Here is a 230,686-nt window from a genome sequence, read left to right on the forward strand (position 1 = left end):
GCTTCATTTACATTCCAAGATGGTTCTATTTTAATATACCCGTAATATCAAATGTACTTGCATTTACTTTATTTACATTCCAAGATGGTTCTATTTTAATCAATGCGCTTCAAAAGGCGCATTCAGGGCTTGTAAATTTACATTCCAAGATGGTTCTATTTTAATTGAAAAAGGAATGAAAATTAAAGACATAAAAAACTATTTACATTCCAAGATGGTTCTATTTTAATTATGCTCGAAAAATTCAAAATAAAGGACTGATCATAATTTACATTCCAAGATGGTTCTATTTTAATTATTCCCGACAGTGATAGTTTCAGTGGCTGGTTTTCATTTACATTCCAAGATGGTTCTATTTTAATCCGTTCCAAAACATCAACTCGTTTTACAACACTTTTACTTGTATAATTGTCTATCTTATAAATTAAAATTCCAAATGCACACTTTTTTCTGCTTTTGAAGCACATTTGCATTCATTGACATTATAAAATAAATATTTGTCGATATACCGTATATTAATCGCTATTTCACATCGACAATATTTCAAAGAAAATTTGATGTCTTATCTTCTTGTATTCCCCACAACTCTTTGTCTAACCATTTTTTATTTCTGCTTTTAAAAATAATAATTGAATCAAGGTTTTTTCGAACATGAACGTTTAACTCAGCTTTTAGTGCTAATATCTGATATTCCGTCAAATCACCCTCAAAAACAGAATTCTGTACATGGTGTAGATATTTTTTGCATATTTTAAATACTTTACTCAATACTTTTTGTCCATTTTCTTCAAAGCTTATGTCATATACTAATATTACATACATCAATGCCTCCGATTAACATGTAAAAATCACCACCAAATTTGAAAACCTTCATATTCCTTTTCTCCTAAAATATGTTTAATTAATTTGTATGCTTCTAACCTAATTAAATATTGATATGAAACATTCTTCTGTAATTCCTTATGTTTAATTGTTGTTTTTAACCTTTCATCCAGTTCAGTCGTAATAATTCTAGAGGCTTCTTTAGTTAAATGTAGATAATTTAACTCCTTTGTAAAACTTTTTTCAGTTATTTGCTTTCGATTTAGCATTGAAAAAATTAACCGGTCACCTATTAAAGGCTTAAATATTTCCGCTAAATCCAAACACAGTGAAAATCTACGCAAACCAGGTTCATGAAGATAACTTATTGTTGGATTAAGTTGAGTATGATAAACTTCACTAAGCACCTTGGTATAAATAAGTGTATTTACAAAAGAAATCAAGCTATTTATTATATTATCCGGCGGATGCATGACTCTCTTTTCAAAGTCAATTTCCTGATCAATTATTATATTCCATGAATCATAATATACTTTTCTAATGTTTCCTTCATACCCCATCAATTCTTTAATGTTTGTACAATTATTTATGTTTTTGCTAATATTTAAAATTTGATTCATATTTTCTTGTAAATTTTTTCCTCGACCATTATAATATCTTAAATTACGATAAATATTTCCTGATGCTGCTAATATGAATTTTTTAGCTAAAGCAATTCTTTTTTCGTAATCAATATAATGTTCAACTTGATGTACCAGCAGATCGCCTGCCAATAAAGTCTCTTTAGGATAAAAACTGCCAGTGTAAAAACTGTAGTAATTAAAAAAATGCATTACAATTCCATACTGTGATAAAATATTAATCAAACTTGTATTTAAAGACATTTCTGACATAACGTAAATTTCTGATATTCTCTCAATAGGAAGATCCTTCTGATTACCTTCATTATCAGTAAACTTGAGAGTGTTATCACGTCTTTTTAAATCTCCGTTACTATATATATAATAACTTTGCAGCATAACAAACCTCCCTAAATATAACACAAGTCATAGTAAGCACATGACTTACATATCTTATTGTTTATTGAAATTGGTGGAATTTTCATACTGATAATTTCATTTATTTCAGTGACAATTTTATCTATCTGTTCAATATCATCGTCACTTAAACAAACATCAATGCTTTGTTTTAAAAGAGGGTAATCAATCTTGCCTCTTATTCCATTTACTCCTCTTTTTTTAAGATAGTACAAATAATATTTCACTTGAAGTATACTGGCTTCTTCAATCTTTTTGCTTTTCTTTATTTCATGAAGAATTCCTTGACTTCTTATAAAATCAATATTAATTACATTGTCAATATTAATATGCTTGTCATCTCTTAAATAGCTACTATCATCAAGCAGCTTGCCAATTTTTACATTCTCGCTATCCTGCTCCATATTAATTTCATGGTAGAAATACCAAAGTTTCTTCCTGCATACTGCATAATAATAAACCATTATTCCCGTAACTGATTTATCCATTTAGAATACTCCTTATCCCATATTAAATGAAGTTGTCACTTTCCTCTTCATTCAACAAACCTCTTCCTTCAAGCGTTTTTTCATCAAATTCATATTTTAGAGATGTTCTATAAATAACTACATTACCACAAATTGGTTTCCTGTCTCTTTTATTGGTATTTCCAGGAATACTGACCGTATAGCTTTTTAATTCGCTTTCCGCCTTAGTCCTTTCTGCAGAATATTTGTTTTGGAGTCCTGCTATTAAATTATCAAAGTATCCCCCCGTATTAATCTTGTTGAAAATACTGTCAGGAATTAATGAAACAGATGAAATATCTCTAAATTTCTGTTTAGCTTCTTTTTCATCATATAATCCCGGAACAATATTCCTACATTCTAAGATTGCCTTTTCTATTCTCCCAGAAAATTTTTCATTGATAAGATCTTGTGTACTGTAAACATCATTAATGTAATCAATTTTATCTTCTTCTTTAAATAATCTGTCAGAATATTTTTTCAAATAGCATAATGACCTGTCATATAAGTATGAATCATACACTCCTTTCCCCGGTTCTTTTCCAACTCCGTTCCTGGTATCATAAATAATTATATTTGGATCTTGTTCCAAATAATCTCTTTTCCTATAGCATCTTCCCATCCTCTGAAGCAAACTGTCAGCTGTACACATTTCAGTGTACAAGATATCAAAATCTAAATCCAAACTTGCTTCAACAATTTGTGTTGTTATCCATATGCCAACATTATTATTGTTTTTTGATGTGAAATCCATAATTTTATCTTCAAGCAGATGCCTGTGTTTTTGTATATATTTTGAATGGAGCAGGAAAACATTGCTGCCCTTCAAATTTTCATATGTTTCCTGAGCTTTTCTTACGGTATTGCAAATAATCAATACCTTCTTTGATTTACTGTTTTTTACAATATCTGAATATTCAAAATCACCTGATTTTAAGCTGATAAGATGTCTGTTTTTGTGTGGGCTGTAGTAAACTTGTTGTGGTTTAATGTAATTTATTTTTTGTTTATTGAGATAGTATTCAAATATCGGAGGCATAGTAGCAGTAATTATGGAAAACTTGCCCCCGGCATCCGTTATAAGCTTGAGTCCATATACTAATTTCCCTATGATTTCTGGAGAATAAGCCTGAATTTCATCTATTATTAACTTAGAATATTTCAAATTTGCCAATAATATCTCGCTTCCCCTGTACTTATAGACAAAGGTGAACAGCTGATCAACAGTGCATATGGTCAAAGGAAAAGCAAGCTTTCTAGTTAAGTTGTTTTTTTCAGTTGAAAGCTCATTTTCCTTTTCAAGCAAGTAGTTAAATGAATCTGAATGAAGCAATGCAAGTTTATCTTTAGGGCATCCATATTCTTTATTGATTCTTTCATATATGGCATTAATAGATACCTTAAGCGGCAATGTATAAAAAGCCTTGTAGTCTCCTATCCATAACAATGCTGCTTCAGTCTTGCCGATGCCTGTTGAAGCAATTACAACTAAATTTTCATTCTGATTATTTTTCATATATATTTGCACATCTCGCAAATTACAGGTGTCTATTTTTTGTTCAACTACATCGCCGATATACTTATCATTGATATCTGGCTTTATTTCAATGGGTACCCTTCTGTCGGAACTTGCCCAATAATCAAGTTTATTCAAAATTCCCTTTACAACAGCAAACTTAATCCATTCAGAATCTTCAATAGGTTTTTGATTAATGTATACCTTACCGAAGTATCTTGACTGCAGATTGACTTTCAATCTTTTTTTCAAGTCTTCATCGACCATATTCTTAATTTCACGATCAGTGAAACTATAATCTCTTGTGTGATGAAAATAAATTGCGTTAATCAAAATCCTAATATCTTCTTTACAAAATTCACTTTCCAATTCAGATAAGTTCAAAAAAGCAGGACTCAAAAAACCATGAGGCACACTTTCGCCATTATTAATACTTTTGTACATTTTTTCAATATCTTTTTCAAACTTTAATTCATCCTCAGAAAATGAAATATTTGCTTTTTTTCTTATCATTTTTTGAAAGTTAAAATTACTTTTCCCACAGTCATGATAGACTGCTGCAAGTTTTATAAGCTGAAGTTCATTGTCACTGAATCTGTCACCATATAAATTTTTTAAGTATTCAAACCCTTCCAGCAAATGCCCCGTATGCTCATCAATTGTTTCTACGGGATTAGATTTAGCAATCATTTATACTCCTTTCTTTTAAGGGTTCCATTTTACTGGAACCCCTTGAATTAAGCGAGACAAACCAAACTATTAAGTTCTACGTCATAGTATCCTTTCTGCAGCGAAACTATTTTTTCTTTTGGAACATATTGCGCCTTTATTACTTCGCTCCATGTCCTCATATTAGTTTTTTTATCAATTTTAAACACCTTATTTAAATTATATATTGTGCCTATTTGTTCATCATCAATGTCTACAACAGGTATATACATATCGTATGCCAAGGCAACTTCTTTATCAGCATCATATTTTTTTAATTCCACAATTTCAACACTGTCAATTCTAATAATGTCTTCATGCCTCCCCAGACTAAGAAATATTTTTGGATTTATTAATCCATTGTATATTTCATCAAAATCACTGTCCTCGTCTGGAACAATATGCACAACGATCTCCATATCTGTTAACAAGTGAACGCTTCTTACTCCACGGTTTATACCATCGTATTCACCAGATAGATTTAATACCTTGTGTTGATGTCGCGTAGCTTCATATTTAATTCCAAAGTTATAAAGTGTAGAGAGATCAGATACTTCACTTACATAAGAACCTTGAATGCTTATGCGTAAAGGATGGTATTGTTCAAATCCACATGCAGCATGTATCATACCAATAACACTTGAATAAGGAGGCAAGGGGTAGCTTTCTTTAACTAAAAAACTTGCCGGTTTACGGTAATTCGGCATCTGTTGAAATAATTTCAATCGAATTGCCTTAAGCATAATAAATATCAACTTCTTTCTTTAAATAATCAAATAACTGATCTATTGTCTTTGGTTCAAGGCTTTTTATTTGTTCTTGATTACTAAACTTTCCATTCAAACATCCAACAACCGTATTGTTTTTACAATCTTCACATGAATCTATTACTGCTTGTACCATTTCAATATTAAGACCTTTTTTGCTGAGTTCAACCCTTCCTTCAAAATAAGGATTCTTTCTCTCGTATACTCCTCCTACCGCAAAGACAGGACTCAAATTTTCTCTTCTGCCCTTGATATCACGGTATAAAAATTGTACTGTATCAAGAAGCAAACGAACACGTCTTGCTTTTTCATTTCGCGGCAATGATACATTGTCATTTGAATCTTCACCTATTCTGTCTAAATCAATTGTAATCGTATATACATATAGTGAGTTATGAATTTCACTTTGGGCAATTGCATTATCAAGACCTACTTTTCTCTTAGCAAGTCCTATGTTAGTAAGAAAATCCAAGTCAGATTTGTATGGCTCAAGAGAAATTGCATTGCTTAATCGCACAACAGCTGAACGGATATTTTGCCCGCCTTTCTTGTCTTCACTTTTGCTGCTGGTTTTCATGTAGCCAAATAAGTCAATTTCCGGATAATCGCTTATTGAAGCCATTGGAGCAAATTGAACAACACCTGCGTCTTCTACTGGGGTATTGTCACACTGCATTTGATTTACAATGTTATAGCGTATAGCTTGTCTTGAAATATATGAATAAGTTTCACCATTTCCTTTTGTCATTTTTTTTAGCTGAGAAATATTGCCTATACCTTCTCCGTAATTTGCACTTTGAGCTTCAATTACCATGGTAATCGTTAAACCATTTTTTTTCATCTTATTCCCCTCCGATATTTATTTTATTGTTAGATTCATAATCATTATACTTTAGCCCAAGTATAAAACCTTGACCTATGGCTTTAAACATCTCTTCAGATTCATAGCACTCCTTAAATATGTATGGAATAGGTATGCCTTTGCCCGAATAAACCCTGATTATTGAATCTAAATATTGTTCGCAATTTCCTACGGACAATGCGTTAGACAACTTATACACTAAACTTCTTAAACTGTTATCAATATCCTTTTCCTGAACAGTTTCCGTTAATTTATTTCTCATTGCTATTCCCGCTCTCCAGGATATATCAACATTCTTTTTAATTGAATTCATGCTTACCCCTCCTCTGAAAGTAATTTCAATCATTAAAATATCTTTAATATAATTTGTGTTGCCATTATTTTTTAACTCATATAGAAATAACTCATGCATTAATTGATACTGGCTTCTTTTAAAAAAAATATTATCAATAACTTCGTCATATACGCTAATAAAACTGTCATTTTGTTTAATATACTTTCTCTCAAGATGTTTTAAATGCTTCTTGCAATCAACAATTTTTTTGATAGTGTCTTTACTGATGACATTAATTTCAAAATGTTCTTTGTTTTTACTCTTAATAATAACCTGGATGTTGTATATTTTATTTTCCAACATATCGATTTTCTGATCAGTAAAAATTCGATAAAATTTACTCTTATTGGTACTTTGCAAGTTTTCATCATCCTTGCTTTCATACGTTCTCATAATTCTGCACATGGCATTTATGCTGCTGTTGTTGTTGATAAATATGGCATCACTGCCTAAAAACTGAAATCCAAGGGGAACCAGCGTATATAAAAAGGCACATACAGGACACACAAATGCATCAGGTTTTAAGTTCCAGTAATGTGATTTTTTGCGGCTGACATCATCTGTGGAATCAATCATAAATGATATAGACTTTGTGTTATATGCAAGGTTTGAACATTCTATGCATCTCTTGGTTTTCTTTTTAGTTCCAGCTACTTCATCTAATAGCGGTTGTACAAAATCCTTTTTATAACATTCTCTTATATCCTTTTTTAGATTAGCTGATAAAAAGAAAGATGTATCACCCAAAAACATATTCATTTTAGAATACATTAATTCCTTAAATATCAAAACTTCCTGTACCTCAGGTTTATCCAGTATATTGCATATTTCTAAATACGCTCCAATTTCTTTTTCTAAATTTTTCTCTTTTTTAAGTCTTGCTATAATTTCATCAGTTATTTTACTTATATTGTAATATTCATTCAAAATTATATAACCAGATTTAAAACTGTTTTTTTCAAGCATTTGCACAGCTTCTTTAAATATTTTATTTATATTGTCGATATCATCTTTGCTTAGTTCTTCTTTTCCGGCGTATATACTTTCTACAATGTGACGTTTCTGCAATATGTCATAAAATCTCGTAGTTTCCTTGAAATTATTGACCATAGCCTTGACATATAAATCTGAAATGTCTCTGCTCATCAAGAATTCTTTTGATAATTTCATGACCTGTCCATTTATTTCATAATCCATGCCTTCTTCTGCCTTGCTGAATTCCAGTAATTTTATCAATCCACAAATTCCTGCATTAATCAAAAACGAACTTCCTAATTGAATTTCTATAAAATCATCCAACACATCACCCCCTAACTGATGATTTCAAACAACCCAAAACCCTCTGATCGTCTTGAACCAATTCCAAATTGATATAAGGCGTTTATTACATCGGTATTTGCTTTCATTTTAAATACACCAATAGATGCAGGTATATTTATGCCAAATGTTTTTACAATCACTTTTTTCGGATTTATCGGAATAAGCTCCACATCAAAATTGCTAATTTCATTTAAAGAGCAATTTTTCATTTGGTTTTCTACACATTTCTTCAATCCATCATTAAAATCATTGTCATCATAAAAATAATAAATGTCTTTCTCACCCTTTATGTGATTTCTCACAACCAAAGGCGAGTAAAACTTGACCATAACTTCATTTGTTGTAATATTCTTATGGTTTTCAAGCCTTACATGCTTTATTTTCATGAAATTATCATTTGATAATGGATGCGTTTTCCCTTTCCTGCCAAGAATACTGTTATATAAGTCAATTCCTAAACCTATATCGTTTGTAGATATAGAAAGCAAAACATCTTTCCCTTCAAGATAAATTTCATTTTCCATAAATTTAGGACCTGTTAATTTTAAATTGAAAGTAAAATTTTTTTGCTTAGTTCCATTATTACCATATAGATTTTCATACAACTCTTGAGAATTTTCAAATAACGATCCTTTAATAAATGATACACATGCTCTGCGGTAATCCAAAGGCAATTCATTTTTACTTAATTCAAACTGAACCAGAATTTTCATGTTTTCACCTCCTTTTCTTAAATTTCATAACATTATTTTAGTTAATTAACTATTTTCTAATATAATTATAAAACATCATGTGTACCATAAACAGGACACTGAAGAAATTAATAATATATTTATGATAATTATTTTTAGGCGAATGATTTTAAGAAGTAATTATGATGGTAAATTTTGATATGAAAAGAATCAGAATTTTCTTATAGTAAGTTACTATTGTTATTTGTATACTATTATACACCTTTTTCATTGTTGTTCATACTATTTTATATTTGTATTCATTTATATTTTTAGACAAATTTCTACAAATTATGACCTAAATGATAATTAAAACTTCTGTCATTAAAACTTGATAATTTCACAGCAAAAAAAATCATCCCAAATCATTATTTGATTCAATTCGGGATGATAATTTTATCTAGTGTTCCATCTTAGACATTATATCCATTACTTCCTCGACGGCAACCTGTGTTTCATGGGATATGTCTGAAAAACTTCCTAAAATGTAGCTGTGCATGTACGGCGGCATGTGTGCCATTTCCTTAGACGGATTGACGCTGGTTACATATTCTCTGACAGATGCAGGCATGGAATTCCTGTCTACTAACAGAAGAGGCGTATGTTTGCTTAAGTGAGCAAACATGACACTGGATATCAGATGATGCCACTTGCTGAGTTCTCCGAATGAAAATGCCCAGCCGTTTCTTGTATTGTGCTTCCATCCGAAATCATCAACGGGACTTTGGTACCTTGCAAAATTTATTGCAATTGTGTAGGGGTCATTTCCGCTGATTCTATGAATGGTTCCTGTTATTGAATTTCTTATTTGGGCTTCCACATTTTCACTGACGGTCCTTGTGGAACCCACTATAAAATAATTTTTTCCTCTGTTGCTTAGGATAAAGTTTTGTATGGGCTGTGGTATTGAATTTTGCTGTACCAGGATAATCGGAACATCCATGTGAGCCGCATAAAAGGCTGCTGGAATCCCCTCAGAATAGTCCTCCCCTGATATTACCATTACATCTTTTTTTCCTATTTCAGATTCAGAAGGAACCACGTTAAATCTGAAATCAATAATATCATAACAAGCTCTGTAAACATCTTCAAAGGCTGTTATTCTGTAAGTAGAAAATCCAAGAGCCATCAATGCATTTTCTATGGATGATGATATGGGGCCCACAACAAGTATCTGTGCCGGTACATTGTCGCCTGTGGGAGATAGCCTCAATATTTCATTTAAAATAATAGGAGGTATAAAGTTCCTGTCAGTAAACATTATGGGTGCATTGATTGGAAAATGAACAATGCTTGAGGCGCAAACTCCGTACTGCCACCTGTCGTAAGGTACCATGATGACAGCATTGGGGCGCCAGCTTATATTGCTGCTCGGATATATTATATTAGTAACTGCAACATTGTAAGCAAAAATATCATCGAAATTTACTCTTGTAGTATTGGCTGTATCTGAAATCGGATTAAACACTGCCGGCGCCTGCTGCATTGATATATTGTTAAAAATAGACATGAAATCACCTGCTTTTTTTAATTTAGTATATGAAGATGATTTCTGATTTGACATACATAATTTGCTTTTATCCAGAACAAATACTGAACTTGATCAATTAAAATTAATTTAAAACATTATTTGCTTATTGCTTTTAACATCAGCTCAGCAGGAGCTTTGATTCCGGTCCATATTTCAAAGGCCTCTGCACCCTGATTAACAAGCATTTTAAGTCCTTCTACCGTCGTGCATCCCATTTCTTCTGCATCCTTCAATAGCCTGGTTTTTCTAGGATTGTAAACAGCATCGCACACTGTAAGTGAAGGGGTAAGCAGTTCTCTGTCCAATGGACTTGAATCAATGTGTGGTGACATTCCCACGCTTGTTGTATTTATAAGAACATGACAGTCTGCTATTGCTTTTTTCATGTGGTCATATTCATGTTTTACAGCCACACTCTCTGCTCCCGTCTGTTTGTTTATATCTTCAGCCAGGGAAACTGCCCTTTCATATGTTCTGTTGCATATGTAAATCTTATTTGCCTTTTTTAGTGCCAGTGTCATGCTAATTGCTCTTGAAGCCCCGCCGCTTCCAAGTATAAAAACATTTTTTCCATGTATTTTTGTTCCTGTGCTCTCCTCGAATGATTTCAAGAATCCCATGCCATCTGTGTTGTAACCCTTGAGTGTTCCCTCATGAACCACAACAGTGTTAACGGCACCGATGCATTTTGCATACTCGTCAATTTCATCAAGATACTTCATAATTTCGATTTTATGAGGTATTGTTACATTAAATCCTTCAAAGTTCATCTTAGCCATGCCCCTCACAACTGTTTCCAAGTTTTCAGGCAATACCTCTATGGGAATATATATTTTGTCTAGATCCAGACTCTCAAATGCTGTGTTATGCATGATGGGAGAAAGAGAATGTCCCAGAGGATAGCCCAGCAGCCCTAATAATTTTGTTTTAGTGCTTATAATCATGTAATATCCTCCTATTTTTTGTATTTTTCTTTCCCAATTTTATATAAATCATTTCCCTCATTGTCTATTACTACTGTAACAGGGAAATTTTCAACTCTTAGTTTGTAAATTGCTTCTGCCCCAAGGTCTGGAAAAGCAATCACTTCTGCTTCCTTGATTGCTTCAGCAAGAAGTGCTCCCGCTCCGCCGATTGCAGCAAAATAAACTGCATTGTTCTTGATTATTGAATCAACAACCTGCTTGCTTCTAAGGCCCTTGCCAATCATCCCCTTAAGACCGTGGTCCATCAAGAGAGGGGCATAGGCATCCATCCTTCCGCTTGTTGTGGGACCTGCTGAGCCAATTGCCTGTCCCGGCTTTGCAGGACAAGGACCCACATAATAAATTGTCTGGTTTTTTATGTCCATGGGAAGCTGTTCATTTTTGTTTATAAGTTCTGCAATTCTTTTGTGAGCAGCATCCCTGCCTGTGTACATGATTCCGTTAAGAAGAACTCTGTCTCCTGCTTTTAAATCGCTCACTGTTTCGTCAGTCAGCGGTAAATTTACTATTTTAGCCATGTCTACCTCCATTATATAATTGCTTCTTTATGCCTTGCCACATGGCACTGAATGTTTATGGCAACAGGCATGCTTGCAATGTGTGCAGGAAAAGTTTCTATGTTTACTGCAAGGGCTGTAGTTCTTCCGCCAAATCCCTGAGGACCAATGCCAAGATTGTTTATTTCTTCAAGAAGCTCTTTTTCCATTTTTGCCACTACAGGATTTGGATGATGCTGTCCAACTTCCCTCAAAAGAGCCTGTTTGGCAATAAGAGTTGTTTTTTCAATTGTGCCGCCTATTCCTACTCCAACAATTATAGGTGGACATGGATTTGACCCTGCCCTGTCTACAGCATCAATAACGCACTTCTTAATGCCTGCTTCACCGTCAGAAGGTTTAAGCATGCATAAGGCGCTCATGTTTTCGCTTCCGCCTCCTTTAGGAGCAATTATCAGCTTAATTTTGTCTCCGGGAACTATTGTTGTATGAATTATTGCAGGAGTGTTGTCACCTGTGTTTTTTCTCACCATGAAAGGATCATCAACTGCTGATTTTCGAAGATATCCGTTTTTATAGCCTCTTCTTACTCCTTCATCTATGGCAGAATTAAGGTCTCCCCCAACAAGTCGTACTTCCTGACCCAGCTCCAGAAATATAACTGCAAGTCCGGTGTCCTGGCATATGGGAACTTCCTTTGTTCTAGCAATTTCCTGATTCTTCAGAATGTCCTCAAGAATATCTTTTGCTAGAGGCGATTCTTCCTTGTCCACTGCATCTTCTAATGCTTTTTTAACATCCTGCGGAAGATAGTAATTTGATTCTATACAAAGTTTTTCAACTGTCCTGGTTATATCTTCTACATTAATTTCTCTCATCTTTAATCTCCCTTCAACTGTTGCGATATTGTAACATTTATAACTCTCCGTACCTTTCCTTGAACATGAAAGAATATGGACTTATATAATGCTGTTCATAACTAAATAAGTTTAATCAATTATATTATAAGCAAAATATTAATTCAATAAAATAAACAGCATATTTTCATAATGTCAGTTGCAAATAAACTTCATTAATATTATAATTGTTCATATAAATAAAATAAGAGGCGGATATGACTGAAAACGACAAGAAAAAATTCATTGTGAATGTGGCTTTTATAGTAACGGTTTACGCAGTTTTATATTTCATTTTTGTTTACATGATTCATTGGGTTATGCCATTTTTGGTTGGTTTTTTAATTGCTCTTGCCCTGCGGCCCATAACAAGGCTTGTTAACAAGCTTGTTAACAGCACCGGCAAAGGTGTGGCAGTGTTTGTAGTGGCTATGTTTTATGCCGGAGCAGCAACTCTTCTCTGGCTAATACTGTCATTTTTATTCGCGCAGCTGACAGACATGGTCAAGGTAATGCCGGATTTATATTTTCAAAAACTTGAGCCTGTTCTTTTGGAGTTCAACGACTGGATTGTAGAGAATGCAAAGTTAATATCTCCTGATGCAGCAAGTGCAATTTCACAGGTTATAACAAATGGCATCAATTATATTTCTGATGTTATTAAAAACATATCGATTTCTGTGGTGCAGTTTGTTACAAGACTCATTTCAAACTTTCCTCTGTACCTCATAAGCGTTATTTTTACAATTGTCCTTTCAGTGTTCATAAGCGTGGAATACAACAACATAACTGCTTTTATAAAGCGCCAGCTGCCTGATAAGTTCAACTCCACATTCACGGAGGCGAAAACCTTCCTTACAGGAACGCTGTGGAAAATGATAAAGTCCTACATGATAATATTGTTCATTACATTCATTGAACTGTTAATTGGTCTTAACATGCTGGATGTTACATATGCACTTCCATTAGCAGCAATAATTGCTGTACTTGACATAATGCCTATTATTGGTACCGGCGGAATATTAATTCCATGGGCCATTGTAGAACTGATTCTCAATAATTACAGAATGGGCGGAGGATTGTTGATACTGTATGTTACGGTAACTGTTGTGAGAAACATAATAGAGCCAAGAATTGTAGGACATCAAATTGGCCTTCATCCTATCATAACAATAACTGCCATGTATGCCGGTCTGAGACTGTTTGGATTTGCAGGATTCATAATAGCACCTGTTGTGGCAATACTTGTGAAATACCTAAACGACACAGGAAAAATTCATTTGTTCAAATAAATAAATATTAAAGCAAAAAATCCGGCAAGCCGGAATTTTTTTTGCAACAAAAAAGCAAGGCGAACCTTGCTTTTATTTTTTATTAGATTATTCCCTGAGCCATCATAGCATCTGCAACTTTTTTGAATCCAGCAAGGTTAGCTCCAGCTACCAGGTTGTATCCCAATCCAGCTTCTTCAGCTGCTGCTACAGAGTTCTTATAGATGTTTCTCATGATTTCATGAAGTTTAGCATCAACTTCTTCAAATGTCCAAGAATATCTCATTGAGTTCTGGCTCATTTCCAATGCTGATGTAGCAACTCCGCCGGCATTAACTGCTTTTGAAGGAGCAACTATCATTCCGCTTTGTTGTAAGAATGCCAATGCATCATTTGTAGTAGGCATGTTAGCAACTTCGATATAGTATTTAGATCCGCTTGCTACTATTTTCTTAGCTTCTTCCATGTTGATTTCATTTTGAGTTGCACATGGCATGTAAACATCTGCTTTTACTGCCCATGGTTTTTGACCCGGGAAGAATTCAACGCCAAACTTTTCAGCGTAATCCTGAACTTTGTCTCTTCCTGAAGATCTCATGTAAAGCATAAATTCTTCTTTTTCGCCTTTAACTCCGGCAGGATCGTAAATATATCCGTCTGGACCTGAAATAGCAACAACAGTTCCGCCTAATTGGTTAACTTTCTGAACAACTCCCCAAGCAACGTTACCGAAACCTGATACTACGAATGTCTTGCCTGCTACTTCTTCTCCGAAGTGGTTCAAAACTTCTTGTGTATAATATACAGCGCCGTATCCTGTAGCTTCAGTTCTTGCCAAACTTCCGCCAAATGGTATTCCTTTGCCTGTTAATACGCCGTTTTCGAAAGCGCCTCTGATTCTTCTGTACTGTCCGTATAAATAACCAACTTCTCTTCCGCCAACTCCTATGTCTCCTGCAGGAACGTCAACGTCTGGTCCTATATGTCTGTAAAGTTCAGTCATGAAGGCTTGGCAGAATCTCATTACTTCTGCATCTGATTTTCCTCTTGGGTCAAAGTCAGAACCACCTTTAGCTCCGCCTATTGGAAGACCTGTGAGTGAATCTTTGAATGTTTGTTCAAAAGCCAAAAATTTCATTATACCTGAATATACTGAAGGATGGAATCTTAATCCACCTTTGTAAGGTCCTATTGCTCCGTTAAACTGAATTCTGTATCCTCTGTTAACCTGTACTTGTCCTTTATCATCAACCCATGAAACTTTAAAAGAAATGCTTCTTTCTGGTTCAACAATTCTTTCCAACAGACCTGCTGCTTCATATTCAGGATGTTTTTCAATCATAGGCTCCAAGCTGAATAAAACTTCTTCAACTGTCTGAATAAATTCAGGTTCATTAGCGTCTCTTTTCTTAACTTGCTCAATTACTCTTTCAATATATGCATTCATTAAACAAAACCTCCATGAAATAATATTATGTATTTCCTTCTTTATTATATCAAAATGTATTCACAATTCAATCAATTTTATGTTAACTATTTGTAATTTTAACTTTTCGAGACGAATTTTGCACCACCTTTCATAAGTTTTTTAATTTTGAATTATTTTTATTAAATAAGGATTAATAATGTGTTAATTATTCGTAATATTTGTCCCGGCGCTAAAAAACGGTCTAAAGACTCATTTTAGCTTTCTGGTGTATAAAAAAACAGAGATTTTTAACTTACGTCATAATCTCTGCATTTTTTTGAGTTTTATTCATTTTTACTTTTTTCCTTGTTCATTCTGTTATAATAATAAGTCAGAGAAAACAAGCTTTCATTTAAGTGAACATTTTCAACATGTACATTTTCAGGCATTTTTAAATCTTTCGGGGCAAAATTCCATATAGCGTGTATTCCGCATCTCACCAACTGTTCTGCAACCTGCTGGCTGACACTCTTAGGAGTGCATATAACAGCTATGTCTATTTTTTCTTTTTCGAGAAAATCTTCTAAGTCGTCTGAGTCCATGATCATTGCATTTCTTATTGACATCCCTATAAGTTTTGGATTTTTGTCAAACAATGCGACAACTTCATAATCGGCTTCGTAAAAACCTGTATAATTTGCAATTGCCTGGCCGATATTTCCGGCACCCACTATAATTATCTTGTACTTGTTGTCAAGGCCAAGAATCTTTGCAATTTCATTTCTCAAGTTTTCTACGTCGTAGCCAAAACCCTGTTGTCCAAATCCCCCGAAATTATTTAAGTCCTGTCTTATTTGTGAAGCTGAAAAACCAGTCATCTCGCTGAGTTCTCTTGATGAAGTTTTATTAATCCCCATCTTAGTAAGTTCTCCAAGATATCTGTAATATTTTGGTAATCGTCTGATTACCGCAGGTGAAATTCTATCGTGCTTATCCATAATACGCCTCCTGCTTATATTTTAACAATCATTCGTTTACATTGCAACTATTTTTTTGCAAAAATAAACTTTTTTTCACAATTATTTATGAATTTTTCATAATTATGCTCTCAACAACATTTGCAGCTTCTTCGCAAGCATCACAACATTTTTCAAAGCGATTGAATGCAATGGTCCATGTCATTATTTCAATGGCATCGGTGCTTGTCATGTGAAGTTTTCTTACAGCCTCTGTATATAGGTTGTCTCCGTCTTCTTCAAGTTTATTTATGTGCACAATCTTTTTGTGAATTTCCTTTGATTTCTTGAAATTCTTGAATTCCACAAATGTATCCTTCAGCTCCTGGCAGCTTTGAAGAATTATTTTTGAAAAACCAAGGGCATCTTCTCTTATGGACTTGACATTGTACATGTACATGTGCAGAAGCACATCTTCTATGCAGTCAGTAATGTCATCGATTTGATGCAGAAGCTGTACTATGTCTTCCCTGTCAATTGGCGTTATAAATTCATGGGCAAGTCTTCTAATTATTTCATGTCCTTCCAAATCAGCAGCATGTTCTATTTCATGCATTTTCTTCATCTTTTCCTGAAGTGTTTCCGCATCATATTTTTTAATATTGTCATCAAGCATTTCAGCGGCACTGCAGCAGTACTCAGAGAGTTTTATAAATCCGTCAAAATAATCAAAATCATTTTTACGTGCCATTTTTCACCTCTTATATTAAAATAATGTTATAAACATTTTTGCCATTAAAAATCCTATTAATCCGCAGCCAGGAAAAGTAAGAAGCCAAGTCCAGACCATTTCCTTAACAAAACTCCAGTTTACAGATGAAAGTCTTTTTGCAGCTCCCACTCCCATTATTGCTGTTGTCTTTGTATGGGTTGTGCTTACCGGAATTCCTGACAATGATGAAATCAAAAGACATGTGGCAGCAGCCATATCTGCTGAAAAACCCTGATATTTTTCAAGCTTGCACATATCCATTCCTACTGATTTTATTATTTTGTATCCGCCTATGGATGTTCCGAGAGCCATTACAATTGAACACATGAGCATCATCCATAAAGGGATTTGAAAACTTGTAACATTTGCTTGTCCATTTGCAAGGAATATTCCAAGCATGAACACTCCCATAAACTTCTGTCCATCCTGAGCGCCGTGCATGAATGCCATTGTGGCACCGCTTAATACCTGTGCTTTTTGAAAAAACATGTTTGTCTTTCTTCTGTTAAATCCTCTGAATATGATTTCAGTCAGTTTTACCGTCACCCATCCCATTATAAATCCAAGTACAGTTGACAGAGCAAGTCCATAAATTACCTTAATCCATTCATTAGGGTTAATTCCGCCCATGCCGTTATGAATGGCTATGGCAGCTCCTGATATTCCTGCAATAAGAGCATGGCTCTCACTGGTGGGTATTCCAAACCACCATGCGGCTGTAGCCCAAGTTACAATGGCAAACAATGCAGCACACAATGCTATGAGGGCTTCCCTTGTGTTTCCCCCAAAGTCAACCATGTTATAAATAGTCATGGCAACATTTGCATTTATCATAGTCATAATGAATACACCAAAAAAATTGAACACAGCGGCCATTAAAATTGCATTTCTTGCTGTAATTGAACGTGTCGAGACGCATGTGGCAATGGCGTTTGGAGCATCTGTCCAACCATTTACCAATATGACTCCCAATGTAAGAACTGCAGTTATTAACAGAGGGGGACTAGATATGATTTGTGTAAGAAAATCCGAAAAATGAATAACCATATTATTCTCCTGACATTCGAATAAATTCAAATTATGTAAAAATTCGCATCTTTTTTACATAATTTTTACATACATTTTTAATATAGCACACATAATGCAATTTTTCTACATAATATTTTTTATTAAATGAACTGTAAAGTAGATTAATATTGAAGTTATTTCTGTAACTTTTGTGTGTAATTTGAATATTATATGAACTAAGACTATTATCGGAGGGTATTATGAAAAAGTATATTTCTTTACTGGTGGTTGTTTTAATGGTTGCATCGCTCTTTCTTGCAGGCTGTGAACAAAAAACAACCGAAAAACAGGACGTTAGGCTTGTGGAGGTTACCCATTCCATTTTTTATGCACCTCAGTATGTTGCCATTGAAAAGGGATTTTTTGATGAGGAAGGTTTAAATGTTGAGTTGACAAACGGCGGAGGAGCAGACAAGTGCATGGCCGCCCTTGTCAGCGGCGAAGCTGACGTTGCTTTCATGGGACCTGAAGCAAGCGTATACGTATATCTTCAGGGGAGAGAGGATCAGCCAATAAACTTTGCACAGCTCACTCAAAGGGATGGTTCCTTTATTGTTGGAAGAGAAGCTGACGACAGCTTCAGCATAGCCAAGCTAAAGGGCAAGACAATTCTTGGCGGAAGAAAGGGAGGAGTTCCTCTCATGACTCTTGAATATGTTCTGAAACAAAACGGACTGACTCCCGGTACTGACCTGGATGTAAGAACCGATGTGCAGTTTGATATGATGGCAGGCGCATTTGCTTCCGGAGAAGCAGATTACACCACATTGTTTGAACCTCTGGCATCTACTTTTGAAAAGCAAGGAAACGGATATGTACTGGCATCTGTTGGTGAGATGGCAGGATACATTCCATACACATGCTACAGCTCTCTGGAAAGCTACATCGAAAAAAATCCTGAAGTTGTTCAGGGATTTGCCAACGCTCTTTATAAAGGAATGGTATGGGTTGAAGAGCACACTGCAGAAGAAGTTGCTGAAGCAATTCTTCCTCAGTTTGCAGATTCGGATGTGAAGTTCATCGCAGAAATAGTCCAGACATACAAGGATCTGGATACATGGAACCCTGACCTTGTTCTTGGAGAAGACGGTTACAACCGCCTTATTGATATTATGAAGACTGCAGGGGAAATTGAAGAAGGTGCTCCTTACGGAGAAATTCAAACTCCTGACTTTGCAGTAAAGGCAAAACAAAATTACAAAAAATAAATAATTAAGAATTAAATGTTAAAGGACGGCTATGCGCCTCCAGACTATTGACAAACCCCCGACGCCGTCATCCTGAACGATAGTGAAGGATCTCATCTTTTATATAAAACATGAGATTCTTCGAGCAAGCTCTCAGAATGACAACGCCAAAATATACTGTCATTAACCAGAGGACGTCTATGCCGCCCCTTTCTAATTAAATCTTAACTCTTAATTCTATTTAGTATTGGTTGAATACCGGTGTTACATTGTCATCTTCAAAGTTAAGACCTGCTGCTTCAAATGACAAGCCTTCTATGTTGTATTCAACATCTGCTATTTCTTCAAACTGCTCAAGACAAAGAACAACTATTGCGTTCATATCTTCAAATTCTTCCTGTGAAAGGTTCACAGCTTCAACACCAAGATTAACAACTGCTGTGCCGCCTTTTACTTCAACATCTCTTAAGTTTACGCCAACAGGTATGTTGTTGCTCAGTACCGTATCAGACGGCGCTCCTCCAAACAGTCTTTCAACCACTGCAACCGCTGGATTTCCAACTTTTGATGCAGAAAATGTCAAAGGAACATAGTGTCCTTCCACTTCAGTATCAGGAGCTTTATAATAAACGGTGTAGTTGATTCCGTTATCTTTACCCTGCAAGTTGATATTTTTTCTTTCAAAAGCAGTGTCTATACTATAGCCTTTAGATAGGGCTGCAATGTCCTGTCCTTCAACCATGATTTCCACCTTGTCAATTGTAGGAAATTCGGTCAAAGTGTATGTAAGAGCAGAAACCATATTTTTTTCCTGATCTATTGACTCTGTATTTAATACATGATTGCTTAAATCGACAACGCATAAACCATCCTTAATAGACATTCCTCTTATTTGTGTTCCTTCAGGCAAGACGCCGTGAAGATTTGATTGAGCTATTTTCTTTTCAATTTCGCTTCCTACAACCATGCTTCTGAGTGTTGCTTTTGCAATTCCTTCTTCCCATGGAATCTTTGTATTTACAGGTACTATAAAACCATTTTCATCTTCATAATATGCCAGTATATCTTTCATCTTTTCTTCTTGAGCATTGACAGTGATGGTTTCAACAGCTTCTTGTTCTATATCTTCCTTAGCTTCTTCTCCGATGCTGTCATCTACAATTTCAAAATCTGACAAGTCTGCCAAATCTGTTACGTCCGGATTTTCTCCTCCCTTTAGACCAACCATCATGTCTAAAGTACTGCATCCTGTTATGCTTGCTGCCAAACAAACAATCAATATTAGAGATATATTCTTCTTAATAGACAATTTCATACCCTCCTCACGTCTTTATATAGTATTATATTTGGCATGTACCGAAGATATGATTAATAAATTAAATTAAAAAAATATTATAAAAAAGATGCAGCATTCAACGAGAATACCCGCTTAATTTTGCCTGATTATTTAAGCATTATGATTCCACACATGAGACCCCTTTTCCCCTTTTGCCCACGGTGAGAAAAAAACATGTTGTTGTTGCACTTGGTGCACAATCCTGACAATTCAATGTTAGAAGTTTTCATTCCATGTTTGACCATGAGATACTTGTTTATTTCCCAAAGGTTGAAATGATATTTTTCTCCCTTGACAATCATAAAATCCGTATATTTTTCATCGTATTCAAGAAACATGTCTGCCACGTCCTTGTCAACTTCAAAGCAGCACTGTCCAAGAGAAGGGCCTATGGCTGCAATTATATCTCCCGGATTACTGCTGAAATCCCTCACAAATGCATCCACCATTTCTCCTGCTATGTTATTAAGAGTTCCCTTCCAACCTGCGTGAGCCATTCCCACCACATTTTTCACAGGGTCGAAAAAAAACAGCGGAGTGCAATCAGCGTGGAATGTCATGAGAGCTATATTTCTTTTATCTGTATACAAGCCGTCAACATCAGTGTACAAAGGATCCATCATTGCATATCCCTTGTATTCTTCTGTTACATATTTGATGTTCTTTGTATGAGTTTGGTCTGTTTCAACAATATCATCCAGATTGATGTTGAGTCTTTCTGCCATTATTCTGTAATTAGTTTTAACATTTTCTTCTTCATCACCTGAACCCATTCCTAAATTCATGGAACAGAAATTGCCGCTGCTCACGCCGCCTTTTCTTGTGGTGAAGCAGTGAAACAAGTTTTCATGATTTTCAAGTGACGGAAATGTTACATATTCAAAACCATCAATTTCATTTATTTTGTGCATATATACTCCTCGAAATAAATTTCATTATAATTATAACATATGAAATATTAATTTAAATGATAATTTAATATGAAATAAATCAAATATATGCTAAAATAAGTGTAACTTTAGTTTTTATAAAATCTTGATATTTAAAATGGTCAGTTCAAGGAGGTTTCCATGATAATATCGCCTGTCTTTGACAAGGAAAGCAGCAAGGCGCTGTACATACAGCTTTACGAATACATAAAGAACGAAATAATATCAGGTCTGTTAAAGCCTGATTCCAAGCTTCCTTCCATCAGAGAAGCATCAACGACCCTTAACTTAAGCAAGACAACAATTGAAAATGCATACAGCCAGCTGGTGGCTGAAGGCTACATTGAAAATTTCCCAAAGAGGGGTTACTTTGTATGCGACCTTACAGAATACAACTTTGAAATAAATCATGACGTACAGAAAAACATACTAGATCAGCAGTCTGAAATAAATTATTTAAATAACGGCGTTGACAAGGAAAGCTTTGACACTTCAGCATGGAAGAGACTTTACAACAAGGTAATTTCAGATGAAAGAACTGACATTTACTCCAGCGGCTCCATTCAGGGAGAAAAATTTTTAAGGGATGAAATAGCTAATTTTGTAAATACAATGCGGGGAGGCAACACAAGCGCTGATCAGGTAATTGTTGGAGCAGGCGTTCAATATCTTTTGGGAATTCTCATAGGAATAATTAAGGAGGATTACAATGCTGTGGCTGTTGAAACACCTGGTTTTAACAAAGCAGAGTTCATATTTGAAGATTACCTCTTCAACATACACCACATAGAAGTGACGGACAACGGCTTTCCAGTAGAAAAACTAAGAAACAGCGATGCTCATCTCATATATATAAGCCCTTCACACCAATATCCTCTTGGAACCATCATGCCGGTTAACAAGCGAATGGAGCTTTTGGATTGGGCACAAAAGAACAACGGTCTCATAATAGAAGATGATTATGATGGCATGATAAGATATGGAGGAATGCCAATACCAAGTCTTCAGGGACTGGATAAGAATGACTGCGTCATATACCTGGGTTCATTTTCAAAAATGCTTCTGCCTTCTCTTAGAATAAGCTTCATGGTTATACCTAAAAGGCTTCTTTCGAAATACAATGAAATTAAATACAGGCACACTCAGTCAACTTCTAAAATCGACCAGGTAGTTCTTGCAAATTTCATGAAGGAAGGCTACATGCTCAAGCACCTTCGAAAAATCAAAAGAATTTACAGCAAGAAAAACCTGGCTCTCTCTGCAAGCTTCAAAAAAACATTCAAGGATAGACTGGAAATAATAAATTCTGACTCAGGTCTTCATGTTGTATGCGAAGCATATGTAAAAAAAGATGACATACATTTGATGGAACAAATAAAAAATTCCCGCATTTTGCTAAACATCATAAGCAGAAATGGGGATAAAATAATTTTTTCACTGAATTACAGCGGAATTGATACTGATAAAATTCAGGACTTCACAAATTTGCTGGGCAAGGTGTTGTTTGAATAATGTAGAGAAGGACTACCGTCTCCCGAAGATAAATTACTGAATTAACAATGCGGGAGGACACGAGGTCCTCCCCTACATTTTAAATTGCCAATGATTCAAATTAAATCAATCAATTTATTTGTTTTTAAATAATTTTTTGTACACTTCTCCTGCTACCAGAGGGATGAAAGCAAACATCATTACTATTTCCCAGTCAAGCATGGACAATGGCACAACATTGAATATATCGCTTAATATAGGAACATACAATACTGCAACCGTAAGAGCAAAAGATGCAAATACAGCCTGAACCATTCTCATGTTGGTAAATACGCCTATTTTAAACAATGTGAATTCCTGAGATCTTGAAGAAAATGCTCTTAAAAGTTCAGCCGTAATCAATGTTGCAAACACTATACTTCTTTCATGAACTAAATTTTCTGCTCCAGGGTATGCTTTCATTGCCCAGTAATAGGATAAAAGCGATGCTGCTGATATGGCAATTGCCTGGAATACAATTCCTCCAAGCATTCCTCTATCAAGTATTGGCTCTTTCGTGTCGCGAGGAGGGTGGTTCATAATTCCCGGTTCTGCATTTTCAACTCCAAGTGCCATAGCAGGGAAACTGTCTGTAACAAGGTTCAGCCACAAAAGCTGTATTGGAACAAGAGGAACTTCCCATCCAAGCAAAATGCTCACAAATACCAGGAGTATTTCGCCTATGTTGCAGCTTAACAGGAAGAACACAAATTTTTTGATGTTGCTGAAAATTATTCTGCCTTCTTCAACTGCGTTAACTATGGTAGCAAAGTTGTCATCTGTAAGAATTACTTCTGCTGTGTTCTTAGCAACGTCTGTTCCGGTGATGCCCATTGCAACTCCTATGTCTGCCTTTTTAAGTGCAAGTGCGTCGTTTACGCCGTCACCGGTCATTGAAGTGATATGTCCGTTTTCCTTGAGAGCAGTTACAATTCTTACCTTGTGGTCAGGCGAAACTCTGGCATATACTTTTGTTTTCTTTACAACTTCTCTTAATTCTTCATCACTGAACGCATCAAGTTCTGCCCCCATCATTGCCTGGTCTTCAGATTCAACCATTCCAAGGTCCTTAGCAATTGCATATGCCGTTTCCTTGTAGTCTCCGGTAATCATTACTGCTTCAATTCCTGCATCTTTACATTCTTTTATGGCATCTTTTACTTCAGGTCTTGCAGGGTCGATCATTCCTACCAATCCCACAAATATCATGTCGTTTTCAACCAGATCGAATGACAGGTGTTCAGGAACCTGATCCCATACCTTGTATGCTGCAGACAACACTCTCAGAGCTGAGCGTGCAAATGTCCTGTTCACATCAAGAACTCTGTCCTTAAGTTCCTTTGTAAAATCCACTATTTCACCGTTAAGAGCAATTTTTGAGCATCTGCTTATAACAATGTCCGGTGCTCCTTTTGTAAATGAAACAACTTTTCCTTCTATGTAATCTGTGTGGAATGTGCTCATCATTTTTCTAGCAGAGTCAAACGGAAGCTCATTTACCCTCGCATAGGATTTGTTAAGCTGTTCCGTTGTTTTTCCAAGCTTTCCTGCAAATGTGACAATTGCTCCTTCTGTAGGATCTCCAATTACTTTGTACATTCCTGATGAGTTGTCAAGATGCGCATCATTCGCCAGGGCTCCTATTGAAGCCAGGTTTATAAGGTTAGGAAGAGCATCCACAGTTATCTGTCTGCCCTCAAGCTTCACAGCTCCAACCGGTTCGTATCCTCCGCCTTCAATTTCAAGTATTTTATCATCAACGTATGCTTTTACAACAGTCATCTCATTTTGAGTGAGCGTCCCAGTTTTATCTGAACATATTACAGAAGTTGCGCCAAGAGTTTCAACTGCCAAAAGTTTTTTAACTATGGCATTTCTGCCAGCCATACGGTTCATACCAATGGACAATACTATTGTAACTATTGCAGGAAGTCCTTCAGGTATTGCTGCAACTGCCAGACTTATGGATGTAAGAAGCATTTCGAGAACTTCTCTTCCCTGCAAAATGCCTACGCCAAATACTACAACGCATATTATTATTGTCAGGGTTCCAAGAACTTTTCCAAGCTGGTTAAGCTTTATCTGAAGAGGAGTCTGCTCTTCGTCATAGGATTGTATCTTTGTAGCTATGTTTCCTATTTCAGTGCGGTGGCCTGTTCCAACAACTATGCCCTTGCCTCTTCCGTATGTAACGATAGTGCTTGAGAATCCCATGTTGTGCCTGTCACCTATTCCGGCCGGTCCTGCAATTGATGCTTTAGCATCCTTTTCTACGGGAACTGATTCTCCTGTAAGTGAAGCCTCTTCGATTTTTAAATTTGAACTTTCAATCAGCCTCACATCTGCAGGAATTATATCTCCTGCTTCCAATACAACAACATCTCCTGGTACAATGTCTGCTGCCGGAAGAACCATCTGGTTTCCGTTTCTTATTACTTTTGCATTAGGAGCACTCATTTTCTGCAGGGCTTCAACTGATTTCTCTGCCTTGCCTTCCTGATAGATACCCAAAACAGCATTTATTACTACAATTGCAAGTATTACAAAAGCATCTTCCTTTTCTCCTACTGCTGCTGAAATTCCTGCTGCAATTATCAAAATTATAATCAGAAAATCAGCGAACTGAGCAACAAGCTTAGACCAAAAGCTCTTCTTAGCCTGTGCTTCCAATTCATTTTTTCCATATTTTTCTATTCTTTGTAATGCTTCCTGATCGTTGAGCCCGAAATCTTCATCAGTGCCCAGCTCTGACAAAACATCTTTTTTGCTCTTGTTGTACCATTCCAAAATATTTATCCTCCTAATATAATTTTCCAAAAATTACGTATACATTATTATAATGTAATTATTGCCATAATTGCAATATATATTTATTATACATTTAAAATCAAACAATTTTCAACAATATATGCAAAAAAATAAACCGAATTATTATTCGGCTTATTTTATGAAAAATTATTTAACACATGAAATAAATTCACGGACTTGGAATTTATTTCGATCATTATTCTGCTTTATTGTACTTTGAGAAGAGTATTCTTCCCACATGTACGCCGCTTGCTGATGCTTGAGAAAGGGAATGAGTTACTCCTGAGCTGTCCCCCAGCATATACAAATTCTTAATTTTTGTTTCAAGATTGTTGTTGACTTCAACTGTCGAATTATAGAATTTTACCTCGACACCGTAAAGGAGAGTGTCTTCATTTGACGTTCCCGGAGCAATTTTATCCAAAGCATAAATCATTTCAATTATGTCATCCAGCTGTCTTTTTGGAATTACAAGGCTTAAATCTCCCGGAGTTGCATTGAGTGTTGGGTTCGTAAAGCTCTTCATCATTCTTCTTTCATTTGTCCTTCGGCCGTTTACAAGGTCTCCAAAACGCTGAACAATAACTCCTCCTCCAAGCATGTTGCTGAGCCTTGCAATTGATTCCCCATACTCATTGCTGTCATGGAAAGGCTCTGTGAAATTGTTTGATACAAGAAGAGCAAAGTTTGTGTTTGCTGTGTGTAATTTCACGTCCGAATAGCTGTGGCCGTTTACAGTAACAATTCCGTTTGTGTTTTCATTTACCACCACTCCGTGAGGGTTCATGCAGAACGTCCTTACAAGGTCGTTGTATTTTTTTGTTCTGTAAACAATTTTGCTTTCATAAACTTCTTCTGTTATGTGCTCAAATACTTCTGAAGGAAGCTCAACCCTTACTCCTATGTCAACCCTGTTTCTCCTGGTCTTGATGTCCATTTTGTCGCATATGCATGAAATCCACTTTGAGCCTGAGCGTCCTGTTGCAAGAACAAGATCCCTGCATGAATATGTCTTGTTTTTTGTTTCAACGTGGAATTCATCATTACCTGCATCAATATCAAGAACTTCACAATCAAAAACAAATTCAACTCTTTCCTTCAGATAATCATACATGTTGCCCAAAATGTTTATATTTCTGTCAGTTCCAAAATGCCTTACCTTTGCATCCAAGAGGTGCAAATCATGCTGAAGCGCCTTTGTCTTAAGAGCTGTATTGGCAGTTGAGTACAGTTTTGCATCTGAACCTCCCATACCGCAGAGCACCTCATCCACATAGTACATTAAATCCAGGGCTTCCTGGTCTCCCACATACTTGTTCAGGTATCCCCCGAAATTGTTTGTTATGTTGTACTTGCCGTCTGAAAGACTTCCTGCTCCACCGAATCCGTTCACCACATTGCATATGTTGCAGTGTATGCACGACTTTATTTTCTTGTTGTCAATTGGGCACTTTCTCCTGTCAAGGCTGTGTCCTTTTTCTATTATTAAGACTTTAATATCGGATTTTTGTTTTGTAAGTTCATAGGCCGTGAACACCCCGCTGGCTCCTGCCCCCACTATTATTACATCATAATTCATATTTATCCTCCAATTACGAATTTCTGTTTTTAATACTCAATTAGAACAACTTCGTTTTCTTTAAGTCCTGAAGTTATTTCTATATTGTCATCGTCCTTTATTCCGGTAGTTACTTCCCTTTCAGTTTCTGCATTGTTTTCTATCACTGTCACATACTGCTTTCCTGATTTATCATAAACAGCATCTTTGTCTACAAGAAGCACATTTTCCTTTTCCTCTAGAACAATTACAACATCCATTTCAGAACCTATTTTGTATCCGTGATTTTCTTCAAGTTCTCCTAAGTCTGCTTCAATTCTTACCCTTTTTTGCTCAACTCCTAAATCTGAAACTTTTGTCTGAGCCTTAGGGTAAATTCTGCTCACTTTTAGTTCTTCATTACCGCCCTTGCTGTTTATAACAAAAGGCATTCCAACAACTGTATCTTCCGCATCCTCTGCAAGAACTTCAACATATGCTCCAAGGTTATTTTCATCCTGGATTTCCACAACCACAACACCTGCCTGGGTCATTCCTCCCTGATGGACGTTAAGTTCCGTAATCACACCATCAAATTCAGCTTTGATTGAAGATTGTTCAATACTTTTTTCAAGAATTTTTATTTGAATCATTATTTCTTCAACTTGTGCTTCATATTGCTTTTTAACATTGGATGAAACTCCCCTTATGAGGAGGTTGTAGTTGTTTTTTGCTTCCTGAAGCTGATTTTCAAGGGCTGTCACATCATACTGGGCCTCTTCGTACTCAACCTGGCTCACTGCTCCGCTTTCATAAAGCGCTTTAAGTTTATCGAAACTACTTTTGGCAAAACTCAGGTTGTTTTCAATTGTATTGATTTGTAGCTTCATGTTGGATATTTCCTGAAAGTCTGCTCCTTTGACTGATTCATTGTATGATGCTGTGATTGCCTCAATTTGTTTGTTGGCTCTTTCTATTTCCAGGTCATAATTATTTTCATATGTCAAAATTATACTACCTTTTTTTACTTTGTCACCAACGGATACATTCAGTGTTTCCACTCTTTGACTCATGTCAGAATAAAATGTGTTCACTCTTTTTGAGTAAACAGTTCCGGTTTCTTCTATTGTATTTTGTATTGTGCCCATTTTTACCTTAGATGTTGTACCGTCAAATGTTTTTTCACCTAAATTAGACATGGAATACAAGGCAACAGCAAGTATTGTCGAAATTATTGCAATTGATAATATTATAAGTTTTTTCTTATTTTTCATCTTCCCCTCCAAATTTTATGATATTCTGCTTTTCAATGCCTGCATGAAATCCAGCCTGTGAACTTTAGCATATGTCATTAGCTGAGCCAGCACTATAAAAATAATTGTCAAAATTATTGAAACAACAATGTTATTTAATGTTATGGGCTCATTCATGGTATAAATGTCCGTCGTGTACGTCTTTGCCATATAATCCACGAGCCACATGCCAAGAGGTATGCCGGCAGCTATTCCAAGGACTGTCATTATCATGTTTTCCCTCACTAACATATTGAAAATCTCAGACTTTGAAAATCCCATGACCCTCAGTGATGAAAATTCCATAGTTCTTTCATTGATGCTCATGAGCGTCATGCTGTACACAATTACAAATCCCAAAAGGCCCGAAAATATAACCATAAAAATCATTGAGGCTGCAGTTACAGTTGTAAATTCCTCAAATGCCCCTCTTAAATCATCCTTAGACATTATGGTTATAGTCTTCATGTCATTAAGTGACCTTGCCACATCATCGTCTGTATTTATATAAACACCGTTGGCAACGCCTTTGTCAAGGAAGTTCTCATTCATGTAGTCTATGTTCATGTATCCGTTTATACCAAGACTTTGCTTGATTATTCCTTTTACTGTCACATAGCCGTCGTCGTGTCCGGGCATGAAATTTTTAAGAAGAACTTCATCTCCAACTCTTGCATCAAGAGAAGATGCGAGATTTGAAGATAACAGTATTCCGCTACTAGGCAGTCTCACCGGATTTCCCTTAACATCCTCAAACCCATAAAATACAGTGTTTTCTTCCAGCCCTATAATGCTTATAATTTTAGACTTTTTGCCGTTTTCTATTTCAAAAGGAACTTCATTTCTTGCTTCCATGTTCCTGTATTTAATTTTTTCTGCAATTTCATTTTTTATATCTTCATTTTGAAAGCCGTTGAAGCTTATGTTGTATTCAGCCTTCATAAATTCGTCATAATGTCTGTTGAACATTACGTCTATTATATCAACCATCCATATTGTCATTACCATCATACCGCAAGTAATTGCAACCGCTGCTCCTATAAAGACAAACTTTTTCTTTTCCCTGAATATATTTCGAAGAACAATTTTCCAGGAAAAGGGTACATGGTTCCAGACAATCTTAATATTTTCTATGATAATTCTTTTCCCCTTCTTGGGAGCCTCAGGTTTCATTGACTCTGCAGGATTTATCTTAACAATGTTTCTTACACCCCAAAAACCTGATATGATACAAAATATAAGTGATAAAAGCACAGATATTAATATTCTGTAGTAATAAACCTTGACCGTAAGCATGGGAATGTTGAAGAAAACAAGGTAATAATTTGTCATTACACCTGACAGAGCTGTTCCCATCAATGACCCAAACGTTCCTCCTATTATCCCTACGCTTGCAGCATATTTCAAATAGTGGGACATAATTTCAAAGTCCGTAAACCCCAGGGCCTTAAGAACCCCTATGGATGTTCTGTCTTTTTTTACTATTCTTGAAAGCATTGTGGTGAGCATGATGGCTGCAAAAATAAGAAATATGATGGGAACTGATTTAGACATCATTTCAAGTCCTTCAATTTCCTGACTCAGCATGCCGTTGCTCAGCTGATCTTGTTTTTTTATAACTCTCCTCACACCATACTTTTCCAGATTGTCCTCTAAATATTCCTTTGTCTGGTCAAGAGATTCATCATTGTTGGTGGTTATGAGCATTTCATTGAAACTTCCGTTGGAGCCGTAAATCTTTCTGATATAATCTTCCTCAACATACACCACTCCGAATTTTTCAGGATCCGGAAGCATTGTCTGTTCATTTTCCATCATGTATGCATATTCTGAACTTGATGCCACAGCTGTTACATTGAATTTATACTGCCTTCCATTTATTCTGAGGAATATTTCATCACCCACATTTATGTTTCTTGCAGCTGCAAACTGCTCAATTACTATGACATCATTATCAGACAGAGTCCTTCTTCCTGACTTTATAAACAGCTTGTTGATTTTGCTTTCATATTTGTCCACAGAAATGACCCTGACATCAACATCTTCATCATTGTCGTCTGTAACAAATGGAGTGTCAAACACGAGCCTTGCTTCAGCTTCTTTTATATCAGCCTCACCAACTAAGCTGCTCTCAAGCTTCTCAGGCAATCCTGATGCTGTGACAAATATGTCTGCAAAATTGGTTTCCATGTAATAATCGTCCAAGGAATCACTTAAGTTAATTGAAGAATTGCTGACAGCAGTGAAGACAAAAATACCCGTTATGATTATTGCAAGAACAGCAATGTATTGACCCTTAGTGTTTTTAATCATTCTAAAAAGTCTTTTGTCAAGCTTTTTCATTACCAATCAATCCTTTCAGCAGGAATAGGATCATCATTTATGATGACTTCCGTGATTTTGCCGCTTCTCATTTTAATTACCTTATCGGCCATCTGCGCTATTGATGCATTATGGGTTATAACCACAACAGTCTTGTTGTATTTTTCGTTCATTTCTTTAAGGACTCTGAGTATTGATATACCTGTTTCAAAATCCAGTGCTCCCGTAGGTTCATCACACAGTAGTATTTGAGGATTTTTAGCAACAGCCCTTGCAATTGCAACTCTTTGCTGTTCACCACCGCTCATCTGAGACGGAAAGTTATCCATTCGTGACCCAAGTCCTACGGCTTCCAACACTTCCTCTATATCAATTGGGTCCCGGCAAATTTCTGCTGCAAGTTCAACATTTTCCTTTGCAGTAAGCGTTGCCATGAGATTGTAAAACTGAAATACAAAGCCTATTTCATTTCTTCTGTACATTGTAAGCTCTTTGTCGCTTATTCCCGTTATCATGTCTCCATTGAAGTAAACTTCACCTGATGTTGGAGTGTCCATTCCACCCACAATGTTTAAAAGAGTGCTTTTCCCTGAACCGCTGGGACCGAGAATCACAATAAATTCACCCCTTTTAACTTCAAAGCTTACATTTTCCAGAGCCTTTACTGTGACATCACCCATTTTGTAAAGTTTGCTTATATTTTCTGCCTTCAATACTACTTCGCTCATATTCTCACCTGACTACCTTTCTTCAAGAATGCCGTACATTAAAATGTTCATGAGCCTTATATACTCGTCTTTAACAACATCATAATATTTCTCATAATTTGATCCATCCTCTGCAAACAGCGGCAAGTACCTGCTCTCTATTATGTTTGTCAAGCTTGCCATGAGCAGGACAATGTCATTTGCTTCAATGTTTTTTTTCATTGGCAGACCTTTTATTATGTCCATTAATATATTTATACCGATTTGCTTAATTTCCATATATCTTTTTTCTATATCATCTTTTAATTTTTTTGGAGAATTACTAAAGCCTCCAACCAACATTCTATAATGCATGGGGTTGTTCATAAAAAATTTGTATTTTACTTCCATCAACTTCATCAAGATTGTTATGAAATCATCCTTAGGAAGTTCCAAATCTTTAAATTCATTTAACGCATCATCTATGCATTTGTTCATGGCAGTCATAAAGAGATTTTCCTTTGAACCGAAGTAGTGAAATATGAGTCCTTTGGACACCTCAGCCCGCTGACTTATCCTATCGGTGTTTGCTTTTTCAAAACCATGTTCAGAAAACTCTTCTATGCTCGCCTGTACTATTTTGTCCTTTTTGGAATTGTCAAGCATCAACCCACCTCCTCTTAATTGACTTAACAGTCAATTATATTATACATTATATTGACTAAGAGGTCAATATATGAATAAACTCAAACCTATCCACACAAAAAAGAGCCCCTCAAGGCTCTCGTAGGGGCGGATGTGCCCGCCCGGTGCTGTTACTTCACTGCTTAATGCTAAATTACCAGGTCGTAGGGGCGGATCTTGTGTCCGCCCGGTGTTATTCTCTTTGTTTAATTTTGATTTTCTATCAGTTCTTTAAGGTCATTCAGGTAAATCCACCTGTTCATTTTTTCTTCAAGCTGCACTTCAAGATTTTGTTTTTCATCCATTATTTCCTGAAGCTTCATGTAATCTGTGGCACTTTCTTCAAGCTTTGTTTCAGCTTCAGCTATTTTTAATTCAATTGCGGCTATGTCATCGTCGATGGTGTTGTACTCCTGCTGTTCCTTGAAAGAAAATTTAAGTTTTTTTGGTTTTTCTCTTGTTTCCTTCTGAACGTCCTTTGTTTGTCTAGGTTTTTCCTGCTGTTTTTCATTCAATATCCTTACAGCAATGTAATCGGAATATCCTCCGTTGTACATAACAACTGTTCCGTCTCCGGGAAGTTCAAGTACCGTGTCAACCACCTTATCCAGAAAATATCTGTCGTGGGATACGGTAATCACTGCACCGCTGAACGTTTCAAGATAATCTTCAAGCACGGTGAGAGTTTCTATGTCAAGGTCGTTTGTAGGCTCATCAAGAAGCAATATGTTTGGTGCAGTCATGAGCACGCTCAGCAAAAACAACCTTCTTCTTTCTCCGCCGGACAATTTTTTTATTGTGTTGTACTGCACATCAGGTGAAAACAAAAATCTTTCAAGCATCTGGGAGGCAGTTACACTTCCTTCAGGCGTCTCAACAACTTCAGCTATATTTTTTATATAATCTATAACTCTTTGAGAATCATCTATTTCTTTTGCTTCCTGAGAAAAATATCCAACATTGACAGTGCTTCCTATTTCCACATGACCTTTATCCGGCTGAGTTTTTCCTGCCAGTATATTTAACAGCGTTGATTTTCCCGCTCCATTTTTCCCGACTATTCCAATTCTTGCATCGCGAATCACAGTAAATTCAAAATCATCAACTATTTTTTTGTCTCCGAAACTCTTTGAAATGTTCTTAACTTCTATTGTCTTCTTTCCAAGCCTTGAAGATACAGAGCTCAGTTCAAGCTTTTCAACCACTTCAGTTCCAAGAGAACTTTTAAGCTTTTCAAACTGTTCAATTCTTCCCTTTGCTTTTGTGCTTCTCGCACGTGCTCCCCTTTGAATCCATGCCAGTTCCTTTTTGTAAAGCGTCTGTTTTTTCCTGTCGCTGCTTGCTTCCATATCCTCACGGAGGGCTTTCAGTTCCAGAAACTTTGAGTAATTTCCTTCATAGGAATACAAGTTTCCCTTGTCAAGTTCAATTATCTTGTTTGAAACCCTATCCAGGAAATACCTGTCATGGGTAACCATGAGTATTGCTCCTGAATATTTCACAAGATAATTTTCAAGCCAGATAATCATGTCATTGTCAAGATGGTTTGTGGGCTCATCAAGAACCAAAAGCTCACACGGATTTACAAGAGCACTGGCAATTGCAACTCTTTTTCTCTGCCCTACCGAAAGCAGATTTACTTTTTTGTCATATTCATCAATTCCAAGTTTGCTCAAAATTGTCTTTGCTTCATATTCCATGAGAACCTTGGTTTCAGTGCTTGAATTGATGAACACCTGCTCAAGGACAGTGGCATCATTATCAAAGGCCGGGTCTTGTTCAAGAACGCAGATTCTGTCTCCCGGACTTTTTATTATATTACCGCTGTCCGGCTCTTCGACTCCAGATGCAATTTTTAAAAGTGTGGATTTTCCTGTTCCGTTGATTCCAACCACCCCGATTTTATCGCTGTCGTTGATATATAAGTCAACATTATTAAGAAGCACCTTTTCTCCGTAACTTTTATTTACTTTTTCCAGTGTAATTATCATTATAATTGCCTTTCAATTTTTGTTTAATACAGAAATTCATTTACATTTGCCTTTCCCTATTGATATCTGACTTAAAGAAATCAAAAATCGTGAAAGGGTAATTCTTAGGTAAAGATGTAAACTCTGTGTATTTTTTTGTTTTGGGATGTTTAAATCCGAATTTGTAAGACCAAAGGGCAGGTATAGTGAAGTCTTTTTTCTTCATAAATACCTTGTTGTACTTGTTATCTCCCCATATGGGAGTTCCTGCATTTGAAAATTGCAGCCTGATCTGATGATGTCTCCCCGTAAGGAGATTTATCTTAACAAGGCAAAGAGTTCCGTATTCTGCAGTTTCAGCAGTTTCCAGAACTTCATACTCAAGTCTTGCAATCTTACCCTGCTTGTCTTCAGCTGTAGTCACTTTTGACATGTTTATTGTCTTAAGTTTTTTTATATAGTCTTCAAGAATTCCCTTATTATTGGCTGGTTTTCCGCACACAACTGCAAAATATTCCTTTTTTGTGTGTCTTTCCTGCACTTGCCTTGAAAGTTCCTTGTTGGCGAAATCATTTTTAGCGAATACAATCACGCCTCCTACAGGCCTGTCAAGCCTTTGAATGAGACCAAGGTAAGGATTGTCGCCATTACTTTTCACATAATTGATTCCTGCGCTCATAAGGTCATCATCTTCTGTCTTGTCGCTTTGGGATGGAATTCCCGGAGGCTTTATAAGGCAAAGAACATGTTTATCTTCATATATTATATCAAGTTCCATTTTTTCTCCTGTCATATTAAATCGGCATATGATGCTTCAGCTGCCCTTAACAAGTCATCGGGACTGAGTATCATTTGTATTCCAATGGCTCCGCCGCTTACAAGTATTTTGTCCTGAAGGAGGGCAGATTCGTCCACAAATGTTTTGTAATGTTTCTTCATTCCTATGGGAGAACAACCTCCCCTTATGTATCCAGTATTTTTTGTAAGATCTTTTAAAGGAAGGAGCTCAATGTTTTTTTCACCTGAAGCAGAGGCTGCTTTTTTTAAATCAAGCTCGTATTCAACAGGAACACAAAATACATACAGTTCCTTGCTGTGTCCAAGAGACACTAATGTCTTAAAAACAGCCTCCGGGTTTTGCCCTGTTTTGTGAGCAACAGATACCCCGTCAATTTTTCCGTCTTCGCACTCATATGTCAGACAGTCATATTCGATATTAAGTGAATCGAGAATGCGCATGGCATTTGTTTTATTTATTTTTTTCACGCTATCACCTCTTACAACCTTGTGTACAGCCCATAAATCGCAAAAATGTTAAGAAGAAGAGCTATAAAAGTAATTGCAACAAACCCGGCTTTTCTTGTCTTGTGATGGAATAGAAGCATGGCTGCAATGCTTCCGATAGTTCCTCCTAAAAAGCTTGTGAGATGCAATGTTTTTTCTTCTATTCTCCATTTGTCTTTCCTGGCTTTTTGTTTATCAACATAAAACATCACAAATGAAATCAAATTAATTATTATGAAATATATGGCTAAATATTTAATCATTTTAATCTCGCTACCAATTTATTTATTTTTTTGCCCTGCTCTGTAAAACGCTGTTCATATTCGGTCATGACGTTGTCTTCCGCGTAAGGGCTATTGTGCAGATCTCTTGTGCACATAACAATTTCCCAGTTGTCTGCCTCAAGCTCCTGAAGTGAATACTCAAACAAATCATCATTGTCTGTCTTCATGTGTATTTCTCCTCCATCTTTAAGCACCTTTCTGTAAACATCAAGGAAATTTTTATGAGTCAACCTTCTCTTATAGTGAGAGGGTTTTGGCCATGGGTCTGAAAAGTTCAGATAAATTCTTTCTATAGACTTAGGTTCAAAAACATCCGTAAGTATGTCTCCGTTTGAATAAACTACAAAATAATTGTCCGGATCATTTTCTATGACGCATTTTGCGCATCTGTACGCAACCTTCACGCTTTTTTCGAATCCAAAGAAATTCACCTGTGGATTTTTTAGAGCCGTTTCCCTTAAAAACTTGCCTTTTCCGCATCCAAGCTCAACATGTATGGGGTTGTTGTTTTTGAAGGCGTCATTTAGCATGTATCCTCTTTTTTCCGGTTCAGTGATTGCTTTTTCGTGATTCTGCAGGTATTCGTACTGACCGTGAACATATCTTAATCTCATAATACACTCCTTAATTTTCTAATAGAATTTTACAATACTTTGTAATAATTAACAATATAATTTTATACATGTTGCATAAAATACCAAAACCAAGTAAAATAATAGTAACAAAAGAAAAAGGGGTGAATTATGGATTTTCTATTTAACATATCGGGACCAGCTCTTTATATCATAATATTTTGTGCAAAAATAATAGAAGTATCAATTTCAACTGTGCGATTAGTTTTAATCAACAAAGGTGAAAGAGTTAAAGGCGCATTATTAGCTTTTATTGAAATAATGATTTGGTTGATTGTAGTAAGCTCTGTTTTAAATAACATAACAGAAGATCCAATTAAAGTATTCATTTATGCCATTGCTTTCTCAATGGGAAATTTCATCGGTGTTACGCTCGAGTCAAAAATAGCTGTGGGACTGTCATCCATACAGGTAGTGGTAAATGAGGAAAATGGTGAAGAGCTGGCAGATATTCTCAGAGATCAGGGTTTTGGAGTAACAATTATTGATGGAAGAGGAAAAAATGACAGCAAGAAAAATCTGTTATTCGTTCAACTGAAAAGAAAAAAAATTCCTGAAGCAGTGAAGCTTATTAGGCTTACAGCACCTCAGGCTTACATTACAGTCAATGACATAAAGTCCATGATGGGCGGATATATAAAATAGCATATGAAAAGCAGTTCAAGGTGAACTGCTTTTTTATTGCAGTTCACGACCACAGCATATAGGTAATATTAACAGCCGTATATTGCACAACAGTGTTTCCCGGTATTTTATAAAGGAAAGGAGCTGGCTGTCCAGCCCCTATACTTTACTGTTAATCATTCTGGCATATCAATATCCAAATACCATCCGCAAGGTATGCGGGCAACCGCATGAACTGCCACATAATTCTTATTACCGTTAACCTGAACCTCAGCACCATCAGTATATGGGAATTGGCCAGGTGCATCAGTCATAACACCTTTCTTTAAAGGCAGCTGAGTTGCACCAATCCATACATGTGTTTCTTCAAATTCAACTCCTTCAAAAGGCTCGAATGTTACACTTATATATCCATTTTCATAATTAATTAACACTTGACCTACTTTTGCTCCTTTGCTTAAGTCGTTGCCGCCTGCACCTGCATAAAGATCAGCTGTGATTGATGTTGGAGTTGTAGTATCAACTTCTATATACCATCCCCAATTTCCGGATGATGGAAGTACATCCTTATTTTCATGTGAAAACTCACTGCTGTATCCCCAGGCTGTTTCATCGCTGTAGCACTGGTTCCAGAAGTTTGCGGCTATTTCATTTCCTGTGTCTATGTCACCTGGAAGCTCAATGATACGTTCACCGTCATCCGGTTCGATTGCTGTCCAATTTTCAGGAATTTCTTCTCTTACACGGTACGTTCCTGCAGGAAGGCCGGCAAATGTATAAGCTCCGTTTGCGCCAGTTTGGCCGGATTGTCTGTAATCCTCATCCCAAACTCCATCTTCTTCAATCCATCTGTCAAGATGCATGGTCCATCCTTCTAAAGGATTTTCATTATCTGGTCCGCTGCCAAGATAATCTTCCCATAAATATCTATATTTGTATGCTGTGATGTCAAACAGCTCTTCATTTTCAAAGTTGTAGAATGGACCTTCTTCACAATCTGATGAATCTTCAGGCAAGGTTACCTCATGATATATTTTTTCTGTTGTGTCAAAAGGTTCTCTCTGAATCCAGTGGTCCTCATCATCTATAATTTCTTCAACTTTGTACTTTCCTGCAGGCAAATCTGTGAAACAATACTTGCCGAACTCATCTGTTTCATCAGAAGCAAATATATCTTCTAGCCAGCCTCCTGTACCTTCATTAAGTGTTTCATCCCACTTGTACAAATTGATTGTCCATCCTTCAAGGCCTTCTTGTGTTGTGTAATTCAACTTGTAACCTGCGATATTGTATTCTACCGGTGGTTTATTTTCAAAGTTGAAGCTCATAACAGCAGAGGCTGTATCTGTATATAAATTAACCCCATCAGATTTTTCTGTTATAGCACCGGTTGATTTGTTGATTTCAAAGAATTTTCCTGCTTGTGCATCATGGCCGTAAAGTGTACCGTCTCCGCTGAATGCAAGCTGAAGGGAGAAAGTATATCCTGTGCTGCGAATTACTTCAAATCCGCTGCCGTCACGATTAACCTTGAAGAATTCATATTTTCCTGAATTTAATCCGAAGCCGTAAATAACACCTTCCGGCGAAATTGCAATGTCCCCGCTAAATGTCCATGCATGTGTGTTGTTGGATATATCACCCATTTTGGTTGCAACATCAACATCTCCATCTGCCTTAAACGTGACCTCGTACAAATCGTCTGTAGCACCGCCATAACTGGAAGTCGGGCCTCCTGCTATATAATAATACTTTCCGTCAAAGAAATCGGCACATGCAATTTCTCCCGGCAAATTGCCAAGATATTCCTGGGTGCTTGTATCACTCAAATATAATTTTGCAAGTCCAGGATAATTTACAAAGTACAGATATCCGCCATCCTTGTCATAAGCAAGACCATTAGGTCCTATATTGCTAAAGCTCAGTCCACTTTCTAAAGTTATTTGGTAAACTTCGTCGGCATCAGCCGTAAGAGGGTCTACTTTGAATATTTTACCGGTATTACGCTGAATTCCATATACTATATTTTCTGTTGGAAGTGTCACATAATGGAAGCCATCACCGCCAGGATATACTTGTTCCCAGTCATCATCTATCAAATCCTCTCTCACACGGTATTCACCCATGGGAAGATCCAAGAAGCAGTACTTGCCTGTTCCATCGGTTTCTACTGGATCCACATAGTCTTCTTCCCAGTCTCCGTTAATCCATTTGTCAAGATGAATTAACCACCCGGAAACAGTTTCGCCTGTATCGCTGTTAATTTTGTAACCACTGATTTCATAAAGAGGCGGACATTTATAAACTCTGATTGCATCCAGATCAAATCCGTCAGTGTTGCCAGAATCTGATGCTGTGATTGTTACATCCCCGTCATTAGGCGCAGTAATAGGCAGAAAGTTTACAGTAAAGGTGCCTCTTGGTGTGGCATTTGAAGTATATGTAGACGGATACGCTTCAGCATAAACATTTCTTGTTATGTCTATGAATGTTATGCCCTGGGCATATACAACTTCATCCGGCAAATAGAACTGAGTTATGCCAAAGCTGCCTTCTGTTGCAGTTGTGCTGTCATGGAAATCTCTGTTAAACAGATTTTCATCGAATTCATCCTCAGGAATATAAAGTTCTCTTATCTCTGCCTTGCGTGCAGGAGTTATATAGTTTATAGCTATTCTGTTACCTGCAATGCCTGCATAATATGCATTGCCGTCAAGTGCGGGAATGCCAAGGGAAGCATCTATTCCTTCTGTGTCATTTTCTTCATAGGGGTAGATATCCCCGTTTGAATCTTTCACATAGGCACCTGTCAGATAAACCAGGGTTGCTTCAGCATGCCATCCTGTTGCAGCTCCCCAGGTTACTTCTGCCAGCTCAATATCAGGTTCTCCATCTACATTGAAGAAATTATCATCAAATGTATAATTTGTCCATTGGCGGGCAGCCAATCCAAAGAAATACCTGTTGGCCATACCGCCGGCAGTTTGAACTGCATCAAAATCTCCCAGCGCATTTGCAGGATCCAGTCGCAGATAATGATAATCCGTGTAGCTGCTTATTTTGACAGGAACTCCTGTTCCCTGAGTTACACCGGATGCATACATTTCTTCATTTTCCATAGACTGTGAAAATGCCGGAACAGCAAACAGTGACAATAACATAGTAATAACCACTGTCAATGCTACAATCTTTTTCATTTTTACTCCTCCTTCTTTGACCAATAACATGTATTAACGCACATCCCCTTGTATTTATTAAACATGTTGTGTTTCCATCACCTCCTTAGTTATTCATATTAAAACCTCATAAACACAAAAACCGACCAAAAGGTCGGTTACGCTACTAGCTCCCTCGGAGAAAAGCGTCCATATATGTCTCCGCAATCATCACTACCATATTATTATATTTAAATTTTAACAAGTCCATGCATGATACACCAAATTATATTTCATTAAATGATAATTTGCACTTTGTATATACCCAAGGCAACTGCATGTAAACATTATTATTTTTTTGTTATAATTATGCTTTTACAATAATGACATTACTTTGCAATCCTTGTTTTATATGTCTGAAAGATAACTTTCAAAATAAAAAAGGCCTTACACGCGACTTGTATCGCTATGCTCAGCCTTATTTTTATTTTACAAAAGCATTGTATATTGCTCTTATGGCATTTTCAAAATCCTTGTCATCAACGCCAACTATGATGTTTATTTCACTTGAACCCTGGTCAATCATCCTTATGTTTATGTTGTTTTCTCCAAGAGCGTTGAACAGCTTTGCAGAAATACCCGGCCTGAACGCCATTCTTATACCAACTGTGGATATGAGACTCAGATTCTTGTATGTCTTTACGGAATCAGTGCCCAGTTTATCTTTTAACTCCTCCACAATTTCATGAGTAGTTTTTTCCACGCATTCTGTGGGAACAACAATTGAAAAACTGTCAATTCCTGAAGGAATGTGGTCTATGCTTATGTTTCTCTCTTCAAATATTTCAAGAGCCTTTCTTACTACACCAACCTCATTGGCCATGTGTTCCTTGTGAATGTAAAAAAATGTGAAATTTTTTCTTCCTGCAATTCCTGTTATGACATGTCCGTTATCATAGTCTTCGTCGACCTGGTCATCGCCCACTATTACCGTTCCCGGATTGTCAGGTTCATTTGTGTTCCTTATGTTTATGGGAATACCTGCTTGTCTCACCGGAAATACTGCTTCATCATGAAGAACAGAAGCACCCATGTAGGAAAGCTCCCTCAGCTCCTGGTATGTGATTTTATTAATAGGAAGAGGATTTTTGACAATTCGTGGATCTGCCATCAAAAATCCTGAAACATCAGTCCAGTTTTCATACATGTCTGCTTTGGCAACACTTGCCACAATTGAACCCGTTATATCCGAGCCTCCTCTGGAAAATGTCTTGATGCTTCCGTCTGGATAGGAACCGTAAAATCCCGGAATGATAGCCTTGCTGCTTTTAGAAAGAGCTGCCCCAAGCTTTTCATTTGTTTTTTTCTTATCCACTGTTCCGTCATACTTGAAAAATATTACATCCTTTGAATCTATGAAGTCGCACCTGAGGTAAGAAGCCATAAGCTTGGCGCTTAAATATTCTCCTCTGCTTACAATGTAATCTTCATCACATTTATTATCCAGCATATTTCTTATTGTTTCAAACTCACTGTGAAGATCTATGTCCAAATTAAGCTCATCCTTTATTTCATTGAACCTGTCTTCAATTAATTTAAGAACAGGAGCGTATGGAACTGAAAACTTCAAGTGTGCATGAGTCAAATACAGCAAGTCTGTAATTTTGTTGTCATCCTTGAATCTTTTTCCCGGAGCCGAAACAACCACATATCTTCTTTCTTCATTATCTTTTACTATGTCATGCACCTTTTTGAACTGAACAGCATCTGCCAGCGAAGTGCCTCCAAATTTAGCAACCTTTATCATTTTGTCCTCCTATCTGCATTATAACTTTTTAACAATAACACATGAAAAGTGCCCTGTCAACAATTATAATACAGATGTACGTCATGTAAATACAACTCTTTGTTTGTGTCCTGTCGTCCTACATTATCCTCTTAAGTCATCCAAAAGTTTTGTTTTTTCCACAGTCCTGTCATCCTTGTACTTTATAAGCTTCGCAGGGCTTCCTGCCACAACAGCCATTTCCGGAACATCCTCAGTTACGACACTGCCTGCTGCAACAACGGCTCCCTTGCCAACCTTTACTCCTTCAAGCACAACAGCATTTGCACCTATGAGCACGTCATCTTCAATTATTACAGGAGCCTTGCTCGGCGGTTCTAAAACACCGGCTATAACTGCCCCAGCACCCACGTGAACATTTTTTCCTATTGTTCCTCTTGCACCTACAACTGCATTCATGTCCACCATTGTTTTTTCTCCGATAACAGCTCCAATGTTTATAACTGCTCCCATCATAATTACTGCATCCTTGCCTATTGTAACCATGTCTCTTATAACAGCGCCAGGCTCAATTCTTGCCTGTATTTCATTTGTATTGAGCATTGGAATTGCAGAATTTCTTCTGTCATATTCCAAGTGATAATCCTTAATATTTTTATTATCAGCTATAACTTTTGCTGCATCTTCATATTCTCCTATGAGTATTGCCATTTCTCCTGTTTTGAAAACTTTTAAACCGTATGTTTCCATGTTGTCTATATTTCCTGAAACGTACAGCTTCACAGGTGTTGATTTTTTTGCTTCCTTAATATATTTAGCTATTTCATATGGATCTTGTAATAACATAATTTCCTCCTGATATTTTTATTAGGCAATATTTATGATTTTGCCTGTTTCCTTGCCTTTAAATTCGAACATGTCTTCAGTTTCATAAAAACCTGCTGCTTTTTTGCATAGCTTAATTGCAATGTCAAGCGCACCTCTGGCAAATATTTTTTTTGAAAATGCAGTATGCTTGATTTCAATAATTTCATCTGTTCCTGAAAATATAACCAGATGTTCTCCAGGTATAGTCCCTGCTCTTAAAGAATGCATCTCTATTTCTTCCCTGCCAGTAACAGATTTTATGTCTTCAGCCAGTGTCTTTGCAGTTCCGCTTGGCGAATCTATTTTCTTATTATGATGTCTTTCTACTATATCTATGTCAAAGTCCCTTAATTCATTAGATATTAATTTAAGCATTTTTCGCATAATGTTTATTCCAACTGAAGTATTTGATGAAAGTAATACAGGAATTAATTTGCCTGCTTCTTCTATTCTAAGTTTTTCCTCATCAGAAAATCCAGTTGTACAAATCAAAAGAGCACATTTTTTTCTTGTTGCATAATCAATTAAAAAATCAAGATTAGCAGGATTTGAAAAATCAATTACTACATCAACTTTACCTAAGTCTTCGCCGTACTGTCCGTTTCTTGGAGACAATATTCCTGCAATATTAATGTTGTTGTAAGTAGTTGCTTCTTGCTCTATTGTTTTTCCCATGGCGCCCTGTCCGCATAATACTATATTAATCATAATTTTGCCTCCTTAACAAGATATCCCGCAGTTTTTCATTTCCTGAATCAATTTTTCCTTGTTCTCCAAAGACATTGGATACAAAGGAGCTCTAAGTTCAGGGCTGCACATGTTCATGAGACCCATTGCTTCTTTAACAGGTATGGGATTCGTTTCAATAAACAATGCATTTATTAGACCATTTAAAGAAAGCTGAGCATCTCTTGCGGCCTTCAAATCTCCATTGTTGAAATCATCAACCATTTTTTTTGTTTCTGCAGGCAGTATGTTGGCAACAACTGAAATTACTCCGTGTCCGCCCAGTGCCATGAGCGGTACAACCATATCGTCGTTTCCTGAATAAACAAGAAAATCTTTTGGGCAAATTCTGATTATTTCTGCAACCATGCTTATGTTTCCGCTTGCTTCCTTGATTCCTGCTATATTGTCAATTTTTGAAAGTTCTAAACAAGTCTTTGGTTCAATGTTCATTCCTGTTCTTCCCGGTACATTGTAAACAATTATAGGCAAAGATGTGCTCTCTGCAATCATTTTGTAGTGGTTTACCAGACCTCTCTGTGTTGTCTTGTTGTAATAAGGCGTAACAATCAAAAGACCATCAGCACCTGCTTCTTCGCAAAACTTAGCCTTTTTTATTGCTGATAAAGTGCAATTGCTACCTGCTCCTGCTATAACAGGAATTCTTTTGTCTACTCTTTTTACAATAAATTCAACAACCTGATGATACTCATCATCTGTCATTGTCGCAGCTTCTGATGTTGTTCCTGCGGCAATGATGGAACCTGATTTTTCAACATGCATGTCAACCAGTGTTCCTAATGTTTCAAAGTCAATCTCTCCATTTAAAAATGGCGTTACCAGAGCTACTCCACAGCCTCTTACTAAATCGTTCATACTTTTCTCCTTAAAATTATTTATTACTAAATAATTTTCATGCCGCTTTTTTATCTTTTTGAGTTTTCCCTGAATGCAATAAAAAAAGCGACATAAGAGCAAAAGGGCTCTCAGACGCTTACAAAAAACACCGAACCTTCTGCCCAGCATATTACAGCTCTCTCTTATAGGATTGGGAAGCATCCTATAAAAACAGTATTACATCTCTTAAATGTAAGCCCAGGGAAAGAATCCCTTCGGCGAATCACCCTTTCAAAGCTGTGCTTTTACTCTTGATCATCGCAACCTCTGTAATATACCCACGAAAATATTTAATTTTCATCATTATATGCTCTGTCAAAGATTATGTCAACAACAAAAATTATTTTTTTTATCAATCTTCGTCATATTTACGAAATGCAACTATTTCTCCATAAATCATGACGTGATAGTCATTGTTCCTGTAGCTCATTTCATGGATATCTTTATCCAAAAGTTCCGAGTCAATAGACTGCCTGTACATAACTCTGCACTCATAACTGTCGCAGCCCTTAATGTGAGGCACACTTATTTTCTCACCTTCTGCCATCTCTAAACGGCACTCTTTAACCTTGTCATAATTTCTTCCTGATTTTGTGCCGCAAATTTTAAGCTGCTCTTCAAATTCACCTTCCTTTGGAATGCATACTGTAAATTCATCCGAATTTTTCAACACTTCATAGGAATATCTTGAATGCCTTACAGCAATAATCATGGACGGTTTTTTCCACATATATCCTATGTATCCCCATCCAATCTGCATTAAGTTGACGTGTTCGTTGCTTTTTGTAACTAAAAATGCCTTGCTTCTCTGCAGCCTGTTTAGAAACTCAGCTGAATTATTAAAAAAGTTATTATTCATACAACCTCCTTATTAAGAAAGGCATCTTTTCAGATGCCCTTTTTTATAGTCTTTTCATGGAAATTACATTTTCATAATGTTTTTTAGGAAAAGAAACAGCTACAAGCTTTGTAAGGTCATAGGATTTTAATCCGGTTATTTTTTCAACTTTACCTTCACATACTTCATTGCCTGTTCTGTCTACCAGCACAACCATATGGCCTGCTTCCGGCAAGGGAAGATATTCATATGGAAATGTAATCAAAGCAGTGTCTTCCCCATAGTTTATATCCATAAGGTGAATTGCTATACCGGGGCACTTTGCCACACAAATTCCGCAGCCCACACATTTTTCAAAATCTATTACAGGTAGATTTGTAATTGGATTTCCTACACTGATAGCACCCTTTGGACATGAAGTTTCACAAGGATTGCATGGTATTTGTTCTGTACATTCTATGACAGCAATATTTCCAAGATTGTAATCTTCATTTTTGGGAAAGCCCGGAGAATTTTTCAGTTCTTCTATTGAAGGAGCTCCGCATTTTTTTAAACATGTCATACTACCAACTCCTTCCCTTTTTCCAGTATCTGATCTTTAGCTGTCCTTCTTTTTTCTCCAAATTGACCGCATCTTAATGAATTCAGTTTATTCCATATTTCATCCATTCTTTCTTCAGCCTTTTCCTTTTCAACTAACCCCAGGTCATAGGCTACGCTTATTCCCGCAAGTCGCCCTTCTTCCATGGCTGTGCTGGCTTCTTCAATGCCTGCAACATCACCTGCCACATAGATTCCATCAACAGTTGTTCTCATGCATTTGTCGTGTACGGGAACGTAACCGCCCATGCTTCCTATATATGTGAACTCACATCCGGCCAGCCACACCAATTCAATCATTGGAGTCAATCCCACAGCCAGGCATATGGTATCAACTTCAAATATTTTTTCTGACCCTTCTACTTCTTTCCAGCTGCTGTCAAGCTGGACTATTTCTACCTTTTCCACTCTGTCTGTTCCGTAAGCTTTTTTTATAGTATGGCTTGTGTAAAATGGCACTCCTGCTCTTGCAACTTTTGCAGTATGAACTCCATATCCACCGAGACTTGGTGCTGCTTCCACTATGCCTACAACATCTGCTCCGGCCTGCATGAGCTGATAAGACACTATTACTCCCACATTTCCTGAGCCAAGCATCAACACCTTTTGTCCCGGAAGAACTCTGTTAAGATTTATCATTGTCTGAGCTGCTCCTGCCCCCATAACACCTGGAAGCTCCCATCCGTCAAACTGTACAGAATTTTCAAAAGCGCCTGTGGCCACTATTATTTTTTCTGCATGAATTTCTTTGGATCTTTCTTTGTTTTCTATAATCCAGATTTTCTTGTCACTTGTAATCCCGCACACTTCTGTGTTGAGCATTACTTCTATATCCAGACTTTTCGTATCATGTAAAAGCTCTGTTCCTATATTTATGCCACGTGTTCCTGCCTTATGTTCCCTTGAGCCAAAAAACTTGTGTATTTGTTTGAAAAGCTGCCCTCCAGGTTTATTGTTTTCGTCAATTAACAGAACCCTGGCACCTGACTTTGAAGCTTCTATTGACGCAGCAAGACCTGCAGGACCGGCTCCTATAATTACAACATCATAATTATTTCCCATCATTTTCCCAATCGCCTCTTCCATATTGAGTTTCAACCTTCATGCCGTCTCTTACTTCAGTGACGCAGGTTCTTACATTTGGTATTCCGTCCACAATCATTACACAGTCAGTACATCTTCCAATGCCGCAGTAGATTCCTCTGGGCTTGTTTTTTCTTTCTGTATGCCTGAATGTATGGACACCGTTTGCAATTAATGCAGCAGCTATCATTTCACCTTTGTAGGCCGTAATTTCTTTGCCGTCAAATGTTATGGTAACAATTTCCTCTCTAATGTCCTGCCCTAATATTGGGTGTTCTGCTATTCTTGTCATAGTCCACCTCTACAGTACTGCAAGACATTCTTTTACTACCTTTGATACTTCAGGCGTAGGTTCCGTAAGAGGAAGTCTGTATCCTCCAACATTAAATCCCAAAATGTTCAGGGCATGCTTAACAGGTATGGGACTTGTTGTTACAAACAATCCATCAAATAAATTTGTAAGCTCCAGGTTAATTTTTGCTGCCTTCTTCATGTCGGAATTTTCAAATGCGTCTATCATTTCTCCCATTTTTACTCCTGCAACATTTGAAGCAACACTTACAATGCCATTCCCTCCAACTGAAAGACATGGCAGCGTCAATATGTCATCACCGCTGTACACCAGAAAATCCTCAGGTGTTTCATTTATCATTCTTGTAAACTGAGCCATATCACCGCTTGCTTCTTTGATTCCGGCGATATTTTTAATTTCAGCCAACTTTTTCACTGTCTTTACACTTATATTAACTCCTGTTCTTCCAGGCACATTATAAATAATTATAGGCAAATCAGTACTTTCTGCCACTGCCTTAAAATGTGCGTACAATGATTCCTGATTTGGTTTGTTGTAATATGGTGTTATTACCAACAGTCCGTCAACATTCAGATCCTTTATATTATTGATATTATCAATTGTTTTCTTTGTATTATTAGTTCCTACCCCAGCTATGACAGGAATGCTCACATTTTTCTTTATTTCAGAAAGAAGTCTGTATACTTCCTCACTTGTCAATGTAGGTGATTCCCCTGTGGTTCCATTTATAACCAATGCAGAAGATCTTTCGCCCTCCAGTTTTTTTGCTAACCTTACGGCCTGATCATAATCCACATTTAAGTCTTTATCAAATGGTGTTACCATTGCTGTTATTAATCTTCCTAAATTCATTTTACGTCCTCCTCTTCCAAAACATGCATTTTTACCGGTCTCACCGGCGCCCTGTAACTTGAGGTTCTTACATCTTCAACCTTAATATTTAATTCATTTGCAAGTATTTTTTCTACGGTCCTTCTGCAAGTTCTGCCCTGGCATAGACCCATACCGGCACGGGTGAATTTTTTTATTTCGTCAACTGTTGTTGCACCATCTTTTATTGCCTTTATTATTTCATCCTCGGTAATTTCTTCACACCTGCATATAATTTTGCTCATATATTCACTTCCTTAGTGATAAATATTGTTTTTGCTGTTTCCGTATATGTTCCAATACGTCAATACATCCTCCATAAGGTTATCCATGTGTTCTGACATCAGTCTTTCTGCTTCTTCTTCATCATTGTTTTTAATTGCATCATATATTTTTTTATGAGAAGCATTATATGGTGAATTTATTTGTCTTCTAAGGTTCTCAAAAATATTTGATTGCTGCTTGAACGTGGATACAATATTGTACAATGATTCTAGAATTGAATTTCTTGAAGCCTTTGCAATGGTTCTATGGAATTCAATGTCTTCATCAGCAATACTTTCACCGCTCTTTGATTTTTGTTCCTGCCTTTGAATCACTTCTTCAAGCTTATCAAGTTCATCCTGCGTAATATATCTTGTGGCAAGTCTTGTAGTTTCTTTTTCGATGGCACGCCTTGCCTGTATTATCATTACGAAGTTTTCAAGTATTTCGGTTGAAATTATTTCATTGAGCTTATCCTGATGAAAATTTATTATTTTAATTGTCTCAGCTCTTTTTATAGCCAGCTTTCCTTCAGAAGTTATTACTCTTCCGATATTTTTTTGTTTTTCAAGGAATTCACTGTTTTCAAGTTTTGATAAAATCCTGCCCACAGTAGCTGTGCTTACATCTACATTTTCTTCTCTTAATTTGTTCTCAACAGCCCAAGTTCCTATTGGCTTGTTTGCTTCTTCTATAATTTTTAAAATTTTTATTTCAATATCATCTAGGATTTGCCTCATAATACCACCCTTTTTACAAAATATTCTTGTCAATATTATCTCACACAGGATTATTCATTACAATGGCAAATCCTAAATTTTACATATTTTATGCTTCCATTTGCTTATTGGTTTTTTGTGTAGCAAGAGATACTACAACAAGCAAAATTGCTGAAACTGCCAATGCTATAAGCACCTTGTTGCTTCCAAGGGCATTAATCTGACTTAGCACAGCACCGGCTACTATGCTTACTCTTGCTCCCCATGGAGTAACCTTGCTGTTCTTCTTTCCTTTTTCATGAGCATCCGGTTTTTCCTTCCACAACAAACCTATTACCAGAAGAGGTACAAGTCCTGAACCTGCCATTGAATATGCTCTTGAGAACAAACTTAATATTGAACTTGCATATATTGCACCTAGTGCAGCAAATACTCCGATTACTGCAGTGAGCCACTTGGCATATTTAACAAGCTGTTGATCTGTTGTTTCAGGTTTAAATGGTTTAATTAAATCATTAACTATCAATATTGAAGCTGAGTTAAGATTTGAGTCCGCTGAAGACATACCGGCAGCTAAAACAAGGGCAAACACCATTCCTGCCACTGCAACCGGAATTCTGTTCATCATAAACCATGCCATTGCATCTCCAGGTGCCAGGTCTTGTTTGATTGTGAAAATTATCATACCAACCAGTGCTGTTAGCATTACAGCAAGTATTGCTATAATACCGCTGTAGAGCATACCGTTTTTAGCAGTCTTTGTATCTGTAGCTGAAAAACATCTCTGCCAGTAAATTTGTGCCACTAAAATTCCGATGGTACCTGTTACAATCATATTTATTATCTTCATAGGATCAGATATTCCGAACTCCCACATATCTGCTCTTCCCAGTGCCTGAAGTCTCACTCCGATTTCTCCAACTGAGAAGTTAACTTCCTTGAATGCGTAAACATAAAATATTACTCCAAATATTAAAACAAGTACACCCTGCAGCAAATCTGTCCAAACAACCGAGTAAATTCCTCCTAATGTTGTATAAATTATAAACACAGCTGAAAACAACAATATTACCGGAAGAGGATCAACTCCTGTTACAACACTGAAGATATTTCCAAGGGCCTTGCCTTGTCCGCCAACCCATGCAATCATAATGGATGAAGCAAGAACGCCTGCCATTGCTCTTGTTACTTTATCTTTTGTAATTAAGTCGTCCAAAAGTTCAGGAAATGTATTGTATGTAAATCTCCCTGCAAATCCTGCAATGAACAAAGCAAAAATTATCTTTGATCCCTGCTCTCCAAGAATAAATGCCATCCATGATAAACCTGTTGAATATCCGCTTCCTGCATGGCCTACAAAGTTACCTACACCCATTATTGTTGCAAACTGAGTGAAGAATATTAGGTACATTGGAAATGTTTTCCCGCCTATTGCATAGTTTGAAAAGCTCAATTCGGCCTTATCTTTTACTTTTAAAGATATACCCAAGAAAGCGCCGCACATTAATACAGTAATAATCCATAAAGTTGTTCCTAAAGTCATATATTACCTCCTCATTATTTTATTTTTAAAGATTTAATTAAACTGTGCACTGATTTAATTAAATCTTTCAAAACTTAGTTCTTTGATATCCAGCAATGTTTTTTTACCGCATATCATTTGAGAAATTAATTTTCCTGTTACGGGAGCCATTGCTATTCCGTCCCCTTCATGACCGGCAGCTATGTAAAAACCTTCATTGCCCTTTACTTCTGATATGATAGGTTTTCCGTCAACACATGCAGGCCTGAATCCAGCAAAGGTTCTTATAATGTGTATGTTCTTAAGTATGGGAAAGAAATCAACAGCCTGATTTACCAATATCTTTATTGCTTCGTAATCAGTATTTTTATCATAATTTCCTAATTGACGGGTACTCCCAATGAGGTAGTTTCCGTCGCTTGTCTGTGACATGGAAAGCCCTATGCCCAGCTCTTTATGTATGTCACTTGTATTTACCAGTTCTGGATTAAGCTTTGAAATTATATATTCAGCACTCCATATATTTTCTCTTCCAAGCTGTGGTATATTTTCTGTTACTGCAATCTGTCCTTTTTTTGAAGTTATAGGAATATCTATCCCAATTAGTTTCCCTACATCAGCCGCCCATGCTCCGGAAGCATTTATAACATTTTCCGTTTCAATTTCAGCACCTGAACTTAATTTTAACTGCCAGAAGCTGCTTTTTTTAGTTATTTCAACAGCCTCAGTTCCCTTGTATACATCCATTCCGGCGTTAATTGATTTACTCATAAAAGCTCTCATGGCAAACAACGGATTTACCTGTGAATCTTCTGTTCCGTGAGTTGAAGCCACAATATCGTCTTTAACAAAAGGATGGTACTTTTTTACTGTTTTTTTATCTATGAGCTCTATATCAAGTCCATAATCTTTTTGCTTTGATACATAGTCTTCCATAAAGGACAAATGCTCAAACTTATCTATGAGAATCATTCCACCTCTGTTGTGAAACCCTATATCACAATTTAAGTTATTATTAAGATCCTTGTACAGTTTCAAACTTTCTATAGCCAGCTCAAGATTTTTGCCTGGTTTTTTAGATTGAAGCAATATCATATCATCGCAAGAACCAGAAGCTCCGCTGCCTATTTGATTTTTTTCAACTAATGCTACTTTCTTATTTTCAAGAGTAAGATAATACGCGCAAGATAAACCTATAATTCCGCCGCCAAGAATAACAACGTCATATTTTTTCATTCCGTCCTCCCTGTATCGTTACTTCTCATCATGTGATGAGTGCTTTTGATATATTATATAAACATATCCCATCTCATGTCAATACTTTTTTAAAAACGTTATCCTGAAATATTGAGGATAATATTACTTTTTATAAATATAAATGTTGTTTATTCATTTTATTAAGAACGCCCATTTAATACACATTGAAAAACCGTCCGTGAAAAACAAGCGCAGCTTTTTAATTAAATCATTTTGACCAGCTGTAATTTTTATGTTTTATAAATTATATGTTCTTTTGAAATATTTATCACATACAAGTTTTAGATAATTTCCATTATTTCGATTAATTATTCTAAAAAATTTTTTTGTATTTTTTAAAATCATCAAATATGCGTAATATAATTTATTGACATTACTGTTAATTTTATATATACTGTTTTTGTCACTACTCATCTTTTGATTAGCAAATAGGAGGAGATATGATCGGAAGGTTTTTAGAAGTAAATTTAACAAACGAGACTGCCAGGGAATTTTTTATTGATAAAAGTATTTATAAAAAATTCATAGGAGGAAAAGGCATTGGAGCGTACCTTTTGTTTAAATACTTAAATCCGGGTACAAGCGGCCTTTCTCCAGACAATCCACTTATATTCTTAACTGGTCCCCTTACAGGTTCAGGGTTTCCCACATCCGGCAGAATGGTTGTGGTGAGCAAATCGCCTTTAACAAACACTTATGCTGATTCTCATGCCGGTGGATACTTTTCTTTCGAAATGAAACGTGCAGGCTTTGATGGAATCATAATAATAGGAAAGGCACAAGATCACAAATATTTGTGGATAAACGACGGGAAAATTGAATTTAGGGATGTCAGCCACATCTGGGGTGATAACGTTTCCGAAACTGTTGAAAAACTTAGAAATGAAACTGAAAAGAATGCAAGAGTTGCCTGCATCGGTCCTGCAGGAGAAAACCAGTCGCTCATCTCTTCAATAATGCTTGACAAGGACAGCGACAAAACAAGAGCAGGAATAGCAGGGCGAACCGGACTTGGGGCCGTAATGGGTGCTAAAAATCTTAAGGCTCTTGTTATTAAAGGCAGCGGCAAGTTAGATTTTGAAAATATTGAACTTTTTAATGCAGGAAAAAATAATACAAGAAAAGTTGTTGAAATGACTGAATTCATGAAGGTGAGAAACAAGTACGGAAGTGCTAATTTAGTAGGACCAATGAATAAGGGAGGATTTCTTCCAACAAATAACTTTCAGAAAAGCTTCATTGAAAACGGCGAAGACCTGTACTGTGAAAGCATGAATAACCATAAAAAAAGAAATGCAACTTGTTTCGGATGTCCTATTAACTGCGGCCAGATAATTGAAACAAAAAAACACGAAGAGGTCAAAATTGAATATGAGAGCATTGCACTATTAGGAAGCAACAACGGTGTAAAAAATTTCTCGGATGTGGCAGAAGCATGTTTATTGTGCAATGAACTTGGCCTTGATTCCATGTCTGCAGGTGTTACTGCAGGTTTTGCCATGGAATGCAAAGAGAAAGGGTTGCTTAATAATGTTCCGGAATTCGGAGATTCAAAAGGGCAGCTTGAGCTTCTAAAAGACATGGCATTCAGAAGAAATGCAGGGAAACTTCTTTCAGACGGAGTAAAAAGAGCAGCTGAAAAAATAGGAAACGGCAGCGAAAAATTTGCCATACATGTTAAAGGACTGGAAATGGCAGGATATGAACCAAGAACTTCCTGGGGCATGGCGCTTGCCTACGCAACGTCAGACAGAGGAGCCTGCCATCAAAGGTGCTGGACAGTAAACGCTGAAAGGTCCGGTGTTTTAGAAATGTTCTCCTTTGATGACAAGGCTAATTTTGTAATAGAAGGGCAAAATGAAAGAGCAGCTGCCTTTTCAGCACTTGTGTGTGATTTTCTTCCATTTAATCTAAAGGATTTGTGCACAGCCTTTGAAGGTGTTACAGGCTTGAGTTTTACAGAAAGCGATTATTATGAAGCCGGCGAAAGAATCTGGAACTTAATCAGGCTTTTTAACATGAGAGAAGGTTTTGAAAGAAAAGATGATACTCTTCCTGACAGAATGTTTGAAGAAAAAGTTAAACTTCCCTCAGGAATTTACACTAAAAATGAAGTATCACTTAACAGGACTGACTTTCAAACCGCTCTCAGCAAATATTATAAATTAAGAGGATGGTCAGAAGAAGGTTATCCAACTTACGAAAAACTTGAAGAACTGGGTCTCTCAGATTATGTAAGAGGTGATAAAGCATGTACATATTTGAAGAATTTATATCAGAAAAATATCCCATCAGTCTCATTGAATATATAAACACAAAAAAAGAATCGGTTCCTTATTTCAGCAGCCAATTTGTTATTTCAGTAAATAACATTCTGGTTGCAAAAATCGAATATGATTCCACCATTTTGAAATATAATGATAAAATAACGGTTTTGCCTCTGCTTGGCGGAGGCTAAACCGTTATTTTTTATTTAAGTTTTTTCAGTGCTTCTTCCATTCTGTCCATGCCGGTCTTTATGTTTTCCATGGAGTTTGAATAGGAAATTCTTATGTTGTGGGGTGCTAAAAATGCAGCTCCCGTTACAACAGCTATTCTGCTTTCTTCAAGCAGGTAATCGCACATGTCCATAGGATTGTTAATTATGAAATCCTTGTACTTCCTGCCGTAGAAATATTTGATATTCGGCATTACATAAAATGCTCCCTTTGGCTCATAGCATTTTATTCCTTCCATTTTGTTAAGTCTTTCCACTATGTACTTTCTTCTTTTGTCAAATTCCTTCTTCATTTCCTGGACAAATTCTTCTGAATTTCTCAAAGCTTCAATTGAAGCATACTGAGCCGGCGAATTAGGGCTTGTGGTTGTGTGCCCCTGGTAGTCGCTCATGGCCTTGATGACATCGGTGGGACCTACTGCAAAACCTATTCTCCATCCCGTCATGGCGTAGGATTTCGAAACGCCGTTTATTGTGATTGTCTTTTCTTTTATTTCCGGTGAAATGGAAGCTGTGCAGCAATTTTGCTCTTCCGTGTAAATTAATTTTTCATAAATTTCGTCGGATATTATATAGAAGTTGTGCTTAACTGCAAGATTCCCTAGTTTTTCAACGTCTTGTTTTTTGTATACGGCTCCTGTAGGGTTGTTGGGCGAATTTATGAGAACCGCTTTTGTTTTTGGAGTAATGTGTTTTGCAATTTTGTCTACATCTAGATCAAAGCCATTTGATTCATCCATTTCCACCAAGACTGCTTTTCCGCCTGTGAGCTTTATCATTTCAATGTAGCTTATCCAGCATGGTGTAGGAACTATAACTTCATCATCAGGGTCAACTATGGCCATGAGAGCATTTGTCAGAGACTGTTTTGCCCCTGATGAAACAATCACATCTCTTACAGAATAGTCAAGATTGTAGTCTTTTTTGAATTTTCTGCAAACTTCTTCTCTCAAGTCAATCATTCCAGCTGCAGGTGTGTATTTCGTCAATCCCAGGCTGTATGCTTCTTCTGCTTTTTTTATGATGTTCATGGGCGTATTGAAGTCCGGCTCTCCTATGTTAAAACCAATTACATCAATTCCCTGCTTTTTTAAAAATGCTATTTTTTCGGATTGAGCCAGCGTAACTGACGGCACCATTTCCTGAATCCTTTTGCTTATCATTATACACCTCTTGGTATTAATTTTTAAAAATTTTATATAATTATAACACAGCAAATTGCAAAATCAATGCAAAATTACATATTCGTTAATTTAATGCAAAGAAAAATTTTTAATGATTTTTTAAGAAATATGTATTATAATAATCACCATATATAAAATAGTATATGCCATTAATCTGATATATATAAAAACAAACTAGATTTACAGTAAATTTTAGGAGATGATACAATGTTATGTTCAGTATGCAAGAAAAATGTGGCTGTAATATATGTCAATAAAATTGTTGAAGGCAAAATGCAGACTATGGGCTTGTGCATTCCATGTGCAAAAAAACAAGGCCTTGCTCCCATGGACCAGATAATGAACCAGAGCGGCATGAAACCTGAAGATTTTGAAAATATTAACAATCAGCTTACGGAAATAATGGGCGACATGGATTTGGAGAAGTTGACTCAGACAATAAATTCAGAAGATGGGGAAGGAATGAACTCCCTCATGAATTTCATGAATTCTGCATTTACAGGATCAAATTCTAACAACAATGAGTTTCAGCCCACAGAAGAAGACGATCATGAAATAGAGACTCCAAATGCAGGAAGTGGCTCAGGTACAAAGGTTAAGGAAAAAGTAAAAAGAAAGAAATTAAAATATCTGGACACTTACGGTTCAAACCTCACAGAGCAGGCAAGATATGGTGAAATTGACCGAATCATAGGCAGGGATCGTGAAATAGACAGGGTTATTCAGATTTTAAACAGACGTTCCAAAAATAACCCCATACTTATAGGTGAACCTGGAGTTGGAAAGACTGCCATCGCTGAAGGACTGGCTGTGAGAATTGCAGAACACAGGGTTCCTGTGAAGCTTTTTAACACTGAAATATACCTTCTTGACCTGACAGCAGTAGTTGCCGGAACACAGTTCCGCGGACAGTTTGAATCAAGAATGAAGGCAATAATCGATGAGGCAAAAAAAGCAGGCAACATAATTATCGTAATAGACGAAGTTCACAACATTGTGGGCGCAGGTGAAGCAGAGGGCGGAGCAATGAATGCTGCAAACATACTTAAACCTGCCCTTGCCAGAGGAGAAGTTCAAATCATTGGCGCCACAACATTGGATGAATACAGAAAACACATTGAAAAAGATACGGCCCTTGAGAGAAGATTCCAGCCTGTAATGGTTGATGAGCCTTCTATTGAAGATTCCATAGAAATCGTCAAGGGAATAAAGGATTACTATGAGTTGTACCACAATGTAAAAATAACCGACGAGGTTATTGAACAAGCAGTACTCATGTCTGAAAGGTACATTACTGATAGGTTCCTTCCTGACAAGGCAATTGACGTTATAGACGAAGCAGGCTCAAGAGCAAACCTTAAAAACAAGGGGCTTGTGGAACTTGAAGCTTTGAAATCAGAACTTTCAAGCATCAGGGATGAAAAAGAAGAAGCTGCTGAAAATGATGATTATGAAAGAGCAGCCGAACTCAAGGTAAGCGAAATTAGAATTGAAGCAAAAATAAAGGAATTGTCCAATGAATGCGAAAATGTGTTCCTTACAACAGAAGACATAGCATATGTAATTGAAGCATGGACTAAAATTCCTGTTCAGAGAATAAATGAAGTCGAGGCAGAAAAGCTAATAAACTTAGAAGACAGACTGCACAGGAGAGTCATTGGTCAGCATCCGGCTGTAACAAGCCTTGCAAGAGCCATAAGAAGAAATCGCTCAGGATTCAAGAAGAAGAAAAAACCTTCATCCTTCATTTTTGTCGGACCTACAGGTGTTGGAAAAACAGAGCTTGCAAGAACATTGGCTTATGAACTGTTTGAAAATGAAGATGCCATGATAAGACTTGACATGTCTGAATACATGGAAAAGCATACTGTATCTAAGCTTATTGGAGCTCCTCCGGGATATGTGGGATACGATCAGGCAGGATTTTTGACAGAAAAAATCAGAAGAAAGCCTTATTCAGTAATACTGCTTGATGAAATAGAAAAAGCCCACGAAGATGTGTTCAACATCCTCCTTCAGATTCTTGAAGACGGAAGGCTCACTGACAATCAGGGAAGAACCGTAAACTTTGAAAATACGGTTATAATCATGACTTCTAATGCAGGAACTTCAATCAAATCTAACAAAATCGGCTTTGAAAACAAGGAATACGAAGCAATGGAAGCAAAAGTAAAGGATGCTTTAAAGCAGGCATTCAGACCTGAGTTTTTAAACAGAATTGATGACATAATAGTGTTCAGCGAACTTTCAAAAGAAGAACTCAGCAAGATTGTGGAACTTATGCTCAAGGAAGTTGTTCAAGAAGGCAAGGAAAAGAAAATTTCGCTCACTATAACAGATAAAATGAAAGATTTCATCCTTGAAAAAGGATACAACACAAAGTACGGAGCAAGACCTTTAAGACGTGCTATTCAAAAATATGTTGAAGATGAAGTTTCTGAGGCATATTTGAGAGGAACTTTAAAAGAAGGAAGCTCTGCAACTATTACAGTAAACGATGAAGGCAAGACAGAATTAATAATAGCATAAAAAATAGAACCTGGTCTATCCAGGTTCTTATTTATTATAGTATTTATTTGTTTAAAAAGCTAACACCCAGAACTCCTGGTCCCGCGTGAGTTCCAATTACAGGTCCTATTTCCTGTTCAATTATTTCTTTGATTTTATATTTTTCTTCGATAGTTTCTCTCAGAACTTTCAGCTGGTCGTAGCTTCGGGCATGGAACAGCAGCACTGTTTTGTCAGACAAGTCATAGTTGTTTTTTTCAATCCATTCGTCAATCCACTTTATTGTTTTGTTCTTGCCTCTTACCTTTTCAATTACTGCAAGCTTTCCATCTTTGATTTCTATTACAGGCTTAATGTTTAAAATTGAACCAACAACAGCCTGCCCCTTTGAAAGACGTCCTCCCTTTTCAAGGTACTTCAGGGTATCAAGACCTGCTATGGCAACCACCTTATCTTTTGTTGCTTCAAGTTCTGCAACTATCTGGTCAATTGTCTTTTTTTCATTTACAAGTCTTATTGCTTCAAGTATCAATGAAAATGTTCCAAGGCACACGCTTCTTGAGTCAATTATACGTATGTTGTCACTGCCTATCATGTCCTTTGCTATACGTGCTGAATCATATGTTCCGCTGAATTCAGAAGCTAAAAATATACCCAGAATCTGGTCACCTTCAAGAAGTATTTCACTGAATGCTTCAACGAAAGCACCAGGAGAAACTTGAGATGTGGTAGGTAGCTTTTCTGCTTTTTCAAGCTTTTCGAAAAATTCAGATGAGCTCAGCTCAACCTTGTCCAAAAAAGACTTATTTTCAAAGTTCACAGTCAGCGGAACCATTTTCAGGTTGTATTTTTCAATTATTTCATCTGTTACATCTGACGTGCTGTCTATTACTATTCTAATTCCCATAATAACCTCTCATTATCTTTCATATCAAATTTTTTGACTGTTAAAGTAATATTATGCAACTATTCCGTAAAACAGAATAGTTTGTAAGCTAAAATTTGTATTTATGATTAAAGAAAACATCTATGTTTGACAAAACCTTTATCAAAAGCTCTTCCTCTTTGCTGTCCAGTTGCTGCAAGGCGCTTATAACAAGGTCCTTGTGAAAGTCCTCATGAGCTTTAAAAGCCTCCATTCCCTTATCAGTCAGCTTGATTTTAATAACCCTTCTGTCCTCTACAGAACGGCGCCTTTCAACATATCCTTTTTTGATAAGGTTGTCTATGGCAGTTGTGAGCGTGCCTGACGTAACCTTCAAATCCTTTGCCGTATCAGACATAGTACGTTCTTTGTTTACTCCGATGTTATCAATTACATGCATTTCAGATATTGACAAATCAAAAAAGTTTCCAGTTCTCAAACATTTTTCTTCAATATCCAAGATGTTTGCAAAAAGTCTTACAAGTATTTCATTTACAGTTTCATGATTGCTCATTAGACCACCTCAATTTATTTTGATAATCAAATTATATTTATAATATCAAGATTTGTCAAGCTTTAATTGCGAAGAAGGTACCTCCACAAGAAATCTTTGGCTTCCTCGGCATAATCAATATTAATGCGCTTTGTTTTCTCTACGGCAAAATTTCTAAACCCATCATCTTCCAAATAAATTTCATTTCCCGTAAGGTCAATGCCGTTTTCCTCTTTTGTGATTTTAAGAGCGTTGCACAGCTTACCGGGACCGTTTGAAAGATTTTTTAGCTGAGATTTTGTCAGGCTTTCCAATGGCTTATTGTATCTGTTCATGCACATGGCATCAATATTTATTACAGGTTCAACAGATCTTATAAGAACTGCGCTGCATATTCCTTCCCCTTCAGTAACAAAATTAAGACAGTAATACATTCCATAAATGAAATAAACATAGGTGAATCCAGGAGGTCCGAACATTATTTTTGTTCTGGGGGTTACTTTTCCGCCGTACCCATGGCTTGCCTTATCAATTTCAGCAATGTATGCTTCAGTTTCTGTTATGCGTGATTTGATTAAAACATCATCATACTTTCTGACAAGAAGTTTGCCAAGCAGATCTTCCCCCACCAGCCTGGCATCCCTGTCATAAAAATCTCTTTCTAATTTATACATACTCTCCTGCTAAAGACAAAATAATCTTTTGAAATTCATGCTTGTTTTTTCTGCAACTTCTTCTGCTGTAATATTTCTAATGGCAGCAATTTCTTCCGCCACATATTTCACGTACTTAGGCTCATTTCGTTTTCCTCTGAAAGGCTCCGGCGTCAAATACGGAGAATCAGTCTCGATTAAAAGCCTGTCAAAAGGAACATCATGTGCAACAAGCTTCGGTGTCTTTGATTTTTTAAATGTTACGGGACCTCCAAGAGAAATATAAAAGCCCAGTTTTATAAATTCTTTTGCCATTTCAACACTGCTTGAATAACAGTGAAGAATTCCTCTTGTTCCGCTGTAATGCTCTTCCTTCATAATTTTAAACACATCTTCATGGGCATCTCTGTCGTGAACAATGTATGGAAGATCGAGCTCCTTTGCAAGCCTTATCTGTTCCCTGAACCATTTGCGCTGGGTTTCCCTGTCAGAATTGTCATAATAATAATCAAGTCCAATTTCGCCTATTGCTATTACTTTTTTATTATTTGCCATTTCCTTAAATAAATTCATTGTATTGTCGTCCATACATTTTGAATCATGAGGATGACATCCTACGGCAGCATAAATAAAAGGATATTTTTCTGCAAGCTTTACCGCATTTTGTGATGTCTTCAAATCAGCTCCGGGGTTTAAGACGGTATCCACATCATTGTCATACAATGAATTTATAAGTTCTTCCCTGTCACCGTCAAAACTTTCATCATCAAGATGTGCATGGCTGTCTGTTAATTTATTTTTCACTTTTATTATCCTTCTTACTCTTATTTGATTTCTTCTTGGTGCTTCTGTATTCTTTCACCAGCTCCTTGAACTCCTCAAGCTGTGGGTCATCCTTCATGAATGTAACATCAATAGATGCATCTCTTGTTCCCACATTGTAAAGTATTTTCGCCTTTACCTTGTTTTTTGCATCCGGTTTCAAGTAATTTACACCCTTGATTTCTTCCCATCTGATAAGATAGTTTTTTTTGTGAATCCCCAAAGTTGAAATCTTTGTCTTCTTCAACATGGGTACATACAAGAATATCATTAAAATTGGCAGTATAACCATCCCCAACACAGAATCATCAGTGTATGTCTTGGTGTTAATCATTCCAATTACTGCAAATCCTGAAAATATAATCAGAGCAATCAATACGATGCTGCTTACCAAGTGCGTTGATTTTTCATCTATGTTTAAATTCATTAGCACCTGCATATTTTCTTTTTTATACTTCATGTTGTTTCTTACATTTGTAGTAATAAAAAATGTAATGAGCAAAATCATTAATAGATACATTATTGAGGCAAAATTCATATTTTTTCCCTTCTGTTCTTAAAATTTATTTATATACAAGTGTAGCATAATGCTCATTATTTTTCAAGATATACAATCATTATCATTAATGAAAAAACCCCATTGCTATAATGAGGTCGAGTTGATGACAAATTAACATTTGACGTTGTCATTCTGAGGGCGACACGTAAGAATCTCATATTTTCAATAAAAGATGAGATCCTTCACTATCGTTCAGGATGACAGCGTCGGAGTTTGTCAATAGTTTGACTCTATTATTACAATGGGGTCGAGTTTATCCTATTACTTTTTTTATAATGTTGTGGAAATTCTTGTACGCAACCTTCTCAATATCTTCGGCTGTAAAACCTGCTTTTTCCATTTCGATCAGCAACTTGCTTGTCTTTGAAGCATCTTCCAGCCCTTTTGTATAAGAAGTTTCCTGCTGGCTGAAGCTGCTCATGGAACTGTCATCAAGAAAGTCACAGTAGTCCATGCCTATTCCAACGTGGTCTATTCCCATGACATTTGCCATGTGTTCAATATGTTGAACAAGCATTCTCACATCCTGCTTTTCAATGTCGTGATGTACAAACTCATTGAATGAATTTATACCCACTACTCCTCCCAATTCTGCAATCTTTTTAAGCTGCTCATCAGAAAGATTTCTTGGAACATCACATAAATGTTTACAGTTGGAATGAGATGCTATTATAGGACTATCTGTTTCATATGCCACATCCCAGAAAGACTTCTCATTTAAGTGGGAAACATCAAGGAGCATTCTTTTGTTGTTTATTTTACGAACTGCTTTTTTCCCCAGCTCAGTAATTCCTCTTTGAGGATTACCTCTTACACCTGTAGCCAGGGCATTTTCTTCGTTCCATGTAAGACTTGCATGTCTTGCACCAAAGTCATAGAAATAATCTATTAAGTTCAGATTTTCACCGATGCTGCTCAATCCCTCAAGGCCTATGAATACATAAAGTTTTCCTTCCCTTTTGGCTTTTTCAATGTCATCAAATGATCTGGCAATCAATATAGAATCTTTGATATACTCGGATTCTTTTTTGATTGAGTCCACAATTTCCATAGCTCTTTTGTATGGCTGATCTGTATATGGAGGATCAATCCAAATTACAAATATGCTGCCTGTTATGTTGCCCTTCTTTAATTTGTCTAGATGGTATCTTCTTATTATATCTTTTTCGCCATTTAAAGTCTTTATCGCAACATCTGTCCATATATCTGAATGGCCGTCAAAAATCATGATTTTCTCCTTAAAGCAATAAATTTCCTACTATTATACCCAGGTAAGTACCTACTCCGTAGCCGAAAACTCCGACTAGCATTGCAGGAGCCACCAAGTCTGTCCATCCTTTGGATATTGCCATTGCTGTAGCGGTTGTAGGTCCGCCTATATTTGCGTTTGACGCAATGATTATTTCCTCAACACTGTAATTTAAGAGTTTTCCAAATCCAAATATTACAGCCATGTTCACTATTACAACTATTCCGCAGAACAACAACAGAAGCGGAGAGTTTTGAATAATAAGTGGTATTGATGCAGGAACACCTATTACAACAAAGAACAGATAAATAAGGAATGTTCCTATTTCCTGGGCTCCTCTTATATTTCCGAAGAAATCAGGGAAAAATGTAGCAGAAGCATTGTAATTGTTGTAATTATAAGGTACTGATTGCTTAAAAGAATATTGAGCATGCTCATTGCAAAATTACCTGTAGGAATTACACTTCCCAGGAACCCTGCAATTGCTTTTGAAACAGCAACTACTATAAATCCTGTTGCAACTGCAAATGCAATGTCTTTCAAAGAGATTTCCTTTCCCTTCCAATAAGCTGCAGCACTTGTACCATCTTCTGTTTTTCCAAGGCTTTCAACCTTGTCCACATATGGATGTTTGAAATGTTTTCTGAAAAAATTCACTGTCGGAATAGTTATCAAGGCAAGGAAGTACAACGCCATCAAGAGGTTGTCCGCTACAACCGTAGCTGATACAAGTTCCCCGGGAACACTGAATGCACTTGATACTGCAACAAAGTTAACTCCTCCGCCAATGTATGAGCCGGTCATCATTCCAGCAATCTCAGCCAGGTGAGGTATATGTTTTCCCAAAAGTAAAAATCCTAGTATTGCTCCGGCAACAGTTCCCACTGACCCAATGAGGAATATTAAAAGCATTCTTCCGCTTTCTTTCCATATTTTCTTAATATTGCACTGTAAAAGAAGCATTGGGATTGCCAATGGAACAACATAACCCCATACAGTGTCATAAACCGGTGAATCAACAGGTATAACTTTTAAATTTGATAATGCCATTGCTCCGATTAATGCGATTATTGCGCCTGATATCTTTGCAGCCCAGTCATATTTTTGCTCCAGGTAAATGCTGAGGGCTGCCCAACCTGTAAGAAACGCCCACAAAACCCATGTGTTGTCAGCACTGATAAAAGAATTTGACATAAACATCCTCCTAATTAAGTTATTTTTCAAGAAAAACATATAAACAAACGTTTTACATAAACTTTGTTCAATATATTGAACTTGAATTTATTGCATTATATTATAAAAAAAAATAAATGTCAACGTTTTTTGACATTTATTTTAAGGTAATTATAGATGAAATTTTATTAAAAACTTGGAGGAACCATTGCCCATACTGAAACAGATTCTTCCTCTCCCATGTTAAGATATTTGTGAGGTATTGTGCTGTCAAGGTATATGCTGTCTCCCTCATTCAAATCATAAACTTTTTCTCCGGACAAAACTCTCAATGTTCCTTTGACCACAACTCCACACTCTTCACCGTCATGGCTTATAAGTTCATCACTGTTGCATTCATTAGGTTCTATTTCTATCCAAAGCATTTCAATTTGTTTTTTAAGGTCAGGGCTCAAAAGTTCATATATTCTGTCCGCCCTTCCCATCATGAGTTTTTTTCTTTCTTCTTTTCGCACAACCTGATTAAAATCATCATATTCGTCAAAAAAATAATTCATTGTAACATTCAAAGCCTTAGATACCTTCCACAGCGATGCCACTGACGGCCCGGTAATGTCTCTTTCAATCTGACTGATCAAGCCCTTGCTTAAACCTGTCATTCCCGATAACTGTTCTATGCTAATCTTTTGTTTTAATCTCAGGGATCTGATTTTTTCTCCAAGTTCCATGTTATTTTCTCCTTAAGGAATTTTCCCCCGCAGTATAATGTAAATTATGCATTTTTTGTAATATGTTGTTGATATATTATACAATACCGGCAACAATTCATCAATACTTTATTACTTTTTTCTCTAACCATGCTGCAAAAAAATACATTACAGCAGCTATAAGTCCTAAAATAAAAACCCCCATCATAACCAGATCAAGCTTGAATGTCTGGCTTCCATAAAGTATAAGATATCCTATTCCTGCTTTTGATACAAGAAATTCTCCAACTATGACACCAATCCAGGACAATCCTATGTTAACCTTTATAACACTCATTATGTTTGGAATGTTTGATGGAATTATTACTTTCTTCAATATTTGAAACTTGTTTGCACCTAAAGTTTTTAAAAGCACTATTTTATCTTTTTCCACGTTGATAAATCCTGTGTACAATGTCATTATTGTTACGATGACAGATATTGAAGCAGCCGTTACAACTATTCCCGAAAAACCCATGCCTGCCCACAATATTATTATAGGAGCAAGGGCTGTTTTTGGCAGACTGTTCAAAATAACCATGTATGGGTCAGTTATTCTGGCTAATTTCTCAAACCACCACAAAAGAATTGAAACAAAAAAACCTAAAATTGTGCCTGTAAAAAATCCCGCGATTGTTTCAGTAGTGGAAACATACAAATGGTTAAACAAACTTCCGTCTTTCACAAACTTTACAATCAGCTCAAAAATTGCTCCTGGACTGCTGGTCAGAAATGTATCTATAAGCCTGTAACGAGCAGCAGCTTCCCATAGGACAATAAACACAGCAAATATCATCACCTGAGTTATTTTTATAAAGTCTTTTTCTTTTTTTAAGTTTTTTAAATATTGTTCATGTTCCTTGGATATTGCTGCCTGATTCTGGGACCTCTCATTCCTTTTCCACATCCAAATCCCTCCATATCTGTCTGAAATATTCCCCGAATTCCAAAGTGTTTCTGCATTTCATAGGTGTTCTTTCCCCTTGACACTCCTTGAAATTAATATCATACTCGCTTTTAATTTTTGCTGGTCTCTCAGTAAAAACAATTACTCTGTCCGACATACTCACAGCTTCTGGAATATCATGAGTTACGAGGACTGTTGTTATTTTTTCTTTTCTTAAAATTTCTCCTACTTCATTTCCAACAGAAAGTCTGGTCTGGTAATCAAGAGCAGAAAACGGCTCATCTAAAAGAAGCAAATCAGGCTCTATTGCCAGTGTTCTCACTAGGGCAGCCCTTTGCCTCATTCCGCCTGACAGCTGGCTTGGATAATGGTTTCTGAAATTATAGAGTCCATATTTCTTGAGCATTTCCAAAACCTTATTTTTGTTTTCTTCTGTGTCCATATGTTTTATTTCCAATCCAATCAGACAATTCTTATAAATGTTCCTCCATTCATAAAGCTGATCTTTTTGAAACATAAATCCAATGCTATTAGTATTGACCGTAACCTCGCCTTCAGAGGGTTCTTCAAGTCCCGCAAGAAGTGACAAAACAGTTGATTTGCCTGACCCCGAAGGCCCTACGATGGACACAATCTCACCCTTTTTTACCTTGAATGAAAGATCTTCAATTGCCTTTGTTTCGTTATTGATTGTATGAAATCTCTTAGAGATATTTTTTAGTTCACATACATATTCCATATTAACCTCCGTAAGACTGTAGCTAATATATGTTATTCAATAAAATAAAATAAGTTAATAAAAATTGAAATTTAAAGCAGATATGTAATGCAAACAACATAAAAAAGTCGGCATATTATTTTGCAGGACAGGAAGAATATAATCAAAGGTGGTGATATGATGTTTAAAAATTTGGTGAACAAGCTGAAAATGAAAAACAAAACTCCGGAAAATCCAGGGAACGTATATATTCCAAACAACTTTGAAGTGGAAGAACGCAAGGAAGATGTGGATGCCAACGAAAAATAAAAAAGCAATGCAGGACAGTAAAATAACATAAATTTTCCGATTATAAAAAAAAGGAACTAGGAATTAATTACCTAGCTCAAACACCGAACAAACAAATATATAATAAATAGAGGGGGAATTTTTACATGCCCATTATATCCACTGGGAACACATTTTATCAACAGTTTTTTTATTAAGTTTCCGTAATATTTTTTTCATATTCCGAACAATTATTTAAAAAATCAGTTAATTCCTTTATTCTTAAGAGCGTATTTTCATTGATTGCATGTTCTAATTTTTCGGTTTGCTCTAACAAATCTTTTTCTATGCCAATAATTTTCAAGAACTCATAAATTGTCTTGTGTCTTTTTAAAAGGTACTCTCCAATGTCATTTCCCTTGTCCGTCAATTTTATGAATCCATATTTTTCATAACAAACATAGCCTTCCCTTGACAATCTTTTAATCATTTTTGTTGTTGAAGGAGGCTGTACATTCAGTGCTTCGGACAGCTCATTGACTCTTATTTCCCTTGAATTAAAGGAAATTCTGTATATCATTTCGATATAATCTTCCATTGATGAGGAAAGGACTTCCTCATTTTTTATTTTATATCCTCTCAATGTATAATACTCGTCCATTCATTATTCCTCCTCAATTGTGTCAAAAATAAAATCACATCATAATATATTTTAAGAATGTTAGCTATGGCTAAAATTATCATTCTAAAATAATAGTTATTCAGAAAAAATATAATTATGACAGGAGAAGAAAATGAAAGTTCTGACCGACGCAAATGTAGGTGAAACAGTAAAGGTTAAAAACAATGATGCTGAAGAATCATTGAAAGAAAGACTGCTTGCCCTGGGTGTTACAAATGGGGCTCATATAGAAGTATTAAGAAAGGGACCGAAAAACAATCTTACGGTCTACAGAATCAGAGGCGCAATGATTGCCCTTCGAAAAGAAGAATCAAGACTTATAGAGATTGTTTAGAAGGGAGTGGTCATTTTGGGTCTGACAGCACAGTCTTCAAAATTGAGCTCCATGACTGATGTCTTCCACATTGAAAAAAAAGATAATCAGTATGTAGTAGCATTGGCAGGAAATCCGAACACCGGCAAGAGCACAGTGTTCAATTATCTGACAGGATTAAAGCAACACACGGGAAACTGGCCGGGAAAGACTGTAGTTTCTGCAAGAGGAGAATTCAGCCACAACGGCAAAGATTATGTAATGATTGATCTTCCCGGTTCTTATTCACTTTTTACTTCTTCAAAAGACGAGGAGGTTTCAAGGGACTTTTTAAGTATCGGAAGTTATGATGCTGCTGTGGTTGTTTGTGATGCCACATGTCTGGAAAGAAACCTGAACCTTGTGTTTCAGGTATCCGAACTCGCGGAAAAAGTAATACTATGCATAAACTTAATAGATGAGGCAAAGAAAAAAAACATTGTTATAGACAGGGAAGGTCTTGAAAAAGAACTGAATATTCCGGTAGTTTTAACTTCTGCAAGAAATGGAACAGGAATGGATGAATTAAAAAGAACCATTGAAAAAGAAATTTCTCCCGGAGCGAAAAAACATACGGCTATTGTAACATACAATGATGAAATTGAAGAAAAGGTCAGAGAAATATCAGTCTATCTTGATGAATTAAATATTTCAAACACCAGATGGACGGCGCTAAGGCTCCTTGACAGCAGCTCTGAAATATTTTCACTGGAAAAGAAAGGGCATTTAAGCAAATTTCAAGCCGAACAGTTAAAATCATTGTTTAAACTTCAGGATGACAAGATAACAAGGGAGAAAATTTCAGAAGAAAACTATGACTATGCAAATAATTTGAAGCAAAAATACGTTACAGAAGACACAAAAAAAATTAACAAAGACAAAAAAATAGATGACATAATAACATCAAAATATTTCGGTATGCCCATTATGCTTGCGATGCTGGGATTAATCTTTTGGATTACCATACAGGGAGCTAACATTCCCTCCAAAATATTGAGCGATGTATTGTTTGGATTTCAGATAAAGCTATCCCAATGGTTTGTAATCCAAGGGATTCCGGATTTTATAAGGGGAATTTTAATTGACGGTGCATACAGAACACTGGCATGGGTTGTTTCGGTAATGCTTCCACCCATGGCAATTTTCTTTCCATTGTTTACACTGTTAGAGGATCTTGGATACCTTCCAAGAGTTGCGTTCAACCTGGACCATTACTTCAAGAAATCATGCGCCCATGGCAAACAATCTCTGTGCATGTGTATGGGACTGGGATGCAACGCAGCAGGGGTTGTAGGCTGCAGAATAATAGATTCTCCCAGAGAAAGGCTCATTGCTGTTCTCACAAACAATTTCATGCCGTGCAACGGAAGATTTCCTACACTCATAGCAATATCTTCAGCATTTTTCGCAATGACAGCCAGTTCATTTTTAAACGGCCTCATACCTGCTTTGTTTGTTACATTCATGGTACTCGTAGGCATATGGATGACTCTCACAACTTCTTTAATTTTGTCAAAGACATTGCTTAAAGGTGTTCCATCAACATTCACCCTGGAGCTTCCTCCTTACAGAATGCCTCAGTTCGGAAGAATTTTATACACCTCTGTTGTAGACAGAACAGTCTTTGTTCTTTCAAGGGCTGCTGTAATTGCTGTTCCTGCAGGTGCAGCAACATGGATTCTTGCAAATGTTTATGCAGGTGAAACCAGCCTTTTGGTACACGCAGCTAATTTCCTGGATCAATTTGCTGTAATGTTCGGACTTGACGGAATTATTCTTATGGCTTTTATAGTAGGAATACCAGCCAATGAAATTGTTCTTCCGGTTATGCTCATGGCATATCTTTCAACTGGTACATTGACAGAATATGAAAGTGTTGGGTTTTTAAGAAATATATTGGTTCAAAACGGGTGGACTCCGCTCACAGCACTGAATGTGATGCTGTTCAGCCTTCTTCACTGGCCATGCTCCACAACCCTCTGGACAATTAAAAAGGAAACAGGAAGCATCAGGTGGACTGCCGCATCATTGTTAATACCTACAGCTGCAGCTTTTGCAGTTTGTTTTGTCACAGCATCAATTTACAGATTGCTTTTTTAATCATAAGCATTTATAAAATACAAAGAGCTGCTAGAATATAGAAAATCATGTTCTACAGCAGCTCTTTAATTATGATATAAAATTCTATACACACTCTGTATGCTTTTATTCAAACCAAGGAATTACAATCTTATCAAAATTATGTCTGTCCACAAGATATCTGCACTGATAATATGCATTGCTTGCGCTGTCCACAGGATGGGGTGACAATATGAATGCGCTGTCAAAACCTGCTTCTCTGACGCTGTCTGCTACAACATCTGATGCTTCTCCAAAAGGATATGCAAGGCTTGAAACTTCTACACCCAGCTCTTTTTTTATGACTTCCCTGCTTTTTTCTATATCTGTCTTAAATTCTTCGTACATTCCTTCTTCAAGAAAACCTGCCTGGTTATCCTCCAGATAGTGCATGTCATATGTGTGTGACCCAAAATAAGCAAGGCCGCTGTCTTTCATTATTCTGAGCTGTTCCCATGATGAAATTTCAAGATTGTTGAAGTCTTTGTTACCTACCTGTCCTGCAATGACAAACAATGTGAATGGTATATTTTTTTCTTTCAATATGGGAAATGCATTTTCATATACGGATACATCAGCATCGTCAAAACAGATGAGAACACATTTATGAGGGAATTTTCCACTTTGTCTGAATTTTTCAAGTTCATCAGGTGTCGTGAAATATGCACCGGATTCATACAGATATTCAATATGGTTTTGGAATTCATCCGTGTAAACAGAATAAGAAGTGAGTTCCTTGTTGTTTGTTAATTTTTCAATTGCCTGGTTCCAAGGGTTTCTGTTTCTCACCCTGTGGTATGTTAAAACAACGCACACATCTTCCTTTTGTATAGATTCATAAACATCATTATTTACACTTTTTTCAAATACAAGGAAAAAAATTTTAACTGTCAGGGCTACAGCAAGGATTACTGCAAATGTATAAAATATTTTATTTTTCAATTTGATCTCCTTTCCAGCTCCCTGATAGGATTTTTTTCAAATATAATAACTTTATCCTTTTTTAGAATGTTGTAAACTTGCAAATCTATCAGATTAAGGTTCATCATGTCCTCATCTGTCGTCTTCAAAGGCTTACTTCTTCTGTTGAGACTGCCGTATCTTATTTTGTTGTAATACTTCCACGACATTAATATAGTAAAGAATATGCTGAAATAAACAAATGATTTTATTAAAAACATTCTTATGTCATGATTTGACATATTAAAACTTATTTTTAATAATCCTATGTAATAATCATTGTAATCAAGCACTGCGCTTAGGAAAAAATATATTATTACAGCCATGTACAGCCACAATAAAACATTAAGTAGAAATGCAAATATTTTATTGATGAATGGCTGTTTTGACTTGACCAGAAAATCATCACATGTTTTTCTTCGTTTTTCTGCAGCATATTTGTTTTCTACAGACTGCTCCTGCTTCCCCTGTCCGGCGAATTCCATGTAGCATATCCTCCCTTCATGGTTGACCTGATTGATTTCGGTATTGCGCTGATCACAACAAACACATTGACAATCCAATATACAGTCGGATACCATGCAGCCCAGAAATAATATTTCAGAACATTGTCATATTTAGAGTCATTCAATAAAGACATATACAATTGAATGCAGCTCATTATAACCATTGTAAAGGAATTGAATGATAGCCATATTAAAAGCTGCTTTATATCTGTTGCTCTGAAAATAAAATAAACAGTCACTATCAGCCACAACAAAGACCATATGGTGCTCAGTATCTGTTCCAGGTAAATAGGCCATATTCTTCTTTGCCTGTAGTCCTTGAAAATATCCCAGTGCCTGAGAACAACTTCCTGGCTTCCCTGAGCCCACCTAACCCTTTGCTTCCATATACCTGTGAGCGTTTCCGGAACAAGCATCCAGCACAGAGCTCTGGGTTCGTATCGTATGTCCCAGAATCTTCTCTGAAGCTTCCATGACACGGCAATGTCTTCAGTTATCATATCCCTGTCCCACAGACCCACATCAACAAGTGCTCTTTTTCTGAAGGCAACAATTACTCCGGACACTGTCATAACTTTGCCTATTACTCTTTGCGTTCTTTTTATGGAGCCTATTATTGATGCATATTCAACAAGCTGAAGCTTTCCAAGAAGTGTGTCGCGGTTTCTTATTCTTGGATTTCCTGTCACAGCTCCAACTCTTTCCCCTCTTTCAAGAAAATGCCTTATTAAATAGTATGGTGCGAAATCATCCAGCAGAGCATCTGAATCAATGCAGAGCAGGTATTCTGCTGATGCAGCATGGGCTGCAATGTGAAGGGCATTTGCTTTACCTTTGTTTTCACGACAGCTTATAACTCTGAGGCAATTGAACTTTTCAGCAAGTCCAATGAGTATTTTTTCTGTATTGTCGCGGCTTCCGTCATTTACAGCTATAATTTCAAAATCCGGATATGAAAGTTGCGACAAATACTCAATGGTTTCCCCTATTGTTTCTTCTTCGTTGTAGCAGGGTACAAGTATGCTTATTTTAGGCCAGTTATATTTTTCAATGTCAATTTCTTCTTCGTTTTCTCGTGTAGCTGAAAAAATAATGGAGCCGGCAATCCAAAACAACGACATTAAAAATGGATACCAGAATATGTAATTTTCTACGATTTGAACTAATTTCGGCAGCTCATAAAACAACGTCACAACTTCACCTACCTACGACTTTTTTCGACATACAGCAAATATTATATCACAATAATGGCTGAAGTACAGACAAAGTTCGAAAGCATGCAGAAATACTGAAAAATTTAGAAATCATCATATTTATAAAATTAATTTTTATGTAGTCCAGGAATATTTTAATGCATATTTATTTAATATTTCTCAACTCTTTCGCTGTGTGCACACTTTTTCCCAAAAGTGAATTGTGCCAAGACAAGAATTTTACATTATAATTATTTTTATTTACATTTAATTATACATTACGCTTTAAAGGGTGTATTCGAAGAAATACTTGCATATAGTTCGTCAAACTCAAAGATACCCATTACTTGTCTCATTGATTTCACTTTTATTCATTTCATAAATCAATTATATATTTATTCAAACAAATATTCCAAATTTTATTTCTCAAAAATATTTCTTCAAAATTAATAAAAATAATACTTGCATATATAAACTAATAGTATTATAATCATCCATATTTTCAAAAAATAATATGTTTAGAAAGGAGAAGAAATGATAAAGGCAGGAATTATAGGAGCAACAGGGTACGCTGGAGGTGAACTTGTAAGACTTCTTTTAAGTCACAAGGATGCAGAAATAAAATGGTATGGCTCCAAAAGTTATATAAACAAAAATTATTATGAAGTTTACCAGAATTTTTTTGAAATAGTTCCGGACAAATGCATGGATGACAATCTTGATGAACTTTCGGAAATTGTTGATGTCATTTTTACAGCCACTCCCCAGGGCTACTGTTCTTCACTGCTTTGCAGCAAAATACTGTCAAATTGCAAAATCATTGATTTAAGCGCTGATTTCAGAATGAAAGATACAGAAGTATATGAAAAATGGTACGGGATTAAACATAAAAGTCCCGATTTAATACAGGAGGCCGTCTACGGTCTGTGCGAAATAAACAGGAAACAGATTAAGGATACAAGGATAGTTGCAAATCCGGGATGTTACCCCACATGCACCACATTGTCACTTTATCCGCTGGTTAAAGAAGGAATCATAGATGTAAATACAATAATAACAGATGCTAAATCCGGAACATCCGGAGCAGGCAGAAGCACAAAGACAGACAATTTGTTCTGCGAGGTAAATGAAAATATAAAGGCGTACGGAGTGACTGACCATCGGCACACTCCGGAAATAGAGGAACAGCTTTCATATGCTGCAGGACAAAATGTCACGATAAACTTCACGCCTCACCTGGTGCCCATGAACAGAGGCATTTTGACAACGTCATATGCATCACTAAAAAAAGAAACTTCTTATGAGGAAGTTCGAGAGGTTTATGAAAAATATTACAAGGACGAATTTTTCATAAGAGTATTAGACCGGGATGTATATCCGCAGACAAAGTGGGTTTCAGGAAGTAATTTTGTTGACGTGAATTTTAAAATTGACCACAGAACAAACAGAATAGTAGTATTGGGGGCAATGGACAATTTGGTAAAGGGAGCTGCAGGTCAGGCAGTTCAAAACATGAATATTATGTTTGGTTTGGAAGAAACATCAGGTCTTAAACATGTGCCTATGTTTCCTTAATACAGGAGGAAAGTATGAAAGAGATAGAAGGAGGAGTCACCTCCCCTAAAGGATTCAAGGCTGCAGGTGTTTTTGCAGGAATCCGCAAAAAGAAAAAGGATATGGCAATGATTTTCAGCGAAGTTCCATGCATTGCAGCAGGAACATTCACTACAAATATAGTTAAGGCAGCTCCAGTAAAATGGGATATGGAAATGGTTAAAAAGTCTCCTTTTGTCCAGGCAGTGGTTGTTAACAGCGGAGTAGCCAACACCTGCACAGGTGCAACAGGAATGGGATACTGCAGGGACATGGCAGTTACCGCAGGATTAAATCTCGGGATTCCCACAGAAGCCGTACTTGTTGCATCTACTGGCTTAATCGGAAAACAAATACCAATTGATAAAATTAAGACCGGAATAGAAAATCTCGTTCCTATTCTCGGAAGTTCAAAGGAAGACGGAATAATGGCAGCAGAAGCAATACTCACAACAGACACAAGAAAAAAGGAACTGGCTGTGGAAATTGAACTTTCAGGAAAGAAGGTAATCATAGGAGGAATGTGTAAGGGTTCCGGCATGATTCATCCCAACATGTGCACCATGCTAAGCTTCATTACAACAGATGCTGCCATTTCAAAGGAACTTCTGCAGGAAGCACTGAGCACGGATGTTAAGGAAACATACAACATGATTTCCGTGGACGGAGACACATCAACAAACGACACTGTGCTGCTGCTGGCAAACGGACTGGCAGGAAACCATGAAATTACTGAGAAGAATGAAGATTATGAAAAGTTTGCAGAAGCTCTTAATTTCGTAAATACTTATTTTGCCAAAAGAATAGCCGAGGACGGAGAAGGAGCAACATCCCTTTTCGAAGTAAAAGTCATCAATGCACTCACAAAGGAGCAGGCTATGAAGCTTTCTAAATCCATTGTGTCCTCAAATTTGACAAAGGCTGCAATTTTCGGCCATGACTTAAACTGGGGAAGAATACTTTGCGCCATGGGTTACTCCGGTGCAGAATTCGAACCCGACGATGTAGATTTGTACTTTGAAAGCAGCGGCGGAAAAATCAAACTGATAGAAAACGGAATAGAGCTAATATACAGCAAGGAAGCAGCTGAAGAAATACTTTCAAAACCAGAAATCACTGTCATTGCTGACATAAAAATGGGAAATCAGTCCTCAACTGCATGGGGATGCGACCTTACCTACGATTATGTGAGAATCAATGCAGCATACGGATCATAGGAGGATCAATGGAAATAGAATCATTAATCAATCAAGCAATGAAGCCTGAAGAACTTCAATTCATAAAAGAATACCAAAACAAAATTGTTGTTGTGAAATATGGCGGAAGTGCAATGACAGATGAAAATATTAAGAAAAATGTTGTAGAAGATTTGGCTCTGCTGAAAAAGGCAGGATTAAAACCAATTGTTGTTCACGGCGGCGGCAAAGAAATAAACAAATGGCTTTCAAGACTGGGAATTGAAAATAAATTTGTAAACGGACTCAGAGTCACGGATGAACCTACTCTCGAAATTGCAGAAATGGCATTGTCAAAGCTCAACAAGGAACTTGTTCAGCTTATGGAAAGTTTCGGAGTCAAATCAGTAGGCATAAGCGGCAAGGACGCAGGTACAATCAAAGTTTCTAAAAGATATTCTGATGAAACTGACTTGGGCTATGTAGGAAAAATAAACAATGTTGATAATTCTCTCATCATGATGCTGCTTGAAAAAGACATCACTCCCATCATTTGCCCCATAGGGCTTGATGAAAATTATCAAGGTTACAACATAAATGCCGATGAAGCGGCGTGTGCAGTTGCAACATGTGTAAAAGCGGAAAAGCTGGTTTTTTTGACAGACATAGAAGGAGTGTGCAAAGATCCCAAGGATTCCTCAACAGTAATTCCAAAACTTTCAGTTCATGAAGCGAAACAATTCTTAAACAGCGGCGGTGCAGGAGGCGGCATGCTTCCAAAGCTCATGAACTGCATTGAAGCCGTGGAAAACGGAGTTTCCAGGGTGCACATCATAGACGGAAGAGTACAGCATTCGCTGCTTAAAGAATTTTTGAACAAAAAAATGGGTACAATGATATTAGCAAAGGGGAATATTTAAATTGAATAAAGAAAATTACATCTTAGAAGCAGAAAATTCACTTCTTAAAACTTACAAAAGATACGAAATTATTTTAGACAAAGGCGACGGGGTTTATCTTTACGATACTGACGGCAAGCAGTACCTCGATTTTGCTTCAGGCATAGCTGTCTTTGCCTTAGGATACAACAACCAGGAATATAATCATGCCTTAAAAAACCAGGTGGACAAACTTCTGCACACGTCTAACTACTACTACAACCTGCCTGCCATAGAAGCAGCAAAGAAATTTACTAAAGCTTCAGGGATGGACAGGGTGTTTTTCACAAACAGCGGCACTGAGGCAATTGAAGGAGCAATAAAGCTTGCAAAGAAATATGCCTACAACAAAGACGGCTCAGCCGGACATGAAATAATTTCAATGAACAACTCCTTTCACGGAAGAAGCCTGGGTGCACTTTCAGTGACAGGAAACCCTGAATATCAGAAGGCCTTCAAGCCTATGATTGAGGGAGTTAAATTTGCAGAAATGAACGACCTGGAAAGCGTAAAATCCCTGGTTTGTGAAAAAACATGTGCCATAATATTGGAACCTGTTCAAGGGGAAGGAGGAATTTATCCCGCAGACAAGGAATTCCTGCAGGGAGTTAAATCAATATGCGACGAAAATGATATTTTGCTTATTTTCGATGAAATTCAGTGCGGAATGGGAAGAACCGGATCAATGTTTGCATACCAGGATTACGGAGTAATGCCTGACATATTGACTTCAGCCAAGGCTTTGGGATGCGGCGTTCCTGTCGGAGCATTTGCAGCCAATGAAAAAACAGCATCAGCCATGGTTCCCGGTGACCACGGAACCACATACGGCGGAAATCCGTTTGTATGTGCAGCAGTGAGCAAGGTTTTTGATTTGTTTGAATCTGATAAAATTCTGGAAAATGTCTCTGAAATCACTCCATATCTGGAAAATGAACTTGATAAGCTTATAGAACAATATGATTTAATTGAAACAAGAAGAGGAAAAGGTCTCATGCAGGGAATTGTATTTTCTGTTCCTGTTGGTGATATTGTGTTAGAAGCTCAGAAGCAAGGCCTTATAATCATTACCGCAGGCAAAAATGTTATAAGACTTGTTCCTCCCCTTGTAATAACAAAACAACATGTTGATGAAATGATTGTGAAATTCAAATCTTCAATAGACTCTGTAGTTAATACAAACAATAAACATTAGAATTTACAAATAGTAGGGGCGGATCTTGTGTCCGCCCGTGCTGTTGATTCAATAACAATCTTTATTGCGGGAGAACAGTAGTTCTCCCCTACAAACTGGAATATAGATTTAATGTTATTTCCTTATAATCGATGCGTAGGGGCGGATCTTGTGTCCGCCCGTATTATTGATTAAATAATCTTGTTATCTTCGAAGGACAGTAGTCCTCCCTACATGATTGAATTACCTATCGCCAACATAAATAAACTGACGGCTCTTCTTTTATTTGTTTATTGCCTTTTCGATTCTGTTTCTTACTTTTTCTTCACCCATAATCTGCTGAAGTTCCCATACATCAGGTGATGTGGCACGTCCTATGACTGCAATTCTTATTACAGAGCTTACATCACCCACATGTCCTTTGTACATTTCAGGATTTTTCTTGTAATCCTTTGGTTTTGCAGCATATCCGTTGTCCTGTGCTATTATTCTTATTTTATCAAACCACTGGCTCTGGTCGTCGCTGTGATCATATGTTTCAAGATAAGCTTTCAGCAGTTTTTTTGCTTCCTCATCATTTATGTTTTCAGGATAATTGTCAACAACATCAAAATATTCATCAAAGAAATAGCTTATGAATTCGAAAATCTGCTGGCAGTACATGAGGTCCTTGCGTGGTTTATCTCCATTCCTTCCAACATTAAGAAGCTTAATTACATCTTCCTTGTGTTTAGAAAGTACATTTGTTATTTCAGTTTTGTGTGCTTTAGCCCAGTCAAGCATGAAGTTAAAAATATCTTCTGCTGCAAACTTAAGGAGTACGTCCTTGCTTATGTTGTTAAGTTTATCAAGGTCGAACAACGCTCCGGAATTGCTCATTTTTTCTAATGCAAATTTGAAATTGTCCGTATGGCTGTCAGGATTTTCAATTCTCCACTCTTCGTAATTGGAATTTAAAATTGTCAGCAGGTATTCTCTCACCGCTGCAGGATGATATCCAAGGTCCATGTAGAATCCAAGTCCAAGTTCCGGGTCTTTTCTTTTTGAAAGCTTTCTCTTTGCTCCGTTATCCATTTTCATCAGGTGTGCTGTATGGCAGTAAACAGGAGTATCCCATCCCAGTGTTGTAAATATTTCATAATGAATTGGAAGTGTTGAAAGCCATTCTTCCCCTCTTACAACATGTGTCACTCTCATGAGATGATCGTCAACAACATGGGCAAAATGGTATGTAGGTATTCCGTTTGTTTTTAAAATTACTATATCCTGATAATTTTCATGTATTGTGAGATGGCCTCTGATGGCATCATCTATTTCAAATGTTCCTTCTTCAGTTCCCATAGACATGAATCTGATTACAAATTCTTCGCCCCTTGCCAGTTTTTCCTGAACTTCTTCAAGTGTAAGATTTCTATCCTTAGCCCACTTGCCGTAATACCCCGTATTCACATTTTCTTCGGTTTGTTTTTTTCTTGTTTCTTCAAGCTCTTCTTCTGTGCAAAAACATGGGTATGCTCTTCCCTGCTCTACCAGGTATTTTGCAACGCACTGATAAATTTTGCCGCGGTTGCTTTGGAAGTAAGGTCCGTAGTTTCCAATTTCTCCTTCAATACCTGCTCCTTCGTCAAACTTCAGCCCGAAGTATTCAAGAGATGAAATTATTGTTTCAACAGCTCCTTCAACCTTTCTCTTTTCGTCTGTGTCTTCAATTCTCAGCATGAAGACACCTTCGCTTTGGTGTGCAAGGCGTTCGTCAACAAAAGCTCCGTAAAGATTTCCAAGGTGAATGAAACCTGTAGGACTTGGAGCCAGCCTTGTAACCTTTGCTCCTTCTTTCAGATTTCTTTTGGGAAACACTTCTTCTTCATAATATTGTACTGATTCCTTTATATCCGGAAACAACATTTCTGCAAGTTTTTTATAATCCATTTTTTCCTCCGCATAGCACTAGTATGTGTTTTTTTAATTAAAATAACAAAAGACGGTATTTATCACATACACCGTCCTCAAACATTTCTGGTAACAATAGGGAATCATACCCCTGATTCCACCTTGAGATGGTGGCAGACCGCTTGACCATGAGTCATAGACAGTTTTCATAATTATATACTTATTAACATATTTTGTCTACTATTTTTGTAGTATCAATGTTTGCAGCAGTGTCCTCCAACATCTCCGGTCTTCATCATTAAGATTTCACCGTTTTCTTCGGAAACTTCTTCGAAACCAATGCTTTCAAAAAGCATTTTGCATTGCTTTCCTATTTTTGCATAAGTCTTTTCAGCTCCCATGTCAAAAGCTTTTCTCACAATCATTCTTATTATTAAATCACCATATTTTTTACCACGATGTTGTACCAAGACACAAACCATGTCAGCAAAAAATTTTCCTTCTTTAAAAAGCAATCTTCCCGTACCAACAGGTACATTGTCTTCATACACAACAAGGCTGAATGCAAAATCATCATAAATATCCGTTATGAGATTTTCATCTGCTTTTAGTTCATAACAAAATACATTTTTTCTTAAGGATATAGCATCACTTATATTATCCCTGCCTTGAAGCCATCTTGTATATATCATATTGCACCTCTTACATTTTGCAATTTTGCAAATTCACCATTTTTCATTTTAATCCTCTGTTTTTTTATCATATATAAATATTATAACAATATTTAAAGCACGTGACAATGAATAATGTTGTAGTTTTTCCTGTTTGTGGTATAATATTAACAGTATCAGCAAAATAAACTGAGGTGATGATTATGACGTTAGGTGAAAAGTTAAGAAGCATCAGAAAAGAAAAGGATATGACCAAACAGGAACTGGGCAACGTTTTGAATGTACCTAAAGAAAGAATCAAGCTTTACGAAAACAACGAAGAAGTACCATCAGATTTTTATTTGTCAGCTTTTGCACAATATTTCAATATTTCAGTTGAAGAACTGACAGATGCTGAATAAATAATATTAAATATTCTTAACATTATTATGGTTGTATTTATAATTTAGCTATGTTAAATTAATATCAAAATCTAAGCTTAAGGATTTTCTAAGAGCAAGGAAACAAATAAAAATGTTCTCTATGATTATTCCTTGTTATGCAAGGAATATTTTTTGTATAAGGAGGTATTATGGACAAAAGAATCGGCGTCATAGGAATAGTGATTGAAGATTTGTCCCGCATAGCCGAAGTAAATGATATTCTTCACCAGTACGGCGATATCATAATAGGCAGAATGGGCATCCCCTACAAGGAAAGAGGAGTGAATGTAATTTCAATCATCGTAGACGGGACCACAGACGATATAGGAGCTCTTACCGGCAAGCTTGGAAAAATCAAAGGATTGAGCGTAAAAAGCGCCTTATCCAAAAAATAGGAGGATTTATGAAAAAATCTATGAAGAAATTGAGTTTGCTTTTGATTCTGGCAATGATATTGTCCATTTTTGCAGGCTGCAGCAGCAAGACAGACAACGCTCCGGCAAATCCACAGGAACCTGCACCGCAGGAACAAGTAAAAGAAGAACCAAAAGAGCCCATTGATGTAACAATTGCAGGCCTCATGGGACCAACATCCATAGGCATGATAAAAATGATTGACGAAAAAGCAATGAACAGCGAACAATACAACGTTGAATACATAGCTGAAAGCGCACCTGATGCACTGAGTGCAAAAATAATAAACGGCGACATCCAGATTTCTTCCGTGCCCATAAACCTTGCAGCTGTTTTGTACAACAAGACAGGCGGAAAAATTAAGCTTATGGCTGTAAACACTGTAGGAAACCTTTACGTTGTTGGAAGCGACAACACTTCAACAATTGCAGAACTTGAAGGAAAAACACTTGGAATGAGCGCAAAGGGTTCAACACCCGATTATGCTATGAACTATATTTTAAAGCAAAATAATCTTGAAGGCAAAGTAGAGCTCGATTACAGCACAGACCATGCAACACTTGCTCAGGCTGTAATTGCAGAAGACACAAAAGTTGCTCTTCTTCCTCAACCCTTTGTTACACAGACAACAATTAAAAATGAAAATGTAAAAATGCTCATAGATTTAAATGAAGCATGGAAGGAAGCAACTAAAGGTGCCAGTGAGCTTTATACAGGCTGCATCATAGTAAACACTGAATTTGCAGAAAACAATAAGGAATTTGTAGCTGAATTTTTAAAACAATACGAAGAATCGGTAAACTGGGTTTTAGAAAATCAAAAAGATGCATCAGTGTTAGTTGAGAAAAACGGTATTATGCCAAGCGCTGCAATAGTAGAAAAAGCAATTCCTTACTGCGGAATCACATACAGATCAGTTTCAGCAGAAAAGGAAAAATTAAGCAGTTTTTATGGGATATTGTTTGAATCAAATCCTGCTTCAGTAGGAGGAAGCATGCCAGATGAAAAATTCTATTTTGCTGAGTAAGTACAGGAATTTTTTCATAATCATATTTTGGATAACTGTGTGGGAGATACTTTCGCTGATAATCAATCAGGAGATTTATCTCCCTTCTCCCTTTGCCACATTTAAATCATTGTTTGATTTAATGTTTGATAAAGTAACTTACATAACAATTCTTTACAGCACGTACAGGACTCTGACGGGATTTTTAATTTCAACATTTTTTGGAGTAATGCTGGGTTTTGTGTGCGGAATGAACAAATCAATTTACAATCTTTTAAATCCTTTGGTCAGCATCATAAGGACCGTCCCCGTAATGAGCATTATCATCATTGCCATAATGTGGTTCAAGGATACAAACGTACCTGTCTTTGTAGCATTTTTAATGTGCTTTCCAATCATCTGGACTAATACCATACAGGGAATCGATTCAGCTGACAATAAACTTCTTCAAATGTGTAAAATTTACAACATAAAAAAAATACGGGTTATAAAATCAGTTTATTTTTACAGCGCTCTTCCCTACATAAAGGCAGGCATGATATCTGCTCTTGGCATAAGCTGGAAGGTTACATCTGCAGCGGAAGTCTTGAGTTTGCCAAAGTATTCAATAGGAAGATTCTTGTATGATTCCAAAGTTTATCTTGAAATTCCGGACTTGTTTGCATGGACAATCATCATAGTTCTTTTGAGCATTTTATTCGAAAAATTGCTAAATATAATATTTAAAGCAGGAAGACAAAATGATTAAACTTATTGATGTCACCAAAAAATATGATGATATGGTTCTTTTGAAAAATTTCAACATATCATTTGAAGAAAATGAAATAACATGTCTGTTTGGTCCTTCAGGCGTAGGAAAAACAACTATAGCAAATATTGCAGCAAATCTAGTTGCTGTTGATGAGGGAATTGTATCAGGAACTGAAGATGCATTGTACTCCTATGTGTTCCAGGAGCCAAATTTACTTGACTGGTACAGCGTGTATGACAATCTGGATTTCGTCCTCAAAGATATTTTTGATAACAAAAAGCGCAAAGAAATCATAGAAAGCTATCTAAAAATGGTTGAACTTTCGGACTACAGGAACTTTAGGCCAAAAACATTAAGCGGCGGAATGGCTCAAAGGGTATCCATAGCCAGAGCCTTTGCCTATCCTTCAAATGTTCTCATAATGGATGAACCCTTTAAGGGACTGGACGTGAAATTGAAACAGGATATAGTATCATTGTTCAAGAGACTTTGGAAAGAAAGCAGACGAACAGTCATATTCATAACCCATGATGTTGATGAAGCCGTCAATTTGTCAGACAAAATTTATGTAATCAAGAACCGTCCTGTTGAAATCAACATGACAATTGACGTTAAAAATACCAATGAACGTGAATCCATAAAAAATATTTTGATTGAAGCATAAAAAAATAATTAGTAATTATTTTTCTGTAATCCATTTTTTTCTTGACATTTACCGAATTTATATTAACATATAAACAAAAGATAAAACGTGACTTTGTAACTTAGTCACTGATTTATATGAAAATTTTTTATATATTGTGTTATAATAAGAAAAAAGATGGAGGATATTATGGAATTTAAATTATCAGATAAAGCAAAAGAAAAAATGCTTGAAATGAAAAGCAACAATGAACCTATAAAATTAAAAATAACAGGTTTTTCCTGATGTGGTGCCGAATTTGGCATTGTTTCGGAGAAACAATCAGAAAATGATAAAGTATACGACGCTGAAGGAATTGAACTTATAGTATCAGATGAACTAGAGGGAGCAATCAAAGGCGCAGAAATTGATTATTCAACAAACTTCTTTAAAAAAGGATTTGAAGTAACTCCAAAATTCTCTAGATAGAGAGGCATTTATGGAATTTAAAATAACAGACAGGGCAAAGGAAAAGCTGGCTTTAATGAAAGAACAGAATATTCCCATAGTCTTGTACGGAATTCCTGTAGGCTGAAACAGATACAACTATAAAATTGTTTCGGTGAAGCAAAAAAAAGATGACAAGGTATACAACGTTGACGGCATAGAAATAATTGTGACGGCAGAAGTTGATCGAACCTTGCTGGGAGCAAAAATAGACTTCGGAGGGTTTTTTACAAAGGATTATATTGTAACCCCGAGATATTCATAATATAAGGTGGCATATGTATAAGCTGTGGGCAAAAAAAATAAAATCTAATCGTATTGTTGACTCTTTGGTTGTCAACAATAAAGAAAATATTTCTCCCGATGAAAAAAGAGAAAAATGCCTTAAAGAAATATGCCAGAAGTTTGATATGAGCGTTCCTGTATGGCTTAAGACACATGACATGGAATTTTCTCAGTTTAAGATAGTCACGTTTTTCCCTCATGATTTTATTGATGAAGTTGACTTTGACAAACTGGAAGTTGAACTTATTGATGACGGTACAAACTAAAATTTAACAAAGAGCTGTTGCATTAGCGAATAAAATTTCGCAGTGCAATAGCTGTTTTTTTGTTAAAATCAATATAATCGGACTTTTTGAAGCCCTGAATTTGATTATTACAATAAAAAACAGGCGTTACACTAATTTCTTAACTACATTGTTTATGACAGTATATAATCTCTTACAAACTTCCATATTTGTATTCATTACATTTAATACTAAATTTTTCATAAAATAATCATATTTATGTGAAATTTATTTTTTTTATACTCCATGCTCTGTTATATTTGACTTATAAAAAGGTCGGTAATATAATATTCATATTAAACATATAGGAAATGTATAGTATATGTTGCTGAACAAATAAAGGAGGCAGTTATGTATAATGATATAGCTTTAGATCATATTTCAGATCCAAGAAATGCCGGTGAGATAAAAGATGCAGATGGCATTGGTCATATAGGCAATCCCGCAGATGGGGACAGGATAACAATTTATATAAAGGTTAATAACGATATTCTTACTGATGTCATGTTCAAAGCCTTTGGTTGTGGTGCTGCCATAGCTGCCAGCAGTATGATTACTGTAATGGCAAAAGGCAAGACAATTGACCAGGCAATGGCAATATCAAATGAAGCTGTCTCGGAAGAACTGGGCGGACTTCCTCCTCAAAAATTGCAGTGCTCCAATATTGCTGCCGATGCTCTTCACAATGCAATTGATGACTATAGATCAAAGAGGTTAATATGATACTAAAAAAAGAACAAATCAACCGATATATGAGACATATAATAATGCCTGAAATAGGCGGCAAGGGTCAAAAAAAATTGTTGGAATCTGCAGTATATATATATGGGGAATCTGTTGAACTCTTATCTCCTTTGATTTTTTACCTTGCAGCCTCAGGAATAGTCAGAATGTTTTGCTGTTTTGAAAATGATGATGGGTATGATGAGTTATTTCATAGAATTCGAGACTTTAATGATGAGGTTATAATAGAACTAATTGATGAACAAGAATTTATAAATCATAAACATACCGACAAGTTGGGAAATACAGGATTCATATTAAACATTTTTTCAGGAGATTTATGTTTGCTGAAAAAAATCATAAATAAAATTGATTTTTCTCCTATGATAATTTCTATTCATGAAAAATGGAAGATAATATTGCAGACTTTTACCAATATGGATGATTTGAAATTGTTCGCAGGAATTTTATCTGACAAATCAATTAATGAAGAAACTGACAGAACATTCCCTAAAAATCTAAATGCAGTTGCAGCTTCAGTATCGGGTTCACTCTGTTCAATTGAAGCTGTTAAACTTTGCCTTAATATTGGTGAAGCACAAAAAAAACCGCTGTATTTTGACATAATGTCAATGGAAATCAATTCTTCTGAAAATAAATGTGATTATTATATAAACAAATTATATGACAATAATCATGAAATTACATCAGATGATGCAAAAAAATTATCCGCTTGCAAAATACTCATTGTGGGGGCAGGAGGTCTTGGCTCTCCTGCAGCATTTTCATTAGCCATGGTCGGTGTAGGCACCATAGGCATAATAGATTATGATACCGTTGAAATAAGCAATCTTAACAGGCAAATACTTCACAGTGTTTCACGCATTGGAATGTCAAAAGTGGAATCAGCAAAAATATTTCTGAACAATGTTAATCCTCACACAGAAATAATTGCTTACAATATGCCTTTGAATTCAGACAATGTAACAGAGTTAATAAAAGATTATGATGTTGTAATTTCAGGGGTTGATAATATTTCGGCCCGTTACCTCATAAATGATGCATGCTACTTTGCCAAAAAACCTATGATTGAAGCAGGTGTGCTGCGATTCAACGGTATAAACACAACCATCATTCCCGATGAAGGTCATTGTTACCGCTGCATATACATGAATGCAGCCGGCAGCGGTTTGTCATGTGCAGAAACTGGAACCTTGGGGCCTGTTCCGGGAATTATGGGATTTATGGAAGCAGCTGAAGCAATAAAATTGATTACAGGAAAGGGAGAAACCCTTAAGAATAAGCTGCTTATGTTTGATGCTTTAAACTTTGAGCTTGATATTTTTACAGTAAATAAGAATCCTGACTGCTCATTATGCGGCAAAAATCCAGATATCAAAGTTGTAGAACATCATGAATTTATTTGTGAGAACAAAAATGACAACAACAAATAATAAGCTGAGAATATTGCATTATTTACTTTTTTACTTTATTGATTAATTAAGCATATTTTTTAATAGCCAGTAAAAAAGTCTATTACTCGCATTGTCATTAAGTGAAATACTATTATTTTAGTACTCAAAAATCATAAAATCCTCAAATCTTACATTAAAAATAAGTAAGTATTGAGGATTTTATGCTAATTCCTTAGTAAGAGGCTATACCATTTAATTTTCAAAAATTGAGACAACAGCCTCTTTTTTATTAATCATACATGTTGTATATTACAACCAAAAGCAGGAAGAACCAAAGAAGTGTATCCATTTCTATTCCGCAGTCGCTTTGGCATACTATGCAAACAAGCAGTAAAAAGAAAAACAACAATGAAGAATCTATTCCGCCGCGTGCACCCAATACCGGTGATACCGGAAGAACCGGAACAACCGGCGGCCTTCTGTCACATTGAATGTTTGTGTTTTCATTTGCTTCAACTATATTTTCAGTCCTGCAATTATCCATTAATAAAAACCTCCTCAATTAATATGCATTTTGTAATTATTATATTCACCATAGAAATATATGTTAAATAATTGATTTAAAAATCATTGTTTTAAAATATATGCATAATATAGAAATTTATTGAAACAATAACATTATATTAAATAAGGAGGATTGCCCATGGATAAATTTGCCTTGGTGCTAGTCATAATAGGAGCCATAAACTGGGGGCTGATAGCATTGTTTCAATTTGATCTGGTTGCTGCTATATTCGGAGGCCAGACAGCTATATTCAGCAGAATAGTATATGGACTTGTTGGATTAGCTGGACTTTACTGCATAACTTTATTATTCAACGAACGAGAAAAAACAGATTAATAAAAAAACAATCCAATTGGATTGTTTTTTTATTTTGATTTCTTATTCACCTGCTATGGCAAGCTTCTTGATTTTCAAAGAAGGAGAGCCTATATATGCTTCTCCTGGAAGACCAAATTTCAGGTCCGATCCTGTTTCTTCTATATTTTTAAGGAGTTCGAAGTAATTTCCGGCCACTGTTATCTGTTCAACTGCCTTGGCAATTTTTCCGTCCTTTATTTCATAACCAAGGGCTGCCAGTGAAAAATCTCCTGATACAGAATTCAGTCCTGAATGAAGTCCTTGAAGTTCCGTTATTAAAATTCCCTTGTCCATGGAAGAAATTATTTCTTCAAGAGTTTTTTCTCCCTTTTCAACATAAAGATTTGAAGGAGCTATGCCCACAGATGATTTGTAAGAAGATTTGCTTGCATTTCCAGTGGTTTCAACTCCGTCTTTTTTTGCAGTCTTCAAATTGTGGAAGTATGTTTTCAAAACACCCTTGTCAACAACTTTCTTGTACTTGCTGGCAACACCTTCTCCGTCGAATGATCTTGAAGCCAATCCTCCCTCCATGAAAGGATCATCAACAAGCGTGAACTTTTCGCTTCCTATTTGTTCATTTAATTTCCCTTTCAGCAGGGACAGATTTTTCTGCACATTTTCCGCTGAGAAAATTCCTTCAAATGCTTCCAATAAATCTGCAGCTGCATTGTTTCTTATTACTACTGGGTAGTCTCCTGACTTCACAGACTTTGCTCCAAGCATTGACAATGCTTCTTTTACTGCTTCCTCTGCAATTTCCTTGGGGTTGAATTTGGAAAAATCATTGCCGGTGCGGTATGCCATGCCTGTTTTAATGTCTTCGTTTTCTTTTGCAACCACCACCACGTATGTGTAGGCAATGTTGCTCTTGTCGTGAAGGTACAGACCCTTTGTGTTTGACATTATGGTTTCGCCGTAGCCGTCGCCGTATACGCATGTTTCCACTGATTGTATTCTGTTGTCGATTTTAAAAGCTTCTTCTTCAAGCTGTTTTACAAACTTTATTTTTTCAGCTTCTTCCACTTCTTCAAGTTTAGGATTGAATGTGTCTACTTTTTTGTATTCCTTTGACCCTTCAAAAATATATTCTTCATCGTCTGAATCTATTACAGTGGCATTTTCCTTAATATTTTTAACAAGTAAATCTATGGAAGTTTCATCAACCTTTTCAGTGTAGGAATATCCCATTTTACTGTTGTACATTCCTCTAAGCCCCAGACCTTCACTTTCAGACAAACTGTAGCCGTCAAGTTCCTTTTGAAATACCTTGAGAGAAAGGCTGCTTCCTGCTGAATAAAAAACTTCCATGTCATTTATGCCTTGTTTTTTTCCTTCAGCAAATATTTTATCAATGAGCATTTTCATATCCATTATTTTTCACCTTCCCTTCCGCCTACGGTTATTTCAGAAACTCTTATCATGGGCTGGCCTACATTTGTAGGAATGCTTCCGCTTACTGAGCCGCACATTCCCTGTCCGTGTGTCATGTTGTTTCCAACCATGTCAATTTTGTTCAGTATGTCAGTTCCCTTACCTATTAGCGTTGCACCTCTTACAGGATCCTTGATTTTTCCGTTTTCCACAATGTATCCTTCCATTACGGCAAAGTTAAACTCTCCTGTGCTCGGATTTACACTTCCGCCTCCCATGTATTTAGCATAAATGCCTTTTTCCGTGTTGGCGATTATTTCTTCAGGTGAAGATTTTCCGTTGTCTATGAATGTGTTGGACATCCTTGAAGTAGGAGCGTATCTGTAGGACTGCCTTCTTCCTGAGCCGGTTATGTCCATGTTCATTCTTCTTGCGTTCAGCTTATCAATCATGTAACCTTTCAATATTCCGTTTTCAATCAACACATTTCTGTGGGAAGGTGTTCCTTCATCATCAATGTTGAATGAACCCCACTCGTTTGGTATTGTTCCGTCATCAATTGCTGTAACAAGCGGCGAAGCAATTTTTTGACCTACTTTGTCTGAAAATACAGATAAACCCTTGGCAACTGATGTTGCTTCAAGACCATGGCCGCAAGCTTCATGGAATATTACTCCACCAAAGCCGTTGTCTATTATTACAGGCATTTTTCCGCTTGGGCTGTATTTAGCATTTACCATGGTTACGGCAATGCGTGATGCTTCTTTTGCATATTTTTCAACGTCAAGGTTTTCATAAAATTCGTAGCCCTTGCTAGCTCCAGGCCCGAAAAATCCTGACTGCATTTCTCCATTTTTGCTGGCCACGGATGAAATTGCAAGACGTGTTCTTACACGTTTGTCTTCTTTCCACAATCCTTCTGAATTTGCAACCATTATGTCCTGATTGTAGTCCATGTAACTTACTGTAACCTGTGTTATAAGATCATCATAGTTGAACGCTGTATCGTAGGCACGGCGCATTAGCTGAACCTTTCTTGTTTTTTCAATTGTGTTTGGATCAATATGTATTACATTTATATTTTCATTTTGTGTCATGTTTAAACTTAATGCTGTAGTGCCCTGTTTTCCTTCTATGGCTGCTGCTGCTTTTTTTGCTGTTGATATTAAAGAATCTCTGTCAGATTTGTTTGTGTATGCATAAACGCTGTTAAATCCCTTGAATATGCGGATGCCAACGCCGTAATCTCTTCCTGTCATAGTGCTTTCAACTTTTCCGCCAATCATTACAATGCCGTTGTTTGTCCTGTCTTCAACATATACTTCTGCAAAATCGCCGCCGGTTGTCAAAGCAGCATTCAGTGTATCTTCAATTACCTGTTTGTTTAGCACATAATCACTCCTATCATTTTATAGTACCTAAATATTTTACCATAATTTCCTTAAAGTATTAATAATTTTTTAAGCAAAAAACGACCCCAAAGGGATCGCTTCATTATATTAAACTAATTTAATTCTGTGGTATACTTTCTTGCCTTTTTTGATTATAAGTTTTTCGTCTTCAAAATCAGCTAATGTTAATACTGCATTAACGTCACTTACTACAACATCGTTTACTGTAACTCCTGACTGCTCAATGAGTCTTCTTCCTTCACTCTTAGTCTTAATAAGATTTGCTGTAGTCATCATGTCTATTACTGACATTCCTTCTCCAAGCTCTTCTTTTGTAACTTCAGTTGTAGGCATATTTTCTGATTCTGTTCCTTTTCCAAACAATGCTCTTGCTGCTTCCTGAGCATTGATGGCATCTTCTTCAGAATGTATGAGTTTTGTAACTTCATATGCCAATATTTCCTTGGCTTTGTTTATTTCAGAACCTTCCAATGCACCAAGGCGTCTTACTTCATCCATAGGGAGGAAAGTCAATAGTGCCAGACATTTTTCAACATCAGCATCACCAATGTTTCTCCAGTACTGGTAAAACTCATATGGTGTTGTTTTGTTTCTGTCCAGCCACAAAGCACCCTTTTCAGTCTTGCCCATCTTCTTGCCTTCACTGTTTGTAAGAAGTGAGAATGTCATTCCATAAACCTGTTCTCCGGCTTTCTTTCTTGTAAGTTCAACTCCTCCTATGATGTTTGACCACTGGTCGTTTCCGCCAAACTGCATCTTACAGTTATATTTCTGGTTCAATACATAGAAGTCATAGCTTTGCATAAGCATGTATCCAAATTCAAAAAATGTGAGTCCCTGCTCCATTCTGTTTTTGTAGCAATCTGCAGCAAGCATTCTGTTTACAGAAAAGTGAACACCTACTTCTCTCATGAAATCCAGGTAATTCAAAGGTAAAAGCCACTCAGCGTTGTTGTCCATTATGGCCTTTCCTTCTGAAAAATCAAGAAATTTTTCGAAAACTTTCTTGAAGTTTTCAGCATTGCGCGCTATTATTTCCTGTGTCATTATTGAGCGCATACCTGTTCTGTCGCTTGGGTCTCCAATCATTGTAGTTCCGCCGCCTAAAAGAGCAATTGGTCTGTGTCCGTGCTGCTGCATTATGGACATTACCATTATTTGAATATAGTGGCCAATGTGAAGGCTGTCGGCCGTAGGGTCAAAACCTATATAAAATGTAACTGATTCCTTTCCAAGCAATTCTCTTATTTCTTCTTCATGAGTACACTGTTCAATATATCCTCTTTCTTGCAAAACATCAAAAACATTTCTTTTTTCCATATTATTCCTCCTCCTTAAACTTTAATTGTCCTTTACTGAATAATAAAAGGGCTATCTCTCCTGAAAGGACGAGATAACCCGTGGTACCACCTTAATTCGCAAAAAATTTCTTGCCTCTTCTGAATTAACGGTCAGACAACCCGCTGCATAGCAGTAACTCCGGAACTGTATTTCACACTTTGTTCTGAGAATCTTTCACCAGCCGACTCACTCTCTGTTTTGTAACCAAATTGTTACTTTGTTTCCTTCACAGTTATGTTAATATGTATTTATAAAAGGAATGATAATATAAATCCAAATTATTGTCAAGTCTTAATTGAAAATCTTAAAAACATCATACCATTTATTTACCATTAATCCAATGGCTGTAATAAATCTATTCTTATTATACACAATTTTCATAAATTTTCCACTGATTTACATTTTTATTGTTATATATTTTTCTAAATGCAAAAATGTGTAATATAATTGTCACAATTGGCATTTAATGAAGTTATTGATTGTTTTTTTTAAAACAAGTACATGCTATAATTCCTTATGACGAAAAACTCATTAACAAGTTCTAAAATTTCCAAAGAAGCAGGGCGTGCCCTCTTCCTAAAAAATCTAAAGACTAAATAGGAGTGAATTATGAAAAAGAAAATTATAGCATTAACTTTGACAGCAGCTTTAGCTTTGTCATCAACATCAGCATTTGCTGCAACTACAACAGACTGCGAAAAGACATTCAACTATGATCTTAGCAACTTGCTGAAGGGAATAACAAGCAACTCTAACGTAAAACAGTACAAGCTGACTGTAAACGGACAAGAAATGGATTTAAATTCAATAGACTGGAATACAGTTTTAAACAAAACAACAACTGCAGTTCAAAAGCCAGCTTCAACGGAGAAAACAACTGCTCCTGAAGCAGCTAAACCAACTGCAACACAGCCAGTGGCAGCTAAGCCTGCAGCAACAACACCTGCTGTAACTCAGCCTGCGACACCTGTTGCAACTAAGCCGGCAACTACTGCACCAGCGGCTAAACCTGCAACAACACCAGCTGTAACTCAGCCGGCAGCACCTGTTGCAACTCAGCCTGCTGCACCTTCAACAGCTGCAACAACACCAAGCAATACAGTTTCTTCGTCAAATTTATCTTATGAGCAAAAAGTAGCAGAACTTGTGAACATTGAAAGACAAAAGGCTGGCTTATCAGCACTTACATTTGATCAATCAGTATCTAATGTTGCCAGAACAAAATCAAAAGATATGGCAGCCAACAATTACTTTGCTCATCAGTCACCCACATATGGAAGTGCAGGAGACATGTTGACGAAATTTGGAATTAAATGGTCTGCTTGGGGTGAAAACATAGCTTCAGGTCAAAAAACTCCGGAGGCTGTTGTAACAGCATGGATGAATTCTCCAGGGCACAGAGCAAATATTTTATCAACTAACTTTTCAAAAATAGGAGTTGGTTATGCAGTAAACTCAAACGGAACTCCATATTGGACACAGATATTTACTAACTAAAATATGAAAAGAAGTTTATCCTAATAAAATACCGCACTGACATTTTCTGAAATAGAAATATCAAATGCGGTATTTTTGTTACTGAACAATCTTATAATAAACTCTTGCAGTGAGTGTGTACACAATAAAGTAAATCACTGCAAAGACTGCTATGGTTACGGCTGTGCAAATTGCAAAAAGCCATACATTTGTTAAATTGAACAGCAGTAACAGTCTGGTTATCATTTTAAATGCTGCAGCTATGTGAACAATGGCCATGGCCAGGGGAAGAAAAAACACCTTTATTATCTGGCTTTTTATGGATATCTTAACTTCACTTCTGCTCATTCCCACCTTTTGCATGATTTCAAACCTTTCCCTGTCATCATATCCCTCTGAAATTTGTTTGTAGTAAATTATCAGGACTGTTGCAGAGAGGAATAAAAGCCCTAGGAATATTCCTAAAAACAAAAATCCTCCTATCATGGCATAAAATTCTTCTTCCAGACCTTGCTTGCTTTCAAATCTAAAATCTACGATTTCTTCCTTTGAACCGGTGAAGTCTCTGTATATGGAATCGGCAAAGGCCTTTTTTTCATCCTTTGAGCCGTCGACATCAAAGGCAGCATAATAAGAATACTTTGCAGCATCATCCTTGAACTCACTTAGCTGCTTTTCATATATTTCCTCCACATCATTTTCTTCTGCCACTATGTAGTAAACATCTACAAAGACTGCAGTATAATCCTCTTTTATTGGAAATTCATCAAGATTATTTTTTACATTGTAATTGTTGTCAAAAAGTGTGAATGAATCTGTTTTATTTTTACTGCAGCTGTAGAAAAGTACCTCCCGGTCTTTCAAAGACACATCTTCTCCGGTTATTTTTTTGTACTGCTCAGTTGTTATAAAGTACAAATCCGAAATATTTGTGCTTGTAACACTGTTTAACCCGTCCGTAATAAATCTGTCGCCATCTCTTTCCGCATAGAACTCCAGGTACTGGTAATCAAACATGTTGCTTATGTTCCTGCCCAGCTTTTGAGCATTCTTATTCACTATGTCCTTAATTTCTCCGGGTTCACTGTCTTTAGGGTTTCCCAATGTAATGGTCACATCGTTGGGGCAGCGGTTTTCCAGCTGTTCATCCACACCCATGTAAAGTGCCACCGTTGTTGATACCATAACCAGCACTGCAGTTGAAAGTATGCAGATATTAGCCAGTCCAACGGCATTTTGCTTCATTCTGTAAATCATTCCGGATATGGATGTGAAGTTTTTGGTCCTGTAATAATAATTTTTGTTTTGTTTTAAGCGCTTTAAAATCATTATGCTTCCTGCAGTAAAGAGACAGTACGTACCGATTATTACAAGCACCACAGTTATGAAAAACAGGTACATGGCACTTAGAGGTGATTTCGTTACAAGCGCTATATAATATCCTGCACCTGTTGCAGCAATGCCAAGCAGTGCAAGAATATTTTTGGATTTGGGCTCTTTTTCCCCTGTGCTGCTTCCCTTAAGCAAGTCAATAGGATTTGACGAATGAATCTGCATTAGGTTGTATAAAAGGTTTAATAAAAAAATTCCCCAGAACAATACAGATGTTGTGACAATTGAAACCTTGCTCACAAAAAATCCTAGCGGTATGGTGAAGTGCAAAATTTTGAATAACAGCATGAATATCAGCTTGCTGAACAAAATTCCACACATAAGACCAACTGATATTGTGGCGGTTCCAATAAATAATGTCTCATAAAAAAGTATCTTTGCAATGTGCTTCTTTTCCATTCCAAGAATATTGTAAAGGCCGATTTCCTTTTTTCGCCTCTTCATGAGGAAACTGTTTGTATAAAACAGAAATATAACTGAAAATATCCCTATTACTATTGTTCCCAGCATGAGTATTGTCACCACAGAATATGACCCGGGCATGTTTTCAATTCCTTCATTCAATGAAATCATGCGCATAATGTAAAACATGGCAACAGTGCTGATACATGTTATCATGTACGGTACATAAAACTTACCGTTTTTCCTTATGTTTATAAGAGCCAGTCTAGGAAAAAAATGCTTATTCATTTTTTCCACCGCCAGTTGCTATCATTGTAAGTGTGTTTGAAATTTTCTGATACATTTCTTCTGTTGTTTGAGAAGCCTTGTAAATTTGATGGAACACTTCCCCATCCTTAATGAACAGCACCCTTTTTGCGTGGCTAGCAGCCTTTGTGCTGTGAGTAACCATGAGTATTGTCTGCCCTTCTTCATTGATTTCATCAAACAAACGGAGCAGGCCGTCTGTAGCATGGGAATCCAGGGAGCCTGTAGGTTCGTCTGCTAATATAAGCTTTGGTTCGGTAATCAGTGCCCTTGCCACTGCAGCCCTTTGCTTTTGTCCTCCTGACACCTCATATGGATATTTTGAAAGTATGTCTGAAATTCCAAGTTTTTCAGCTATTACTCTAAGTTTGCCATTCATTTCATCATAGGTTTTTCCTGCCAGAACAAGCGGAAGAAATATGTTGTCCTGCATGGAAAATGTGTCCAACAAGTTGAAGTCCTGAAAAACAAAGCCAAGGTTGTCACGACGAAATGCAGAAATTTCACTTTCCTTAATTGAAGCAAGATTTTTGCCGTTTAATAAAACCTCTCCGCCCGTAGATTTGTCAAGGGCAGCAAGAATATTCAAAAGTGTTGTCTTTCCCGAACCTGATTCTCCCATTATTGCAACATATTCACCATTTTCAACAGAAAAAGACACATTTGAAAGAGCTTGCACATGATTTGTTCCAAAACGTGAAGTATAAATTTTTTTAAGGTTATTTACCTCTAAAATTGCCATATTGACCTCCTGAATTAATTAATATAGCAACAGTATATCAAGCACTTTAAAATTCAGAAATTGATTTACCTTTCATTTTCATAAGCAACCTTACATTTCTGAAAGGTTAGCTATTCAACTTCCACTTTAATGTTTTCAAAATTTATGATAACCCTTGTTCCTCTTCCTGCCTGAGATTCAATTTGTATTTTGTGTGAAAGCTTTGTTAAAATTTTTCTGCAAAGATACAAACCTATGCCCGTAGATTTTTTGTCTTCCCTTCCGTTGTATCCTGTAAATCCGTTTTCAAAAACCCGTGGAAGGTCCTCTTCTTTTATTCCTATCCCCGTATCTTCAATAACGAGAATTTTGTGTTCGCTTCCTTCTGTATATATTGATATTCCGCCTCTTACGGTGTACTTAAGAGAGTTGGACAATATTTGTTCAATCACAAATAACAGCCACTTTTCATCAGTGAGAACTGTACTTTTAAGTTCTGAAAATTCAAGCTTAAGCTTTTTGTGAACGAACACTTTCGCATATTTTCTTACAGCCTGTCTGACTATATCATCAAGGTCGTATTCTTTTATGACAAAATCTGTAGAGCTGCTGTCAAGACGGATGTATTGAAGAACCATGGCCACATATTGTTCTATCTTAAAAAGTTCCATGGAAATCTCATCTGGATTTATGTCTTCTTCCGACTGCAGCAATAGCCTCATGGCTGAAATCGGTGTTTTTATCTGATGAGCCCACAGAGTATAGTAATCAGCAATTTCTTTTCTCGAATTGTCCATGGTTGTAATCTTTCTTATTTTGTCCTCGTGTACTGCAATCAGCAGTTCAAAATATTCCCTTTCCATGAGATTTTTAGGTTCAGGCAGCTCATCAAGAGAAAGAGTTATTCGGTGTTTAATATCCTCCAGAGCATTTATTTTTTTATAAAATACTAAAAAGTCATAGGCCAGAGCTATAAATCCGAAAAAAGAGCAAAGGACAAAGCCATACACCACTGCATCCAGTGGCAACCCGTACAGATAAAACTCCACAGCAAATACAGCAGCAAACAATGCAAAAAATGCTGCTGATTTTTTATGCTGCATAAGATAAGCGCTGAATAGATTAATTGTTTTCATTTATTCCACTATGTACCCTATTCCTTTCCTTGTTAGTATGAACTCCGTAAGACCTGCAGCATCCAGCTTTTTTCTGAGCCTTGTAACATTTACTGTAAGCGTGTTTTCATCCACATAACAGTCAGTTTCCCAAAGTCTTGTCATCAATGCATCACGGCTCACGGTTTTTCCCTTGTTTTCCATGAGAAACTGCAGTATTTTGAAATCATTTTTTGTAAGCTCTACTTTTGTTCCCTTATATGTGAGACTTGTATCCCCTGTGTTAAGTATTGCCCCCTTGTGCTCCAAAAGATTTGTCTGCCCTGCAAAATCATATGTACGGCGAAGCATTGCCTGCACCTTTGCTGTAAGAACATTGAGGTCAAATGGTTTTGAAATAAAATCATCTCCACCCATGTTCATGGCCATTACAATATTCATGTTGTCTGATGCAGATGAAATAAAAATAATGGGCACCTTTGATATTCTTCGAATTTCGCTGCACCAGTGATAACCGTTGTAAAAAGGAAGTGAAATGTCCATAAGAACCAGATGAGGTGAGTATGATGCAAAAATAGACAATACATTTTCAAAATCATCGACACACATTGCTTCGCAACCCCAGGATTTTATATGATTTTTAACAGATGAAGCTATAACCAAGTCATCTTCAACAATTAATATTTTATGCATATAGACTCCTTAAACATTTATTGATAACAATATAACACATAAATTAAAACAATAAAAGAGCAACCGAATTTTTATGGCAAAACAGCATAAAAAAAAGCATCGAAATCGATGCTCAGAATATTGACAAAACTAATTTCCCTCACAACGTAGGGGCGTATCTTGTATACGCCCGTTGTTATTATATAAATGAATTTGTACATGCGGGAGGACAGTAGTCTCCCTTACAATATTGAACAAATTTGTCATCAACCTGAGCATCAAAATTGATGCTTATTTATTATTTTATTTTTGGAACTTCAAGCACTGCTCCTCTGTTTCCTGATGTAACAAGTGCCCTGTATCTTGACAGGTAGCCTGTTGTTATTCTTGGTTCTCTAGGCTGCCAGTTTTCTCTTCTCTTTTTTAGTTCTTCATCAGACACTTCAAAGTCAATTGTGTTTTTGAGCATGTCTATTTTGATGATGTCACCTTCTTGAACAAGAGCTATGTTTCCTCCGACTGCAGCTTCAGGAGATACGTGTCCGATTGATGCTCCTCTTGTGGCTCCTGAGAAACGTCCGTCAGTTATGAGGGCAACGCTGCTTCCAAGACCTCTTCCAACTATTGCAGAAGTAGGATTGAGCATTTCTCTCATTCCCGGTCCTCCCTTTGGTCCCTCGTAGCGGATGACAACAACGTCTCCTGCAACAATCAATCCTTGATTAATTGCATTTATGGCATCTTCTTCACAGTCGAAAACTCTTGCAGGTCCCTGGTGAACAAGCATTTCAGGTGCTACAGCCGAGCGTTTTACAACACATGTATCAGGCGCAAGATTTCCTTTGAGAACTGCAATTCCGCCTGTCTGGCTGAATGGATTTTCTATTGGCCTGATTACTTCAGGGTCCAGGTTTACGCATCCTTCTATGTTTTCTGCAATTGTCTTTCCGGTGCAGGTAATGAGGTCTGTTTTAAGAAGACCTTTTTTGTTAAGCTCATTCATTACAGCATAAACTCCCCCTGCTTCGTTCAGATCTTCAATGTATGTGTGACCTGCAGGTGCCAGGTGGCACAGGTTAGGTGTCTTTGCGCTCACTTCGTTTGCAATTTCAGGATTCAACTCCACTCCTGCCTCATGAGCTATGGCCGGAAGGTGAAGCATGCTGTTTGTGCTGCAGCCCAAGGCCATGTCCACTGCCAGGGCGTTCATGAATGCATCTTTTGTCATTATGTCTTTTGGCTTGATGTCTTTTTCAACAAGCTCCATTATTTTCATGCCTGCGTGTTTTGCAAGTCTTATTCTTTCAGAATATACAGCTGGAATTGTTCCGTTTCCTTTAAGTCCCATTCCCAGTGCTTCAGTAAGACAGTTCATGCTGTTTGCTGTGTACATGCCTGAGCATGATCCGCATGTGGGGCATGCCTTCTGCTCGTATTCTTCAACTTCTTCCATGGAAATTTTTCCTGCATTGTATGCTCCAACGGCCTCAAACAGACTTGAAAGACTTGTCTTATTGTTTTTAACTCTTCCTGCAAGCATTGCACCACCGCTTACAAAAATTGTTGGAATATTAACTCTTGCAGCTGCCATTAACAGTCCCGGCACGTTTTTATCACAGTTAGGAACCATTACAAGTCCGTCAAAACAATGGGCCATTGCCATTGCTTCTGTTGAATCAGCAATCAGATCTCTTGTAACAAGAGAATACTTCATTCCTTCATGTCCCATGGCAATTCCATCACACACTGCTATTGCCGGGAACACTACCGGTGTTCCTCCTGCCATTGCAACTCCCAATTTGACTGCATCAACAATCTTGTCCAGGTTCATGTGTCCCGGAACTATTTCATTGTATGAACTTACAATTCCTATCAACGGCTTGTTCATTTCTTCCTTTGTATGCCCCAAAGCATTAAAAAGAGAGCGATGCGGCGCCTGTTGAACTCCTTTTGTTACTTGATCACTTCTCATAATTTCCTCCTGATTTAATATATTTTAAAATAATAAACTGATATATGGTCCAAAATAAATAAAACCTCTCGTCTCTGAACACATATCATGTGTTCAGGGACGAAAGGTCTTTTCGTGGTACCACCCTGGTTCGCGATATAATCGCCTCAATCAAGTCATATAAACTTTATCCCTATAACGCAGGCATACGTCCCGGCCTACATGTCAGCCAGGAAGCTTGGGAGTGATCATTATACTTATAACACCGATTTTCACCAACCATCGGCTCTCTAAAGTTATCTGCCAGTATTTTTGTCTCCGTCACAGCTTTTTCATAATTTTTATAATTATACCCACCTAACCCACCCTTGTCAATACATTTTTACAGTAAATCCTGTAAATTCTTTTGTGATTTTATTCCAAATTATTAAAATGTACTCACTTTAAAAACATATTGCTTATTGTGTTATTTACAGCTATAATATTATAGTCGAAATTAAATATTAGCATCAATATAATATGGAAAATATGGTTCCAGAGTTTCTACCAAACAGCCGTAAATTGTTTGACTATTGATTGGTTCACTATTGTATATGATGCGAGTAGATTTTATCTATTCGCTTTTTATATTATGAGTATTATTTATATGTATTTCTAAATGATATTTGGAAATAGTGAACATTAGTGGTTAATATTAATTCCCAAAACAACTATAGGAGGAATTTATGGAAAAGTATTTTAAACTTAAGGAAAACGGCACAAATGTCTCTACAGAAATTTTTGCCGGCCTAACAACATTTTTTGCAATGTCATACATCATCTTTGTGAATCCGGCAATATTATCTGCCACAGGAATGCCTTCTCAGGCAGTGTTCCTGTCAACTATCATAGCTTCAGTCATAGGAACTCTCATCATGGGATTGTTTGCCAACGTGCCATATGCTCAGGCGCCCGGTATGGGACTTAATGCATTCTTCACATACACCGTTGTGTTTGCTCTTGGATTTACATGGGAACAGGCACTGGCTCTTGTATTCATATGCGGATTATTAAACATCTTCATCACTGTTACAAAAATAAGAAAAAGTATAATAAAATCAATACCTGAAAGCCTTCAAAACGCCATAAGCGGAGGAATAGGAATATTCATAGCATACATCGGAATCAAGGGAGCAGAAATGGTTCAGTTCACTTCAGAATCTGCAAACATAATCTCAGTTAACGGTCAGACCTTTGCTGCAGATGGAACATACAGCAGCATATTCTCTGTTGTTACAAACGGAGGAATTATTCCAGCACTTGTTGATTTTACAAATCCTGCTACACAACTGGCACTCATAGGCCTTGTCATATTGGTTTTTCTTCTTGTAATGAATGCAAAAGGAGCAATACTTATAAGTATAGTAGCAACAACACTTATAGGAATTCCTTTTGGAGTTGTTAATTTATCTTCACTGTCCATGTCTTCAAACAGCATAACCTCTTCATTTGCAGATCTTGGAACTACATTTGGGGCGGCATTTGGGCCTAAAGGAATGCAGTCTCTTTTCTCAGATCCTTCAAGAATACCTCTGGTATTGATGACAATATTTGCATTCAGTCTGTCTGACACGTTTGATACCATAGGAACATTTATAGGAACAGGAAGAAGAAGCGGAATATTCAGCGAAGAAGATCAGAAATCTCTTGAAACAAGCACAGGATTTAAATCCAAAATGGATAAAGCTCTTTTTGCAGATGCCATAGCAACATCCATCGGAGCAATATTCGGAACTTCCAATACAACAACATACGTTGAAAGCGCTGCTGGAATCGGAGCAGGCGGCAGAACAGGACTCACAAGCGTAGTTACTGCCCTGCTATTCCTTTCATGCATATTGATAGCTCCTATAGCAGGAATAGTTCCTACAGCTGCAACTTCTCCTGTTCTTATAATAGTTGGAGTTATGATGATGTCATCATTCACAAAAATCAACTGGGAAGACCTGGAGGAAGCAATTCCGGCATTCTTTGCATCAGTATTCATGGGTTTTTCATACAGCATCTCTTACGGTATAGCTGCAGGCTTCATTTTTTACTGCCTCATTAAACTGATTAAAGGTCAAATAAAAGAAGTTCACCCGATTTTAATAGTTTCCACATTGTTGTTCATAGCAAACTTTGTGATTCTTGCAATAATAAATTAAAAATTACTTTTGTAACATGAACTTGTGCCTTCCTTAAGAAGGTTCAGTTTCATGACAACGTAATAGGATGTTGTCATTCTTAGAGCGTAGCTCGAAGAATCTCATGTTTTCAGCAAAGATGAGATCCTTCACTATCGTTCAGGATGACAGCGTCAGGGTTTATCAATAGTCTGTGCCTTCCTTACGGGAGGCCTTTTTTTATTTATCAGCAAAATTGACATTTATTGCAGCCTCCTTGCAATTCTTTAAAATTCTTTTTTTGTAATTCTTGCAGAACAACTTGCATTTTATGAACGACTTGATTAATAAATTGCATTTTTGTCCCATTTAAATGCTTTTCCTCAAATTTTTTTATATTTTTTTGCATTTTTATATTTACAAGTTGCATTTTTGATGCTATAATGAATTATCAAATCAAATATAGGAGGTTTTAATATGAGTATACAGGTGAAAGATATAAGAGATGTTGTTGCAAAAATCAATTTTAGAAAATGCGGTACTATTACATGCATATACAATGTTGACAGCAAATGCATTCAAAAGGAATGTGAATTGCATGAAAGAGGACTTAAGCAGGAAGAAGACTAAGAAAGCGGATTGATCATATGAAATCAAAAGAATAAAAAGCGGAAATATCATGTTGATAATTCCGCTTTTATATTTCAAACATTTATTATATGGCTATTTTTTCAGTTTGTATTATGTTTAAGTATCTGAATGCTTCAATTGCATCCCAGAAGAAGCACTCTTCTCCTATGATATCAGTAAATCCTGACTGGTCAAACATTTCTTTTACATTGTCCTGAACACCGCAAAACATCATTTTTGTCCCTATTTTGGATATTTTATTTACAACTTCCTTAAATTCAATGATTGCTGACTCATCTATACTGGTTACAGCTCTCATGGATATTATCATGTTTTCAGCCTCTATTGAATGTTCAACCAACTGCTCTAGCTTTTCTCTGGTAATGAAGAACAAAGGCCCTGTCAGGTACACAATTATTGTATCAGAGCAATCTTCGGCAACATCATGTCCCTTGATTCTCTTCAAGTCAACCTTGCTCACATCAATTTTCAAATCGCTGTTTTTCATAACAAATGTCATGATTCCTAAGAGTACTCCTATTAAAATTGCAATGGTAAGGTCAAACATGACAGTTGCAACCATTGTAATTGCAAATTCCAAAATTGCATTCCCAAATTTTTTATCAAATATGTATTTTATTTCATTCCATTCGTTCATGCGCCAGGCAGTTACCATCAGAACTCCGGCCAGTGCAGCCATTGGTATCCTGGAGATAAACTTTCCCAGGAAAAGCATGGATAAAAGAAGTCCTGCTGACTGTACCAATGAAACCATTCTTGTTTGCCCGCCTGATTTGAGTCCAACGCTTGTCCTTGCCAGAACCGCTGATGCAGGTATTCCTCCGAAAAATGGAATGATCATGTTCCCTAATCCCTGAGCTATGAGCTCCCTGTCAGCTTTTAAAGGCTCATTTTTTATTTTTCCCGCAGAAGCACCACATAGTAAGCTTTCAATCATGCACAGTATTGCAACGCTAAGGGCCGGGCTTAAAAGCTTAAACACCATTCCCAAAGACAAGCTTCCCAGGGAAAGTCTGTTTTCAAGGAATATGGTGCTTGGTATTTCTCCAACCAGCTTAACAGGAAAACCAACAACCCAATTTAAAGCAAGAGCAATTATTAGTCCTGCCAGTGATGACGGAACTTTTGCATTCCATTTCTTAGGCCAGAATATCATGATTGCCATAACCAAGACACCTATTAGAACTGCATATATGTTTGGCGAAAATCCAAGTCTTCCATAGGATAATATTTTTTCAATATTGTCAGATCCCACAGAAGTTGTACCAAAAAAATTGTCAATCTGGCCAAGAGCAATAATGACTGCAATACCAGATGTAAACCCTGTTATAACAGGTGCCGGAATAAAAGATACAAGTTTTCCGAAATGAAATACAGCAGCCAGCAAAAGCAAAATACCGGATATGAAACCTGTTATAAAAATCCCCTCAGAACCAAAGCTTGCATAGACTGAAGCTAAAATAGCAATCATTGTTCCCGTAGGACCGGACACCTGGTAAGATGCACCTGCAAGGCCACCCATTACAATTCCTGCAAGTATTGCTGAAATAATGCCGGAAGGCGCACCTGCTCCTGAGCTTACGCCAAATGCAAGAGCCAATGGCAGCGCCACAGCTGTTACAGTAAGTCCCGCCATTACATCCTGTGATAATTTTTTGTTGTTGTAATCCTTGAATTCAAGCCTTAAATCTTGAAAATACTGTTTTACCATTTTTCTCTCCATAATAATTGTTTTCTAAATATGATACCAAATGAATATTATCACTTTCGATTGGTAAGTGCAACAAAAAAACCGCTGAATTTTCAATGAATTTCATGAAAACATTTCCACGGTTTTTTTATAAAGTTTCATTTATTTGTTAATTGTCACTTCTGTTCCAGAAATTATTACGGACTTAATGTTGTTTACATCAACAGGCTTTTGAAAAATCGTGTTTAATGTTGATGTGAGCGGCCTTGTGCTTGTGCCCCAGCTTGACAATTCAACAGTACTTCCGTCTTTCATGACGACACTTACAGCGCCGTAAAAATTGTGTCCTCTGTTTTTTATGTTATCGATTATGTCGTTGTTGAGCTTCACGGTCAATGAAATTGGTGAAATTTTTAACTCTTTAATCAAATACCTTTTTCCTTCTACTTCAATTATCTTGTTTACATTATAAGTCCTGGTGGCATTTTTGTAGTCAGCCTTAAACGTCACTTCCCAGGTTCCCATAGTTGTGGCCTTCTTGTTTATTGTGTTGTACACAAAATCATAATTTGCAAGTTCTTCCATGTTTTTTATGTCAAATATGAAGTAGTCGTATTGTTTTCCCTCATATTCCTCAGATATAGAATATTCATTGTATTTTCTGTCATCAGCATCAACCTTGTTCTCAAAATAAAAATCGCCCAGACTTAAATTCCCGTATTCTTCTCTCAAAATTCTTATGCACAACTTTCCTTCTGCAAATCCAATGTTGTCAACAATTATTCCCTTATTCTCCTCTATGTTGTCTTCCGTGTAAATATCATCGTTGTTGTAAGGAAGAATTTGTGAAGGAATAATGTTGTTCATAAATTCTATTTTCTGTTGTTCTTCTTCCGATGCCTGAGGGTCTTTAGGTATACGCATTGATTCCTTGTATCTGTTTTCTACAAGAACTTGATTTTGATAATCTGCATTTCTCTTTAAAAATCCGTATGTGTCAAAATCAGCAGCAGGATTTTCTATTGTGTATTCAGTGAAATTATTGGCCCTAAGCGTCAGCTTCTTTCCTGCAGATTTTCTTTCAGTATTTCCAACAAGCAGGAATGTGGCCTTGTTGTCAACCGGATCTTCGTCTTCAGTCATATACCATGTGTATCCGCCTGATCCTCCAAAGTCAAGGTTGAGATTTTCAAATTCAATATTTCCATTTTCCGAAAATCTTTCACCATTTTCCTTTATGACTTCAAATATGATGTAAAAAGAATTCTCATCTCCCACCATGTTTGCAACATTTAATGTTACTCCGTTTGAAGTAGAACTTTTATCAATCACAGTACCCATGTCATTGACATACTTTATGTTTTCTCCGAAAAGCCTGTAATAAATGTTTGAAAGTCCTCCCTGGGCAAATACTGCAGCAAAGGAAAGAACCAAAATAAAAGACGCAGCAAGAGGAATTATGAATTTCTTTTTTGTGGATTTTTTTGAGTTTATTTTTGATAAAGTCAATTTTTTTATTCTTTCAAGTTCAATTTCCGTGATATTTTCTTCATGAATATTTATATCTTCATGCAAAGAGAAATCATCAAAAAGATCATCTGTTTTTTTCATATCTATTTCCTTTCCTATATTATAATTCCATTTTCAAGAAGAGCGAGCTTAAGATTTTCTTTTCCTCTGTACAATTTGTTTTCAACCATCTTTGCATTCAACCCTAAAGTTTCTGCAATATCCTTCACAGTTTCATACAAGTAGTAACGTCTTATGAAAATGTCCTTGTCAGGCTGAGGCAGACTGTAAATTGTTTCTTTTATGATTTTTTTATTTATTATGGCTGACACTTCATCATCCATGTCAAAATCCAGCTCCAGCCCGCTTTCCTCCAGGGGGATAATTTCTGTATGGTTCATTTTGCGTTTAAACTTGTTAATGCAAACAAACCTCGCTATGGAAATTATATAATTTTTAAGAATTCCCTTGTCCTTATTGTAATTGTCTATGGATTTCCAAAGTTCAACAAACACATCAGATACGCATTCCTCAATATCCTGCTGGTTTTCATAGCCAATTATCCTCACAGCTATGGTCTTTACAAGGCCGCCATACTGTTCAATGGCACAGGACAGTCCCCTGGAGGGATTCTTCTTAAGAAGTTTTATTAAATTATCGTCATTCATCATACCCTCCATTTATTCTCTCATATATATATTCACATATTAAGCAGTTTTCACTCACCATTATAACAAAAAAGTTTATTATTACAAATACCCTGAGAATATCAGAAACATTAAATAATAATAGCCGTAGGGGCGGACCTCGTGTCCGCCCGCTGTTGAATAAAAAACATCCCCAGCAATATTAATCCGCCTGTCCAATAAAAAAACGGCTCATTATAAAATGAGCCGCTAAATTATTGATATACATTTTGTGTCGCCCGTTTTTTTCAATAACATCTAATATTCGGGAGAACACGAGGTTCTCCCCTACAACCTGTGATTTCAAATTCATGGTGAGATATTAATTCATTATACTAGGGGCGGACCTCGTGTCCGCCCGCTGTTGAATAAAAAACATCCCCAGCAATATTAATCCGCCCGTCCAATAAAAAAACGGTTCATTATAAAATGAACCGCTAAATTATTGATATACATTTTGTGTCGCCCGTTTTTTTCAATAACATCTAATATTCGGGAGAACACGAGGTTCTCCCCTTTCATTTACAATATTATTTTGTCTCTTGTTATGTCGCTGATATTTTTACATCCAGACATAATCATTACATCTCTTAATTCAGCGCCGATTTTTTCAGTGTAAAGTTCCACACCTTCTTTACCGCCGCCAAAAGCCGCTATTACGTACGGTCTTCCTATGAGCACACCATCTGCTCCAAGAGCTATTGCCTTGAACACATCTGCACCAGAACGAATTCCACCGTCAACAAATATTTTCAACCTGTCTCCAACTGCTTCTTTTATTTCTGGAAGCATTGCACATGTTGCAGGTGCATCCTGAAGCACTCTTCCTCCGTGGGATGAAACAACTATTCCATAAGCACCGGCTTCAAGAGCCTTTAATGCTCCTTCTTTTGTCATTACTCCCTTTACTATGAAAGGAACATTTGTAGATACAGCAAGCTCTGAAAGTTCTTCAACGCTTTTAGCAGATACAGGTTTTCCGGCAAGTGCAAGATTTATAAGACCTGCGGAGTCAATATCCATTGCAAATGCCATTGCTCCTGCTTCTTCCAGCAATTTTATTTTTTCAAGGGCCTTGTCATTTTTCCATGGCTTGATTGTTGGAACTGCTTGGCCGTCAGCTGCTTTAATATATGGAAGACTGTCAAGGAACAGACTGTCATTAGGTCCGTCTCCGGTAAAAGCTGCACCACCTGCTGCAATTGTTCCATTTACAACGGCGTCAACGTATTCTGCTTCTGTTATTGCTCCATTGTAGTTTAGATTCATTCCGCCAATAGGGGCAGCGAAAAACGGATATTTGAAGTTTCTGCCGAACAAAGAAACAGAAGTGTCCTGTCCTTCATTTTTATAAATGGTGTCCAGCTTTATTTTAACTGAGTCCAGAAATTCAATACAAATTTTAAAAGCATTTCCGTTTCCTTTTCCGCCTGTGCCCGGTATTTCTCCTTTGCACACAACTCCGTTGCACTCTTTGCACACTCTGCAGTTAGGCGCCATCTTTTTTCTTGCGTTTTCCAATACTTCCTGATAAGTCATGATGATCTCCCTTTACATTAATTTTTCGTATCTACATTACATTTTATTAGTATTTGTAAGAAATATCAACTGCTATTTTGCTTTCAGATGTTCAAGCCTTTCTACAACTTTTTCCATCATTGACTCATACTTAGCCATTTTTTCTTTTTCTTCATTTACTACACTTTCAGGTGCCTTGCTCATGAATTTTTCATTGTTAAGCTTGCCTACAACTCTGTCAAGTTCTCCCTGAAGCCTTGATTTTTCTTTTTCAAGTCTTTCTATTTCTTTTTCAAAGTCAATAAGGTCTGCAAGAGGAAGGTATATTTCAGTTCCTTCCATAACGCTTGATGCAGTGTCTTCGCCTATTTGTGTCTTGTCATGAACTATTTTTATTTCAGTGATGTTTGCAAGAGTTGCAAAATACTGAGCGCCTGTCTGAATAAATTCAACAGCTTCATCCTTTGATGGAACAAAAATGGCTCTTGCTTTTCTTGAAGGTGCAACATTCATTTCAGCTCTTGTGTTACGGATGCTTCTTACTGCTTCCATTATGAATTCCATATTTGCTTCAGCTTTTTCAAAGTTTTCTTTTTCTGAAGCTTTCGGCCAGTCAGCTTTTATTAACCTTGAAGAGGTTTCAGGCAGGAATGACCATATTTCTTCAGTTATGAAAGGCATGAAAGGATGCAAGAGTTTCAGCATGTCTTTTAAAACTTTTATGAGAACAAACCTTGCTGTGTCTTTGTCAGTTCCTTCATCTGCGTAAAGTCTCGGTTTAACTATTTCAATGTACCAGTCGCAGTATTCGTTCCAGATGAAGTCATAAACTCTCTGAGCAGCCATTCCAAGCTCAAATTTATCAAGGTTGTATGTTACTTCCTTTGCTGCCTTGTTCATTCTTGAAATAATCCATTTGTCTTCTGTCTTGTAGTTTGCTTTTGCAGTTTCTTCATCTATTAAATCACCGTCAATGTTCATGAGAACAAATCTTGATGCATTCCAAAGCTTATTTGCAAAATTACGGCTTGATTCAAGTCTGTCATTGTTAAAGCGTGTATCATTTCCAGGTGAAATTCCTGTCATGAGCATGAATCTCAAAGCGTCTGCTCCGAACTGGTCAACAACTTCCAATGGGTCGATGCCGTTACCAAGAGACTTGCTCATTTTTCTTCCTTCAGCATCTCTTACGAGACCGTGAATAAATACATTTTTAAAAGGAGATTCTCCAGTCATTTCAAGGGCTGAAAATACCATACGAACAACCCAGAAGAATATTATGTCATAACCTGTTACAAGTACATCTGTTGGATAGAAATATTTGAAATCTTCTGTCTGGTTTGGCCAGCCCAATGTTGAGAATGGCCACAGACCTGATGAAAACCATGTGTCAAGAACGTCTTCGTCCTGCTTGATGTTTGTGCTGCCGCATTTAGTACATTTGTGAGGAGCATCCTTTTGAACCATTATTTCTCCGCATTCCTGGCAGTAGTATGCAGGAATTCTGTGACCCCACCACAATTGTCTTGAAATACACCAGTCTCTTATGTTTTCCAGCCAGTGAGTATATATTTTTGTAAAACGTTCAGGAACAAATTCAACTTCCTTGTTTTCTCCTGCTTTTAATGCAGGTTCAGCAAGAGGTTTCATCTTAACAAACCACTGGTCTGAAACCCTTGGTTCAACTATGTTGTGGCATCTGTAGCATGTACCTACGTTGTGGTCAGTACTTTCTGTTTTTACCATGAATCCATTTTCTTCAAGTTCCTTTACAAATTCCTTTCTGCATGTAAAACGGTCCATTCCTTTGTATTTTCCAGCTTCTTCATTCATAGTGCCGTCTTCGTTCATGCAGTTGATTTGTTCAAGATTGTGTCTAAGCCCGATTTCAAAGTCGTTAGGGTCATGGCATGGAGTTATTTTAAGCGCTCCGGTTCCCTTTTCCATGTCAGGATACTCATCTCCTATTATTGGGATTTCTCTTCCAACAAGAGGAACTATAACCTTTTTACCTATGAGGTGTTTGTATCTTTCATCATCAGGATGAGCTGCTATGGCAACGTCTCCGAATATTGTTTCAGGCCTTGTTGTTGCAACAACAAAGTACTCCTCAGGATTTTCAACATATGGATATTTTACGTAGTAGTATTTTCCCGGTATATCTTCATGCTCAACTTCTGCATCTGACAAAGTTGTATGGCAGTCAGGACACCAGTTGATTATTCTGTTTCCTCTGTATATAAGTCCTTTTTCATAAAGCTTAATGAAAAATTCAACTACAGCCTCGTTGCAGCCTTCATCCATGGTGAATCTTTCTCTGGACCAGTCACATGAATTTCCAAGCTTCTTAACCTGCTGAACAATTCTTCCGCCGTATTCTTCTTTCCACTTCCATGCACGTTTTAAGAATTCTTCTCTTCCTATTTCTTCTTTTGTCTTGCCTTCATCTTTTTTAAGTCTTTCAACAACCTTTACTTCAGTTGCAATGCTGGCATGATCAGATCCCGGAAGCCATAAAGCTTCATAGCCCTGCATTCTTTTCCATCTTGTTAAAACGTCCTGCAAAGTCATGTCCAGTGCATGCCCCATGTGAAGCTGTCCTGTTATGTTTGGAGGCGGCATCACAATTGTAAATGGTTTTTTGTCTTTGTTAACTTCTGCTCTGAAGCAGTTTTCTTCCATCCAAATATCATAAATCTTATCTTCAAATTCTTTTGGATTGTACTTGCTTGGTATATTCGTTGTCATAATTAGTTCCTTTCCCTATATTAATTTTATTTTTTGTGCTGGTTCTTGTTGCGGCTGTGCGACCAATCGTCTGACATATCGCTGTCTCATTCATCAATAATTCTTTCAACACTGCTTGATTGTATCAACACAGCGCAGTTTCGTTCACCAAATTATTTGCTCCTTGCGTCGCATAATTTGAGAACTCATTGCGGTTGACAAATCGCTGTCTTATTTATCAATAATTCTTTCAACACTGCTTGATTGAATCAACACAGCGCAGTTTCGTTCACCAAATTATTTGCTCCTTGCGTCGCATAATTTGGGAACTCATTGCGGTTGACCTACCAACAATTCTTGCTTCGCTATCGCTCGCAACAATTGGGTTAGGGCATACAAAAAGCGGGTGTTCTTATCCTAAAAGGACGAGAAAACCCGCGGTACCACCTAATTTCCATTTCTGGCTCTTAATTTTATAACGGCAACCCGTTTAATCTTACTGTTGTTTCAGATTAAATGCTCCAAAGCTACCTTCAGTCCACATGTTCTTATGAAATCTTTCAACCCATGGATTTCACTCTCTGTAAAGTTTATGAACCTACTCCTCTTCTTCATAGCAAAATATTTAATTACTTACCATAATATTAAAAATATGTTCTTTTGTCAATAACTATTTAAGCTTTTTGTATGCGTAAATTCATTTTTTCCAATCAATCTTCAATTGACAAAAATGCTTAATTATAATATACTCTACTCAACTAAACATCTTTCGATATTGGTGCGCGCAAGCGATAATAGGGAATTAGGTTAAAATCCTAAACAGTCCTGCTGCCGTGATGAGAGAGCGATTTTTATGCACATGCAACCACTGGATTCTTCTGGGAAGGTAAAAAATTGCTATGACCTCTGAGTCGGAAAACCTGCCAGTATTATTTGCGTAAATACCGCAAATGCTATGCTTTCCAGGAAGAAAAGCGATAGCAAAATAAATTGGATATTCACTCCAGCTGGTTGTGGTAATTTACGTTTCGTTTATTCGGAACGTTTTTTTATTGCAAAGGTGTTTAAAATAAACCGGAGGATTATTATGAAAAAGAAATTATTTACAATGGCATCAATACTTTTGATAGTCGCATCAATGACGGGATGTTCCAAATATCTGGCTCCTGAAAAAAAAGTGCAGGAACCAACAAATAAAACAGAACAGCAAACTCCAGATAAAGAGTCAAATGCACAAAGTCTCCCTACAACAGACAGGGCAGGCAATGAAATAACAATTCCTGAAGAAGTAAGCAAGATAATATCCATGTCCCCTTCAAACACAGAAATTATTGTAGCATTGGGTTACGGAGACAAACTAATTGCAGTTGACAAATATTCCAAAGACATAGAAGGAATACCTGCAGATCTGCCTCTATTTGACATAATGAAGCCTGATGTTGAACAGCTCGTTGCCCTTGAACCTGACCTCGTTATTGCATCAGGAATGAGCAAGAGCGACGGAGGTGACCCGTTCAAGCCTGTAAAAGACTTAGGAATTTGCCTTGTCTACATACCATCAAGCGACAGCATGGAAGGAATATACGAAGACATAATGTTCCTGGCTAAATCCCTGAAGAATGAAGAAAAAGGAACAGAACTTGTTGAGGGAATGAAGACAGAAATATCTAAAATCACTGAACTGTCATCAAAAATAACAGAAAAGAAATCAGTTTATTTTGAAATAGCTGCTGCACCAAATCTGTACAGCTTTGGAAGCGGAGTATTCTTAAATGAAATGATTGAGCTGATCGGTGCAGAAAATATATTTGCAGATCAGGAAAAATGGATTTCCGTATCTGATGAATCCGTTGTAGCAGCAGATCCGGACATAATACTTACAAATGTCAGCTACGTTGAAAATCCAACTGAAGAAATAAAATCAAGAGCCGGTTGGGATAACATGACAGCCGTTAAAAACAATGATGTTTATTACATCGACAATTCAGCAAGCTCTCTATCAAACCACAATGTTGTTAAAGCATTGAAGGAAATGGCAGAAGCTGTGTATCCGGAAGTATTTAAAAAATGAAAACCAGAATAAAAGTAATTTTGTCCATCATTATATGCATAATAGTAATCATGATGGGCATCGGCTTAGGGAGCATTTATGTTCCCGGAAGCCACATTATTAATATAATAGCCGGCAAAATATTTGGATTGCCGCTTAATCCGGATGTGAAGGAAGTTTCCGTTTCAATTGTATGGAATCTGAGACTGCCAAGAACAATACTTGCATTTCTTGTGGGGGGAGCACTGGCTGTAAGCGGAACTGTAATGCAGTCAGTACTTAAAAATCCTCTTGCTTCATCATATACACTTGGGGTTTCTTCAGGAGCATCACTGGGTGCGGCGTTTGTTATAGTCACAGGCTTTTCCATACCTTTTCTTGGACCATTCACATTACCGGCAGTGGGATTAACATTCGGGTTGGTCACTGTTTTTTCAGCAGTGAAGTTTGCATCCAAAATGGATAAAAACCTGGAGAACAATACCATCATTCTGGTAGGTATGGTGTTCTCACTATTTGTCAATGCAATTCTTACGCTTTTGACTTCCATGGCAAAGGAACATCTTGAGCAGCTTACATTCTGGCAGATGGGAAGTTTTGCACTGAAGGACTGGTCAAATGCTTTAATATTGTTACCCATTGTTCTGGTTGGAATAATTGTAATAGAAAGTTATTCAAAGGAACTGGACATAATGACTTTCGGTGAAGAGCAAGCCTTCACCATGGGTGTTGATGTTCAGAAAGTAAAGTGGATTCTTCTTGGACTTTCTGCTGCTCTCACAGGAAGCGCAATTTCTTTTGTGGGAGTCATAGGTTTCATTGACTTGATTGCTCCTCATGTTGTAAGGAAGATTTTCGGTTCTTCCCACAAGACCGTAATTCCCATGTCAATGCTATTTGGCGGAGCATTCATGGTTTTGTGTGATCTGACTGCAAGAACAATCATATCGCCGTCTGAGCTGCCTGTGGGCGCAATAACTGCTCTTGTAGGAGCACCGTTCTTTGCATATATTTATTTTTCCAAAAGAAAGGAGCTGTAAATGCTTACTTTAAAAAATGTTTCTGCAGGCTATAACGGATTTGATGTTATTTCAGACATATCACTGGATGTCATGGAAGGCGAAAACCTGTGCATCTTAGGACCCAATGGCTGCGGAAAAACAACTCTCATTAAGACAATATCAGGACTGATTCCACACATGGGAACTATTGAAATAGACGGAATAAATATCTCTGACATGAAAAGAACGGAAGTTGCCGAAAAAATAGCAGTCATGAGCCAGATATCAACAATATATTTTTCATACACCATTTATGAAACAGTTCTTCTGGGAAGATATCTGCACATGAATGGACGTACATTCAAGGAACCTTCCTTAAGGGACAGGGAATATGCCGACAAATGTCTGAAGGCAGTTGGACTTTACAGCATGAAAAACAAGCAGATAAGCACATTGTCAGGAGGCCAGCTTCAAAGGGTTTACCTTGCACGGACGTTAGCCCAGGAACCAAATGTTATACTTCTTGACGAACCTACAAACCATCTTGATTTGAAACATCAGGCAGAGCTTGTGGATTTCCTCAGAGATTGGTCAAAAGAAGAAGGTCACACTGTAATAGGAGTTTTTCACGATTTGAACCTTGCCATGAAGCTTGCTGACAACGTGCTGTTGCTGGATAAGGGAAAAATTGCAGCTTACGGAAAAACAAAGGATGTAATTTCTTCTAAATTATTAAGTGATGTTTATGAAATGGATGTGGCAGGTTACATGGTAGATTCCCTTAAGCAGTGGGAATCCATACAAAACGGTCCTGCACAAACAAAACTAAGGAAAATAAAATAATGCAGGGGAGGTAGAGTAGCAGAACTGCTCAGTCCATTGACAAACCCCGATTCTACAAGCCGTAGGGGCGGATTTTGTGTCCGCCCGGGTAATTAATCCAATTGTTATATGCGGGAGAGCACAAGGCTCTCCCCTACGAACTTAGATTTCAAGTTCACCGATAATTACCAATATTAATTAATTTAAATAACTTTGTCATCAACCTTATAGCAGCATAGCTGCTATTTTTTTATAAAAGTTCTTTTGCTTCCTTTGAAGCAAGCTCAGTAATCACGTTGTATCTTCCTGTAGATGCATTAAGGGCTGCGTCGAATACATCAGGAAGCATTTTCTCAAACACCTTTACTCCTTCGTAAGTGATTCCACCCTTTGTTGAAACTCTGTTTATTGTTTCTTCAAAGCTCATGTTCTTTTCAAGAAGAAGTCTTGAAGCTCCAAGAAGTGAAACCAACAACATGTGTTCAAGTTCCTCGTCTGTTACGTTCTTGCTCTTTTTCGATGCTGATTTTACAAATTCAAGCATAATTTCAGCGAAAAATCCAGGAAAGCTTGCTGTCATGTTCTGGCTCAGATTAATGTCTTCTTCTCCCATAACTTTAACTTCACTGAAATTTGCCATGAGTTCTTCAAAGAACTTCTTTTCATCATCCTTCACATTTTCATTGTGGCATGCAATTGTAACTCCGCCGTTAACCATTGAAATCAGCGTTGGCATAAAAATTGTGATGCTTCCATTATGGAATTTTATAAGGTCCTTGTGGGCAACCATTGATGTTGAAATCATTAGATACTTGTTTTCATTTAAATATGGCTTTATTTCCTTCAATACTCTTGGCAGATTCAATGGTTCAACGCATATCATAATTTTGTCGCAGCTTTGCACAAGTTCTTCATTGCTCTTGCAGATAGTAAGCGCTTTGTATTTCTTTTCAAGGCTATCCAATTTTTCAAAAGAGCGGTTTGCAACACAAATATTTTCTTCCTTCACCAAATCCAACTCCATGAATTTGTGAAGCAACATTGACCCTACATTTCCTATTCCTATAATTCCTAATTCTTTTTTCATAATATCCTCCTGATATATATTTTGTATTTGATATTTTGTTATGCATTTAAATAAAATAAAACCGCCCCTTAAATACTAAGAGGCGGAATTCCGCGGTACCACTCTAATTGCATGCATAATGCAGCATCTCATTTAAATAACGGTTTTGCCGTTTGGGTCATCCCCAAAAGCTCCAAGACGGGTTCAACATACAGCGGGACAGATACTTTTCACCAATAGTATCCTCTCTATAGACCTTGCACATTTACTGTTTCTTATCATAGCTGGTATTAATTTATTTGATAATCAATATTAATTCTTTCTGCATTTCTTGATTGTATCAACACCGCAGTTTCGTTCACCAAATTATCAGCTCCCTTCGGTCGCATAATTTGGGAACTCATTGCGTCTTACCTACCAGCAATTCTTGCTTCGCTATCGCTCACAACAATTTGGTTAGGTCATACACAAAAACCGCCCCTTAAATACTAAGAGGCGGATTATCCACGGTACCACTCTAATTGCCGCATTAATATGCAGCATCTCATGTAAATAACGGTTTTGCCGTTTGGGTTGCTACCCCCAAAAGCTCCAAGATGGGTTCAACATGCAGCGGGACGGAAACTTTTCACCAGCAGCTTCCTCTCTATAGACCATGCATATTTACTATTTCTTTTCAAAGCAAATATATTAAAAAGAATGATATAACAATAACTGTAATTTGTCAATAATAAATTTAAAATTATCCAAAATTTAAAATTATCCAAAAATTATTAATTAGGAGAATTATGGGTATAATATTTTTATCTATATTTAGGAGGTACATATGAACAAAATAATAACCATGGTCATTATTTCAGCAATGCTTTTTACAGGCTGCGCCAATGAAGCAAATCCGCCGGATGACAATAATGAAACTCCATCACTTAAAATTGAAAATTATTATCCATTCACTGAGAATACAAAATATGTTTATGAAGGCGAAGGCAATGAATTTGCATTCATGACTACATACGTTGATTATATTAAAGATAACAGAATTCAGACCAGGACTGACAATGGCGGCACTGAAATTGTCAAGGTGCTGGAAATAAAAGACGGGCAGCTTCTTGAACTTCTAAACCGAGGTGAAACATACTTCAGGGAAAATTTCACAGATGAAGAATATACAAGCGGAAGAATACTTTTAAAAGAACCCTTGGAAGAAGGAAACAGCTGGACCAATGACAGTGGTGCAACGTCAACCATAACAAATGTAGCAAAAGAAATTGTCACAAAGATGGGTAATTTTGAAGCCTTAGAAGTTACAACAGAAGGCAAGCAAGGCAAGACTATTGATTACTATGCCAAGGACACAGGGCTTATTAAGACAGTTAATATTGGCGAGGGATATGAAGTATCATCCACCATATCAGAAATAATAAAAAATCAGCCTTTCATACAGTCCATAACACTTTATTATCCTGATGTTGATGGAATTACAATTCATGCTGTTGATGTTCAGATTTCATTTAACACCAATGAGGAACCAAAGGATATAATAGAAAAAAATGTTAAAGACCTGTCAGTTTATGAAGTATTAGGCCCAAACACAAAAATAAACGACCTTTATTTCGATGAGCAGGGAAACAGCGTACACATTGACCTTTCAAAGGAATTTGTTACAGAAATGAATGCAGGAAGCGGCTTTGAAGCAATGATACTTCAGTGCCTCACAAATACACTGGGAGACTATTACCAGGTTGAAGAAGTGTACATTACAATTGACGGCGGCCCTTATGAATCAGGTCACATAATTATTGAAGAAGGCGAAGCTTACAAGGTTGACTACACAAATGTAAAAACAACAGAATGAAGTATAGGGCTTTTGGCTGAAATGCCAATAGCCTTTTTTTGTATATCAAGTTTTCATACTTGGTCTATCCTGCGTATTATAAGATATTATAATAATTCATATGCTTTTTTCACCTAACTCCCCTTCCTTTAGCGTTTGTACTATTATCTGATGTCTTGTAGAAGCCAGTACTTGTTGAAGTATATTATAAGGCTGGTTAACCGCAGGAATTATTTCATTCAAACTAAAACCATAAACATCCTTCCATATTATTGTTATTCTGTTCAATGGTTCAAGAGATAGTATAATCTTTTGCAGCATATTTGCATCAGCTTTTTTCTCATATTCTTCACAATCTTCGTACGTAAGTGGCTTGGGGTTGCTAATGTAAATATTACAAATATCTTTTGCAATACACATAAAAAAATCTTCAGACATGTTATTGCTCAAATCTGATGCCTGAACCATCCTATTAATTGCCGCCTCCGCTAAAATACATGCTGAATTTTCAGATCCTGTTAATCGGAAAGCAAAAGCATATACTTTTTTAATTAATACTTCCATAGACATATTATCCATTACATTCCCCATATAAAACATGTGAATTAAATTCTATTATAGACTATAACATTCACTGATGTCATAGGGACGGGACTATTGTCATATTGGTGTCAATAACCCCGTACCATAGTCAACCCCCTTAAAAACCGTGTATCGTTCCATCCATCCCCTTTTATTCCTCATATATCAACATAACTTTATCAAATAAAATTATGTTGATATATGTTCCCCCATGCTTTCACAACAAACCAAATACAAAAACATCATTGCCAAAATCTTACACCAATAAAACCTCATAAGTTCCCCTCAACTTAATCAATTTTATATTTATATTCTATATTACTGTATTATATATTTTGCAATTTAATTTGTCAATATATGATTCACTCGTGCTATATATCAATTAACTATTTGTTGCTTTAACAAAATGCCTTTAGGATATAATTTTCATTGACATACTAATAAGAACAGCCTATAATATTATTTATAATATAATGATATTCAATATTATTTAATAATTTAAATATACAGAGGTATTTTTATGGATAACAATTCATTTTCGTTAACAAAAAATGAACAGGAAATTATGGATCTTTTGTGGTCGCAGGATAAGGCTTTATCACGCTCTGAGATTATTGAGCTTTCTACAGAACGTTCCTGGAAAAAAAGTTCAATTCATATTTTATTGAACAGCTTATTAGAAAAAGGTGCAATAAAGGTAGAGGGCTTCGTAAAAACAGGTAAAAATTATGGAAGAACATATTCCGCAGCAGTTACTCAGGAGGAATATCAGATTATGCAGTTTAAGCAGGGAGCAAACTATCTTAAATCAAAATCATCTGCTATAACAGGTCTTGTATCTGCACTTGTTCAGAATGAGGATATTGATAGTGAAACTCTGGATAAGCTTGAGGCTATTCTGAAAGAACGGAAGAGCGATAGAAAATGACTGTAACTCCTTTCTCGGTTATTACTTCTATACTGCTGTGCAACGTATTTTTTATTATTATTGCTTTATTGCGCAGGCGTAATAGCTTTATAATCAATTTTAGCCTCATTCCTTTAATATTGTTGATTGTTTCCGGAATTTTTCGTTTGATTTATTTTGTTGAATTTTCAAATGCCATTGTCATCGAATCAAATAAAATTTTTCCTGCCATTATGGATATTTTTAACAAACAATTATTTACCGTTTATAATGATATTTCAATACATATTCATGATTTATTGATTGCTGTCTGGTTCATTGGAGGTATATATAACTTATTAAAATATGTGCACCAATCAATCAGTCTTTATCATTCTGTGAATGCTATTTCCGGAACTCATGACATAAGAATTGTTTCGATCATGGATGAGATTATAGCCAAAAGCTATAGAAATACAAAAGTTAAAATAATAAAATCCAGAGAAATCACAGTTCCTATGATAGCAGGATATTTTAAACCTGTTATTTGTCTTCCTGATATAACATTTTCAGATGATGAACTGAAAAATATACTTATTCATGAATGGACACATTATTTGAATAAGGATGCTTGGGCTAAATTTTCCATGTACTTTTTATGCTCGGTGTTTTGGTGGAATCCTTTTGTTCATTTATTAAGGAGAGAATTGGATCATATTTTGGAAATTCAATGTGACCTAAGCATTACGTCTCAAATGGATGAACAAAGACGCATCAGCTACCTGGAGAGCATCTTAAAAGTCATCCGTGAAGCAAGAAACATTACTGTGCTTCATACTACTCCTATGAACTGTGCTGCACTAGTCAGCACAAATAATACACAAAAAATTGAACAAAGATTTAATCTTGTGCTTGAATATAATTCCAGCAGTAAAAAACAGCACAAATTTCATATTCTTTTGATGTGCTCCATGATTTTATTGACCTTCTTAGCATCGTACAAGCTTGTTATACAACCTGTTTACTCTGCACCAGCACAATCTCAAGAAGAAATTTTTGACATTAACCCAGAAAATTCATATTTGATACTTAATGAAAACGGCACTTATTCCTTATATGCTGACGGCAAATACAGATGTGATATACCTAACATCGATACAGAACCATTTTCATTATTACCTGTTAAATAGCAAATGAATGTGAAGGAGGTGAATAAATTGAAAATAAGAAACATTTTAATCCGTTGTTCCATTATTGGCATTCTTCTAATGTGTCTAAGCACAGCTTTTATATCAAACCATGCTGTATACGCAGCAGAAAAAGCAAGTTCTGAAGTAAATGGCGGTGCAGTGATAAATGCAGAACAAACAGAATGGAAATACCGAGTTGTGGACGGAAAACTGCAAAAACGATTATGGTCACTTACTTATGGTATATGGCTTACCGATTGGGAATGGGTATAACTTCTCTTCTCTTCAATCAAGGAGGTAATTATTTAATTTAGTTACCTCCATCTCACATCATCTTACATAATTCGTTATACATTTTTCAACAAGTTCACACCTATATACTAACACCTTTACTTATAATTAAAAACAGATGAATCAATTTCATTGCCTTCATAATCTATAAGCTGAAACTTATTTCTACTAGACAAGTAATTATTCTCATTTCTCTCATATAATAATAATTTATCACCAAAATTATATATAAAATGCTCTGTAAATATTATATCTCGAGTATAATCTGTAAAATATATTTTTTTCAATTCGCTTCCATCTTTTCGCATTCTATACAAGTTCAGTCTATAAATTTCATTTTTTTCTTTTGTATCTTGCGCTAAAAAGAATATATAATCTTTTGTAACATTCATTTCCCATATATAGTATATTTCTTCCATTTCAGGCATAATAACCATTTTGGTATTATCTGATAAGATTGTACTTTCTACGGTATTGACTTTATAAGCATAAATATTATCATCGGAATATCTATAGAAAAATTCTATGTTTACATTCAGTTTCTTTTTTTCTTCTGTATCAGGATTATACTCAATGAAATTATGATCAGTACCTATATAAAAAATTTTATTTTTATATAGAACTGGCTGCCTGTCATGTAATATTTTTTCATCTATAATCTTTTCCTCTTTTAAGTTTATATCAAAACTATTAAAATTACAAAACATGTTACCAGCCATATCTGCCACTTCATCAGTTGTTCTATAGTAATATATTTTATCATTTAAAAATATTGCTGATATAATAACATCGCTTATAACAACCTGATAGGAATCACCATTTTTATTAATAGAGCATACATCATACATGCTAGGCTTTTCATTTTGTTTTGTAACTTGTATAAAATAAATTTCATTATCTGTTACACTTACTATCTCTAAAACATATTTATCACAAACCAGTATTTTGTTTTTAAATTGATTATCAATCATGTACAATTTGTTTTTATCATTAGAATCTATATAGTAAGTATTATTATCTTTTATCATAAGACATTTTCTATTTCCTATGTTCATTTCACCTATTTTTACAGCATCATTGCTATTGTTTATTTTATCTGTACTATTAATTATATGTTCATTATTAGTGAGTTTATCAATAGTATCATTACATCCTGTTAAAATACTTATTAATATTAATAAGATTATAATTATACTAATATTTTTTGCATACATATAGTTACTCATTTCTTAACTTATTTATATTTAAAACTCGGTCTATAAATATGGATCTGTGTCTACTATATTGACACAGATCCAGAGCCGGCATTAATAATAGACATGTAAACCCCTGACTATTTTTTTAAGTTAATGTTATTTATAATCAATATTATAGCAAATACGATAGTTAAAACAAAACCTGAAAAAGAAAATAAATTAATTATAAATCTTATAAAAGTGTTATAAAAATTACCTCCGATTATACTCGTATCAATAAAGCTCATCCCCGCTTCATAATACACAAATGTTTTAAGTAAGACTAAAATAAAACTACCCAAAAGACAAAATAATATTTTCTTATTATCTTTCATTCTCTAATCCTCCATGAGTATTTATTTAATTAAATATTCAGATTGATGATAAAGTCATTAAATTAATTAATATTTGTAATTGTAGTAAACTTGAAATCTAAGTTCGTAGGGGAGAGCCTTGTGCTCTCCCTCAGATAACAACTTTTTTGATTTAAAAGCCCAGGCGTACACGAGCTCCGACCATACGTTTTGTCAATTACTCCTTCTTCATAATAATACTTATAGAAAGAGCTTGCATTACTACGTGTCATAGGGATGGGGGTATTGTCACTAACATGGATATTCTTTGAGAGTGAAATAGCCCAACGATGAATATAGTTTCTATATTTAATATAAGAGAATTCCGATAGAGGTTGCCACAAATCCAACTAGTAACAGTATTAGAATCTTGCGAAACCATTTAGTACTTACACATGTACCACCTTCGGATATTTTTTTCTTCGAGAACTTAATCCAAAACAGATATCCTAGTAGAGATGCCCCTACTAAAAAAGCACCATATATGTTAAGCAAGAAAGCCCAAATTGTTTTTTCATCGCTATAAGGGGAGTTCCCGAAGTATTTCTTACCATTAATAAATGCGATAAGTAGCATAAGGATTAATACTATAGTACCGTTTGGTATAAAGGTTTTTTTCATATTTTTATATATATTTTCTAGTTTTATTGCTTCATCGATTTCTAATGGCATAGCATCATGATCTGCGATAAATACATGCATATTTTTCCATTGGAATTCTTTTTCCCAACCGCCCTTGACACAAAGCTCTTCAAGCAATTTTTGCTCTTCTGTGGATGCAGATTCATATTTTGAATTACTTGTATAGAAAGCAAAAAATTTCTTATTTGATGGCTCTGACCTCTTAAACGTCCATAGAAACGGTCCTATACTTTCAGTTCTCCATCCTTGTGCTGCCATTGTAGTTAAATTGTCTTCAATACTCTTATAATCATATATTGTTATATATGGAAATATTAAGTACTTAGTATCGCTCATTTCACCCTCCAAATAAATAATAAAGCTATCATAATCATCTATCTGCTTTTTTAATCGATCAGTATTCTCTTCTTTTTTCCCTTTTTCTAATGAATGATGCAATATCTCTGTAATTTAGAAAAGTTTCTCTGCTTTAAATATTTTTTTAAAAACTCTATTAAATAAATTTATTCAACGGAATTGCTCAATACGGTTAATTTTAATATAACTGTATCTTATACTATATAATCATTTTTGTCAACATATCCAAACTAAAAGTTTACTCTTTTATTTAGTATTTTCCTAAACGCCATATCAATCATCAATCATCTATCACACATTACCTTCACAACCAAGCTGTCACCGTTCTGATTGCAAAAACAGCCTCCGGAAATCCGAAGGCTGTTTGTTATATTGCATATTCATTGAGGCATATGATCTTGCCTTTTTTAACTTCTCTTCCCGGGATTCCAACAACTGTTGAATTTGGGCTTGTGTCGTAAAGAACTACGGAATTTGCTCCTACTTTTGTTCCTGAAGCTATATAAATATTTCCAAGAATCTTTGCAGAGCTTCCTATTGTAACATTGTCCCCTACTGTAGGATGTCTTTTTCCTTTTTCGTTGCCTGTTCCTCCCAGTGTTGCTCCATGAAACATTGTAACATTGTTTCCTATAACTGCTGTTTCTCCTATTACAACTCCCATGCCGTGGTCTATGAACAATCCCTTGCCTATTGTTGCTCCTGGATGGATTTCAATTCCGCTCCATTTTCTTCCCATGTTTGATATCCATCTTGCCATGAAAAATCTTTTTTTCTTGTATAGGTTGTGAGCAATTCTGTATGTTATGAGAGCCTTCATGTGAGGATACAAAAGCAATACTTCTATTCTGTTTCTTGCTGCAGGGTCCCTGTCAAACACTGAATCTATATCTTCAATTATTGATTTTATAAATCTTATCATGGGATCATTCCTTTCTAGTAGTACTTAACCATTGACAAATACTTTTCTCCGCCGTCAGGAGATACTGTAACTATTTTTTTGTTGTTTCCGTATTTTTGGGCAAGCTTTCTTGCTGCTGCCACATTGGCTCCTGTAGATATTCCAACCAGAATTCCTGTCTTTGTTGAAACCTCAACAGCTGTGTCTATGGCTTCTTCATCTGTTACTGTAAATATCTCATCCACATAACTTCCGTTATATGCTCCCGGTACGAATCCTGCTCCTATTCCCTGTATTTTGTGCGGTGCCGGATTACCTCCGGACAATACAGGTGATTTAGATGGCTCAGTGCCTGCAGTTATTATATTTTTGTTGTATTCCTTTAGTCGTTTTGCAACTCCGGAAATTGTTCCGCCTGAACCAACACCTGCTACGAATATGTCAAGGTCGTTAACCTGGCTTATTATTTCAGGAGCAGTGGTTTTATAATGAAATTCCGGGTTTGCCGGGTTGTTGAACTGGTCAGGCATGAAGTAGTTCTTGTCATCCTTCAAAAGCTCATTTGCTCTGGCAATTGCCCCGGACATTCCCTTGGCACCTTCTGTGAGTATCAATGTTGCTCCATATGCTGCTATTATATTTCTTCTTTCAACGCTCATTGTTTCAGGCATTGTTATTACTACCTTGTATCCTTTGAGTCTTCCTATCAGGGCAAGACCTATTCCTGTATTTCCGCTTGTAGGTTCAACAATGATGCTGTTTTTCTTCAATATTCCTTTTTCTTCTGCATCCAATATCATTCCAAGGGCTGCTCTATCTTTTATGCTCCCGCCCGGATTGAATTTTTCCATTTTAATAAATATATTTTCTCCTGGCAATTGAACTATTGGAGTATTGCCTATTAATTTTAAAGTTGTATAATTTTCCATAACTACCATCCTTTTTACCCCTAAACCAGAAAAAAATATAGCTTCATGAGCTTTATTTTTAAATACAAAAAATCCGCCTCTTAATTTTCATCAGAGACGGATATAATCCGCGGTTCCACTCTTATTGGCAATAAATTGCCCACCTTAACAGCACCATCATGCTATTTCATTTTAACGGGTTGATTCCGCAGCAGCCTACTTTATATTTCGGTGCTGTACTCCGAAGGGCACTTCACATATACATCCAATAAGCATCCTTTCAGCCTGGAGATGCTCTCTCTAAAAATTCAATATATATTACTTTCCTTCTTCACTGTATTTCCTACTAATTTAGTTGGGTATATTTTTTACTTATTATATTATACCGTCTTAAAAAAAGCAACACTTTTTTAAAAATATTTTTAATAATTTTTTATGCCAATTAATTGATAATTATTTTACTTTAATTGTCACTTTTCAGCCTATTAATGAAGCTGTAGGTTATTTTTGCTGTAAGTCCCCATATAACTTTATCTTCATATTTATAAAAATAAACAGGATACCTAATGTTACCCCAATTGTAATTGATTCCGTCATTGACCATGTGGTATGGAAAATCCTTGTCTGCCTGAGGAAGGTAGTTCATGTAATATTTTTCCGGCTCATTGTTCAAAAAATATGACAAGGGAACACAAAAAAGATCATCAACCTCATCCTTGCTGTAGGGAATTTCAGATACGTCAAGGTTTTTGATGTATCCCAGAAATGAATATACAAACGAACCGCTTTTGCTTGTAGCATAATCAAGTTCAGACAATATTTCTATGTTTTGTTTTGGAATTCCAAGCTCTTCCCATGTTTCACGCATGGCAGCTTCGGCTGGATTTTCAAAGTCCTCAATCTTTCCTCCGGGAAATGAAATTTCGCCTGGCTGTCTTATGGTTTTGGACCTTACTTCATATATGAGATTAAGTTCTCCATCTTTTTCAACCAGCGGAACCAGCACAGAAAACCTGAAATCTTCATCAATTGGTTTTGGTTCAACATCATTTATTTTATTTTTTATATATTCAATATTCATTATCCGTTAAGCCTCATCAATCCAAATAATATAAATACCAGTCCTGATATTGTTTTTATTATATAAGATGGAATGTGTTTAGTCAACGATGAGCCAATAATTATTCCAATGAAGCCAATGAACAGCATTCCTGCAACAGAGCCTGCAAGCACCATCAAAGGATACTGTGCCTCCATGGCAAGAGTCATTGCAGTAAGCTGTGTCTTATCTCCTATTTCTCCCAGGAAGAAAGTCAGAGCGGTTGTTATTATGGGGCCAAATCTGAAACACTTGTCAGTGCAGTCTTCATCATCGGAAATTATTATGATAATTCCAAAGAATATAAACATTAATCCTGCAAAAATCTGAAGCAGATTCTGGTCAATCATACCGGACAAAAGACTTCCTAAAAACACCGCTGCTCCGTGATTTAAAAAAACCCCCAGGAGTATACCTAAAAGCATTTGAACCATGGTGTACTTTGCAGCCAGGGTCATTAGCATAAGTTGAGTTTTATCACCTATTTCAGCAGCAAAGACCAGTACAAAAGCTTCTATGAATTCCATGTAATTCCTCCATTAATTTATTATCAAACAAACTCTTTAATTAATTGTCCATATATATTATAATATTTGATATGAAGTACAATCAGAACAAAAATATTATTTTGATTGCTTATGTTTGGAGGCATTATGTTGAATATACTAATTACCACAGCACCATTCGGAAACGGACATAAGATGGTGGCTACAGCTTTAAAAAATGCATTTATAAACAAGGGGTACACCAATGTCTTTGTAGTTGACTTGTTTACAGAGGCTCACCCCAAAATCACTGAAACAATTAAAAAGGCATACATAAAAAGCTATGACTTCGGAGAAGCATATTCTAAAATTTATTATGGCTCCGAAAAGCTTACGGACATGAAAGTCATTGAATTATACAGAAACTTTGGTTACAAAAAACTTGATGAAATAGCCAGGCAATTCCAGCCGAATCTCATAATAAACACATTTCCCATATTGTCATCACTTAAGGTAAAAGACAAGAACAACAAAAATATACCTGTGTTTAACATTGTTACAGATTTTTACGTTCACAAGCTATGGATAAGCGAAGAAATAGACAAATTTTACATAGCTACAAATGAGCTTCAGGAAGAAATGAAAAAAATGAACATTCCTGTTGAAAAAACAGTTGTTTCAGGCATACCAATACGAGATGCCTTTGAAGAAGTTGAAAACATAGCAAATTTGTACAAAAAGTACAATTTTCGAAAAGGCAAAAAAATTGTATTGATAAATTCCGGTGCATTCGGAGTGTTCAGAAGCATAAAAAATGTTTGTGTTGAACTATGCAAGGACAGATCAATTCAGGTTGCTGTTGTTTGCGGAAACAATACAGCTCAGAAGGAAAGTCTTGAATCCCTCGGTCTTAGAAATCTGAAGGTTTTTGGATTTACCGAAAACATTGATGAACTTTATAAAATATCAAGCTGCATGATAACAAAATCCGGCGGCATAACTTTAAGCGAAGCATTGGCTGTTCAAATTCCTCTCATAATAATAAAGCCTGTGCCGGGACAGGAAAAGGAAAATGCCCTTTATTTTGAGAAAAAAGGGGCTGCTATAATTGCAAACAATACATTTCAAATAATTAACAGCACGAAGGAACTTATAAAGAATCCTGACATGCTCAATGCAATGCGAAAAAATATGAGGAAAATGTATTATAAATCATCTTCTGAAAAAATAGTTGATGATGTGGTTGAAAGTATAGAAAAATAAGAGGTATTTATGAGAAAATTCTTGGTTTTGCTCGCCCTTATGTTGTTTCTTTCAGGCTGCAGCAGGGAAAAAAGTGCAGTTTCTGATCGTGCTGCGCTTGTTGAAACCATTACTGTTAATCTGGAAAGCACAGACACTTACTTAAAATATGTAGGGATAATAAACAGTGATTCCTTTAAAAAATACTCCTTTAAATCAAGCGGTATACTGAAGTCAATATATGTGCAACAAGGCCAGAGTGTGGATGAAGGGGAAGTTTTGCTTGAGCTTGACAAGTCTGATTTAAAAATTCAGACAGATGCAGCCAAAAATCAGGCAGATGCTGCATATTCACAATATGAAAAAGCACTTTCAGGAGCTCAGGACGAAGATATAAGCGCTGCAAAGATTGATGTTGAAAAAGCACAGGCTGCATATGACTACGCCCTTCTTACATTCAATGACACAAAAATTCTTTTCGAAGAAGGAGCCGTGTCGCAGTCAAGCTTCAAAGAAGCAGAGCTTGGTTTAAACATTGCTGAAAAGGAGCTTGATCAGTCAAAAGAAGTTCTTAATAAAACATTGGCAGGCACTCGAAGCGAAGACATTTCTTCTGCAAAATCTCAGTATGAAATGTCTTATAATAACTATGAGGCTGCTTTAAAGCTATATGAAGAAGCAACTCTTGTCTGTGATGTTAATGGATACGTTGCAGACATTTTATATAAAGAAGGTGAACTTATTCCTGCAGGCTATCCTGTCATATTAGTTCAAAGCAAAAATCAAATTGCCACAGTTGGATTAACTCAGGAAGACTCTGAAAAAGTAAGCGTTGGAACCCTGGCCAGAATCACTGTAAACAATGAAGTGTATTCAGGAAAAATAACAAACATAAATCAGACTCCTGACGAAGCAACCATGACATTTACAGCAGAAATATCCATTGATACGGACAAAAAATTTTACATAGGTTCCATAGCCGAAGTGGAACTCATAACAGGAAAATCTGACGGAATTTATCTTGAAATACCATACATTTTAAATGATGGTGAAAATTACGTCTACATACTGGAAGAAGGAAAATCCATAAGAAAAAATATTGAGGTTTTAGATATAGTGGATGACAAGGCACTGATAAGGGGATTGTCAGACAATGATGAATTGATTATAAACGGAACTGACAATATTAAAGATGGTTCCCATGTTATGAAAAAGTGAGGCTTTTATGAAAAAAATCATTTCATTTTTGCTCAGGGAAAAGTATGTTGCAGTTGCTGCTTTTGTACTTACAATATTGTTTGGAATTTTTTCATTTTACCGCATGCCTCGTCAGGAAAATCCTGACATAACAAGCCCATCTGCCTTAATTACAACTGTGTACCCCGGTGCCTCTGCCCATGATGTTGAAGAGCTTGTGACTAAAAAAATTGAAGAAGAAGCTTCAAAAATAGATGGCATAGAAAAAATAGACTCTATATCAAATGACAATTTCAGTGCAGTCATTGTTACCATAAGTTATTCCGTTGACAAGCAAAAACAGTGGTCTGATTTAAAGGAATACATAGACAATGTGAAATCTGAACTTCCATCAGGTTGTTATGAGCCCCATGTTGATACTGAGTCAATGGTTGAGACAGCAGGAATGCTGTTGTCTGTTTCAGGAGATAATCTTACTCCCAGCCAACTTGATTATTATGTAAAAAAATTAAAACAGAACCTTTTACCTATTGAAGAAATAAATAAAATTACCATAGCAGGAAATACGCAAAAAAAAGTATTTGTTGAAACAAATGCAATGAAACTAAACAATTATTCAATTTCAATAGAAGAAATATATAATCTCCTTCAGGCACAGAACTTACGGATACCTGCAGGAGCAATTGACACACCGGGCGGAAAGATAAATGTTAATGTTCCCGAGAGTTTCGAGTCCCTTGAAGACATTGAAAATATAATAATAGCCGCATCCGAAAGAGGAATAGTAAGGCTCAAGGATGTAGCAAATGTTTATTTTGGTGAAGATGATGATGCAAAAAAAATATACTCTAAGGGCAAAAATGCAGTTGTTCTTGCTGCATATTTCAAAACTAAAAACAATGTTGTTCTTGTTGGGGATGAAATAGATGATGCTATTCTTAAAACAAAAAACAGTGCTTCAGCAGATTTAGATATTGATAAAATTACATTCCAGCCTGAAGATGTAAAACTTGCCCTTGATGATTTTATTTTGAACCTCTTTGAAGGAATCATATTTGTGATTGTCATTGTTCTTATTGGCATGGGAATAAGAAATGCCCTGATAGTATCAGTTTCACTGCCTCTTACTATATTTGCCTCGTTTTGCTTCATGTATATTTTCAAAATTGACTTGCAGCAAATATCCATAGCAGGACTCATCATGGCAGTTGGAATGGTTGTTGACAACTCCATAGTTGTGACGGATGCAGTGCAGATGAGGCTTAACGAAGGACTTCCAAACAATCAGGCTGCACTTGAAGGCGTTATGGAATCTGCAGTACCTGTATTCACTTCAACACTCACCACGGTTGCTGCCCTTGCAACACTTTTTGTTCTGCCCGGAGAAGCAGGTGAATTCATAAAGACAATGCCTGTTGTAATAATTGCTGCATTGTTGTTTTCTTATGCTGTCTCCATATTTGTTGTACCGGTTTTTGCAGCAATGTTTTTCAGGACAAACACAAAACTTGACAACTATGACAGCAAAACAAGACTGATTTTTTCAAATTTGCTAAGTGCCGCTTTTAGTCGCAAAAAATTGTCAGCTATTCTGGTATTCGGCATTTTTTTCCTAAGCGTGGCAACTGCTGTTCTTGTTCTTCCTCTTGAAATTTTTCCGTACACAGATAAAAATTACCTGTATGTAGATGTTGTAAACTCCAAGAAGGGCGATATAAAAAGCACATATGAGCTTACAAAGGATATAGAATCTCTCCTTGGTGACGAAAAAGCAATAGAAAGCATTTTTACCTGTGTTGGAGGATATTTTCCAAAGTATTACCTGACATCTGCAATTGGTTCAGACTCAGCTGACTTTTCACAACTGATTGTAAAATTCAACCTGAAAAATGATAAAGCATTTGGAAAAGACAAGCAGGAGTTCATGATGCACATTCAAAATAAATTAAACGAAAATATCACAGGAGCTCAGATAACTGCCAAACTACTTGCAATAACAGCTCCAGGATCAGACATAGAAATTTTGATTTCCGGAAATGAAAGAACTAACCTTGTTGAAAAAGCAAACATGATTAAAGATGAACTCATGAATATTGAAGGATTGTACAATGTTGCAAGCTCATATGCAAAGAATCGTCAGGAATACAGCATAGACGTAGACAACAGCATTGCTTCTGTCATGGGGCTTACTAAGTATGACATCCAGCGCCAGGTAAACATAGCTCTTAGCGGAATAAATGCTTCAGTTTTAAATTCAGATGACAATGAGTATGACATTGTGCTCAAATCAAACATTGCAAGCATAAGTGATCTTGAAAACTTTAAAATAAAGTCAACTGCCACCGGAAACAAAATAATGCTTAAGCAGGCAGCAGATGTTACACTAAGTGCAGCAGAGCCATCAGCCCAGCGATACAACAAATCGCCAGTCATAAAGGTTACTGCAGAGGTTTCCAAAGGATACAGCGCCCAGATGGCACAAAATAAAATTGAAAAAATAATCAATTTAAACTATTCTGATGATGACATAGACTTTGAATTCGGCGGAGAAAAACAGACATTGTCCAAGTACCTTAAAGGTCTTGGCATAGCTGCTGCCATATCCCTTGCGGTAATTTTCGTTATTTTGATGATTCAGTTCAGTTCACTCTTGCAGCCGCTGATAATAATGATATCCGTTCCGTTGTCAGTAATAGGTTCCATTTTCGGATTGTGGATTTTTGATCAGCCGTTTTCATTTACTGCAGGCCTTGGACTTTTGTCTCTCATAGGAATTGTTGTAAACAACGCCATACTTCTTCTTGAATACATAAACAGAGCAAGGCGCGACGGATTAACAATAGATGAAGCCTGCAAAAGTTCAGTTAAAAGAAGGTTTCGCCCAATAATGCTTACTACAATAACAACAGTGGTTGGACTTGTTCCATTGGCTTTATCTGCAAGTTCATTTTTTACACCAATGGCTGTGGCTCTTATGACAGGCCTTATGGTTTCCACACTGCTTACTTTGATTGTTGTTCCCATGTTTTACAGCATGGTTGAAAAATAAAATAAAAACAGCAGCCATTGCTGCCGTCAGACTATTGACAAACAAATTTCCACATATCATATGGGCGGGTCTTGTTGACGTCACTGGAATAGTCTTCCCTATCATCCTGAACGATAGTGAAGGATCTCATCTTTGTTGAAAACATGAGATTCTTCGGCTGCGCCTCAGAATGACAGTGAATAAATGTATAGTTTTTCAGTGGCATCGTCTTGTGCCCGCCCGGTTGAATCATCAGAATTGCTGCTGTTTCTTATTATATTGCTATCTGCTGAATTTTTTAACAATTGCACCAACTGCAAAAATAATGAATCCAACACCCACTCCTGCAAACAAGGAATCAAAGCTGAGTTCAAAAAACAATTCACATGTGAGATGAGCAGTGATTCCACCTATGCTCGATGCAACTGCAAATCTATGGTCGATTTTATCCTTGAAGAAAAGCGCCCCAAGCATAGGAAACAAAAGCACAGTACCCCTCAGTCCCGTAGCCAAAAAACCCCAGGTGAGAATTGCAGTCTGCTTATTTATGCTCACTATTGCAGCCGAAATTAGAAAAGACAAAACTATGAAAATCCTGCTGACAAGAAGCTCTTTTTTTCCATCAGCATCTTTTCTTATAAATTTCTTGTAAATATCTTTGGACACAATAGTCCCAAATCCAAGAGCCATGCCGGAACCAGTTCCCACAAGAGCTAAAAGGAGTGTTGCAAGAACAGCACCTCCAAGCAATGGAGGCATATTTTCCAATACAAAAATGGGAAATGCCTGACTTGATTCTATTAATGGATAGTTTATTTTCATATACATTCCAATAAACACAGCACCTAATCCCACAGGTGGGAGCAATAACGCTGCTGCTACAGTTGCTTTTTTCGCATCAATATCATTTCTTCCCGACAAAATAGTCTGCACGTAAGTCTGCCCGCAAAGCACTCCTAAGATAACAGATACCAATGAGCCAATATCAATTCCAAAGCCCCTGGCAAACATGTTGAAATATTGTTCCTTGGGAAGAGCATTGTAAATGGGAGTAAATCCACCGCTCAAAGTCAAAATTTTATATGTTCCGAAACCAACTGCAATGTATGTCAGCACAAGTTTTACATTTCCAAGAATTCCTGTCCCAAGAACTCCTCCAAAAACAACGTAGCATATCATTATTGCCACAGTAATTGCAGCGCTGAGAACCGGTCTGATGCCAAACACTGCAGTAAGCAGTGCATTTGCTGACAATATTTGTGCCACGATGTTTAAAACAATTCCAAAGGAACTCAATACGGACGCAACAACTCCGGCAAAGTTTCCATATTCATGGCTGATTACCTGCTGAATGGTAATACAACCGCTGTTTCTGAAAGGCTTTACAAAAAAAAGCCCAAACAACAGACATCCTAAACCCGAGCCCAGGGTGAACCACCAGGCAGACATTCCATAGGAATAAGCGAGCTGCGCTGTTCCTATGGTTGAAGATCCTCCTATAAGCGTACTTATGAGAGCTCCTGCAACAAGTGATGTGCTTGCGCTCTTTCCTCCTGTTGTAAAGTCAGATGAATTTTTAATGTTCTTTCCTGAATTAATGCCGATTATCATAATTAACAATAAGGTTGACGCCATTCCTGCAATATGTAGAAAGCCTGCTTCTGCCATTTCAGTCTCCTAAAAATGAACCCCTGCCCGATCAGTATGAAACATATTCATTACTGACTGGACAGGGAATTAATTAGCTTATTTATTTAACCTTCGAAGAAATAAGTCTTCCGAGCTTTTCAGCACCTATGCGAATTTTTTCCGGAGTTACTCCTCCATAGCTTATTCTCATGCAGTTTCTTCCCTTTCCTCCGCCTTCAGCGTAGAAACCTTCACCTGCAACGAATGCAACTTTTACATCAGGATTTGAAACAGATTCTTTAAGAAGCTCAGTTGTATTGATGTTTTCAGGAAGCTCAACCCATACAAACAATCCTCCGTCAGGAGTTGTTCTCTTTGTTCCTTCCGGGAAAAATTTGTCTATGCATTCAAGCATAACGTCTCTTCGTTCCCTGTACAAATCGCAGATCATCTTGTGATGGGCAGGATAATATCCACGTTTAAAAAACTCTGCACAAAGTATCTGCGGTAGCATTGCTGTGTGCGAATTTGTTGCTGTCTTTGCATCAAAGAGCTTTTCAGTAATTTCATCATTGGCATATATGTATCCAAGTCTGCTTCCTGCTGAAAAAATCTTTGAAAAACTATTGGCAAGAATTGTATGTCCTGTTTTATCAAAAGATTTTATAGGTAAAAGATCGCTGCCGCTGTAGCGTATGTCCCTGTATGGATCATCTTCAAGAATGATTTTGTCGTACTTGCTTCCAAGCTCGGCAATTTTTTTTCTTCTTTCCTGAGAAAGGGTTATGCCTGTGGGATTTTGAAATGTAGGAATTACATAAACCATCTTTGGTTTGTACTTTATGATTTTTTCTTCAAGGTCATCTGTCATCATGCCGTTTTCATCCATAGAAACAGGTATGCATTTTGCCTGGAACATTTCAAAAACTTCCACTGAATGCACAAAACTTGGAGATTCAACAAGTATTATGTCATCAGGATCAATAAAAAGCTGGCACAATAAATTTATTGCTTCCATTCCTCCGCCGGTGATTATGATATTTTCAGCTTTTGCTTCCACTCCCTTTGGAGCAAGCAGTTCATTAACCACAACCTCCCTAAGGTCAGCTGTTCCCATTACAGGACCGTACTGAAGTGCTTCAATTCCTCTTGAATCCATTCTCATTATGTCATTTGAAATTTCACGGACAATATCAACAGGCAGTGCTTCCCTTGCAGGCGCTCCGCCTCCAAAAGATATAATTTCAGGATCATTCATAGCACCAAACAGTTTTTTAACCACATATGCTGAATTTTCCATGCTTTTCATGCGTTTTGCAAAGTGAGCCATAATATCCCCTTTCTAAAATAGTATTTATTTTTATATTCTAACATATAATTTTATCGCCGTCGATAATTATTAAATTTCCATAATCCGACAGCAAATAAAAAAATTAATGCCATTAATTGAACTTACATAGCAAATTTTATTTTTTCAATTTAGCAATATCACTGGCAATTTCTATAATCCAGTCTTCCTGTCCTCCTACAGCTTTTCTTCTGCCGCATTCTATTAATATTTCTCTTACATCAACATTAAACCTGATTGCTGCTCTTCTTGCATGAAGTAAGAAGCTTGAATAGCATCCTGCATAGCCAAGTATCATTGTGTCAAGATTTGTGTTTGCCTTTACCCCCTTGGCTTCAAGCACCGGAAGCAATGCATTTGTGCTGGCATCCATTGTTTTAAACAAGTCAGCATTGTGTGCAATGTTCATTTTGTTCATAACAGCCACTAATACGTCTGTTGCAGTATTACCTGCTCCTGCACCCAGTCCTGAAAGTGAACCGTCTATGTACGTTGCTCCTGCTTCAATTGCTGCCAGAGAGTTTCCTATGGCCAGACCTAAATTGTTGTGTGAATGATGTCCTACAGGAATGCTCAGATTTTTTACCAACGCGGATATTTTTTCTTTTACATTTACAGGAAGCATGGCCCCAGCCGAGTCTGTGCAATAAACAACATCAGCTCCGTATGATTCCATTTTTTTCGCTTCTTCAACTATTTTTTCTACACTTGCCATATGTCCCATCATCAGGAATCCAACTGTAAACATCCCCATTTTCTTCGCAGCCTTTATATGCTGTTCTGATACATCTGCTTCTGTTACATGTGTTGCGACTCTTACTGCTTTAGCTCCGCATTCCTGAGCTTTTTTCAAATCTTCAACTGTTCCTATTCCCGGTATCAAAAGTACAGTCAGCTTTGAATTTTTAATTGCTGATGCTGCTGCTTTTACAATTTCAAAATCATCATAGTCTGCAAATCCATAGTTAATTGTTGAACCTGTAAGTCCATCTCCGTGTCCGACTTCAATCAAATCTATCCCTGCAGCATCAAGGGCTGTCACTATTTTTCTTACATCGTCTGTATTCCACTTGTGTGAAACAGTATGACTTCCGTCTCTCAATGTTGTATCTGTTAAAAATATTTTTGACATTATTTCGCCCCTCCTGCCAATTGCTGTGCTTTTTTTTCTGCAATATTTACTGCTGCTGATGTTATTATGTCAAGATTTCCTGAATATACAGGAAGATAGTCTCCCAGTCCTTCAACCTGAATCATTGTTGTAACTATGTCGTCTTGTATTATGGGCTCCAGCAGTATTTTGTATCCCGGAACAAATGTGTTAAGTTCCTTGACGCAGTCTTCAATGGCACTTCTTATAACTTCAATATCAGTGCTTTTAACTTTTGTGTATATTGTGTTTCTCATGAATATCGGTGGTTCGGCTGGGTTAAGCACAATTATTACCTTTGCATTGTCTGCTCCGCCTACTTGTTCAAGTGCCTGCCTTGTAGTAACTGTAAATTCATCTATGTTTGCTCTTGTTCCCGGTCCGGCGCTCTTAGAACTGATTGATGATACAACTTCCGCATAAACAACATCTGCTGCCTTGTTTATTGCTGCAACTACAGGAACTGTTGCCTGACCTGCACATGTTACCATATTTACATTGTCCATGTTCAGCATTTCCTCTGTAAGATTTACCGTAGGAACACAGTATGGACCTACTGCTGCCGGTGTAAGGTCTATTGTAAAATATCCTGCTTGTTTTAACTTTGGTGCTGCATTCACATGAGCTGAAGCGCTTGTGGCATCAAATACTATGTCCAGATCCGGATGATTTGCTATCATGTAATCAACCCCGCCTGCTGATGCATCTGCACCCATATTTCTTGCTATATCCAGACCTTCTGATTCCTTAATGTTTACAACACACCTGGTTTCCAGGTAAGGGCTTCTTTTGATTTTCATCATTAAATCGATGCCAATGTTTCCGGGCCCGATTATACCCACTTTTAATTTCTCCATAATTGCCTCCTATAATAGTTAATTCCAATAACTCACATATGTAATTCACAGTTGTTCGCCATTGACAAACTCAGTTATTGTAATTTTATAAAATATTAGGGTATTAATCTCTATACCCTATCTTTCTGGAAATATCCAGAGCTGCTTCTCTTATAATTTCAATTGATTCACGTACTTTTTCTTCTGTCATCCTCACGGTGGGCCCTGAAACGCTTATTGCATACTTTGCTTTTCCGGTGCTGTCAAATATGGGAGCTGCAACACATGTAAGTCCTACACTGAATTCCTCCCTGTCAAAAGCATAACCATTTTCTCTTATTTTCTTCAATGAGTTTTTAAACTTCTGCCTGTCAGTAATTGTGTTAGGAGTAAACTGTTCCAATTTATCCGGAATGAGCCCGTTTATAATGTCATCATCAAGAAATGCCAAAATGGCTTTTCCAACTCCAGTGCAGTATGCAGGGTTTCTGCTTCCAATGCTTGTGAAAATCCTCATAGACTGATTAGATTCTCTTTTGTTCACATAAACAACTTCAAAATTATCAAGTGAAGCAATGTGAACAGTCTCACGAAGCTTTTGACTTACCTGCTCTATAATTGGAGATGTAATATTAATAATGTCCAGTGATCTTGCTGCAATTTCTCCTAATTCAATCAAGTACAATCCCAGACGATACTTTTGAGTCTTCCCGTCCTGATCCACATATCCGTGATATTTCAAGGTACTGATTATGCCGTGAAGAGTGCTCTTGTTTATATCCAGCTCATCTGAAATTTCAGTTAATTTCATTTCCCGTCCCTTGTCTGCCAACAGCTTAAGTATCAATAACGCCTTATCAACAGACTGAACTTTTCCAAGTGTATCCATATTTTCCCTCTGTTATCGTTTGCTAAATGTTAACACAAAAATAGTTATATGTCAAATTGTTTCTGCATTACCAAACTGAATATTTAATTGCCGAATGAAACACATTAAATTGATAATATCAAATAGCTATTTTTTCCTGCCTAATTTTTCATTGAGAACTTTATAAAGACACTTTCTGAAATTTTCATCCTGTTCCTTTGTTCTCTTGGAAGGTCCCTTTGTCTTTCCTCCCTGCTTTCTTATTCTTTCACTTATATATCTGGATTGAAGGAGACTGTCTATGTTGTTTTTGTTTATGAAAAATCCTGCAGTGTGAATCACGGCTGATGCTTTAGCCAATACAAGACTTGCCAGTCCGTAGTCCTGAGTTACAAGTATATCTCCTTCTTTAAATATCTGGACTATTTTATAATCAACAGAATCTCTTCCCTGTTCCACAATTATAATTTGAAAATCGCTTACTATATAATGGTCTATATCAACAACTATTATCAATTCAACCCCATATTCCTTAGCAGCATGCTCACATATTTCCTTTACGCGCTGAGGGCATGCATCTCCGTCAATTATTATTCTCATAATAAACTCCTTTTTATTTATAATTATGACAGTGTTCTGCTTTTGCTATATAATGTCTATTTAAAATTTAAATTTTTTATAAACCTTATGCCCATATCAGTCAGGACAGTACCATGCCTTCCTCTGTTCTTTGTTATATAGCCTTGTTTTTCCAGATTGCATAACCTTGTACGAACCTGCGAACTTGTAAGCTCATAACCGTATACCTTTAAGTTTTCGGATATTTTTTCTCTTCCTGCTGCTATATTTTGATTCTGTAAATCATCAATGGACTTTAAAATACTAATACCTTCGCTTCCTAAACGGCAGTCATCATTTTCATGGAAGCGTCTAGGTGAAGTATTGATTGTTTCCTCAAAAAACTTCCTATCTGGAAGGTCTGACATTGTCAGCACATTTCCGGTTCTTACAGCAATCATGTACTTGATTGTACTTTCAAGCTCCCTTATATTACCAAGCCACTTATATTTCATGAATTCATCTGTAACTTTTCTGGATATTTTTATATCTGCAGCTGTTTCCATTTTAATGAAATATGAAACCAGACCATCTATGTCACAAAGTCTGTCTCTTAGTGGAGGCAGGTACAAATATCCTATTTTCAGACGGTAATATAAATCTGCCCTAAATTCTTTTTCCAAAACCATGTTTCTTAAATTTTTATTTGTCGCAGCAATTATTCTTGCATCAACTTTTCTTATGGATGTTCCTCCAATAGGCATTATTTCCTTTTCCTGAAGAACCCTCAGAAGCTTTGTCTGAACCTTGGGTGACACATCGCCTATTTCATCAAGAAAAATCGTGCCTCCATCGGCAAGCTCGAAAAGACCTATTTTCCCACCCTTTTTGGCTCCTGTGAACGATCCTTCCTCATAGCCGAAAAGCTCGCTTTCTATAAGTTCATCAGGAAGGGCACTGCAGTTTATTGCAAGGTACGGTCCGTTTCTTCTTTTGGAATTTTTATGTATAGCGCTTGCAAAAAGTTCTTTGCCGGTGCCGCTTTCTCCTTCAATCAATACCGACAGATCCGACCTTGACAATTTCAATGCCGTTTCCTTTGTTTCAGCCATTAGTATGCCTGTGCCTATTATATTTTCAAAATCATACTTGGCAACATGACCTTTCAGCAAAAGGTTCTGGTTATGGTTTTTGCCGCTTTTTTCTTTTTCATCCCTGTCAGTGGTAACCACTATGTCCTTTCCGTTTGGTGCTATGAATTTTGTAACCTTTGTGGTTACTCCCATTATGTTTATTTTTTTGTTCTCAAATGTGTCGGCACTCAGAAAGTATGGAAACAGGTCCCTGTCAATGATATTTCTAATGTTCTTGTTTATGAGTTCCTTATTGGAAGAAAAAATCTTCTTCATTTTTTCATTGGAATATTTAATAAAGCCGTCCTCATCATAAACAAGAATTCCATTGACAAGATTGTGTATTATGTTGTTCAGGTATCCGTTTAATGCATTGACATTGTTGTTTATGGCAGACACGCGTTTTGATACGTTTATTATTTTATTCATGTATTTTTTTGTTATGAATGTTGCATCCTTGTGGTCAAGATTTATTTTATCCATGATTACATACATTGAATTTATGTTAATTATTCTTGGTCCCAAATCAATTATGTCCGTTATACAGTCAGGAACCTTATCAGGTTCTCCGGGGGTGATGGCCTTTTTAAGTTTCTTGTAGTCTTTTATGCCGGGATAGTACGGATAATACTTTATGTGACTCAGACCCAGCTCGACTAAATCATTGATTGAGCTGTATGCTGTTTCTTTTTCGTCATTTACCAGAAGCACTTCTTCATTTACCGGAATATTTGCCACCTGGTCAATGAAGTCAAAGTTGATGCTTCTTTCGCACACAACAATGTCGCTGCATTCATATGCAATTTCCATCCTGTCAAGCTCGTCTTTCATTTCCTGGCTTGAAAATATAAGAAGATCACATTTAATATCCGGTTGAATTCCTTCTTCCTGTGCATATGCTTCAATTACATATTCATCTGAAACAAATTCCTTAAGCTGACCAAGAAGAAAATTCTTAGTATTGACAGAACCTGCAATTAATACAATTTTCTTTGACATGTAACCACCCCTGACATTTATTATTTCAATTATACCATTTATTCACTGCCCTATCCACAAAAAAGTTGCTCCGCAACTCCGCTAGGGGGACCTATGTCCCCCTTCGGCGTAAAAAATACTAACGTATTTTTTACTGAGCACCCCCCTTGACGGCAAGGGCGTCCCGCCCTTTGCAATCCCCGTTTTTATAATATAGGAAAGAGAACTTTCCTATATTATAAAAAATCCTGAGGTTGCCCTCAGGATATCTTATCTTTTTTCTTCAAATGTACCAAGTACAACGGGTATTTTATGTTCAACCATCACTTTGCCCTTGGCTATTACAGTGTCAATATCCAGATTTTCATCAAGAATCAACAGGTCTGCATCCATTTCAGCTTCTATTCTGCCCTTTGTTTTAAGCTTAAGTATTCTTGCAGGATTTGAAGTGACTGCCCTCAATGCAGTTTCAAGAGGAATATTCTCGCGGTATACGCATTCTTTGATTGCCTTGATCAAACATGTTGATTTTCCGATACCTATACCCACATATTCCTTCTTCTTGTTGAATATGGGCATGCTTCCCTGTCCGTCAGATGAAAGTGTGAAATTATCATGACTTACACCTTCTTGGATGAGACGTTTAAGGCCTTTGCTGAACCTTACCTCGCCGTCTGTTTCTTCCCAGAAATCAGGATCGTCACTACCGGTAAAGTCAACGTATCCTCCTTCTTTTGCATATAGAACGCACTCTTCAAAAAGTTCAGGGCTTCGGTTTATGTGTGTTGGTAAAAATTGAGTGATTGGTATTTCTGTTTCTTTCACAGCTCTTTTAATGTAGTCAATTTTTCTTTGACCATCTCCTAAATGGATGTCAACTATGCCTGATTTTCCCGACAGCATACCGCCTACCCTGGCATCCGACACGCATCTTACAAATTCTTCAAAAGATGCCTGAGATGAACGATGGTCTGATATGGCTATTTCTCCAACGCCGATGATTTTGTCAACAACCATGATGTCTTTCATGACTTCACCAGTTATTGTCTTGACCGGAATTCTGTAGGAACCAGTGTATATGTACGTTGTTATTCCTTCTTCATCCAATCCTCTTGCTTTTGCCAGAAGAGAAACCATATCCCGTGCCACTCCGTCAGTTCCAAGGCAGCCAACTACAGTTGTAACTCCTGCAGTGGTGAGGCTTGTAAGTGTAGCCTCCGGTGTTCTGGTGGAAAATCCGCCTTCTCCTCCTCCGCCCAGAATATGAACATGAGAATCTACAAACCCGGGAACCAATTTTTTGCCTTGAGCATCAATTTCTAAAACATTAACATGTCCATTCAGTTCAACACTGATATTGTCAGATATGGAGGCTATTTTGCCGTCTAACAAAAGAACATCCTTAATGCCTGCATGTTCCGGCTTGTAAACATCTACATTTCTAATTATTGTTATCATGTTATTTCCTTTCCTAGCATTGTATATTTTATTGAAGTCCTATTGCAACTGCTATTACTATTATTATGGTACCCATGAGGAAAAAGAATCCCTGCATTTTGATCTGATATTTGGCCCACTTTGTCCAGTCTATTCTTGCAACTCCAAGCACTCCTATCAAGCTTGCAGAAACAGGCGTGAATGCATCTACAAAACCGGCTCCAAGCTGATAAGCAAGAACTGCAATTTGTCTTGACACCCCAACAATATCAGAAAGAGGAGCCATAATAGGCATTGTCAATGCAGCCTGGCCTGAGTTGGATGTTACAACAAGGTTGAACAAGCTTTGGAACAGGTACATACTCCACGCTGCAACAGTTGCAGGAACACCATTCAAAGCATTCCCTATGCTGTACAGTACAGTATTTAAAGTTGAAGCTACATTTGCATCAGATCCTCCTAAAACCAGAAGAATACCTTTTGCCATACCAACAACAATTGCTGTTCCTGCAAGGTCTGAAACCCCTCCTTGGAAGGAAGAAGCCATGTCGTTTATAGTCATTCCATTCAGCTTGAATACTACAGCAATTATTCCTGCAGCAAACCCCATTACAAAGAACTGCGATGCAATTTCAGGAATATAATAAGCCTTCTTTGTAACTCCCCAAATAATCCATACAAGAACAGCAAGCATTTCAAGTAATATGAGCTTATGTCCAAGTGTAAACTTCATTTCTTCTTCTGTGGTATTTTCAATTCTGTTTCTGAAGTGTTCATCAGTATCATATACTGCTGAAAGTTCAGGTTTTTTTCTGATTTTTTCTGCATATACCATCATATAGGCTGCAGATAATCCAGTGACAACAAACCACATAGCCAGTCTGAAGGATGCTGCGGAAAGAACAGGTATTCCTGCAATTCCCTGTGCTATTGCAACGCTGAAAGGACTCATCCACGAAGCAGCATTTCCAACCTGTGATGCCACATATGTAACAGTTACTGCCACTATGGAATCATAGCCAAGGGCAATTACAAATGGAACCATTATCATTGCAAACGGAATAACTTCCTCAGACATTCCGAATGTTGCTCCTCCAAGAGAAAATATAAAGAACAACAGAGGAAGGGCTAACCTTTCTAGACCCTTTGACTTTTTGATGAACGCATAAATGCCTGCATCAATTGCACCTGTCTTCATGATTATTCCAAAAGATCCGCCAACAACTAAAATCAATGCAACTATTCCTACGGCTGAGCCATACTTGCTGCCTGTAACAAGGCCTTCAAAAATGTAATTCATAAATCCGAATCCGCTGTAGTCATCGGTTCCCCACACATTGGCAGTCTTATGAAGTTTTTTGCTGGTGTCGTAAATTGATTCTCCATATTTACCGTACAATACATCATCTGTCAGCCCAAGTTCATCAAGCTGAGACTGATCCCAGGCTGAAGGGTCTGTTTCAACAAATTCCTCCAACGCTTCCTGGTCAGCACCCAGTTCCTGAAGCGCATTCTCATCTTCTGCAAGTTTTTTTAGTTCTGCTGCAAGAAAGTCAGTGTTGAGGTTGTAGCTGTACCTGAATGTTTCAGCCATCAATACGGTCCTTGTTTTAACATCGCCGTTTGAATCCGTATACTCAATATCATGGGTGCTGAACTTTCCTGCAGGCACCATAAATGTCAGTATCCAGCAAAGAAGCACCACTACAAATATAATTGCATAAGTATGGGGAGTTCGCATCTTTGTCAGATCTTTTTTCGATTTTTGATCATTATCTGTTTTCTTAAATGACATATATACCTCCAATAATATATTTTCACATATATGTTTGCAATATGTATGCCAATTAAATAACGCTGATTTTTCAACACTTCTATTTATGTTTTAATGAATTGGATGTTTATTGGCTGCCATTTGGCTAAAAACATCCAATTAAAATTAATTATTTTATCATTTATTTATTTTGGTCAGTTCATAAACATCTGCTCTTCTGTGCTTAAGAAGAGGAAGCTCATTTCTTATTTTTTTCACATAATCCGTATCTATTTCCTGTATTACGTATCCTTCCTTTTCATCCATTCGGCATAACACGTTTCCCCATGGAGAAGCTGCAATCGAATTGCCATAGGAATGGTAAGATGCTTCCATGTCTCTGGCCGGAGACACTCCGATGGTGTAAACTTGATTGTCCAGGGCCCTTGCTCTGAAATGAAGCTCCCAGTGGGCTGGACCAGTGGTCATGTTGAATGCTCCTGGTATTATAATTGCTTCTGCTCCCTCCATTGCCATAAGCCTGCTTAATTCAGGAAACCTTATGTCGTAGCATACGGCAAGGCCTATTTTACAGAATTCTGTTTCAAATACAGTCACTTCCTGGCCCGGGGAAAGTGTGTCAGATTCCTTGAAGCGCTGTCCGCCTTCAATGTCTATGTCAAAAAGATGCATCTTTCTGTGTTTAGCTATTTTTTCGCCGTTTCTGTCAAACACATAGGATGTGTTATAAATTTTGTCGCCTACTAGCTCAGGCATTGTTCCTGCAACAACATAAATTCCATTTTCCCTTGCAGATTTGCTCATTGCCATGAAAGCAGATCCGCCTTCTTCTTCGCCGTACTCCCTGAAGCACGAGTTGTCATAAGGGCAGATGAACATTTCCGGAAATACTGCGATGTCTGCTCCTTCCCTTGAAACCTTCTCAATGAGTTTAACTGCTTTTTCTATGTTTTTTCCCTTGTTGCTGTAGACATGAGTCTGTAATAGAGCTGCCTTAAATTTTCCCATATTAAACCTCCCTGATGATTTAATCAATTATAAAATAATTATTGCCATCTGGCAACAAAGGATTTCCTCAAAATAAAATAAGAGGATGGATATATCCATCCCCCAGACTATTGACTAACCTAATATCTACATATCGCAGGGTGATCTTGTATCCACCCATTGTCGTTATTTCAGTATTTTTATTTTCGGGAGGACAGTAGTCCTCCCCTACGCATTGGAATCCATATACGCCGCTTAATGCCAAATTAACCAGTTCGTAGGGGCGGATCTTGTATCCGCCCGTTGTTGTTATTTCAGTATTTTTATTTTCGGGAGGACAGTAGTCCGTCCCCGAATTTGTTATTCTAATTCTGCTATCAGTTCTCCGGCCACAACTCTCTGGCCTTCTTTTACGTGAATTTTGTTCACTGTTCCTGCAAGAGGAGCAATTACGTTTGTTTCCATCTTCATTGCTTCAAGCACTGCAATTGGCTGGCCTGCTTCAACTTTGTCTCCTTCTTTTACAAGGATTTTGTAAACATTGCCCGGTATATTGGCACCTATTTCATACTGATTGCCGGTGTCAGCCATAACCTTTTCTATTGAAGCATTTTTTGCAGTAATTGCATTCTTGTCTTTTATTGTAACAACTCTTCTGTTTCCGTTAACCTCAAATGCAAGGTCTTTTGTTCCGTCATCATTTGATTTGATTTCAACAAGCTTTATGCTCAGCTTCTTGCCTTCCGCAATTTTAACTCCGCATGTTTCGCCTTCTTCAAGTCCGTGGAAGAATATGTCGCTTCCCATCATTCTTAAGTTTCCTTCTTCAGCAAGGTTTTTCTGATATTCTTCAAAAACCTTTGGATACAGTGCATAGCTCAAGGCTTCCTCATCTGTTCCTTCAATGCTGAATTTTTCCTTAAGCATTTTTTTGATTGCATCGAAATCTTCATCTGGAAGAAGTTCGCCAGGTCTGCATTTAATAGGTTCTTTGCCTTTGAGAACAAGTTTACTAAGGTCTTCAGGGAAACCTCCTTCAGGCTGTCCCATCATTCCTTCAAAGTAAGATACTATTGAATCCGGGAAGTCCATGTCCTTTGCCTTGTCGTATATGTTTTCTTCGTTCAGATCGTTTTGAACCATGAATATTGCCATGTCACCAACAGCTTTTGATGAAGGAGTAACCTTTACAATGTCTCCAAGCATTTCATTTACTGTTTTGAACATTTCCTTAACTTCTTCAAATCTGTGTCCAAGGCCGAAGCTTTCAACCTGAGGCTTGAGGTTTGAATACTGTCCTCCAGGTATTTCATATTTATAAATTTCAGCTGTTCCCGTCTTAAGCCCTGATTCAAACTTGTTATAAACAGGTCTTACAGCTTCCCAGTAGTCTGAAATTTTTTGCATGTCATCAAGATTGAGCATTGTGTCTCTTTCTGTGTTGTTAAGAGCTGCAATTACTGAGTTTAACGGCGGCTGGCTTGTAAGCCCTGCCATTGAGTTAAATGCAGTGTCAACAATGTCCACTCCAGCATTTGCTGCCGAGTAAACAGTCACAACGCCGTTTCCGCTTGTGTCATGAGTATGAAGATGCACAGGTATTGAAAGTTCACTTTTGAGGGCACGTATGAGCTTGTCAGCAGCCATAGGTTTTAATAGTGCTGACATATCTTTTATTGCAAGTATGTGAGCTCCTCTTTTTTCAAGTTTTCTGGCAAGGTCAACATAATATTTAAGCGTATATTTGTCTCTGGTTTCGTCCAAAATGTCTCCAGTGTAACAAATGCTTGCTTCTACAATCTTGTTTTGATTCAATACTTCATCTATGGCAACTTCCATTCCTTCAATCCAGTTCAAGGAGTCAAATATTCTGTATACATCTATGCCTGCTTTAGAAGAAGATTTAACAAATTCTCTTATTACATTGTCAGGGTAATTCTTGTATCCTACTGCATTTGCTCCTCTAAGAAGCATCTGGAACAATATGTTAGGCATTTTTTCTCTGAGAGTCTTAAGTCTCTCCCATGGATCTTCCTTGAGAAATCTGTATGCAACATCAAATGTGGCTCCACCCCACATTTCAATGGAAAACAAGTCGTTTGCCATATGTGTCATGGCAGGAGCTATTTTTTCCATATCCACTGTCCTTACACGGGTAGCCATAAGCGACTGATGAGCATCACGCATGGTTGTGTCTGTAAGAAGAAGTTTTTTCTGTTTTAAAACCCAGTCAGAAACTTCCTTAGGTCCTTTTTCATCAAGGAGCTGCTTTAAGCCAGGCTTAAATTCGGCACCTGAAAATTTAGGAGCACGAGGCACATCAAACTGAGGTTTGATTCCCTTAGTTTCATTGACTACGATGTTTCCTATATAGTTTAAAACCTTGAGCTCCTTGTCTTCTCCTCCCCTTACATTCAACAGAGATGGATTTTCAGCTATGAAACCTGTGTCACAGCTTCCATTTTTAAATGTTTCATGGTTTAAAACGTTCAGCAGGAAACCTATGTTTGTTTTTACTCCTCCAATTTTTAATTCTTTCAGCGCTCTTGCGTTTTTGCTGATGGCGTCGCTGAATGTTCTTGAATGAGAAATTACTTTTACAAGAAGGCTGTCATAGTATGGGCTTATCTCAGCTCCTGTGAATCCGTTTCCTCCGTCAAGCCTTATTCCAAAGCCTGAACCGGTTCTGTACATGTCGATTTTTCCAGTGTCAGGAGCAAAGTTGTTTGCAGGGTCTTCAGTTGTTACTCTGCACTGAATTGCATAACCTCTTTTTTCAATCGATTCCTGTCCTTTTATGTTAACTTCATCGGAATCAAGACTGTAGCCCTGTGCTATAAGTATCTGAGATTGTACAAGATCTATGCCTGTTATCATTTCTGTAACTGTATGTTCAACCTGAATTCTTGGATTCATTTCAATGAAGTAGTGTCTTCCTGTATTGTCTACCAGAAACTCCAGTGTTCCTGCACTTCTATAATTTACTGCCTTAGCAAGCTTTATGGCATCGCTGCATATGGCTTGTCTTTGTTCTTCAGTTATACTTATGGCAGGAGTAAATTCCACAACCTTCTGGTGTCTTCTCTGAATAGAGCAGTCCCTTTCAAAAAGGTGCACAATGTTTCCATAGTTGTCTCCAAGCACCTGTACTTCAATGTGTTTTGGTTTATCCAGATATTTTTCTATAAATATATCATCTATGCCGAATGCTTTTTTAGCTTCGCTTTGGGCGCTTTTAAATTCTCTCAGCAAGTCTTCTTCACGCCATGCAATACGCATGCCTCTTCCGCCTCCGCCTGCTGAAGCCTTTAAAATTACAGGATATCCGCAGTAGTCAGCAAATTTCTTTGCATCATCTTCTGATTTAACTGCTTCTTCGATACCTGGTATCGTTGGAACTCCTACTGAATTTGCAACAATCTTTGATTTTATCTTGTCCCCAAGTTTGCTCATCATAATGTGGTCAGGTCCTATGAACACAATTCCTTCTTCTTCACATTTTCGTGCAAATTCAACATTCTCAGATAAAAATCCATACCCGGGATGAATGGCATCAACACCTTTTGATTTTGCAAGGCTTATTATTTCATCAATACCAAGGTAAGCATCTACTGGTTTTTTGTTTTTTCCGATTCTGTAAGACTCGTCAGCCTTTGTTCTGAAAAGGGAATTTTTGTCCTCTTCTGAATAAATGGCAACACTTCTTATGCCCAGTTCCTCGCAGGCTCTGAAAACTCTGATGGCAATTTCACCGCGGTTAGCCACCAGCACTCTTTTAAATTTTTTCATCTGATCCTCCAATCTCATACCACATTCAGTCATATTCAATGTGTAATTTCATAAAACAAAGTCTAACATTATTTAATTAATTTTTCAATATCATTATTTAATAAAATTAAATTTTAATCGTTTTAACTTTATTTTATTCTTTTAGATTAATTTAAAACATTCAGCAATCGTTTACCGCCTTTTATTATTATGCAAAAAATATAAATAAAACCCAGTCCGCCTTATTTTTGACGTCTGGGTTTCAATTTTTGAGCTGATTTTCTATTTCCCGGGCAATTAATATAAAAATCGACACTAACTGAGTGCTAAGCTTCCTTTTAAATGTTCTGTGTCGTTATAGAAAATTTCTTTGATATTGTTGTCTTCATCAACCTCAATGCAGGATAGGCTGCAGTTTTTAACCACTGTTCCCATCCAGTCCTTGTTTATCTGGAAATTTCTTATATATGATTCAATGCATTTGATTGTTCCTCCATGGGCAACTATCAAAGTATTTTTATTTCTGTAATTTTCAATTACATCCTTAAATGACTTTTCTACTCTTTTATAAAATTCAAAAAGATTTTCTCCGTTTGGATATCTGTTATTAAATGGGTCGTTTTCAATTTCGCTGAGAGTTTCGCCTCTTTTTGATTTAATTTCATCATAGCGCATTCCTTCAAAATCGCCCAAATTAATTTCCCTGAAGCCGTCATCCTTTATGATATCAATTGATTTGCTTCCTCTTACTATTTCTGCAGTATGGTAGGCTCTTTTAAGAGGACTTGAAATTATGCAGTCCAGCTCTATTCCTTCGATTCGGCTTGACAAAAGCTCCGCTGCCAAAATTCCCTTTTCCGTAAGTTCGGAATTCTTGTTTCCTTGAAATCTGAATTGCCTGTTCCATTCAGTTTCGCCGTGTCTTGTAAAATAAATTCTGGTCATTTTAACACCCTTTCTAAACGTATATAAAATGTTACATAGTCCTATATTAAATCATAATATAGTTTTTATTAATTCTTAACTCTTAATTATTATAGTAATCCTACAAAAATTGGAACCAGTATTGGCACCATGAGAGATATGATTATTCCGCTAATAAAAGATATTATTACAACTTCCTGGCTTGTGTTCCTGGTTATTATGGGAAGTCCTGTGTCCATGCTTATGGCACCGCCCACAGCTATTGTTTCAAGATAGCCAATGTGTTTTGCTATAAATGGAATGCTTATAAATGCAATTAATTCTCTGAACACATTTGTCAAAAATGCTATTGTTCCCAGTTCAGCTGATACGGGAGTGATTATTATAGCCGACAATGTATACCAAGTAAAACCTGAAGCCACTGCCAGCGAACCGAATAAATTCATTTTGAACAAAATGCTGCACAAAATTCCTCCAAATAAACTTCCCAGCACTGTTGCAGCAGGCACAATCAACAATTTAAATCCAACATTTTTCAAATTCTTAAAAATATCTTTGTTGCTTCCAATGTCCACTCCCACTGAAAAAAGAAGCATGCAGAGGCCGACGTCAAGTAAAATTCCGGTAGAATTGTATAAACTGTCAGGAATGATGAACAACCCCGATAAAACTCCCACAGCAAGCACAAGCAATATTTTCTTAGTCATTTCTGCCTCCTGTTATGTTCACATCATTGATGAATTTCTTACGTGCAATATAAACAAACAAAATGCTGAAACTGCATGTGGATACAGCAAAAATAAATGCCTTGAAACCTATTTCCCCTATGGAAGAAATAACCTGCTCGTCCATTCCAACTCTAATACCCATAACGAAAATTAGTCCAAACAGGAAAAACGTCTGAACCAAAGATATCTTGTTCATGAGTCTTTTATGGATGAGACCTCTGCTGCTCAGAAACCAGCCAAACGCCATTAGCCCGAAATATAAAAATATCCTATATGCCATAAACATCCCCTCCAAAATCAATTTTATCACAAATCTGTCATTAAGTCATCTAAATTCAAAAAACAAAAACACCCCCTAAGGGAGCATCTGAGACAATTGATAAACCAAATTTTTATACACATTGTAGGGGCGGACCTTGTGTCCGCCCGATGGAGGGCAGTCCCCTCCTTTATAATCAATATTATTAAAAACTATACCACCTAAGGTTTTTATTATCTAAATATTATTTGTCAGACCTTCGCGATTTTGGTTTTCATAATTTTCATATTCTTTATTTTCCATAATCTTTATGATTCTTTCAACCATTTCATAAACATCTTCATATGAATTGTATAAAGGTGCTGGTGCTAATCTTATAACATTAGGATATCTGAAATCAGGTATTATTTTGTTAGCTTTAAATGCTTCGTTGATTCTCAGGGCATCATCGTGTGTCAATGCAATGTGACCTCCTCTAACTGCATCTTCTCTTGGATTTCCTACTCCAAAACCATATTTCGCTAATTTTTCATCAATAAGGTACATCAAGTACGCCGTAATATTCAATGACTTTGCTCTTATGTTTTCAAGTCCTGCCTCATTGATCATATTCAATGAACCTTCAAGGGGCGCCATGGATAAAATAGGCTGAGTACCAATCTGCCAGCCTCCTGCATATTTTGCATGTTCAAAGCTCTGGTACAAATTAAACTGAGTATCCTTCCTGTTTCCCTGCCATCCTGCAAGTCCCGGTTTCATGTTGAAGTGTTTCTTATTTATATAAAGTCCTGCAATGGCACCGGGGCCTCCGCTTAAATATTTATAGTCGCACCACAACGCAAAATCAGGATCAATTTTCTTGAAATCATGAGGCACAACTCCAATTGAATGGCATAAATCAAATCCAACATAAATTCCTCTTTTATGAGCTTCCTTTGTAATTCTTTCCATATCCACAAGCTGGGCTGATCTGTAAAGAACTGAAGGAAGCAATACTATGCATACATCATCAGTCATGGCTTCAATTATGTCATCTTCATATATGAATTCTCCGTCACGGCTTTTAACTTCCTTCAAGCATTCGTCCGGATTATATCCTGCAGCTCTGATATCGCTTATTACAGCATATTTGTCTGAAGGGAAGCTGATGTCATCCATGACTATTTTATTCCTTTCAGGTGTTGGGTGATAGAATGTAAGAATACCCTGGTGAACATTGACTGTAGTGCTGTTTCCGCATGTTACTTCCTCAGGCTCTGCATTTAAAAGAGGGGCCATCAAAGCGCCAAGTGTATCCTGATACAGGAAATATCCGCCCTTTGTCCAAATGCCTATTCCTAATTCCTTCCAGGCCTTCAGGGCCTTAAACAATGTTTCTTCTGCATCCTTGCTGCACAGACCGCATGAATTTCCATCCATATAGATTTCACCTTCATTGATGTAGAATCGTTCTTTAAATTTAGCCAGTCTGTCTTCCTTATCCAGATTTCTTGCAAACTCTCTTGTCAATTCAAAATTATACATTTTCTTCCTCCTAATATTTTTTACTTTATTTTAATGAGCACTTTTTTCGTTTATTTTATCTAAAAAATCCTTATAACTTTTTTTCTTAATATATTTAGTATATATCATTCCTGCAAAGATAATAAGTCCAACATAACCGGAAATTGGATAAATAATTCCAACCATTGTGGAAAATGACAACTGCCCTCCGAAGAAACCGAATATAGCTGTTATAATTGCTGCAATTTTAAATTTGTTGCTCTTATCATCTTCTGATACCTTGTTGCAGGCTGTAAACATCATTGGAACTGCAGTTGTATAAATACCTAAAATAAGCATAACTGCAAATATTTGTCCGAATAACGGACTTACCTTAGCTGCAACGAACAGTGAAGGAATCTCTAAGCTATATACATTTCCAATGTTAGCAAGCAATCCGAAATTTAAAATCATAACTGCAATTATAAATGCTATTCCTCCAAAAAGACCGCCCAACAATGAATTTTTTTTGTTAGTTGCTGTAGTGGCACCTATACCTGAAAGATAAGGAACAACTCCGGTTACTGTATATGATGCATATAATAACCCGGAAATGAACCAGTTGTTAAAATTATTTTTAACTTCAATGGTATTAAGAATTTGATCTGCTTCTTTAATGCCTTGAGGATTATCCAAAATAGCAAGAATACCTATTATTATTGTTCCTATTAAGATAAAAGGAGAAATATACCCAATAATATTAACTAAATTTTTCAACCCTAACAGAACTGTTACCAGTGAAGCAACTATCATTATTATTCTTCCGATATCACCATTAAGTCCATAATACTCTTCAAATGTTGAACCTGCCGCTGAAATCATTAATGCAAATACTAGGAACAACATAATTGGTGTAAACCACTCGCAAAATTTTCCCAAATATTTTCCAAGGTAAAATTCAAACATTTTATTTGTTTGCTTCAACTTTAAATTTCTACCATCCTCAATAATAGTTACACAAAACCATGCATATAGTATACCTGCAATTATTCCTACTCCAATACTTCCCCATACACCATGACCTGAGAAATATTGTAAGCATTCCTGACCTGAAGCAAAGCTTGAACCTATTACAAACCCCATGAAAGCCCCGCCAATTGCTATAACTTGAGCTATATTTACTTTATTATCGTCCATAGTAATTTTATTGCTTTCCAAAATAGTATCCTCCTTTTATTATTCTGTTACTTTTTTAATCGATTTTTCATTTAATAATTTCGGATAAAAGCATACGTTATCCTATGCTAGCTGAATTTTCTGCTGTTTGACCTCCTCATAATCTTATGCTAACACCAAAATAGATTGAATTCTATAGAACTTATATGAATTAAATTGAATTCATTTTTTTCAATTTTACACAAATATTATCTCTTGCAATCATTTTTATGTTATAATATATTTAGAAAGCAAACGATTGCGATTTTAATGAGTTTTAATCAATTGAAAGGAATGTATTTAATGAATAATCAATTTGGAACTGTTTTAAAAAAGCTAATAGCAGAAAAAGGAACAAAGGAAAAAATTGTTTCAGAAAATTTAGGATATGATCCAACATACTTAAGCAAGTGGATATCAGGAAAAAATCTGCCTTCACAAAAAAGTATTGATTTTATTTGTGACAAGCTGGCTAAAATGCTTTCCGTCGGTGAAAACGAAGATAAAATAAAGCAAAATCTTATAAATGCCTACCACTCAGATATGGGATTGTCAAAACTGGAAAATAGCATGAATAAAAATATTTCCCTTATAACATCTATAGAAGATGTTACAAATCTCATAGTGGAAGTTATACAGCAGCTTGATTATTCAGGAGTGAAGAATATAACCATCAACACCACTTTAAATCTTTTTCAGAAGTTTGAATATCATATTGAAGACATCATTTCCAAATTGCATAAAATGAAACTGGAAAGCTTAAAAATAAACATGTGTGCTTCATTTGAAGGATATTCCTACGACCCGCTGATATTTTGCAACAATTTTCTTTCATTGACTTCAGGGAAATACTTTATTGAATTTAATATATATAGGCAAAAAGAAGAAACTCCCCAGATTCTCGTTATAAACGACATAATTGCCATGAATGTAGTCAGCCTTGAAAATGTAGCTTTCCTGTGTTATTACAGCTTCAATGAAATGTACATAGAATCCTTATCAAACAGCTACAACCTGATTGTTCGACACATGGAAAAAATACTGAGCTATGCCATGCCCATTTCTCTTAGAAAAACCAACGTCCAGCTAAATCAGTTTTTACAGGACAATGAAAGAATATTGTTTTCGGAATCACCTGCAATATTAATTCCAAAGAGTATTGTACGCACATTGATTGATAACAATGAACTTAACTTACAAGGTGCAGAATGGCAAGAACATGTTGAATATCTTGATCAGGTCAGCAATATTTTTGAAAAGTACACAAAACACAACAATGTTAAAGTTTTAATTTACGAGTCACTTCTTGTGCACTATGTCAGTACAGGACGAATTGAAATAGGCGGAAAAAAACATGTATTTACTAAGGAACAGGTTAAAGAACATATTTTGAACATATGCAACTGCATGAGAGAAAACGAGAACATAGGATTTTATTCCATATCGGACACTGTTGATTTCAACAACTTGTGCTGCAACAATCCTTCTATTTTTTTAACTCCCTCGTCAATTGCAGTGGGCAACACAGACATTTATACTGATGAAACATCTTATAATTTTTATTATTCTACAGAAAAATCAATTATAAATATTTTTGAAAAATACCTGGATTCAATAATAGAAAAATCCTACTGCATAAGACTGTCTGCAGACAGATTAGCAGCTTACATAGAATAATATGAGTATTGAAAATATATTACTATCTTATCATTTTTGTTGTTTTGTGATATATTGTAATTAATTAAGAAATGTTTAATTTTAGAGTGATAATATAAAAACGGAGGTAGTAAAAATGGAAATATTCATAGGAATTGTAGTTATACTGGCTGTTTGGTTGATTCTCATGTACAACGGCCTTATAAGAAAGAAAAATTACATAACTGAAGCATGGGCATCCATTGACGTCCAGCTTAAAAGAAAAACAAACATTCTCACAAATCTGGTTGATACCATAAAGATGCAGACAAAGTATGAAAGTGAAACTTTGGAGAAAATAATCGGTATGAGAGCAAAGATAATGTCAGGGTCTAAGGACGAGGTTATGGCTGCAAATGACAGCATTTCAAAAATGATGCCTTCTATTATGGCCATTTCTGAAAGCTATCCTGAGCTAAAATCAAACGAATCATTTCTTCACCTCATGGACGATGTAAAAAATGTTGAAGACAAAATAGCATATGCACGCACAAGGTACAACACTGCAGTTGTTGACTACAACACTGCAATACAGACATTCCCGTCATCATTATTTGCAGGAATGCTTGGATTCACAAAAGAAAACACTTATGAAATAACCGAAGAAGAAAGAGAATACTCTGACAACATAAGAATAAGCAAGTTATAAAGGAGATAAACGTTGGAAAATCATGTAGTTATTCATGAACAGGTTCGTAGCAACCAAGTAAAGACAGCATTGCTGATTATTTTTTACATTGTGCTCATAATCATACTGTCCCTTTCCATAGGTTACTATGCAGACAATGTGGTTCTTGGAGCAGGAATTGCTGCATTTATTATTTTGGTGCTTCTTCCTATACAAATACTCACAGGTTCTAAAATGATCGGTTCACGAACAAACTGGAAGGAAATAGACACTTCAAATCCAGGAGAAAGAAGAGTTGCAAATATTGTTGAAGGATTGTCACTGGCTGCAGGGCTTAAAAATCCTCCCAAGGTTTATATCATACCAACAAGCACACCAAATGCATTTGCGGCTGGTTTGAAACTTGAAAATTCTTATATTGGAGTTACAACAGGTCTCATTGATATACTTGATGAACCTGAAATGGAAGGTGTTCTTGCTCACGAAATGTCCCACATAATTCAAAGGGACATACTTGTTTCAACCGTATCCATTTATTTGATGAGTGCCGCCATAATCCTTGGAGGAATACTATTCAGAATGGCTAGGTACAACATGTTTTTCGGCGGAAGAGGAAGGCGTTCAAACAGAGACTCCGGTAGCGGAAATGCAGCTGCAGCTTTTGCCGTGATTGCTCTTGCGGGATTTGTTCTTTCATTTGTAATCAGGCTGCTGGCACAGCTCATAAACCTTGCCATATCCAGAAAACGTGAGTACATTGCCGATGCAAACGCCGTAAGGCTATGCGGATACTCAGAAGGGCTTGCAGATGCTCTTGAGAAAATTTCCGGAAGTTCAACCGATTATTCAAAAGAACAGGTTGAAGATCTTGGAGGAGATGAAATGCTTGCAATTTATATTTTCAACCCTAAGCACAGTTTAGCATCGCTGTTCTCAACCCATCCGCCCATTGAAGAAAGAATCAGACTTTTGAGAAATATGTATTGATATCAAATAGCCCCCTTAGTGGGGGTTTTTTGTTGCTGTTTTTTATTACATATGACGGAATATTTTACATATTATGTCAATAATTTTGTCAATTTCTATAAGAAAATATACTCAGAAAAATTCGTAGTTTAGTTCAACATTTTATTATAAACTCAAACGAAAGGTATGCCTTTTTTAACGCAACGTTTTCCTTAAAATGCCTTATTTTTATTGTTATGCATCTTATGGCATTGTTTATGCATTTACAAAAACCACTAAGACAAGTTAGGAGGTTACTTAGGATTTTATTTTACTACTCAATAAGATAATTATTGAAATCTGATCAATTATGGAGGGGAAAATGTTAAAATTAAAGAAAGTAATATCAATGTTTTTAGCAATTGCCATGTGCTTAGGAATGGCTGCATGTTCTACACCGGGACAAAAACAGGAACCAGCAAAGCCAGCAGACGCTGCTGCCGAAACACCCTCAGAAACTGCTCCTGACAAGAAGGTGCTGAGATACTCACTGACTGCTGACGCTCCCACATTGGATCCGCAGCTTATGAATTCCATACCAAGCTCGACTGTGGGCTTTCATATTTATGAAGGCTTAATGAGAAATCATATTGGCGAAATACAACCTGGTATGGCTGAAAGCTATGATATTTCAGAAGACGGCAAGACTTATACATTCCATTTAAGAGATGCAAAATGGAGCGATGGTGTTGAAATAAAAGCTCAAGATTATGAATATGCCATGAGAAGACTGGTAGATCCTGCCACTGCAAGCGACTATTCATTTTTAGTTACTTCATTGATTAAAAACGCAGGCGATATAAATGCAGGCAAAATGGCTGTAGAAGAACTTGGTGTTAAGGCTGTAGATGATAAGACATTAACAATTGAGCTTAACAATCCTACCGGTTATTTCCTGAGCATGCTTTCAATGTCTCAGCTATGCCCTGTAAGACAGGACCTTGTTGAAAAATATGGAAAAGATTTTTCAGCTGATGCCGATAAGAATGTTTACAGCGGTCCGTTCATAGTAAAAGAATGGAAACACGAGGACAGAATAATACTTGAAAAAAATCCAAATTACTGGAATGCCGGTGAAATAAAACTTGGCGAAGTTGATATTCTCACAGTTACAGACCCAATGACTGCAGTTGCCATGTTTGAGCAAGGCGAGCTGGATCAGGTCAATGTTCCTGCAGAAGTACTAAGTAATTACAAGGATAAGGTTATATATTACAATGACGGAGCCAACGACTTCATGAAGCTGAACATGGACGGTAGCTGCGAATTGAGCAACAAGGACCTTAGACTTGCCATAAACTATGCACTAAACCGTGAAGATTATATATTGCTGAGCAGCCAAAACCTGTATCAGCCAAACACAAGATATGTGCTGCCACAGGTTAAAGGTATAAACGGCGATTACGGTGATGAATACCCATATGAAGCATTTCCTCTGAAGGGTGATGCTGCAAAAGCAAAGGAACACCTGGCTAAAGCCATGGAAGCACTTGGTGTTACAGATCCTGCTAAAATAGATATTGAACTTTTGACTACTGATGCAGAACGTACACGTATAGAAGCTGAAGTTTTACAAAATCAAATTCAGACAGCACTTGGAATAACAGTTACAATAAGACAGGTTCCGTACAAGCAAAGACTTCAGATGGAATCAGATCATGAATTTGAAATGGTTGTTACAGGTTGGGTTCCGGATTATCCTGATCCAATGTCATACCTTGAATTGTGGCCAACAGGTTCTCCATACAATCATGGATCATACAGCAGTGAAGTTTATGACGGATACATAAAAGATGCCTTGACAAACGCGGATCCTGTTAAAAGAATGGAAGCCTTGTTTAATGCTGAAAAAACATTGCTTGAAGACGGCGGAATCGTTCCTCTTCAGCTTAGAAGAAACGCAATGCTTTTAAATCCTAAGGTTAAAGGCTTTGAAACATACTTTGTAGGCATTAACTATGACTACCTGTATGCTGATATTGCAGAATAATTTGAGTAAGATAATTGAAGATGATTCTAAAAGAATCATCTTTAATTTTTAAATATTGAATAAATGAGGGGAAACAAATGATTGAAAAACTGATTAGTTATTTAAACGAAAACAAAATAGGAGGCTTTTTTATAGCACGGCCTCAAAATGTCAGGTATATGAGCGGCTATACCGGTGAAGATTCATATTTGTTCATTACAGATACGGAAAAATTCTTTATAACTGACCCAAGATACACGGAACAAGCTCAACAGGAATGTCCGGATTTTACAATAGTAAACTGGAGAGAGCATGGAAAAACATTATCTGATGCCATTAAATCAACAATAGAAAAAACGTCCATAAAGAACTTCGGATTTGAAGGAGATTTTGTAACATACAACATATACAAAGAACTTACATTTGAAAATAAGGCTGAAGCAGTTGCCTTGAACGGAATAATAGAAAACTTCAGGTCAATCAAGACACCTGAAGAAATTCACAATCTACGCGCTGCCTGCCAGATTGCAGACAGAGCATTTGAAAGAATCATTAAAGACATAAGAGTTGGAGTAACAGAAAAGGAATTGGCATCAAATCTATCCCATTACATGGTTATGGAAGGAGCAGACACAAAGCCCTACGGCAACATATTGATTTCAGGAAAAAGGACGTCCCTGCTTCATGGAATTCCTTCAAATAAAACTATTGAATACGGTGACTTCGTTCTTATGGATTACGGCTGCGGCTACAAAGGATATCTTTCAGATATGACAAGGACCGTGGTTGTAGGAAAGGCTACAGACAAGCAAAAAGAAGTTTATGCTTTAGAAAAGAAAATGCTTGAAGATTCAACAGCAATGATGAAAGCAGGAACACATGCAACTGATGTGTACAATGCTTCAGTGAAAGCAATAAAAGACACAGAATACTTTAAGTATCACTACAATGGAATAGGTCACGGCATAGGTTTGTTTGTCCATGAAATACCCTTTATGGGTCCTCGTTCAAATGAAATATTAAAAGAAAATAACGTAATAACCATCGAACCCGGAATTTATATACCTGACTGGGGCGGAGTAAGAATAGAAGATCAGGTACTGATTACCAGTGATGGCAATGAAGTGCTGACAAGCTCCGTGAGAGACCTCATAGAACTTTAAACTATCATTTTAATTCCGGAACATGAAATATTAAAAAGAGGTGATTATGTGCGTAAATATATTTTTAAAAGAGTTATAATTTCTTTTGTTACAATATGGGTGCTGGCTACAATTGTATTCATTCTCGTGAGACTCATGCCGGGAGACCCTTTTTCAAGCGACAAGATGACGCCAGAAATAAAAGCAAACATTGAAAGTTACTATGGTTTTGATAAGCCGCTGATTGAGCAGTATTTCACTTACATGAAAAACATCGTAAAAGGTGACTTTGGATATTCCATGAAATATGTGAACCAGTCTGTAAATAAAATTATTGCTGACTCATTTCCGTACTCATTTGATTTGGGAATGAGAGCATTGTCTTTGTCCATTTCTTTGGGCCTTGTTTTTGGAATTATTGCAGCCCTTTACAGGGGAAAGCAGCTTGATTATGTATGTGTAATAATTGCAATAATAGGAACTTCTGTTCCTGATTTTATAATAGGAGCACTGCTGCAATATTTTTTCGGTATAAAATGGGGGCTGTTTCCCGTTGCACAATACCAGGGAATCAAGCACACAATATTGCCGTCAATAGCTCTTGGTTTTTATACAATGGCCATGGTTTCCAGGCTTATGAGAGCAAGTATGCTTGAAGTTGTTCAGCAGGATTACATAAAGACTGCAAAGTCAAAGGGAATATCCAAATTCAGAATAACATACAAACATCAAATAAGAAATGCGATCATGCCCGTTGTAACTGTTCTTGGTCCCACTGTGGCAAGCGTACTGACGGGAACATTTGTAATCGAATCAATTTATGCTATACCGGGAATGGGAAAATATTATGTTCAAAGCGTTCAGAATCTTGATTATTCACTGATACTTGGAATGACAATTTTTTACGGTGCTTTCCTCGTTCTGGCAAATATGATAGTCGATATACTATATGGTGTAATAGATCCTAGAATAAGAGTTTCAGGAAGGTAGGTGCAGCATGGAAGACATTAAATCATCATTTAATAGGTCGCAGTTTACAACTGTGGGGAAAAATTCGGAAAAAATGGAATCCATCACAAGACCTAATCTTACATATTGGAAAGATGCCTGGAGGCGAATAAAGAAAAACAAGGTCGCATTTTCCGGCTTGATAATACTTATAATATACGTTGTACTGGCAATATTCGGGCCCATTATCAGCCAATACGGTTACAACGACATAGATTCATCGCGAATGAATCAATTTATTTCTTCATCCCACTGGTTTGGCACGGATGAGCTTGGCAGAGACTTGTGGACAAGAGTATGGAGGGGCGCGAGAGTATCCCTGGCAATAGGTTTCATTTCCACAATACTTAACACTGTAATAGGAGGACTGGTAGGCGGTATATCCGGATATTACGGAGGAACGCTTGATTCAGTTCTTATGAGAATTATAGACATTTTGTACGGTATCCCCTACCTTATTGTAGCAATACTTGTAATGGTTGTGCTGGGAACAGGGATAACATCGTTGATTGTTGCAATGGTCATAGTCGGATGGATAGGAACAGCCAGGTTTGTCAGAGGTGAGGTGCTGAGGCTAAAGGAACAGGATTTCATTGCAGCGGCAAAGGTCCTCGGAGTAAACGACTTTACAATCATTGTGAAACACATAATTCCAAACGTAATGGGATTAATAATTACAAATCTTACAATGGCAGTACCAAAGGCAATATTCAATGAAGCATTTTTAAGCTACATAGGTCTTGGAATTGCCCCTCCTGAATGCAGCTGGGGAATTCTTGCCAAAGCAGGTGTTAAAATGCTTAGAATATATCCTTACCAGCTTTTTATACCATCATTTTTCATTTGTACAACCATGCTTGCTTTAAATCTCTTGGGTGATGGACTAAGAGATGCACTAGACCCAAGGCTCAGAGGCACAGAGTAGAAAAGGAAGTGATAAAATGGGAAAAATATTGGAAGTAAAAGATTTGAGTTTTTCTTTCTGCACATACGGCGGAGTTGTAAAGGCAGTAAGAGGGGTGGACTTTGATGTAAACGAAGGCGAGATTGTTGGAATTGTCGGAGAATCAGGCTGCGGAAAAAGCGTTACTGCACAATGCCTTGTAAGACTTAATCCAGAACCACCGGGATTTTTCGAGAACGGTTCCATTCAATACAAGGGAAATGAAATAACAACCATGACAGACAAGGAAATGAGAAAAATAAGAGGTGTGGAAATAGGTTTCATATTTCAGGACCCCATGACATCATTAAATCCGACCATGAAAATCGGTAAACAAATAGAAGAAATTTTTGTTCAAAGAAATGTGTACAACAAAAAAGAATTGAAGGAAAAAGCATTGGAAATATTGAAGCTGGTGGGTATTTCAGATGGAGAAAGAAGATACAATCAATATCCTCATGAACTGAGCGGAGGTATGAAACAAAGGGTCATGATTGCAATAGCCCTTGTGGGCAACCCAAGCATCATCATTGCCGATGAACCAACCACTTCACTTGATGTTACCATAGAAGCGCAAATTCTTGACTTGCTAAGAGACTTGCAAAAAAAGTTAAATACATCAATAATCCTTATAACTCACGACCTGGGAGTAATAGCTAAAATGTGCGACAGAGTGCTTGTCATGTACGGCGGTAAGATTGTTGAAAGAGGAATGGTTGATGATATATTCTACAACACAAAGCATCCTTACACATCAGGACTTCTGTGCTCAATTGCAAGTCTTGAAACAGAAAAGGATGAAGAGCTCGAACCAATTGAAGGCACTCCCCCTGACTTGTTTTCACCTCCTGCCGGATGTCCGTTTGCTGCAAGGTGTGAATATGCTATGGAAATATGCTATGAAGCAATGCCGCCTGAATACCAATTAACTGACAACCACAGAACCATGTGCTGGCTGCAGCATGAATATGCAAAAGCTATAGATTTACCTTGCAAGAAAAAATTGAAAAATGAGGTGATGCAATGACAGTTGAAAAACAACCTCTCATTCAGGTGCAAAACTTAAGCAAGTATTTTCAATTAAACAAGAAAGAAACATTAAAGGCTGTTGAAGATGTGTCTTTTGATATTTATGAAGGAGAAACAGTAGGTCTGGTGGGAGAATCAGGATGCGGAAAGTCTACAACAGGCAGATGCCTGGTAAAGCTTTATGAGCCAACTAAGGGCACTGTACTTTACAACGGAAAAGACATATTTGATGTCAAAAGCAATGAACAAAATCTTGAATACTGCAAAAATACGCAAATGATATTTCAAAATCCATATTCATCATTAAACCCCAGAATGACCGTTAAGGACATTGTTGGTGAAGGAATAAAGCTTCATGAAAAAATATCCGACAAAGAACTGGATGTTAAAATAGAAAGTCTTTTAAAGGCTGTAGGACTTAACAGAGACCACATGTCCAGGTTTCCTCATGAATTTTCAGGAGGACAAAGACAGCGCATAGGTATTGCAAGAGCATTGTCAGTAAACCCGAAATTCATAGTATGTGATGAGCCCATATCCGCTCTTGATGTGTCAATTCAGGCTCAGGTGCTCAATATGCTTAAGAAACTGCAGAAGGACAGAGGACTTACATTCCTGTTCATAGCCCATGATTTAAGCGTGGTCAAATACATATCAGACAAGGTAATAGTTATGTATCTCGGGATGATTGTAGAACAGGCAGATGCTGTGGAACTTTATAAAAACCCTATTCATCCTTACACAAAGGCACTGTTGTCTGCAATACCTGAAGCAGACCCAAATATAGCAAAAAACAAGCAAAGGATTATGCTTAACGGAGAAATACCAAGCCCCATAAATCCACAGGAATGCTGCAGATTTGCTGAAAGATGCCCAAATGCAAAATCTATATGCCGTGAATCAATCCCTCCTCTCAAATCCTATGGCAATTTTCATAAAGTTGCATGTCATATGATTTAATTCAGCATCTTTCATATTAAAAAAAGCTTTATGAAATTCATAAAGCTTTTTATATTTCTATGCATTTATTCCGGTACTACCGTTGTTGAGCCACTCAACAAACTGTATTTCTGTGATTATTTTAATTCCAAGCTCTTTTGCTTTTTTATTTTTTGATGAATTGGAAAGGTTGTCGTTATTTATAAGAAAATTCGTCTTGCTTGTTACGCTTCCTGTGACCTTTCCTCCCCTTTTTTCAATTTCTTCCTTAAGTTCGTCCCTGTTTTTAAACAGTTCCACAGAGCCTGTTATTACAAAATTAATATTTTCGAAAACCTGAGGTTCATTGTTTTCTTCAGCTTCTTCAAGCTCCACTTCCCGTAAGAGATCTTCAACTACAACTTTTCTTTTATCATCATTGAAAAACTTTACATAATTACCTGCCATTACATCCCCGATTCCGCCGATTTCAATCAGGTCTTCAAATGATGCATTTTGAATTTTGCTCCAGTTGTTGCCGAATTTTTTGCTTATGAGTTTTGCATTTGAAAGTCCAACGTTTGGTATGCCAAGGCTGTAAAGAAGTCTTGCTGCCGTTGTCTTTCTTGCTTTTTTTACGCTTGCAGAAAGGTTTCTAAATGATTTTTCCCCAAAACCTTCCATTTCCACAATTTCATCTCTGAATTTTTCCACATGGAAAATGTCTGCAAGTTCCTTTATAAGCCCTTTTGCTATGAGCTTTTCCAGAGTTGCTTCCGACAAACCTTCTATGTTTATGGCATCTCTGCTTACAAAATGAGTGAAAGATTTTATTTGCTTTGCAAGACAATCATCATTCATACAGTAAAGGGTTTTTATGTCATTATCATTTTTAATCCTTGTTTCTCCACCGCAAACAGGACAGCTGTCCGGTATACAAATATTACCGCTTCTTGTGATGTTGTCAGAAATCTGTGGAATTATCATGTTTGCCTTGTAAACTGTTATGGTATCGCCTATGCCAAGATCAAGATTTTCCATAATGCTTAGGTTGTGAACGCTGGCACGGCTCACGGTTGTTCCTTCAAGCTCCACAGGCTCAAACACAGCTATTGGGTTTATAAGCCCTGTTCTTGAAGCACTCCACTCAATTTCAAGCAGTTTTGTTTCTTTGATTTCATCACGCCATTTAAATGCAATTGAATCCCTTGGAAATTTGGCAGTTGCCCCCAGAGATTCCCCGTATGCAATGTTGTCATATGTTAAAACCAATCCATCAGATGGAAGACCATTCTCAGTCACATTTTCCGCAAACCACCTTACAGCCTCTTCAATGCTATCCCCATTCACTTTCTTGTATTCCACTGTTCCAAATCCCTGGTTTTTCAACCACTCAACCTGCTGTATCCTTGAGTTTAAAAATTCCTCACCTTCAGCCCTTACAAGGGAAAATGCATAAAAACGCACATTCCTTTCAGCTGTGATTTTGTTGTTGAGCTGTCTCACAGAGCCGCTGCAAAGATTTCTCGGATTTTTGTACTTTGCATCTGCATCCGGGATTTCACTGTTGATTTTTTCAAAGTCGCTGTAGCTTATAACTGCTTCACCGCGCAATATGAGCGTTTTTTTATGAGGTATAACCACAGGCAAATTTACAAATACCTTGGCATTGTTTGTTATGACTTCGCCTATTTCTCCGTTTCCTCTTGTAACTGCCTTTATAAGGCTGCCGTTTTCGTATGTGAGCACTATTGTAAGGCCGTCTAGCTTCCATGAAAGCATCCCTTCATTTTGTCCCAGCCAGTCTTTCAGTGCAGAAACTTCCTTTGTTTTATCAAGGGAAAGCATGGGCTTATCGTGGCGCTCCTTGGGAAGGTTTGATAAAAGCTCATATCCAACATGAATTGTGGGGCTGTTTGACAGCACGGTACCTGTTTGTTTTTCCAGCTGTTCAAGCTCGTCATATAGCTTGTCGTATTCCAGGTTGGACATTATTTCTCTGTTTTCCTGGTAATATGCTTTGCTTGCCTTGTTTAATATCTCTATTCTTTCTTTCATTAATTGAAGTTTATCCATATTGCACCTTCATCACTGTATTTTCTCAATTGGAGCATAGCCTAAAATGACATTTTTTATTCCTTTGTTTTCAAATGCAATGACAGCTATTGTCGTGCTGCCGTCTTTTTTTAACTGTACTACAGTTCCTTCTCCCCATGCCTTATGCATTATTCTGTCCCCTGCCTCTATGCTGTCAGACTTAAGGCGTGGCTTTTTATCTTCCTCATAGGTTGAGCTTCCCTTGAAGAACGTGTCCTTCACAAACGACGGTTTTTTCCTGGTGCTGCCATCGGAGCTTCTAAAGCCACCGAATGCTTCATCCATCATTTCCAATTTCTTTGCAGCAAATGCAAGAGGATTTTCTTCCTCTATACACTCTTTAGGTATTTCCTTCAGAAATCTTGACTTTGATTTCATCTCATGATTTCCAAAACGCATTCTGTCATTGGCATGAGTAATGTAAAGCATTCTTTTGGCCCTGGTTATTGCCACATAGAATAGTCTTCTTTCTTCTTCAATATCATCGTCGCTTTCTTCGTCCTGATGGATTATGGGAAATATTCCTTCCTCAAGGCCTGTTATGAACACAGTATCATATTCAAGACCCTTGGCAGCATGGACTGTCATGAGCGTTACACAGTCAACTTTTTCCTCGGTTTTATCTACATCTGCAAGAAGTGAAATGTGGGCGAGGAAATCCTCAAGGGTGTTTTCCTCGTATCTTTCCTCAAAATCCTTTGCTGCAGAAAGAAATTCATCCACGTTGTCCACACGGCTTCTTCCTTCAATGGTATCATCCTCCATAAGCATGTTTTTATACCCGGTGTCTTCCCACACTGCCTGTATAAATTCTGAAACAGGCATCACTTCCTTTTTAATCATGAGCATTTCCATCATGGAAACAAAATCACCTATGCTTTTTGATGCTGATGGAGTAAGACCAAGCTCACTGGCTTCAAAGCATGCCTCAAACATTGATATGCCATTTTCATTGGCGCATTCTGTCAATATTTCTATTGTCCTGGCCCCTATTTTTCTCTTAGGCACATTTATTATTCTGTCAAGGCTAAGTCCGTCCTTCTGGTTGTAGATGAGCATCAGGTAGGCCACAAGATCCTTAATTTCTTTTCTTTCATAGAACTTCTGTCCGCCTACAATCTTGTAAGGAATTCCTTCCCGAATCAGTCCTTCCTCCAGCGCTCTTGACTGGGCATTTGTCCTGTACAGAACAGCCATGTCTGAATATTCAACATGGTTGTCCCTGTTTTCCTTTTTCATTAGAGAAGCAACAGTGAATGCTTCGTCCTTTTCATTGTCCATTTCAAAAATTCTTATTAAATTGCCATCCTGAAAATCCGTATATAAATTTTTTCCCTTTCTCTGGCTGTTGTTCTTGATTACTCCGTTGGCAGCACTTAGAATAACATTTGTAGAGCGGTAATTCTTTTCAAGCTTTACGGTCTTGGCTCCTTCAAAATCATTTTCAAAGTTCAGGATGTTTGTTATGTCGGCGCCTCTCCAGCCGTAAATGGACTGGTCGTCATCTCCCACCACAAACACGTTGTTTTCGCCGCCTTTTTTCTTTCCCAATATTTTAACAAGATTGTACTGAATGTTGTTTGTATCCTGATACTCGTCCACAAGGATGTATTTGAACCTTTCCTGATAAGAATCCCTTACATCCTGCTCTCTTTCAAGAAGTTCCAGGGCCTTTATTAAAAGGTCGTCAAAATCAAGGGCATTTGCTAATTTAAGCTTCTTTTCATAAAGAGCATATACATCTCCCACATTTCTGTGATAAAAGCTGCCGTAATGCTCAGAAGTGAACTTGTCTGGATTTACCCTGTTGTTTTTCTCGTTGCTTATTATTGATTTAATAACATTTGAATTATATTTTTTAACATCCAGGTCTAGTTCCTTGATGCAGTCTTTTATGAGTGTTTTCTGGTCGCTGGTGTCGTATATGATAAAATTTCTGTCATAGCCTATTCTGTCAATGTCTCTTCTGAGTATGCGGACGCAAATAGAGTGGAATGTTCCAATCCACATTTTATCAACCGAATAATCAATGAGCTGTGATATTCTTTCCTTCATCTCATTTGCTGCCTTGTTTGTAAACGTAATGGCAAGAATTTCCCAGGGCATTGCCTTGTTTGTGCCTATTAAATTAGCAATTCTGTGAGTAAGAACTCTAGTCTTGCCTGTTCCGGCACCTGCTATTACAAGTATGGGACCCTTGTCATGAGCCGCAGCTTCTCTTTGTTTTTCGTTAAGTGTGTTTAATAATTCCATTTTTCCTCCGCAATATTTAACTCTTGGCCTATAAATTATATCACAGTCATCAAACCTCCTCAATATATTAATTTATCCGTAAATCTTTGTATTCACTTAAATCCTGTTGTTTAGAACAAGTTAATTAAAAATTTGTATTTTTTAAGAACAATTTTGTTTACAACAAATAAATTACGGTATAAGTATAATAAGCAATCTTTTTATTGGAGGAAGCCATGAAAAAAATATTAGTCCCTGTGGACGGTTCAACCGCTTCCCAGAAGGCGGCAGTGAAGGCAGCTGAAATTGCCAGACAATTTGGTGCTAGCATAACATTTATAACTGTAATACTGGAACCGGATTTATCAAAATACAACAAGTTTGGAGTGCTGATAGATCCTGACATGAAAAAATTAAAGGAAAAACTGAAAGAAAACGAAAAGAAAATGCTGGATTCTATAATAAACAGCCTTGATTTAAGCGATGTTCACACAAGTGAAAAAGTGATTGCCGGAGTTGCCTATGAAGAAATATTAAAAGAAGCTGAAGAAGGAAATTATGACATGATTGTAATCGGTCAGAGGGGATTTACAAAGGTTAAACGTTTCTTTCTGGGTTCCGTGGCATACAGAGTTGTGTCAGATGCAGTTTGCCCGGTTCTTGTAGTTCATGAATAACATATATATGATAAATAATGGAAGGTGGATCCTATGAAAAAAATATTAATACCTATTGATGGTTCTGAAGCTTCTAAAAAAGCAGCAGAAAAAGCAGTATCCGTTGGAAAATTAATTGATGCAGAACTTACATTCATAACAGTTGCAAATCTTCCCACAGAAGACAAATATTCATATTTTGGAATGACCGTAGAAAATGCATTTATAGCAAACCGCAAAAATATGCTGAAGCAACTGATTGTTGAAGAAGGCAGAATGCTTGATATTCTGGTAAGAAACATTGATACAGAAAATCTCAGGATTAATAAAAAAGTAATCGTGGGAGTGCCTGCAGAAGAAATTGTAAAGCTTGCAGCTGAAGAAAAATTTGACTTCATAGTAATTGGAAGAAGAGGCTTTTCAAAAGTTGAACGCTTTTTTGTAGGCTCGGTTACCCAGAAGGTAATTTCAGCCTCACCTTGTCCTGTAATGGTGGTTAACGTATAAAAATAAGTCCTTAACAGGACTTATTATGATGATGACAAATTTGTTTCAATAGTGTAGGGAAGACTGCTGTCCTCTCGAAGATAACAAAATTGTTGAATTTATACCACGGGCGGATACAAGATGAAGTCACTGAAAAACTATACATTTATTCGCTGTCATTCTGAGAGCTTGCTCGAAGAATCTCATGTTTTCAACAAAAGATGAGATCCTTCACTAACGTTCAGGATGACAAAATAGACTTTTTCAGTGGTCTCTACAAGATCCGCCCCTACAACTTATGGAAAATAGGTTTGTCAATAGTCTAAAGTCCTTAACAGGACTTATTTTTATGCTATTTTATTTTGCTTGTCTGAAAATATCCATGAGTTCTTTGCCCATTATTGGTTCATACTCAGTATATACTGACTGAACTTTGTCTCTAAACACGCCCATTTGTTCAGGTGTAAGTTCGTTTACCTTAACACCGCCGTCAATGAAATTCTTTGTATGAACTGCATCTAATTCTCTTGTTATTTGTCTCTGATACAAGCATGCTTCTTTTGCTGCATCTTGTAATATCTGTTGAGTTGCAGGATCAAAGCTTTCAAACTTATCCTTGTTCATACCAAGAATAATTACGTCGTATGAATAGTTCCAAACTGTCATATATTTCTGCACTTCATTTATCTTTGATGAAGCAATTGTATCAAGAGGATTTTCCTGTCCGTCTATTGTTCCCTGCTGCAATGCTGTGAATACTTCTCCAAAGTTCATTGTTATAGGGTCAGCACCCAATGCTTTAAAGAGAGATATAAACATTTTAATTCCAGGTATTCTTATTTTCATTCCAGCAATATCTGCGGGAGTTTCAACAGGTCTTACGTTGTTTGTAAGCTGTCTGAAACCATTTTGTCCATAACCAAGACCTACAATGTTCTTTTCAAGCAATATTTTATTTAGAGCTTCGCCGCCGGCTCCGTCAATTATCTTGTCTGCTGTTTCAACATCAGGAATTAAGAAAGGAAGACTTACAACACCAAATCTTTCATCCATTACTGAATATATGATGTTTGAGTGGAATGTGAAGTCTGTTGAACCTGACATAAGCATTTCTATACCCTTGCTCTGGTTACCGCCTGAAAGCTGATCATTTGGATAAATTTTAATTTCAATTTGACCATTTGTTTTTTCAGCAACTATTTCTGCAAATTTTGCTGCACCTTTTGCCCATGTTGATGTGTCAGATGCTGTAACGCTCATTTTTAAAGTTTGTTTTTCAACTGCCGGTGCTTGTGCTGCAGGTGTTTCTGCTGCAGGTTTTTCTGCTGTTTTTTGTGAACATCCTGTTAATCCAATGCTTAAAACTAAAGCTGCTACCATAATAAGTGATAATATTTTTTTCATTTTCATATCCTCCCTAGGTTATATTCTTTGAATATTATCTCGTTAAATAAAAACAGTTGATATTGATTAATTATACTCCTTTCTGAATTCATGGTTTGTAATCGTTTTCTCGTGAAAGTCAAGTTTATCACGCATAATCATTGCATAAATTATACTGAGAAAATGTTTGCAAAATATGTGCCAACTATGAAAACCCTTTCATTTCAACATAATTCTAAAATATGATTAAATACTGATAAATTTAATGCTCAAATTTTTAGCACGCTGCTAAAATTTTGAGCATATTTTTGTTTAAATATTAAGCATATTGCATTTATTTAATTTTGTTTTGCTGCAGCAATGAATTTATTCCTTGCTGCAGCGTGGAAATAATAATATTATTAAGGAACCAAAATTACTTTGCCGCCAATTCCTTTTTGAGAAATATCAAATCCTTCTTCAAATTCCTCAAGCTTCAAAACATGAGTTATAACAGGATCAATATTCAAAAGGCCCTTGTCGAGAAGATTAGACATTACAGTCCATGTTTCAAACATTTTTCTTCCATGTATTCCTATAATTGTTGCTTCTTTAAATATAACCTGTGAACCAAGGTCAATTTCCAGAGGTCTTGATGGCAAACCTATTAAAGCAACCATGCCGCCTTTTCTCAGCCCCTTAAAACCGTCAAGAATAGCTGCAGTGCTTCCTGAAGCATCAATAAATGCATCAACGCCCACCCCGTTTGTAAGTTCCTTAAGTTTGTCAGCAGAATTAATCAATGATGAATTTATTACTTCTGTTGCTCCTAATTCCTTTGCAATACCAAGTCTGTATTCATTTATATCAATTGCATATATGTTTGCTGCTCCAAATGCCTTGGCAGTGTTTACTGCCATTAATCCTATGGGACCGCATCCTATTACTGCTATATTTTTTCCTGAAGCCTGGACTTCTACGCATGATCTTACTGCTGTACCAAGAGGTTCTAACACCGCCCCCACATTTGGGCTTATTGTTTCAGGAATTTTGACAGCGCATACTGCAGGTATTTTTGAGTATTCTGCAAAGCATCCATTTGTGTGTACTCCATACAGTTTCAAATTCTGGCATATGTGCTGCTGTCCGTTTTTACACTGGTAGCACTGACCACATGGAATATGTGTATCACATGCCACATAATCTCCGACTTCCAATGTCTTGACACCCGGTCCTACTTCAACCACTTCAGCGCTGCATTCATGTCCTAAAATTGTAGGAAGCGTAATGTTGTTGTTTTGTGCCCAGTTGTTCCAGTTATAGATGTGTTGATCTGTGCCGCATATAGCTGCAGCTTTAATTTTTATTAATACTTCGCCCTCTTCAAGCACTGGCATTTCAACATCTTTTAAAACCGCGCCCATACCAGCATTTTCTTTTACCACTGCTCTCATTTCTTTTCTCCTGAATAAATTAGTTTAGTCTGCCCCATTGGTTGTTTTAACTTAATTATTTTATTTTAAACAGTTTAAAACCGGTTTGATTATCGAATTCTCTTTTATATTCTGCATTTTCAATTTCATGAATCACTATTTCAGCAGTAGCTGCAACACGATTTCCGCCGTCTACAAAGTGTCCGCCAAAAACTCTCATATACTTGTCGCTTACAAGCATATGAAGATGAATTGACAAATTTCCATTGTCTTCAGTACCTATAAGTCCCTGACCTGCCAAAAGTTCCAACGGTCCTTCAACATCTACGGAATCACTGTATACAAATCCTATTTTTCCTTCTTCATTTGGAATTGCATAAATGAATCTTCCTGTGTCAAGGCTTCCTAAAAGTCCTGTGATATATCCGTTTTTTATTCCATATTCTTCGCATATTTCTCTGATTCCTGTAAGCAGGTCTTCGCCCCTTGGAATTCTTCCCACAATTACTCTTTTAATGTTAGCTTCCTTTGTATGTTCCCTTACATTCATTATATATCTCCTCATTTTTTGATAAAATAAAGATGGATTAAATAATCCATCTTCTTAAATTCATTATTAAATAAATTTACAGGATTAAAATAATTTGATTTATTTAATTCCCATCATATTTGGTAACCATAAGATTATATCCGGTACATAAGTTATCAGGAACAACACTATCAGAGAAGCTATTAAGTAAGGAACAACTGCTTTTGATATTTGTCCAAGACTAATTTTTGAAACTCCGCACGCTACGTACAGGTTAACTCCTACCGGAGGTGTAATCATTCCTATTGCAAGGTTCATTGTCATAACAACGCCAAGAGCAATTGGATCATAGCCTAACTGAGTTGCAACCGGAAGCATTATAGGTGTAAATATATAAAGTGCTGATGTTGCATCCAGGAAACATCCTGCAATTAAAAGTATTATGTTTACTATGAACAGGAACATGTACTTGCTTCCTGATACTGACAATAATAAATCACTTGCCATGTCAGAAATTCCTTCTGTTGTGCAGAACCAAGCAAACAATCCTGCTGCAGCAACTATAAACATTACTATTGCTGAACCTATAGCAGATTCAACCATCAAATCATATAAATCTTTTGCTTTAATTTTTCTGTATACAAACACACCTACCAAAATACCGTAAACTGCTGAAACTGCAGCTGCTTCTGTTGGTGTGAAGAATCCTCCGTATATACCGCCAAGAATTATAACCGGCATCATCAAGCCCCAGATTGCATCTTTAAAGGCTTCCCATCTTTCTTTTGCTGAAGCCTTTGGAACTGGTTCAATATCCATTTTCTTTGCCATTATTAAGCTGGCAATAACTAAGGCTGTTCCCATCAATAGACCTGGAACAATACCAGCCATGAATATTTTACCTATTGATACTCCGGCGATTGCACCATATACAACAAATGGAATACTTGGAGGAATAATAACTCCTATACCACCTGCTGTTGCCATTAATGCTGAAGACATTCCTTTTGAATAACCTGCATTTATCATTGCAGGTATTATAATTACTCCAAGTGATGCAACAGTTGCCGGACCAGAACCTGAAATTGCGGCAAAGAAGCACGAAGTTATAACACCTACTATTGCCAGTCCGCCTGTTTTGTGTCCGACAAACTTATTGGCAAGATTGATCAGCTTATCTGAAATACCTGCTTTTTCCATTGTATTTCCTGCAAGCATGAAAAACGGTATTGCCAACAATGTAAACTTACCTATGTTAGCATATATTTGCATTGGAAACATGTCCAAAGGCAGTCCAGTTACTACCATGGCTATAAGAGATGAGGCACCAAGGCTCAGTGCTATAGGTACATTTAATAATAACAATGCTGCAAAGGAAATAAATAATAATGCTGCTGTATTCATTATTTTCCCTCCTTATCTGATTGTTTAAAAGCTTTAATAGTCCATTCTGTAAATCTTAACAAGATAAATATTCCGCCTACAGGTAAAAACATTCCAAACCACCATTCAGGCCAACCCAGAGATGGGGTTGTAATTCCCATAGCAATTTCACCCTTAACCATAACTAAACCATATCTAATTAAATAAACTGAGAAAAATGCTGCCACTGCCCAAGTAACCAATGATACATACTTTTGAAATTTCTTTGGCAATAAGTCAGTTAATACGCTTAAACCTAAATGACCGCCTCTTTTTGCTGCGGCGGCTGCTCCCAACAATGTTATGAGTATAAACATTGATGTTGTTAATTCCTCCAAGAAAGACATTGACAATCCCAGGAACTTTCTTGAAATAACATTTATTACTGTGATAAAGGTCATTACTGTCAGTCCAAAAGCCATGATGTAATTCTCAAAATTACCGAAAAACTTTTTCATCGCTACCTCCGTTTTACTTTAAGTTAAAATTTTTTTCTAAGCCTTTCGGCTTAGAAAAAAATTTTATTTGTTGCTACTATCTGAAAGCATCAATAAGGTCTTTTCCCATTATTGGTTCATATTCAGCATATACAGGTTGAACTGCTTCTTTGAACACTGCTTTTTGCTCTGGTGTTAATGTGTTTACTTTCATGCCGCCGTCAATAAATTGCTGAGTTTGTGTAGCTGCTTTTTCTCTGTTGATTTGTCTCTGGTAAGCAATAGCTTCTTTTGCAGCATCTTTAATGATTTGTTGATCTTCTGCGCTGAAGCTTTCAAACTTGTCTTTGTTCATTCCAAGTATGATTGCATCATATGCATAATCCCATACAGTCATATATTCCTGAACTTCATTGATTTTTGATGAAGAAATAACGTCTGTTGGATTTTCCTGTCCGTCAATTGTTCCTTGCTGTAAAGCTGTAAACACTTCACCGAAGTTCATTGTTATAGGGTCAGCGCCTAAAGTTTTGTAAAGAGATATGAACATTTTGATTCCAGGTATTCTTATTTTCATACCAGCCATATCAGCAGGTGATTCAACAGCTTTTTTGCTGTTTGTCAATTGTCTGAAACCATTTTCACCAAAACCAAGACCTACTATGTTCTTTTCAAGCAATATTTTATTTAATGCTTCTCCAGCTTCTCCGTCAAGCAATTTATCTGCAGTAGCAGTATCTTGAATTAAGAATGGTAAGCTTACAACTCCGAATCTTTCATCCATTACTGAGTAAATTATATTAGAGTGGAAAGTCAAATCTGTTGAACCTGACATAAGCATTTCAATACCCTTGCTTTGATTTCCGCCTGATAACTGATCATTAGGATATACCTTAACTTCAATTCTTCCGTTTGTTTTTTCGCCAACTATTTCAGCGAATTTTTTAGCACCTAAAGTCCAAGTTGATGTGTCTGCAGTTGTAGTACTAAATTTCAAAGTTACCTTTTCCCCTGTAGATCCGGCAGGCTTATCTCCAGCTGGCTGCTCTGATTTTGATGAGCATCCTGTCAAGCCTACACTTAATGTCAAGACTGCTACAAGTATAAGGGATAATATTTTTTTCATTACTTAAATTCCTCCTAAAAGTTTTTTGATTACATATATACTTGCAATTGATATGCCAATTTTAATACCAAGTCAGAAAAACATTTGCATTTACATAAAGTTAATTTTACATCAAACTCAAAACAAACATTTGCAAACTGTAATTTTATTGAATGTTAAAATTTTGTGCACTCGTTTGCGCATTTTTTTAGCAGTGCCAATTTTTTTAGCACTGCTAATTTTCATTTGTTGATTCAAAATAATCATTCTGCTAAATTGTACTTTTTCATTTTGTTATAAATTGTGTTTCTTGTAACCTGCAGCATATTTGCAGTTATGGTTATATTTCCTCCGGAAATGCTGAGAGCTCTTTCAATGGCCCTTCTTTCCATGACTTCCAGCGGTTCAATATCCCTTTCAGAAAGTGTTTCAAAGGAAGCTGCAGAAAATTCTTCTGCCTGTCTTGTTGCAGCATTGTTAATACTCCACTCATTATTAAATATTTCATTTTCTGTTATAACACTGCCGCTGCAAAGATTAACTGCTCTTTCTATTGCATTTTCCAATTCTCTGATATTTCCCGGCCAGCTGTAGCTCAATATTTTTTTCATGGCGCCCGGTGAAATGTCATTAACAGTCTTATTTAAATAATTACTTACTTTTTTAATGAAATGTCGAATAAGTTCATGAATATCTTCCTTGCGTTCCCTTAATGAAGGAAGATTTACATGAAGAACATTAATCCTGTAATATAAGTCTTCTCTGAAAATTCCTTTTTTGCAAAGATCCAATAAATTTTTGTTTGTTGCTGCAATAATTCTTACATCAAGATCAAACACGCTGTTTCCGCCAACCCTTGTAAGTTTTCTGTCCTGAATAACTCTTAACAGCTTAACCTGCATGTCCATTGGCATTTCCCCTATTTCATCAAGAAATATAGTACCTCCGTCAGCCAGCTCAAACTTGCCTATTCTTCCCTTGGTGGAAGCACCTGTAAACGAACCGGGTTCATATCCGAAAAGTTCAGATTCCAGAAGCTCTCTTGGAATGGCGCCGCAATTTATTGAAACAAACGGCTGTTTTCTTCTGTCGCTGTAATTGTGTATGGAATGTGCAATAAGCTCTTTTCCCGTACCGCTTTCTCCTGTAATCAATACATTTGACAGGCTGCCGGCCGCAGCTTTTGCAGTATTTATACAGTCCTGAAGCTTTGAACTTGATCCTATAATATCTTCAAAATTGAAATTGGCATAGGCACCGGTCATTTCATTTAAAAACTTGTTGACTCTTTTGATTTTTCTGAATGTATCTACAACAGTTACAACATTTCCATTTTCATCCTTTATGGGAACTGCCGTCTTAATGAAATGAATTTTAATTCCTGCTGCATTTGTAAGGAGAAACTCCTTGTCAATGTAACCTTTTCCTGTCTTCAAAACATCCAAGACAACGGGCTTGAAATCCACAACATTCGATATGTGTTTTCCGATGGATTTTTCTCTGTTCACACAAAGTATTTCTGCACCCACCTGGTTCAGGTAAGTTACAAATCCGTCCTTGTCCACTGTGAGAACACCATCTGTCAGCGTCTCAACTATTGCACTTTCGTACTTGTTCTTCTCAACAATTGCCTTGTTGATTTTTTCAGCTTCATAGCCTATGCTTATTGCTCTTGCTGAAGAAGCAATCATGCCAAGAGCATATGAACTTGCATGTTCTTTTAAGCATATAGCTGACAGCACCCCCACTATTTCACCGCCATTGTATACAGGTGCGCTCAATGTTGCATAGTCGTGATAACACGAACAGTAATGTTCATCACCCATAAGGCAAATTGGTCTGTTTTCTGCAATTGATGTGCTGATGGAAGTGTTTCCGTTAAACTTCTCGGTAAATCTGCCTCCTAAAGGTAAGTTCATTCCAAAATCCAAGTTATAACCCTTGCATTTCTTTTCCTTTAAAATGTATCCATCCTTGTTTACAAAAAAAATCGAGATGAAAGAGTCCATGTACTCGCACATGTTTTCCATAATTTGCTCAGACTGATGCAGCACTTCCTTGCTTTCAGCCAAAAGAAAATCTAAATCAAATGCTGAAATATTAAAAAAACAAACATTGCTGTCCTTGTCCGTATTAAGCGCTTCACATCTTTTAAAGCCGTTCTGCACATAATCTGCATAAGTTTTAGACAATAAATTTGTCAAAAAAAATCACTCCCTAAATGAAATCATTTTCATTGCTCATTTATTATACACTAGTAGAATAACTAAGTCAATATTAATACTTTTTTAACAAATTTTGTCAAGAGTGATTGATTAAAATTTTATTCAATTTTATTTTTATTCGGCACTGCTCTTAATTTCAACACCCATTCGTTTTTCATAAATTCTTGCAACTGCGCAGTGGTCTTCATTTATTCTTCCGTCTGCTTCAAGCTCATTCATATAGTCCAATACCATTTCGGACATAGGAATTTCAACTCCAAGTTCATTAGCAAGCAATACTGCATTTTTCAAATCTTTCTGGTGAACAGCAACTCTTGCACTTGCCTCATAATTTCTGCTGATTATTTTTGGTGCCTTTGTACTGAAGACTGCACTTCCTGCAAATCCATCCTTTATTGCATCGAACAACACCTGCGGGTCAAGACCTGCCTTAACTGCAAATGCCAGCGCTTCTCCAACAGATGCCAGATTGCATCCCACTATCATGTTGTTAGCCAGCTTTGCCACAGAACCGCAGCCTGTGCTTCCCATATACGTAACATTTGCTCCCATGCAATGTAGCAGAGGTTGTACTTCTTGGAAAACTTCCTTGTCTCCGCCGCACATGATTGCCAGAGTTCCTTCTATGGCACCCACCTCGCCTCCGCTTACAGGAGAATCCAACAGTTTTATACCTGCTTCTTCAGCAACAGGATACATTTCACGTATTACATTAGGAGCAGTTGAACTTAAGTCTACAATTATAGTTCCTTTTCTGCCTGAACTTATTATTTTTTGAATGGTTGATTTAACTAAATCATTAGTTGGAAGACATAAAAAAATAATATCGCAGGCATTAGTTATTTCATCAGTATTATCAACAGGAATACCGCCATTTTCTTTAAAAATATTCTTTTTTTCTTCAACTACGTCAAAGCCTACAACTTCCTGTTTGCTTTTCTTTACTAAATTCACAGCCATAGGCAATCCCATTATGCCCATTCCGATAAATCCTATTTTCTTCAAACTAAACAACTCCTTATTTTAAATTTATTTCAAAAACCACAGCAATAGATGAGCAATGCTGCTCACCTATCGCTGTTATATTATCTGTTTGGTATGTGAATTGCTCTTTTTTCCACTGCCAGAGCTGCTTCTTTTATTGATTCTGCAACTGTTGGATGTGCATGAATTGTTGCAATTACTTCGTCTATTGTTGCTTCAAGAGCAATTGCCAGTGCCAATTCACCTATGAGATCTGTAGCTCTTGGTCCAAGTATGTGAGCTCCTAAAATTTCTTTGTATTTCTTTCCGGCAATTATTTTAACCATACCGTCTTCGCCCATGATCATAGATCTTCCGTTGGCTGCCAATGGGAATTTACCAACAATGTAATCAACTCCCTGAGCCTTTGCTGCTTCTTCTGTCAATCCAACAGAAGCAAATTCCGGCTTAGTATATACGCATGAAGGGTTAGTCTTGCTGTCGAATACATTGTTGTGTCCCATTGCATTTTCTGCAGCAACTTCTCCCATTGTTGAAGCAATGTGAGCAAGCATGATTTGTCCTACACAATCTCCAATTGCATATATTCCAGGTACGTTTGTTTCCATTTTATTATTTACAGTTATTCTTCCTCTGTCATTAGCTATGCCTGCCTTTTCCAGTCCGATTGTTGCAGTGTTAGTTCTTCTTCCGATTGATATAAGAGCTTTTTCTCCTGCAAAAACCTGGTTTTTTCCGTCCGGCATTTCAACTGTAACTTCTACATTTTCTCCGGCATCCTTAAAGGACATAACCTTTGCTCCTGTAAAAATTTCAACACCTTTTTTTGCAAGCTTTGCACGTACCATCTTTGTAAGTTCGCCATCCATCATTGGCATTATTTCATTTAACATTTCAATGATAACAATCTTGCATCCCAGTGTGCTGTAAAGTGTTGCTATCTCAACGCCTATTACACCGCCGCCAACTATAATCATAGTCTTTGGAACTTCTTTAAGTTCAAGGGCTCCTGTTGAATCTATGCATTGTTTTGAATCAATGCCAGGAATAGGAGGTTTTGCTGGAATTGAACCTGTAGCAATTATAAATTTATCAGCCTTTATAGTTTCTGTTCCTTTTTCAGTCTTAACTTCTATTGTGTCTTTGCTTGTAAATGCTGCTTCTCCTGAAATAACTTTTACTTTATTAGCTGCAAGAAGTCCCTTAACACCGTTTACCAGTTGTTTTGTAACTGCTTGTTTTCTTTCCTGAACTTTTGCAAAGTCTATTTTTACATCGCTTGATACAATTCCATATTTAGCGCCTTCTTTTGCTTCTTCGAACAATTCTGCAGAATGAAGCAAAGATTTTGTTGGTATACAACCTACATTCAGACATGTTCCGCCTAAATATTGTTTTTCAACCAGTGTTACTTCTCCGCCAAGCTGTGCAGCTCTTATGGCTGCAACATATCCTCCAGGACCTCCGCCTATTACAACTACCTTTGTTTTATCGCTCATAATATATTAGTGAGACATGCTCACTAAAATTCACTTCCTTTCGATTATAATATTATGTGGATATAGCCGCTTCACCCCACAAGGATTGGGAAAGCGGCCATATATGAAATGATTATACGTACATGTTGTCTGGATCTTCCAGGTAGCCCTTCAAAGCTTTAAGGAATTCTGCAGCCTGTGCTCCGTCAACCACTCTGTGGTCAAATGACATGCTTAATACCATCATTGATGCAGGCACTATTTCATCATTTTCATTGACTATTGGTTTTTTCACAATACGTCCCACACCTAAAATTGCAGCTTCAGGAAGATTTATAACAGGAGTGAAACCATCTATGTCATAGCTTCCCAAGTTGCTTATTGTAAATGTAGCTCCTGACATTTCATCAGGTGAAAGTGTGTTTGTTCTTGCTTTATTTATGAGATCCTTTGTTTCTTTTGTGATTGCTTTCAAGCCTTTGCGGTCAGCATTGCTTACAACTGGAACAATCAGTCCGTCATCTAATGCAACAGCAACTCCGATATTTATTTTGTCATGGAATATCATGCTGTCTTCTGTGATTGATGCATTGATTTTTGGATAATTTCTTAAAGCTGTAGCACACATTTTAACAAGAATGTCAGTATAGCTGAATCTTACGTCTGCATTCTTTGCATTAAGCTTACTTCTAAGAGCTATTGTTTTGTCAACATTTACTTCTGTTGTTATTGTAACGTGAGGAGCAGTGTTCTTGCTTTGCTGCATTCTCTTTGCAATAACCTTGCGCATGTTAGTCAATGGTTTTACCACATCTGCATTTGCTGTCTGTACCGGTGCTGCAGCTGGTGCTGCTTTAACTTCCGGTGCAGCTTTCTCTACAACAGCTGGTTTTACTTCAGCAGCCAGAACATCTTTTTGAACAATGCGTCCGTTAGGTCCTGAACCTGCTACTGTTGAAAGATCAACTCCAAGTTCTGATGCAATTTTCTTAGCCAGTGGAGATGCTTTTACTCTTCCGCCTTCTGTAACTGAGGCAGCTTTTGGCTGTGCTTCAGCCTTTGGTGCTTCAGATTGAACTTCTTCTTTTTTTGCTGCCGGAGCTGGGGCTGCACCTACCTGTTCACCTTCTGCTCCAATTATTGCCAACAATCCCTTAACAGGAATGTCTTCGCCTTCTTGTGCCACTATTTTTAATAAAACGCCTTCAACTTCGCTTTCTATTTCACTTGAAAGTTTGTCAGTTGTGATTTCAACTAATACATCTCCAACTGCTACTTTGTCGCCTACTTGCTTAATCCATTTTGCAATGGTACCCTCTTCCATGGTTAAACCAAGCTGGGGCATTATAATTTCTGTTGCCATATAAATGACCTCCTCTTACTTATTTAATAACTTTTTAACTGCTTTTACAATGTCTGCAGGATGTGGGAAAAATGCATCTTCCAATGTTGGTGCAAACGGAGGTACAACATTTAATGCTGCAACACGTTCAACAGGAGCATCAAGCTCATCAAATAATTCTTCAGTAATTTGTGCTGACAGCTCTCCTCCAAATCCGCTTCTTTTTACGCCTTCATGTACTACTACAACATTGTGAGTTTTGCAAACTGATTCTTTTATTGCATCCCAATCAAGCGGAACAAGTGAACGAAGGTCTAATACTTCAACATCAATTCCTTCTTTTTCAAGTTCTTCAGCTGCTTCCAGGGCAAAATAAACCTGACGAGACCATGTGATTATTGTTACATCTTTTCCTTCACGTTTAATATCTGCTTTTCCTAATGGAATAATATATTCTTCATCCGGAATTTCTTCTTTCTTAGCATAAAGAAGTCTGTGCTCCAAAAATACTACAGGATCGTCATCACGAATTGCTGCCTTTATAAGTCCTTTTGCATCCTTAGCAGTTGACGGGCAAACAACCTTGAGTCCAGGCATGTGTGTAAACAATGTTTCAAGGCATGATGAATGCTGTCCGGCATTTCTTCTTCCTGAACCCATAGGTGCACGAAGTACCATAGGCACTGTAACTTGTCCGCCTGTCATATATCTCATTTTTGCTGCCTGGTTCATGATAGGGTCATATGAAACCCCTATAAAGTCAACATACATGAGCTCAACAACCGGACGGATTCCTCTCATGGCTGCTCCAACAGACATTCCTAAAAATCCTGATTCACTTATAGGTGTATCAATTACTCTATTTGGTCCAAATTCTTCAAGAAATCCTTGTGTAATGGCAAATACGTTTCCCATTTTTGCCATGTCTTCACCAAGAACTATTACATTTTCATCTCTTAGCATTTCCTCATGAAGACCTTCGCTAATTGCTTTACTAATGCTTATTTTTTTCATCTTGCAACACACCTCTCATTATCACTTGAATATACGTCTGTTGTAACTTCACTTGGATCAGGCAACGGAGATTCCAATGCAAATTCAATGGCATCATTGATTTCCTTTTCCATTGCTTCATCTATGGCAGCTATTTCAGCTTCTTCTATTCCTTCAGCCAACAGTCTTACTCTGAAGTTATCAATAGGGTCTTTCTTTGCCCATTCATCTGTTATTGCTCTGTCACGGTATGCAGCGGGATCACCTTCATAGTGTCCTCTCATACGCCATGTCATACATTCAACTATTGATGGACCGTTTCCTTCACGAGCATATTCAACAGCTTGTTTAACAGCTTCATAAACAGCTATTGGATCATTTCCGTCAACCACTACTCCAGGGATGTTATATCCTTTTGCACGGTCTGAAATATATTCAACATTAGTTACAGTGTGAATGTTAACTGAAACACCGTAATTGTTATTTTCACATAAAAATACTGCCGGCAGCTTCCAGGCAGAAGCCATGTTAATTGCTTCGTGGAATGTACCTTGGTTTGATGCGGCATCACCAAAGATTGCAACAGTAACTTCTTTTGTACCTTTAATTTTTGAAGCAAGCGCTGAGCCTGCAGCTATTGGTATACCGGCTCCAACAATACCGTTTGCTCCAAGTATTCCCAATGAAACGTCCGCAACGTGCATTGAACCGCCCTTGCCCTGGCAATATCCTGTTTTTCTTCCAAAAAGTTCAGCCATCATTATTTTTGTGTCTGCACCTTTTGCTATTATTTGTCCATGTCCGCGGTGTGTAGCAGTAATTAAATCTGTTTTCTCCAAAGCCTTGTTTGTTCCAGTAGCAACTGCTTCCTGACCTATTGAAGTATGAATATTTCCATACAGCATTCCTTTAGTAAAGTATTCTGTCAACTTAGTTTCAAATTTTCTGATCCTGACCATTGTTTCATAAAAGTCAAGAAGCATTTCTTTTGAATATTTTTTGTTTTTCAAAATTAAATACCACCTTTCCTAATTTTACTTTTACTCAAAATATAGCAATAATTGTGCCAAAATTCTTTTATCCCATGAAACCAAAAATACATAAATATAAAATTGTTCGATTTCAGGACAGTTACAAATCGTATTCCTTCATTTTTCCGTACAAAGTATTTCTGCCTATTCCAAGTATCTTTGCTGCCTGTGTAATGTTGCCTCCCGTATGCTCCAATGCCTTTACAACAGCAACTGCTTCAGCTTCCCTGATGCTCATGAGAGGATTTTCTTTGATCTTTATGTTTACCTTGGAAATTTTATTCTGCATGTGCTCAGGTAAAATAATATTATCCTTTGCAATACAATAAGCATATTCAATGGCTCTCTCCAGCTCCCTGACGTTGCCGGGCCAGCACCATTTATGGAGCAAATTCCTTGCTTCTTCTGAAAGTTCTTTGTTAGTTCCATTAATCAGATTGTATTGGTTTAATGTTTGATTTGCTATTAAATCTATATCCTCATGCCTTTCTCTCAAAGGAGGTGTTTCAATGTGAAGAGTATTTATAAGTTTATAAAGATCCTCTCTGAAATTGTTTTCTGCAACCATATCTTCAAGATTGATGCTTGAGGCACAGACAACCCTTATATCTATGGGTATTTCATTGAAGCCTCCAATCCTTACAACGGCCTTATTATTAAGTGCATTGGAAAGCTTGCTTTGAAGATCAAGGGGCATATAACCCACATTGTTTAAAAACAAAGTTCCTCCATAAGCCAGTTCTATTTTTCCAGGGCGTCCTCCTGTATTTTTTTTCGAAAAAGATCCTTCTTCATATCCGAAAAGTTCACTTTCCAAAAGATTTCTTGGAAGCGCTTCACAGTCTACAGTAACAAATGGCCCGTCGCTGCGTAGGCTGAAATTATGTATGGATTGAGCTATAATATCCTTGCCTGTACCGCTTTCTCCTTCTATTAAAACCGGGCTTTCGTTTGAACCTGCCATCTTAATCAATTTTTTAATTTCTTTTATTTGTATGGATTCACCAATTATATTGAAAATTGAATACTTAGCTTGTGCCCCGTTCATTCTGTTAACCATAGTGGTAACTTCTCTGATACTTCTGAAAATATCCAAAACTCCAACCATTTCCCCTTTTTCATCCCTTAAGGGAATGGCAGTCTTCACAAAATGAACAACACCTCTTTTGCTTTTGAGCCTGAACTCTTTGTCAACATAACCCTTTTGTGTCTTCAATACATGAAGTATTGTGGGCTCAAAATCTACGCCTTCAGTAATATGTTTTCCTACTACGTCTTTGTCAATTTTAAGAATTCTCATTCCTGCAGGATTTATAAATGTTATTATTCCCTTCATATCAACAGAAAGCATTCCGTCAGATGAGGCATCAATCAGCAGTCCCCTGAAATTGTTCTGGATTTCAAGTTCTTTGTTTTTTCTGTACATATTAGATAAATTGCTTATGGATTTGCAGATAACCGGCATGAAAGAGTTTAATACACTGCCTTCTTCTTCTTTGAATAATGTGAGAGTTATAAACGCTTTTGCTTCGGAATTGAGTTTTATTGTATATACATGGTTTAAGATGTTTCCGTAATCATATGTAACTTGTTCGAAGTCAGCACTATCATTATTTTGATTTAAAACACGAAGTTCTATCAACTGGTTTTCCGCTTTATTTATGTACACGCGGTTTTTAATAAGATTAATTAAAATTCCAACCTTTTCAGAGTCATTGCTCTTGTCAACGCATAAGACCTTTGAGTTTGAATCTGTTAGCATTATAACAAAATTTTTGCTGCAAAACTGCAGGCACAACTCCCTTAAAATAGGACCGGCAAGCTTAATAAGCCATTCGTTTTTGTCAGCAATGTTTTTGATTTGTTCATGTAAATCCACATCTTTTCGTTCCATCATACCTATCCTCCGAATACCTTTTATGCTACCCCGTTGCTACAAAAATGTAAAGCAACCCTACAATATGTATGCAATTTTTATGCCAGCTAACTTTAAAATTTAATTTGCAAAAACTATCAATTTCAGAGCATCAAAAAACACATTTTCAACATGCTCAAAATTAAATGTTTATTTTTTGCACAAAAAAATGCTCAAATATTTAGCATTGCGCAATTATTTAACGCAATGGTATTTGAGCATTACAATTTATATTATTTAATTAGCTGAACAGGCACTCCATAAATTCTTCCTTTGTTATTCTTCCAAGATAATCTTCTACCGAAAAGTCTTTCAATGAATTTTTCACATCATCTATATCATATTTTATACCTTTCAGCCTGTCTTCAAGAACAGCTATATCTCCTTTTGCGAAAAAATCACCGTAAATTTTACAGTTGTCTATGAGTCCGTTTTCTACCTGAAGTCTTGCTTCAACACAGCCGCCTGCAAATCTTTTGTAACCTTTGAGATTGAATTTCGGAGATCTTCCGTAATTCCACTCCCATGTGCCATACCTTTCATCAACCATCTTTTGAATATTTTCCTTGTCTTCATTTGATAATTCGTATGTTTCTATAGGTTCATTGAAATATTCAAATATGTTGGTAAGGAGAAGATTCTTGAATTTCAGCACATCTGCATCTTCTGTAACATATGATTTAATGTTTGTAACTCTGCTTTCAACAGATTTTATTCCCTTTGATTCAATCTTATCTCTTTTAACATTTAGTGCCTTTGATAATGTTTCAAGTTTGGAATCAAATAAAAGCGTTCCGTGGTTAAGCACTTTTCCTTTTGTAATACTTTGTGCTATTCCGGAAAATTTCTTTCCATCAATAACAAGGTCATTTCGTCCAGATAACTCGCATTTTACACCAAGATTTTCCAAAGCCTTTATAATTGGAACATTGTATGTCTTAAAATCTATTTTTTCATTGCTGTCCGCTTTTGCTATAAAAGAAAAATTAAGATTGCCCAGGTCATGGTAGACTGCTCCTCCCCCTGTAACTCTGCGCACAACATTTATATTGTTTTCTTTAACAAATTCCATATTTATTTCTTCAACAGTATTCTGATTTTTCCCTACAATTATAGATGGGCCGTTTCTCCACAAAAGCACAAAATCCTCATCCTGATTTAAATATTTAAAAATGTACTCCTCGAATGCCAGATTATAATGAGGATCAATTGAGGTATTTTCAATAAATTTCATATGCTCTCCTTTTAGATTAAACTATTTTCTGTCAAAAAACACATTTTTGGATCCTACATACAAAGGGATTCCGTAAATGATTTTTACATCTTCTCCCAGAAGCTTAAGTTCAACAGCAGCAACTCCCACGGAATGCATTATTCTGTTATCAATTCTTTCATCCATGGCTACGCTTGCAGCAGAGCCTACAGCTATGCCTAAATCTCCTGTATTTAATGCGCATGGAACATCGGTATTTTTTAGTTTTTCTTCGCAATTTTCATATCCGCAAAATCCGCAGTACTTGATTCCAAGTGGTTTAATCCTTGTCCCAAACAACACAACAATGTGAGAACTTAAAATGTTTTGTGCATCTCTTAAGAAATATTCAGGCCCTTTGCCCTCATTAACCAGTTCTATCAGTTTTTCAGACAGCTTTACAACAGTATCTCCTTCGGCAATTGCTATTTCAATATTGTCAATTCCCTTGGCCTTTGGAGCAGTCCTTGCTGCAGTCATCATTTTTTCAGCAGTCCTTCTTAAAACATCATTTCTGATTTCAAATTCATTTACAATACCCATAAAAACTCCTTTTGATACTAAGCTAACATTTGCACTATAAGTGCCAGCAAGTTTTTAAAAATTATACAGTAAAACTGATAAAACTTCAAGAACTTATTTGTAATGATAATTTTCAGCCAATGGATTACATATTGTTTTGTTTTTTTATACTGAATTACAAATATGTTTATTATTTTGCTAATATTTTTTAACTATCTTTAAAACTCTTAAATTTCAAAGAATATTCGCTGTCGAAAATATAGTTTTCTTGATATTTTTTGCTGTCTATGTTAAAATTATTGTAATTTATGAAAGATTATTAACAGTGTAACAAAATATTCCAAAATTTGCATACATTGTTTTGAGGTACATATGGAATATAAGAAAGTTTATGTGAAGACTGTACTTACTTTAATATTGATATACTGCACATTTTTTATATCGTCTTTGTTCAGGTCGGATTTTTACGGAAATATTTTTTCGCCCATAGCATGCATGGCTACTCTTGTAATAATGTACCGAAATACATCTCGTATAAATGGGAAGGCTCAGCCATTAAGCAAAAGAATTTGGGCATATCTTACCCTTGCAGTGCTGGCATGGACAATATCGGATATTGTATGGTCATTTTATTACTTTTTCACTCCTTTTAATCCTGGGGAGAGTCTTTTCCTGATACACTCTTATTCTGTTTCGAATGTTTTTATATTTGCAGCAGAAATTATATGTGCTGTTGAAATTTTCAAAAAGTGGAACTTGCTTCAATTGATACTTGATTCAGTATCCATTGCCTTGTCAACAATAATTTTATTATGGGTTGTATACTTCAACAGCAGCTTTGAAATTGTTAAGATGATATCCCAGCAGCACATAGTGGACAACATAATGTTTGTACTTGACATTGCAGCGTTGATCGGCATACTTGTAACAGCTTTCTCAATTAGGCAGGGAAAGGTAAGCTTATACACCAAGTTGGTCATATACGGAGTCTTTGTTTTTATCCTTGGTGATTTGCACTACCTTTACCAGACTTTTTATGACCTTTACAATCCCAACAGCATGACTGATTTTACATACATGGTTGGTTTCTTGCTCATTGCAATGGGATCAATTACAAAAAACTACTGGGAACATTTGAAAATAAGGGAAACTTTCTCATATATCAATGTAGGACTTCAGCACAGGCGTCTTACAATTTTTATATTTCCTGTAATTGCCCTTTTGTTCAGGAATTTTGATGTTCAGATAATATCAAATTTTCTTGTAATCATAGTTTTTCGTGAAATAATGAGCTCATACATACAGAAATATATTGAACATGAAAGACTTCTTAGCAAGGAAAAGGAAATGAACATGCTGCTTGAAGATAAAATCAAACAAAGGACCATGGAAATTACCAAAAAGAACAAACAATTGGAAATCAAAAACACTGAACTTGATTATATGTCAAAGAAAGATCATCTGACAAATTTGTACAACAGACGCTATTTTTTTGAGAAATTCAATAATGGTTTTTTATCCACATTAGATTCCGGAAGAACTGCATTGTTTTACATCGACCTTGATCGTTTCAAAATAATTAATGACATGTACGGTCATCATGTTGGTGACATGGCACTGATTGAAATATCCAGGAGGCTAAAATTATATGACAATGATGATTCAATACTGGCGAGGCTTGGGGGAGACGAGTTTGTTCTAGTGAAATATGGTGATTTTACATATGACGAATTTTCTCAACTGGCAGACTCTATCATACATGATTGCAATGCTCCCATTGAAATAGGCGAGTACATGCTTTATGTATCAGCCAGCATAGGAATATCCGTATACCCCGTAGATGCCAAGGACAGCTATACACTCATGAGAAATGCAGATTTGGCAATGCATGAAATGAAGGACAACGGAAAAAACGGTTTTATATTCTTTGATTCAAAATTCAGCGACAAAGCAAAAAGAAAGCTTCTTTTGGAAAATTTGTTAAAAAGTGCAGATTACGACAAAGAATTCAGCATTTTATATCAGCCTCAGCTTAATATTCACAGTAAAAAAATAATAGGAGCTGAAGCTCTTCTCAGGTGGAACAGCAAGGAGCTTGGGAGTGTTTCTCCAGAAGAATTCATTCCCATTGCAGAAGAAACAGACTGCATAAACAGCATTGGCCTATGGGTCATGGAACAAGCAATAAAACAATCTGCAAAATGGAACAAAATGTGCTACAATGTTAAAGTTGGAATAAATGTTTCTCCGAAGCAGCTGGACAGCAAAAATTTAATAGAGACACTCACAAGAATACTTGAGGAAAATAGTCTCTCTCCAAAGTATATAGACATTGAAATAACTGAGAACGTGGCAGTAGCTGGTGAATACAAAATCCATCAGATAAACTCGCTTTTCGGAAGCCTTGGAGTATCAGTTTCTATAGATGACTTTGGTACAGGCTATTCAGCACTTAGCTATCTGAAAATATTTCCTTTTGAAAGAATTAAAATTGCAAAACCTCTTATAGATGTTATTGCAACTGACAGTTTTGATTATGAAATTGTAAAGGCAGTAATCACCCTTGCAAAATCCATAGGCATACGGACAATAGCTGAAGGGGTTGAATCCGAGGATCAGCTTGAAATACTCACAAGTCTTGGCTGTGATGAAGTTCAGGGATTCCTATTAGGAAGGCCCATGGATAAATATGAATTTGAAAAACTTTTAAAAAACAATTAGACACAACAATATGCATACGTAATAATGGGGGGTAAAAATGAAAAAAAGAATATGGACAGCATTATTAGCTTTCATGATAATGCTTACGGCAGTATTGCCGTCAAACGCATACGGGTTAGATTTGGATGTAAATGATCAGGCAAAGTTCATGCAAAATGCATTGAAGGGAATTTTGGGTTTTGAAGAAGTTTCTGATCTTACAATCGACAAGCCCGGAATCAAAATTGAAAACAAAGTATACAACAACATATACATAACAAAAAATGTAAAAAACGGAAAAACAAATTTGAGCAATGTTGTTGTTACAGGTGGATTGTTTGTTGAAGGAACGGGGCAAAATTCAGTCTTTATTGAAAACTCGAATGTAAAGTGCCTCACAGTTAATAAAGAAGAAGGATCTGCAAAAATAATGGTAAAAGGCAGCACTGAAATTGATGCTGTAAAAATATATTCTGATACCACTTTGGAACAGCAAAGTCTGTCAGGTAATGGTTTTAAAGATATCAGCATTTATAAGGACATTCCTTTATCATTAAAAACAGACAAAAAAGTTTCCTGGTCTCTGGACAAAAAAATTGCATCTATTAATTCCCGCGGCGAATTTTTGGCAAAAGATCTGGGTGAAGTTATAATTTATGCAAAAAACAGCGGAATAAAATCAGAATTTTGCAAAATCAAAATTGTCGAGCCTGAAATACCAACAATTAAGATACTTGCCATAGGAAACTCATTTTCAAACGATTCATTGAGCATGGTATATGACATTGCCAAATCTGCAGGAATTGATGTGATTGCAGCCAACCTTAACTTCAACGGTTGCTCTCTTCAGACACACTGGATTAATGCAAGCAGCAACAACGCATATTACACTTATCAAAAATGGACATCCGACGGCATGAGTCAAAAGCCAAAACAAACCATGAAAACAGCCTTGCTGGATGAAGATTGGGACTACATAATTCTGCAGCAGTATTCAGGATACTCGGGAATTTATACAACATTTAAGCCGTACCTCAATTACCTTGCTTCATATGTAAAAGAATTGTCTCCAAATGCAAATCTGTCATTGAACATGACTTGGGCATACGCATCTGACAGCAGCCATTCAGACTATGGAAGCTACAGAAGAAACCAGGACACCATGTACAAAGCCATTGCCAAGACATACCAGCAGGCAGCTGATGAAAGCAAGATTCAAATAATTATTCCCTGCGGAACATCAATTCAAAATGCAAGAACAAATCCATACCTGAAGTCCATAGGAGACGAGCTCACCAGGGATGGTTTCCACTTAAATGAAGAGATGGGAAGATACATAGCAGGTCTTACAGTCTTTGAAACGTTAATTGTAAATGAGGAAAAAATCAACGTAGATCTGTATAATGATGTTACATTCATCCCAGGCAAAGACCAGGACAAGAATCTGATCAAGTACGCAAAGAATTCTGTTATGGATGCTGTCAAAAAGCCTTTTAAAGTAACGGCTTTCAGTGCAAAAAAATAAAACAAATTCAAGGCATCTTGTTAATGTCATTAAATTAAGATAATGCCTTAAAAGAACAGAGTAAAACTCTGTTTTTTTTATGTAATTTTTTAAAAACATCTTTATGATTTACAATCGGCTTTATCTGATTGCATTGCAAACTGTTAATTAACAAAAATTATTAAATCTTCATTGTTGGAATTTAATATAATTTAAACTTCAAGCACTGTCAACAGGTGCCAATGTTTTATAAAGGTACATATAATAGCATAAAAAGGTAAGTTAGAAGCAGCTCTTCTGTTAAAGGAGCTGAAGTAACTGTTTATGACATATATTAATTATTATTTCTTCAAGGCTATAGATTAATCAAATGTTTAAGGAGATATAAATGTTTTTATTAAATAATTATTATCATAACAATACAGACTTGATTATAAATATACCAGGAATTCCAGCAGAATTTGTAACTATTCCTGAATATATAACGGTGCATTTAGATCGCCCTGATGAAGTTGCTGAAAATATAACCGTACCATTTATTGATTACATTAAAAACGTAGCATCTTCAGAACTATATCCTACCTGGCCTGAAAACGCATTAAGAGCAAATATACATGCTATTGTTTCTGTTGCATTAAACAGGTATATCTTAGAATGGTACAGGTCAAGAGGATATGAATTTGACATTACAAATTCAACACAATTTGATCAGGCATTTGTTAAAGGCAGGGGTATATATGAAAGCATTGATAGAATTGTTAATGAAATATTCAATGATTATGTTATCAGAGATGGTCAAGTAATACCGCTTTTTACAACATTTTGTGATGGAAGGTTGACTAGTTGCAATGGATTGTTTCAGTGGGGAAGTGTAGATTTAGCTGAACAAGGTTATACTCCCATGGATATTTTAAAATATTATTTTGGAGATGATATTTCTTTAGTTGAAAATGCCCCCGTTGGAGGTGTAGGTTTGGCATATCCCGGAGAGCCGCTTATGCCTGGTGATTCAAGCATTATTATATTGAGACAACAATTAGGTTTAAACAGGATAGCAATGAATTTTCCTGCCATACCCCAAATAGCTCCTACAAATGGCTATTATGGGGAATCTACAGAAAATACAGTCAGAGAGTTCCAAAGAATCTTTAATTTGCCTGTAACAGGAATAATAGATAAAGCTACATTTTATAAAATAAGACAAATTTACGCAGCGGTTTCCAAGTTATCCGAATTAGTAGTTGAAGGTTCGATATATGAACAAATAATCGAAATATCAAAAGATGCTTTTTTAAAAGGAGACATAAGGCCTGGCGTTGATCTGTTACAATATCTGCTAAGTGTTATGTCAGTTTTCTACCAATCTGTACCAAGTGTTGCGATAACAGGAATATTTGATGAACAAACCAGGGTTGCTGTCATTGAATTTCAAAAAGTTATGGGTCTGCCGGCAACGGGTATTGCAGATAAAGATACATTAAACCTTTTGATTAGGGCTGCACTTGGAATATTCTCCACATTGCCTCCAAAAGAAGTATATATTCCCTATTTAAGATTTCCGGGTTTACCTTACAGAAAAGGTGAGGGTAGAGAAAGCCCCGGCATATTGATAGCACAAGAAATGTTATCTTATATATCGTTGGCTATTCCATCGATCTCCTATATAAGCGAAGATGGCATATTTGGAGAAGAAACAGAAAGAGCAGTAATAGCTTTTCAACAAATGTTTGGATTAGAGGCGACAGGAGTGATAGATGAAGCTACGTGGAATGAATTATCAAGAGTCTATATGCAGCAGAGATATGGCGAGCTTCAACCGACATTATAAATATTTAACAAACAAAAATGACTAAGGTCATAAAACATGAATTATTAAAGTGCAAAATTAAGACAAAGCAAAACACCAGCTAAAGAAATATTACATATGATAAGTTCTTTATAAATAAACTCCATCACTCTACTGCATATATTAAAGTATAAGCTTTAAGAAAGGAAATGATATAATGTTGTACTCAATTCGTTCATATAATAGATTAAATGCAAGTGAAACTGGTATACTAGACATTAGAGTATCAGATAATAGAAACAGACCTATATCAAAAGCTTTTGTTAGTATTGCTAAAATTTCTTATACAGGTCAATATAATGAAAGTGCAGAAGGTATAGTAATAGCAGAATTATATACAGATAATAATGGTATAGTCCATATAGAATTACCAGTATTAAATGAGTTAATAGGTAGTAATGAATTTTATTCTGCGAGCATTTCTGACGAAGGATATTATAACGCGTATATTTACTATATTCAAATATGGCCTAATATGGCCGCTTCATATGAGGTAGGCTTAACCCCAAGGATCAGTGGAGAAGAAAGATTTAAATTTATTTTTCAACCCCAAAAAGGAACCATTCATGAACACTAAAAAATAAATCGCCGGAAATAAAAAAAGTCAATTGAAAGTGCACAAACTTACAATTGACTATAATTCTATGATTCTATTTGTCACAAGATGTTTAACTTAATGACATTGGGCATCTTGTCTTTTTATTTTACAACTCTTTTGATAATATCCTGTACAACTTCTGAAATATCTCCTGAATTGGACACTTCTATATCACAGTATTCCTTGTACAAGTCTATTCTTTCATCATATAAATCATATACTTTTTTTATTCCGTCCTTGAGGAGGGGGCGGGTGCTCATATCTATGTCAGCTACTATGTCTTCAACACATCTGTTTATGAACACAATGGTGGAGCTTTGTTTAAGGAAGTCAATATTTTCTTTCCTTTTTATTATTCCTCCGCCTGCAGATATGATGCAGCTATCCATTTTACTCAGCTCTTCGGCGCATCTTGTTTCTGCATCCCTGAAACATTCCTCGCTTATAGCAAAAAGTTCCTTGATTGTTTTATGTTCTTTTTTTTCAATATGTTCATCCATATCTATAAACTTCATACAAAGCTTTTGGGAAACCATGAGTCCAATTGTGCTTTTGCCGCTTCCGGGCATTCCAATCAATACAATGTTTTTCATATGTCACCTTTAGTTTTGTTGAAAAAAATTTCACCTTCCCGTTCCATGATTAAATCAAGAACAACAAGTGCGGCAGCTGCATCAATAACAGGAATCGCTCTTTGCACAATGCAGGGGTCGTGACGTCCGCTTACTTGCAGTGTTGTGTTTTCCATGGTTGAAACATCTATTGTTTCCTGCAGCTTTGAAATTGACGGTGTAGGCTTTATAGCCGTCCTGAAAACAACCGGCATTCCGTTTGTAATGCCCCCCAGGATTCCGCCATTGTTGTTGCTTTTTAAAAACACGTTTCCTTCCTGTGTATAGTATGGGTCGTTTGACTCTGATCCCCTCATGTTTGTTATGTTGAAACCCTGTCCGAACTCAATTCCCTTTACTGCAGGTATGGAAAAAATCATGTGTGAAATTTTGCTCTCAACAGAATCAAAGAATGGTTCACCGTATCCTGCTGGAATGTTGAGTATGATTGTTTCTGCAACTCCCCCAACAGAATCACCCTCTTCTTTAGCTTTCAATATTTCATGCTGCATGAGTTTTTTTGCTTGCTGATCTATGACAGGAAAATCCATGCTTCTTATATTCACAACAGTCTCGGGATTTTCTTCAAAACTACTGTTATCAGCAATTCCATATATTTTTTTAATTCTTGTACCTATTAATATTCCCTTGTAATTTTCAAGAACCTGCATGGCAAGTGCACCTGCGAACAAAAGAGGAGCTGTTATTCTTCCCGAAAAGTGTCCTCCTCCCCGATAATCATTGAAGCCTGAATATTTCACATGGCCCGTATAATCCGCATGGCCAGGGCGCATGGCATACTTAAGATACGAATAGTCTTTTGACCTTGTATCCTCATTTAATATAATTGCGCAAAGGGGGCTTCCTGTAGTCTTTCCTTCAAACAAGCCGCTTACAACACTTGGCTTGTCGCTTTCCTTCCTTGCTGTTGAAAAACTGTCTTTCCCGGGGGCACGCCTCTCCATTTGACTTTCTATGAAGTTCATGTCTATTTCCAGACCGGAAGGCAGGCCGTCTATTACAACGCCTATGGCACCGCCGTGAGATTCACCGAATATGCTTACTTTTAATTTATTGCCTATCATTGAACTCATTTATTTCACCCCCCAGCATTTTATAGTCTTCCCAGAAGTTAGGATATGACTTGTTGACTGCCATGCAGTCCGTAAGTATTATGTCTTCACGGCACCTTGTTGCCGCCACAGCAAGAGACATTGCTATGCGGTGATCATTCCAGCTGTCAACAACTGCCCCTCCGTCTAAGACGTCTTTTCCCTTGATTATAAGTCCGTCTTTTCGCTCCTCTATAATAGCCCCAAGCTTTCCAAGCTCTGTTGAAATGGCCTTCAAGCGGTCAGACTCCTTTATTCTTAATCTTTCTGCATTGGTTATATATGTGGTTACTCCATCCTTAAGAGATGCCAGCACTGTAAGAATTGGTACTAAATCGGGTATTTGAGAAGCATCTATTGTAACCTGTTCCATGCCGCTGTCATATTTCCTTACAATATCTACAATTTCCTTATCTCCCTGCAGTGAGTCAACGTTAAGTCCAAGACAATCCACATCGTTTCCTATTTCTCTTGCGACTATGAAAAACGCAGCCTGAGAATAATCTCCTTCAACTTTGTAATTAGCATTCTTATACTTACATTCCTTGTTTATTTTTAGCTCCCTGTAGTCTTGGTTCTCTACAGATATGCCGAACTTTTCAAGCATGTTTATGGTAAGGTCCACATAACCTCTAGACTCTAAGTTATCCTTTATCTTTATTGTTGAATCTTTTCTAAGAAGGGGAAGTGCAAACAACAATCCTGAAATAAACTGAGAGCTTACCCCTCCTGTCATTTCATAAGTTCCTCCCTTCAGATTTCCTTTTGCCCATAAAGGCAGCTGTCCATCATTAGTTTCATAATCTATGCTGTCTCTTTTAAATATTTCGAAAAACACATCAAGAGGCCTCTTTGACAGATTTCCGGAACCGGTGAATGTACATCTATCTGCAAGCATCAGTCCCACAGGTATTAGAAACCTGAGGGTTGATCCCGACTCCCTGCAGTTTATGAATGCTTCTGAAACATTTCCTTTACTTCCATTTATGCAAAGAGTACTGTAAGGACCATCCCCTGAAACTTCAATTTCTGCTCCAAGCTGTTTCATGCTGTCCATGGTTGCCTTTATATCTTCTGACAAAATAACATTTTCCACTATGCTTTCTCCAGAGCTTAAGCCTGCGCAAATTAATGCTCTGTGGCTCATGCTCTTTGACGGAGGAGCATATATTTTTCCATTTAATTTTGCTGGCTTAATTTTAATTGCAGACATATATTTCTCCGTTAAATAAATTTGCTTGTTTCTTGTTCAGGTATTGTGTAAATAAATGCATTTCCAATGTCTTTTAAAAGTATGAGGTTCAATTTGCCTGATATGTTCTTTTTATCAACCAAAATGTTCTTAATTATTTCTTCTCTATCCAAATGAGGGATTATGTATTCTATACCGTAATTTTCAAGTGCACCCTTAATTTTATCCGATGTTCCTTTTTCGGTAATACCCATTTCCTCACTTTTTTTAGTTATCCAGTACATTCCAACAGAAACAGCTTCACCATGAGAATATTTTTCATAGTTGAAATATTTTTCAATGGCATGGCCTATGGTGTGACCAAAATTCAAAAGCATTCTGATGCCCTTATCTTTTTCATCCATTTCAACCGTTTCTTTTTTTATGCTTAAACATCTGAAAATGATGTCTTCAATATTGTCTAAAAGTTCAAAATTGCTTTTGATGTCAAGAAGCATACTGAACAATTCTTTGTCTCTTATGCATCCATACTTTATGGCTTCTCCAAGACCATCCTTCACAAACTTCTCAGGAAGGCTGTTCAGCACTTCCGGATCCACCAGCACAAGTTTTGGATGATAAAAGCTTCCAATTAGGTTTTTTCCTTCATCAAGGTTTACTGCAACCTTGCCTCCTATGCTTGAATCTATTTGTGCAAGAAGTGATGTGGGAATTTGTACAAAATCTATACCTCTCAAATATGTTGAAGCTGCAAAACCGGCCAAATCTCCAACAACTCCGCCTCCAAGGGCAACTATTAAATCTCCTCTTGTAATTCCCATGCTCACAAGATTTGAATACACATGTTTCAAAGTATCAACTGTCTTACTTTGTTCCCCTGGCTTTATAACTATGAATGTTGGGGTAAAATTTTCTGCAGCCAGGGACTTTTCAAGTATTTCACCATATAAGCCAAACACATTTTCATCTGTTACAACAGCAATTTTATTGCTGCTGTAAACTTTTCTGATATCATGTCCTGCATTTTTTATAATTCCTTTTTCTATAATAATATTGCTTGTAATACTTCCTAAATTCATATTAAGCTTTTTCATAGTTCATCTCTTTTCTCAGCATGCTGCTGTTTTTAAAAACTACCTTCAAGGAATCAATGTCATCGTTGTCAATCATTTTGGAAATATTTTTTATATCCTCAATTACAGCTTCAAGTTCTGCAACTATATTTTGTTTGTTTTCATGAAGGAGTTCACTCCACAACTCACAGTTTATGTCTGCAACTCTTGTAATATCCCTGAAGCTCCCGCCATGTAAATCTTTGCTACGTTCAAAACTCTTGCTGTTCATCATGATGCATGCCAGTATGTGTGGAAGCTGGCTTGTGTATGCAACTATCCTGTCATGTTCTCTTGGTGACATTTCAATTATTCTCTTAAATCCTATTGTAAATAGAATTTCTTTTAAAAGCAATACCAATTCTTTATTGCTTTTTTCATCAGGCGTTATGATGTAATTTGTGCCTTGAAATATGCTGCCGTCTGAATATTTGTAGCCCATGCTTTCCTTGCCGGACATGGGATGACCACCTATGAATTCACAGTCACTCCTTAGAACGTCTCTTGCTCCCTGTACAATCTTTTCTTTTATCCCCGAGGTATCTGTTATCAAAGCTCCGTGTTTGAAATTATCCCTGTTTTTTTTCATGAACTCAAGTACTGCATTAGGGTACGTACACAAAATTACTATGTCAGAATTTTTAATAGGAATTGTATCATCCTCAAATAAATCATCAATTATTCCCGACTCATGGGCCTCCTTCAGTACATCCCTGTCAAGATCCAAGGCCCATATGCTTTTAACACTTAAATTTTCTCTTATAGATTTGGCCATGGAACCTCCTATTAGTCCCAGCCCTACAATTGTAATATTGAAGTCACATGCTATATCCATAGTGCACCTCTAGATTTCTCTGTCTTCTACCTGGGCAAGAATCTTAAGTTTTCCCATTAGGCGGTCAAATTTTTCAGGCTTTATTGACTGAGCACCATCACACAAAGCATTTTCCGGGTCGTTGTGCACCTCAATAATCAGCCCGTCTGCCCCTGCAACAACTGCTGCCTTCGCCATTGGTTCAACCATCCACCACAATCCTGCCGCATGGCTGGGGTCTATTATTACAGGCAGATGGCTGAGCTTTTTAATGGCAGGTATGGCACTTAAATCCAAAGTGTTTCTTGTGTATTTTTCAAATGTCCTTATTCCTCTTTCGCACAATATTACATTTTCATTTCCACCGGCCATAATGTATTCAGCTGACATGAGAAGTTCTTCGATTGTGGCAGACAGTCCTCTTTTTAAGAGAATCGGCTTGTTTGTTTTGCCAAGCTGCCTCAAAAGGTCGAAATTCTGCATGTTTCTTGCTCCAACCTGAATAACATCCACTTGTTCAACAAATTCATCCAGAAATTCCGTAGACATTATTTCTGTTACAATTGGGAGCCCTGTTTTTTCCCTTGCAAATTTTAAAAGCTCAAGCCCTTCTCTTTTCAGTCCCTGGAATGCATAAGGGGATGTTCTTGGCTTGAATGCTCCTCCTCTTAAAAATCCTGCCCCAGAATTTTTTACAGATTTAGCAATGGATAAAATTTGCTCTTCACTTTCAACCGAGCAAGGTCCTGCAATTATCGCCAGCTTTTTGCCCCCAATTGATCTGTCATTTACGTCAACCACAGTGTTGTCCGGGTGAAAAAGCCTGTTTGCTTTTTTGTAAGGTTCCTGCACAAGAATAACCTTGTCGACTATGCTTATTGTCTGGAATGTTCCGGATTCTATGTCGCTTGTATCCCCTACAACCCCAAGAATGTGATGATTGAGGCCCATTGATTCGTACACTTCACACCCGAATTGATGAATTTTCTTCTTTACATCTTCAATTTCTTTTTCGCTTGCTTGATTGTTGATTACTAATATCATGTTGCCCTCCTGAATTTTAATAAAATAAAGTTGCTCCGCAACTCCGCTAGGGGGACCTATGTCCCCCTTGACGGCAAGAGCGTCCCGCTCTTTGCAATCCCTGTTTTTATATACTAGGAAAGAGAACTTTCCAAGTATATAAAAAAAGAGTCCCCAAGGACTCTTCCTGATTTCCAAATATTATAATTATAGATTAAGCATAATCATAAGATAAGAATTTAAGTTTTGATCCTTTATAAATAAATCTATGCAGTTTTTTTGTACAAAAATAATAGTAATAATAATTACTAAAATAATAGTTATACAATTTAGCCGCCATAAACTTATTTACAACTTTCATTCTGATCCTCCTGATTTCATTTAAATTATATGTATTGTATCACATAAAATCCGGATGTCAACAAATTATTTTAAAAATTGAAATTAGCAGCATAAATCATTATTATTTTAAGCCTTGAAGCTTCCAAGTATTTTCATGTATGGAAGTTCCGTCTTAAGCTGGCTGAGCATTGATTTTATTTTGTTGTCACATAAATTGCCCTCAAAATCCACATAGAACATGTATTCCCATGTTCTTATGCGATTGGGCCTTGAGTTGATGTATGACAAATTGCAGCCATAATAAGCAAAAGTTGATAGCACTTCACTTAAGGAGCCTGTTTCATGAAGAACATTGAAAACAATGCTCACTTTATTGTGATTATCTTCAACCAGCAGTTTTTTTGAAACTGCTGCAAAACGGGTGTAATTCTTTTTTTGATCATTGATTTGTTTTTCAATTATTTTTAACCCGTAGAGCTTTGCAGCTTCTTCAGAACATATGCAGGCAGTGCTTTTTTTGTTAAGTTCAGCTGTTTTCTGAGCCGCAATGGCTGTATTAATTTCATCCTTTCCTATAAACTTGTGTTTTGCGATATATTCGCTGCACTGAGCCAATGCCTGAGGATGGGAATAAACTTCCCTTATGTCTTCAGGATTGGTATCAATACAGCAAGCCAGGCAGTGATCAACTTTCTTCTCATATGTGTGGTTAATAAACAAGTCATACTTTAAAAGGAGGTCATAAACATCATTTATGTAACCTGCCGTTGAATTCTCTATGGGTACAATTCCAATGTCTGCTGTTCCTTCAAACACTGATTTAAACACATCTTCAAATGTGAGTCTGTTAATTAATTTAGCCTCACTGAACAGCGACTTTGCAGCACTTTCGGAATATGAGCACTCAAGTCCCTGGTAACATACGACTTCAACCTCTTTTTTTTCCCTGCATCCGAAATCGAGTTTTTCAAGAACAGGATTCAATTTGTATTTGTATCTCATGTCCATGGATTTCTGCATATTGAGAAAATATTTATATTCCATGCCATAATCTCCGGTTCTTTCTTTGTCTGCCAGTATTATTTCTTCCAGAACAGCCATGCGTTTTTCGAACAAATCCTTCATTGCTGCATCATAATCATTTAATTTTCCCATCAAATAATCATAGTCCATAAAACACCTACATTGTCCTTCCAACTGTATTTGCAATCATTTTTAACTTTCTCATTGTTTCCTTGAACTCACCGTAAGTCAACGACTGCGCACCGTCACAAAGAGCGTTGGCAGGATCATTGTGAACTTCAATAATAAGTCCGTCAGCACCTGCAGCAACTGCTGCCATAGACAGTGGCTCAACCATCCAGTTCATGCCTGCAGCATGGCTTGGATCCACAATTACCGGCAGATGGCTGAGTTTCTTAAGAGCAGGTATGGCACTTATGTCAAGAGTGTTCCTTGTGTATGTTTCAAAGGACCTTATTCCTCTTTCACACAAAATAACATCTTCGTTTCCTTCGCTCATAATGTATTCAGCAGACATGAGAAGCTCTTCCAGTGTATTTGAAAACCCTCTTTTCAAAAGAACAGGTTTGTTTGTTTTTCCAACTTCTTTAAGCAGCTCGAAGTTCTGCATGTTGCGGGCACCGATTTGAAAAATGTCAACAGAGTCCAGGAACATCTCTATGTGAGCTGCATTTGTTATTTCAGAAACTATTGGCATCCCTGTTTCATCCTTCGCAAGATTTAACAGCTCCAGCCCATCAGCCTTAAGACCCTGGAAAGAATAAGGTGAAGTTCTTGGCTTCCACGCTCCTCCCCTTAAAATTGAAGCTCCTTCATCATTGACATTTCTGGCAATGTCTATTATCTGCTCCCTGCTTTCCACAGAACAAGGTCCTGCCATAACGACAACATTGGGACCTCCTATTTCCATGTTGCCAACTTTAATTACTGTATTCTCCGGATGGAGTTTTTTGTTTGCTTTTTTATATGGCTCCTGCACCTTAATGATTTTTTCAACATTTTTGTTCAGGTATATGGAGTTTATGTCAAGGACAGTAGTGTCCCCCACAAGTCCCAGCACCGTAGTGCTCTGGCCAACTATTGAATTGACCTGTATGCCGTATTTGTCAAGCATCTCTCTTATTTTTAATATTTCTTCTTCCTTTGTTCCGTTTTTAAGTACAAGTATCATAATTGCCTCCGATAATATAATTTTTTATAAATAAAAAAACCTTCCGAATCCTATAATTAAATAGGGACGAAAGGTTATAATTCCGCGGTACCACCCAAATTCAGCATGTGCTGCACTTTTTCGAATACAATAATATTCTATCCCTGTAACGTGGGAATACGTCCTGGACTACTTAATTCATCCAGTCAGCTCAAGAGGGAACTTCAAAATGATTTCTCTAATACCCGCTTTCAGTCTACGACGGGTACTCCCTGTTAGATTCGTCAGATTTACTTTCATCTGTCACAGCCGTTATATATTTTTTACATAATATAATCAAAAACAATTATTGTCAACATCTTTTTTATGTTTTTTTCAACAACAATCTATACGCACTGATTTGCACCAAACGCCTTACGTTTGGAAACATAAAGCTACATCATTATTTCTAATTAAAAAACTCAACTTGCCATGTCTTTATTGTTCAAAATAAAGACAACTAGTTGTTATTCAATTTGATTCTTGCAGTTCGGACACTTCAATACTGCTTTTCCTTTATCTGTTGGAACACGCATCTTTGTGCCGCATACGGAACATGCTTTGACCCTGTGGTCTACAAGGTCTAATATCTTTTGCTGGTCAAGTCCTACCACAACATCATCTCCGATTAAAAATGTTGGAACACCGGTCACTTTTCTTCTCATCATTTCCTTGCGTGCTTCCGGATCTGCACCTATATCCCTTTCCACATAGTGGATATTATTTTCTGAAAGGAACTCCTTTGCCATAGTGCAGTAAGGTCATGTCTTTGATGTAAACAATGTAACATTTTTCATAAAATCCCTTCTTTCATAATATAATTCTATCACAACATATTAATTTTTAAGTGACATTGTCACATATATTTATTTTTCCCAGGTCAGAAGCCTTCTTTCACCATCAATATTTTTAATGTCCGTAATGTCCTGGCTCACTTCAAGAACTCCCCTATATTTGCATGCTGCATCCCTCAGCGCAAAATACTGAATCAAAATCAGTCTTCCCTTAATATTAATCCAAAACTTTGCTGAATCCTCTTTTCCTTCCCTGAAGCTCTGTATTATTTCTTCAACAATGTGGACACTTTGGGGAGGATGGCAGTTGTTAACGCTTCGTCCTATTACCGCAGGAGAACGGGGAAAAATCCTGTCCTTTGAGTTACTAAAGTATCTGACTTTGTTGAATTCATCTACAAATGTCAGGTCAACAGGCAATGCGTTAAATACCATCAATATTTCTTCGAAGTTCATTTCACCTGTTTCAGTTCTGAAAACACCTGCTGCGGACATGTCATGAGAGAGTGATTCCATAAAAGTTTCCTTGTCTTTATTTATGAACGGAAAATCATATTCCAGACTTTGTCTGTGCATTTCATACCAGTCCTTTTCGCTTAATACTTCACATGCAGCAGGAATCAATATAAGCTCTTCTTTTTTCTTCACTCCGAGAATTCCAAAAAATAACCTTGCTATCGAAATGTTTATCTGCTGTTCATTAGAACTTTCATCCTTTGTGGTTTGAATTGCTGTTTTTAATTGTTCTCTCACTTCATCGTGAAGAGCCCACATTACAGAAAGTCCTTCAAACCTTGGTGCTGCTTTTTCCATGTAAGGAAACAGTATGTTTTCTTTTTTGATATAATGAGCATTGAAACTTTCAAGTTCCAAAAGTTTTTCAAGTATTTTTTCTTTTTTTACCTTTAAGTCAGGTTCTTTTAACAAAATCTTTATTTCATCTGTTTTTTCAACCAATGCTTTGTTTTCCTTGAGCATGTCATCAATATAATTGTCATTTTGTGGTTTTTTCCACTTATAGTCTGACAAACTCTTGAAAAATGCATTGATTGCCTTGTCAAGATAAATCAAAATATCATGAGGCTCAGCCCCTTCATCAAGAATGCTCTTAAAAACATCAAAGGCTTCCTGAGGAGTTATTTTTTCAATGAATTCTTTGTGTCTTAGATACAACTCCTGACCGTCGGCCCTGGCCCCCAGCCCTTTTACATATTCCTTTAAATTTTCAGTTCTTTCATCAAAATTATTCATGCGTCACCCCTAAGTGTTTTCATTGTATTTTTTACCTATTTAATATACCCATCATTCAGAAGACGAAACGTTAATTTTATATTAATAAAAGCCTGTTCTGATAGTGCTGAACAGGCTTTTAACTGGAAACAATTTTTGTTGCAGAAATTATTTATTTTTATTTACGCTTTTCATAAGCCTTAAAATGTTATCCATGGTTGCTTCCATATTTTCCTTACTTTTTGTGCGGCTCACAGCAAAGTCTTCAGGAAGTCTGTTTATTGTGAATATGGATGTTACTCCCATTTCATAGGCATCGTCAATTCCGCAGTCCGCCCCCCCGACTATTACTGTAACAGGAACATTTTTCTTCTTTGCTCTTTTGGCAACCCCTATTACAACCTTGCCTCTCAAGCTTTGAGTGTCAATTTTACCTTCGCCGGTAAAAATCATGTCGGCATCTTGAATTACCTGGTCAAAGTTTACAGTATCAAGCACCGTTTCAATGCCCATCTGAAGCTTAGAATCAAAAAATGCAATCATTCCGGCACCCATTGCTCCTGCTGCGCCTCCACCTGGAACGTCCTCCAAATCAATGCCTATGTCACTTTTAATAACATGGCATAGATTTCTAAGACCATTGTCAAGTTCAACAACAGTGTCTTTGTCGGCTCCCTTCTGAGGCCCGAATATATATGCTGCTCCTTTTGTTCCAAACATAGGATTGTCAATATCACACATTGTTACAATTTCAATGTCAGCAATAAGATCAGAGCGCTTGGACAAGTCTATTTTTGCAATATCCTTCAATGTTCCTCCCACAGGTATAAACTCTTCTCCCTGTTTGTTGAAGAATTTTACGCCTACAGCTGCAGCAGCTCCGCATCCCCCGTCATTTGTGCTCGAACCTCCAAGACCAACAATGATTTTCTTACATCCTTTTTGTGCTGCAGCCATAATAAGCTGTCCAACACCATAGGTTGTTGTTTTTTTAGGGTCTTTTCTGTCTTCAACTAATGGAAGACCGGCACAGCTTGCCATTTCTATGACTGCAGTTTCTCCACCGTTGATTGTACCGTAAAAAGACTCCATGTCTTCAAAATACGGATTCTTCACAGTCTTTGTTATTTTCTCTCCTCCAACGGCTGAAAGAAAGCAGTCAACACTGCCTTCTCCTCCATCTGCCACAGGAATGGACACAACCTCACAATCAGCAAAATGCTTTTTCACATTTTTGGACATAATGCTGCATATGTCTTCAGAACTTAATGTGCCTTTAAAAGAATCGGGAATCAAAATTACCTTTTTCATAAAATCATCACCTTATTCTATTACCATTACAGAAACTCCGTCAGGAATAACTGTAACCGTTGCTTTGGAGTTGCCGAGTATCTCTTCTGCTTTTTTCAATGCCTCTTCAACGCTTTTTGCCGGTATCATGTGAAAGTCCATGACAGTCTGATCGTCTGAATCAGAAACATATATTACTCTGGCTTTTTGAAGAACACGAATGAAAACCTGTGACTGCCACTGGTCTGCTTCTGTTTTGTTTCTGTCTCTTGACATAAACAAATCAAGAGTTTTCTTAATGTCTGCCTCATCTCTGAATGTATTGTAAAATACATCTCCGCCATGGCCATCATTTGATTTTGCAAGCATGATTATTACACCGTCCTGCTTGACAGTCACTTCTGCAGCTGTCATTCCCTTTACTGCCTGATAAATGTTCTGGTCAAGAGGATAGCCTCCGTTAGTGGAAATTGTAATATCAGCAGGAACCGCCTTAACTCTGCAGAGCTTTGAAAGAAATTCGCATCCCTTGGCATGAGCTTTTTCCATATCTCCTGCAACTGCATATATAACTTCCTTTTCTGCATTTATAACAACATTTACAATATAAGCTAAATTTGCTTTTCTTGAAGCCCACATCATATCCTTGTGGATTGGGTTTCCTTCAAGAATACCTGTTCTTGATTTAGGATCAGCAATAAATTCTGAGCAGTGGTTAGCAAGCACAGTCTGGCGGCTTGCTATTCCAGGAAGCACACTTTTTCTTCCCCCTGAATAGCCTGCAAAGAAGTGTGGTTCAATGAATCCCTCTGCAACAAGCAAGTCTGCTTCATGGGCAAGCTTGTTGATAATGAGCTCGCCTCCTGAGGGAAGGATTCCTAATTTTACAAGCATGCTGTCATCATCGCAGTCATGAATATAAATTTTTTCGTTATTTACAATTTCCTCACCAAATTTTTGAACAAGTTCATTTTTTGTTGTTTCCCTGTGGCAGCCTGTTGCAATAAGAATTGTAATATCCGCTTCAGGATTTCCCTTTCTTATTTCTTCAAGCATGAGAGGCATGATTATTTTGCTTGGTACAGGTCTTGTGTGGTCACTGGCAATAATCACGATTTTTTCTTTTCCTTTTGCCAGGTCGCAAAGTTTTTCTGAACCTATGGGATTATCCATTGCGTTTTTTACCAGTTCTGTCTGGCCCACTTCCGGTTTATAGTGATGCAGTTCGCTTACAAGCACTGCATTTAATCTTTCTTCCTGAATTTCCAATGAAACGTGTTCTTTGCCATAAGGCAATTTTATACTAGTCATAATAACCTCCTTGATTAAAACATATATAATGATTTATGATACATAATCTAATTATTTGAATTATTAGATTTTTTCATAAACGTTATAACTTCATTCCTATTTCAATTGCCTTGAGCATGCTGTCTTCTCTTGCAATATTTTTGCCTGCAATGTCAAATGCTGTGCCGTGGTCCACGGATGTCCTTACAACATCAAGTCCCACAGTGATATTAACGCCGCTGTCAAAGTTCAAAAGTTTAAGAGGAATGTGTCCCTGGTCGTGGTACATGGCGACCACAATGTCATATTCCCCGTTGTACATCTTCAGAAATACAGTATCCGGAGGTATTGGACCACAAACATTTATACCTTCTTTTTTGCATTGTTCAACAGCAGGCTGTATTTCTTCTATTTCTTCTCTTCCAAAAATGCCGTTTTCACCTGCATGGGGATTAAGTCCTGCAACTGCAATTTTTGGAGAGACATATCCCTGTTTTTTAAGTGTTTCATCTGCTAAGTGCACAACATCCATTATTCTTTGTTTTTTTGCGTTGTCACATGCATCCCTTAAAGACATGTGAGTTGTGACGTGAATAACCTTTAGTTTGTCGCTCCAAAGAAGCATGGCATAAGATTTTCCATGAGTAAATTCACCAAAAATTTCAGTGTGTCCAGCATAGTTGTATCCTGCCAGATGCAGCGCTTCCTTGTTCAGGGGAGCAGTGACAACTGATGAAATGTCTTTTCTAAGAGCAAAGTCAATGGCTGCCTTCACGCTTAAAAATGCACATTTACCTCCATTGGCACTTACTTTTCCCACTTCGAAATCATCAAGGGAAATATTCATGGGGTCATGAACATTCACATACCCTTCCTTGAAATCTTTTGTATTTTCTATTTTATTGAATTTGAATCCATAACCATACATTTCATTGTAATGCTCAAGAAGTGCAAGACTTCCGAAAAGTATGCATCTATTCACATATTTCGGCACACTTTTCAATGATTTCAAAGTAATTTCCGTTCCTATTCCACAGGGATCTCCCAATGTGATTCCGAACATTTTATTAATTTTGTCCATCTGTCACCTCTTTAAGTTTTCTCATTGAATATACAAGTATGTCTTCCTTTCCGAAAGCTCCTGCCTTTGTAATAACCTTGAGCCCGTCAAATGAACCGCCTCTTAATCTCATGAGAGGAATGCCTGTTGTGACTTCGCCGCTTATGGAAGACCCCAGTGCGCCAAGCTTTTTGAAAAGTCCTATGGCTGTGTCTCCTCCTGTGAGGAAAACTCCTGAAACCTTTATTTTTTCAAGTACTTCCTTTGATATTTTACCAAGCAAATCCTGTACAAAAATGCTGATTTCATTTGTAGTCATGGACTTTCCGGCACCTGATGTATTTATCAATTCATATTCTTCCAAGCTGTATGATGCAGGTGAAATAATGATCAAGTCATTTCCATGAGATAAAATTTTCACTGCTTCATCAACTGTGTTATTTATATTCTTTCCTTCAATTATATCAGAAACTGGAACCTTGAGTATTTTTATTCCTGAATTTTCTGCAAATTTAACCTGACTTCTCGTTACGGAACTCACACTTCCCACAACTGCCAGTGAAGGAGGAGTTCTGTATTCAATTTCAAACAGATTGTCAGCCATAGCTGCTGTTCCAACCCACAATATTCTTTTGCCTGTTCCAAGACAATTTTTGATTATAATCTGCATATGAGCATTGCTTGATGCATCAAATGTGAATATTCTGCCGGCTGAAAAGTTAAAATTATCTTCTTGTAAATCTTTTATACTTACGTGAGTAATTTTTTCATCATATACTTTTTCAAGTATTTTTTTTATGTTGTCTTGTGTCACGGGTTTTATAGGGTCTTTTGCAAGCTCAGTTTTTGTAATTGGAATACCGTTAAGACAATGTACTCCTTCAACCGTTGTTCTGCCCAGATCAGGAAGCGCAGGAGAAAAGACTACCAAATCGCTTTTGAAAGCTTCATCCACAGCTTTGATTTCCTCGGCTATATTTCCTCTCAATGTGGAGTCTACCTTTTTTATCACATATTTGAAACCGGAAAAATCAATGTCCTTAATAATTTTTCTCACTGTACTGTATGCTTCTTCCCCGGACATTCCTCTTGATTCAGTGTCTAAAACATATGATGTGCCGGAATTGCCTATTAAATCAGCAGAAAACACCACATCCGTAGCAATACCTCTTCTTTTAAGCTGCACGCCTGTGTCATTTGCTCCGGTAAAATCATCCGCTATTATTAAATATCTGTTAATATTAAAACCTCCTTACATAACTTAAAGACAGACTGAGTCTGTCTTCAAATTCATGAAACATATTATGCTTCTTTATTCTTTCTGTATGTTCCGTTTACCTTTTTATCCAGGTATGAAACAAGAAGCGGACAGCATATTGCTGTCACAATTATGGCAGCTGCAACCTGCACTGTTGCGGCTGCTGCTACAACCGCCAATGAAGGGTCAACTGCTGCTACAGCCTCAGGTGTAGCAACGGCATTTCCTGCAGTTGTTCCTATAGCAGCTCCTACTGCCGGATTTTTCGCTTTCAGCAATTTCATTACGAAGAAACCGCCAAATCCTGTTATAACTGTTGAAACAAGTCCAAGAATTATGCCGGGCACTCCTGCAGTAATGATTTGGCCGAAGTTAAGAGCAGCTCCCAGTGGAAAAGCAAAGAAAGGAATGCACAACACTGTACCCTTTGCTAAAAACTCTCTCATGTCTTCATCTGCATTTCCAAGAATGAAGCCTATAAGAATAGGCACAATGCAAGCTACAAGAGACATAAAAGGAATTGATGCAAGTCCTGCTGCACCCAATGCTATCATTGTGAGGAAGGGTCCGTCATTTATTGACAATATTGAAATTGCTCCTACATCTGAAGCATCTCCGTATTGTCCTGCAAGAGCCGCATAAAGACCTCCGTTTGAGTTAGTCACAGCTGCTATTACTGCTATTGGACTTAATCCCAGAACTCCGTTTATTCCCCACACTTTTCCAACAGCCCAACCTAATCCGGCTCCAAGTATAAATTTAACCATAGTGAGGCCTACGCCTTTTGCAAGAGAACTTCCAGCCTGCTTTACGTCAATTTGTGCTCCGTTGCATAATAGGAATAGTGCAATGAGTGCGCTGGCGCTGTTCTTGAACAATGCCGTCGTAAATCCGCCTATCATTAACGCATTAGGAAAAAATGTATTAATCGTTGCACCCAGCAGCAATGGTACTACCATTAACCCTCCAGGAACTTTTTGAATACCCTTTAAAATTTTCATATTATTCTCCTCCAATTATTTAAAATGTGTAGCCAATTCTATAAATTCCGAATTCCTTATGACCAAGAACCTCTGCTTTAGTCAGTTTTCCGTTTGAAACTTCTATTATTTTGTCGAAAATTTCTCTTCCTATGTCATCAAGTGTGGCTCCATCAGTAATTATTTTGCCTGCATTGATATCAATGTTGTCTTTCATTTTGTTGTAAGTGTTTGTATTGCCTGTAATCTTGATTACGGGAGCTATGGGACATCCTGTTGGCGTTCCTCTTCCTGTTGTGAATACAACAATTTGAGCTCCTCCGGCTACCATTCCTGTAATGGAGTCAATGTCTTCTCCGGGAGTATCCATAAAATAAAGTCCTTTTTTATCCTTTGGAACCATTTGGGCATATTCTAGTGCGTCTTCGAAGTTATACATTGTTCCGGCTTTGTGCATGCAGCCCAATGATTTTTCTTCTATGGTTGTTAGTCCTCCCTGAATATTGCCGGGAGTAGGCTGCGTCCCTCTTAAATCCTCACCCATGGCAATTGCCCTTTTTTCCACATCGCTGACCATTCTCAGGAACTTCTTTTTCTTTTCTTCTGTGTCGAATCTGTTGACCAAAAGATGTTCCGCACCTATAACTTCAGTTGTTTCGCTCAATATGCTGCTTCCGCCGGCAGCAACAAGCATGTCTGAAGCCTTGCCTATGGCAGGATTTGAAGCAATACCGCTTGTAGGGTCTGATCCGCCGCACTCAAGTCCAAGAATAATTTCACTTATGTCAAATTCAACCTTTTGTTGTGCAGAAAGCTCGGCAGACATACTGCTTAAAATTTCAGCACCTTTAGATATGGTTCCCAATGTGCCGTTGTTTTCCTGTATTATAATGTATTCAACTCTCTTGCCTGTCCTGGCTATATCTTCCGCCATATCTTTTGAATTTATTCCTTCACATCCAAGACCCACAATCAAAACTGCGCCTACGTTTGGATTGCATCCAAAACCTGTCAGTGTTCTTACAGTCTGTCTGTAATCCACACCAACCTGACAGCAGCCATGCTGATGAGGTATTGCTACTGCACCGGGAACAAGATTTGCAATTTTTACAGCTGTTTCACTGGCACAGACCGAAGCAGGAATTACCAACAAATGATTTCTGATTCCGAATGTATTGTTTTCTCTTTTATATCCGGTTATTTTCATTTTACTGCCTCCTGTTTGTCTCCTCGTCCTCTGGTGCTTTCAATGTTGTGCACATGAGCATAATCTCCGGAATTAATGTCTCTTGTAGCAAGGCCTATGACCTGACCGTACTTTAAAACTGGTGAACCCTTTTTTATGTCCTTTATAGCCATTTTATGAAACTGAGGTATGTCTTCTTTTACAACAAATGTTAGGCCATCTGCGACTACTTCATCGCCTTTGTAAAGTGATCTTAAACAAGTAACCACATTGTCATTGTCTGAAGTTTTAAGGATTGCATTCATTAAATCATTCCTCCCCTTTGGATTTTATTCAGAATTATTAGGACACATTCATATATATTATGTCACAATAAATAAGAGCAATTTTCGTGCCAAAAAATAAAATCACTCCATACATTCATGTTTAAATTATTAAGCGTTGAAATAAGAATACCTTTTTAAAAACTATTTTAATTGTTGAGAATTTATGGTAAACATCACTGCTTCAAAAAATAAAATAAGGTTGATATAATCAACCTCTATGTTGTTTTTTTCAACCTCTTCCACAAAGTAGTTCTGTCAATCTTCAATATGTCACATGCAGCCTTTGTGCTGCAATTGTTGTTTAAGTATACCTTTTCAATATATTGCTGAGTCATAGTGTGAAGATCAACAGTCAAGTCTTCTCCAAAAGTTACAGCATTTTGATTCATTTTTATAATTTCCTCCATCTCAATTAACGTTTCAAAAGAGTTGAGGATTACGCACCTTTCCATTATGCCTTGAAGCTCTCTTATGTTACCTTTGTAATTTTTTGCAATCAATATGTCCTTAACTGTTTCCGGCATTTTAATTTCTTCTTTTTTATATTTTTTTGAATATTTTTTTATGAAATATTCAGCCAGAATCAATATATCTTCTTTTCTTTCTTCCAGTGAAGGAATATACAAGTTGAGAGTGTTGATTCTAAAAAAAAGGTCATCCCTGAATTTCCCCTGATTAACCAGGTCATCGAGATTTTTATTTGTAGCACATATTATTTTTACATCAACCGGAATAACCTTGTCTCCGCCTATTCGCATTATTTGCTTTTCCTGAAGAACTCTTAATAACCTCCCCTGAAATTCCAGGGGTATTTCGCTTATCTCATCGAGAAAAATAGTACCGTTATGGGCAATTTCAAACATTCCCGCCTTGCCGTTTTTTCTGGCTCCTGTAAATGCTCCATCTTCATAGCCAAACAGCTCGCTTTCAAACAGCGTCGATGGAATGGCCGCACAATTTACAGCAACAAAGGGACCTTTTGAACGAAAACTTGAATTGTGTATGCCTTGACACAGCATTTCTTTTCCCACTCCCGATTTTCCGCACACAAGTATTGGTGTGTCATACTGGGCATACTTTTTTGCAGTTGAAATACATTTTTCCATTTTATTGCTTTTATAAATTATGTCCTTGAACTGATACTTGGCAACAAAGCCATGCTTCGCAAGGCTTCTTCTAATTTCATGGTCCATAACGCTTACATCGGAGGCTGCTATAAATGAAATTACAACTCCAAGGATTTCACCGTTCACATCAATTGGCACAAGATTTGTAATCATCTTTTTATCCATTACTGTCATGATTTTTGCAATGACAGCATTTCCGCTCTGTAAAACGTCACTTATGTCCATATTGTCAAATATGCTTTCTATATTATTACCTAGTACTTCATCTTTCCTGAGATCAAACAGACGTTCAGCTTCCTTGTTGAACACTGTTATTTTCTTATTTTTATCCACGGTGATTATTCCGTCGTGAATGAAATCAGTTATTGCTTCTGTCTGACTTCTTATTCTTTCTTCATTTTTAATGACACTTAATACAAGCAAAGCTTCATTTATGGCAACACTTATATTTTCTTCCCTCGATTCAATGACAGAACCGTGAAAGTTATGTATGCCTGACAAAAGCCGTACAGTCGTGTCTCCCATAAATGTGTTAATCCCGTTTTCCATGGCTGTTTTTATGGCATGGTGGATATCATTCTTGTCCTGTATTGCTATGTTTGTAATTTGATTTTTTATGAAATGGTCAATCATGTCAAAACCGTAAATAACATTGGTAAAACCTATTATCCCAATGGGCTCGTCTGTTTTTCCAAGCTTGTTGTAACAATCAATTACATCGTATACATCCACTCTGATTTCAATGGCAGGTATGTTGAACCTTTCCTTGTAATAGCTGTAGGAACCGCCGCGGCTTATTATTACCTTTGTATCTTTTGTGACATATTTGTCTGTCCTGGCAATATCATCATGAATATTTCCATACACTGCCTTGACATTGTCATACTTGTTTTTAGCAATGATTTTTTTTGCTTTTTTCAACATGCCTTCCGTCGGTGCAAAAATAACTATTTCATTCAAAGTCTTTCCTCCCACGATATTTTTGAAAATTGAAAATATGTTTAATATTATACCACAAAATCCAACAGTTTGTGCAAAATTTTGTCAGGCGGGGATCATGCTTTTATCTGTTCAATTGCTTTTTTGAAAGCATTTATATACATTGCAGTATCTAAATTGTATGCAACACCGTTATAGCCTTCTTCGAAATATGACTTTGCTGCTTCTATGCTTCCTGTAAAAATGAAGATTGGTTTGCTTGAATTTCTGCATGCATCCAGTACTCGTTTCAAAGCTTTTTTGAATTCAGGATTATCAAATTGTCCCGGTACTCCCATTGATATGGATAAATCATATGGTCCAACAAATATTCCGTCAACACCATCCATTGCAACAATTTCTTCTATATTTTCAAGACAGCCGATAGTTTCGCACTGAGGTATAAGCATTGTGTTATCATTGCAGATTTTCATATATTTGTCGATACTCGATGCATCTTCTGAATTTCCATATTCCGAAACCCTGCCATAAATAAATCCTCTTTTGCCCACAGGAGAATATTTTCCGTATTCTACAATGTTTTTAACCTGCTCAACAGTTTCAACACATGGTATTATGAGACCCTTTGCTCCTGCATCAAGCATCTTAAGTATGGAAGATCTTGTTATATCCTTGATTCTTACAAAGGGCGTGATATTCTTTAACTCTGCAACTCTAATAAAATCCATTGCACTTTCAACATCAAAAGGTCCGTGTTCCGTATCAATAATTGTATAATCAAGTCCTGTTATACCCAGACATTCCATGGCTGTGGTGCTTCCCATTTGAAAAAATGTGCCAAGAACTTTTTCGTTGTTTGATAATTTTTGCTTTACAATATTATTCATTGCATCCTCCAGATTAATACATATTTTCTTTAATATATACCATAGATTTCAATATGTCAAAAATGCATTAGTGTACTACTTCCTTTTTCATGAATAATTTGGAAAATATTGAGAATAATATGAGCATTGACCAGAAAGGAGAAAGAAATGAAAGGAATAATATTTTCAACAGTTATATTGTTAATAGTATCATTAATAGGCTTTTCCACCAATCCATCCTACGAGGATTACAAGGAATGGAACAAGACACAAGACTATGAAGAAATGGGGGCCTCCACGCAAATAGAAAAATCTGTGGTAGGATTTGTTTCAGACCTGGTTGCAGACAGCACTGTTGTAAGAGAAGATTACAAGGTTTTAAGCCTCTACACCGTAGAAAATGACGGCTCCTCCTACAAAGTATTGGGAATTTTCAACAATTTCTTTGTCATAGACAACGAGGAAGTTCCCGTTATTGAACAATAACTAAAATCCTATTGCACATAAAAATCCGCTGATTGTTCTCAGCGGATTTTTCATCCTTCACTGCATATACACTTTGTTCCGTACCATTCTGTGGCTTACAGTTCCTATTACTTCATCTTCCGTTATGCCGTATCCGCCTGTGTATTTGTACATGCCAAAAGAAAATGTATATGGTATTTTAATTATTCCTTCTTCATAAACAAGAGAATTTTTTAAATTATTGATTTTATTTTTAACTGCCTCAACATCACAGTCATTTTCTATTAAAAGACAAAATTCATCTCCGCCGAACCTGTATAACTTATCGGTTTTTCTTAAACTTCTTTTTAATTTACCGGCAAAATGCACCAGTATTTTATCTCCCACGTCATGTCCGTATGTGTCATTAATATTTTTAAACTTATCAAAATCCATGAATAAAATTGTAAACGGTGTCTTGTTGTTCAAATAATCAGTAAGTGTCACAGAAAGACTGGCCTTGTTGTTAACTTTTGTCAATGAATCTATCATCGCATAAGCCTTCATTTCCTTTACCATTGCTTTTTTAAGTATTGAAGTCTGGAACGGCAAAAGAAACATATAAATTATAAGAATGCCGCTGACACCGTAAGCTTCATATCCGTAATACATTATGATGTTTATAACAGCACATACATATACATACGCCAGTTGAGCGTATATGCTCTGAGGAGTCATCTCATCCAGACTGTTTGTGTACAAACAGATTATGATATTGAGCATTACTACGTTCACCAAGTCATAAAAACTAACTGCTGCCACAATTACAAGTATTGGATTATATCCCTGGAGCAACGTGCTGATTAACTTTGCTGACAATATGCATATTGCCCGCATGGACCAGTTGTAAAGCAATTTGCTTATTGAATTAAACAGTCTCTCATGTTTTATTATTTTAACTGCTAATATTTCCAGTATCATTGACAATGTTACTATGACAACGCAAGTGGCAGGATTGAACTTGAAGACTGCAAATATTGCCACTGCTGCAAGGAATGAAATTGCCTTGTTTTGTGAATATCTTAATATTACAACCTCAAGCACCATTCCAAACACTGTTATGAGTATTCCTAAAACAGTTACTTCAACTCTGTAATTAAAAAGCATGAAGGCGCTTAAAAACACAGCAACAACTATTGCAGTATACATGTATGGTTTAAAAAACTTATTCATTCCTTAAATCACCAACCGTTCTTTGTTAGACTGTCATATGCATATATATCGTCATAATTGTGTAAAAGTTTACCCTGCAGCCCTGGCGGTGACAAATAAAAAAGGTTAAGCAGCAACTGTGCTTAACCTTTTGATATTTTATATTATCTTTGTGCTTCAAATTGTCTTAAGAGTTTAACGAACAATTCTGGTACTTTTGCCATGTTTTCAGGAGATTCAACAAATGAAATTCTGAACTGAGTGCTTCCGGGGTTGAACTCGCCGTCTTTAATATCATAGAAGCCTTTCAATGGTGCAACAAGAAGTGTTGTTTCAACTCCGTCTATGGAAACTGAGCCTTCACCAGCGCAGTACAATACGAAATCTATGGCATCAAATCCAGGTTTTACAACGTTTCTAACATCAATTACAGAGTAGATTGATGCATCAGGGCTTGAAACAATGAGTCCAGGCTCTTGTTCTTTCAATCCGTTGTATACATTGAATATCAGTTCCTTGTAGTACTCGCGAAGTCCTTTGCACCAATCAGCAATTTGTTCTTTGCTTTCATGTGCCAGTGCTCCGAATATGTACTGACCTATGGCATTAGCACAGAGGTTTGCAGTATATTCAGCTACTGAACGGTTATTGAAATCAGCATTGTCAGTTATTAAAGCACCGATTCTGAGTCCGCATGCATTCCATACCTTTGATGCAGTTTCAACACTTATTCTTCTTCCTTCAATTCCAGGAACATCTGCATCAGTAATTCCCCATATACTTACAAGTTCACTGCCTTCTACATAGTACAATTCACGATATGCTTCATCGCTTATCATCCACATGTTGTATTTTACGCACAGTCGTGCAAGTCCTTTAAGAGTTTCATAATCATAAAGCTGTCCTGTTGGGTTGTCATAAGGAATAACAAGAAGAGCTCCAGGATTGTTTTCTTTTATAGTTTCTTCAATTTTATCAAGTTCAGGAAGGCTGAACTTTCCGTCTTCGTTCAAATGACGTTTTACAGTAACAGTCTTGCGTCCTATTCTTTCTGCAAATGAAATATAGTTTGTGTAAGCTGGATCTATCATCATAAGAGGTTTTTCACCAGTGCCTGGAGCACCGCAAACGCCTATTAGCAATAATTCCATACCAGTAGAGCCTCCATCTGTTACCTGAACAAATAATTTACTGGTATCAAAACCTTCGCAGCTAAGGATGTTCTTAAATGCATCCTGAGTTTCTTGCAAACCAACAGTGCTTGTATATCTGATAACGCCTTTTGCAAATGGGCTTTCTGGTGCATCAAGTGCAAACATTCTTTTCTGCATTGCAGGATTAGTTGGAAGTGATACATTCCCTATACCTACATTAATAACAGCCTGTGGTTTAACTTTACGTTCCTCATATTTCATCTGCGCCAGTCTAACATCTGATGGCGTCCTTGATTCAAAATGTGCTGACAGTATTGGTTTACTCATTTGGTAAAAACCTCCTAAAATTAATTTAATATTTTGTTTAATTGTTATAAATTAAACGTTTTTAATTTATATATCATTAATTGTCACGTATTCATTATAAACAAAATTTGCATTTTTGTCTATAGATTTGTAAAGATTTAAACTGAGCAAAAAAGACATAATTTAAAGACGTGAGTAATCATATGGCGGACAAGTTTATGAAAATATAATTTGTAAAATAAAAACATTTATATTTAAAATAAATAAGGACAATGCATTATCAATCTTAAGGAATAAATACTTTGTCCAAACATTAACAATTATTATGGCTGCATATATACATTATAAACTTTGTTTTGTATCATCCTGTGGCTGACAATGCTAATAATCTGATCCTCTGTTACCCCATGTTCTCCACTGTACTTATACTTGCCTATTGTAAATGAATATGGGATTTTTAATATATTTTCTTCAAATACAAGTGACCCCTTTAGGCTGTTTGTCTTTTCAATAACAACATTGACATCGCATTCCTTGTCAATAACAAGACAAAACTCGTCTCCACCAAATCTGTACAACTTGTCTGATTTTCTTAACTTTCCTTTTAATGTTACTGCAAAATGTTTAAGAATTTTGTCTCCCACATCATGTCCGTATGTATCATTTATTTTTTTGAAATTGTCAAAATCGATGAACACCAATGTAAAGGGAATTTTGCTTTGAACATATTCTGTAAGAATTTTAGTGAGGCTGGCCTTGTTGTACACATTTGTAAGAGAATCAACAAGGACAGATGTTTCTATTTCATGCCCCATTACCTTCCCCATGATTGAATTCTGAAAAGGAAGCAAGAACAAAAATATCACTGCGACGGCATTTATTCCATATGCCCCGTAACCGTAGTAAAGCAAGATATTTATAATTACACTGATATAAATGCAGGATGTCATGGAATGGATGCTGTTAACGTGTGCTTCATCTTTATTGTTCGTGTACAGGTAGATTATCAGCATTAACATTGACGCATTGATTGTGTTGTGTAAAGTCGATGCAAGAATCATTAAAAACACCGCATTTTGTCCATGAAGAACAATGATTGCTGCTGATACGGTTAGAATGCTTACTATGCGCATGGCCCAGTTATATAATGCCTTGCTGGCTGAAGAAAATGTATTTTCATGCTTTAAAAGCTTGTCTGCTGCAGTTTCAATTAAAAATGAAAGGGTTACTATGAATACACACGTTGCAGGATTAAACAAAAAAGCTGCAAAAATGATTATAGTCCCACGAAGAGATGCTCCGCTGTGCTGCGAATACCTTAACATCAAAACCTCAAGAACGGCCCCATATGCTGCAATGAATACGCTTAGCAAAACAATTTCTGTTCTGTAGCTGACTAACATAAGTATGCTGAGAAAGGCAGCAAAAATAATGGTTCCTATCAAGTAAGGCTTATATAATTTATGCATGTTCAAATTCCCCCAAAATTATAAACATTTATTAATATAAGTAAGTTTTAATCCTATCCAAAAAATCGTACTAGAATTATTATACCTAAATTTTTGAAATTTGTCATTAAAAAGTCATCAATTAAAATTTTTACATTATTAACATAAAATATCCATTTTGTTTATTTTTCGAACAAAATTGTATCAACATAAGTTTATCATACTTGCATAAAAATAATGTCTAAAAAAGTCGACAAAATCTTGGATTATTTGCTCATTTCCATATAAAAGTCTATTATTTCATCATCATTAACCAGAGTACGTATGCTGTCATAAACAGGCATTGCTGCAAATTTTACCATATCCTGCCTTGTTCTTTCCGGCAAATCAACTATGTCCATGCCGTTGTCAATAAGTGTTTGTTTCACATCTTCAAGACGCTCATCTGCCTTAATTCGAGCATAGGCAGTTGCATTTTTTGCAGCTTCTTCAATTACTTTCTTTTCCTGTTCATTGAGGCTGTTAAAAATATCATTTGTTGTGATCAAAGGTAAAAAATGAGGCAGATGATTTGTGTTTATAACATAGTCCTGTGCATCATAAAACTCAAATGCTGCAATGTTTCCATAGGGATTTTCCTGAGCATCAATATATCCGCGCAGCAATGATGAATGTATTTCTCCCACCGGAAGAGGTATGACTATTGCTCCAAGCAGCTGCCAGAATTTTATGTGGTTTGGATTTTGAATTGTTCTGATTTTAATTCCTCCAAATTGTTCTATATCCTGAATTTCTAAATTTGAAGTCATTTCTCTGAATTGTTCATCAGCCATACCAAGCAATTTGTATCCGGAATTGCTGTATATATTATTTATCTTTTGGTAGAAATATTCATTATCCATTGTGTTTCTCAATTTGTTTATATCATTATAAACCATTGGCATATCCAGTATGGATAATTCGGGAACTAAATTTACCTGATGAGCTGTAGTTTGTATAATAAAATTCGGGCTTCCTTCACTTATTGTAGTGCTGAGCATCTGTCTGTCATTTCCCAATGCAGCATCTGTAAACACCTCTATTTTCATTTTTCCGTTGCTCAATGTATTTACTTCTTCAGCAAATTTTTCTGCATACAAAGTAGCAAGGGAGCCTTTTGGAGAATCCAAACCCAACGTAAAAGTCATATCTCTTATATCATCTTGAACATGCTCCATGTCTTCAACAGACTGCATGTTGTAAATACACATATTGACAGGAATCATGTCAATACAGAGTTTTAAAGTTTTCCCGGGGTAAAATGGTATATTGCTTATTTGAACCGGATGGTATCCATTGGAATTAATCACAATAGTATATTCATTAAATTTGTCAGATTTAAATATATGTAATAATGCTTTTTCAATAGGCAAATCTTCATGATTTGTTAAATCAACACTTAAATAAGAACATTCTGAACTATCATGCTCATGCAAAACAAACAATTTTTGATTTGTTCCACTATAGATTTTATCGCATGGATAATTTAAAACCCAATAATACAATTATTAACACTTCCTTTTATAAGCATATAACAATATATTCAAACTGATAAAATATGTGATATAAAAACAGCCCTTGACAAAATGTCAAAAGCTGTTGATTACTTTAATGAACGGAAGTGTAACCTTCGGTGTAGTGCGTATGTCCATCTTCATATGTGGTAACAGTTTCATAACGGTGTACGTGACCGCCTCTTACCTGAATATCCGGGCCTGTTCTTGTTTGGATTCTGTGCCTGTGACCATCATTGAATGTTGTGACATCTGAAATATGATGATAATGACCGGGAATGTTAGGATCCGAAGATGTACTGCCTCTGTAATAATGCCTGTGACCGTCATCTATGGTAGTTGCTCCTTCAAAGGAGTGTCTGTGATTTCTGTTTCTCATCAAATCACCTCCCTAACATCATTTTATGCAGACATGCATTTATTGTTACCTTAATCTTCTCATGATTCACAATGCAAACTATATTTTCATTATTTTATATGTAATTGTTCTTTTATTACTCTAGGGCTCATCCAACGAATCAGATTGAATTTTGAACCTGCCTTGCCATTTGTGCTGATAGCCTTGAGCCGCCGAAAGGTTGCTGTGACACTACTGCTCCTGTTGGTTTTACATTAATATAGAAATTTCCTGCTGAGTGAACCAATTCTTTTTCAGCCTCTTCTATGGCAGGTACGGTGTTGCAGTTGTCTCAATATTTTTTCAATACATAAATAAAAACGTAGATTTACTGGATGTATATGTTTATAATATAAATAGCGAAAGAAGCAGGAAGGAGAACATTATGTCTCAGATAACAAAGCGGGCGTTAGAAGCTTCTTTGAAAAATCTACTTCTTAAAAAGCCCCTTGATAAAATAACCATCACCGATATTGCTGAAGATTGCGGTATTAACCGCATGACCTTTTATTATCATTTTAAGGACATATATGACCTTGTAGAATGGTCGTGCATTGAAGATGCAACGAAAGCACTTGAAGGCAAGAAGACATATGATACGTGGCAGCAAGGTTTTATGCAGATATTTGAAGCAGTATTGGAGAACAAACCATTTATTCTTAATGTATATCGTTCTGTTAGCCGGGAACAAGTAGAAATATATCTGTATAAGTTAACGTACAATCTACTGATAGGTGTTGTGGATGAAAAGGCTGCTAATATGGCTGTCCGAGAAGAGGACAAGAAGTTTATAGCTGATTTTTATAAATATGCTTTTGTGGGATTGATGCTGGATTGGGTTAAGAACGATATGAAAGAAGAACCACAAATAATTATTGATCATCTTTCTGTTCTGATGCATGAAAATATTACCTCAGCACTGAACCGTTATAGAACCGACAACAATACATCAAAAACCGATGAATGATAAAAAATATTATAGTCTTGCCGTTATGATAAAAGTTTTATCATGACGGCATTTCTGTTTAATGTGGAATTTATTTTATTTTGATAAAATACATACATAAAAAAATATTTTTGGAGGTATATATGTATTACTCAAGCGGTAACTATGAAGCATTTGCACGACCATTGAAACCGGCAGGAGTGGAACACAAGTCTGCATACATCGTCGGCAGCGGCCTTGCAGCATTGACTGCTGCCTGCTATCTCGTCAGGGACGGACAAATGAAGGGCGAACATGTCCATATTCTTGAAAAAGAACCAATCCCGGGAGGAGCCTGTGACGGCTACAAGTATGAGAATGTAGGATATGTCATGCGCGGGGGCCGTGAAATGGACAATCACTTTGAGGTTATGTGGGACTTATTCCGTTCTATCCCCTCTATTGAGACTGAAGGCGTAAGTGTTCTGGATGAATATTACTGGCTCAATAAAAAAGACCCAAACTATTCCCTCTGCCGTGCAACGGTCAATCGTGGCGAGGATGCCCACACAGACGGCAAGTTTGACATATCAGACAAGGGTGCCATGGAGATCATGAATCTATTCTTCACTCCAAACGAAAAGTTGCAGGACAAGCGCATCACTGATGTATTCGATGATGAAGTGCTGTCATCGAACTTCTGGCTTTATTGGCGTACGATGTTTGCCTTTGAAAACTGGCACAGCGCATTGGAAATGAAGCTTTATATCCAGCGTTTTATCCATCATATAGGTGGTCTGCCGGATTTTAAGGCTCTGCGTTTCACGAAGTACAATCAATATGAGTCCATGATATTGCCAATGGTAAAATATCTGGAAAGCTTCGGCGTCCAGTTCCACTACGGTGTTAAGGTTGTTAATGTAAAGTTTGATTGCTCCGGCAATAAAAAACAGGCAACTAGCATTGAAATAATTCGTGAAGGCAAAAATGACAGCATTGATTTGACAGAAAATGATCTGGTGTTCATAACTAACGGCGGCTGTGTAGAAAATTCAACAATTGGAGATCAGAATTCGCCAGCCGTATTCAACACGGAAATCAAAGCAGGTGGAGGCTGGGACATGTGGCGTAAAATTGCAGCACAGGACCCCTCCTTCGGACATCCCGATAAGTTCTGCCATGACCCGGAGCAGTCCAATTGGATGAGTGCTACCGTTACAACTCTCGACCAGCGTATTATTCCGTATATCAAGAATATTTGCAAGCGTGATCCATTCTCAGGCAAAGTGGTGACCGGGGGCATCGTCACAGCGAAGGATTCATCTTGGCTTCTTAGCTGGACAATCAATCGCCAGCCGCAGTTCCGCCAGCAATCCAAGGATCAGTGCCTTGTGTGGGTATACGGTTTATTCTCCGATAAACCAGGTGATTACATTAAAAAGCCCATGCGTGATTGCACAGGAAAAGAAATCTGCATGGAATGGCTGTATCACATAGGAGTGCCTGAAAACGAAATTGAAGACATGGCTGCTAAAAGTGCCAATACCGTTCCCTGCATGATGCCTTACATCACTGCTTTCTTCATGCCCCGTGCTTATGGAGACAGACCTGATGTTGTACCTAATGGAGCTGTCAACTTTGCTTTCCTGGGACAGTTTGCAGAAACAGCCCGTGATACAATTTTCACCACCGAGTATTCCATGCGTACAGGCATGGAAGCTGTTTACACACTTCTTGGTATAGACCGCGGTGTACCGGAAGTATGGGGCAGCGTATATGATTTGCGCAACCTGCTAAACGCCACAGTACAGCTTCGTGACGGTAAAAAAGCAATTGACATGGACCTTGGTTTCAAGGAAAAAATAGTATTGAAAAAAGTTCTCAAAAAAATTAAGGGAACAGATATTGAAAGGCTATTGAAGGAATACAATATCATTTGATAATATAAGCGGCATGATTTCGCTCATACCGCACATGTTGATGGCAAAGTATATATTTGGACGTTGTCATTCTGAGGTGCAGCCGAAGAATCTCATGTTTTCAATAAAGATGAGATCCTTCACTATAGTTCAGGATGACAGCGTAAGGTTTTTTGTTAACTATATACAAATTAATTTAATATTTTTTCTTTTCTAAACATTGTTCCGAACACCACAGCTAATATGATGCAGCTAAATAATACGGCTCTTTCCATAATCATATTTGTCAAGACTGTTCCTAAAATAACTCCAAAAATAAAAAATAAGATAATTCCATACAACTCCAGTCCCTTAGTCAGTTCCTGAACATTTTTTGTGTGATAATATATAAACAACTGTTCTGTTGCACTGCGAAGGTTACCCGTACACATGGTTGTGGTATATTTTCTGAAGCACTCAAACTGCAGGGCACATACAAAGGAAATTGCCGAGTTGACAATCAAGTCCATGTTTCCCTTAGGAACAAATGCAACAACAGTTAATATAACAATTTCCACAGCCACAACAATTTGTCTCCAATGAATGAGTGAATTTTGTTTAAATCTGCTCCTAATTAACTCTGATAAGACAATTCCCAAAATAAATGCTGCAATTGGTATCATGTAGTGAATTGTACTGCTAAAGTTTTTCTGTGAAATATTCAATCCCATAAGAACGATGTTTCCTGTTTGTGCATTGGCAAAAACCTTTCCTCGTGAAATATATGTATAAGCATCAAGGAACCCGCCAACAACTGCCAGCAAGGCACCTACCACGTATGATTCTGACATCTGAGTATATTCTCTTTTTAACATATTTAACCTCCAATTCAATTTAAACATAAAATAAAAAATATTAAGTCGTCATATAACACTGCGACTTAATATGATATTGTACTACAAAAATATTAAAAACTCTATGAATCTTTTTAAAATTTATATATTCCACTAATCGGGTATGTTTCAATTAAACGCCGTTTTAACGTTACGAATTTACATATTTCAATTGAGAAGGTTGTATAAAATCATTCAAAACCTTGCAATATACTTATTAGGTGCATCTATTTAATAACGAGTTTACTTCAGAGATGCAACTTCAATTATACAATATAAAATATGCTTTAAATAAATTTGAATTATCTTACGAAAATAGCAATAGCCAATGCGATAATATATTAGCATGACTTCTGCTGATTTATCATTGCATTGACTTTCACTTATTGAAAAAACGCTAAAGCTCAATTAGAAATCGAAAATGTTTCACCGAAGATATAAAACTCCTTCACAAGCTCTGCAGAAATAGGGAGATCGTAAGAGATGTTTATCACAAACGCCGAAACTGGCTTATTCGCACCGTCTTTACCACTCATGATAACATAGCTGAAATCCTCTTCTGAAAGTATGGTGCCATCAGAGAGTGTGACACTTATACTCCCAACTTCAGACGAAAATGCCTCCATAACATCCTTATTATGTAAATTGTATGAAAGTACTATTGTAGAGCTCATAGGAGTTATTTTAATATTCTCAAGCATAAAATTGTTTTCATTTACTGTAACTGGCTTCCGTATAAGAAAAGTTCTGCTGTATTTACTTCCATCTGTTAGCTCCAACTTGAATTTCCATTTATCCTTATATAAGGGTTTCATTACAAGAGCGGTGCCATTGCTAACATAATATCCAAAATTTTCGAGCATTATTGAATACGTACCAGCTTCAAATTCATTATGGTTTATTATAGTGTAGAGTATCTCGAACTGATTATCCGCAAGAGTAGGATCATCCTCACTATAATAATATCGTACACTCGTCTGTTCCATGTTTTTGAGTAGGCTTCCGTCAATCTCAGATTCGAACCTATAATTCATGAGAGTTTCATATCCTGTATCAAATAGCACACTTTGCAACTCCTTTGCAGTAATTCTCAACATTACCATCGCCATATTTCCACTGGATATAACGTCCATAACTTCGATTTTAATTTCATTAGTCTCGATAACTGTTCCAATTGTTGTTCCAGAAATAGCACTAAGTTGCTCGACATTCATATAATCATATACGCCACCAGAACTTTCCGCCTTATTTGTAAACAGCTGAATAAAATATCCTCCAACAATTGAAACCGCCAAAACTGTGGTAGATAAAATTATTGCTAATATCAAAACAGCAGTTGCAGTCAAAGGTAATCGCCTACGTCTAACTGTGGTTTCTGACAGCCCTTCTATTTCAACGTATAGTTTTTCCTTCCATTCTGTCGGTGTTATAATATTTTTAAAGTTATTGAAATCACTCATCTTTAATCACATCCTTTAACATTTCTCTTCCACGTTTAAGTTGAGATTTTATTGTGTTTTCGTTTCTTTTGAGAATTTCAACAAGCTCCTTAATGCTGTATCCCTCATAATGATATAGATAAATTACCTCGGAATATTTGTATGGCAGGGTTCTAACTGCATACAGCAAGCTCCAATCGAATTTCTCTATATACGGAATCACCAGCTTATCTATGTCGAAGTGATTTCTGCGAAATAGCTTCCGATGTATATCCCGACTTTCATTTATAGTGACGGTTATAAGCCATCGTCGAATCTCTTCATCTGGTTTTTGCCACATCTCCTTTGAATTATATAGCTTAATAAATACATTTTGCCAACAGTCTTCAGCATCTGCGAGGCAATTAAAACGGAGATAGCATATACGTGTTACCATGTCAGAATATTTTTCAACATGGTTAACATATAAATCGTTCGCAATCAATAAATTCATGTCTACATAACCACCTCTTTAACTATAGAACGTTTCAGGATAGCTTTTGGTTGCATTGTAATTTAAAAATTTATTATATTATACCATAAATTATATTTTACATAATTATTTGCACGCATTTTTGCAGTCATTTTTACACACTATTTTGCAAGTGTAATGAATTTATTACATATGCTTTTTCTTGCAAAAACCTATGCAAAAATTAATGAAATCTTTATTAAAAGCAATATAAATGTTGAAATTTAAATAAAATTAAAGAGTGCAAAACTTATTGTAATTTTGCACTCAAAAACAATTGAAACTTGTTGTTTGCACATCTAAAGTAAACCCGTTACTTTTTTATTGGATTATTTATTTTGGCTTCTTTACTTCGCCATTAAAATAAAAATCCTTTTCATTTGCTTTTATATATTCATGAAGTTTCTCTAACATTGACTTCTCACTGGTATAATATCTGTCATCAAGTTCGCTGAAATCGGGTTCATATTTTTCCAATTCATCACGACGTTTTTCCCTGTCTTTATTTGGCTTTCCGCCAAGCATAACAGCAGATTCCTTAATTATGTCATAGTTTTCTGACGCTCCTATTTCTTGAAAACCTTTCATTGCATCTTCCCATACTATTCCTGTGGAATTGTAATAAAACTGGTCATGACCTCCGTTATTTACCTCTGATAAATACCATTCAATTGCAAAAACATATCGTTGCGGTTTTGTGAATTTCGCTAAATCTTTGTTGTATTGCTTTTCGCCATCATAAATGCTCACGCTCCACCAAACAGGTTCAATAACCCTAAAATCATCATTTGATGAAATTATAGCATCATCTACCACTATTTTTTCTGTTATGTATTCTACTTTATTTACATCATTCGAATTTTTATCACAACCACTTAATATGACTATCAACAGTATGAATACCAAAACAATTGCATTTTTCATGAACATTTCCTCCTGGCGATTATATATATTAAATTTTACTTTATTTCACCATATTCCTAATAGGGTTTATCTGAAGGGATACTGCTATAACCATTAGCGCTATTTTTGTATTATTTTATTAATATTTAATTTCATTTTTATCCCATTCCATAGTTTAGTTTGATTAGGTCTATATTTACCAGATAATTGTACTTATTTACAACTTAAAATTGTTCCAACGACTAAATCACACAGTGGGTCATAAAACACCTTTTCTTTTTCTAACTCTACATACTTGACTGTCATCTTATTTTTCAAGCACCTAAGTTCATGACCATGGAAATATCCGGTTATTTCAGCTACACCTATGTATAGCCCTTATACGCTAAGCCTTGCTATTATGCCTGCTATAACATTGTCTTTTTTCAATTCAACAGCCTTGTGCATGCACAATTCATGACAACACATGCATTCAATGCATTTATTGTAATCAATTTTCTTAGTACTTACATCTATTGCTTTTACAGGACAGCTTTCTACACACATATTGCATTGCTTACATTTCTTTTTATTAATTTCAGGCTTTGTTTTAAAAAAGTCTATTACCTTAATTACTGACTTATTATTTTTTTGTTTTGTACTCCTGAAATTTTTAGGCAACTTAAAACCTTCTAAATGTGGAATATAATTATAATCGCCAACTATTTCTATTTCATCCGGATTATATTGACCCAAGTTTCTTTTTTTTGCTGCACTTAAAACAGGTATATCATCAAGCATCATTCCAAGCATATTAACAGCTATTGTATCCAAAGCTAACGGGTCTGTGCTTATCAGAATTTTGTTTGACTTGTAAACAGTTCCCGCTGTAGGGCCTTCTCCCTGCATGGAAATTATGCCGTCCATTATATGAAGATCAAATTTAGCTGCTTCATGTATATCAGCTAAAATTTCACCAAAATCTTCTTTGTCGGGTGCCATTTTATGATACATGGCCTTTCGAAGCCCTGGTATGCAGCCAAATACATTTTTTACTGCTCCTGTATAAATATTTGCAGAGTGAGTTTTTAATTTTGGCACATTAATTACCACATCTGCATCAAAAAGCGGTTTTGCCAGGTACATCTTTTCCTTGAACTTACCATGGGGCTGCACTTCAAAGACACCTTCTCTGTCAAAGTTTTTTATGATTGCACCTTCCTCTTCAGCTACCTTGTCATATCCTGTAACTTTAAAGCCTTGAGCAGTTGGTGCAATACCGGCTATGGCTCCTCCAGAACTATCTCCAATCCACACTGTACAACCCTTATTTTTTAATATTCTTGTTAATGCCCTTACAAATTCACTGTGAGTGACTGCAGCCGAATCAGAAGATTTAGGTCCTATAAGATTAACCTTGAGCAATACAACATTACCTGTCTTGACAAATTTATCCCATCCTCCTAATCTTTCCATACCATTGTTTATTTTAACAATTATGTCATCTACTGAATAGTCTTTACATTCCTGGATAATAACTTTATTCATTGCTATATTTCCTTTCTGTAAATAGTAGTTTTTCAATGTCTTCCTTATACTATATTTTACTACATAATTTATAGGTATAAAATAATTTTTTCAAATATAACTTATGGGTGTTTATAAGGTTCGATACCATTAATTTTCCTTATTTTTCATATAGGTATATCATTTAATTGTGATTTATTATATAATTTATTTATGTCATCTTATTAAATGGGGGTAGGCTGTGAGTTTATTTTGGTTTGATAGGCTTCAATATTCAGAAGTATTAGAAAAACTGATTATTTTTGAATTTTTTGAAACAGACTCATTACATATCAATAGGATTACTGAGGCAACATGGAACTCGGAGCTGGCTAAAGAAATCCTTGATAAATTTACATATGAAAAACATGGTTTAATACGCAGACTTATGATTTCAAACAGCAGCATATGCTACTATTTAATATTCTATACAAATAATGATGAAGATAAAAAAATAGTTATTGAATATAAAGATATACATACAAGATGTATCCATGAGTATGGAAACTTTGAAAATCTTCAAAATTGGTTTCTTGAAATTAACAACATAGATGGAGACGCTCATTCTAAAACCTTGGGTAAAGTTAAAACCTCTACTGAATATGCAAAAAACTTACTATATAATTACTGGAAATCAGATATAAATGCAGATGATGACCAGGGTCTGGAATTTACTAAAAGGTTATTAACATATAAAAATCCTAAGGGAGATCTCATTGAAGCAACTACAAAAGGATTTGATTTTGATTTTTTCATTTTCTTTGAAGCAAGTAATTCCTTAATTAATATAGAATTTGCTCTTAATTATAAAAATACCAAGGAAAATTATGTATGCACCCCCATGAAGTATTGCTGGGGATATGGTCCTCCTGGTGTTCCTGATAATCAAATGAAATATAACAGACTGTGGAAGGCTACAAAATTGCTGAATGGAGAATTTTCAATATTAAACTACAGTGAAAATAACAATGACATAGGGTTTAGCATTATAAATGATTTAGATTATAATAAAGGTTTTTTAAATGAAACAAAATATATAATCTCCAAAGATAACTTTGAAAAATCCATTTTTGAAACTGCCAGCGAACGCTGCTTGTCTTTTAAGCATTTTAAGGATAACAGCAAACAAATTAAGCAATACGGCAATGATTTTTTTAATGAATGGAAAACAAATAGAAGCAAGTACTAATGAGGTGAAAACATGGCAAAATGTTGGAGTTTAAGTACTACAATCAGGAACCCGGAAAGAAACGCCCCCTTTCTGAGAGTTCTTCAAGAATTTGAAGGTGAACCTTTCAACAGCAACACACAAGCAAATTTATTTAAAAGACTTATTCAAACAAAAAATTACATGCCTATGGGACTTCCAAAGAGAATTAAAGATAAATATGAAGACCCTGAAGAATTTACACATGAAGAACTGTCAGAAATCTTATCATTAGCAAGTTATGAAAATAAGAGTATTGATAACATAGAAGATATTTATGCCATGCGTGGCAGAACAGCGGTGTCAAATCTAAATAAAATGTGTGCTGCAGTGGCACGGGATTCACATGGACCAGTGAGAATAACACCTTTAGGTATGGAGATTATTTCCGGCACACCTGACTTTAGCAATATCTTTTTAAGGTACTTTTTAAAATGGCAATTGCCAAATGGTGTTGATCGTGGATTTAACGACTTTAATATAATTCCATTTATCGCCACCATGCATGTTGTAAAACAAGTAAATGAAATGTGGTTTTCAATGGGCAATAATCCGGTTGGTTTATCAAAAATCGAGTTTGCTTTATTTATTCCCACGCTAACAAATTACAAAGATATTAATGATACTGCAAACCAATTAATTGAATTTCGTTGTAATTGCAGAAAACTTAATGGAGAAGAACAGAAAAATTACATAGATACACAGTTTATTGAAAAAGTTATAAATGTTTTTTCCCTTCAGACTGATGATGACTTTGAAATAGAGAAGAAAATAAATACCCTTTATGATTATGCAGACTCTGCAATCAGATATTTCAGAATGACAAACTTATTTTATTACAGGGGTAACGGCAGATACATAGACTTGTCTCCAAGAAGAAGTGTTGAAATTGAAAAACTCTTAGAAACTTTTTCAGGTGAATCATTGAGATTCGGTGATATTGAAGAATATTTCGATTATATGTCAAACCTAAATAT

Annotated in this window: 201 protein-coding genes, 2 pseudogenes, 1 CRISPR repeat array, 3 riboswitches and 7 other annotated features (1 of these 214 cut by a window edge); of the genes and pseudogenes, 57 read left to right on the forward strand and 146 right to left on the reverse strand. The window is 36.6% G+C overall.

The features are described 5' to 3' along the window. Window positions 1-5: 5 nt before the first annotated feature. A CRISPR array of direct repeats spans window positions 6-362; the repeat unit is 30 nt; unit sequence ATTTACATTCCAAGATGGTTCTATTTTAAT. A gap of 181 nt (window positions 363-543) precedes the next feature. From cas2 to LY60_RS05330, 12 genes are all read right to left on the reverse strand, one after another. Then, entirely contained in the window at window positions 544-822 is a 279-nt protein-coding gene (cas2, locus tag LY60_RS05275) for a CRISPR-associated endonuclease Cas2 (protein WP_145080991.1), read from the reverse strand. Between the two features lie 26 nt (window positions 823-848). Further along, entirely contained in the window at window positions 849-1,841 is a 993-nt protein-coding gene (gene cas1b, locus LY60_RS05280) for a type I-B CRISPR-associated endonuclease Cas1b (RefSeq protein WP_145080994.1), read from the reverse strand. A gap of 11 nt (window positions 1,842-1,852) precedes the next feature. Next, window positions 1,853-2,347 carry a CRISPR-associated protein Cas4 gene (gene cas4, locus LY60_RS05285; protein ID WP_145080997.1) on the reverse strand — a complete coding sequence of 165 codons (495 nt, stop codon included), beginning with the start codon at window positions 2,345-2,347 and terminating at the stop codon, window positions 1,853-1,855. A 22-nt stretch (window positions 2,348-2,369) separates the two neighbouring features. Next, window positions 2,370-4,571, reverse strand: coding sequence for a CRISPR-associated helicase Cas3' (gene cas3 / locus LY60_RS05290; protein ID WP_145081000.1), 2,202 nt, complete (start codon window positions 4,569-4,571; stop codon window positions 2,370-2,372). Window positions 4,572-4,618: 47 nt separating this feature from the next. Then, window positions 4,619-5,332, reverse strand: coding sequence for a type I-B CRISPR-associated protein Cas5b (gene cas5b, locus LY60_RS05295; protein WP_246145376.1), 714 nt, complete (start codon window positions 5,330-5,332; stop codon window positions 4,619-4,621). Continuing rightward, on the reverse strand, window positions 5,325-6,197 hold the full coding sequence (gene cas7i / locus LY60_RS05300) for a type I-B CRISPR-associated protein Cas7/Cst2/DevR (protein WP_145081006.1): 873 nt from the start codon (window positions 6,195-6,197) through the stop codon (window positions 5,325-5,327). Before cas7i ends, cas5b begins: the two co-directional genes overlap by 8 nt. A 1-nt stretch (window position 6,198) precedes the next feature. Further along, the gene (cas8a1, locus tag LY60_RS05305; RefSeq protein ID WP_145081009.1) at window positions 6,199-7,851 is read right to left on the reverse strand and encodes a type I-B CRISPR-associated protein Cas8b1/Cst1; all 1,653 of its coding nucleotides are present in this window, start codon (window positions 7,849-7,851) and stop codon (window positions 6,199-6,201) included. 11 nt (window positions 7,852-7,862) lie between these two features. Then, a complete protein-coding gene (gene cas6, locus LY60_RS05310; RefSeq protein WP_145081012.1) occupies window positions 7,863-8,585 on the reverse strand; it encodes a CRISPR-associated endoribonuclease Cas6 in 723 nt (240 codons plus the stop codon). A 418-nt stretch (window positions 8,586-9,003) separates the two neighbouring features. Continuing rightward, entirely contained in the window at window positions 9,004-10,167 is a 1,164-nt protein-coding gene (locus LY60_RS05315; protein WP_145081015.1) for a cell wall-binding repeat-containing protein, read from the reverse strand. A gap of 62 nt (window positions 10,168-10,229) precedes the next feature. Next, the gene (locus tag LY60_RS05320; RefSeq protein ID WP_246145377.1) at window positions 10,230-11,078 is read right to left on the reverse strand and encodes a shikimate dehydrogenase; all 849 of its coding nucleotides are present in this window, start codon (window positions 11,076-11,078) and stop codon (window positions 10,230-10,232) included. An 11-nt stretch (window positions 11,079-11,089) separates the two neighbouring features. Continuing rightward, entirely contained in the window at window positions 11,090-11,638 is a 549-nt protein-coding gene (locus tag LY60_RS05325; RefSeq protein ID WP_145081018.1) for a Fe-S-containing hydro-lyase, read from the reverse strand. Window positions 11,639-11,649: 11 nt separating this feature from the next. Further along, window positions 11,650-12,495: a fumarate hydratase gene (locus LY60_RS05330; RefSeq protein ID WP_145081021.1), complete on the reverse strand. Its 846-nt coding sequence runs from the start codon at window positions 12,493-12,495 to the stop codon at window positions 11,650-11,652. Between the two features lie 236 nt (window positions 12,496-12,731). Between LY60_RS05330 and ytvI the strand changes: the two genes are divergently transcribed. Further along, complete coding sequence (gene ytvI, locus LY60_RS05335) at window positions 12,732-13,805, forward strand: sporulation integral membrane protein YtvI (protein ID WP_145081024.1); 1,074 nt, start codon at window positions 12,732-12,734, stop codon at window positions 13,803-13,805. 82 nt (window positions 13,806-13,887) lie between these two features. On the opposite strand, the gene gdhA is transcribed toward ytvI, so the two are convergent. From gdhA to LY60_RS05355, 4 genes are all read right to left on the reverse strand, one after another. Continuing rightward, the gene (gdhA, locus tag LY60_RS05340) at window positions 13,888-15,231 is read right to left on the reverse strand and encodes an NADP-specific glutamate dehydrogenase (RefSeq protein WP_019229867.1); all 1,344 of its coding nucleotides are present in this window, start codon (window positions 15,229-15,231) and stop codon (window positions 13,888-13,890) included. A 305-nt stretch (window positions 15,232-15,536) separates the two neighbouring features. Further along, window positions 15,537-16,190: a redox-sensing transcriptional repressor Rex gene (locus LY60_RS05345; protein WP_145081027.1), complete on the reverse strand. Its 654-nt coding sequence runs from the start codon at window positions 16,188-16,190 to the stop codon at window positions 15,537-15,539. Window positions 16,191-16,275: 85 nt separating this feature from the next. Beyond that, on the reverse strand, window positions 16,276-16,899 hold the full coding sequence (locus tag LY60_RS05350; RefSeq protein ID WP_145081030.1) for a DUF47 domain-containing protein: 624 nt from the start codon (window positions 16,897-16,899) through the stop codon (window positions 16,276-16,278). A 15-nt stretch (window positions 16,900-16,914) separates the two neighbouring features. Then, window positions 16,915-17,967: an inorganic phosphate transporter gene (locus LY60_RS05355; RefSeq protein WP_019229870.1), complete on the reverse strand. Its 1,053-nt coding sequence runs from the start codon at window positions 17,965-17,967 to the stop codon at window positions 16,915-16,917. Between the two features lie 221 nt (window positions 17,968-18,188). Between LY60_RS05355 and LY60_RS05360 the strand changes: the two genes are divergently transcribed. Next, window positions 18,189-19,196, forward strand: coding sequence for an ABC transporter substrate-binding protein (locus tag LY60_RS05360; RefSeq protein WP_145081033.1), 1,008 nt, complete (start codon window positions 18,189-18,191; stop codon window positions 19,194-19,196). A gap of 220 nt (window positions 19,197-19,416) precedes the next feature. On the opposite strand, the gene LY60_RS05365 is transcribed toward LY60_RS05360, so the two are convergent. Both LY60_RS05365 and pgeF read right to left on the reverse strand, forming a co-directional pair. Then, window positions 19,417-20,484 carry a GerMN domain-containing protein gene (locus LY60_RS05365; RefSeq protein WP_212633453.1) on the reverse strand — a complete coding sequence of 356 codons (1,068 nt, stop codon included), beginning with the start codon at window positions 20,482-20,484 and terminating at the stop codon, window positions 19,417-19,419. Between the two features lie 134 nt (window positions 20,485-20,618). After that, window positions 20,619-21,422 carry a peptidoglycan editing factor PgeF gene (gene pgeF, locus LY60_RS05370; RefSeq protein ID WP_145081039.1) on the reverse strand — a complete coding sequence of 268 codons (804 nt, stop codon included), beginning with the start codon at window positions 21,420-21,422 and terminating at the stop codon, window positions 20,619-20,621. Window positions 21,423-21,581: 159 nt separating this feature from the next. Between pgeF and pdxR the strand changes: the two genes are divergently transcribed. Continuing rightward, window positions 21,582-22,952: a MocR-like pyridoxine biosynthesis transcription factor PdxR gene (gene pdxR, locus LY60_RS05375; protein WP_145081042.1), complete on the forward strand. Its 1,371-nt coding sequence runs from the start codon at window positions 21,582-21,584 to the stop codon at window positions 22,950-22,952. 114 nt (window positions 22,953-23,066) lie between these two features. On the opposite strand, the gene LY60_RS05380 is transcribed toward pdxR, so the two are convergent. The 11 genes from LY60_RS05380 to trmB all read right to left on the reverse strand — a co-directional run bounded on the left by LY60_RS05380 (window position 23,067) and on the right by trmB (window position 36,451). Next, entirely contained in the window at window positions 23,067-25,757 is a 2,691-nt protein-coding gene (locus LY60_RS05380; RefSeq protein ID WP_145081045.1) for a cation-translocating P-type ATPase, read from the reverse strand. A gap of 217 nt (window positions 25,758-25,974) precedes the next feature. After that, entirely contained in the window at window positions 25,975-27,357 is a 1,383-nt protein-coding gene (locus LY60_RS05385) for an NAD(P)/FAD-dependent oxidoreductase (protein WP_246145378.1), read from the reverse strand. Between the two features lie 29 nt (window positions 27,358-27,386). Continuing rightward, window positions 27,387-28,589 carry an efflux RND transporter periplasmic adaptor subunit gene (locus LY60_RS05390; protein WP_145081051.1) on the reverse strand — a complete coding sequence of 401 codons (1,203 nt, stop codon included), beginning with the start codon at window positions 28,587-28,589 and terminating at the stop codon, window positions 27,387-27,389. Between the two features lie 15 nt (window positions 28,590-28,604). Then, the gene (locus LY60_RS05395) at window positions 28,605-30,950 is read right to left on the reverse strand and encodes an ABC transporter permease (RefSeq protein ID WP_145081054.1); all 2,346 of its coding nucleotides are present in this window, start codon (window positions 30,948-30,950) and stop codon (window positions 28,605-28,607) included. After that, the gene (locus tag LY60_RS05400) at window positions 30,950-31,657 is read right to left on the reverse strand and encodes an ABC transporter ATP-binding protein (protein WP_145081057.1); all 708 of its coding nucleotides are present in this window, start codon (window positions 31,655-31,657) and stop codon (window positions 30,950-30,952) included. The genes LY60_RS05395 and LY60_RS05400 overlap by 1 nt, the downstream gene beginning before the upstream one ends. A 12-nt stretch (window positions 31,658-31,669) precedes the next feature. After that, entirely contained in the window at window positions 31,670-32,281 is a 612-nt protein-coding gene (locus LY60_RS05405; protein WP_170226110.1) for a TetR/AcrR family transcriptional regulator, read from the reverse strand. 224 nt (window positions 32,282-32,505) lie between these two features. Next, complete coding sequence (locus LY60_RS05410) at window positions 32,506-34,290, reverse strand: ABC-F family ATP-binding cassette domain-containing protein (protein WP_281291820.1); 1,785 nt, start codon at window positions 34,288-34,290, stop codon at window positions 32,506-32,508. A gap of 40 nt (window positions 34,291-34,330) precedes the next feature. Continuing rightward, entirely contained in the window at window positions 34,331-35,047 is a 717-nt protein-coding gene (locus LY60_RS05415) for an RluA family pseudouridine synthase (RefSeq protein WP_170226111.1), read from the reverse strand. Between the two features lie 11 nt (window positions 35,048-35,058). Continuing rightward, a complete protein-coding gene (gene ybaK / locus LY60_RS05420) occupies window positions 35,059-35,535 on the reverse strand; it encodes a Cys-tRNA(Pro) deacylase (RefSeq protein ID WP_246145379.1) in 477 nt (158 codons plus the stop codon). Window positions 35,536-35,546: 11 nt separating this feature from the next. Next, window positions 35,547-35,816 carry a DUF1294 domain-containing protein gene (locus LY60_RS05425; RefSeq protein ID WP_145081069.1) on the reverse strand — a complete coding sequence of 90 codons (270 nt, stop codon included), beginning with the start codon at window positions 35,814-35,816 and terminating at the stop codon, window positions 35,547-35,549. Further along, the gene (trmB, locus tag LY60_RS05430) at window positions 35,813-36,451 is read right to left on the reverse strand and encodes a tRNA (guanosine(46)-N7)-methyltransferase TrmB (RefSeq protein ID WP_145081072.1); all 639 of its coding nucleotides are present in this window, start codon (window positions 36,449-36,451) and stop codon (window positions 35,813-35,815) included. The genes LY60_RS05425 and trmB overlap by 4 nt, the downstream gene beginning before the upstream one ends. A gap of 129 nt (window positions 36,452-36,580) precedes the next feature. Here trmB and LY60_RS05435 point away from each other — a divergent pair, with 129 nt between their 5' ends. Then, on the forward strand, window positions 36,581-37,114 hold the full coding sequence (locus tag LY60_RS05435; RefSeq protein ID WP_145081075.1) for a DUF2179 domain-containing protein: 534 nt from the start codon (window positions 36,581-36,583) through the stop codon (window positions 37,112-37,114). 155 nt (window positions 37,115-37,269) lie between these two features. Here the strand turns inward: LY60_RS05435 and LY60_RS05440 are convergent, their stop codons facing one another. The 14 genes from LY60_RS05440 to LY60_RS05505 all read right to left on the reverse strand — a co-directional run bounded on the left by LY60_RS05440 (window position 37,270) and on the right by LY60_RS05505 (window position 51,969). Further along, on the reverse strand, window positions 37,270-40,290 hold the full coding sequence (locus LY60_RS05440) for an MSCRAMM family protein (RefSeq protein WP_145081078.1): 3,021 nt from the start codon (window positions 40,288-40,290) through the stop codon (window positions 37,270-37,272). A 442-nt stretch (window positions 40,291-40,732) separates the two neighbouring features. Continuing rightward, complete coding sequence (locus LY60_RS05445) at window positions 40,733-42,055, reverse strand: aspartate kinase (protein WP_145081081.1); 1,323 nt, start codon at window positions 42,053-42,055, stop codon at window positions 40,733-40,735. 123 nt (window positions 42,056-42,178) lie between these two features. Beyond that, window positions 42,179-42,880, reverse strand: coding sequence for a 2,3,4,5-tetrahydropyridine-2,6-dicarboxylate N-acetyltransferase (gene dapD / locus LY60_RS05450; protein ID WP_145081084.1), 702 nt, complete (start codon window positions 42,878-42,880; stop codon window positions 42,179-42,181). A 21-nt stretch (window positions 42,881-42,901) separates the two neighbouring features. Then, a complete protein-coding gene (gene dapB / locus LY60_RS05455; RefSeq protein ID WP_246145380.1) occupies window positions 42,902-43,609 on the reverse strand; it encodes a 4-hydroxy-tetrahydrodipicolinate reductase in 708 nt (235 codons plus the stop codon). 12 nt (window positions 43,610-43,621) lie between these two features. Beyond that, window positions 43,622-44,503: a 4-hydroxy-tetrahydrodipicolinate synthase gene (gene dapA, locus LY60_RS05460; protein WP_145081086.1), complete on the reverse strand. Its 882-nt coding sequence runs from the start codon at window positions 44,501-44,503 to the stop codon at window positions 43,622-43,624. 146 nt (window positions 44,504-44,649) lie between these two features. Continuing rightward, window positions 44,650-44,802, reverse strand: a riboswitch (Lysine riboswitch). A gap of 74 nt (window positions 44,803-44,876) precedes the next feature. Then, on the reverse strand, window positions 44,877-45,383 hold the full coding sequence (locus LY60_RS05465) for a flavin reductase family protein (RefSeq protein ID WP_145081089.1): 507 nt from the start codon (window positions 45,381-45,383) through the stop codon (window positions 44,877-44,879). A 43-nt stretch (window positions 45,384-45,426) separates the two neighbouring features. Next, window positions 45,427-45,924 (reverse strand): 4Fe-4S dicluster domain-containing protein, encoded by a 498-nt coding sequence (locus LY60_RS05470; RefSeq protein WP_145081092.1) that lies wholly within the window; start codon window positions 45,922-45,924, stop codon window positions 45,427-45,429. After that, complete coding sequence (locus LY60_RS05475; protein WP_145082084.1) at window positions 45,921-47,024, reverse strand: NAD(P)/FAD-dependent oxidoreductase; 1,104 nt, start codon at window positions 47,022-47,024, stop codon at window positions 45,921-45,923. The genes LY60_RS05470 and LY60_RS05475 overlap by 4 nt, the downstream gene beginning before the upstream one ends. Continuing rightward, window positions 47,014-47,337 (reverse strand): (2Fe-2S)-binding protein, encoded by a 324-nt coding sequence (locus LY60_RS05480; RefSeq protein WP_145081095.1) that lies wholly within the window; start codon window positions 47,335-47,337, stop codon window positions 47,014-47,016. The genes LY60_RS05475 and LY60_RS05480 overlap by 11 nt, the downstream gene beginning before the upstream one ends. A gap of 9 nt (window positions 47,338-47,346) precedes the next feature. Continuing rightward, on the reverse strand, window positions 47,347-48,210 hold the full coding sequence (gene dapA, locus LY60_RS05485) for a 4-hydroxy-tetrahydrodipicolinate synthase (RefSeq protein ID WP_145081098.1): 864 nt from the start codon (window positions 48,208-48,210) through the stop codon (window positions 47,347-47,349). Then, a complete protein-coding gene (locus LY60_RS05490) occupies window positions 48,207-48,473 on the reverse strand; it encodes a (2Fe-2S)-binding protein (RefSeq protein WP_145081100.1) in 267 nt (88 codons plus the stop codon). Before LY60_RS05490 ends, dapA (LY60_RS05485) begins: the two co-directional genes overlap by 4 nt. A 12-nt stretch (window positions 48,474-48,485) precedes the next feature. Then, on the reverse strand, window positions 48,486-49,232 hold the full coding sequence (locus LY60_RS05495; RefSeq protein ID WP_145081103.1) for an FCD domain-containing protein: 747 nt from the start codon (window positions 49,230-49,232) through the stop codon (window positions 48,486-48,488). Between the two features lie 88 nt (window positions 49,233-49,320). Next, complete coding sequence (locus tag LY60_RS05500; RefSeq protein WP_145081106.1) at window positions 49,321-50,754, reverse strand: sodium:solute symporter family protein; 1,434 nt, start codon at window positions 50,752-50,754, stop codon at window positions 49,321-49,323. Between the two features lie 54 nt (window positions 50,755-50,808). Next, window positions 50,809-51,969, reverse strand: coding sequence for an NAD(P)/FAD-dependent oxidoreductase (locus LY60_RS05505; protein ID WP_145081109.1), 1,161 nt, complete (start codon window positions 51,967-51,969; stop codon window positions 50,809-50,811). A 461-nt stretch (window positions 51,970-52,430) separates the two neighbouring features. Between LY60_RS05505 and LY60_RS05510 the strand changes: the two genes are divergently transcribed. Together LY60_RS05510 and LY60_RS05515 are read left to right on the forward strand one after the other, a co-directional pair. Next, window positions 52,431-54,302 (forward strand): aldehyde ferredoxin oxidoreductase family protein, encoded by a 1,872-nt coding sequence (locus tag LY60_RS05510; RefSeq protein WP_145081112.1) that lies wholly within the window; start codon window positions 52,431-52,433, stop codon window positions 54,300-54,302. Then, entirely contained in the window at window positions 54,242-54,448 is a 207-nt protein-coding gene (locus LY60_RS05515) for a MoaD/ThiS family protein (protein WP_145081115.1), read from the forward strand. The genes LY60_RS05510 and LY60_RS05515 overlap by 61 nt, the downstream gene beginning before the upstream one ends. Window positions 54,449-54,459: 11 nt before the next feature. Here LY60_RS05515 and LY60_RS05520 read toward each other — a convergent pair whose 3' ends face one another. After that, window positions 54,460-55,650: a pyridoxal phosphate-dependent aminotransferase gene (locus LY60_RS05520; RefSeq protein ID WP_246145381.1), complete on the reverse strand. Its 1,191-nt coding sequence runs from the start codon at window positions 55,648-55,650 to the stop codon at window positions 54,460-54,462. A gap of 228 nt (window positions 55,651-55,878) precedes the next feature. Here LY60_RS05520 and LY60_RS05525 point away from each other — a divergent pair, with 228 nt between their 5' ends. Then, on the forward strand, window positions 55,879-58,200 hold the full coding sequence (locus LY60_RS05525; RefSeq protein ID WP_145081118.1) for an ATP-dependent Clp protease ATP-binding subunit: 2,322 nt from the start codon (window positions 55,879-55,881) through the stop codon (window positions 58,198-58,200). A gap of 43 nt (window positions 58,201-58,243) precedes the next feature. Here the strand turns inward: LY60_RS05525 and LY60_RS05530 are convergent, their stop codons facing one another. The 10 genes and pseudogenes from LY60_RS05530 to LY60_RS05575 all read right to left on the reverse strand — a co-directional run bounded on the left by LY60_RS05530 (window position 58,244) and on the right by LY60_RS05575 (window position 66,445). Next, complete coding sequence (locus LY60_RS05530; RefSeq protein ID WP_145081121.1) at window positions 58,244-59,086, reverse strand: DegV family protein; 843 nt, start codon at window positions 59,084-59,086, stop codon at window positions 58,244-58,246. 88 nt (window positions 59,087-59,174) lie between these two features. Beyond that, window positions 59,175-59,618, reverse strand: coding sequence for a MarR family winged helix-turn-helix transcriptional regulator (locus tag LY60_RS05535; protein WP_145081124.1), 444 nt, complete (start codon window positions 59,616-59,618; stop codon window positions 59,175-59,177). 62 nt (window positions 59,619-59,680) lie between these two features. Then, the gene (locus LY60_RS05540; protein WP_145081126.1) at window positions 59,681-60,271 is read right to left on the reverse strand and encodes a DNA-3-methyladenine glycosylase; all 591 of its coding nucleotides are present in this window, start codon (window positions 60,269-60,271) and stop codon (window positions 59,681-59,683) included. 9 nt (window positions 60,272-60,280) lie between these two features. Then, window positions 60,281-61,054: a TatD family hydrolase gene (locus tag LY60_RS05545; protein ID WP_145081129.1), complete on the reverse strand. Its 774-nt coding sequence runs from the start codon at window positions 61,052-61,054 to the stop codon at window positions 60,281-60,283. Continuing rightward, the gene (locus LY60_RS05550) at window positions 61,044-61,592 is read right to left on the reverse strand and encodes a hypothetical protein (protein ID WP_145081132.1); all 549 of its coding nucleotides are present in this window, start codon (window positions 61,590-61,592) and stop codon (window positions 61,044-61,046) included. The genes LY60_RS05545 and LY60_RS05550 overlap by 11 nt, the downstream gene beginning before the upstream one ends. Before the next feature lie 292 nt (window positions 61,593-61,884). Next, window positions 61,885-62,859, reverse strand: coding sequence for a dipeptidase (locus LY60_RS05555; RefSeq protein WP_145081135.1), 975 nt, complete (start codon window positions 62,857-62,859; stop codon window positions 61,885-61,887). Window positions 62,860-62,869: 10 nt separating this feature from the next. Beyond that, window positions 62,870-64,074 (reverse strand): annotated as a pseudogene (locus LY60_RS05560) (DUF819 family protein). Window positions 64,075-64,241: 167 nt separating this feature from the next. Next, the gene (locus LY60_RS05565) at window positions 64,242-64,781 is read right to left on the reverse strand and encodes a helix-turn-helix domain-containing protein (RefSeq protein WP_019229640.1); all 540 of its coding nucleotides are present in this window, start codon (window positions 64,779-64,781) and stop codon (window positions 64,242-64,244) included. Window positions 64,782-64,881: 100 nt separating this feature from the next. After that, entirely contained in the window at window positions 64,882-65,706 is an 825-nt protein-coding gene (locus LY60_RS05570; protein ID WP_145081138.1) for an ABC transporter permease, read from the reverse strand. Further along, window positions 65,690-66,445 (reverse strand): ABC transporter ATP-binding protein, encoded by a 756-nt coding sequence (locus tag LY60_RS05575; protein WP_019229642.1) that lies wholly within the window; start codon window positions 66,443-66,445, stop codon window positions 65,690-65,692. Before LY60_RS05575 ends, LY60_RS05570 begins: the two co-directional genes overlap by 17 nt. 156 nt (window positions 66,446-66,601) lie before the next feature. Between LY60_RS05575 and LY60_RS18300 the strand changes: the two genes are divergently transcribed. Then, complete coding sequence (locus LY60_RS18300; RefSeq protein ID WP_281291821.1) at window positions 66,602-66,733, forward strand: hypothetical protein; 132 nt, start codon at window positions 66,602-66,604, stop codon at window positions 66,731-66,733. Between the two features lie 172 nt (window positions 66,734-66,905). Here the strand turns inward: LY60_RS18300 and LY60_RS05580 are convergent, their stop codons facing one another. Continuing rightward, window positions 66,906-67,352, reverse strand: coding sequence for a metal-dependent transcriptional regulator (locus LY60_RS05580; RefSeq protein ID WP_145081141.1), 447 nt, complete (start codon window positions 67,350-67,352; stop codon window positions 66,906-66,908). A 133-nt stretch (window positions 67,353-67,485) separates the two neighbouring features. Between LY60_RS05580 and LY60_RS05585 the strand changes: the two genes are divergently transcribed. Together LY60_RS05585 and feoB are read left to right on the forward strand one after the other, a co-directional pair. Next, on the forward strand, window positions 67,486-67,707 hold the full coding sequence (locus tag LY60_RS05585; RefSeq protein ID WP_019229645.1) for a FeoA family protein: 222 nt from the start codon (window positions 67,486-67,488) through the stop codon (window positions 67,705-67,707). Window positions 67,708-67,722: 15 nt separating this feature from the next. Beyond that, window positions 67,723-69,825 (forward strand): ferrous iron transport protein B, encoded by a 2,103-nt coding sequence (gene feoB / locus LY60_RS05590; protein WP_145081144.1) that lies wholly within the window; start codon window positions 67,723-67,725, stop codon window positions 69,823-69,825. A gap of 105 nt (window positions 69,826-69,930) precedes the next feature. On the opposite strand, the gene LY60_RS05595 is transcribed toward feoB, so the two are convergent. Genes LY60_RS05595 through pgaC form a run of 3 tightly spaced genes read right to left on the reverse strand, consistent with a single transcriptional unit; the run spans window position 69,931 to window position 72,502 of the window. Next, the gene (locus tag LY60_RS05595; RefSeq protein ID WP_170226112.1) at window positions 69,931-70,785 is read right to left on the reverse strand and encodes a polysaccharide deacetylase family protein; all 855 of its coding nucleotides are present in this window, start codon (window positions 70,783-70,785) and stop codon (window positions 69,931-69,933) included. Further along, entirely contained in the window at window positions 70,782-71,288 is a 507-nt protein-coding gene (locus LY60_RS05600) for a hypothetical protein (protein WP_145081150.1), read from the reverse strand. Before LY60_RS05600 ends, LY60_RS05595 begins: the two co-directional genes overlap by 4 nt. Beyond that, the gene (gene pgaC / locus LY60_RS05605) at window positions 71,249-72,502 is read right to left on the reverse strand and encodes a poly-beta-1,6-N-acetyl-D-glucosamine synthase (protein ID WP_246145382.1); all 1,254 of its coding nucleotides are present in this window, start codon (window positions 72,500-72,502) and stop codon (window positions 71,249-71,251) included. Before pgaC ends, LY60_RS05600 begins: the two co-directional genes overlap by 40 nt. A gap of 534 nt (window positions 72,503-73,036) precedes the next feature. Here pgaC and argC point away from each other — a divergent pair. From argC to LY60_RS05625, 4 genes are read left to right on the forward strand one after another with little or no spacing between them, the layout of a single operon-like run. Beyond that, complete coding sequence (gene argC / locus LY60_RS05610) at window positions 73,037-74,077, forward strand: N-acetyl-gamma-glutamyl-phosphate reductase (protein ID WP_145081154.1); 1,041 nt, start codon at window positions 73,037-73,039, stop codon at window positions 74,075-74,077. A 14-nt stretch (window positions 74,078-74,091) separates the two neighbouring features. Continuing rightward, window positions 74,092-75,312 (forward strand): bifunctional ornithine acetyltransferase/N-acetylglutamate synthase, encoded by a 1,221-nt coding sequence (gene argJ, locus LY60_RS05615; RefSeq protein WP_145081157.1) that lies wholly within the window; start codon window positions 74,092-74,094, stop codon window positions 75,310-75,312. Window positions 75,313-75,320: 8 nt separating this feature from the next. Further along, window positions 75,321-76,190, forward strand: coding sequence for an acetylglutamate kinase (gene argB, locus LY60_RS05620; RefSeq protein WP_145081161.1), 870 nt, complete (start codon window positions 75,321-75,323; stop codon window positions 76,188-76,190). A gap of 1 nt (window position 76,191) precedes the next feature. Continuing rightward, window positions 76,192-77,403: an aspartate aminotransferase family protein gene (locus LY60_RS05625; protein ID WP_145081164.1), complete on the forward strand. Its 1,212-nt coding sequence runs from the start codon at window positions 76,192-76,194 to the stop codon at window positions 77,401-77,403. A 261-nt stretch (window positions 77,404-77,664) separates the two neighbouring features. Here LY60_RS05625 and gltX read toward each other — a convergent pair whose 3' ends face one another. Continuing rightward, complete coding sequence (gene gltX, locus LY60_RS05630; RefSeq protein ID WP_145081167.1) at window positions 77,665-79,311, reverse strand: glutamate--tRNA ligase; 1,647 nt, start codon at window positions 79,309-79,311, stop codon at window positions 77,665-77,667. 215 nt (window positions 79,312-79,526) lie between these two features. After that, window positions 79,527-79,964: a GNAT family N-acetyltransferase gene (locus tag LY60_RS05635; protein WP_145081170.1), complete on the reverse strand. Its 438-nt coding sequence runs from the start codon at window positions 79,962-79,964 to the stop codon at window positions 79,527-79,529. 182 nt (window positions 79,965-80,146) lie between these two features. On the opposite strand from LY60_RS05635, the gene LY60_RS05640 reads away from it, so the two are divergent. The 9 genes from LY60_RS05640 to LY60_RS05675 all read left to right on the forward strand — a co-directional run bounded on the left by LY60_RS05640 (window position 80,147) and on the right by LY60_RS05675 (window position 86,411). After that, complete coding sequence (locus LY60_RS05640; RefSeq protein ID WP_019229656.1) at window positions 80,147-80,344, forward strand: helix-turn-helix domain-containing protein; 198 nt, start codon at window positions 80,147-80,149, stop codon at window positions 80,342-80,344. A 170-nt stretch (window positions 80,345-80,514) separates the two neighbouring features. Beyond that, window positions 80,515-80,760 (forward strand): TM1266 family iron-only hydrogenase system putative regulator, encoded by a 246-nt coding sequence (locus tag LY60_RS05645; RefSeq protein ID WP_145081172.1) that lies wholly within the window; start codon window positions 80,515-80,517, stop codon window positions 80,758-80,760. Between the two features lie 8 nt (window positions 80,761-80,768). Further along, a complete protein-coding gene (locus tag LY60_RS05650; RefSeq protein ID WP_145081175.1) occupies window positions 80,769-81,806 on the forward strand; it encodes an ABC transporter substrate-binding protein in 1,038 nt (345 codons plus the stop codon). Then, window positions 81,781-82,533: an ABC transporter permease gene (locus tag LY60_RS05655; RefSeq protein WP_145081178.1), complete on the forward strand. Its 753-nt coding sequence runs from the start codon at window positions 81,781-81,783 to the stop codon at window positions 82,531-82,533. Before LY60_RS05650 ends, LY60_RS05655 begins: the two co-directional genes overlap by 26 nt. Beyond that, entirely contained in the window at window positions 82,526-83,200 is a 675-nt protein-coding gene (locus tag LY60_RS05660) for an ABC transporter ATP-binding protein (RefSeq protein WP_145081181.1), read from the forward strand. Before LY60_RS05655 ends, LY60_RS05660 begins: the two co-directional genes overlap by 8 nt. A 580-nt stretch (window positions 83,201-83,780) precedes the next feature. Then, window positions 83,781-83,930: a hypothetical protein gene (locus LY60_RS17995; protein ID WP_019229662.1), complete on the forward strand. Its 150-nt coding sequence runs from the start codon at window positions 83,781-83,783 to the stop codon at window positions 83,928-83,930. Between the two features lie 13 nt (window positions 83,931-83,943). Further along, window positions 83,944-84,216 carry a hypothetical protein gene (locus LY60_RS05665; RefSeq protein ID WP_145081184.1) on the forward strand — a complete coding sequence of 91 codons (273 nt, stop codon included), beginning with the start codon at window positions 83,944-83,946 and terminating at the stop codon, window positions 84,214-84,216. A gap of 369 nt (window positions 84,217-84,585) precedes the next feature. Beyond that, a complete protein-coding gene (locus LY60_RS05670) occupies window positions 84,586-84,957 on the forward strand; it encodes an iron-sulfur cluster assembly scaffold protein (RefSeq protein WP_145081186.1) in 372 nt (123 codons plus the stop codon). Further along, entirely contained in the window at window positions 84,954-86,411 is a 1,458-nt protein-coding gene (locus LY60_RS05675; protein ID WP_145081189.1) for a HesA/MoeB/ThiF family protein, read from the forward strand. The genes LY60_RS05670 and LY60_RS05675 overlap by 4 nt, the downstream gene beginning before the upstream one ends. A 250-nt stretch (window positions 86,412-86,661) precedes the next feature. Here the strand turns inward: LY60_RS05675 and LY60_RS05680 are convergent, their stop codons facing one another. Then, window positions 86,662-86,916 (reverse strand): hypothetical protein, encoded by a 255-nt coding sequence (locus tag LY60_RS05680; protein WP_145081192.1) that lies wholly within the window; start codon window positions 86,914-86,916, stop codon window positions 86,662-86,664. A gap of 159 nt (window positions 86,917-87,075) precedes the next feature. Here LY60_RS05680 and LY60_RS05685 point away from each other — a divergent pair, with 159 nt between their 5' ends. Further along, window positions 87,076-87,273, forward strand: coding sequence for a DUF378 domain-containing protein (locus LY60_RS05685; protein ID WP_145081195.1), 198 nt, complete (start codon window positions 87,076-87,078; stop codon window positions 87,271-87,273). Between the two features lie 42 nt (window positions 87,274-87,315). Here the strand turns inward: LY60_RS05685 and LY60_RS05690 are convergent, their stop codons facing one another. The 3 genes from LY60_RS05690 to tyrS all read right to left on the reverse strand — a co-directional run bounded on the left by LY60_RS05690 (window position 87,316) and on the right by tyrS (window position 91,400). Further along, entirely contained in the window at window positions 87,316-88,668 is a 1,353-nt protein-coding gene (locus LY60_RS05690) for a TldD/PmbA family protein (RefSeq protein WP_145081199.1), read from the reverse strand. Next, on the reverse strand, window positions 88,668-90,059 hold the full coding sequence (locus LY60_RS05695) for a TldD/PmbA family protein (protein WP_145081202.1): 1,392 nt from the start codon (window positions 90,057-90,059) through the stop codon (window positions 88,668-88,670). Before LY60_RS05695 ends, LY60_RS05690 begins: the two co-directional genes overlap by 1 nt. A gap of 108 nt (window positions 90,060-90,167) precedes the next feature. After that, window positions 90,168-91,400, reverse strand: coding sequence for a tyrosine--tRNA ligase (gene tyrS / locus LY60_RS05700; RefSeq protein WP_145081205.1), 1,233 nt, complete (start codon window positions 91,398-91,400; stop codon window positions 90,168-90,170). Between the two features lie 61 nt (window positions 91,401-91,461). Next, window positions 91,462-91,660, reverse strand: a binding site (T-box leader). A gap of 370 nt (window positions 91,661-92,030) precedes the next feature. On the opposite strand from tyrS, the gene LY60_RS05705 reads away from it, so the two are divergent. Further along, entirely contained in the window at window positions 92,031-92,918 is an 888-nt protein-coding gene (locus LY60_RS05705) for a CAP domain-containing protein (protein WP_246145383.1), read from the forward strand. Window positions 92,919-92,996: 78 nt separating this feature from the next. Here LY60_RS05705 and LY60_RS05710 read toward each other — a convergent pair whose 3' ends face one another. The 5 genes from LY60_RS05710 to ilvD all read right to left on the reverse strand — a co-directional run bounded on the left by LY60_RS05710 (window position 92,997) and on the right by ilvD (window position 99,477). Then, window positions 92,997-94,979: an FtsX-like permease family protein gene (locus LY60_RS05710; RefSeq protein ID WP_145081209.1), complete on the reverse strand. Its 1,983-nt coding sequence runs from the start codon at window positions 94,977-94,979 to the stop codon at window positions 92,997-92,999. Next, entirely contained in the window at window positions 94,972-95,739 is a 768-nt protein-coding gene (locus LY60_RS05715; RefSeq protein ID WP_145081212.1) for an ABC transporter ATP-binding protein, read from the reverse strand. Before LY60_RS05715 ends, LY60_RS05710 begins: the two co-directional genes overlap by 8 nt. Window positions 95,740-95,849: 110 nt before the next feature. Continuing rightward, a complete protein-coding gene (locus LY60_RS05720) occupies window positions 95,850-96,854 on the reverse strand; it encodes a sensor histidine kinase (RefSeq protein WP_145081215.1) in 1,005 nt (334 codons plus the stop codon). Further along, a complete protein-coding gene (locus LY60_RS05725; RefSeq protein ID WP_145081218.1) occupies window positions 96,855-97,526 on the reverse strand; it encodes a response regulator transcription factor in 672 nt (223 codons plus the stop codon). It lies immediately after the preceding gene. Window positions 97,527-97,803: 277 nt separating this feature from the next. Beyond that, a complete protein-coding gene (gene ilvD / locus LY60_RS05730) occupies window positions 97,804-99,477 on the reverse strand; it encodes a dihydroxy-acid dehydratase (RefSeq protein ID WP_019230536.1) in 1,674 nt (557 codons plus the stop codon). 92 nt (window positions 99,478-99,569) lie between these two features. Next, window positions 99,570-99,790 (reverse strand) — a binding site (T-box leader). Window positions 99,791-99,946: 156 nt separating this feature from the next. Further along, a riboswitch (purine riboswitch) is annotated at window positions 99,947-100,048 on the forward strand. Window positions 100,049-100,181: 133 nt separating this feature from the next. On the opposite strand from ilvD, the gene LY60_RS05735 reads away from it, so the two are divergent. Both LY60_RS05735 and LY60_RS18000 read left to right on the forward strand, forming a co-directional pair. Continuing rightward, a complete protein-coding gene (locus tag LY60_RS05735) occupies window positions 100,182-101,642 on the forward strand; it encodes an NCS2 family permease (protein ID WP_145081222.1) in 1,461 nt (486 codons plus the stop codon). Between the two features lie 435 nt (window positions 101,643-102,077). Continuing rightward, window positions 102,078-102,230 carry a hypothetical protein gene (locus LY60_RS18000; RefSeq protein WP_019230538.1) on the forward strand — a complete coding sequence of 51 codons (153 nt, stop codon included), beginning with the start codon at window positions 102,078-102,080 and terminating at the stop codon, window positions 102,228-102,230. Between the two features lie 85 nt (window positions 102,231-102,315). On the opposite strand, the gene LY60_RS05740 is transcribed toward LY60_RS18000, so the two are convergent. From LY60_RS05740 to LY60_RS05760, 5 genes are all read right to left on the reverse strand, one after another. Beyond that, window positions 102,316-103,962 (reverse strand): SulP family inorganic anion transporter, encoded by a 1,647-nt coding sequence (locus LY60_RS05740; protein WP_145081225.1) that lies wholly within the window; start codon window positions 103,960-103,962, stop codon window positions 102,316-102,318. 141 nt (window positions 103,963-104,103) lie between these two features. Further along, window positions 104,104-105,552 (reverse strand): DUF4179 domain-containing protein, encoded by a 1,449-nt coding sequence (locus LY60_RS05745; RefSeq protein WP_145081228.1) that lies wholly within the window; start codon window positions 105,550-105,552, stop codon window positions 104,104-104,106. Window positions 105,553-105,566: 14 nt separating this feature from the next. Next, entirely contained in the window at window positions 105,567-106,118 is a 552-nt protein-coding gene (locus LY60_RS05750) for a sigma-70 family RNA polymerase sigma factor (RefSeq protein ID WP_212633454.1), read from the reverse strand. Between the two features lie 540 nt (window positions 106,119-106,658). Continuing rightward, window positions 106,659-107,675, reverse strand: coding sequence for an alpha-hydroxy-acid oxidizing protein (locus LY60_RS05755; RefSeq protein WP_145081234.1), 1,017 nt, complete (start codon window positions 107,673-107,675; stop codon window positions 106,659-106,661). Window positions 107,676-107,747: 72 nt separating this feature from the next. Further along, entirely contained in the window at window positions 107,748-110,402 is a 2,655-nt protein-coding gene (locus LY60_RS05760) for a valine--tRNA ligase (RefSeq protein ID WP_145081237.1), read from the reverse strand. A gap of 397 nt (window positions 110,403-110,799) precedes the next feature. Then, window positions 110,800-111,005, reverse strand: a binding site (T-box leader). 135 nt (window positions 111,006-111,140) lie between these two features. Beyond that, window positions 111,141-111,323: riboswitch (cobalamin riboswitch) on the forward strand. A gap of 145 nt (window positions 111,324-111,468) precedes the next feature. On the opposite strand from LY60_RS05760, the gene LY60_RS05765 reads away from it, so the two are divergent. From LY60_RS05765 to LY60_RS05775, 3 genes are read left to right on the forward strand one after another with little or no spacing between them, the layout of a single operon-like run. Beyond that, window positions 111,469-112,452, forward strand: a complete 984-nt coding sequence (locus LY60_RS05765) for an ABC transporter substrate-binding protein (protein WP_145081240.1) — start codon at window positions 111,469-111,471, stop codon at window positions 112,450-112,452. After that, complete coding sequence (locus LY60_RS05770) at window positions 112,449-113,471, forward strand: FecCD family ABC transporter permease (protein WP_145081243.1); 1,023 nt, start codon at window positions 112,449-112,451, stop codon at window positions 113,469-113,471. Before LY60_RS05765 ends, LY60_RS05770 begins: the two co-directional genes overlap by 4 nt. Continuing rightward, a complete protein-coding gene (locus LY60_RS05775) occupies window positions 113,472-114,275 on the forward strand; it encodes an ABC transporter ATP-binding protein (RefSeq protein WP_145081246.1) in 804 nt (267 codons plus the stop codon). 229 nt (window positions 114,276-114,504) lie between these two features. Here the strand turns inward: LY60_RS05775 and LY60_RS05780 are convergent, their stop codons facing one another. After that, on the reverse strand, window positions 114,505-115,341 hold the full coding sequence (locus LY60_RS05780; protein ID WP_145081251.1) for an NAD(P)-binding domain-containing protein: 837 nt from the start codon (window positions 115,339-115,341) through the stop codon (window positions 114,505-114,507). Window positions 115,342-115,416: 75 nt separating this feature from the next. Next, window positions 115,417-115,611 (reverse strand) — a binding site (T-box leader). Between the two features lie 197 nt (window positions 115,612-115,808). Continuing rightward, window positions 115,809-116,009 (reverse strand) — a binding site (T-box leader). Window positions 116,010-116,146: 137 nt separating this feature from the next. Between LY60_RS05780 and LY60_RS05785 the strand changes: the two genes are divergently transcribed. Further along, a complete protein-coding gene (locus LY60_RS05785) occupies window positions 116,147-117,175 on the forward strand; it encodes a GerMN domain-containing protein (RefSeq protein ID WP_145081253.1) in 1,029 nt (342 codons plus the stop codon). A gap of 96 nt (window positions 117,176-117,271) precedes the next feature. Here the strand turns inward: LY60_RS05785 and LY60_RS05790 are convergent, their stop codons facing one another. Further along, window positions 117,272-117,718: a hypothetical protein gene (locus LY60_RS05790; protein WP_145081256.1), complete on the reverse strand. Its 447-nt coding sequence runs from the start codon at window positions 117,716-117,718 to the stop codon at window positions 117,272-117,274. Window positions 117,719-118,256: 538 nt separating this feature from the next. Between LY60_RS05790 and LY60_RS05795 the strand changes: the two genes are divergently transcribed. The 3 genes from LY60_RS05795 to LY60_RS05805 are packed head-to-tail and all read left to right on the forward strand — an operon-like array spanning window position 118,257 to window position 120,085. Further along, on the forward strand, window positions 118,257-118,664 hold the full coding sequence (locus LY60_RS05795; RefSeq protein ID WP_145081259.1) for a BlaI/MecI/CopY family transcriptional regulator: 408 nt from the start codon (window positions 118,257-118,259) through the stop codon (window positions 118,662-118,664). After that, a complete protein-coding gene (locus LY60_RS05800) occupies window positions 118,661-119,812 on the forward strand; it encodes a M56 family metallopeptidase (RefSeq protein WP_145081262.1) in 1,152 nt (383 codons plus the stop codon). Before LY60_RS05795 ends, LY60_RS05800 begins: the two co-directional genes overlap by 4 nt. 27 nt (window positions 119,813-119,839) lie before the next feature. Next, on the forward strand, window positions 119,840-120,085 hold the full coding sequence (locus tag LY60_RS05805; RefSeq protein ID WP_019230553.1) for a hypothetical protein: 246 nt from the start codon (window positions 119,840-119,842) through the stop codon (window positions 120,083-120,085). A 116-nt stretch (window positions 120,086-120,201) separates the two neighbouring features. On the opposite strand, the gene LY60_RS05810 is transcribed toward LY60_RS05805, so the two are convergent. The 7 genes from LY60_RS05810 to LY60_RS05840 form a co-directional block, all read right to left on the reverse strand. Continuing rightward, complete coding sequence (locus tag LY60_RS05810; protein ID WP_170226116.1) at window positions 120,202-121,317, reverse strand: DUF5050 domain-containing protein; 1,116 nt, start codon at window positions 121,315-121,317, stop codon at window positions 120,202-120,204. 119 nt (window positions 121,318-121,436) lie between these two features. Continuing rightward, window positions 121,437-121,673 (reverse strand): hypothetical protein, encoded by a 237-nt coding sequence (locus tag LY60_RS05815; RefSeq protein WP_145081271.1) that lies wholly within the window; start codon window positions 121,671-121,673, stop codon window positions 121,437-121,439. 327 nt (window positions 121,674-122,000) lie between these two features. Next, window positions 122,001-122,669 (reverse strand): DUF2812 domain-containing protein, encoded by a 669-nt coding sequence (locus tag LY60_RS05820; RefSeq protein ID WP_145081274.1) that lies wholly within the window; start codon window positions 122,667-122,669, stop codon window positions 122,001-122,003. Window positions 122,670-123,057: 388 nt separating this feature from the next. Beyond that, window positions 123,058-123,612, reverse strand: a complete 555-nt coding sequence (gene epsC / locus LY60_RS05825) for a serine O-acetyltransferase EpsC (protein ID WP_145081277.1) — start codon at window positions 123,610-123,612, stop codon at window positions 123,058-123,060. A 14-nt stretch (window positions 123,613-123,626) separates the two neighbouring features. Next, the gene (cysK, locus tag LY60_RS05830; RefSeq protein ID WP_145081280.1) at window positions 123,627-124,520 is read right to left on the reverse strand and encodes a cysteine synthase A; all 894 of its coding nucleotides are present in this window, start codon (window positions 124,518-124,520) and stop codon (window positions 123,627-123,629) included. 89 nt (window positions 124,521-124,609) lie between these two features. Next, window positions 124,610-124,843 (reverse strand) — a binding site (T-box leader). Window positions 124,844-124,962: 119 nt separating this feature from the next. Next, entirely contained in the window at window positions 124,963-125,580 is a 618-nt protein-coding gene (locus LY60_RS05835; RefSeq protein WP_145081283.1) for an NUDIX hydrolase, read from the reverse strand. Beyond that, the gene (locus LY60_RS05840) at window positions 125,580-126,125 is read right to left on the reverse strand and encodes a TMEM165/GDT1 family protein (RefSeq protein WP_145081286.1); all 546 of its coding nucleotides are present in this window, start codon (window positions 126,123-126,125) and stop codon (window positions 125,580-125,582) included. Before LY60_RS05840 ends, LY60_RS05835 begins: the two co-directional genes overlap by 1 nt. A gap of 126 nt (window positions 126,126-126,251) precedes the next feature. Between LY60_RS05840 and LY60_RS05845 the strand changes: the two genes are divergently transcribed. From LY60_RS05845 to LY60_RS05855, 3 genes are read left to right on the forward strand one after another with little or no spacing between them, the layout of a single operon-like run. Continuing rightward, window positions 126,252-127,346 (forward strand): MGDG synthase family glycosyltransferase, encoded by a 1,095-nt coding sequence (locus LY60_RS05845; protein WP_170226117.1) that lies wholly within the window; start codon window positions 126,252-126,254, stop codon window positions 127,344-127,346. Between the two features lie 9 nt (window positions 127,347-127,355). Continuing rightward, entirely contained in the window at window positions 127,356-128,543 is a 1,188-nt protein-coding gene (locus LY60_RS05850) for an efflux RND transporter periplasmic adaptor subunit (RefSeq protein ID WP_145081292.1), read from the forward strand. Window positions 128,544-128,550: 7 nt separating this feature from the next. After that, complete coding sequence (locus tag LY60_RS05855; protein WP_145081295.1) at window positions 128,551-131,571, forward strand: efflux RND transporter permease subunit; 3,021 nt, start codon at window positions 128,551-128,553, stop codon at window positions 131,569-131,571. Window positions 131,572-131,832: 261 nt separating this feature from the next. Here the strand turns inward: LY60_RS05855 and LY60_RS05860 are convergent, their stop codons facing one another. From LY60_RS05860 to LY60_RS05935, 16 genes are all read right to left on the reverse strand, one after another. Continuing rightward, a complete protein-coding gene (locus LY60_RS05860) occupies window positions 131,833-133,218 on the reverse strand; it encodes a sodium:solute symporter family protein (protein ID WP_145081298.1) in 1,386 nt (461 codons plus the stop codon). A gap of 82 nt (window positions 133,219-133,300) precedes the next feature. Beyond that, window positions 133,301-134,509: an aminotransferase-like domain-containing protein gene (locus LY60_RS05865; RefSeq protein ID WP_145081301.1), complete on the reverse strand. Its 1,209-nt coding sequence runs from the start codon at window positions 134,507-134,509 to the stop codon at window positions 133,301-133,303. A gap of 136 nt (window positions 134,510-134,645) precedes the next feature. After that, window positions 134,646-135,659, reverse strand: coding sequence for a 4-hydroxy-2-oxovalerate aldolase (dmpG, locus tag LY60_RS05870; protein WP_145081304.1), 1,014 nt, complete (start codon window positions 135,657-135,659; stop codon window positions 134,646-134,648). Continuing rightward, a complete protein-coding gene (locus LY60_RS05875; protein ID WP_145081307.1) occupies window positions 135,659-136,534 on the reverse strand; it encodes an acetaldehyde dehydrogenase (acetylating) in 876 nt (291 codons plus the stop codon). Before LY60_RS05875 ends, dmpG begins: the two co-directional genes overlap by 1 nt. A gap of 103 nt (window positions 136,535-136,637) precedes the next feature. Beyond that, complete coding sequence (locus tag LY60_RS05880; RefSeq protein WP_145081310.1) at window positions 136,638-137,402, reverse strand: IclR family transcriptional regulator; 765 nt, start codon at window positions 137,400-137,402, stop codon at window positions 136,638-136,640. 126 nt (window positions 137,403-137,528) lie between these two features. Continuing rightward, window positions 137,529-137,981 carry a YaiI/YqxD family protein gene (locus tag LY60_RS05885; protein ID WP_145081313.1) on the reverse strand — a complete coding sequence of 151 codons (453 nt, stop codon included), beginning with the start codon at window positions 137,979-137,981 and terminating at the stop codon, window positions 137,529-137,531. Between the two features lie 56 nt (window positions 137,982-138,037). Continuing rightward, window positions 138,038-140,071: a sigma-54 interaction domain-containing protein gene (locus tag LY60_RS05890; protein ID WP_145081316.1), complete on the reverse strand. Its 2,034-nt coding sequence runs from the start codon at window positions 140,069-140,071 to the stop codon at window positions 138,038-138,040. A 249-nt stretch (window positions 140,072-140,320) separates the two neighbouring features. Then, complete coding sequence (iadA, locus tag LY60_RS05895) at window positions 140,321-141,505, reverse strand: beta-aspartyl-peptidase (RefSeq protein WP_212633461.1); 1,185 nt, start codon at window positions 141,503-141,505, stop codon at window positions 140,321-140,323. Window positions 141,506-141,536: 31 nt separating this feature from the next. Further along, complete coding sequence (gene yfcC, locus LY60_RS05900; RefSeq protein ID WP_145081321.1) at window positions 141,537-143,282, reverse strand: putative basic amino acid antiporter YfcC; 1,746 nt, start codon at window positions 143,280-143,282, stop codon at window positions 141,537-141,539. A gap of 156 nt (window positions 143,283-143,438) precedes the next feature. Further along, entirely contained in the window at window positions 143,439-144,269 is an 831-nt protein-coding gene (locus LY60_RS05905; RefSeq protein ID WP_145081323.1) for a carbon-nitrogen hydrolase family protein, read from the reverse strand. Between the two features lie 339 nt (window positions 144,270-144,608). Continuing rightward, window positions 144,609-148,037: a pyruvate carboxylase gene (locus tag LY60_RS05910; RefSeq protein WP_145081326.1), complete on the reverse strand. Its 3,429-nt coding sequence runs from the start codon at window positions 148,035-148,037 to the stop codon at window positions 144,609-144,611. A gap of 294 nt (window positions 148,038-148,331) precedes the next feature. Further along, entirely contained in the window at window positions 148,332-148,961 is a 630-nt protein-coding gene (locus LY60_RS05915; protein ID WP_145081329.1) for a histidine phosphatase family protein, read from the reverse strand. Window positions 148,962-149,050: 89 nt separating this feature from the next. Continuing rightward, complete coding sequence (locus tag LY60_RS05920) at window positions 149,051-149,647, reverse strand: LysO family transporter (RefSeq protein WP_145081332.1); 597 nt, start codon at window positions 149,645-149,647, stop codon at window positions 149,051-149,053. Further along, window positions 149,640-149,948, reverse strand: coding sequence for a DUF340 domain-containing protein (locus LY60_RS05925; protein WP_145081335.1), 309 nt, complete (start codon window positions 149,946-149,948; stop codon window positions 149,640-149,642). Before LY60_RS05925 ends, LY60_RS05920 begins: the two co-directional genes overlap by 8 nt. 216 nt (window positions 149,949-150,164) lie before the next feature. Then, window positions 150,165-151,451: a kynureninase gene (gene kynU, locus LY60_RS05930; RefSeq protein ID WP_145081338.1), complete on the reverse strand. Its 1,287-nt coding sequence runs from the start codon at window positions 151,449-151,451 to the stop codon at window positions 150,165-150,167. A gap of 30 nt (window positions 151,452-151,481) precedes the next feature. After that, entirely contained in the window at window positions 151,482-152,627 is a 1,146-nt protein-coding gene (locus tag LY60_RS05935) for a YkvI family membrane protein (RefSeq protein ID WP_145081341.1), read from the reverse strand. A 300-nt stretch (window positions 152,628-152,927) separates the two neighbouring features. On the opposite strand from LY60_RS05935, the gene LY60_RS05940 reads away from it, so the two are divergent. The 9 genes from LY60_RS05940 (at window position 152,928) to LY60_RS05980 (ending at window position 163,003) form a co-directional block, all read left to right on the forward strand. Then, entirely contained in the window at window positions 152,928-154,301 is a 1,374-nt protein-coding gene (locus LY60_RS05940) for a helix-turn-helix domain-containing protein (RefSeq protein ID WP_145081344.1), read from the forward strand. Between the two features lie 115 nt (window positions 154,302-154,416). Further along, entirely contained in the window at window positions 154,417-154,968 is a 552-nt protein-coding gene (locus LY60_RS05945; RefSeq protein WP_019229120.1) for a LemA family protein, read from the forward strand. 12 nt (window positions 154,969-154,980) lie between these two features. Further along, window positions 154,981-155,934: a M48 family metallopeptidase gene (locus tag LY60_RS05950; RefSeq protein WP_019229119.1), complete on the forward strand. Its 954-nt coding sequence runs from the start codon at window positions 154,981-154,983 to the stop codon at window positions 155,932-155,934. Between the two features lie 340 nt (window positions 155,935-156,274). Further along, window positions 156,275-157,942 carry a peptide ABC transporter substrate-binding protein gene (locus LY60_RS05955; protein WP_170226118.1) on the forward strand — a complete coding sequence of 556 codons (1,668 nt, stop codon included), beginning with the start codon at window positions 156,275-156,277 and terminating at the stop codon, window positions 157,940-157,942. A 77-nt stretch (window positions 157,943-158,019) separates the two neighbouring features. After that, window positions 158,020-159,084 (forward strand): M24 family metallopeptidase, encoded by a 1,065-nt coding sequence (locus tag LY60_RS05960; protein ID WP_145081349.1) that lies wholly within the window; start codon window positions 158,020-158,022, stop codon window positions 159,082-159,084. Between the two features lie 48 nt (window positions 159,085-159,132). Next, entirely contained in the window at window positions 159,133-160,053 is a 921-nt protein-coding gene (locus tag LY60_RS05965) for an ABC transporter permease (protein ID WP_019229116.1), read from the forward strand. 7 nt (window positions 160,054-160,060) lie between these two features. After that, window positions 160,061-160,996 (forward strand): ABC transporter permease, encoded by a 936-nt coding sequence (locus LY60_RS05970; RefSeq protein WP_145081352.1) that lies wholly within the window; start codon window positions 160,061-160,063, stop codon window positions 160,994-160,996. Between the two features lie 16 nt (window positions 160,997-161,012). Next, window positions 161,013-162,041: an ABC transporter ATP-binding protein gene (locus tag LY60_RS05975; RefSeq protein ID WP_145081355.1), complete on the forward strand. Its 1,029-nt coding sequence runs from the start codon at window positions 161,013-161,015 to the stop codon at window positions 162,039-162,041. Then, a complete protein-coding gene (locus tag LY60_RS05980; protein WP_145081357.1) occupies window positions 162,038-163,003 on the forward strand; it encodes an ABC transporter ATP-binding protein in 966 nt (321 codons plus the stop codon). The genes LY60_RS05975 and LY60_RS05980 overlap by 4 nt, the downstream gene beginning before the upstream one ends. 57 nt (window positions 163,004-163,060) lie before the next feature. Here the strand turns inward: LY60_RS05980 and ligA are convergent, their stop codons facing one another. Together ligA and LY60_RS05990 are read right to left on the reverse strand one after the other, a co-directional pair. Continuing rightward, on the reverse strand, window positions 163,061-165,037 hold the full coding sequence (ligA, locus tag LY60_RS05985) for an NAD-dependent DNA ligase LigA (RefSeq protein WP_145081360.1): 1,977 nt from the start codon (window positions 165,035-165,037) through the stop codon (window positions 163,061-163,063). Between the two features lie 12 nt (window positions 165,038-165,049). After that, a complete protein-coding gene (locus tag LY60_RS05990; RefSeq protein ID WP_145081363.1) occupies window positions 165,050-167,311 on the reverse strand; it encodes an ATP-dependent helicase in 2,262 nt (753 codons plus the stop codon). Between the two features lie 215 nt (window positions 167,312-167,526). Here LY60_RS05990 and LY60_RS05995 point away from each other — a divergent pair, with 215 nt between their 5' ends. Both LY60_RS05995 and LY60_RS06000 read left to right on the forward strand, forming a co-directional pair. After that, complete coding sequence (locus LY60_RS05995) at window positions 167,527-167,967, forward strand: universal stress protein (RefSeq protein ID WP_145081366.1); 441 nt, start codon at window positions 167,527-167,529, stop codon at window positions 167,965-167,967. A 33-nt stretch (window positions 167,968-168,000) separates the two neighbouring features. Then, window positions 168,001-168,453, forward strand: coding sequence for a universal stress protein (locus LY60_RS06000; protein ID WP_145081369.1), 453 nt, complete (start codon window positions 168,001-168,003; stop codon window positions 168,451-168,453). Window positions 168,454-168,789: 336 nt separating this feature from the next. On the opposite strand, the gene LY60_RS06005 is transcribed toward LY60_RS06000, so the two are convergent. The 15 genes from LY60_RS06005 to LY60_RS06075 all read right to left on the reverse strand — a co-directional run bounded on the left by LY60_RS06005 (window position 168,790) and on the right by LY60_RS06075 (window position 186,483). Next, window positions 168,790-169,836: a DctP family TRAP transporter solute-binding subunit gene (locus LY60_RS06005; RefSeq protein WP_246145384.1), complete on the reverse strand. Its 1,047-nt coding sequence runs from the start codon at window positions 169,834-169,836 to the stop codon at window positions 168,790-168,792. 380 nt (window positions 169,837-170,216) lie between these two features. After that, entirely contained in the window at window positions 170,217-171,248 is a 1,032-nt protein-coding gene (gene tdh, locus LY60_RS06010) for an L-threonine 3-dehydrogenase (protein WP_145081375.1), read from the reverse strand. A 55-nt stretch (window positions 171,249-171,303) separates the two neighbouring features. Beyond that, complete coding sequence (locus LY60_RS06015) at window positions 171,304-171,777, reverse strand: PPC domain-containing DNA-binding protein (RefSeq protein WP_019229106.1); 474 nt, start codon at window positions 171,775-171,777, stop codon at window positions 171,304-171,306. A gap of 99 nt (window positions 171,778-171,876) precedes the next feature. Then, complete coding sequence (locus LY60_RS06020) at window positions 171,877-173,160, reverse strand: TRAP transporter large permease (protein ID WP_019229105.1); 1,284 nt, start codon at window positions 173,158-173,160, stop codon at window positions 171,877-171,879. Next, entirely contained in the window at window positions 173,160-173,636 is a 477-nt protein-coding gene (locus LY60_RS06025; protein WP_145081378.1) for a TRAP transporter small permease, read from the reverse strand. Before LY60_RS06025 ends, LY60_RS06020 begins: the two co-directional genes overlap by 1 nt. Window positions 173,637-173,712: 76 nt before the next feature. Then, window positions 173,713-174,741 (reverse strand): DctP family TRAP transporter solute-binding subunit, encoded by a 1,029-nt coding sequence (locus LY60_RS06030; protein WP_145081381.1) that lies wholly within the window; start codon window positions 174,739-174,741, stop codon window positions 173,713-173,715. A gap of 242 nt (window positions 174,742-174,983) precedes the next feature. Beyond that, entirely contained in the window at window positions 174,984-176,924 is a 1,941-nt protein-coding gene (locus LY60_RS06035) for a sigma-54-dependent Fis family transcriptional regulator (protein ID WP_145081384.1), read from the reverse strand. Between the two features lie 135 nt (window positions 176,925-177,059). Further along, on the reverse strand, window positions 177,060-177,950 hold the full coding sequence (locus tag LY60_RS06040) for an NAD(P)-dependent oxidoreductase (protein WP_145081387.1): 891 nt from the start codon (window positions 177,948-177,950) through the stop codon (window positions 177,060-177,062). Between the two features lie 80 nt (window positions 177,951-178,030). After that, window positions 178,031-179,428: a dihydrolipoyl dehydrogenase gene (gene lpdA / locus LY60_RS06045; RefSeq protein ID WP_145081390.1), complete on the reverse strand. Its 1,398-nt coding sequence runs from the start codon at window positions 179,426-179,428 to the stop codon at window positions 178,031-178,033. Window positions 179,429-179,540: 112 nt separating this feature from the next. Beyond that, window positions 179,541-180,770 (reverse strand): dihydrolipoamide acetyltransferase family protein, encoded by a 1,230-nt coding sequence (locus tag LY60_RS06050; protein WP_145081394.1) that lies wholly within the window; start codon window positions 180,768-180,770, stop codon window positions 179,541-179,543. Between the two features lie 15 nt (window positions 180,771-180,785). Continuing rightward, window positions 180,786-181,763, reverse strand: coding sequence for an alpha-ketoacid dehydrogenase subunit beta (locus tag LY60_RS06055; RefSeq protein WP_145081397.1), 978 nt, complete (start codon window positions 181,761-181,763; stop codon window positions 180,786-180,788). Further along, window positions 181,760-182,725, reverse strand: a complete 966-nt coding sequence (locus LY60_RS06060; RefSeq protein WP_145082092.1) for a thiamine pyrophosphate-dependent dehydrogenase E1 component subunit alpha — start codon at window positions 182,723-182,725, stop codon at window positions 181,760-181,762. Before LY60_RS06060 ends, LY60_RS06055 begins: the two co-directional genes overlap by 4 nt. 148 nt (window positions 182,726-182,873) lie before the next feature. Beyond that, window positions 182,874-184,670 carry a sigma-54 interaction domain-containing protein gene (locus LY60_RS06065; protein ID WP_145081400.1) on the reverse strand — a complete coding sequence of 599 codons (1,797 nt, stop codon included), beginning with the start codon at window positions 184,668-184,670 and terminating at the stop codon, window positions 182,874-182,876. A gap of 259 nt (window positions 184,671-184,929) precedes the next feature. Further along, window positions 184,930-185,922 carry a lipoate--protein ligase gene (gene lplA, locus LY60_RS06070; protein WP_145081404.1) on the reverse strand — a complete coding sequence of 331 codons (993 nt, stop codon included), beginning with the start codon at window positions 185,920-185,922 and terminating at the stop codon, window positions 184,930-184,932. A gap of 21 nt (window positions 185,923-185,943) precedes the next feature. Then, window positions 185,944-186,483 carry a ferredoxin domain-containing protein gene (locus LY60_RS06075; protein ID WP_145081407.1) on the reverse strand — a complete coding sequence of 180 codons (540 nt, stop codon included), beginning with the start codon at window positions 186,481-186,483 and terminating at the stop codon, window positions 185,944-185,946. A gap of 351 nt (window positions 186,484-186,834) precedes the next feature. On the opposite strand from LY60_RS06075, the gene LY60_RS06080 reads away from it, so the two are divergent. The 4 genes from LY60_RS06080 to LY60_RS06095 all read left to right on the forward strand — a co-directional run bounded on the left by LY60_RS06080 (window position 186,835) and on the right by LY60_RS06095 (window position 193,089). Continuing rightward, window positions 186,835-189,183 (forward strand): putative bifunctional diguanylate cyclase/phosphodiesterase, encoded by a 2,349-nt coding sequence (locus tag LY60_RS06080; protein ID WP_145081410.1) that lies wholly within the window; start codon window positions 186,835-186,837, stop codon window positions 189,181-189,183. A 37-nt stretch (window positions 189,184-189,220) separates the two neighbouring features. Further along, window positions 189,221-190,687 (forward strand): DUF4886 domain-containing protein, encoded by a 1,467-nt coding sequence (locus LY60_RS06085; protein ID WP_145081413.1) that lies wholly within the window; start codon window positions 189,221-189,223, stop codon window positions 190,685-190,687. Between the two features lie 367 nt (window positions 190,688-191,054). Beyond that, complete coding sequence (locus tag LY60_RS06090) at window positions 191,055-192,494, forward strand: peptidoglycan-binding protein (RefSeq protein ID WP_145081416.1); 1,440 nt, start codon at window positions 191,055-191,057, stop codon at window positions 192,492-192,494. Between the two features lie 175 nt (window positions 192,495-192,669). After that, complete coding sequence (locus LY60_RS06095) at window positions 192,670-193,089, forward strand: hypothetical protein (RefSeq protein ID WP_145081419.1); 420 nt, start codon at window positions 192,670-192,672, stop codon at window positions 193,087-193,089. Window positions 193,090-193,211: 122 nt separating this feature from the next. On the opposite strand, the gene LY60_RS06100 is transcribed toward LY60_RS06095, so the two are convergent. The 19 genes from LY60_RS06100 to LY60_RS06190 form a co-directional block, all read right to left on the reverse strand. Beyond that, window positions 193,212-193,703: a shikimate kinase gene (locus LY60_RS06100; RefSeq protein WP_145081422.1), complete on the reverse strand. Its 492-nt coding sequence runs from the start codon at window positions 193,701-193,703 to the stop codon at window positions 193,212-193,214. Then, window positions 193,700-194,815, reverse strand: a complete 1,116-nt coding sequence (aroC, locus tag LY60_RS06105) for a chorismate synthase (RefSeq protein WP_145081425.1) — start codon at window positions 194,813-194,815, stop codon at window positions 193,700-193,702. The genes LY60_RS06100 and aroC overlap by 4 nt, the downstream gene beginning before the upstream one ends. Continuing rightward, a complete protein-coding gene (gene aroA / locus LY60_RS06110) occupies window positions 194,793-196,046 on the reverse strand; it encodes a 3-phosphoshikimate 1-carboxyvinyltransferase (RefSeq protein WP_145081428.1) in 1,254 nt (417 codons plus the stop codon). Before aroA ends, aroC begins: the two co-directional genes overlap by 23 nt. 11 nt (window positions 196,047-196,057) lie before the next feature. Beyond that, window positions 196,058-197,119, reverse strand: a complete 1,062-nt coding sequence (gene aroB / locus LY60_RS06115) for a 3-dehydroquinate synthase (RefSeq protein WP_145081431.1) — start codon at window positions 197,117-197,119, stop codon at window positions 196,058-196,060. Beyond that, a complete protein-coding gene (locus tag LY60_RS06120; RefSeq protein WP_145081434.1) occupies window positions 197,106-197,972 on the reverse strand; it encodes a prephenate dehydrogenase in 867 nt (288 codons plus the stop codon). Before LY60_RS06120 ends, aroB begins: the two co-directional genes overlap by 14 nt. A gap of 9 nt (window positions 197,973-197,981) precedes the next feature. Beyond that, a complete protein-coding gene (gene aroF, locus LY60_RS06125) occupies window positions 197,982-198,995 on the reverse strand; it encodes a 3-deoxy-7-phosphoheptulonate synthase (protein ID WP_145081437.1) in 1,014 nt (337 codons plus the stop codon). 447 nt (window positions 198,996-199,442) lie between these two features. Further along, a complete protein-coding gene (locus LY60_RS06130; protein WP_145081440.1) occupies window positions 199,443-200,489 on the reverse strand; it encodes a prephenate dehydratase in 1,047 nt (348 codons plus the stop codon). 7 nt (window positions 200,490-200,496) lie between these two features. Continuing rightward, complete coding sequence (aroF, locus tag LY60_RS06135; RefSeq protein WP_019229916.1) at window positions 200,497-201,510, reverse strand: 3-deoxy-7-phosphoheptulonate synthase; 1,014 nt, start codon at window positions 201,508-201,510, stop codon at window positions 200,497-200,499. Window positions 201,511-201,569: 59 nt separating this feature from the next. Further along, window positions 201,570-201,805 (reverse strand) — a binding site (T-box leader). Between the two features lie 190 nt (window positions 201,806-201,995). After that, window positions 201,996-202,325 carry a glutaredoxin family protein gene (locus tag LY60_RS06140; RefSeq protein WP_083851656.1) on the reverse strand — a complete coding sequence of 110 codons (330 nt, stop codon included), beginning with the start codon at window positions 202,323-202,325 and terminating at the stop codon, window positions 201,996-201,998. Between the two features lie 69 nt (window positions 202,326-202,394). After that, window positions 202,395-203,573: a DUF438 domain-containing protein gene (locus LY60_RS06145; RefSeq protein ID WP_145081443.1), complete on the reverse strand. Its 1,179-nt coding sequence runs from the start codon at window positions 203,571-203,573 to the stop codon at window positions 202,395-202,397. A 147-nt stretch (window positions 203,574-203,720) separates the two neighbouring features. Beyond that, a complete protein-coding gene (locus tag LY60_RS06150; RefSeq protein WP_145081445.1) occupies window positions 203,721-204,863 on the reverse strand; it encodes a glycerate kinase family protein in 1,143 nt (380 codons plus the stop codon). A 12-nt stretch (window positions 204,864-204,875) separates the two neighbouring features. Beyond that, window positions 204,876-206,153 carry a nickel-dependent lactate racemase gene (gene larA, locus LY60_RS06155; protein WP_145081448.1) on the reverse strand — a complete coding sequence of 426 codons (1,278 nt, stop codon included), beginning with the start codon at window positions 206,151-206,153 and terminating at the stop codon, window positions 204,876-204,878. An 82-nt stretch (window positions 206,154-206,235) separates the two neighbouring features. After that, on the reverse strand, window positions 206,236-207,204 hold the full coding sequence (pdxA, locus tag LY60_RS06160) for a 4-hydroxythreonine-4-phosphate dehydrogenase PdxA (protein ID WP_425474226.1): 969 nt from the start codon (window positions 207,202-207,204) through the stop codon (window positions 206,236-206,238). Then, a complete protein-coding gene (locus tag LY60_RS06165; RefSeq protein WP_145081453.1) occupies window positions 207,200-208,432 on the reverse strand; it encodes a four-carbon acid sugar kinase family protein in 1,233 nt (410 codons plus the stop codon). Before LY60_RS06165 ends, pdxA begins: the two co-directional genes overlap by 5 nt. A gap of 62 nt (window positions 208,433-208,494) precedes the next feature. Beyond that, complete coding sequence (locus LY60_RS06170) at window positions 208,495-209,451, reverse strand: 2-keto-3-deoxygluconate permease (protein ID WP_145081458.1); 957 nt, start codon at window positions 209,449-209,451, stop codon at window positions 208,495-208,497. Between the two features lie 19 nt (window positions 209,452-209,470). Further along, window positions 209,471-210,637: a UxaA family hydrolase gene (locus LY60_RS06175; protein WP_145081461.1), complete on the reverse strand. Its 1,167-nt coding sequence runs from the start codon at window positions 210,635-210,637 to the stop codon at window positions 209,471-209,473. After that, window positions 210,634-210,921: a UxaA family hydrolase gene (locus LY60_RS06180; RefSeq protein ID WP_019229925.1), complete on the reverse strand. Its 288-nt coding sequence runs from the start codon at window positions 210,919-210,921 to the stop codon at window positions 210,634-210,636. The genes LY60_RS06175 and LY60_RS06180 overlap by 4 nt, the downstream gene beginning before the upstream one ends. Window positions 210,922-211,157: 236 nt before the next feature. Next, entirely contained in the window at window positions 211,158-213,029 is a 1,872-nt protein-coding gene (locus LY60_RS06185; RefSeq protein ID WP_145081464.1) for a sigma 54-interacting transcriptional regulator, read from the reverse strand. A 95-nt stretch (window positions 213,030-213,124) separates the two neighbouring features. Then, a complete protein-coding gene (locus tag LY60_RS06190) occupies window positions 213,125-213,895 on the reverse strand; it encodes an HpcH/HpaI aldolase family protein (RefSeq protein ID WP_145081466.1) in 771 nt (256 codons plus the stop codon). A gap of 147 nt (window positions 213,896-214,042) precedes the next feature. On the opposite strand from LY60_RS06190, the gene LY60_RS06195 reads away from it, so the two are divergent. Beyond that, entirely contained in the window at window positions 214,043-214,360 is a 318-nt protein-coding gene (locus tag LY60_RS06195; RefSeq protein WP_145081469.1) for a hypothetical protein, read from the forward strand. 57 nt (window positions 214,361-214,417) lie between these two features. On the opposite strand, the gene LY60_RS06200 is transcribed toward LY60_RS06195, so the two are convergent. From LY60_RS06200 to LY60_RS18145, 6 genes and pseudogenes are all read right to left on the reverse strand, one after another. Further along, window positions 214,418-215,551 carry a GGDEF domain-containing protein gene (locus LY60_RS06200; protein ID WP_145081472.1) on the reverse strand — a complete coding sequence of 378 codons (1,134 nt, stop codon included), beginning with the start codon at window positions 215,549-215,551 and terminating at the stop codon, window positions 214,418-214,420. Window positions 215,552-215,694: 143 nt separating this feature from the next. Beyond that, the gene (locus LY60_RS06205) at window positions 215,695-217,011 is read right to left on the reverse strand and encodes a pyridoxal phosphate-dependent aminotransferase (RefSeq protein ID WP_145081475.1); all 1,317 of its coding nucleotides are present in this window, start codon (window positions 217,009-217,011) and stop codon (window positions 215,695-215,697) included. Between the two features lie 302 nt (window positions 217,012-217,313). Then, window positions 217,314-218,459: a GGDEF domain-containing protein gene (locus LY60_RS06210; RefSeq protein WP_145081478.1), complete on the reverse strand. Its 1,146-nt coding sequence runs from the start codon at window positions 218,457-218,459 to the stop codon at window positions 217,314-217,316. Between the two features lie 245 nt (window positions 218,460-218,704). Continuing rightward, complete coding sequence (locus LY60_RS06215) at window positions 218,705-219,982, reverse strand: TRAP transporter substrate-binding protein (protein ID WP_145081481.1); 1,278 nt, start codon at window positions 219,980-219,982, stop codon at window positions 218,705-218,707. A 103-nt stretch (window positions 219,983-220,085) separates the two neighbouring features. After that, complete coding sequence (locus tag LY60_RS06220) at window positions 220,086-220,370, reverse strand: YmaF family protein (RefSeq protein WP_145081484.1); 285 nt, start codon at window positions 220,368-220,370, stop codon at window positions 220,086-220,088. A gap of 89 nt (window positions 220,371-220,459) precedes the next feature. Further along, a pseudogene (locus tag LY60_RS18145) lies at window positions 220,460-220,650 on the reverse strand (L-glutamate gamma-semialdehyde dehydrogenase); the annotation flags it as partial. 123 nt (window positions 220,651-220,773) lie between these two features. Between LY60_RS18145 and LY60_RS06225 the strand changes: the two are divergent. Next, entirely contained in the window at window positions 220,774-221,355 is a 582-nt protein-coding gene (locus LY60_RS06225; RefSeq protein WP_145081488.1) for a TetR/AcrR family transcriptional regulator, read from the forward strand. A gap of 122 nt (window positions 221,356-221,477) precedes the next feature. Then, window positions 221,478-223,253, forward strand: a complete 1,776-nt coding sequence (locus LY60_RS06230) for an oleate hydratase (protein WP_145082094.1) — start codon at window positions 221,478-221,480, stop codon at window positions 223,251-223,253. A 170-nt stretch (window positions 223,254-223,423) separates the two neighbouring features. Here the strand turns inward: LY60_RS06230 and LY60_RS06235 are convergent, their stop codons facing one another. The 5 genes from LY60_RS06235 to LY60_RS06255 form a co-directional block, all read right to left on the reverse strand. Next, window positions 223,424-224,086 carry a YoaK family protein gene (locus LY60_RS06235; RefSeq protein ID WP_145081491.1) on the reverse strand — a complete coding sequence of 221 codons (663 nt, stop codon included), beginning with the start codon at window positions 224,084-224,086 and terminating at the stop codon, window positions 223,424-223,426. Between the two features lie 422 nt (window positions 224,087-224,508). After that, window positions 224,509-225,564 (reverse strand): hypothetical protein, encoded by a 1,056-nt coding sequence (locus LY60_RS06240; protein ID WP_145081495.1) that lies wholly within the window; start codon window positions 225,562-225,564, stop codon window positions 224,509-224,511. After that, window positions 225,557-226,036 carry an RNA polymerase sigma factor gene (locus LY60_RS06245; protein WP_145081498.1) on the reverse strand — a complete coding sequence of 160 codons (480 nt, stop codon included), beginning with the start codon at window positions 226,034-226,036 and terminating at the stop codon, window positions 225,557-225,559. The genes LY60_RS06240 and LY60_RS06245 overlap by 8 nt, the downstream gene beginning before the upstream one ends. 351 nt (window positions 226,037-226,387) lie before the next feature. Further along, window positions 226,388-226,978 carry a DMP19 family protein gene (locus LY60_RS06250; RefSeq protein ID WP_170226120.1) on the reverse strand — a complete coding sequence of 197 codons (591 nt, stop codon included), beginning with the start codon at window positions 226,976-226,978 and terminating at the stop codon, window positions 226,388-226,390. A gap of 357 nt (window positions 226,979-227,335) precedes the next feature. Beyond that, on the reverse strand, window positions 227,336-228,484 hold the full coding sequence (locus tag LY60_RS06255; protein ID WP_145081503.1) for a DUF362 domain-containing protein: 1,149 nt from the start codon (window positions 228,482-228,484) through the stop codon (window positions 227,336-227,338). 220 nt (window positions 228,485-228,704) lie between these two features. On the opposite strand from LY60_RS06255, the gene LY60_RS06260 reads away from it, so the two are divergent. Further along, complete coding sequence (locus LY60_RS06260) at window positions 228,705-229,691, forward strand: hypothetical protein (protein ID WP_145081506.1); 987 nt, start codon at window positions 228,705-228,707, stop codon at window positions 229,689-229,691. Window positions 229,692-229,703: 12 nt separating this feature from the next. Then, on the forward strand, window positions 229,704-230,686 hold the 5' portion of the coding sequence (locus LY60_RS06265) for an AlwI family type II restriction endonuclease (protein ID WP_145081509.1). Its footprint extends 883 nt past the window's final position; the window shows 983 of its 1,866 coding nt (coding positions 1-983); the start codon lies at window positions 229,704-229,706; its stop codon lies beyond the right edge, outside the window.

The sequence above is a fragment of the Sedimentibacter saalensis genome, from assembly GCF_007830175.1.
GTDB classification, from domain to species: Bacteria; Bacillota; Clostridia; order Tissierellales; family Sedimentibacteraceae; genus Sedimentibacter; species Sedimentibacter saalensis.

What these genes read in the sequence shown, in the direction of transcription:
- LY60_RS05785 (WP_145081253.1), top strand. Translation starts at nt 116,147, where the DNA reads ATGAACAAAATAATAACCATGGTCATTATTTCAGCAATGCTTTTTACA.
- LY60_RS06050 (WP_145081394.1), bottom strand. Translation starts at nt 180,770, where the DNA reads ATGGCAACAGAAATTATAATGCCCCAGCTTGGTTTAACCATGGAAGAG.
- LY60_RS06255 (WP_145081503.1), bottom strand. Translation starts at nt 228,484, where the DNA reads ATGAATAAAGTTATTATCCAGGAATGTAAAGACTATTCAGTAGATGAC.
- LY60_RS06005 (WP_246145384.1), bottom strand. Translation starts at nt 169,836, where the DNA reads ATGAAAAAAATATTATCACTTATTATGGTAGCAGCTTTAGTTTTAAGC.
- LY60_RS05735 (WP_145081222.1), top strand. Translation starts at nt 100,182, where the DNA reads ATGGAAAAGTATTTTAAACTTAAGGAAAACGGCACAAATGTCTCTACA.
- LY60_RS05840 (WP_145081286.1), bottom strand. Translation starts at nt 126,125, where the DNA reads ATGGAATTCATAGAAGCTTTTGTACTGGTCTTTGCTGCTGAAATAGGT.
- LY60_RS05770 (WP_145081243.1), top strand. Translation starts at nt 112,449, where the DNA reads ATGAAAACCAGAATAAAAGTAATTTTGTCCATCATTATATGCATAATA.
- LY60_RS05850 (WP_145081292.1), top strand. Translation starts at nt 127,356, where the DNA reads ATGAGAAAATTCTTGGTTTTGCTCGCCCTTATGTTGTTTCTTTCAGGC.
- LY60_RS06170 (WP_145081458.1), bottom strand. Translation starts at nt 209,451, where the DNA reads ATGAAAATTTTAAAGGGTATTCAAAAAGTTCCTGGAGGGTTAATGGTA.
- dapB (WP_246145380.1), bottom strand. Translation starts at nt 43,609, where the DNA reads ATGATTAATATAGTATTATGCGGACAGGGCGCCATGGGAAAAACAATA.
- LY60_RS05600 (WP_145081150.1), bottom strand. Translation starts at nt 71,288, where the DNA reads ATGGAATTCGCCGGACAGGGGAAGCAGGAGCAGTCTGTAGAAAACAAA.
- aroF (WP_145081437.1), bottom strand. Translation starts at nt 198,995, where the DNA reads ATGATATTAGTAATCAACAATCAAGCAAGCGAAAAAGAAATTGAAGAT.
- LY60_RS05885 (WP_145081313.1), bottom strand. Translation starts at nt 137,981, where the DNA reads ATGAGAATAATAATTGACGGAGATGCATGCCCTCAGCGCGTAAAGGAA.
- LY60_RS05475 (WP_145082084.1), bottom strand. Translation starts at nt 47,024, where the DNA reads ATGGGAAATAATTATGATGTTGTAATTATAGGAGCCGGTCCTGCAGGT.
- LY60_RS06145 (WP_145081443.1), bottom strand. Translation starts at nt 203,573, where the DNA reads ATGAATAATTTTGATGAAAGAACTGAAAATTTAAAGGAATATGTAAAA.
- tyrS (WP_145081205.1), bottom strand. Translation starts at nt 91,400, where the DNA reads ATGGAAAAAAGAAATGTTTTTGATGTTTTGCAAGAAAGAGGATATATT.
- LY60_RS05490 (WP_145081100.1), bottom strand. Translation starts at nt 48,473, where the DNA reads ATGAGCAAAATTATATGCAGGTGTGAAGAAATTACCGAGGATGAAATA.
- LY60_RS06000 (WP_145081369.1), top strand. Translation starts at nt 168,001, where the DNA reads ATGAAAAAAATATTAATACCTATTGATGGTTCTGAAGCTTCTAAAAAA.
- LY60_RS06190 (WP_145081466.1), bottom strand. Translation starts at nt 213,895, where the DNA reads ATGAATAATATTGTAAAGCAAAAATTATCAAACAACGAAAAAGTTCTT.
- dmpG (WP_145081304.1), bottom strand. Translation starts at nt 135,659, where the DNA reads ATGTCAAAAATATTTTTAACAGATACAACATTGAGAGACGGAAGTCAT.
- LY60_RS05815 (WP_145081271.1), bottom strand. Translation starts at nt 121,673, where the DNA reads ATGAAAGATAATAAGAAAATATTATTTTGTCTTTTGGGTAGTTTTATT.
- LY60_RS05775 (WP_145081246.1), top strand. Translation starts at nt 113,472, where the DNA reads ATGCTTACTTTAAAAAATGTTTCTGCAGGCTATAACGGATTTGATGTT.
- LY60_RS05395 (WP_145081054.1), bottom strand. Translation starts at nt 30,950, where the DNA reads ATGAAAAAGCTTGACAAAAGACTTTTTAGAATGATTAAAAACACTAAG.
- LY60_RS05575 (WP_019229642.1), bottom strand. Translation starts at nt 66,445, where the DNA reads ATGGAATATGTATGTGAACTAAAAAATATCTCTAAGAGATTTCATACA.
- LY60_RS06245 (WP_145081498.1), bottom strand. Translation starts at nt 226,036, where the DNA reads ATGAATTTATTGATTGCGAACGATTTATATGTTAACCATGTTGAAAAA.
- LY60_RS05330 (WP_145081021.1), bottom strand. Translation starts at nt 12,495, where the DNA reads ATGAGAGAAATTAATGTAGAAGATATAACCAGGACAGTTGAAAAACTT.
- LY60_RS05530 (WP_145081121.1), bottom strand. Translation starts at nt 59,086, where the DNA reads ATGGGAATTAGAATAGTAATAGACAGCACGTCAGATGTAACAGATGAA.
- LY60_RS05995 (WP_145081366.1), top strand. Translation starts at nt 167,527, where the DNA reads ATGAAAAAAATATTAGTCCCTGTGGACGGTTCAACCGCTTCCCAGAAG.
- LY60_RS05955 (WP_170226118.1), top strand. Translation starts at nt 156,275, where the DNA reads ATGTTAAAATTAAAGAAAGTAATATCAATGTTTTTAGCAATTGCCATG.
- aroC (WP_145081425.1), bottom strand. Translation starts at nt 194,815, where the DNA reads ATGAGTTCAATGATAGGCAATAAATTAAAAGTAAGCATATTCGGTGAA.
- LY60_RS05570 (WP_145081138.1), bottom strand. Translation starts at nt 65,706, where the DNA reads ATGTGGAAAAGGAATGAGAGGTCCCAGAATCAGGCAGCAATATCCAAG.
- LY60_RS05505 (WP_145081109.1), bottom strand. Translation starts at nt 51,969, where the DNA reads ATGAAAAAATATGACGTTGTTATTCTTGGCGGCGGAATTATAGGTTTA.
- LY60_RS05320 (WP_246145377.1), bottom strand. Translation starts at nt 11,078, where the DNA reads ATGATTATAAGCACTAAAACAAAATTATTAGGGCTGCTGGGCTATCCT.
- argC (WP_145081154.1), top strand. Translation starts at nt 73,037, where the DNA reads ATGATAAAGGCAGGAATTATAGGAGCAACAGGGTACGCTGGAGGTGAA.
- LY60_RS05650 (WP_145081175.1), top strand. Translation starts at nt 80,769, where the DNA reads ATGAAAAAATCTATGAAGAAATTGAGTTTGCTTTTGATTCTGGCAATG.
- LY60_RS05865 (WP_145081301.1), bottom strand. Translation starts at nt 134,509, where the DNA reads ATGGCTCACTTTGCAAAACGCATGAAAAGCATGGAAAATTCAGCATAT.
- LY60_RS06175 (WP_145081461.1), bottom strand. Translation starts at nt 210,637, where the DNA reads ATGAAAATAACCGGATATAAAAGAGAAAACAATACATTCGGAATCAGA.
- LY60_RS06205 (WP_145081475.1), bottom strand. Translation starts at nt 217,011, where the DNA reads ATGAGTAAACCAATACTGTCAGCACATTTTGAATCAAGGACGCCATCA.
- LY60_RS05905 (WP_145081323.1), bottom strand. Translation starts at nt 144,269, where the DNA reads ATGGGAAAATTTAAGGCAGCTCTATTACAGACTCATGTCTACAGCAAC.
- LY60_RS05740 (WP_145081225.1), bottom strand. Translation starts at nt 103,962, where the DNA reads ATGGTAAAACAGTATTTTCAAGATTTAAGGCTTGAATTCAAGGATTAC.
- LY60_RS05680 (WP_145081192.1), bottom strand. Translation starts at nt 86,916, where the DNA reads ATGGATAATTGCAGGACTGAAAATATAGTTGAAGCAAATGAAAACACA.
- LY60_RS05390 (WP_145081051.1), bottom strand. Translation starts at nt 28,589, where the DNA reads ATGAAAAATAAGAAAAAACTTATAATATTATCAATTGCAATAATTTCG.
- LY60_RS05940 (WP_145081344.1), top strand. Translation starts at nt 152,928, where the DNA reads ATGAATAATCAATTTGGAACTGTTTTAAAAAAGCTAATAGCAGAAAAA.
- LY60_RS05410 (WP_281291820.1), bottom strand. Translation starts at nt 34,290, where the DNA reads ATGATAATTACACTGGAAAAAGTAAATAAAAGTTACGGAGAAAAGGTG.
- LY60_RS06120 (WP_145081434.1), bottom strand. Translation starts at nt 197,972, where the DNA reads ATGGATATAGCATGTGACTTCAATATTACAATTGTAGGGCTGGGACTA.
- LY60_RS05445 (WP_145081081.1), bottom strand. Translation starts at nt 42,055, where the DNA reads ATGATAAAGGTTGCTAAATTTGGAGGCACTTCGCTGGCAGATGCTGTT.
- aroB (WP_145081431.1), bottom strand. Translation starts at nt 197,119, where the DNA reads ATGAAAAAGCTTAATATGAATTTAGGAAGTATTACAAGCAATATTATT.
- LY60_RS05685 (WP_145081195.1), top strand. Translation starts at nt 87,076, where the DNA reads ATGGATAAATTTGCCTTGGTGCTAGTCATAATAGGAGCCATAAACTGG.
- LY60_RS05845 (WP_170226117.1), top strand. Translation starts at nt 126,252, where the DNA reads ATGTTGAATATACTAATTACCACAGCACCATTCGGAAACGGACATAAG.
- LY60_RS05875 (WP_145081307.1), bottom strand. Translation starts at nt 136,534, where the DNA reads ATGGAGAAATTAAAAGTGGGTATAATCGGGCCCGGAAACATTGGCATC.
- LY60_RS05925 (WP_145081335.1), bottom strand. Translation starts at nt 149,948, where the DNA reads ATGGCATATAGGATATTTTTATATTTCGGGCTAATGGCGTTTGGCTGG.
- LY60_RS05750 (WP_212633454.1), bottom strand. Translation starts at nt 106,118, where the DNA reads ATGAATGACGATAATTTAATAAAACTTCTTAAGAAGAATCCCTCCAGG.
- cas5b (WP_246145376.1), bottom strand. Translation starts at nt 5,332, where the DNA reads ATGCTTAAGGCAATTCGATTGAAATTATTTCAACAGATGCCGAATTAC.
- LY60_RS05360 (WP_145081033.1), top strand. Translation starts at nt 18,189, where the DNA reads ATGAAAAAGTATATTTCTTTACTGGTGGTTGTTTTAATGGTTGCATCG.
- LY60_RS05635 (WP_145081170.1), bottom strand. Translation starts at nt 79,964, where the DNA reads ATGATATATACAAGATGGCTTCAAGGCAGGGATAATATAAGTGATGCT.
- LY60_RS05860 (WP_145081298.1), bottom strand. Translation starts at nt 133,218, where the DNA reads ATGGCAGAAGCAGGCTTTCTACATATTGCAGGAATGGCGTCAACCTTA.
- LY60_RS06210 (WP_145081478.1), bottom strand. Translation starts at nt 218,459, where the DNA reads ATGCATAAATTATATAAGCCTTACTTGATAGGAACCATTATTTTTGCT.
- LY60_RS05315 (WP_145081015.1), bottom strand. Translation starts at nt 10,167, where the DNA reads ATGTCAAATCAGAAATCATCTTCATATACTAAATTAAAAAAAGCAGGT.
- larA (WP_145081448.1), bottom strand. Translation starts at nt 206,153, where the DNA reads ATGACTAGTATAAAATTGCCTTATGGCAAAGAACACGTTTCATTGGAA.
- LY60_RS06090 (WP_145081416.1), top strand. Translation starts at nt 191,055, where the DNA reads ATGTTTTTATTAAATAATTATTATCATAACAATACAGACTTGATTATA.
- LY60_RS05500 (WP_145081106.1), bottom strand. Translation starts at nt 50,754, where the DNA reads ATGACTTTAGGAACAACTTTATGGATTATTACTGTATTAATGTGCGGC.
- LY60_RS06055 (WP_145081397.1), bottom strand. Translation starts at nt 181,763, where the DNA reads ATGAAAAAAATAAGCATTAGTAAAGCAATTAGCGAAGGTCTTCATGAG.
- argB (WP_145081161.1), top strand. Translation starts at nt 75,321, where the DNA reads ATGGAAATAGAATCATTAATCAATCAAGCAATGAAGCCTGAAGAACTT.
- LY60_RS05345 (WP_145081027.1), bottom strand. Translation starts at nt 16,190, where the DNA reads ATGGATAAGCACGATAGAATTTCACCTGCGGTAATCAGACGATTACCA.
- cas1b (WP_145080994.1), bottom strand. Translation starts at nt 1,841, where the DNA reads ATGCTGCAAAGTTATTATATATATAGTAACGGAGATTTAAAAAGACGT.
- LY60_RS05540 (WP_145081126.1), bottom strand. Translation starts at nt 60,271, where the DNA reads ATGTATAAATTAGAAAGAGATTTTTATGACAGGGATGCCAGGCTGGTG.
- dapD (WP_145081084.1), bottom strand. Translation starts at nt 42,880, where the DNA reads ATGTTATTACAAGATCCATATGAAATAGCTAAATATATTAAGGAAGCA.
- LY60_RS05945 (WP_019229120.1), top strand. Translation starts at nt 154,417, where the DNA reads ATGGAAATATTCATAGGAATTGTAGTTATACTGGCTGTTTGGTTGATT.
- LY60_RS05810 (WP_170226116.1), bottom strand. Translation starts at nt 121,317, where the DNA reads ATGTATGCAAAAAATATTAGTATAATTATAATCTTATTAATATTAATA.
- LY60_RS05690 (WP_145081199.1), bottom strand. Translation starts at nt 88,668, where the DNA reads ATGGATATGAAAATGCTCATTGATAAAATATTTGCTGAAGGAAAAAAA.
- LY60_RS05470 (WP_145081092.1), bottom strand. Translation starts at nt 45,924, where the DNA reads ATGACATGTTTAAAAAAATGCGGAGCTCCTTCAATAGAAGAACTGAAA.
- LY60_RS05720 (WP_145081215.1), bottom strand. Translation starts at nt 96,854, where the DNA reads ATGAAAACAATTAATCTATTCAGCGCTTATCTTATGCAGCATAAAAAA.
- LY60_RS06060 (WP_145082092.1), bottom strand. Translation starts at nt 182,725, where the DNA reads ATGCTTCTTGACTTTTATGAAACAATGGTCAGGATCAGAAAATTTGAA.
- LY60_RS05495 (WP_145081103.1), bottom strand. Translation starts at nt 49,232, where the DNA reads ATGAGGCAAATCCTAGATGATATTGAAATAAAAATTTTAAAAATTATA.
- LY60_RS06020 (WP_019229105.1), bottom strand. Translation starts at nt 173,160, where the DNA reads ATGAATACAGCAGCATTATTATTTATTTCCTTTGCAGCATTGTTATTA.
- LY60_RS18300 (WP_281291821.1), top strand. Translation starts at nt 66,602, where the DNA reads ATGATGTTTAAAAATTTGGTGAACAAGCTGAAAATGAAAAACAAAACT.
- LY60_RS05480 (WP_145081095.1), bottom strand. Translation starts at nt 47,337, where the DNA reads ATGACAAGAATAGCAGAACACCCAATATTAGGGCAGGACATTAGAGAG.
- LY60_RS05665 (WP_145081184.1), top strand. Translation starts at nt 83,944, where the DNA reads ATGTATAAGCTGTGGGCAAAAAAAATAAAATCTAATCGTATTGTTGAC.
- LY60_RS06080 (WP_145081410.1), top strand. Translation starts at nt 186,835, where the DNA reads ATGGAATATAAGAAAGTTTATGTGAAGACTGTACTTACTTTAATATTG.
- LY60_RS06180 (WP_019229925.1), bottom strand. Translation starts at nt 210,921, where the DNA reads ATGAATGCAATCCTTAAAACTTCAGACAATGACAATGTGGTTACTTGT.
- LY60_RS05970 (WP_145081352.1), top strand. Translation starts at nt 160,061, where the DNA reads ATGGAAGACATTAAATCATCATTTAATAGGTCGCAGTTTACAACTGTG.
- epsC (WP_145081277.1), bottom strand. Translation starts at nt 123,612, where the DNA reads ATGATAAGATTTATAAAATCAATAATTGAAGATATAGATTCAGTGTTT.
- cas7i (WP_145081006.1), bottom strand. Translation starts at nt 6,197, where the DNA reads ATGAAAAAAAATGGTTTAACGATTACCATGGTAATTGAAGCTCAAAGT.
- ytvI (WP_145081024.1), top strand. Translation starts at nt 12,732, where the DNA reads ATGACTGAAAACGACAAGAAAAAATTCATTGTGAATGTGGCTTTTATA.
- LY60_RS05425 (WP_145081069.1), bottom strand. Translation starts at nt 35,816, where the DNA reads ATGATTAAATATTTAGCCATATATTTCATAATAATTAATTTGATTTCA.
- LY60_RS05745 (WP_145081228.1), bottom strand. Translation starts at nt 105,552, where the DNA reads ATGAAAAAAACAGATGATCTTTTTGATGATTTCTCTTTGCATGAAGAT.
- LY60_RS06150 (WP_145081445.1), bottom strand. Translation starts at nt 204,863, where the DNA reads ATGAAAAAGGTAATTTTGATTCCCGATTCTTTTAAAGGCACATTAAGT.
- LY60_RS06030 (WP_145081381.1), bottom strand. Translation starts at nt 174,741, where the DNA reads ATGAAAAAAATATTATCCCTTATACTTGTAGCAGTCTTGACATTAAGT.
- LY60_RS06130 (WP_145081440.1), bottom strand. Translation starts at nt 200,489, where the DNA reads ATGGACTATGATTATTTGATGGGAAAATTAAATGATTATGATGCAGCA.
- LY60_RS05565 (WP_019229640.1), bottom strand. Translation starts at nt 64,781, where the DNA reads ATGGAACTTGGAGAAAAAATCAGATCCCTGAGATTAAAACAAAAGATT.
- dapA (WP_145081098.1), bottom strand. Translation starts at nt 48,210, where the DNA reads ATGAATTTAGGAAGATTAATAACAGCAATGGTAACACCATTTGATAAA.
- LY60_RS05355 (WP_019229870.1), bottom strand. Translation starts at nt 17,967, where the DNA reads ATGGTTATTCATTTTTCGGATTTTCTTACACAAATCATATCTAGTCCC.
- LY60_RS05765 (WP_145081240.1), top strand. Translation starts at nt 111,469, where the DNA reads ATGAAAAAGAAATTATTTACAATGGCATCAATACTTTTGATAGTCGCA.
- LY60_RS05910 (WP_145081326.1), bottom strand. Translation starts at nt 148,037, where the DNA reads ATGAAAAAATTTAAAAGAGTGCTGGTGGCTAACCGCGGTGAAATTGCC.
- lplA (WP_145081404.1), bottom strand. Translation starts at nt 185,922, where the DNA reads ATGAAATTTATTGAAAATACCTCAATTGATCCTCATTATAATCTGGCA.
- ilvD (WP_019230536.1), bottom strand. Translation starts at nt 99,477, where the DNA reads ATGAGAAGTGATCAAGTAACAAAAGGAGTTCAACAGGCGCCGCATCGC.
- aroA (WP_145081428.1), bottom strand. Translation starts at nt 196,046, where the DNA reads ATGTCTGCAATTAAAATTAAGCCAGCAAAATTAAATGGAAAAATATAT.
- LY60_RS05960 (WP_145081349.1), top strand. Translation starts at nt 158,020, where the DNA reads ATGATTGAAAAACTGATTAGTTATTTAAACGAAAACAAAATAGGAGGC.
- LY60_RS05385 (WP_246145378.1), bottom strand. Translation starts at nt 27,357, where the DNA reads ATGAATTATGATGTAATAATAGTGGGGGCAGGAGCCAGCGGGGTGTTC.
- LY60_RS05920 (WP_145081332.1), bottom strand. Translation starts at nt 149,647, where the DNA reads ATGACTAAGAAAATATTGCTTGTGCTTGCTGTGGGAGTTTTATCGGGG.
- LY60_RS05350 (WP_145081030.1), bottom strand. Translation starts at nt 16,899, where the DNA reads ATGGCACGTAAAAATGATTTTGATTATTTTGACGGATTTATAAAACTC.
- LY60_RS18000 (WP_019230538.1), top strand. Translation starts at nt 102,078, where the DNA reads ATGAGTATACAGGTGAAAGATATAAGAGATGTTGTTGCAAAAATCAAT.
- ligA (WP_145081360.1), bottom strand. Translation starts at nt 165,037, where the DNA reads ATGGATAAACTTCAATTAATGAAAGAAAGAATAGAGATATTAAACAAG.
- LY60_RS05520 (WP_246145381.1), bottom strand. Translation starts at nt 55,650, where the DNA reads ATGATAAGCAAAAGGATTCAGGAAATGGTGCCGTCAGTTACGCTGGCT.
- LY60_RS05515 (WP_145081115.1), top strand. Translation starts at nt 54,242, where the DNA reads ATGTACATATTTGAAGAATTTATATCAGAAAAATATCCCATCAGTCTC.
- LY60_RS06220 (WP_145081484.1), bottom strand. Translation starts at nt 220,370, where the DNA reads ATGAGAAACAGAAATCACAGACACTCCTTTGAAGGAGCAACTACCATA.
- LY60_RS06075 (WP_145081407.1), bottom strand. Translation starts at nt 186,483, where the DNA reads ATGGGTATTGTAAATGAATTTGAAATCAGAAATGATGTTTTAAGAAGG.
- LY60_RS05980 (WP_145081357.1), top strand. Translation starts at nt 162,038, where the DNA reads ATGACAGTTGAAAAACAACCTCTCATTCAGGTGCAAAACTTAAGCAAG.
- LY60_RS05465 (WP_145081089.1), bottom strand. Translation starts at nt 45,383, where the DNA reads ATGAATAATAACTTTTTTAATAATTCAGCTGAGTTTCTAAACAGGCTG.
- LY60_RS05550 (WP_145081132.1), bottom strand. Translation starts at nt 61,592, where the DNA reads ATGTATCTATTAATGATTTTGCTCATTACATTTTTTATTACTACAAAT.
- yfcC (WP_145081321.1), bottom strand. Translation starts at nt 143,282, where the DNA reads ATGTCATTTAAGAAAACAGATAATGATCAAAAATCGAAAAAAGATCTG.
- LY60_RS05580 (WP_145081141.1), bottom strand. Translation starts at nt 67,352, where the DNA reads ATGGACGAGTATTATACATTGAGAGGATATAAAATAAAAAATGAGGAA.
- cas6 (WP_145081012.1), bottom strand. Translation starts at nt 8,585, where the DNA reads ATGAAAATTCTGGTTCAGTTTGAATTAAGTAAAAATGAATTGCCTTTG.
- LY60_RS05780 (WP_145081251.1), bottom strand. Translation starts at nt 115,341, where the DNA reads ATGAAAAAAGAATTAGGAATTATAGGAATAGGAAATGTAGGGTCAATG.
- LY60_RS05440 (WP_145081078.1), bottom strand. Translation starts at nt 40,290, where the DNA reads ATGAAAAAGATTGTAGCATTGACAGTGGTTATTACTATGTTATTGTCA.
- LY60_RS05835 (WP_145081283.1), bottom strand. Translation starts at nt 125,580, where the DNA reads ATGAATATTGAATATATAAAAAATAAAATAAATGATGTTGAACCAAAA.
- argJ (WP_145081157.1), top strand. Translation starts at nt 74,092, where the DNA reads ATGAAAGAGATAGAAGGAGGAGTCACCTCCCCTAAAGGATTCAAGGCT.
- LY60_RS05760 (WP_145081237.1), bottom strand. Translation starts at nt 110,402, where the DNA reads ATGACAACGAATATACCAAGCAAGTACAATCCAAAAGAATTTGAAGAT.
- LY60_RS05525 (WP_145081118.1), top strand. Translation starts at nt 55,879, where the DNA reads ATGTTATGTTCAGTATGCAAGAAAAATGTGGCTGTAATATATGTCAAT.
- LY60_RS05585 (WP_019229645.1), top strand. Translation starts at nt 67,486, where the DNA reads ATGAAAGTTCTGACCGACGCAAATGTAGGTGAAACAGTAAAGGTTAAA.
- LY60_RS06235 (WP_145081491.1), bottom strand. Translation starts at nt 224,086, where the DNA reads ATGTTAAAAAGAGAATATACTCAGATGTCAGAATCATACGTGGTAGGT.
- LY60_RS06250 (WP_170226120.1), bottom strand. Translation starts at nt 226,978, where the DNA reads ATGAAAAATGCAATTGTTTTGGTATTCATACTGTTGATAGTCATATTA.
- tdh (WP_145081375.1), bottom strand. Translation starts at nt 171,248, where the DNA reads ATGAGAGCAGTGGTAAAAGAAAATGCTGGTATGGGCGCGGTTTTAAAA.
- LY60_RS06065 (WP_145081400.1), bottom strand. Translation starts at nt 184,670, where the DNA reads ATGATGGAACGAAAAGATGTGGATTTACATGAACAAATCAAAAACATT.
- cas2 (WP_145080991.1), bottom strand. Translation starts at nt 822, where the DNA reads ATGTATGTAATATTAGTATATGACATAAGCTTTGAAGAAAATGGACAA.
- LY60_RS05890 (WP_145081316.1), bottom strand. Translation starts at nt 140,071, where the DNA reads ATGTCAAAGAAAATTGTATTAATTGCAGGTTCTGTCAATACTAAGAAT.
- LY60_RS05675 (WP_145081189.1), top strand. Translation starts at nt 84,954, where the DNA reads ATGATACTAAAAAAAGAACAAATCAACCGATATATGAGACATATAATA.
- dapA (WP_145081086.1), bottom strand. Translation starts at nt 44,503, where the DNA reads ATGAACGATTTAGTAAGAGGCTGTGGAGTAGCTCTGGTAACGCCATTT.
- LY60_RS06015 (WP_019229106.1), bottom strand. Translation starts at nt 171,777, where the DNA reads ATGAATGTAAGGGAACATACAAAGGAAGCTAACATTAAAAGAGTAATT.
- cysK (WP_145081280.1), bottom strand. Translation starts at nt 124,520, where the DNA reads ATGGAAAATTATACAACTTTAAAATTAATAGGCAATACTCCAATAGTT.
- LY60_RS05435 (WP_145081075.1), top strand. Translation starts at nt 36,581, where the DNA reads ATGGATTTTCTATTTAACATATCGGGACCAGCTCTTTATATCATAATA.
- LY60_RS06240 (WP_145081495.1), bottom strand. Translation starts at nt 225,564, where the DNA reads ATGAGTGATTTCAATAACTTTAAAAATATTATAACACCGACAGAATGG.
- LY60_RS05975 (WP_145081355.1), top strand. Translation starts at nt 161,013, where the DNA reads ATGGGAAAAATATTGGAAGTAAAAGATTTGAGTTTTTCTTTCTGCACA.
- LY60_RS05790 (WP_145081256.1), bottom strand. Translation starts at nt 117,718, where the DNA reads ATGGAAGTATTAATTAAAAAAGTATATGCTTTTGCTTTCCGATTAACA.
- LY60_RS05510 (WP_145081112.1), top strand. Translation starts at nt 52,431, where the DNA reads ATGATCGGAAGGTTTTTAGAAGTAAATTTAACAAACGAGACTGCCAGG.
- LY60_RS06085 (WP_145081413.1), top strand. Translation starts at nt 189,221, where the DNA reads ATGAAAAAAAGAATATGGACAGCATTATTAGCTTTCATGATAATGCTT.
- LY60_RS05820 (WP_145081274.1), bottom strand. Translation starts at nt 122,669, where the DNA reads ATGAGCGATACTAAGTACTTAATATTTCCATATATAACAATATATGAT.
- pdxR (WP_145081042.1), top strand. Translation starts at nt 21,582, where the DNA reads ATGATAATATCGCCTGTCTTTGACAAGGAAAGCAGCAAGGCGCTGTAC.
- LY60_RS05670 (WP_145081186.1), top strand. Translation starts at nt 84,586, where the DNA reads ATGTATAATGATATAGCTTTAGATCATATTTCAGATCCAAGAAATGCC.
- aroF (WP_019229916.1), bottom strand. Translation starts at nt 201,510, where the DNA reads ATGATACTTGTACTTAAAAACGGAACAAAGGAAGAAGAAATATTAAAA.
- trmB (WP_145081072.1), bottom strand. Translation starts at nt 36,451, where the DNA reads ATGAGATTAAGATATGTTCACGGTCAGTACGAATACCTGCAGAATCAC.
- LY60_RS06230 (WP_145082094.1), top strand. Translation starts at nt 221,478, where the DNA reads ATGTATTACTCAAGCGGTAACTATGAAGCATTTGCACGACCATTGAAA.
- LY60_RS05705 (WP_246145383.1), top strand. Translation starts at nt 92,031, where the DNA reads ATGAAAAAGAAAATTATAGCATTAACTTTGACAGCAGCTTTAGCTTTG.
- LY60_RS06200 (WP_145081472.1), bottom strand. Translation starts at nt 215,551, where the DNA reads ATGAATAAGTTTTTTAAACCATACATGTATACTGCAATAGTTGTTGCT.
- LY60_RS05990 (WP_145081363.1), bottom strand. Translation starts at nt 167,311, where the DNA reads ATGGAATTATTAAACACACTTAACGAAAAACAAAGAGAAGCTGCGGCT.
- LY60_RS05400 (WP_145081057.1), bottom strand. Translation starts at nt 31,657, where the DNA reads ATGAGCGAAGTAGTATTGAAGGCAGAAAATATAAGCAAACTTTACAAA.
- LY60_RS05535 (WP_145081124.1), bottom strand. Translation starts at nt 59,618, where the DNA reads ATGAGCAATCATGAAACTGTAAATGAAATACTTGTAAGACTTTTTGCA.
- lpdA (WP_145081390.1), bottom strand. Translation starts at nt 179,428, where the DNA reads ATGAGCGATAAAACAAAGGTAGTTGTAATAGGCGGAGGTCCTGGAGGA.
- LY60_RS05880 (WP_145081310.1), bottom strand. Translation starts at nt 137,402, where the DNA reads ATGGATACACTTGGAAAAGTTCAGTCTGTTGATAAGGCGTTATTGATA.
- LY60_RS05660 (WP_145081181.1), top strand. Translation starts at nt 82,526, where the DNA reads ATGATTAAACTTATTGATGTCACCAAAAAATATGATGATATGGTTCTT.
- LY60_RS05325 (WP_145081018.1), bottom strand. Translation starts at nt 11,638, where the DNA reads ATGGCTAAAATAGTAAATTTACCGCTGACTGACGAAACAGTGAGCGAT.
- LY60_RS05640 (WP_019229656.1), top strand. Translation starts at nt 80,147, where the DNA reads ATGACGTTAGGTGAAAAGTTAAGAAGCATCAGAAAAGAAAAGGATATG.
- gdhA (WP_019229867.1), bottom strand. Translation starts at nt 15,231, where the DNA reads ATGAATGCATATATTGAAAGAGTAATTGAGCAAGTTAAGAAAAGAGAC.
- gltX (WP_145081167.1), bottom strand. Translation starts at nt 79,311, where the DNA reads ATGGATTATAAAAAACTTGCAGAAATGTTGTTTCCGGATATAAAGGAA.
- LY60_RS05715 (WP_145081212.1), bottom strand. Translation starts at nt 95,739, where the DNA reads ATGGCAATTTTAGAGGTAAATAACCTTAAAAAAATTTATACTTCACGT.
- LY60_RS06100 (WP_145081422.1), bottom strand. Translation starts at nt 193,703, where the DNA reads ATGAAAAACATTGTATTGATTGGAATGCCCGGAAGCGGCAAAAGCACA.
- LY60_RS05405 (WP_170226110.1), bottom strand. Translation starts at nt 32,281, where the DNA reads ATGCTTGACAATTCCAAAAAGGACAAAATAGTACAGGCGAGCATAGAA.
- LY60_RS05915 (WP_145081329.1), bottom strand. Translation starts at nt 148,961, where the DNA reads ATGACCAGAATTTATTTTACAAGACACGGCGAAACTGAATGGAACAGG.
- LY60_RS05725 (WP_145081218.1), bottom strand. Translation starts at nt 97,526, where the DNA reads ATGCATAAAATATTAATTGTTGAAGATGACTTGGTTATAGCTTCATCT.
- LY60_RS06095 (WP_145081419.1), top strand. Translation starts at nt 192,670, where the DNA reads ATGTTGTACTCAATTCGTTCATATAATAGATTAAATGCAAGTGAAACT.
- LY60_RS05415 (WP_170226111.1), bottom strand. Translation starts at nt 35,047, where the DNA reads ATGGAACTTGATATAATATATGAAGATAAACATGTTCTTTGCCTTATA.
- LY60_RS06225 (WP_145081488.1), top strand. Translation starts at nt 220,774, where the DNA reads ATGTCTCAGATAACAAAGCGGGCGTTAGAAGCTTCTTTGAAAAATCTA.
- LY60_RS05800 (WP_145081262.1), top strand. Translation starts at nt 118,661, where the DNA reads ATGACTGTAACTCCTTTCTCGGTTATTACTTCTATACTGCTGTGCAAC.
- LY60_RS05645 (WP_145081172.1), top strand. Translation starts at nt 80,515, where the DNA reads ATGGACAAAAGAATCGGCGTCATAGGAATAGTGATTGAAGATTTGTCC.
- kynU (WP_145081338.1), bottom strand. Translation starts at nt 151,451, where the DNA reads ATGTATAATTTTGAATTGACAAGAGAGTTTGCAAGAAATCTGGATAAG.
- cas4 (WP_145080997.1), bottom strand. Translation starts at nt 2,347, where the DNA reads ATGGATAAATCAGTTACGGGAATAATGGTTTATTATTATGCAGTATGC.
- LY60_RS05855 (WP_145081295.1), top strand. Translation starts at nt 128,551, where the DNA reads ATGAAAAAAATCATTTCATTTTTGCTCAGGGAAAAGTATGTTGCAGTT.
- cas3 (WP_145081000.1), bottom strand. Translation starts at nt 4,571, where the DNA reads ATGATTGCTAAATCTAATCCCGTAGAAACAATTGATGAGCATACGGGG.
- LY60_RS05555 (WP_145081135.1), bottom strand. Translation starts at nt 62,859, where the DNA reads ATGATTTTTGACGGCCATTCAGATATATGGACAGATGTTGCGATAAAG.
- LY60_RS05710 (WP_145081209.1), bottom strand. Translation starts at nt 94,979, where the DNA reads ATGAATAAGCATTTTTTTCCTAGACTGGCTCTTATAAACATAAGGAAA.
- LY60_RS05655 (WP_145081178.1), top strand. Translation starts at nt 81,781, where the DNA reads ATGAAAAATTCTATTTTGCTGAGTAAGTACAGGAATTTTTTCATAATC.
- LY60_RS05795 (WP_145081259.1), top strand. Translation starts at nt 118,257, where the DNA reads ATGGATAACAATTCATTTTCGTTAACAAAAAATGAACAGGAAATTATG.
- LY60_RS06025 (WP_145081378.1), bottom strand. Translation starts at nt 173,636, where the DNA reads ATGAAAAAGTTTTTCGGTAATTTTGAGAATTACATCATGGCTTTTGGA.
- LY60_RS06195 (WP_145081469.1), top strand. Translation starts at nt 214,043, where the DNA reads ATGAAAGGAATAATATTTTCAACAGTTATATTGTTAATAGTATCATTA.
- pgeF (WP_145081039.1), bottom strand. Translation starts at nt 21,422, where the DNA reads ATGCACAAAATAAATGAAATTGATGGTTTTGAATATGTAACATTTCCG.
- LY60_RS05755 (WP_145081234.1), bottom strand. Translation starts at nt 107,675, where the DNA reads ATGACTTATCAGGAAGTATTGGAAAACGCAAGAAAAAAGATGGCGCCT.